The sequence below is a fragment of the Pedococcus soli genome, assembly GCF_054782575.1.
In genome coordinates, this window is record NZ_BAAGSF010000004.1 from 56,068 (window position 1) to 282,599 (window position 226,532).

Annotated in this window: 216 protein-coding genes and 1 tRNA gene (2 of these 217 only partly in view); 72 read left to right on the forward strand and 145 right to left on the reverse strand. The window is 71.9% G+C overall.

Features of this window, described 5'->3' with window-relative positions:
• The 9 genes in view from ACYVKF_RS06265 to ACYVKF_RS06305 are tightly spaced (each overlapping or abutting the next) and all read right to left on the reverse strand, a layout consistent with a single transcriptional unit that may run on beyond the window.
• Positions 1 to 732: the start of a complex I subunit 4 family protein gene (locus ACYVKF_RS06265; protein ID WP_460965614.1), read on the reverse strand. It extends 741 nt beyond the left edge of the window; 732 of the gene's 1,473 nt are visible here — the first part of the coding sequence; the start codon lies at positions 730 to 732; its stop codon lies off the left edge, out of view.
• Positions 729 to 2,633 carry an NADH-quinone oxidoreductase subunit 5 family protein gene (locus tag ACYVKF_RS06270; protein ID WP_460965616.1) on the reverse strand — a complete coding sequence of 635 codons (1,905 nt, stop codon included), beginning with the start codon at positions 2,631 to 2,633 and terminating at the stop codon, positions 729 to 731. Before ACYVKF_RS06270 ends, ACYVKF_RS06265 begins: the two co-directional genes overlap by 4 nt.
• The gene (gene nuoK, locus ACYVKF_RS06275; protein WP_056915531.1) at positions 2,630 to 2,929 is read right to left on the reverse strand and encodes an NADH-quinone oxidoreductase subunit NuoK; all 300 of its coding nucleotides are present in this window, start codon (positions 2,927 to 2,929) and stop codon (positions 2,630 to 2,632) included. Before nuoK (ACYVKF_RS06275) ends, ACYVKF_RS06270 begins: the two co-directional genes overlap by 4 nt.
• A complete protein-coding gene (locus ACYVKF_RS06280; RefSeq protein ID WP_460965619.1) occupies positions 2,926 to 3,450 on the reverse strand; it encodes an NADH-quinone oxidoreductase subunit J family protein in 525 nt (174 codons plus the stop codon). Before ACYVKF_RS06280 ends, nuoK (ACYVKF_RS06275) begins: the two co-directional genes overlap by 4 nt.
• A complete protein-coding gene (locus tag ACYVKF_RS06285) occupies positions 3,447 to 4,094 on the reverse strand; it encodes a NuoI/complex I 23 kDa subunit family protein (RefSeq protein WP_460965621.1) in 648 nt (215 codons plus the stop codon). The genes ACYVKF_RS06280 and ACYVKF_RS06285 overlap by 4 nt, the downstream gene beginning before the upstream one ends.
• Positions 4,091 to 5,056, reverse strand: a complete 966-nt coding sequence (gene nuoH, locus ACYVKF_RS06290; protein WP_460965623.1) for an NADH-quinone oxidoreductase subunit NuoH — start codon at positions 5,054 to 5,056, stop codon at positions 4,091 to 4,093. The genes ACYVKF_RS06285 and nuoH (ACYVKF_RS06290) overlap by 4 nt, the downstream gene beginning before the upstream one ends.
• Entirely contained in the window at positions 5,053 to 5,583 is a 531-nt protein-coding gene (locus tag ACYVKF_RS06295) for an NADH-quinone oxidoreductase subunit C (RefSeq protein ID WP_460965625.1), read from the reverse strand. Before ACYVKF_RS06295 ends, nuoH (ACYVKF_RS06290) begins: the two co-directional genes overlap by 4 nt.
• Entirely contained in the window at positions 5,580 to 6,197 is a 618-nt protein-coding gene (locus tag ACYVKF_RS06300) for an NADH-quinone oxidoreductase subunit B (protein WP_460965627.1), read from the reverse strand. The genes ACYVKF_RS06295 and ACYVKF_RS06300 overlap by 4 nt, the downstream gene beginning before the upstream one ends.
• Positions 6,197 to 6,556, reverse strand: coding sequence for an NADH-quinone oxidoreductase subunit A (locus ACYVKF_RS06305; protein ID WP_056915536.1), 360 nt, complete (start codon positions 6,554 to 6,556; stop codon positions 6,197 to 6,199). Before ACYVKF_RS06305 ends, ACYVKF_RS06300 begins: the two co-directional genes overlap by 1 nt.
• 95 nt (positions 6,557 to 6,651) lie before the next feature.
• Here ACYVKF_RS06305 and ACYVKF_RS06310 point away from each other — a divergent pair, with 95 nt between their 5' ends.
• Together ACYVKF_RS06310 and ACYVKF_RS06315 are read left to right on the forward strand one after the other, a co-directional pair.
• A complete protein-coding gene (locus ACYVKF_RS06310; RefSeq protein WP_460965629.1) occupies positions 6,652 to 7,296 on the forward strand; it encodes an LON peptidase substrate-binding domain-containing protein in 645 nt (214 codons plus the stop codon).
• Positions 7,297 to 7,356: 60 nt separating this feature from the next.
• A complete protein-coding gene (locus tag ACYVKF_RS06315; RefSeq protein ID WP_460965631.1) occupies positions 7,357 to 7,860 on the forward strand; it encodes a DinB family protein in 504 nt (167 codons plus the stop codon).
• 151 nt (positions 7,861 to 8,011) lie between these two features.
• On the opposite strand, the gene ACYVKF_RS06320 is transcribed toward ACYVKF_RS06315, so the two are convergent.
• From ACYVKF_RS06320 to ACYVKF_RS06335, 4 genes are all read right to left on the reverse strand, one after another.
• Positions 8,012 to 8,551 (reverse strand): GNAT family N-acetyltransferase, encoded by a 540-nt coding sequence (locus tag ACYVKF_RS06320; protein WP_460965633.1) that lies wholly within the window; start codon positions 8,549 to 8,551, stop codon positions 8,012 to 8,014.
• A gap of 224 nt (positions 8,552 to 8,775) precedes the next feature.
• Entirely contained in the window at positions 8,776 to 9,801 is a 1,026-nt protein-coding gene (locus ACYVKF_RS06325; protein ID WP_460965635.1) for a glycosyl hydrolase, read from the reverse strand.
• A 54-nt stretch (positions 9,802 to 9,855) separates the two neighbouring features.
• Complete coding sequence (locus ACYVKF_RS06330) at positions 9,856 to 10,158, reverse strand: DUF2087 domain-containing protein (protein WP_460965637.1); 303 nt, start codon at positions 10,156 to 10,158, stop codon at positions 9,856 to 9,858.
• A 21-nt stretch (positions 10,159 to 10,179) separates the two neighbouring features.
• The gene (locus ACYVKF_RS06335) at positions 10,180 to 10,857 is read right to left on the reverse strand and encodes a hypothetical protein (RefSeq protein WP_460965639.1); all 678 of its coding nucleotides are present in this window, start codon (positions 10,855 to 10,857) and stop codon (positions 10,180 to 10,182) included.
• Between the two features lie 140 nt (positions 10,858 to 10,997).
• On the opposite strand from ACYVKF_RS06335, the gene ACYVKF_RS06340 reads away from it, so the two are divergent.
• From ACYVKF_RS06340 to ACYVKF_RS06410, 15 genes are all read left to right on the forward strand, one after another.
• Positions 10,998 to 11,300 (forward strand): urease subunit gamma, encoded by a 303-nt coding sequence (locus tag ACYVKF_RS06340; RefSeq protein ID WP_056915543.1) that lies wholly within the window; start codon positions 10,998 to 11,000, stop codon positions 11,298 to 11,300.
• Positions 11,301 to 11,327: 27 nt separating this feature from the next.
• Positions 11,328 to 11,741, forward strand: coding sequence for an urease subunit beta (ureB, locus tag ACYVKF_RS06345; RefSeq protein ID WP_460965642.1), 414 nt, complete (start codon positions 11,328 to 11,330; stop codon positions 11,739 to 11,741).
• The gene (locus tag ACYVKF_RS06350; RefSeq protein ID WP_460965644.1) at positions 11,734 to 13,443 is read left to right on the forward strand and encodes an urease subunit alpha; all 1,710 of its coding nucleotides are present in this window, start codon (positions 11,734 to 11,736) and stop codon (positions 13,441 to 13,443) included. The genes ureB and ACYVKF_RS06350 overlap by 8 nt, the downstream gene beginning before the upstream one ends.
• The gene (locus tag ACYVKF_RS06355; protein ID WP_460965646.1) at positions 13,443 to 14,153 is read left to right on the forward strand and encodes an urease accessory UreF family protein; all 711 of its coding nucleotides are present in this window, start codon (positions 13,443 to 13,445) and stop codon (positions 14,151 to 14,153) included. The genes ACYVKF_RS06350 and ACYVKF_RS06355 overlap by 1 nt, the downstream gene beginning before the upstream one ends.
• Positions 14,146 to 14,853 carry an urease accessory protein UreG gene (gene ureG, locus ACYVKF_RS06360; protein ID WP_460965648.1) on the forward strand — a complete coding sequence of 236 codons (708 nt, stop codon included), beginning with the start codon at positions 14,146 to 14,148 and terminating at the stop codon, positions 14,851 to 14,853. Before ACYVKF_RS06355 ends, ureG begins: the two co-directional genes overlap by 8 nt.
• Positions 14,837 to 15,628, forward strand: coding sequence for an urease accessory protein UreD (locus tag ACYVKF_RS06365; RefSeq protein WP_460965650.1), 792 nt, complete (start codon positions 14,837 to 14,839; stop codon positions 15,626 to 15,628). Before ureG ends, ACYVKF_RS06365 begins: the two co-directional genes overlap by 17 nt.
• A 63-nt stretch (positions 15,629 to 15,691) precedes the next feature.
• Positions 15,692 to 15,940, forward strand: coding sequence for an SCO4226 family nickel-binding protein (locus tag ACYVKF_RS06370; protein ID WP_056915547.1), 249 nt, complete (start codon positions 15,692 to 15,694; stop codon positions 15,938 to 15,940).
• A gap of 194 nt (positions 15,941 to 16,134) precedes the next feature.
• A complete protein-coding gene (locus ACYVKF_RS06375) occupies positions 16,135 to 18,057 on the forward strand; it encodes a 2-oxoacid:acceptor oxidoreductase subunit alpha (protein WP_460965652.1) in 1,923 nt (640 codons plus the stop codon).
• Entirely contained in the window at positions 18,054 to 19,151 is a 1,098-nt protein-coding gene (locus ACYVKF_RS06380) for a 2-oxoacid:ferredoxin oxidoreductase subunit beta (RefSeq protein WP_056915549.1), read from the forward strand. The genes ACYVKF_RS06375 and ACYVKF_RS06380 overlap by 4 nt, the downstream gene beginning before the upstream one ends.
• A 77-nt stretch (positions 19,152 to 19,228) precedes the next feature.
• On the forward strand, positions 19,229 to 20,095 hold the full coding sequence (rarD, locus tag ACYVKF_RS06385) for an EamA family transporter RarD (protein ID WP_460966898.1): 867 nt from the start codon (positions 19,229 to 19,231) through the stop codon (positions 20,093 to 20,095).
• Between the two features lie 85 nt (positions 20,096 to 20,180).
• Positions 20,181 to 21,209, forward strand: a complete 1,029-nt coding sequence (locus ACYVKF_RS06390) for an iron-siderophore ABC transporter substrate-binding protein (RefSeq protein WP_460965655.1) — start codon at positions 20,181 to 20,183, stop codon at positions 21,207 to 21,209.
• Between the two features lie 2 nt (positions 21,210 to 21,211).
• Positions 21,212 to 22,234: a FecCD family ABC transporter permease gene (locus tag ACYVKF_RS06395; protein WP_460965657.1), complete on the forward strand. Its 1,023-nt coding sequence runs from the start codon at positions 21,212 to 21,214 to the stop codon at positions 22,232 to 22,234.
• Positions 22,231 to 23,253, forward strand: a complete 1,023-nt coding sequence (locus tag ACYVKF_RS06400) for a FecCD family ABC transporter permease (protein WP_056920506.1) — start codon at positions 22,231 to 22,233, stop codon at positions 23,251 to 23,253. The genes ACYVKF_RS06395 and ACYVKF_RS06400 overlap by 4 nt, the downstream gene beginning before the upstream one ends.
• On the forward strand, positions 23,250 to 24,152 hold the full coding sequence (locus ACYVKF_RS06405) for an ABC transporter ATP-binding protein (protein ID WP_460965659.1): 903 nt from the start codon (positions 23,250 to 23,252) through the stop codon (positions 24,150 to 24,152). The genes ACYVKF_RS06400 and ACYVKF_RS06405 overlap by 4 nt, the downstream gene beginning before the upstream one ends.
• Positions 24,149 to 25,159 (forward strand): siderophore-interacting protein, encoded by a 1,011-nt coding sequence (locus ACYVKF_RS06410; protein ID WP_460965661.1) that lies wholly within the window; start codon positions 24,149 to 24,151, stop codon positions 25,157 to 25,159. The genes ACYVKF_RS06405 and ACYVKF_RS06410 overlap by 4 nt, the downstream gene beginning before the upstream one ends.
• A gap of 133 nt (positions 25,160 to 25,292) precedes the next feature.
• On the opposite strand, the gene ACYVKF_RS06415 is transcribed toward ACYVKF_RS06410, so the two are convergent.
• The 3 genes from ACYVKF_RS06415 to ACYVKF_RS06425 are packed head-to-tail and all read right to left on the reverse strand — an operon-like array spanning position 25,293 to position 28,406.
• Entirely contained in the window at positions 25,293 to 25,796 is a 504-nt protein-coding gene (locus ACYVKF_RS06415; protein WP_460965663.1) for a DinB family protein, read from the reverse strand.
• A gap of 58 nt (positions 25,797 to 25,854) precedes the next feature.
• Positions 25,855 to 27,171 (reverse strand): D-arabinono-1,4-lactone oxidase, encoded by a 1,317-nt coding sequence (locus ACYVKF_RS06420; RefSeq protein ID WP_460965665.1) that lies wholly within the window; start codon positions 27,169 to 27,171, stop codon positions 25,855 to 25,857.
• Positions 27,168 to 28,406 carry an alanine racemase gene (locus ACYVKF_RS06425; RefSeq protein WP_369796266.1) on the reverse strand — a complete coding sequence of 413 codons (1,239 nt, stop codon included), beginning with the start codon at positions 28,404 to 28,406 and terminating at the stop codon, positions 27,168 to 27,170. The genes ACYVKF_RS06420 and ACYVKF_RS06425 overlap by 4 nt, the downstream gene beginning before the upstream one ends.
• 152 nt (positions 28,407 to 28,558) lie before the next feature.
• Between ACYVKF_RS06425 and ACYVKF_RS06430 the strand changes: the two genes are divergently transcribed.
• Positions 28,559 to 30,391, forward strand: a complete 1,833-nt coding sequence (locus tag ACYVKF_RS06430) for a PhoX family protein (RefSeq protein WP_460965667.1) — start codon at positions 28,559 to 28,561, stop codon at positions 30,389 to 30,391.
• 24 nt (positions 30,392 to 30,415) lie between these two features.
• The gene (locus tag ACYVKF_RS06435; RefSeq protein WP_460965669.1) at positions 30,416 to 30,595 is read left to right on the forward strand and encodes a hypothetical protein; all 180 of its coding nucleotides are present in this window, start codon (positions 30,416 to 30,418) and stop codon (positions 30,593 to 30,595) included.
• A gap of 169 nt (positions 30,596 to 30,764) precedes the next feature.
• On the opposite strand, the gene ACYVKF_RS06440 is transcribed toward ACYVKF_RS06435, so the two are convergent.
• The 17 genes from ACYVKF_RS06440 to ACYVKF_RS06520 form a co-directional block, all read right to left on the reverse strand.
• Positions 30,765 to 31,766, reverse strand: a complete 1,002-nt coding sequence (locus tag ACYVKF_RS06440; protein ID WP_460965671.1) for a polyprenyl synthetase family protein — start codon at positions 31,764 to 31,766, stop codon at positions 30,765 to 30,767.
• Between the two features lie 14 nt (positions 31,767 to 31,780).
• Positions 31,781 to 33,379 carry an NADH-quinone oxidoreductase subunit NuoN gene (nuoN, locus tag ACYVKF_RS06445; protein WP_056915558.1) on the reverse strand — a complete coding sequence of 533 codons (1,599 nt, stop codon included), beginning with the start codon at positions 33,377 to 33,379 and terminating at the stop codon, positions 31,781 to 31,783.
• Positions 33,379 to 34,905 carry an NADH-quinone oxidoreductase subunit M gene (locus tag ACYVKF_RS06450; protein ID WP_056915559.1) on the reverse strand — a complete coding sequence of 509 codons (1,527 nt, stop codon included), beginning with the start codon at positions 34,903 to 34,905 and terminating at the stop codon, positions 33,379 to 33,381. Before ACYVKF_RS06450 ends, nuoN begins: the two co-directional genes overlap by 1 nt.
• Positions 34,905 to 36,842: an NADH-quinone oxidoreductase subunit L gene (gene nuoL, locus ACYVKF_RS06455; protein WP_056915560.1), complete on the reverse strand. Its 1,938-nt coding sequence runs from the start codon at positions 36,840 to 36,842 to the stop codon at positions 34,905 to 34,907. Before nuoL ends, ACYVKF_RS06450 begins: the two co-directional genes overlap by 1 nt.
• 14 nt (positions 36,843 to 36,856) lie before the next feature.
• Positions 36,857 to 37,156, reverse strand: a complete 300-nt coding sequence (gene nuoK, locus ACYVKF_RS06460) for an NADH-quinone oxidoreductase subunit NuoK (protein ID WP_056915561.1) — start codon at positions 37,154 to 37,156, stop codon at positions 36,857 to 36,859.
• Positions 37,153 to 37,923, reverse strand: coding sequence for an NADH-quinone oxidoreductase subunit J (locus tag ACYVKF_RS06465; RefSeq protein ID WP_056915562.1), 771 nt, complete (start codon positions 37,921 to 37,923; stop codon positions 37,153 to 37,155). Before ACYVKF_RS06465 ends, nuoK (ACYVKF_RS06460) begins: the two co-directional genes overlap by 4 nt.
• Positions 37,920 to 38,636 (reverse strand): NADH-quinone oxidoreductase subunit NuoI, encoded by a 717-nt coding sequence (gene nuoI / locus ACYVKF_RS06470; RefSeq protein ID WP_082553495.1) that lies wholly within the window; start codon positions 38,634 to 38,636, stop codon positions 37,920 to 37,922. Before nuoI ends, ACYVKF_RS06465 begins: the two co-directional genes overlap by 4 nt.
• On the reverse strand, positions 38,629 to 39,996 hold the full coding sequence (gene nuoH, locus ACYVKF_RS06475) for an NADH-quinone oxidoreductase subunit NuoH (protein WP_056917255.1): 1,368 nt from the start codon (positions 39,994 to 39,996) through the stop codon (positions 38,629 to 38,631). The genes nuoI and nuoH (ACYVKF_RS06475) overlap by 8 nt, the downstream gene beginning before the upstream one ends.
• 35 nt (positions 39,997 to 40,031) lie before the next feature.
• Complete coding sequence (locus tag ACYVKF_RS06480) at positions 40,032 to 42,548, reverse strand: NADH-quinone oxidoreductase subunit G (RefSeq protein ID WP_056915563.1); 2,517 nt, start codon at positions 42,546 to 42,548, stop codon at positions 40,032 to 40,034.
• Positions 42,545 to 43,858, reverse strand: coding sequence for an NADH-quinone oxidoreductase subunit NuoF (nuoF, locus tag ACYVKF_RS06485; protein ID WP_460965675.1), 1,314 nt, complete (start codon positions 43,856 to 43,858; stop codon positions 42,545 to 42,547). Before nuoF ends, ACYVKF_RS06480 begins: the two co-directional genes overlap by 4 nt.
• Before the next feature lie 5 nt (positions 43,859 to 43,863).
• Positions 43,864 to 44,712, reverse strand: coding sequence for an NADH-quinone oxidoreductase subunit NuoE (gene nuoE / locus ACYVKF_RS06490; protein WP_460965677.1), 849 nt, complete (start codon positions 44,710 to 44,712; stop codon positions 43,864 to 43,866).
• A complete protein-coding gene (locus tag ACYVKF_RS06495; RefSeq protein ID WP_056915565.1) occupies positions 44,712 to 46,064 on the reverse strand; it encodes an NADH-quinone oxidoreductase subunit D in 1,353 nt (450 codons plus the stop codon). The genes nuoE and ACYVKF_RS06495 overlap by 1 nt, the downstream gene beginning before the upstream one ends.
• On the reverse strand, positions 46,064 to 46,783 hold the full coding sequence (locus ACYVKF_RS06500; RefSeq protein WP_056917257.1) for an NADH-quinone oxidoreductase subunit C: 720 nt from the start codon (positions 46,781 to 46,783) through the stop codon (positions 46,064 to 46,066). Before ACYVKF_RS06500 ends, ACYVKF_RS06495 begins: the two co-directional genes overlap by 1 nt.
• A gap of 146 nt (positions 46,784 to 46,929) precedes the next feature.
• Entirely contained in the window at positions 46,930 to 47,583 is a 654-nt protein-coding gene (locus ACYVKF_RS06505; RefSeq protein ID WP_235529344.1) for a NuoB/complex I 20 kDa subunit family protein, read from the reverse strand.
• 19 nt (positions 47,584 to 47,602) lie between these two features.
• On the reverse strand, positions 47,603 to 47,965 hold the full coding sequence (locus ACYVKF_RS06510; protein WP_056915566.1) for an NADH-quinone oxidoreductase subunit A: 363 nt from the start codon (positions 47,963 to 47,965) through the stop codon (positions 47,603 to 47,605).
• 160 nt (positions 47,966 to 48,125) lie between these two features.
• Entirely contained in the window at positions 48,126 to 49,460 is a 1,335-nt protein-coding gene (locus ACYVKF_RS06515; protein WP_460965680.1) for a geranylgeranyl reductase family protein, read from the reverse strand.
• Positions 49,461 to 49,609: 149 nt separating this feature from the next.
• Positions 49,610 to 50,305 (reverse strand): demethylmenaquinone methyltransferase, encoded by a 696-nt coding sequence (locus ACYVKF_RS06520; protein ID WP_056915568.1) that lies wholly within the window; start codon positions 50,303 to 50,305, stop codon positions 49,610 to 49,612.
• Between the two features lie 96 nt (positions 50,306 to 50,401).
• On the opposite strand from ACYVKF_RS06520, the gene ACYVKF_RS06525 reads away from it, so the two are divergent.
• Both ACYVKF_RS06525 and ACYVKF_RS06530 read left to right on the forward strand, forming a co-directional pair.
• The gene (locus ACYVKF_RS06525; protein ID WP_056915569.1) at positions 50,402 to 51,694 is read left to right on the forward strand and encodes an isochorismate synthase; all 1,293 of its coding nucleotides are present in this window, start codon (positions 50,402 to 50,404) and stop codon (positions 51,692 to 51,694) included.
• Position 51,695: 1 nt separating this feature from the next.
• Positions 51,696 to 52,349 (forward strand): HAD family hydrolase, encoded by a 654-nt coding sequence (locus tag ACYVKF_RS06530; RefSeq protein WP_460965683.1) that lies wholly within the window; start codon positions 51,696 to 51,698, stop codon positions 52,347 to 52,349.
• On the opposite strand, the gene menD is transcribed toward ACYVKF_RS06530, so the two are convergent.
• The 11 genes from menD to ACYVKF_RS06585 form a co-directional block, all read right to left on the reverse strand.
• Positions 52,312 to 54,129 (reverse strand): 2-succinyl-5-enolpyruvyl-6-hydroxy-3-cyclohexene-1-carboxylic-acid synthase, encoded by a 1,818-nt coding sequence (menD, locus tag ACYVKF_RS06535; protein ID WP_460965685.1) that lies wholly within the window; start codon positions 54,127 to 54,129, stop codon positions 52,312 to 52,314. The two genes, ACYVKF_RS06530 and menD, sit on opposite strands and share 38 nt — an antisense overlap.
• A gap of 16 nt (positions 54,130 to 54,145) precedes the next feature.
• Positions 54,146 to 55,702: a PGAP1-like alpha/beta domain-containing protein gene (locus ACYVKF_RS06540; protein ID WP_460965687.1), complete on the reverse strand. Its 1,557-nt coding sequence runs from the start codon at positions 55,700 to 55,702 to the stop codon at positions 54,146 to 54,148.
• Entirely contained in the window at positions 55,699 to 55,995 is a 297-nt protein-coding gene (locus ACYVKF_RS06545; protein ID WP_056920517.1) for a hypothetical protein, read from the reverse strand. The genes ACYVKF_RS06540 and ACYVKF_RS06545 overlap by 4 nt, the downstream gene beginning before the upstream one ends.
• A gap of 123 nt (positions 55,996 to 56,118) precedes the next feature.
• On the reverse strand, positions 56,119 to 56,856 hold the full coding sequence (locus ACYVKF_RS06550) for a VOC family protein (protein ID WP_460965689.1): 738 nt from the start codon (positions 56,854 to 56,856) through the stop codon (positions 56,119 to 56,121).
• Between the two features lie 2 nt (positions 56,857 to 56,858).
• Complete coding sequence (locus ACYVKF_RS06555) at positions 56,859 to 58,274, reverse strand: M20/M25/M40 family metallo-hydrolase (protein WP_460965691.1); 1,416 nt, start codon at positions 58,272 to 58,274, stop codon at positions 56,859 to 56,861.
• The gene (locus ACYVKF_RS06560; protein ID WP_460965693.1) at positions 58,271 to 58,996 is read right to left on the reverse strand and encodes an esterase family protein; all 726 of its coding nucleotides are present in this window, start codon (positions 58,994 to 58,996) and stop codon (positions 58,271 to 58,273) included. Before ACYVKF_RS06560 ends, ACYVKF_RS06555 begins: the two co-directional genes overlap by 4 nt.
• A gap of 43 nt (positions 58,997 to 59,039) precedes the next feature.
• Positions 59,040 to 60,188, reverse strand: coding sequence for an alpha/beta hydrolase-fold protein (locus ACYVKF_RS06565; RefSeq protein WP_056915576.1), 1,149 nt, complete (start codon positions 60,186 to 60,188; stop codon positions 59,040 to 59,042).
• On the reverse strand, positions 60,185 to 61,129 hold the full coding sequence (locus ACYVKF_RS06570) for a Type 1 glutamine amidotransferase-like domain-containing protein (RefSeq protein WP_056920520.1): 945 nt from the start codon (positions 61,127 to 61,129) through the stop codon (positions 60,185 to 60,187). The genes ACYVKF_RS06565 and ACYVKF_RS06570 overlap by 4 nt, the downstream gene beginning before the upstream one ends.
• Before the next feature lie 15 nt (positions 61,130 to 61,144).
• A complete protein-coding gene (locus ACYVKF_RS06575) occupies positions 61,145 to 62,368 on the reverse strand; it encodes an ATP-grasp domain-containing protein (RefSeq protein ID WP_460965696.1) in 1,224 nt (407 codons plus the stop codon).
• A complete protein-coding gene (locus ACYVKF_RS06580) occupies positions 62,365 to 63,390 on the reverse strand; it encodes an o-succinylbenzoate synthase (protein ID WP_056915579.1) in 1,026 nt (341 codons plus the stop codon). The genes ACYVKF_RS06575 and ACYVKF_RS06580 overlap by 4 nt, the downstream gene beginning before the upstream one ends.
• Before the next feature lie 37 nt (positions 63,391 to 63,427).
• Positions 63,428 to 64,702: an Nramp family divalent metal transporter gene (locus ACYVKF_RS06585; protein WP_460965698.1), complete on the reverse strand. Its 1,275-nt coding sequence runs from the start codon at positions 64,700 to 64,702 to the stop codon at positions 63,428 to 63,430.
• Positions 64,703 to 64,809: 107 nt separating this feature from the next.
• Between ACYVKF_RS06585 and ACYVKF_RS06590 the strand changes: the two genes are divergently transcribed.
• A complete protein-coding gene (locus ACYVKF_RS06590; protein WP_056915581.1) occupies positions 64,810 to 65,292 on the forward strand; it encodes a glutathione peroxidase in 483 nt (160 codons plus the stop codon).
• Positions 65,293 to 65,392: 100 nt separating this feature from the next.
• A complete protein-coding gene (locus tag ACYVKF_RS06595; RefSeq protein WP_460965701.1) occupies positions 65,393 to 66,340 on the forward strand; it encodes a 1,4-dihydroxy-2-naphthoyl-CoA synthase in 948 nt (315 codons plus the stop codon).
• Between the two features lie 82 nt (positions 66,341 to 66,422).
• On the opposite strand, the gene ACYVKF_RS06600 is transcribed toward ACYVKF_RS06595, so the two are convergent.
• Positions 66,423 to 66,875 (reverse strand): hemerythrin domain-containing protein, encoded by a 453-nt coding sequence (locus tag ACYVKF_RS06600; RefSeq protein WP_056915583.1) that lies wholly within the window; start codon positions 66,873 to 66,875, stop codon positions 66,423 to 66,425.
• Between the two features lie 66 nt (positions 66,876 to 66,941).
• Here ACYVKF_RS06600 and menE point away from each other — a divergent pair, with 66 nt between their 5' ends.
• From menE to ACYVKF_RS06615, 3 genes are all read left to right on the forward strand, one after another.
• On the forward strand, positions 66,942 to 68,102 hold the full coding sequence (gene menE, locus ACYVKF_RS06605; protein WP_460965703.1) for an o-succinylbenzoate--CoA ligase: 1,161 nt from the start codon (positions 66,942 to 66,944) through the stop codon (positions 68,100 to 68,102).
• 12 nt (positions 68,103 to 68,114) lie between these two features.
• On the forward strand, positions 68,115 to 68,384 hold the full coding sequence (locus ACYVKF_RS06610; RefSeq protein WP_056915585.1) for a PLDc N-terminal domain-containing protein: 270 nt from the start codon (positions 68,115 to 68,117) through the stop codon (positions 68,382 to 68,384).
• 141 nt (positions 68,385 to 68,525) lie between these two features.
• Positions 68,526 to 69,410 (forward strand): 1,4-dihydroxy-2-naphthoate polyprenyltransferase, encoded by an 885-nt coding sequence (locus ACYVKF_RS06615; RefSeq protein WP_460965706.1) that lies wholly within the window; start codon positions 68,526 to 68,528, stop codon positions 69,408 to 69,410.
• A gap of 147 nt (positions 69,411 to 69,557) precedes the next feature.
• On the opposite strand, the gene ACYVKF_RS06620 is transcribed toward ACYVKF_RS06615, so the two are convergent.
• Both ACYVKF_RS06620 and ACYVKF_RS06625 read right to left on the reverse strand, forming a co-directional pair.
• Entirely contained in the window at positions 69,558 to 69,935 is a 378-nt protein-coding gene (locus tag ACYVKF_RS06620) for a DUF2256 and DUF3253 domain-containing protein (protein WP_056915587.1), read from the reverse strand.
• Positions 69,936 to 70,542: 607 nt separating this feature from the next.
• The gene (locus tag ACYVKF_RS06625; RefSeq protein ID WP_460965708.1) at positions 70,543 to 71,865 is read right to left on the reverse strand and encodes an HNH endonuclease signature motif containing protein; all 1,323 of its coding nucleotides are present in this window, start codon (positions 71,863 to 71,865) and stop codon (positions 70,543 to 70,545) included.
• Positions 71,866 to 72,092: 227 nt separating this feature from the next.
• Here ACYVKF_RS06625 and ACYVKF_RS06630 point away from each other — a divergent pair, with 227 nt between their 5' ends.
• The 3 genes from ACYVKF_RS06630 to ACYVKF_RS06640 are packed head-to-tail and all read left to right on the forward strand — an operon-like array spanning position 72,093 to position 75,268.
• Complete coding sequence (locus ACYVKF_RS06630) at positions 72,093 to 72,734, forward strand: GNAT family N-acetyltransferase (RefSeq protein WP_460965710.1); 642 nt, start codon at positions 72,093 to 72,095, stop codon at positions 72,732 to 72,734.
• 15 nt (positions 72,735 to 72,749) lie between these two features.
• Positions 72,750 to 73,862: a DNA glycosylase AlkZ-like family protein gene (locus ACYVKF_RS06635; RefSeq protein WP_460965712.1), complete on the forward strand. Its 1,113-nt coding sequence runs from the start codon at positions 72,750 to 72,752 to the stop codon at positions 73,860 to 73,862.
• Between the two features lie 38 nt (positions 73,863 to 73,900).
• Entirely contained in the window at positions 73,901 to 75,268 is a 1,368-nt protein-coding gene (locus ACYVKF_RS06640; protein ID WP_460965714.1) for an NAD(P)-binding protein, read from the forward strand.
• 87 nt (positions 75,269 to 75,355) lie between these two features.
• Here ACYVKF_RS06640 and ACYVKF_RS06645 read toward each other — a convergent pair whose 3' ends face one another.
• Together ACYVKF_RS06645 and ACYVKF_RS06650 are read right to left on the reverse strand one after the other, a co-directional pair.
• Positions 75,356 to 76,006, reverse strand: coding sequence for a hypothetical protein (locus ACYVKF_RS06645; RefSeq protein ID WP_056915592.1), 651 nt, complete (start codon positions 76,004 to 76,006; stop codon positions 75,356 to 75,358).
• Positions 76,007 to 76,158: 152 nt separating this feature from the next.
• Positions 76,159 to 76,758, reverse strand: coding sequence for a dienelactone hydrolase family protein (locus ACYVKF_RS06650; protein WP_460965716.1), 600 nt, complete (start codon positions 76,756 to 76,758; stop codon positions 76,159 to 76,161).
• Positions 76,759 to 76,819: 61 nt separating this feature from the next.
• On the opposite strand from ACYVKF_RS06650, the gene ACYVKF_RS06655 reads away from it, so the two are divergent.
• On the forward strand, positions 76,820 to 77,401 hold the full coding sequence (locus tag ACYVKF_RS06655) for an ArsR/SmtB family transcription factor (RefSeq protein ID WP_460965719.1): 582 nt from the start codon (positions 76,820 to 76,822) through the stop codon (positions 77,399 to 77,401).
• 4 nt (positions 77,402 to 77,405) lie between these two features.
• Here ACYVKF_RS06655 and ACYVKF_RS06660 read toward each other — a convergent pair whose 3' ends face one another.
• The 8 genes from ACYVKF_RS06660 to ACYVKF_RS06695 all read right to left on the reverse strand — a co-directional run bounded on the left by ACYVKF_RS06660 (position 77,406) and on the right by ACYVKF_RS06695 (position 84,230).
• Positions 77,406 to 77,714, reverse strand: coding sequence for a DUF4229 domain-containing protein (locus tag ACYVKF_RS06660; protein WP_056915595.1), 309 nt, complete (start codon positions 77,712 to 77,714; stop codon positions 77,406 to 77,408).
• Between the two features lie 16 nt (positions 77,715 to 77,730).
• Positions 77,731 to 78,729 carry a c-type cytochrome biogenesis protein CcsB gene (gene ccsB, locus ACYVKF_RS06665; protein ID WP_460965722.1) on the reverse strand — a complete coding sequence of 333 codons (999 nt, stop codon included), beginning with the start codon at positions 78,727 to 78,729 and terminating at the stop codon, positions 77,731 to 77,733.
• Positions 78,726 to 80,282 (reverse strand): cytochrome c biogenesis protein ResB, encoded by a 1,557-nt coding sequence (gene resB, locus ACYVKF_RS06670; RefSeq protein WP_460965724.1) that lies wholly within the window; start codon positions 80,280 to 80,282, stop codon positions 78,726 to 78,728. The genes ccsB and resB overlap by 4 nt, the downstream gene beginning before the upstream one ends.
• A 1-nt stretch (position 80,283) precedes the next feature.
• A complete protein-coding gene (locus ACYVKF_RS06675; protein ID WP_056920413.1) occupies positions 80,284 to 81,048 on the reverse strand; it encodes a cytochrome c biogenesis CcdA family protein in 765 nt (254 codons plus the stop codon).
• Between the two features lie 11 nt (positions 81,049 to 81,059).
• Positions 81,060 to 81,668 (reverse strand): TlpA family protein disulfide reductase, encoded by a 609-nt coding sequence (locus ACYVKF_RS06680; protein WP_056920412.1) that lies wholly within the window; start codon positions 81,666 to 81,668, stop codon positions 81,060 to 81,062.
• Complete coding sequence (locus tag ACYVKF_RS06685; RefSeq protein ID WP_056915599.1) at positions 81,665 to 82,312, reverse strand: histidine phosphatase family protein; 648 nt, start codon at positions 82,310 to 82,312, stop codon at positions 81,665 to 81,667. Before ACYVKF_RS06685 ends, ACYVKF_RS06680 begins: the two co-directional genes overlap by 4 nt.
• Positions 82,309 to 83,643 (reverse strand): glutamate-1-semialdehyde 2,1-aminomutase, encoded by a 1,335-nt coding sequence (gene hemL / locus ACYVKF_RS06690; protein ID WP_460965727.1) that lies wholly within the window; start codon positions 83,641 to 83,643, stop codon positions 82,309 to 82,311. The genes ACYVKF_RS06685 and hemL overlap by 4 nt, the downstream gene beginning before the upstream one ends.
• 92 nt (positions 83,644 to 83,735) lie before the next feature.
• Entirely contained in the window at positions 83,736 to 84,230 is a 495-nt protein-coding gene (locus ACYVKF_RS06695; protein WP_056917260.1) for a MarR family winged helix-turn-helix transcriptional regulator, read from the reverse strand.
• A gap of 120 nt (positions 84,231 to 84,350) precedes the next feature.
• Here ACYVKF_RS06695 and ACYVKF_RS06700 point away from each other — a divergent pair, with 120 nt between their 5' ends.
• Complete coding sequence (locus ACYVKF_RS06700; RefSeq protein WP_056915600.1) at positions 84,351 to 84,884, forward strand: YceI family protein; 534 nt, start codon at positions 84,351 to 84,353, stop codon at positions 84,882 to 84,884.
• A 101-nt stretch (positions 84,885 to 84,985) separates the two neighbouring features.
• Here ACYVKF_RS06700 and ACYVKF_RS06705 read toward each other — a convergent pair whose 3' ends face one another.
• The 5 genes from ACYVKF_RS06705 to ACYVKF_RS06725 form a co-directional block, all read right to left on the reverse strand.
• A complete protein-coding gene (locus ACYVKF_RS06705; RefSeq protein WP_460965730.1) occupies positions 84,986 to 87,763 on the reverse strand; it encodes a sugar-binding protein in 2,778 nt (925 codons plus the stop codon).
• Positions 87,764 to 87,793: 30 nt separating this feature from the next.
• Entirely contained in the window at positions 87,794 to 88,621 is an 828-nt protein-coding gene (locus ACYVKF_RS06710) for a carbohydrate ABC transporter permease (RefSeq protein ID WP_056915602.1), read from the reverse strand.
• Positions 88,618 to 89,505 carry a carbohydrate ABC transporter permease gene (locus ACYVKF_RS06715; protein ID WP_460965732.1) on the reverse strand — a complete coding sequence of 296 codons (888 nt, stop codon included), beginning with the start codon at positions 89,503 to 89,505 and terminating at the stop codon, positions 88,618 to 88,620. Before ACYVKF_RS06715 ends, ACYVKF_RS06710 begins: the two co-directional genes overlap by 4 nt.
• Positions 89,506 to 89,507: 2 nt before the next feature.
• On the reverse strand, positions 89,508 to 90,866 hold the full coding sequence (locus ACYVKF_RS06720; RefSeq protein WP_056920410.1) for an extracellular solute-binding protein: 1,359 nt from the start codon (positions 90,864 to 90,866) through the stop codon (positions 89,508 to 89,510).
• A gap of 71 nt (positions 90,867 to 90,937) precedes the next feature.
• Complete coding sequence (locus tag ACYVKF_RS06725; protein ID WP_460966900.1) at positions 90,938 to 92,083, reverse strand: carbohydrate kinase family protein; 1,146 nt, start codon at positions 92,081 to 92,083, stop codon at positions 90,938 to 90,940.
• A 174-nt stretch (positions 92,084 to 92,257) separates the two neighbouring features.
• Between ACYVKF_RS06725 and ACYVKF_RS06730 the strand changes: the two genes are divergently transcribed.
• Positions 92,258 to 93,061 carry a DeoR/GlpR family DNA-binding transcription regulator gene (locus ACYVKF_RS06730; protein WP_056920409.1) on the forward strand — a complete coding sequence of 268 codons (804 nt, stop codon included), beginning with the start codon at positions 92,258 to 92,260 and terminating at the stop codon, positions 93,059 to 93,061.
• Positions 93,058 to 94,398 (forward strand): 6-phospho-beta-glucosidase, encoded by a 1,341-nt coding sequence (locus ACYVKF_RS06735; protein ID WP_460965735.1) that lies wholly within the window; start codon positions 93,058 to 93,060, stop codon positions 94,396 to 94,398. Before ACYVKF_RS06730 ends, ACYVKF_RS06735 begins: the two co-directional genes overlap by 4 nt.
• 146 nt (positions 94,399 to 94,544) lie before the next feature.
• Here the strand turns inward: ACYVKF_RS06735 and hemB are convergent, their stop codons facing one another.
• The 6 genes from hemB to ACYVKF_RS06765 form a co-directional block, all read right to left on the reverse strand.
• Entirely contained in the window at positions 94,545 to 95,540 is a 996-nt protein-coding gene (gene hemB / locus ACYVKF_RS06740) for a porphobilinogen synthase (RefSeq protein ID WP_082580983.1), read from the reverse strand.
• 5 nt (positions 95,541 to 95,545) lie between these two features.
• Positions 95,546 to 97,171: a bifunctional uroporphyrinogen-III C-methyltransferase/uroporphyrinogen-III synthase gene (locus tag ACYVKF_RS06745; protein ID WP_056920407.1), complete on the reverse strand. Its 1,626-nt coding sequence runs from the start codon at positions 97,169 to 97,171 to the stop codon at positions 95,546 to 95,548.
• Positions 97,168 to 98,286 (reverse strand): hydroxymethylbilane synthase, encoded by a 1,119-nt coding sequence (gene hemC / locus ACYVKF_RS06750; RefSeq protein WP_460965738.1) that lies wholly within the window; start codon positions 98,284 to 98,286, stop codon positions 97,168 to 97,170. The genes ACYVKF_RS06745 and hemC overlap by 4 nt, the downstream gene beginning before the upstream one ends.
• Positions 98,283 to 99,590: a glutamyl-tRNA reductase gene (locus ACYVKF_RS06755; protein WP_056915608.1), complete on the reverse strand. Its 1,308-nt coding sequence runs from the start codon at positions 99,588 to 99,590 to the stop codon at positions 98,283 to 98,285. The genes hemC and ACYVKF_RS06755 overlap by 4 nt, the downstream gene beginning before the upstream one ends.
• On the reverse strand, positions 99,587 to 100,279 hold the full coding sequence (locus ACYVKF_RS06760; RefSeq protein WP_056915609.1) for a redox-sensing transcriptional repressor Rex: 693 nt from the start codon (positions 100,277 to 100,279) through the stop codon (positions 99,587 to 99,589). Before ACYVKF_RS06760 ends, ACYVKF_RS06755 begins: the two co-directional genes overlap by 4 nt.
• Positions 100,280 to 100,437: 158 nt before the next feature.
• Positions 100,438 to 100,707: a glutaredoxin family protein gene (locus ACYVKF_RS06765; protein ID WP_460965740.1), complete on the reverse strand. Its 270-nt coding sequence runs from the start codon at positions 100,705 to 100,707 to the stop codon at positions 100,438 to 100,440.
• Between the two features lie 168 nt (positions 100,708 to 100,875).
• Here ACYVKF_RS06765 and ACYVKF_RS06770 point away from each other — a divergent pair, with 168 nt between their 5' ends.
• Together ACYVKF_RS06770 and ACYVKF_RS06775 are read left to right on the forward strand one after the other, a co-directional pair.
• A complete protein-coding gene (locus ACYVKF_RS06770; protein ID WP_460965742.1) occupies positions 100,876 to 101,691 on the forward strand; it encodes a sigma-70 family RNA polymerase sigma factor in 816 nt (271 codons plus the stop codon).
• Positions 101,692 to 101,823: 132 nt separating this feature from the next.
• Positions 101,824 to 103,047, forward strand: a complete 1,224-nt coding sequence (locus tag ACYVKF_RS06775) for a hypothetical protein (protein WP_460965744.1) — start codon at positions 101,824 to 101,826, stop codon at positions 103,045 to 103,047.
• A gap of 105 nt (positions 103,048 to 103,152) precedes the next feature.
• Here the strand turns inward: ACYVKF_RS06775 and ACYVKF_RS06780 are convergent, their stop codons facing one another.
• The 3 genes from ACYVKF_RS06780 to ACYVKF_RS06790 form a co-directional block, all read right to left on the reverse strand.
• Positions 103,153 to 104,688 carry a lysophospholipid acyltransferase family protein gene (locus ACYVKF_RS06780; RefSeq protein ID WP_460965746.1) on the reverse strand — a complete coding sequence of 512 codons (1,536 nt, stop codon included), beginning with the start codon at positions 104,686 to 104,688 and terminating at the stop codon, positions 103,153 to 103,155.
• Entirely contained in the window at positions 104,688 to 105,737 is a 1,050-nt protein-coding gene (locus tag ACYVKF_RS06785) for an NAD-dependent epimerase/dehydratase family protein (protein ID WP_460965747.1), read from the reverse strand. The genes ACYVKF_RS06780 and ACYVKF_RS06785 overlap by 1 nt, the downstream gene beginning before the upstream one ends.
• A gap of 248 nt (positions 105,738 to 105,985) precedes the next feature.
• Positions 105,986 to 106,084 (reverse strand): 30S ribosomal protein bS22, encoded by a 99-nt coding sequence (locus tag ACYVKF_RS06790; protein ID WP_003792170.1) that lies wholly within the window; start codon positions 106,082 to 106,084, stop codon positions 105,986 to 105,988.
• A gap of 244 nt (positions 106,085 to 106,328) precedes the next feature.
• On the opposite strand from ACYVKF_RS06790, the gene ACYVKF_RS06795 reads away from it, so the two are divergent.
• Positions 106,329 to 109,577, forward strand: coding sequence for a M36 family metallopeptidase (locus ACYVKF_RS06795; RefSeq protein WP_460965749.1), 3,249 nt, complete (start codon positions 106,329 to 106,331; stop codon positions 109,575 to 109,577).
• 105 nt (positions 109,578 to 109,682) lie between these two features.
• Here ACYVKF_RS06795 and ACYVKF_RS06800 read toward each other — a convergent pair whose 3' ends face one another.
• Positions 109,683 to 109,883, reverse strand: coding sequence for a helix-turn-helix domain-containing protein (locus tag ACYVKF_RS06800; RefSeq protein ID WP_056915613.1), 201 nt, complete (start codon positions 109,881 to 109,883; stop codon positions 109,683 to 109,685).
• A gap of 181 nt (positions 109,884 to 110,064) precedes the next feature.
• Positions 110,065 to 111,261, reverse strand: coding sequence for an acetoin utilization protein AcuC (locus tag ACYVKF_RS06805; protein ID WP_460965752.1), 1,197 nt, complete (start codon positions 111,259 to 111,261; stop codon positions 110,065 to 110,067).
• Positions 111,262 to 111,368: 107 nt separating this feature from the next.
• Here ACYVKF_RS06805 and ACYVKF_RS06810 point away from each other — a divergent pair, with 107 nt between their 5' ends.
• Positions 111,369 to 112,034, forward strand: a complete 666-nt coding sequence (locus ACYVKF_RS06810) for a potassium channel family protein (RefSeq protein WP_056915615.1) — start codon at positions 111,369 to 111,371, stop codon at positions 112,032 to 112,034.
• Positions 112,035 to 112,076: 42 nt separating this feature from the next.
• Here ACYVKF_RS06810 and ACYVKF_RS06815 read toward each other — a convergent pair whose 3' ends face one another.
• From ACYVKF_RS06815 to ACYVKF_RS06865, 11 genes are all read right to left on the reverse strand, one after another.
• The gene (locus tag ACYVKF_RS06815) at positions 112,077 to 112,601 is read right to left on the reverse strand and encodes a GNAT family N-acetyltransferase (RefSeq protein WP_056915616.1); all 525 of its coding nucleotides are present in this window, start codon (positions 112,599 to 112,601) and stop codon (positions 112,077 to 112,079) included.
• A 53-nt stretch (positions 112,602 to 112,654) separates the two neighbouring features.
• Positions 112,655 to 113,167, reverse strand: coding sequence for a GNAT family N-acetyltransferase (locus ACYVKF_RS06820; protein WP_460965754.1), 513 nt, complete (start codon positions 113,165 to 113,167; stop codon positions 112,655 to 112,657).
• Positions 113,160 to 113,966: a pyrroline-5-carboxylate reductase gene (proC, locus tag ACYVKF_RS06825; protein WP_056915618.1), complete on the reverse strand. Its 807-nt coding sequence runs from the start codon at positions 113,964 to 113,966 to the stop codon at positions 113,160 to 113,162. The genes ACYVKF_RS06820 and proC overlap by 8 nt, the downstream gene beginning before the upstream one ends.
• A gap of 37 nt (positions 113,967 to 114,003) precedes the next feature.
• Entirely contained in the window at positions 114,004 to 114,954 is a 951-nt protein-coding gene (locus tag ACYVKF_RS06830) for a proline dehydrogenase family protein (protein ID WP_460965756.1), read from the reverse strand.
• A gap of 54 nt (positions 114,955 to 115,008) precedes the next feature.
• Positions 115,009 to 118,287: a PKD domain-containing protein gene (locus tag ACYVKF_RS06835; protein ID WP_460965758.1), complete on the reverse strand. Its 3,279-nt coding sequence runs from the start codon at positions 118,285 to 118,287 to the stop codon at positions 115,009 to 115,011.
• A gap of 166 nt (positions 118,288 to 118,453) precedes the next feature.
• Entirely contained in the window at positions 118,454 to 120,901 is a 2,448-nt protein-coding gene (locus ACYVKF_RS06840) for a LamG-like jellyroll fold domain-containing protein (protein ID WP_460965760.1), read from the reverse strand.
• A gap of 133 nt (positions 120,902 to 121,034) precedes the next feature.
• Positions 121,035 to 121,769, reverse strand: a complete 735-nt coding sequence (locus ACYVKF_RS06845; RefSeq protein WP_460965762.1) for an ABC transporter permease — start codon at positions 121,767 to 121,769, stop codon at positions 121,035 to 121,037.
• Entirely contained in the window at positions 121,766 to 122,491 is a 726-nt protein-coding gene (locus tag ACYVKF_RS06850; protein WP_460965764.1) for an ABC transporter ATP-binding protein, read from the reverse strand. Before ACYVKF_RS06850 ends, ACYVKF_RS06845 begins: the two co-directional genes overlap by 4 nt.
• 197 nt (positions 122,492 to 122,688) lie before the next feature.
• Complete coding sequence (locus ACYVKF_RS06855; RefSeq protein ID WP_460965766.1) at positions 122,689 to 123,288, reverse strand: TetR/AcrR family transcriptional regulator; 600 nt, start codon at positions 123,286 to 123,288, stop codon at positions 122,689 to 122,691.
• Positions 123,285 to 124,103, reverse strand: a complete 819-nt coding sequence (locus tag ACYVKF_RS06860; RefSeq protein ID WP_460965768.1) for a sugar phosphate isomerase/epimerase family protein — start codon at positions 124,101 to 124,103, stop codon at positions 123,285 to 123,287. The genes ACYVKF_RS06855 and ACYVKF_RS06860 overlap by 4 nt, the downstream gene beginning before the upstream one ends.
• Before the next feature lie 54 nt (positions 124,104 to 124,157).
• The gene (locus ACYVKF_RS06865) at positions 124,158 to 125,084 is read right to left on the reverse strand and encodes a Ppx/GppA family phosphatase (RefSeq protein WP_460965770.1); all 927 of its coding nucleotides are present in this window, start codon (positions 125,082 to 125,084) and stop codon (positions 124,158 to 124,160) included.
• Between the two features lie 68 nt (positions 125,085 to 125,152).
• Here ACYVKF_RS06865 and ACYVKF_RS06870 point away from each other — a divergent pair, with 68 nt between their 5' ends.
• From ACYVKF_RS06870 to ACYVKF_RS06900, 7 genes are read left to right on the forward strand one after another with little or no spacing between them, the layout of a single operon-like run.
• Entirely contained in the window at positions 125,153 to 125,689 is a 537-nt protein-coding gene (locus ACYVKF_RS06870) for a hypothetical protein (RefSeq protein WP_460965772.1), read from the forward strand.
• Positions 125,690 to 125,699: 10 nt separating this feature from the next.
• On the forward strand, positions 125,700 to 126,500 hold the full coding sequence (locus ACYVKF_RS06875; RefSeq protein ID WP_056915627.1) for a hypothetical protein: 801 nt from the start codon (positions 125,700 to 125,702) through the stop codon (positions 126,498 to 126,500).
• Positions 126,497 to 127,213 carry a class I SAM-dependent methyltransferase gene (locus tag ACYVKF_RS06880; RefSeq protein ID WP_056915628.1) on the forward strand — a complete coding sequence of 239 codons (717 nt, stop codon included), beginning with the start codon at positions 126,497 to 126,499 and terminating at the stop codon, positions 127,211 to 127,213. Before ACYVKF_RS06875 ends, ACYVKF_RS06880 begins: the two co-directional genes overlap by 4 nt.
• Before the next feature lie 33 nt (positions 127,214 to 127,246).
• Positions 127,247 to 128,632, forward strand: coding sequence for a DNA repair protein RadA (gene radA, locus ACYVKF_RS06885; protein ID WP_056915629.1), 1,386 nt, complete (start codon positions 127,247 to 127,249; stop codon positions 128,630 to 128,632).
• 44 nt (positions 128,633 to 128,676) lie between these two features.
• Positions 128,677 to 129,753: a DNA integrity scanning diadenylate cyclase DisA gene (gene disA, locus ACYVKF_RS06890; RefSeq protein WP_056915630.1), complete on the forward strand. Its 1,077-nt coding sequence runs from the start codon at positions 128,677 to 128,679 to the stop codon at positions 129,751 to 129,753.
• Positions 129,750 to 130,697 (forward strand): HhH-GPD family protein, encoded by a 948-nt coding sequence (locus tag ACYVKF_RS06895; RefSeq protein WP_460965775.1) that lies wholly within the window; start codon positions 129,750 to 129,752, stop codon positions 130,695 to 130,697. Before disA ends, ACYVKF_RS06895 begins: the two co-directional genes overlap by 4 nt.
• Before the next feature lies 1 nt (position 130,698).
• Entirely contained in the window at positions 130,699 to 132,165 is a 1,467-nt protein-coding gene (locus tag ACYVKF_RS06900; protein ID WP_460965777.1) for an MFS transporter, read from the forward strand.
• 21 nt (positions 132,166 to 132,186) lie between these two features.
• Here the strand turns inward: ACYVKF_RS06900 and ACYVKF_RS06905 are convergent, their stop codons facing one another.
• From ACYVKF_RS06905 to ACYVKF_RS06915, 3 genes are all read right to left on the reverse strand, one after another.
• Positions 132,187 to 132,735, reverse strand: coding sequence for an amino-acid N-acetyltransferase (locus ACYVKF_RS06905; RefSeq protein WP_235529326.1), 549 nt, complete (start codon positions 132,733 to 132,735; stop codon positions 132,187 to 132,189).
• A complete protein-coding gene (locus ACYVKF_RS06910) occupies positions 132,725 to 133,933 on the reverse strand; it encodes an LCP family protein (RefSeq protein WP_460965780.1) in 1,209 nt (402 codons plus the stop codon). The genes ACYVKF_RS06905 and ACYVKF_RS06910 overlap by 11 nt, the downstream gene beginning before the upstream one ends.
• A 175-nt stretch (positions 133,934 to 134,108) precedes the next feature.
• A complete protein-coding gene (locus ACYVKF_RS06915) occupies positions 134,109 to 135,473 on the reverse strand; it encodes an LVIVD repeat-containing protein (RefSeq protein ID WP_460965782.1) in 1,365 nt (454 codons plus the stop codon).
• Between the two features lie 148 nt (positions 135,474 to 135,621).
• Here ACYVKF_RS06915 and ACYVKF_RS06920 point away from each other — a divergent pair, with 148 nt between their 5' ends.
• Positions 135,622 to 136,335 carry a DUF305 domain-containing protein gene (locus ACYVKF_RS06920; RefSeq protein ID WP_056920392.1) on the forward strand — a complete coding sequence of 238 codons (714 nt, stop codon included), beginning with the start codon at positions 135,622 to 135,624 and terminating at the stop codon, positions 136,333 to 136,335.
• An 18-nt stretch (positions 136,336 to 136,353) separates the two neighbouring features.
• Here the strand turns inward: ACYVKF_RS06920 and ACYVKF_RS06925 are convergent, their stop codons facing one another.
• Positions 136,354 to 136,722: a VOC family protein gene (locus tag ACYVKF_RS06925; RefSeq protein ID WP_460965784.1), complete on the reverse strand. Its 369-nt coding sequence runs from the start codon at positions 136,720 to 136,722 to the stop codon at positions 136,354 to 136,356.
• A 64-nt stretch (positions 136,723 to 136,786) separates the two neighbouring features.
• Between ACYVKF_RS06925 and ACYVKF_RS06930 the strand changes: the two genes are divergently transcribed.
• The gene (locus ACYVKF_RS06930; RefSeq protein ID WP_460965786.1) at positions 136,787 to 137,245 is read left to right on the forward strand and encodes a MarR family winged helix-turn-helix transcriptional regulator; all 459 of its coding nucleotides are present in this window, start codon (positions 136,787 to 136,789) and stop codon (positions 137,243 to 137,245) included.
• A gap of 95 nt (positions 137,246 to 137,340) precedes the next feature.
• Here ACYVKF_RS06930 and ACYVKF_RS06935 read toward each other — a convergent pair whose 3' ends face one another.
• The 3 genes from ACYVKF_RS06935 to paaK all read right to left on the reverse strand — a co-directional run bounded on the left by ACYVKF_RS06935 (position 137,341) and on the right by paaK (position 141,998).
• Positions 137,341 to 139,854 carry an ATP-dependent Clp protease ATP-binding subunit gene (locus ACYVKF_RS06935; RefSeq protein WP_056920391.1) on the reverse strand — a complete coding sequence of 838 codons (2,514 nt, stop codon included), beginning with the start codon at positions 139,852 to 139,854 and terminating at the stop codon, positions 137,341 to 137,343.
• Positions 139,855 to 140,139: 285 nt separating this feature from the next.
• A complete protein-coding gene (locus tag ACYVKF_RS06940) occupies positions 140,140 to 140,655 on the reverse strand; it encodes a hypothetical protein (RefSeq protein ID WP_056915636.1) in 516 nt (171 codons plus the stop codon).
• Between the two features lie 65 nt (positions 140,656 to 140,720).
• Positions 140,721 to 141,998 carry a phenylacetate--CoA ligase PaaK gene (paaK, locus tag ACYVKF_RS06945; RefSeq protein ID WP_460965788.1) on the reverse strand — a complete coding sequence of 426 codons (1,278 nt, stop codon included), beginning with the start codon at positions 141,996 to 141,998 and terminating at the stop codon, positions 140,721 to 140,723.
• Between the two features lie 127 nt (positions 141,999 to 142,125).
• On the opposite strand from paaK, the gene ACYVKF_RS06950 reads away from it, so the two are divergent.
• Genes ACYVKF_RS06950 through ACYVKF_RS06970 form a run of 5 tightly spaced genes read left to right on the forward strand, consistent with a single transcriptional unit; the run spans position 142,126 to position 147,162 of the window.
• Positions 142,126 to 142,989, forward strand: coding sequence for a S1C family serine protease (locus ACYVKF_RS06950; RefSeq protein ID WP_460965790.1), 864 nt, complete (start codon positions 142,126 to 142,128; stop codon positions 142,987 to 142,989).
• Between the two features lie 14 nt (positions 142,990 to 143,003).
• Positions 143,004 to 144,041: an AAA family ATPase gene (locus ACYVKF_RS06955; RefSeq protein ID WP_056915638.1), complete on the forward strand. Its 1,038-nt coding sequence runs from the start codon at positions 143,004 to 143,006 to the stop codon at positions 144,039 to 144,041.
• Positions 144,020 to 145,006, forward strand: coding sequence for a DUF58 domain-containing protein (locus tag ACYVKF_RS06960; RefSeq protein ID WP_460965792.1), 987 nt, complete (start codon positions 144,020 to 144,022; stop codon positions 145,004 to 145,006). The genes ACYVKF_RS06955 and ACYVKF_RS06960 overlap by 22 nt, the downstream gene beginning before the upstream one ends.
• Positions 145,003 to 146,046 carry a VWA domain-containing protein gene (locus tag ACYVKF_RS06965; RefSeq protein WP_460965794.1) on the forward strand — a complete coding sequence of 348 codons (1,044 nt, stop codon included), beginning with the start codon at positions 145,003 to 145,005 and terminating at the stop codon, positions 146,044 to 146,046. The genes ACYVKF_RS06960 and ACYVKF_RS06965 overlap by 4 nt, the downstream gene beginning before the upstream one ends.
• Entirely contained in the window at positions 146,047 to 147,162 is a 1,116-nt protein-coding gene (locus ACYVKF_RS06970; protein WP_460965796.1) for a VWA domain-containing protein, read from the forward strand. It begins immediately after the preceding gene.
• Positions 147,163 to 147,168: 6 nt separating this feature from the next.
• Here the strand turns inward: ACYVKF_RS06970 and ACYVKF_RS06975 are convergent, their stop codons facing one another.
• On the reverse strand, positions 147,169 to 148,266 hold the full coding sequence (locus ACYVKF_RS06975; protein WP_460965798.1) for a S1C family serine protease: 1,098 nt from the start codon (positions 148,264 to 148,266) through the stop codon (positions 147,169 to 147,171).
• 286 nt (positions 148,267 to 148,552) lie between these two features.
• Entirely contained in the window at positions 148,553 to 149,191 is a 639-nt protein-coding gene (locus ACYVKF_RS06980; protein ID WP_460965800.1) for a CGNR zinc finger domain-containing protein, read from the reverse strand.
• 31 nt (positions 149,192 to 149,222) lie between these two features.
• Here ACYVKF_RS06980 and ACYVKF_RS06985 point away from each other — a divergent pair, with 31 nt between their 5' ends.
• Positions 149,223 to 149,756, forward strand: coding sequence for a hypothetical protein (locus tag ACYVKF_RS06985; RefSeq protein ID WP_460965802.1), 534 nt, complete (start codon positions 149,223 to 149,225; stop codon positions 149,754 to 149,756).
• Between the two features lie 12 nt (positions 149,757 to 149,768).
• Here ACYVKF_RS06985 and ACYVKF_RS06990 read toward each other — a convergent pair whose 3' ends face one another.
• Positions 149,769 to 150,596 carry an Fpg/Nei family DNA glycosylase gene (locus ACYVKF_RS06990; RefSeq protein ID WP_460965804.1) on the reverse strand — a complete coding sequence of 276 codons (828 nt, stop codon included), beginning with the start codon at positions 150,594 to 150,596 and terminating at the stop codon, positions 149,769 to 149,771.
• A gap of 33 nt (positions 150,597 to 150,629) precedes the next feature.
• On the opposite strand from ACYVKF_RS06990, the gene ACYVKF_RS06995 reads away from it, so the two are divergent.
• The 3 genes from ACYVKF_RS06995 (at position 150,630) to ACYVKF_RS07005 (ending at position 153,253) form a co-directional block, all read left to right on the forward strand.
• The gene (locus tag ACYVKF_RS06995; RefSeq protein ID WP_460965806.1) at positions 150,630 to 151,277 is read left to right on the forward strand and encodes a PadR family transcriptional regulator; all 648 of its coding nucleotides are present in this window, start codon (positions 150,630 to 150,632) and stop codon (positions 151,275 to 151,277) included.
• Between the two features lie 193 nt (positions 151,278 to 151,470).
• On the forward strand, positions 151,471 to 152,496 hold the full coding sequence (locus tag ACYVKF_RS07000; protein WP_460965808.1) for an ATP-binding cassette domain-containing protein: 1,026 nt from the start codon (positions 151,471 to 151,473) through the stop codon (positions 152,494 to 152,496).
• A 1-nt stretch (position 152,497) separates the two neighbouring features.
• Positions 152,498 to 153,253, forward strand: coding sequence for an ABC transporter permease (locus tag ACYVKF_RS07005; RefSeq protein ID WP_056915647.1), 756 nt, complete (start codon positions 152,498 to 152,500; stop codon positions 153,251 to 153,253).
• Between the two features lie 18 nt (positions 153,254 to 153,271).
• On the opposite strand, the gene ACYVKF_RS07010 is transcribed toward ACYVKF_RS07005, so the two are convergent.
• Positions 153,272 to 153,658 (reverse strand): nuclear transport factor 2 family protein, encoded by a 387-nt coding sequence (locus tag ACYVKF_RS07010; RefSeq protein ID WP_460965809.1) that lies wholly within the window; start codon positions 153,656 to 153,658, stop codon positions 153,272 to 153,274.
• A gap of 1 nt (position 153,659) precedes the next feature.
• Positions 153,660 to 154,565, reverse strand: coding sequence for a non-homologous end joining protein Ku (gene ku / locus ACYVKF_RS07015; RefSeq protein WP_056915649.1), 906 nt, complete (start codon positions 154,563 to 154,565; stop codon positions 153,660 to 153,662).
• 61 nt (positions 154,566 to 154,626) lie between these two features.
• On the opposite strand from ku, the gene ligD (ACYVKF_RS07020) reads away from it, so the two are divergent.
• Positions 154,627 to 155,589 carry a non-homologous end-joining DNA ligase gene (ligD, locus tag ACYVKF_RS07020; RefSeq protein WP_460965812.1) on the forward strand — a complete coding sequence of 321 codons (963 nt, stop codon included), beginning with the start codon at positions 154,627 to 154,629 and terminating at the stop codon, positions 155,587 to 155,589.
• Entirely contained in the window at positions 155,582 to 156,448 is an 867-nt protein-coding gene (ligD, locus tag ACYVKF_RS07025; protein WP_056915651.1) for a non-homologous end-joining DNA ligase, read from the forward strand. Before ligD (ACYVKF_RS07020) ends, ligD (ACYVKF_RS07025) begins: the two co-directional genes overlap by 8 nt.
• A 129-nt stretch (positions 156,449 to 156,577) precedes the next feature.
• On the opposite strand, the gene ACYVKF_RS07030 is transcribed toward ligD (ACYVKF_RS07025), so the two are convergent.
• From ACYVKF_RS07030 to ACYVKF_RS07065, 8 genes are all read right to left on the reverse strand, one after another.
• On the reverse strand, positions 156,578 to 157,210 hold the full coding sequence (locus ACYVKF_RS07030) for a hypothetical protein (protein ID WP_460965814.1): 633 nt from the start codon (positions 157,208 to 157,210) through the stop codon (positions 156,578 to 156,580).
• A gap of 108 nt (positions 157,211 to 157,318) precedes the next feature.
• Entirely contained in the window at positions 157,319 to 157,651 is a 333-nt protein-coding gene (locus ACYVKF_RS07035) for a histone-like nucleoid-structuring protein Lsr2 (RefSeq protein WP_056915653.1), read from the reverse strand.
• Positions 157,652 to 157,731: 80 nt separating this feature from the next.
• The gene (locus ACYVKF_RS07040) at positions 157,732 to 157,920 is read right to left on the reverse strand and encodes a hypothetical protein (protein ID WP_056915654.1); all 189 of its coding nucleotides are present in this window, start codon (positions 157,918 to 157,920) and stop codon (positions 157,732 to 157,734) included.
• The gene (lysS, locus tag ACYVKF_RS07045; protein ID WP_082553478.1) at positions 157,917 to 159,374 is read right to left on the reverse strand and encodes a lysine--tRNA ligase; all 1,458 of its coding nucleotides are present in this window, start codon (positions 159,372 to 159,374) and stop codon (positions 157,917 to 157,919) included. Before lysS ends, ACYVKF_RS07040 begins: the two co-directional genes overlap by 4 nt.
• A 297-nt stretch (positions 159,375 to 159,671) precedes the next feature.
• On the reverse strand, positions 159,672 to 160,547 hold the full coding sequence (gene nadC / locus ACYVKF_RS07050) for a carboxylating nicotinate-nucleotide diphosphorylase (RefSeq protein WP_460965817.1): 876 nt from the start codon (positions 160,545 to 160,547) through the stop codon (positions 159,672 to 159,674).
• Positions 160,544 to 162,223, reverse strand: coding sequence for an L-aspartate oxidase (locus ACYVKF_RS07055; RefSeq protein ID WP_460965819.1), 1,680 nt, complete (start codon positions 162,221 to 162,223; stop codon positions 160,544 to 160,546). The genes nadC and ACYVKF_RS07055 overlap by 4 nt, the downstream gene beginning before the upstream one ends.
• Positions 162,213 to 163,184 (reverse strand): pantoate--beta-alanine ligase, encoded by a 972-nt coding sequence (gene panC, locus ACYVKF_RS07060; RefSeq protein WP_460965821.1) that lies wholly within the window; start codon positions 163,182 to 163,184, stop codon positions 162,213 to 162,215. The genes ACYVKF_RS07055 and panC overlap by 11 nt, the downstream gene beginning before the upstream one ends.
• Complete coding sequence (locus ACYVKF_RS07065) at positions 163,185 to 164,081, reverse strand: Rossmann-like and DUF2520 domain-containing protein (protein WP_460965823.1); 897 nt, start codon at positions 164,079 to 164,081, stop codon at positions 163,185 to 163,187.
• Positions 164,082 to 164,274: 193 nt separating this feature from the next.
• Between ACYVKF_RS07065 and ACYVKF_RS07070 the strand changes: the two genes are divergently transcribed.
• Positions 164,275 to 165,219: an SAM-dependent methyltransferase gene (locus tag ACYVKF_RS07070; protein ID WP_460965825.1), complete on the forward strand. Its 945-nt coding sequence runs from the start codon at positions 164,275 to 164,277 to the stop codon at positions 165,217 to 165,219.
• On the opposite strand, the gene ACYVKF_RS07075 is transcribed toward ACYVKF_RS07070, so the two are convergent.
• A complete protein-coding gene (locus ACYVKF_RS07075; RefSeq protein WP_460965826.1) occupies positions 165,203 to 166,435 on the reverse strand; it encodes a cytochrome P450 in 1,233 nt (410 codons plus the stop codon). The two genes, ACYVKF_RS07070 and ACYVKF_RS07075, sit on opposite strands and share 17 nt — an antisense overlap.
• 96 nt (positions 166,436 to 166,531) lie before the next feature.
• On the opposite strand from ACYVKF_RS07075, the gene ACYVKF_RS07080 reads away from it, so the two are divergent.
• Positions 166,532 to 167,113, forward strand: coding sequence for a hypothetical protein (locus ACYVKF_RS07080; RefSeq protein ID WP_056920377.1), 582 nt, complete (start codon positions 166,532 to 166,534; stop codon positions 167,111 to 167,113).
• A 49-nt stretch (positions 167,114 to 167,162) separates the two neighbouring features.
• Positions 167,163 to 168,332, forward strand: a complete 1,170-nt coding sequence (locus tag ACYVKF_RS07085) for an NADH-quinone oxidoreductase subunit D (RefSeq protein WP_056915662.1) — start codon at positions 167,163 to 167,165, stop codon at positions 168,330 to 168,332.
• 4 nt (positions 168,333 to 168,336) lie between these two features.
• Here ACYVKF_RS07085 and ACYVKF_RS07090 read toward each other — a convergent pair whose 3' ends face one another.
• From ACYVKF_RS07090 to dacB, 10 genes are all read right to left on the reverse strand, one after another.
• The gene (locus ACYVKF_RS07090; protein WP_460965829.1) at positions 168,337 to 168,807 is read right to left on the reverse strand and encodes a DUF3180 domain-containing protein; all 471 of its coding nucleotides are present in this window, start codon (positions 168,805 to 168,807) and stop codon (positions 168,337 to 168,339) included.
• The gene (folK, locus tag ACYVKF_RS07095) at positions 168,804 to 169,688 is read right to left on the reverse strand and encodes a 2-amino-4-hydroxy-6-hydroxymethyldihydropteridine diphosphokinase (protein ID WP_056915663.1); all 885 of its coding nucleotides are present in this window, start codon (positions 169,686 to 169,688) and stop codon (positions 168,804 to 168,806) included. Before folK ends, ACYVKF_RS07090 begins: the two co-directional genes overlap by 4 nt.
• A gap of 4 nt (positions 169,689 to 169,692) precedes the next feature.
• On the reverse strand, positions 169,693 to 170,583 hold the full coding sequence (folP, locus tag ACYVKF_RS07100) for a dihydropteroate synthase (RefSeq protein ID WP_460966902.1): 891 nt from the start codon (positions 170,581 to 170,583) through the stop codon (positions 169,693 to 169,695).
• Positions 170,584 to 170,627: 44 nt separating this feature from the next.
• On the reverse strand, positions 170,628 to 172,373 hold the full coding sequence (locus ACYVKF_RS07105; RefSeq protein ID WP_460965831.1) for a phosphatidylglycerol lysyltransferase domain-containing protein: 1,746 nt from the start codon (positions 172,371 to 172,373) through the stop codon (positions 170,628 to 170,630).
• The gene (gene folE, locus ACYVKF_RS07110; protein ID WP_056915665.1) at positions 172,370 to 172,960 is read right to left on the reverse strand and encodes a GTP cyclohydrolase I FolE; all 591 of its coding nucleotides are present in this window, start codon (positions 172,958 to 172,960) and stop codon (positions 172,370 to 172,372) included. The genes ACYVKF_RS07105 and folE overlap by 4 nt, the downstream gene beginning before the upstream one ends.
• Entirely contained in the window at positions 172,950 to 175,046 is a 2,097-nt protein-coding gene (ftsH, locus tag ACYVKF_RS07115) for an ATP-dependent zinc metalloprotease FtsH (RefSeq protein WP_056915666.1), read from the reverse strand. Before ftsH ends, folE begins: the two co-directional genes overlap by 11 nt.
• Before the next feature lie 203 nt (positions 175,047 to 175,249).
• Positions 175,250 to 175,801 (reverse strand): hypoxanthine phosphoribosyltransferase, encoded by a 552-nt coding sequence (gene hpt, locus ACYVKF_RS07120; protein WP_056915667.1) that lies wholly within the window; start codon positions 175,799 to 175,801, stop codon positions 175,250 to 175,252.
• 75 nt (positions 175,802 to 175,876) lie between these two features.
• The gene (gene tilS, locus ACYVKF_RS07125; RefSeq protein ID WP_460965835.1) at positions 175,877 to 176,905 is read right to left on the reverse strand and encodes a tRNA lysidine(34) synthetase TilS; all 1,029 of its coding nucleotides are present in this window, start codon (positions 176,903 to 176,905) and stop codon (positions 175,877 to 175,879) included.
• 31 nt (positions 176,906 to 176,936) lie between these two features.
• The gene (locus ACYVKF_RS07130) at positions 176,937 to 178,001 is read right to left on the reverse strand and encodes a zinc-dependent metalloprotease (protein ID WP_056917273.1); all 1,065 of its coding nucleotides are present in this window, start codon (positions 177,999 to 178,001) and stop codon (positions 176,937 to 176,939) included.
• A 14-nt stretch (positions 178,002 to 178,015) separates the two neighbouring features.
• Positions 178,016 to 179,509, reverse strand: coding sequence for a D-alanyl-D-alanine carboxypeptidase/D-alanyl-D-alanine endopeptidase (gene dacB, locus ACYVKF_RS07135; protein ID WP_460965837.1), 1,494 nt, complete (start codon positions 179,507 to 179,509; stop codon positions 178,016 to 178,018).
• 93 nt (positions 179,510 to 179,602) lie between these two features.
• Here dacB and ACYVKF_RS07140 point away from each other — a divergent pair, with 93 nt between their 5' ends.
• Both ACYVKF_RS07140 and ACYVKF_RS07145 read left to right on the forward strand, forming a co-directional pair.
• Positions 179,603 to 180,160 (forward strand): inorganic diphosphatase, encoded by a 558-nt coding sequence (locus tag ACYVKF_RS07140; RefSeq protein WP_056915670.1) that lies wholly within the window; start codon positions 179,603 to 179,605, stop codon positions 180,158 to 180,160.
• A gap of 576 nt (positions 180,161 to 180,736) precedes the next feature.
• On the forward strand, positions 180,737 to 181,909 hold the full coding sequence (locus tag ACYVKF_RS07145; RefSeq protein WP_460965839.1) for a hypothetical protein: 1,173 nt from the start codon (positions 180,737 to 180,739) through the stop codon (positions 181,907 to 181,909).
• A gap of 48 nt (positions 181,910 to 181,957) precedes the next feature.
• Here the strand turns inward: ACYVKF_RS07145 and ACYVKF_RS07150 are convergent, their stop codons facing one another.
• On the reverse strand, positions 181,958 to 183,343 hold the full coding sequence (locus tag ACYVKF_RS07150; RefSeq protein ID WP_460965841.1) for a C40 family peptidase: 1,386 nt from the start codon (positions 183,341 to 183,343) through the stop codon (positions 181,958 to 181,960).
• A 406-nt stretch (positions 183,344 to 183,749) separates the two neighbouring features.
• Positions 183,750 to 185,078 (reverse strand): MFS transporter, encoded by a 1,329-nt coding sequence (locus tag ACYVKF_RS07155; RefSeq protein ID WP_056915673.1) that lies wholly within the window; start codon positions 185,076 to 185,078, stop codon positions 183,750 to 183,752.
• A 78-nt stretch (positions 185,079 to 185,156) separates the two neighbouring features.
• Here ACYVKF_RS07155 and ACYVKF_RS07160 point away from each other — a divergent pair, with 78 nt between their 5' ends.
• Positions 185,157 to 186,008 carry an alpha/beta fold hydrolase gene (locus ACYVKF_RS07160; RefSeq protein WP_460965843.1) on the forward strand — a complete coding sequence of 284 codons (852 nt, stop codon included), beginning with the start codon at positions 185,157 to 185,159 and terminating at the stop codon, positions 186,006 to 186,008.
• On the opposite strand, the gene ACYVKF_RS07165 is transcribed toward ACYVKF_RS07160, so the two are convergent.
• A complete protein-coding gene (locus ACYVKF_RS07165; protein WP_460965844.1) occupies positions 185,999 to 187,525 on the reverse strand; it encodes a glycoside hydrolase family 32 protein in 1,527 nt (508 codons plus the stop codon). The genes ACYVKF_RS07160 and ACYVKF_RS07165 overlap by 10 nt on opposite strands.
• 79 nt (positions 187,526 to 187,604) lie before the next feature.
• On the opposite strand from ACYVKF_RS07165, the gene ACYVKF_RS07170 reads away from it, so the two are divergent.
• Complete coding sequence (locus ACYVKF_RS07170) at positions 187,605 to 187,985, forward strand: VOC family protein (RefSeq protein ID WP_460965846.1); 381 nt, start codon at positions 187,605 to 187,607, stop codon at positions 187,983 to 187,985.
• A gap of 38 nt (positions 187,986 to 188,023) precedes the next feature.
• On the forward strand, positions 188,024 to 189,520 hold the full coding sequence (locus ACYVKF_RS07175; RefSeq protein WP_460965848.1) for an LLM class flavin-dependent oxidoreductase: 1,497 nt from the start codon (positions 188,024 to 188,026) through the stop codon (positions 189,518 to 189,520).
• On the opposite strand, the gene ACYVKF_RS07180 is transcribed toward ACYVKF_RS07175, so the two are convergent.
• The 5 genes from ACYVKF_RS07180 to ACYVKF_RS07200 all read right to left on the reverse strand — a co-directional run bounded on the left by ACYVKF_RS07180 (position 189,472) and on the right by ACYVKF_RS07200 (position 196,519).
• Positions 189,472 to 191,409: a S9 family peptidase gene (locus ACYVKF_RS07180; protein ID WP_460965850.1), complete on the reverse strand. Its 1,938-nt coding sequence runs from the start codon at positions 191,407 to 191,409 to the stop codon at positions 189,472 to 189,474. The genes ACYVKF_RS07175 and ACYVKF_RS07180 overlap by 49 nt on opposite strands.
• Before the next feature lie 120 nt (positions 191,410 to 191,529).
• The gene (locus ACYVKF_RS07185; protein WP_056915676.1) at positions 191,530 to 192,114 is read right to left on the reverse strand and encodes a GTP-binding protein; all 585 of its coding nucleotides are present in this window, start codon (positions 192,112 to 192,114) and stop codon (positions 191,530 to 191,532) included.
• On the reverse strand, positions 192,095 to 192,466 hold the full coding sequence (locus ACYVKF_RS07190) for a DUF742 domain-containing protein (RefSeq protein WP_460965852.1): 372 nt from the start codon (positions 192,464 to 192,466) through the stop codon (positions 192,095 to 192,097). Before ACYVKF_RS07190 ends, ACYVKF_RS07185 begins: the two co-directional genes overlap by 20 nt.
• Positions 192,467 to 192,471: 5 nt before the next feature.
• Positions 192,472 to 192,891: a roadblock/LC7 domain-containing protein gene (locus ACYVKF_RS07195; RefSeq protein ID WP_255353312.1), complete on the reverse strand. Its 420-nt coding sequence runs from the start codon at positions 192,889 to 192,891 to the stop codon at positions 192,472 to 192,474.
• The gene (locus tag ACYVKF_RS07200) at positions 192,878 to 196,519 is read right to left on the reverse strand and encodes a sensor histidine kinase (RefSeq protein WP_460965854.1); all 3,642 of its coding nucleotides are present in this window, start codon (positions 196,517 to 196,519) and stop codon (positions 192,878 to 192,880) included. Before ACYVKF_RS07200 ends, ACYVKF_RS07195 begins: the two co-directional genes overlap by 14 nt.
• A 420-nt stretch (positions 196,520 to 196,939) precedes the next feature.
• Between ACYVKF_RS07200 and ACYVKF_RS07205 the strand changes: the two genes are divergently transcribed.
• Both ACYVKF_RS07205 and ACYVKF_RS07210 read left to right on the forward strand, forming a co-directional pair.
• Positions 196,940 to 198,772, forward strand: coding sequence for a sensor histidine kinase (locus ACYVKF_RS07205; RefSeq protein WP_460965856.1), 1,833 nt, complete (start codon positions 196,940 to 196,942; stop codon positions 198,770 to 198,772).
• 178 nt (positions 198,773 to 198,950) lie between these two features.
• The gene (locus ACYVKF_RS07210; RefSeq protein WP_460965858.1) at positions 198,951 to 199,682 is read left to right on the forward strand and encodes a hypothetical protein; all 732 of its coding nucleotides are present in this window, start codon (positions 198,951 to 198,953) and stop codon (positions 199,680 to 199,682) included.
• A gap of 69 nt (positions 199,683 to 199,751) precedes the next feature.
• Here the strand turns inward: ACYVKF_RS07210 and ACYVKF_RS07215 are convergent, their stop codons facing one another.
• Both ACYVKF_RS07215 and ACYVKF_RS07220 read right to left on the reverse strand, forming a co-directional pair.
• Positions 199,752 to 200,411: a GNAT family N-acetyltransferase gene (locus tag ACYVKF_RS07215; protein WP_056920365.1), complete on the reverse strand. Its 660-nt coding sequence runs from the start codon at positions 200,409 to 200,411 to the stop codon at positions 199,752 to 199,754.
• Between the two features lie 35 nt (positions 200,412 to 200,446).
• On the reverse strand, positions 200,447 to 201,067 hold the full coding sequence (locus ACYVKF_RS07220; protein ID WP_056920364.1) for a LysE family transporter: 621 nt from the start codon (positions 201,065 to 201,067) through the stop codon (positions 200,447 to 200,449).
• 205 nt (positions 201,068 to 201,272) lie between these two features.
• Here ACYVKF_RS07220 and ACYVKF_RS07225 point away from each other — a divergent pair, with 205 nt between their 5' ends.
• The 4 genes from ACYVKF_RS07225 (at position 201,273) to ACYVKF_RS07240 (ending at position 204,940) form a co-directional block, all read left to right on the forward strand.
• The gene (locus tag ACYVKF_RS07225; RefSeq protein ID WP_460965861.1) at positions 201,273 to 201,464 is read left to right on the forward strand and encodes a hypothetical protein; all 192 of its coding nucleotides are present in this window, start codon (positions 201,273 to 201,275) and stop codon (positions 201,462 to 201,464) included.
• A gap of 57 nt (positions 201,465 to 201,521) precedes the next feature.
• Positions 201,522 to 202,271, forward strand: coding sequence for a DinB family protein (locus tag ACYVKF_RS07230; RefSeq protein WP_460965863.1), 750 nt, complete (start codon positions 201,522 to 201,524; stop codon positions 202,269 to 202,271).
• A gap of 72 nt (positions 202,272 to 202,343) precedes the next feature.
• A complete protein-coding gene (locus tag ACYVKF_RS07235) occupies positions 202,344 to 202,712 on the forward strand; it encodes a DUF7793 family protein (RefSeq protein WP_460965864.1) in 369 nt (122 codons plus the stop codon).
• Complete coding sequence (locus ACYVKF_RS07240; RefSeq protein ID WP_460965866.1) at positions 202,709 to 204,940, forward strand: response regulator; 2,232 nt, start codon at positions 202,709 to 202,711, stop codon at positions 204,938 to 204,940. The genes ACYVKF_RS07235 and ACYVKF_RS07240 overlap by 4 nt, the downstream gene beginning before the upstream one ends.
• Positions 204,941 to 205,221: 281 nt before the next feature.
• Here ACYVKF_RS07240 and ACYVKF_RS07245 read toward each other — a convergent pair.
• The 5 genes from ACYVKF_RS07245 to ACYVKF_RS07265 all read right to left on the reverse strand — a co-directional run bounded on the left by ACYVKF_RS07245 (position 205,222) and on the right by ACYVKF_RS07265 (position 210,425).
• Positions 205,222 to 205,298, reverse strand: a tRNA-Thr gene (locus tag ACYVKF_RS07245).
• A 78-nt stretch (positions 205,299 to 205,376) separates the two neighbouring features.
• A complete protein-coding gene (locus ACYVKF_RS07250) occupies positions 205,377 to 206,930 on the reverse strand; it encodes an alpha/beta hydrolase (RefSeq protein WP_460965868.1) in 1,554 nt (517 codons plus the stop codon).
• Between the two features lie 64 nt (positions 206,931 to 206,994).
• On the reverse strand, positions 206,995 to 208,134 hold the full coding sequence (locus ACYVKF_RS07255) for a DNA polymerase III subunit delta' (RefSeq protein WP_056915688.1): 1,140 nt from the start codon (positions 208,132 to 208,134) through the stop codon (positions 206,995 to 206,997).
• Positions 208,131 to 208,748 carry a dTMP kinase gene (gene tmk, locus ACYVKF_RS07260; protein WP_056915689.1) on the reverse strand — a complete coding sequence of 206 codons (618 nt, stop codon included), beginning with the start codon at positions 208,746 to 208,748 and terminating at the stop codon, positions 208,131 to 208,133. Before tmk ends, ACYVKF_RS07255 begins: the two co-directional genes overlap by 4 nt.
• Positions 208,749 to 208,811: 63 nt before the next feature.
• Positions 208,812 to 210,425 (reverse strand): L-lactate permease, encoded by a 1,614-nt coding sequence (locus tag ACYVKF_RS07265; protein ID WP_460965871.1) that lies wholly within the window; start codon positions 210,423 to 210,425, stop codon positions 208,812 to 208,814.
• Between the two features lie 65 nt (positions 210,426 to 210,490).
• Here ACYVKF_RS07265 and ACYVKF_RS07270 point away from each other — a divergent pair, with 65 nt between their 5' ends.
• Positions 210,491 to 211,165 carry a GntR family transcriptional regulator gene (locus tag ACYVKF_RS07270; protein WP_460965873.1) on the forward strand — a complete coding sequence of 225 codons (675 nt, stop codon included), beginning with the start codon at positions 210,491 to 210,493 and terminating at the stop codon, positions 211,163 to 211,165.
• An 18-nt stretch (positions 211,166 to 211,183) separates the two neighbouring features.
• Here the strand turns inward: ACYVKF_RS07270 and ACYVKF_RS07275 are convergent, their stop codons facing one another.
• The 15 genes from ACYVKF_RS07275 to ACYVKF_RS07345 all read right to left on the reverse strand — a co-directional run.
• Complete coding sequence (locus ACYVKF_RS07275; RefSeq protein WP_460965875.1) at positions 211,184 to 212,968, reverse strand: gamma-glutamyltransferase family protein; 1,785 nt, start codon at positions 212,966 to 212,968, stop codon at positions 211,184 to 211,186.
• Complete coding sequence (locus ACYVKF_RS07280; RefSeq protein WP_460965877.1) at positions 212,965 to 214,026, reverse strand: ABC transporter ATP-binding protein; 1,062 nt, start codon at positions 214,024 to 214,026, stop codon at positions 212,965 to 212,967. The genes ACYVKF_RS07275 and ACYVKF_RS07280 overlap by 4 nt, the downstream gene beginning before the upstream one ends.
• Positions 214,023 to 215,084 carry an ABC transporter ATP-binding protein gene (locus ACYVKF_RS07285; RefSeq protein WP_056915693.1) on the reverse strand — a complete coding sequence of 354 codons (1,062 nt, stop codon included), beginning with the start codon at positions 215,082 to 215,084 and terminating at the stop codon, positions 214,023 to 214,025. The genes ACYVKF_RS07280 and ACYVKF_RS07285 overlap by 4 nt, the downstream gene beginning before the upstream one ends.
• Positions 215,081 to 215,998 carry an ABC transporter permease gene (locus ACYVKF_RS07290; RefSeq protein WP_460965879.1) on the reverse strand — a complete coding sequence of 306 codons (918 nt, stop codon included), beginning with the start codon at positions 215,996 to 215,998 and terminating at the stop codon, positions 215,081 to 215,083. The genes ACYVKF_RS07285 and ACYVKF_RS07290 overlap by 4 nt, the downstream gene beginning before the upstream one ends.
• A complete protein-coding gene (locus ACYVKF_RS07295; protein WP_460965881.1) occupies positions 215,995 to 216,951 on the reverse strand; it encodes an ABC transporter permease in 957 nt (318 codons plus the stop codon). The genes ACYVKF_RS07290 and ACYVKF_RS07295 overlap by 4 nt, the downstream gene beginning before the upstream one ends.
• 5 nt (positions 216,952 to 216,956) lie before the next feature.
• Positions 216,957 to 218,663: an ABC transporter substrate-binding protein gene (locus ACYVKF_RS07300; RefSeq protein ID WP_460965883.1), complete on the reverse strand. Its 1,707-nt coding sequence runs from the start codon at positions 218,661 to 218,663 to the stop codon at positions 216,957 to 216,959.
• A gap of 204 nt (positions 218,664 to 218,867) precedes the next feature.
• Positions 218,868 to 219,494: a response regulator gene (locus ACYVKF_RS07305; protein WP_056915696.1), complete on the reverse strand. Its 627-nt coding sequence runs from the start codon at positions 219,492 to 219,494 to the stop codon at positions 218,868 to 218,870.
• A complete protein-coding gene (locus ACYVKF_RS07310) occupies positions 219,491 to 220,975 on the reverse strand; it encodes a sensor histidine kinase (protein WP_056920353.1) in 1,485 nt (494 codons plus the stop codon). Before ACYVKF_RS07310 ends, ACYVKF_RS07305 begins: the two co-directional genes overlap by 4 nt.
• Positions 220,976 to 221,521: a hypothetical protein gene (locus tag ACYVKF_RS07315; RefSeq protein ID WP_460965886.1), complete on the reverse strand. Its 546-nt coding sequence runs from the start codon at positions 221,519 to 221,521 to the stop codon at positions 220,976 to 220,978.
• A 49-nt stretch (positions 221,522 to 221,570) separates the two neighbouring features.
• Complete coding sequence (locus ACYVKF_RS07320; RefSeq protein ID WP_056915699.1) at positions 221,571 to 221,966, reverse strand: hypothetical protein; 396 nt, start codon at positions 221,964 to 221,966, stop codon at positions 221,571 to 221,573.
• A gap of 192 nt (positions 221,967 to 222,158) precedes the next feature.
• Positions 222,159 to 222,935: a MerR family transcriptional regulator gene (locus tag ACYVKF_RS07325; protein ID WP_460965888.1), complete on the reverse strand. Its 777-nt coding sequence runs from the start codon at positions 222,933 to 222,935 to the stop codon at positions 222,159 to 222,161.
• A gap of 52 nt (positions 222,936 to 222,987) precedes the next feature.
• Positions 222,988 to 224,016 carry a branched-chain amino acid ABC transporter permease gene (locus ACYVKF_RS07330; protein WP_056915700.1) on the reverse strand — a complete coding sequence of 343 codons (1,029 nt, stop codon included), beginning with the start codon at positions 224,014 to 224,016 and terminating at the stop codon, positions 222,988 to 222,990.
• Positions 224,013 to 224,885 (reverse strand): branched-chain amino acid ABC transporter permease, encoded by an 873-nt coding sequence (locus tag ACYVKF_RS07335; RefSeq protein ID WP_460965890.1) that lies wholly within the window; start codon positions 224,883 to 224,885, stop codon positions 224,013 to 224,015. The genes ACYVKF_RS07330 and ACYVKF_RS07335 overlap by 4 nt, the downstream gene beginning before the upstream one ends.
• Positions 224,886 to 224,977: 92 nt before the next feature.
• Positions 224,978 to 226,249, reverse strand: a complete 1,272-nt coding sequence (locus tag ACYVKF_RS07340) for an ABC transporter substrate-binding protein (protein WP_460965892.1) — start codon at positions 226,247 to 226,249, stop codon at positions 224,978 to 224,980.
• 72 nt (positions 226,250 to 226,321) lie between these two features.
• On the reverse strand, positions 226,322 to 226,532 hold the 3' portion of the coding sequence (locus ACYVKF_RS07345) for an ABC transporter ATP-binding protein (protein WP_056915703.1). The gene runs 497 nt beyond the window's last position; 211 of the gene's 708 nt are visible here — the last part of the coding sequence; the start codon falls outside the window, past its right edge; it ends in the stop codon at positions 226,322 to 226,324.

Consider the following 226,532-nt stretch of genomic DNA (forward strand, 5'->3'; position numbering starts at 1 on the left):
GGCGAGCAGCACCGAGCCGGCGGTGGGGGCGGTGGTGTGGGCCGCGGGCAGCCAGGTGTGCAGCGGGAAGACCGGCACCTTGACGGCGAGGCCGGCCACGAGGAGCGAGGCCACGACGAGCTGGGTGGTCGGCGGGAGTCCGCGCCCGGCGTCCTGGGCCAGGACCCCCAGGTCGGAGGTGCCGGCCCGGGTCACGAGGGCCAGGATCCCGACGAGCATCAGGGTGGAGCCGAAGGCCGTGTAGAGGACGAAGCGTGCCCCGGCCTCGGCCCGCGCCGCCGGGTGGTGGGCGTCGCCGAAGCGCGTGATGAGCACCCACATGGGCACGAGCACCACCTCGAACGCCACGAAGAACAGCACGGCGTCGCGGGCGAAGAACGTGGCGAGGGCACCGACCTCGACGAGCAGCAGGCAGGCGTGGAACGCGGCGCTGGTGCCGCCCACCGGAGGCCGCTCCCGGGTGTGCAGCACGACGGCGACACCCAGGAGGGCGGTGAGCAGGAGCAGGGGCGCGCTGATGCCGTCGACGGCGAGGTGCCACCGCAGCCCGAGGGACGGCACCCAGGCCCGGTCCACCTCGGGCCGCAGGACGACGCTCGTGACGACAAACGCCAGCGTGAGGACGCTGGCGACGGCGGACGTGAGGTTGGTGGCACGGTGCGGCAGGCTCCGACCGGCGGTGAGCAGCCACGTGGCCACCGCAGCCGGCACGACGAGGGCGAGGAGGATCACCGCAGCGCCACCCCCGCCAGGGCCACCGTGACGGCACCGGCGACGACCCAGGCCAACCCGGTCGCCGCCCGCTCGGCGCGGTGGGCCCGGTCGCCGCCACGCCCCGCCAGCAGGGCGCCGACGGCGGCGCCCCGGACGTACGCGTCGACGACCTCGCGGTCGAGGAAGACGACGAGCCGGGCGGTGGCGAGCACGGGCCGGGCCACGAGCACGACATACAGGCGGTCCACCCCGAAGCCGCCGTCGAAGGCAGGTTGCCGTGCTCCGACGAGGCGGGCGGGGTCCTCCCCCGCGCCGTACCGGCTGGTGGTGACGCGGCGCACCCCCAGGGCGGCACCGGCGATGAGCAGCAGGCTCAGCAGCGCGACGAACCACCCGAGGTAGCCCTCGAGGTCGATCAGCGGCGTGAACACCACGATCCCGCCGAGGACGGTGAGGACCGCCAGGACGGCCACCGCCGCCCGCACCGGCCCGGTGGCCGTGTCGGTCTCGTGGCGTGCGACGTCGGCGGTCCCGAGGTCGTCGAGGACGAGCCAGGCGCGCATGCAGTACGCCGCGGTCAGCGCGACCGTCAGCAGGCCGGCGAGCAGGACCAGCCACGCCCGGACGGGGGCGTCGGACGCGCCCGCCTCGGCAGCGGACAGGACGTGCTCCTTGGAGACGAACCCCACGAGGGGCGGCACCCCCGCCAGCGACAGCAGCCCGACGAACATGGCGGGGCGCAGCAGCAGGTGGCCACGCAGGCCCCCCTTGAGCGTGGCCGCCGCGGTGCCCCCGACGGTGACGCTTAGCCACCCGATCGTGAGGAACAGCAACGCCTTGAAGAACGCGTGGGAGTACAGGTGCAGCACCCCGGCACCCGGGCCCTCGTCGGCCGGCGCCACTGCGAGCGCCGACAGCATGAGGGCGACCTGGCTCAGGGTGGAGTAGGCCAGCAAGCGCTTGAGGTCGCTCTGGCCGAACGCCAGCAGGGCGGCCCAGACCATGGTCACGGCGGTGCTGACCGCCAGCACCCAGCGGGCCCCGTCGCTGGCCGCGAGGAGGGTGAAGAGCTGGGCCAGCACGAACGTCCCGGCCGCCACCATCGTCGCCGCGTGGATGAGGGCGGACGCGGGCGTCGGGCCCTCCATCGCGTCGGGCAGCCAGTCGTGGAACGGCACCATGCCGGACTTGCCGAGGACGCCGATGACGAGCAGCACCATGGCCACCGTCCGCAGCGTGCCGTCCGGCGCAGCGCAGGCCGCCGCCAGCGAGTCCGCGCACTCGGTGGCCGGCGCCCAGTGCGCCAGCACCGCCCGGTAGGCCGTGGAGCCTGCTCCCGCGGCGAGGAGCACCACCCCGAGGACGAACCCGACGTCGGCGAGCCGGGTGACGAGGAAGGCCTTGAGGGCGGCCCGGCGCGCGGACTCCTTGCGGCTCCAGTGACCGATGAGCAGGTAGGAGCACCAGCCCATCACCTCCCAGCCGACGAGGGTCAGCACGAGGTCGGCGGAGGTGACCACGACGAGCATGCCTGCGGTGAACAACGAGACCGTGGCCGCGAAGACGCCGTAGCGGTCGTCCTCGCGCAGGTACCAGCCCGCGAACGCCTGGACGGCCCAGCCGACGACGGCGACGACGAGTGCGATCAGGGCGGTCGCCGTGGTCGCTTGCAGCAGCAAGGGGATGCGCAACTCGCCCGCGGCGAGGGCCGGGAGGGTGCCGACGGCGCGGTCCTGCCCGGTCGTGTGCACCCCGACGAGCAGGGCGACGGCTGCAGCGAGGGTGACGAGCGACCCACCGACCGCGACCGCACGGGTGGCTCGGGGGTCCAGGCCCTCCCGTCGTCGGGCGAGGAAGAGCCCGAGCACGGCGGCGACGACCGGCACGAGCACGACCAGCCGGGCCGCGGCGGCGCTCACGAGCGGGTCCGGTCGAGGTCGATGTCGCCGCGCAGGCGGTAGACGGCCAGGACCACGGCGAGAGCGACGCACACCTCGGCCGCGGCGATGGTGATGACGAACAGGGTGAGGACGTTGCCGGCCGCCCAGCGGTCCCCGCCGGAGGCGCCGACGGAGACGAGCAGCAGGGTGGCGGCGTTGAGGATCAGCTCGACCCCGATGAGCACCAGCACCGCGTTGCGGCGGGCCAGCACGCCGTACGCGCCGAGACCGGCCAGCACGGAGGCGAGGAGGTAGGGGCCGGCGAGGTGGATCACGGGGCGCTCCGCCCGGCCTCGCGGGCTCCGCGCCCGGCGACGCGGGAGACCGCCAGGGCTGCGACCAGCGCCACGAGCAGCAGCAGGGACAAGAGCTCGAACGGCCACACCCACGTGCCGAACAGCTGGCTCGCCAGCTCGGTGGTGTCGGTCTCCCGACGGGACACCGGAACGGCGAGCGGCAGGAGGACCGCCGCCAGCATCGCGGTCACGCCCGCGCCGAGGACCGCCGCGAGGACCCGGTGGAGGCGGCTCGTGGCGATCTGCGCGTGCGGCCCGATGGGGGCGCGCGTCAGCATCAGGGCGAAGAGCACGAGCACGACGACGGCACCGACGTAGACGAGGACCTGCACCAGCGCGACGAACTCCGCGCCCAGCACGAGGTAGCACCCGGCGACCGAGCCGAGGCAGACCACGAGCCACAGCGCCGCGTGCACGACGTGGCGGGTCGTCACGGCGAGCAGCCCGCTGGCCGCGGCGACGAGCCCCACCGCGGCGAACGCCACGTCGAGGCCGGTCACGCCTCCGCCTCCGGCTGGGGAGTCACCCGCGTCGGACGGGCCGCGGGGGTGCGGACGGGGCGGGCCGGCTTGTTGGTCGCGGCGATCTCGGCCGGTTCGGCGGAGTGCTCGTCGAGCGCGGGCGGTGGCGGGACCGTGGGCATCCACTGCCCGAGCCGGTCCTTCTCGTGCAGCAGGTCGCGGATGTCGAGCTCGGAGTACTCGAACTCGGGGCTCCAGTGCAGCGCGTCGAACGGGCACACCTCGATGCAGATGCCGCAGTACATGCAGAGGCTGAAGTCGATGGCGAACCGGTCGAGGACGTTGCGCTGGCGGTCGCGTCCACCGGGGGTCGTCGCGGGGATCGTCTCTTTGTGCGAGTCGATGTAGATGCACCAGTCCGGGCACTCGCGGGCGCAGAGCATGCACGAGGTGCAGTTCTCCTCGAGCAGGGCGATGACGCCCCGGCTGCGCGGGGGCAGGTGCGGCGACACGTCCGGGTACTCGGCCGTGTGCGAGGGCTTCGCCAGGGTGCGTGCCGTGGTGGCCAGCCCCTTGAGGATCCCCGGTATGGCGCCCCCGCTGCTGCGCTTCGTGGGCTCCGGTGTCGTGGGCTCCGGTGTCGTGGGCTCCGGTGTCGTGCTCGGTGTCGTCGGCTCGGTCATGCGCTCGCCACCACCCAGACACCGGTGAGGGCCAGCTGCGCGAGGGCGAGCGGCACGAGGACGAGCCAGGCGAGGCGCTGGAGCTGGTCCTCGCGCAGTCGCGGCCAGGACACCCTCAGCCAGATGACGACCACCGCGATGATGAACCCCTTCAGCATCGTCCAGACCCAGCCGAGCTGGTCGCTGAACGGCCCCTGCCAGCCGCCGAGGTAGAGCACGGCGAACAGCAGCGACATGACGACAATGCCGGCGTACTCGCTCAGCAGGAAGAACGCGAACCGCAGTCCGGTGTACTCGGTGTAGGCGCCGAAGACGATCTCGCTGTCGGCGACCGGCATGTCGAACGGGGGCCGCTGGAGCTCTGCGACGGCGGCGACGAGGAAGACGACCGCACCGGGGAGCTGCCACAGCAGCCACCACGGGGACCAGGCGGCGGCGATGCCGGAGAGGGACAGCGACCCGGCCGCGAGGCAGACCGACGCCACGGACAGCACCAGCGGCAGCTCGTAGGACAGCAGCTGGGCGGCCGCCCGCATCGCCCCGAGCAGGGAGTACTTGTTGGCGCTGGCCCAACCCGCCATGAGGGTGCCGAGGATCCCGACGGCCGTCACCGCGAGGACGAGCACCGCGGAGGCGGGGGCGTCAGCCGCGACGACGTCGGGCGACAGCGGGATGACGGCCATGGCCACGAGGTACGGGATGAGCGCGACGGCCGGGGCGAACCGGAAGACGCCCTTGTCGGCAGCGGCCGGGGTGATGTCCTCCTTCTGCACGAACTTGACCCCGTCGGCGACGAGCTGGGCCCACCCGTGGAACCCACCGGCATACATGGGTCCGAGGCGTCCCTGCATGTGGGCCATGACCTTGTGCTCGGTCTGCCCGACGAGCAGGGGCAGCACCAGGAAGGCCGCGAGCACGGCGACCGAGCGGAGCACGACCTCGAGGGCCTCGAGCGCGGTCACCGCGGACCCCACTCGGCATCGGGCACACCGGGGGCGGACACACGGCGGCGCCCGGTGGGCTTGGTGTGCTCGCTCTCGCCGGGCTCCTTGGCGCCGGGCCAGGCCTTGGAGGCACGGGCGGCCAGGACGAACGACTTGCGCAACGGGGTCCCCTCGAACCCGTCCGGGAGGAGCAGCGGCCGCAGGTCCTGGCCGGTGCCGTCGTCGAACCCGTCGAACCCGAGCCCGAACATCTCGTGCGTCTCGCGTTCGTGCCACGCTGCACCGCGGAAGACCGGGGTGATGCTGGCGAGCGTCCCACCATCGGGCACGCGGGTCCGGATCATGATGCGGCGCAACGACTTCGGCGTCGACCCGTCCATGAGGTGGCAGACCACGTCGAACCCGGGGTCCTCGGCCGAGTCGGTCTGGTCGACGGCAGTCAGCCAGTCGAAGAAGGTGAAGCCCTCGGCGCGCGCGCCCTCGACCGCGGAGACCCACTCCGGCGGCGACACCTCACGGCGCTGCACGGTGGCCGGGTCGTTCACGACAGGTCCCCGGTCTTCGAGCGCGGTGCGTGGACGGGAGGGCCCACGAGACCACGGGTCACCTCACCGGCGGACGCGGTGCGGTGTCCCGCGTACTTCGCCCGGATTCCCTTGGTGGACAGGGTCTCCGACGCGATCTTCTCCTGCAGCTTGATGATGCCCTGCAGGAGCGACTCGGGCCGCGGCGGACAGCCGGGCACGTAGACGTCGACGGGGATGATCGTGTCGACGCCCTTGGTGACGCTGTAGGAGTCCCAGTAGGGGCCACCGGAGTTGGAGCAGGCCCCGAACGAGATCACGTACTTCGGCTCCGGCATCTGGTCGTAGAGCCGTCGGACGGCCGGCGCCATCTTGTCCGTCACCGTCCCCGACACGACCATGAGGTCGGCCTGGCGCGGCCCCGGCGCGAACGGGATGACCCCGAGCCGGATGAAGTCGTGCCGGGCCATCGAGGCGGCGATGAACTCGATCGCGCAGCAGGCCAGGCCGAAGTTGAAGACCCACAGGGAGTAGCGCCGGCCCCAGTTGAGCACGACGCGGATCGGCTGGGGTGCGTGCTCGTTGCCCGCGCCGACGCGCGGCATGGGCAGGGCGACCCTCGTGGACTCGGACATCACAGCCACCTCAGCAGACCGCGGCGCGCGGCGTGCACGAGTCCCACCAGCAGGACACCGATGAAGACGGCGATCTCGACGAGCGAGGCGGCCCCGAGGTCGGCCGAGCGCAGGACGAGCGCCCAGGGGAACAGGTAGACCGCGTCGACCGCGAAGATGACGTAGAGGAACGCGTAGACGAAGTAGCGGATCTGGGTCTGCGCCCAGTCCTGCCCGACCGGGTCGACGCCGGACTCGTAGGTCGTCAGCTTGGCCCTGGTCGGGGCGCTCGGCGCGAGCAGCAGCCGCGCCCCCATGGCCGCCACGAACAGCAGCAGTCCGACCACGACCACTGCGGCGACGACGACGTAGGGCGACACGTGGGCAGCCTAGTGGCCGGGCCCCCGCAGGCGGTGGCGCGGCATACGTCGTCGGTGGGGTGTCGGGAAGCGCCGTCCGCACCTAGCGTGGACCCATGGCGCGGATCCCGCTCTTCCCCCTCGGCACCGTCCTCGTCCCCGGAGCCTCCCTGCCGCTGCAGATCTTCGAGCCGCGGTACGTCGTCATGCTCAGCGACCTCGTCAACGCGATGGAGGTCCCCGAGTTCGGGGTGGTGGCGATCCGGCAGGGCAACGAGGTGGGTGTCGGCTCGGCCCGCGACCTGCACGAGATCGGCTGCCTGGCCCGGGTCCTGCAGGCTGCCTCCATCGGCGACGGGCGGTACCTCGTGGTGAGCACGGGGACCGAGCGGTTCCACCTCGACGGCCTCGCCGACACGGGTTCGGCCTACCTCACCGGCGAGGTGACGGTCCTCGAGGAGCACCCGGGCGACGCGCAGGAGGTGGCCGAGCTGGTCACGCGCCTGCACGACGCCCTGAACCGCTACGCCAGGACCCTGGGGGCCGAGGTGCCCGACTGGCCGCACGACCCCGTCGAGCTGTCGCACACCGTCGGCTCCGCCGTCGGGCTCGACCTCGGCGACCGGCAGCGGCTGCTCGCCGCCCCCGACACGGAGACGCGGCTGCGCCTCGGCCTGCGCCTGGTCCGTCGGGAGCAGGGGCTGGCCCAGACCCTCGGCGTCGTCCCGCCGTCGCCGGACCGCCCCTGGAACCTCAACTGACGCGGGGCGCCCCGCGGAAACCCGGTGGCGGGTGTCCCACCCGTGCGACAGGGTCGGGGCATGACACCGGACGACACCCCGAGCGCGTGGGACGAGCGCACCACCCTCCTCACGATGCTGCAGTACACCCGTGACGTCGCCGCCGGGAAGGCCCGCGACCTCGCCACCCACCACGTCGGCGCCGCACCCCTGCCGGGGTCGCCCCTGATGTCCATCGGCGGGGTGATCAACCACCTGCGCTGGGTCGAGCACTCCTGGATCGAGAACCGGTTCGTCGGTGGCCCCGACCTCGGGCCGTGGACCGCGACCGAGCCGGACCGCGAGTTCACCGTGGGTGCCGAGACGCCGATCGCCCAGACGCTGGAGGAGTATGCCGCGCAGGCCGTCCGCACCGACGCCCTGATCGCGGGCCTGCAGCTCGACGACCGCTCGGTGACCCCGTTCCGGGGTGGTGACCACCCGACCCTGCGCTGGGTCATCCTGCACCTGATCGAGGAGAACGCCCGGCACAACGGCCACCTCGACCTGCTGCGCGAGCTCGCCGACGGCCGCATCGGCGACTGAGCGTCCCCGCTTCTCCCGACCGGCGCTCCCTCCGCACAATGCGGGTGTCGTTCGGCACCACGGCAGTTATTTCCCACGGTTTCGCCGAACGACACCCGCTTTGCTGGTGAGTCGTCGCGGTGACCGAGAACGTCCGGGTCCTGCCGCTGCGTCAGTCGTCGAGGCGTTCGAAGGCGGGGGCGTAGCGGAAGGGACCGGAGAGTCCGTCGCCCCAGGCGTGCAACCGGCGGAGCAGGAAGTACTGCGGCCCCCAGTCCTGAGGCGGCGTGATGCCGTGGTCGACGGCCGGTCCGAACCCGAACCTCGGGTAGTAGGTCGGGTGGCCGAGGAGCACCACCGCCGGCTCGCCCAGGGCGTCCGCCGCGCCGAGCGCGGCGTGCACGAGGGCCGAGCCGATGCCGACCCGCTGGACCTCGGGCAGGACCCCGAGGGGACCCAGCGCGACCAGCACCGGCTGGTCTGCGACGAAGGCCCGGCTGATCGCCACGTGCCCCGCGACGACCCCATCGACCTCGGCCACCAGGCAGCACTCCCCGACGAGGTCGCCGTCGGCGCGAAGGTCGTCGACCAGGTCGGCCTCGAGGGTCCCCTCGCGAGCCGGCGCATCGTCGGTGGCCGGCTTGGCGAATGCCGCGAGGTGCACCGCCCTGATCGCGTCGGCGTCGGACGGCAGCTCGCGGCGGATCAGCATGCACGCGACCCTAGCCACGCGCACGGTCGCGCCGCCTCCCGATTTCCGCACGCGCCATACGCTGCACGCGGTCCCGACACCCCACAGAGCCGGCACACTCCCGTGAGTTTGAAGCGCTGAGCGCGCTCTGGCGCAGGACGGGCTTCAAACTCGAGGGAGCCGGGAGCCGGGAGCCGGGAGCCGGGAGCCGGGAGCCGGGAGCCGGGGAGCCGAGAAGTCGGGAGTCAGGGCGCCTTGGGGAGGGCGGCGTAGCTCGAGGGCCAGGGGACGTAGTCGTCGGCGGCGACGAGGTAGCCGTCGTCGTCGAGCGTCACGGGGACCGGGTCGATGATCTCGAACCCGTCGAAGCCCTCCGGCTCGACGTTGCGGAAGCCGATCAGCGCCCACGAACCGTCCCGCCGTTGCACCAGCGGCGCGGCGAACAGGTGGGGCTCGGCCGTGAACGGACGGGCGGAGTCGATGTCCCAGGGCCCGAGCGGGCCGGGTCCGGGGACCGACCACGTGCAGTACTCGCCGGTGCGGGCCTTGCGCTCGGCGGTCATCTCCTGCGGGTGGCACGTGAAGACCAGCACCCAGCGGCCGGCGATCTGCTTGTCCTGCAACACCTCCAGCTGACCGAACCCTGCGCCCGGCTCGCACAGCGGCGGCTGGAGGGTCCACCTCTCGAGGTCGGGGCTGGTGGCGTGGGCCACCACGCCGTCGTCGTTGCGGGCAGCCTCACGGGCCCGGGCGGCGAGCAGGAGGTGCCAGCCGTCGCCGTCGGCATCGGCGAACACCAGGGGGTCCCGCCACGTCTCGCTCGCCCCCTCGAGGTCCGGGCCCTGCGTCGGCGCCGGCGTGTTGGCGAGGTTCTTGTACCAGCGCCCGTCGACGCGCAGGGCGGGCTCGGAGGAGACCCGCTCCCAGTGGTGCAGGTCGTCGGAGACCGCTGAACCGACCCGCTGGTCGTAGACGTGGTGCCCCGAGGTCGAGACCGCCGTGTAGAACATCCGCCAGCGCTCGCCGTCGCGCACGACCGACCCGGTCCAGATCGCCAGGTCGTCGAACCCGGTCTCCGCCGGGCCGAAGCACTCGCCGAGGTAGTCCCAGGTGACGAGGTCCCGCGAGGTCGCATGGCCCACCGTCGCCGCGGTGTGCCGCTTGCCCGGGTCGACCAACGACCTCGGCGCCTGGAGGAAGAACAGGTGGTAGAGGTCGCCGTCGTCGGCGATCCAGGAGTCCCAGACCCAGTGGTCTTCGAGCCGAAGCATGCGCCGAGTGTGGCAGCCCCGCGCGCGTCTGGCACGGCGTTGCCCGCGCCTCGGTCAGACCCCGTCGACCGTCCCGCCGGCCCGCCAGTAGCGGCCGTCGCGCCGGTCCATGAACTCCTCCTCGACGAGGTACCGCCGCAGCGCCGCGACGTCGTCGTGGAACGCCCGCAGCGTGGCGTTGACCTCGGTCTCCTCGTACACCTCTCCCACGGCGAACTCCTGCGCGATGAGGTCGAGCACGACGAGGCGCTTGGTGATCTTCGTCGGGATCGACACGAGGCTGCCGTCGGGGCGCACGAACGCCCGGAGCACGGCGTCGCGGTTCCTCAGGGCGTCCTGGAGCGCCGGTCGGTCCATGCCCACCACCCTAGGCAGCCCTCACCGCAGCCGCTCGCGCAGCGCCAGCACCGCCTCGGCGGTCGCGCCGGGCTCCGAGAGAAGGTGCAGGTGGTGGCCCTCGACGACCTCGACCGGCCAGCCGGCCCCGCGGGCGAAGGTGAGCTCCTCGGCATACGTCCCACCGAAGCCGAGGTATGCCGCGGGCAGCGCCTCCCAGCCCCCCGGCACCTCCACCGGGGTCGTGAACCACGACGGCGGGAGCCGGGGTGCCCCGTCGGTCACGCGTGAGAGCCAGTCCTCCGACGGGAAGAGCGGCCCGACGTCGGCGGGGTCCCACCACAGCGGCCACGGCGGGAGCAGGCCGTCCACCTTCGGCAGCCCGGCGACGAAGTCCGCGAACGCCGGGGGCGCCAGCACGGTCGTGGGCCCGGGAGCGAGGGGCAGGGCCGCGTCGACGAGGACCACGGCACCGACAGGGACCGCTGCGCGCAGGGCCGGGACGAGGTACCCCGCGTTGCTGTGGGCCACCAGGAGGGACGCCCCGGACGAGACGAGCTGGTCGACGAACCCTGCCAGCACCGCCGCCGGGGTCAGCACGCCGTCGGGCAGGTCCGCGACCGCCGTCGACGCACCGCGGGCGTCGAGGGCTCCCGCCAGCGGGCCGTAGGCCACCGGCCCCAGCAGCGGGCTGGGCAGCACGAGCACGTCGACGGACACGTTCGGCACGCTAGCCCGACGTGGGCGGTGACAGCGCGGGAGACGCGCACCCGTCCCGGGTAGCCGTGGCGAAACGCGCTTGAAACACTGCCTTGGTCTACTGACCGGCAGAGACCGACCACGACACCGAGGAGGCTGCCGTGCACCTGTCCCCCGCGGACACCGAGAAGCTGCTGCTGTCCGTCGCCGGCATGGTCGCCCGCGACCGGCTGTCGCGCGGCGTCCTGCTCAACCACCCCGAGTCGGTCGCCCTGCTCTCCACGTGGGTCATCGAGCGCGCCCGCGAAGGCGCCCTGGTCGCCGACCTCATGGAGGAGGGCCGGGCGGTCCTGCACCGCGACCAGGTCATGGCGGGCGTGCCGGAGATGATCGCCGACGTGCAGGTCGAGGCGACGTTCCCCGACGGCCGCAAGCTCGTCACCCTCCACCACCCGATCGCCTGACCGAGACAGCCGAGAGCAGGAGATCCGTTGAGCAGCAACAGTTCCGGACCGGGAGCGGTGCGGGTGAAGCCGGGCACCGTCACCATCAACGCCGACCGCACCGAGGCCGAACGCCTCAGCCTCGTCATCGTCAACACCGGTGACCGCCCGGTCCAGATCGGGTCGCACCTGCACCTGCCGGACAGCAACACCGCGCTGTCCTTCGACCGCGACGCCGCCCACGGCTTCCGTCTCGACATCCCGAGCGGCACGTCGGTCCGGTTCGAGCCCGGCGTCAGCCGCCAGGTCGACGCCGTGGCCCTCACGGGCCGCCGTCGGGTGCCGGGCCTCCAGGTCGACGGCCGCACCGACGGGCGCCTCGACGGCCCGGCCGACAGGCGGCTCGACGGGCGGCTCGACGAAACCCACGAGCGTGCCGAGGGAGGTGCCCACGATGGCTGACCTCGACCGCGAGCGGTATGCCGCGCTGTACGGCCCCACCGCGGGAGACCAGGTCCGCCTCGGCGACACCGACCTCTGGGTCGAGGTCGAGCAGGACCTCACCTTCGGCGGAGAGGAGGCCGTCTTCGGTGGCGGGAAGTCGATCCGCGAGTCGATGGCGCAGGGCCTGCGCACCAATGCGGACGGCGCGCTGGACACCGTCATCACGAACGCGATCGTCCTCGACCACTGGGGCGTCGTCCGGGCCGACGTGGGCATCCGCGCCGGGCGCATCGTGGCCCTGGGCCGCAGCGGCAACCCCGACATCGCCGACGGCGTGCACCCCGACCTCGAGATCGGCCCCGGCACCGACGTCATCTCCGGCGAGGGCCGCATCCTCACCGCGGGCGGCATCGACCTGCACGTCCACTTCCTGTCGACCAGCCAGGTGCACGAGGCGCTCGCCGCCGGGCTGACCACCCTGGGTGGTGGCGGCACCGGGCCGTCCGAGGGTTCCAAGGCCACCACCGTGACACCCGGTCCGTGGCACCTTCAGTCGGTGCTGCGCGGACTCGACCACCTGCCCGTCAACGTGCTCCTCATGGGCAAGGGCAACACGGTCAGCGCCGCGGGGCTGCGCGAGCAGGCGCTGGCCGGCGCCGCGGCGTACAAGGTGCACGAGGACTGGGGCAGCACCCCGGCGGCCATCGACGCGGCGCTGCGCGCGGCCGACGAGTTCGGGCTGCAGGTGACGCTGCACAGCGACAGCCTCAACGAGGCGGGCTACGTCGACTCGACGCTGCGGGCGATCGGCGGGCGGAGCATCCACGCGTTCCACACCGAGGGCGCCGGTGGCGGCCACGCCCCGGACATCATCACCATCGCGAGCCACGCCAACGTCCTGCCCGGCTCGACGAACCCGACGCTCCCCCACACCGTCAACACCGTCGCCGAGCACCTCGACATGCTCATGGTCTGCCACCACCTCAACCCCGCGGTGCCGGAGGACCTGGCCTTCGCCGAGAGCCGGATCCGCGCGACGACCATCGCCGCCGAGGACCTCCTGCACGACCTCGGGGCCCTGTCGATGACCAGCTCGGACGCCCAGGCGATGGGCCGCATCGGCGAGGTCGTCACGCGCACGTGGCAGGTCGCGCACGTGATGAAGGCCCGCTACGGCGCGCTCGGCGCCAGCCTCCCGGCCGACAACGAGCGGGCCCGCCGCTACGTCGCGAAGTACACGATCAACCCGGCCGTCGCGCACGGCATCGACCACGAGGTCGGCTCCGTCGAGCCGGGCAAGCTCGCGGACCTCGTGCTCTGGGACCCGAAGTTCTTCGGGTGGCGTCCGGACCTCGTCATCAAGGCGGGCGCGATCGTGTATGCCGCCCTCGGCGACCCGAACGCGTCCATCCCCACCCCGCAGCCGGTGCTCATGCGTCCGGCCCTCGTCGGCGAAGGCGGTGCGGGAGCGGACCGGTCGCTGACCTTCGTCGCCCCCGCGGCCCTGGAGGCCGGGCTGGCCGAGACGTTGGGGCTACGGAGCACCCTTGTCGGGGTGCGGCCCACCCGCGACGTCACCAAGGCTGACATGGTCAACAACAGCGCCACGCCGGCGATCGAGGTCGACCCCGAGTCGTTCGAGATCCGCGTCGAGGGAGAGGTCGTCATGCCGTCGCCCGCGACGGAGCTCCCGCTGGCCCAACGGTATTCGCTGTTCTGATGCCGAGTTCGCCTTCGCAGGTACCGGCCGTCGGGCCACCCGTCCTCCCCCACCCCGAGTTCGCCGCGATGATGCTCGCCGACGGCCGGCTGCCCGTCGGTGGTCACACCCAGTCCTCCGGCCTCGAACCCGCCCTGCTCGGCGGGCTGGCCGAGGGCGACGTCCCCGCGCTGGTGCGGACCCGCCTGCGCACGGTGGTCCGCGTCGAGGCCGCCGTCGCGGTCGTTGCCCGCCACCACGTCCTCGCCGGGCTCCCCCTGGAACAGGTGCAGGACGCGTGGGCCGCCCGGACCCCCAGCGAGGTCTCGCGGGCCGCCTCGGTCGCGGTGGGACGCGGGCAGCGACGACTCACCCTGCGGCTCTGGCCCGGCTCGGCAGCCGCCGCCGCCCTCGAGGACCTGTGCCTGCCGTCGAGACCGGTCGCCGTCGGGGCGATGGCTGCCGCAGCAGGTCTGGACGCTGCGCGCACGGCCCGGCTCGTCGCCTACGACGACGTGCAGACCCTCTGCGCCGCCGCCCTCAAGCTCTGCCCGCTCGACCCCTCGGACGCGACCGCGTGGCTGCTGGCGGCAGGCGGTGACGTCGAGGCCGTGGTCGCCGCGGTCGCGCACCTCACCGAGCCCGGCGCCATACCCGCTCCGGCTGCCCCGCTGCTCGAGCAGTGGGCGCACCACCACCCGACCCACCCACGGAGGTTGTTCAGTGCCTGACGCCAGCCCGTCCACCACCCGCGCCCTGCGGCTCGGCGTCGCCGGGCCCGTCGGCACCGGGAAGTCCTCGCTCATCGGCATGCTCTGCCGCGAGCTCGGCGACACCCTCGAGCTGGGGGTCGTCACCAACGACATCTACACCGACGAGGACGCCCGCATGCTGCGTGCCGCAGGAGTGCTCGACCCCGAGCGGATCCGCGCGGTCGAGACCGGTGCCTGCCCGCACACCGCCATCCGTGACGACGTCAGCGCCAACCTGCTCGCCGTGGAGGACCTCGAGGCCGACTTCGCACCGTTGGACCTCGTCCTCGTGGAGTCCGGTGGCGACAACCTCACGGCGACGTTCTCGCCCGCCCTGGTGGACGCGCAGCTGTTCGTCCTCGACGTCGCCGGGGGCGGCGACGTCGTGCGCAAGGGCGGCCCCGGCATCTCGCGGGCCGACCTGCTCGTGGTCAACAAGACCGACCTCGCGCCGTACGTCGGGGTCGACGCCGAGCTCATGGCCCGCCAGGGCCGCGAGGCCCGGGACGGGCGGCCGGTGATCGCCCTGTCCCGCCACGACCGCGCATCGGTCACGGCGCTCACGGACTGGGTGCTCGGGGTGCTGGACGACCACCGCAGCGGGGGCCACATCCCCGTCGACCCGGGCCCCATGGCCCCGCACTCCCACGCCGGCGGTGAGGGTGCCCACACGCACTGAGGTCCGTACCGCGCGGGTCGCCCTCCTCCCCACCGACAGCCGCCCGGGAGGAGGGGCCCGCCTGGAGCTGCGCGGCGGCCTCGTCTCCCCGCGCGTCGTGCGGCAGGGGGCGGCGAGCGCCGAGGTGGCCCTCATCGCCACGACCGCGACCCTGCTCGGGGGCGACGAGCTGCGCCTGGCCGTCGAGGTCGGGCCCGGCCTGCGCCTCGACCTGCGCGACGTCGCAGGCACCGTGGCGTACCACGGGCGGGGGCTGCGGTGCCTCGTCGCGGTGTCGCTGACCGTCCACCCGGGTGCCGTCCTCGTCTGGGCCGGCGAACCGCTCGTCGTGTGCGACGGGGCGGAGGTCGTGCGCACCATGGACGTCGACGTGGCCGGGACGGGCCGGTTGCTGCTGCGCGACCACGTCGCCCTGGGCCGCAGCGGCCAGGTCGGTGGCGACCTCACCTGCCGGACGACCATGGCGTATGCCGCGCGGCCGGCCCTCGTCGAGGAGCTCACCCTCGGCGGCAGGTCGACCGTGGGTGGCGTCGGCGTCCTCGGAGGTGCCCGCGTCGTCGACTCCGTCACCGCCCTCGGCTGGCGTCCCGACACGGTGGTGACGCCGCCGGCGGACCCGGCTCCGCGCCATACCGAGGACGCCCCGGGGCCGCGCGCCACCGTGTTCACGCTGCACGAACCCGGTGCGCTGGCGCGCCGGCTGGTGACCGACGCGCACGACTCGGACCTGCCCGGGACCTGGGCACGATGGGCCGCCGAACTGCCGTCCCTTTGACGGAGGAGACGTGCTGCGGCCCGGCGTAGCGTGGCGAGACCACCACACGGAGGGAGCGTCACCATGGCCCAGTTCATGGATGTCCACACCAACATGCCGGGGGTCACCGCCGAGGCGTTGTACGAGGCGCACCAGGCAGACCTCGCGATCCAGGGCGACGAGTCCGTGGACTTCAAGCAGGCTTGGGCAGATCCCGTGACCGGTCACGTGTTCTGCCTGTCGGAGGGGCCGGACCGCGAGGCGATCCAGCGCGTCCACGAGCGCGCCGGCCACCCCTACGACGAGATCCACGAGATCACCGTCACCGCCTGAGCACGGGCGCCGGGGGCGGCGCCTCCATAACGGCGTGTTACCCGTCTCAAAAGCAGGGTGGGCAGGTTGCCCTTACCTGACCGGACGTACGATGGATTCACAGGCTGCGCTCAGCGTCGTCCGTGAGCCCAGCGGCACCGGACGCGCCGCGGCGACAGTCTCCAGAACTGTTCGTCCACGACCGTCAGGACCGCATGAGCAGCAAGACCGTCCAGAAGCTGGACCGCGTCGTCATCCGCTTCGCCGGGGACTCCGGCGACGGCATGCAGCTGACCGGTGACCGCTTCACGTCCGAGACCGCCGCCCTGGGCAACGACCTGTCCACGCTGCCCAACTTCCCCGCCGAGATCCGGGCGCCCCAGGGGACCCTCCCGGGGGTCTCGAGCTTCCAGCTGCACTTCGCCGACCACGACGTGCTCACCCCCGGCGACGCCCCCGACGTCCTCGTCGCGATGAACCCGGCGGCCCTCAAGGCCAACCTGCGCGACCTGCCGCGCGGGGCGACGATCATCGCCAACACCGACGAGTTCTCCAAGCGCAACCTCGGCAAGGTCGGCTACACGACCAACCCGCTCGAGGACGGCTCGCTCGACTCGTGGCACCTGCACCCGGTGGCACTGACCTCGATCACCGTCGAGGCGCTGGCCGAGTTCGACAGCCTGTCCCGCAAGGACAAGGAGCGGGCGAAGAACATGTTCGCGCTCGGGCTGCTGTCCTGGATGTACCACCGTCCCACCAGCGGCACCGAGAACTTCCTGACGAAGAAGTTCGGCGCGAAGCCCGACATCCTCGCCGCCAACCTCGCCGCCCTCAAGGCCGGCGTCAACTACGGCGAGACGACCGAGGACTTCGCGGTCTCCTACGAGATCGCCCCTGCGCCGATGGCGGCGGGCACCTACCGGAACATCACCGGGAACGTCGCGCTGGCCTACGGCCTCGTGACCGCCTCCCACCGCGCGAAGGTGCCGCTGCTGCTCGGGTCGTACCCGATCACCCCTGCCTCCGACATCCTGCACACGCTCTCGGGGCTCAAGCGGTACGGCGTGACCACGCTGCAGGCCGAGGACGAGATCGCCGGGATCGGTGCGGCACTGGGGGCCTCCTTCGGCGGTGCGATCGGCGTGACGACGACCTCCGGCCCGGGTGTCGCCCTGAAGTCCGAGACCATCGGCCTCGCCGTCTCCCTCGAGCTCCCGCTCGTCATCGTCGACGTCCAGCGCGGAGGGCCCTCGACCGGCCTGCCCACCAAGACCGAGCAGTCCGACCTGCTGCAGGCGATGTTCGGCCGCAACGGCGAGTCGCCGGTGCCGATCATCGCGCCGCAGTCGCCGGCAGACTGCTTCGACGCGGCCATCGAGGCGGTCCGGATCGCCACGGCCTACCGGACCCCTGTGTTCATCCTCTCCGACGGCTACCTCGCCAACGGCTCCGAGCCGTGGTCGCTCCCGAAGGTCGCCGAGCTGCCCGACCTCACCGTCGAGTTCGCCTCCGAGCCGAACGCCACCGACGAGAAGGGTGAGCCGGTCTTCCACCCGTTCCTGCGCGACCCGGCCACCCTGGCCCGCCCGTGGGCGGTCCCCGGCACGGCTGGACTGGAGCACCGCATCGGCGGCATCGAGAAGGCCGACGTCACCGGCAACATCTCCTACGACCCCGACAACCACGACCTGATGACCCGGTTGCGCGCGGGCAAGATCGAGCGGATCGCCGACACCATCGGGGACCTCGAGGTCGACGACCCGAGCGGCGAGGCGTCGGTCCTCGTCCTCGGCTGGGGATCGACCTACGGCCCGATCGCCGCGGCGGTGCGCAGCGTGCGCAACACCGGTGCGAAGGTCGCCCGGGCTCACCTGCGCCACCTGAACCCGTTCCCCGCCAACACCGGTGAGGTCCTGCGTCGCTACGACCGGGTGCTCGTCCCCGAGATGAACATGGGCCAGCTCGCGATGCTGCTGCGGGCCAAGTACCTCGTCGACGTGCACTCGTTCACCCAGGTGCGCGGACTGCCGTTCACCACGGTCGAGCTCGCCGACGCCATCGTCGGCCTCGGCACGGACGGCGACCCGAACGCCGACACCGCCCACGAGACCGTCACCAGCCACGGAGGCCCCGCATGAGCACCGAACTCGGGATGCCGTCGCTCGGCGTCCCCCACGGCACCGCCGGGGTCCCGCGACTCGGCGAGGACGCGACGCCCCAGACGAAGAAGGAGTTCACCTCCGACCAGGAGGTGCGCTGGTGCCCCGGCTGCGGCGACTACGCCATCCTCGCGTCGGTCCAGGGCTTCCTGCCCGAGCTCGGCCTCAAGCGCGAGAACATCGTCTTCGTCTCGGGCATCGGCTGCTCGTCGCGGTTCCCCTACTACCTCGACACCTACGGCATGCACTCGATCCACGGGCGTGCGCCGGCGATCGCGACCGGCCTCGCGACCAGTCGCGCGGACCTGTCGGTCTGGGTCGTCACCGGTGACGGTGACGCCCTGTCGATCGGCGGCAACCACCTGATCCACGCGCTGCGCCGCAACGTGAACATGACGATCCTGTTGTTCAACAACCAGATCTACGGCCTGACCAAGGGCCAGTACTCACCCACCTCCGAGGTCGGCAAGGTCACGAAGTCGACGCCGATGGGTTCGGTGGACCACCCGTTCAACCCGGTCTCGCTGGCACTGGGTGCCGAGGCGACCTTCGTCGCGCGCACCATGGACTCCGACCGCAAGCACCTCACCGGCATCCTCAAGGCCGCCGCCGCGCACCGCGGGACCTCGCTGGTGGAGATCTACCAGAACTGCCCGATCTTCAACGACGGCGCGTTCGACCTCATCAAGGACCGCAGCCAGCAGGAGGCGCGGATCGTGCACCTCACCGACGGCGAGCGCGTGCAGGTCGGCCCGGAGGACGACCGACAGGTGCTCGTGCGCGCGGCCGGCGGTGCGATGGAGTTCGTGCCCGCCTCCGAGGTCGGCGAGCGAGAGGTCGTCGTCCACGACGCGACCGCGGGCGACCCGACGCAGGCCTTCGCGCTGTCGCGGCTGGACTCCCCGCAGATGACGCACGTGCCGATGGGGATCTTCCGCAACGTCGTCCGCCCGACCTACGACGACCTCGTGCGTGCTCAGGTCGACGCCGCTGTCGACACCGGCGGTGGCCCGGCCACCGACGAGGACCTCGATGCGCTGATCCACGGACGCGACACCTGGACCGTGGCCTGAGCGCCGGCGGCCCGGCTCCCCTGACCGGCCACGAGGAGACCCGTCGCGGGTCGCTCCAGGGACTCCTCGCCTACGGCATCTGGGGGGTCTTCCCGCTCTACTTCGCCGCGCTGAAACCCGCCGGGGCGTGGGAGATCCTCGCGCACCGGATCCTCTGGACGCTGCTGCTCTGCGCCGTCATCCTGCTCCTGCGCCGCGACCTCGCGTGGGCGCGCCAGCTGTGGCAGCGGCCACGCCTCGGCATGGGCGTCACCGTGGCCGCCCTTCTCATCGCCGTCAACTGGGTCGTGTACGTCGCAGCGGTGCTGGGTGGGCGCACCACCGAGGCGGCACTGGGCTACTTCCTCAACCCCATCGTCACCGTGGCCCTCGGGGTGTTCGTCCTGCGGGAGCGGCTGCGCCCGTTGCAGTGGGTGGCCGTCGCCATCGGCGCCCTCGCGTTCGTCTACCTGTCCGTCGCCGCCGGTTCGGTGCCCGTCATCGCGATCACCCTGGCAATGTCGTTCGGGCTCTACGGCCTGGTCAAGAAGAAGGTGGGCGTCTCCCTCCAGGCGATGCACTCGCTCACCGCCGAGACCGCGGTCCTCGCTCCCGTCGCGGCGGTCATGCTTGTGGTCCTCACCGTGCGGGGCGAGACCACGTTCACCACCGAGGGGGCGTTCCACACCGCGCTGCTCGTGGCTGCCGGTGCCGCGACCGCCCTGCCGCTGCTGCTGTTCGCCGGAGCCGCCCGCCGGGTGCCGTTGGTGACGATCGGGCTGCTGCAGTTCATCACCCCGGTGCTCCAGCTGCTGTGCGGCGTGCTGCTCCTGCACGAACACATGTCGACGAGCCGGTGGATCGGGTTCGCGATCGTGTGGGTGGCTCTCGCCGTGCTCACCGTGGACTCGCTGCGCCATCTCCCCGGGCGCTCGCGCGCCCCCGTCGCGCAGCTCGCACCGTAGGGCGCGGCGGGGCCGACGAGCGGAGGCGATTAACGGCATACCCGGCTTGCGTTAATCGCGGTAGGTAAGGTTAGGCTCCCCTAACATGAGACCACTTCGCCTCGTGGCCGCCTCCGCAGGGGCTCTCCTCGCCCTCTCCGTCGCTGCGTGCAGCACCGGCTCCACCGACACGGCCGCTCCCACCTCCGCCGGCGCGGACCCGAACGCGTTCCCCGTCACCATCAACCACGTCCACGGGTCGACGACCATCGAGAAGGCGCCCACGCGCGTGGCCACCCTCGGCTGGTCCGACCAGGACTTCGCGCTCGCCCTCGGCGTGGCCCCCGTGGGGGCCGTGAAGATCACGTGGGGTGGCAACGCCCAGGGCTCGACCCCTTGGTATGACGCGAAGCTCGCCGAGGTGGGCGCGGCACAACCCACGCGGTACAGCGACGCCGACGGCGCGCCCGTCGAGGAGATCGCCAAGCTGGCCCCCGACCTGATCCTCGCGACGAACTCCGGGATCACGAAGGAGGAGTACGCGAAGCTGTCGAAGATCGCCCCCGTGGTCGCCTACCCGGGAGCCGCTTGGGGCACCTCGTGGCAGACCTCGCTCGACCTGGTGGCCAAGGCCCTCGGCCGCACCTCGCAGGCCGCGACCCTCGCGCAACAGACCGAGGCGTCGATCGCCGCCGCAGCGACGAAGTACCCGCAGACTCGGGGCAAGACCTTCATCTTCGGCTCGCTGACCCCCACCGACACCTCGTCCATCAGCTACTACACGCCGCTGGACAACCGGCCGCGGCTGCTCGTCGACCTCGGCATGGTGAACGCCCCGGTGGTCGAGCGGCTCAGCAAGGGCAGCACGGAGTTCTTCAGGACGATCTCGTCCGAACAGGCCGCCACCCTCGACGCCGACGTGTTCGTCACCTACACCGAGGGCGCCGGCGAGATGGAGAAGTACCTGAAGGACCCGCTGCTGCGGCAGATCCCGGCCTTCGCGTCCGGTGGCTGGGTCGACGCGTCCGACAAGACCGACTCGCTCGGCCTCTCGGCGCCCTCACCGCTGGCCATCCCGTGGGCGATGGAGAAGTTCGTCCCGCTCGTCGCCGCCGCGGTCGACCGCGCCGCCTGACGATGACCACGCTGGTGACACCGACGACCCGTCGTCGACGTCCAGCCACGGCGACCACTGCCCTCGTGGCCATGGTCGCCGTGGGGGCGGCCCTGTCGCTCACGGTGGGCTCCCGCGCCATACCGGTGCACGAGGTGTGGGCGGCCCTGACGGCCCACGACCCCGCGAACGCCGACCAGGCGGTCGTCGCCGCCCGCCTCGCCCGCACCGTCGTCGGGCTCCTCGCCGGGGGTGCCCTCGGGCTCGCCGGGGCGACCATGCAGGGGCTGACCCGCAACCCGCTGGCCGATCCCGGACTGCTCGGTGTCAACGCCGGAGCCGCGCTCGCGATGGTGCTGGCGATCTCCGTCCTCGGGGTCACGGGGCTGGGCGGGTACCTAGGGTTCGCGTTCCTCGGGGCGGCCGTCGCGGCGGTCACGGTCCACGCGATCGCCGGGCTCGGCCACGGCGGCGCCACCCCGGTGAAGCTCGCGGTGGCCGGGGCCGCGCTCACCGCCGGGCTGTCCAGCTGGACCACCGCCCTGCTGCTCACCGACCGGCAGACCCTCGACACCTTCCGCTTCTGGCAGGTCGGCACGGTGGGCGGGCGGGCCCTGGACGTCGTGTGGCCCGTGCTCCCCTTCCTGGCCGTCGGTGCCGTCCTGGCCCTGGTGGGGGGCCGGTTGCTCAACGTCCTCGCGCTCGGCGACGACCTCGCCCGCGGCCTGGGTCGCCGGGCCGGTCTGGACCGGGTCGTCGCCGGACTCGCCATCGTCCTGCTGTGCGGTGGTTCGACCGCGCTCGCCGGACCGGTCGCGTTCGTGGGCCTGCTCGGTCCGCACCTCGCGCGGATCCTCGTGGGTGCCGACTACGGCCGGGTCCTGCCCACCAGCCTCGCCCTCGGCGCCACGCTGGTCGTCCTCGCCGACACCGCCGGACGCGTCGTGCTTCCCCCCACCGAGGTGCAGGTCGGCATCATGACCGCCGTCGTCGGGGTGCCGGTGTTCCTCGTGCTGGTGCGCCGTGGCCGGATGGGTTCGCTGTGAGCGCCGCTGCGCTCGTCGTCCGGGGCGCGCGACGGCACACGACCCGTCGTCGCCGCCTCGTGGTGGCGGGGCTGGCGGCCCTGACCGTGGGCACGTTCCTCGTCCGGGTGCTCCTCGGCGACTTCACGGTCACCGTCGCCGACTTCGTGCGGATCCTCGCCGGCGCACAGATCCCGGGGGCCACCTTCATCGTGCTCGACTCGACCCTGCCCCGGGCCACCCTGGGCGTGCTCGTCGGCGCCGCCTTCGGGCTCGGCGGGGCGATCTTCCAGACCACGTTGCGCAACCCCCTCGCGAGCCCCGAGGTGATCGGCGTGAGCATGGGCGCGAGCGCTGCGGCGGTCTTCGCGATCGTCACACTGGGGTTGTCCGGGCCCGCCGTCTCGGGGTTCGCCGTCGTCGGCGCCCTCGCGGTGTGTGCGGTGATCCGGCTCGTCGCCGGCGACCACGCGGGATACCGGCTCGTCCTCGTCGGGGTGGGGTCCGCGGCCTTCCTGTCCGCCGTGGTCCAGTACCTCTTCACCCGCGCCGACATCTACGACGCCCAGACGGCCCTGGTCTGGCTGACGGGCAGCCTCGCCCCCGCCGACTGGACGCTCATCGGGCAGCTGGGCGCCACCCTGGCCGTGCTGCTGCCCCTCGTCGCCTGGTGCTCGAGGTCGTTGCGGCTCACCGAGCTCGGCCCCGACACGGCCACCGCCCTGGGCTCCTCCCCCCGGCGGACGGACCTGTTGCTCGGCCTCGCGGTGCTGCTGGTCGGTGTCGCGGTCGCCGCGGCGGGTCCGGTCTCGTTCGCCGGGTTCCTCGCCGGGCCGATCGCCCGGGCGCTCAACGCCGGCCGCACATCGCTGCTCGCGGCCGCCCTCACCGGGGCCGCCCTCGTCACGGGTGCCGACCACGTCGGCGCCTACCTCGTCGCCGACACCAACCTGCCCGTGGGCGTCGTCACCGGCGCCCTCGGTGCGCCCTTCCTCCTGTGGCTGCTCGCCACCGGCCGAACCTCCAGGAGCACCTCATGACCGTCGTCACCTCCCACGAACCCACCGTCGCCGACGCCACCGACTCCGCAGACCCCTCGGCTGCGACCGGGAGCCGGCTGCGCGCCGAGGACGTCACCCTGGGCTACCGCGACCGGGTCGTGGTCGACCACGTCTCGACCGCGATCCCCGACGGGAAGATCACCGTCGTCGTCGGCGCCAACGCCTGTGGCAAGTCCACCCTCCTGCGAGGTATGGCGCGGCTGCTCACGCCCTCGTCGGGCCAGGTCGTGCTCGACGGGGCGTCGATCCACGCGATGCCCACCCGTGAGGTCGCGCGGCGGCTGGGCCTGCTCCCGCAGAACCCCGTCTGCCCGGAGGGCGTGACGGTGGTCGACCTGGTCGGTCGCGGCCGCACGCCCCACCACGGGCGGTTCCAACGATGGTCGGCCGACGACGAGCTCGCGGTCGCCCGGGCGCTGGAGGCCACGCACACCCTCGACCTGGCCGACCGCGTCGTCGACGAGCTGTCCGGCGGCCAGCGCCAACGGGTCTGGATCGCGATGGCCCTGGCGCAGGAGACCGACCTGCTCCTGCTCGACGAACCCACGACGTACCTCGACGTCGCCCACCAGGTCGACGTGCTCGACCTGCTCGCCGAGCTCAACGCCACCCGGGGGACCACCGTCGTCATGGTCCTGCACGAGCTCAACCTCGCCGCCCGGTACGCCGACCACGTCGTCGCCCTGCTCGACGGCACGGTCGTCGCCTCGGGCCCTCCCGCGGAGGTCATCACCGAGGAGTCGGTGCTCCGGGTCTTCGGCATGCGGTGCCGCGTGGTGCCCGACCCGGTGGCGCACACCCCCATGGTGGTGCCCGTCGGTCGTCACCGACCGCAGGTGCACACGCCCCGTTCCACCCCCGGTGGAGGCACCCGGTGACCTCGGCCACGGCCACGACCCAGACCCGGCCTGCCCCGACCACGCTGGTCACGCCCGTGCTCGTCGAGGCGATCGAACGGATCAGTCCGTCCTTCGTGCGCGTCACGTTCGGTGGGCCCGGGCTCGTCGACCTCAGCACGGCGGACGGGTTCGACACACGGTTCAAGGTGGTCTTCCCGGGACCGACCGGGCTGCTGCCCGGGTCGACGTCCACCCCCGAGCAGTGGCAGGAGTCGTGGCGCGCCATGCCCGAGGCGGAGCGTTCGCCCATGCGCACGTACACGATCCGCGAGATCACGACGGGCGGCGACGCGGTCCGTCTCGTCACGGACTTCGTCGTCCATGAGGCTGCCACCGGCGACGAGTCGGCCCTCGGCCCCGCCTGCCGGTGGGCGCTGACCGCGCGACCCGGTGACCTCGTCCACATCGTCGGGCCGCACCGTCGCTCCCCCATGTACGGCGGCACCGAGTTCGACCCGGGCGCCCTGCGCGACCTGCTCCTCATCGGAGACGAGACGGCCCTCCCGGCGATCGCGCGCATCCTGGAGGACGTCGGCCCGGGCTTCACGGGACACGCGTTCGTCGAGGTGCCGACCGCTGCCGACATCCCTGTGCTGCCCGAGCACGACCTGGTGGACGTGACGTGGTTGGTGCGCGGCGGTGCTCGCCAGGGCCGGACCCTGGTCGCCGCCGTGCGCTCCCACCTCGGGCTGCCTCCCACCGACCTCGACGCCCCGCTGCCCGACGTGCCGAGCACCCTCGACGTCGAGGTGTGGGAGACGGCCCGTTACTCCTCGGCCGGCGAGGACCTCGGCGTCCCGGTCCCCGACGCCGGGTCGTCTCCTGTGCGGGAACGCCCGGACCTGCAGGACACGTACGCGTGGATCGCCGGCGAGTCGTGGTGCGTCCGGGCGCTGCGCCGCGTGTTGGTCACCGAGCTCGGGGTCGAGAGGTCGCGCGTCGCGTTCATGGGGTACTGGCGCGAGGGCGTCGCGATGCGCTCCTAGCCCCTTCCCTGTTCCTCCCCTCCTCCCACCTCCTGCGGCGGTTCGAGGTGTTCCGCTACCAGGATCCGGTCGCGGAACACCTCGAACCCGATGGAGGGGAGGGTCAACGGGGGGCAACGGGGGGCAACGGGCGTCAGCGAGGCGGGAGGTGGTGACCGGTGCCGCCGTCGACGATCTCCCGGATGATGTCGGCGTGCCCGGCGTGCCGGACGGTGTCCTCGATCATGTGGACCAGCACCCAGCGCATGCTCACGGTGGTGCCGGCGTAGGACGTACCCGTCGCGTCGAGCCCCAGCTCCCGGACCGAGGCGTCGGCCGCGGTCCACGAGCGCCGGTAGAAGTCGACGATCTCCTGCGTCGTCTCCCCGGGCGCGGCCCGCATGTCCGCCTCGATGTCCTCGGAGATGTCGGTGAGAGGCTCGTGCGGTCGCCCGAACGTCTCGCAGAACCAGCCGTACTCGGAGTTGGCGAGGTGCTTGACCAGACCGACCAGGCTGGTGCGACTGGGAACCGGCGACCAGCGCTGCTGCTCGTCGGTGAGGCCGTCGAGCTTCCAGAGCATGACGTCGCGGTGGCTCTGCAAGGCCGCCAGCAGGACGGTCGTCTCGTCACCGGTCCGCGGCTCGTCTCTCGTCACCCCGGCAGGCTAGCGACCACCGCGGACACCCGGCCCCGAGCGCTCGGAACCAGGGGGGTCAGTCGCCCAGGAGGTGGCGGACGTGCTCGCTGGTGAAGGTGCGGTCCGGGTCGAGGCGGTCACGCACCATACGGAAGTCGTCGAACCTGGGGTAGAGCTCGCGCAGTCGTTCGGCACCGAGGGTGTGCAGCTTGCCCCAGTGGGGGCGTCCCGCGTGCTCGGCCGCGATCGCCTCGAAGGCGGCGAACACTCCCCCGTCGTCCATCCGGTGGTACTGGTGGACGGCGACGTAGGCGTTGTCCCGCTCGTAGGCGGTGGAGAACCAGACGTCGTCGGCCCCGGTGAACCGCAGCTCGACGGGGAACGGCAGCGAGACGTCGTGGGAGTCGATCCAGGAGCGCAGCGCGGTGACCACCGGACCGACGGAGCCGAGCGGCACGGCGTACTCCATCTCGCGGAAGCGGACCCGCCGCGGCGAGCAGAACACCTTCCACGAGTCATCGGTGAACTCGCGCGCCGACAGCGTCCTGGCCGTCAGCTGGGCGAGCCGGGGGACGATGCGCGGCCACCGGGTGCTGGCCCGGTTGACCACCTCGAAGAAGTCGTTGGCCAGCAGGTCGTCGTCGAGCCTCGCGCGCCACGGCGGCAGGGCGCGCCCGGCGTGGTCGGGGCCGACGTCGTCGTTGTGCTTGACCAGCACCCGCGTCGTGTGGGGGAACCAGTGCATGTCGACGTGGTCGTGCCGCTCGACGTCGGCGGCGACGGTGGCCAGCACCTCCGTGAGGTCGGCGCTGAACTCGCGAGCGTGGATCCGGAACGCGGGGACGCACTGCAGCTCCACCTCGGTGACCACCCCGAGCGCGCCGAGGCCGACGCGGGCCGCCCCGAACACGTCGGGCTCGGTGTCGGCCGAGCAGCGCAGCAGCCCGCCGTCGGCCAGCGCGATCGTCAGCCCGGACACGGCCGCCGCGATCCCCTGGCGGTGCAGCCCGGACCCGTGGGTGCCGGTGGCGATCGCGCCGCCGATGGTCTGCTGGTCGATGTCACCGAGGTTCGGCAGGGCGAGCCCGAGGACCTGGAGCGCCGGGTTGAGCACGTGCAACGGCGTCCCCGCCGCCACCGTGACCCGGCGGGCGGCCGGGTCCACCGAGGTGATGCCGGTGAGGTGGTCGAGGCGCACCTGCACCCCGTCCGTCGCGGCGACCGGGGTGAACGAGTGTCCCGACCCGACCGCCTTGACCGGTATGCCGCGGGCGTGGGACCGCGCGAGCGTGGCCCTGAGCTCGTCCACGTCGCGGGGTACCGCGACCTCGGCAGGACGGCAGGTCTGGTTGCCACCCCAGTTGGTCCAGGTGTGGGCGGTCGGCGAGCTCATCCGAAGTTGCGTCCTTCACCCCGGTACGTCGGCACCGTCTCGACGAGGTCGGTGCCGCTGACGAGGTGGAGCGCGTTGAAGCGTTCGCACAGCTCGCCGGCCTTCGCGTGGCGGAACCACACGCGGTCCCCGATCTGCAGGTCGCGAGCGCCCTTGCCCTGCAACGGGGTCTGCACCTCGCCCGCCCCCTCGCGCCGAACCATCCGCAGGTCGCGTCCACCGAACAGTGCCGGCAGCCGCTCCCACCCGGGCGGCCCCGACGCGATGTACCCGCCCCCGGACACGGTGACGAACCCCGGTCCCGGGCGCCGGGTGACGGCCAGGGCGAAGGCCGCCGCAGGTCTCGGGCTGAAGGCGTCGTACCCGTCGAACAGGGTCGGGCCGTAGAGCCCAGACCCGGCAGCGACCTCGGTGACGACGGGGTCGAGGGCGGTGAGGTGGACCGAGCCCGTGCCGCCGCCGTTGACGAACTCGAGGTCGGCGACGTCCCGGACCGCCCGCACGACGGCGCGGCGGCGATCGACCAGCGAGGCGGCCGACCGCGCCTTGACGAAGCGGACCGCGGGTGAGGTGTCGGGCAGCCCGGCGATCTGCGCGTCGTAGAACATCAGGCCCACGACCGACAACCCGGCGTCGCTGGCGGCGCGGGCCACCGCGACCGCGTCCTCGGGGCTGCGCACCGGCGAGCGCCTGACCCCGATGTGGACCGGGCCGACCCGCAGCGACGAGTCGACGTCGACGGCGACCCGCAGCCCGTGCGGTCGGGTGAGGGCGGCGAGCATCCGGACGTGGTCGAGGCTGTCCACGGTCACCGTCACCTGGCTGGCGGCCAACCCGTCGAGGGCCAGCTCCGACAGGGCCAGGACGTCGACGCTGGGGTAGGCGACGTAGACGTCCTCGAAACCGGAGTCGACCAGCCAGGAGGCCTCGCGGACGGAGTACGCCATCACCCCGGAGAAGCCGGGACGCGCGAGCGCCCGCCGCAGGAGGGGGCGGCAGCGCACCGACTTGGAGGCGACCCGGATGGGCACCCCGTTCGCCCGCCGGACCAGGTCCTCGGCGTTGGCGTCGAAGGCGTCGAGGTCGACCACGGCCAGGGGCGCGGGAAGACCGACCGTGGCGACGTCCCAGGACCGCGGCGGCGCGGGGGCAGCGGTCTCGAGCGGCTCGACCGCACCCGTGCGCGCAGGGTCGTCCGGGTCGACGGCGGGATCGACGTCCCGGTGCAGGGTCACACGACGACCCTACTAGCGCCATACCCGCTGTTCACCGCAGATCACCCAGCGTTCATCCAGCCGCCGCCCGGGCTCCAGCCCCGGTTCCTAGCGTGGGCGAGGCGGCCCGGCTCACCCGGAAGCGGGCGCCCACGCTCCCTACGGAGGAACCGATGTCCGCACCATCGCCTGCGCCCACGCACCGCCCGCTGCTGCCCCTGCTGCGCACCCACCAGGGGGGCAGGTCTGCCATGACCTGCCACTTCAAGTGTGACGACGCGTGCAGCAAGCCCGTCCCCAACACCAGCGACAACTCCTACTTCGGCGACCTCGTCTCCTCGCTGGCCTCGCGCCGTGGTGTCCTCAAGGGCGGTGGCCTCGCCGCTGCCGTCGTCGGCCTCGGTGCGTTCGCCGGGACCGGCGCGGCGGCTGCCGCCCCGTCCGGCACCCCCGCCGGCGGCGCGAAGGGAGGGGCCCGGGGCTCGAAGTCACCGTTCGGCTTCACGCCGATCCAGCCCCAGCCGGCCGGCACCGACAAGGTCGTCGTCCCGCAGGGGTTCGAGTGGTCGACCATCATCAGCTGGGGCGACCCGATCATCTCGGGCGCACCCGAGTTCGACTTCGACAAGCAGAGCGCCAGGGCCCAGGAGGGCCAGTTCGGCTACAACAACGACTACACGGTGCTCATCCCCGGCCGCGACGCGAACCGCGGAACCCTGGTCTGCAACAACGAGTACACCAACGACGAGCTGATGTTCCGTGGCTACACCGGTTCGGCGGGCCTGACCACCGAGCAGCTGCGGATCAGCATGGCCGCCCACGGCATGTCGGTCGTCGCGCTGCGCCGTCGCAACGCCCGCGACCAGTGGCGCCACGTCCGCATCGACCGCGTCAACCGCCGCGTCACCGCGACCACGCCGTTCCGGCTCGACGGTCCTGCCGCCGGCCACCCGCTGCTGCGGACCTCGGCGGACTCCACCGGCCGCCGCGTGCTCGGCACCTTCGCCAACTGCTCCGGCGGCGTCACCCCGTGGGGGACGGTCCTGTCCGGTGAGGAGAACTTCAACGGCTACTTCGCCGCACCCACGGCACCGGCCGACCAGGCCGACGCCTACAAGCGCTACGGGCTGACCGGGTCCAAGGGCCGGGGCTGGGAGCGCGCCGACCGGCGGTTCGACGCCACGCAGGAGCCCAACGAGGTCAACCGGTTCGGCTGGGTCGTCGAGCTCGACCCGTCCGACGCCTCCTCGACGCCCGTCAAGCACACCGCGATGGGTCGCCTGAAGCACGAGGGCGCCAACGTGACCGTCGCGCCCGACGGGCGGGTCGTCGCCTACATGGGTGACGACGAGCGCTTCGACTACCTCTACAAGTTCGTCTCCCGCGGGAAGTACCAGAAGGGCGACTCCCGCAAGGCCCGGGCCAACAACCTCTCACTGCTGTCCTCCGGCGACCTCTACGTCGCGAAGTTCACCGGCGACGGGTTCGAGGACGGCATCAGCGACGGCACCGGCTACTGGCTGCCGCTCGTCGTGGACGACACGTCGTACGTGGCCGGCATGAGCGTCGCCGAGGTGCTCATCTGGACGCGGCTTGCCGCGGACAAGGTCGGCCCGACGAAGATGGACCGCCCCGAGGACGTCGAGCCCAACCTCGTCAACGGCCGCACGTACGTCGTGTGCACCAACAACACGAGCCGCCAGCCGAGCCAGATCGACGAGGCCAACCCGCGCGCCAACAACAAGCACGGGCACATCGTCGAGCTCGTCCCGTCCCGCGGCGACGACACGACGACCACCTTCACCTGGAAGATCGTCCTCATCGCCGGCGACCCGAACGACCCGACGACCTACTTCAACGGGTACGACCGGTCCGACGTCTCGCCGATCTCCTGCCCCGACAACATCGCCTTCGACCACGAGGGCAACATGTGGATCGCCACCGACGGCAACGCCCTCGGCGCCTGCGACGGGATGTACCTGTACCCGCTCTCCGGTCCGCACTAGGGCCACCTGCAGCAGTTCCTGTCGGTGCCGGCGTACTCCGAGTGCTGTGGCCCGCTCGTCACCTGGGACCAGAAGTCGGTCCTCGCGGCGGTGCAGCACCCGGGCGAGACCGAGGGCGCCTCACCGTCGGCCCCGGCCAGCCAGTTCCCCTACCAGGGTGACGGCCAGCCCCGACCCAGCGTGATCCAGATCCGCCAGCGCTGACCCGACGTGGTGCCGCCGAGGCGCCATACGGTCCCCGTCGAGGGGCGGTATGGCGCCTCGGTCGCGCTGCGCCCGTGGGCGGTCCGGCTCCGCCGGGCGCTGGGCGAAACCCACGGTGCCGACCCGACGTGCCGGGCCGGCGTGCCGAGCGCTCGAGGAGGGCGGTGGCTCAGCCGACGCGGGTGACGACGCTGGTCGCCAGGGCGGAAAGGGCGTCCTTGGCCTCGCTGTCGGGCAGCCCGGCGAGGGCCGCGGTGGCCTCGGCGGCCACGGCGTTCGTCCGCTCCTGGGCCCGGTCCATCGCCGGGTGCACCCGCAGCAGCTCCAGGGCCTCGGCCAGGGACGCGTCGTCCTGGATCTCCGACCGCAGCAGCTCCTGGAGCCGGGCGTCCGCCGGGTCGGTGGAGGCCAGCGCGTAGAGGACGGGGAGGGTCCGCTTGCCCTCGCGCAGGTCCGTCCCGGGCATCTTGCCCATGGACTCGGAGTCCGAGGCGATGTCGATGAGGTCGTCGGCGAGCTGGAACGCCATACCGAGCCGTTCGCCGTACTCACGCAGCGTCTCGGTGGTGGCGGCGTCGCAGCCGCTGAACATCGCGCCGTACCGGGCCGCGGTGGCGATGAGGACACCGGTCTTGTCGGCGAGGACCTGCAGGTAGTAGTCGGTCGCGTCGACCCCCTCGGGCGCGCGGCGGGTGTCACGGATCTGGCCGGAGCACAGCCGCACGAACGTGCGGGCCTGGATCTTCACGGCCTCCGGGCCGAGGTCGGCGATGATCGACGAGGCGGTGCCGAAGAGCAGGTCACCGACGAGGATCGCCGTGGAGTTGTCGTACTTCGCGTTGGCGCTCGGAGCCCCGCGTCGCACTTCCGCCTCGTCCATGACGTCGTCGTGGTAGAGCGAGGCGAGGTGGGTGAGCTCGACACCGGTCGCCGCGGCGACCACGTCGTCGTTCACCCCCGAGCCCACCTCAGCGGCGAGCAGGGTGAGCAGCGGGCGGAACCGCTTGCCCCCCGCCTCGGCGAGGTGGATGTTCGCCCCTGCGATGAACGGGTCCTCGTGGTCCACCTCGCGCCGCAGCAGCGCGTCGACGGCCTCGAGGCCATCGGCGAGCCGCGCGTTGAGCTCGTCGGACGTGGCCGGAAGGGCCAGGACCGGCGGGGTGGGGCTCACGTGGCCGACCCGGGTCACTTCACCAGGAACTGCGACGAGCGCGCGGCGAGGTCGAGGACCTGCGACGGCAGCACGCCGAGGACGAGCGTGACGAGGGTGCCGATGGTGATCGCCACGGTGGTGAACGGCGACGCGGTCTCCGCGACGACGGTCTCCCCGGCCGGCGGCTCGGTGAAGTACATGAGCACGATCAGGCGGACGTAGACGAACGCCGTGATGACGCTGCACAGCACACCGATGACGACCAGCCACACCCCGGCGCGGCCACCGAAGGCGACGGCCGGCGAGAAGGCGGCGAACTTCGCGGTGAAGCCCGAGGTGAGCGGGATGCCCGCGAACGCGAGCAGGAGGAAGGCGAAGACCCCGGCGACCACCGGGTGGTTGCGGCCCAGGCCTGCCCACTGCGACAGGTGCGAGGCCTCGGACCCGCCCTGGCGCACCATCGAGACGATGGCGAAGGCGGCGATGGTCATGAAGCCGTAGGCGACGAGGTAGAACATCGTGCCCGAGACACCGGTCCGGTCGAAGGACAGCACGGCGACGAGGATGAACCCGGCGTGCGCGATCGAGGAGTACGCCAGCAGGCGCTTGACGTCGGTCTGGGTGACGGACAGGACCGCGCCGACGACCATGGTCAGGGCGGCGACGGCGATGACGCCACCGCGCCAGTCCCACCGGTTGGCGTCGATGCCGACGTACACGATCCGCAGGATGGCGCCGAAGGCGGCGACCTTGGTGCAGGCGGCCATGAAGCCCGTGACCGGGGTGGGCGCACCCTGGTAGACGTCGGGGGTCCACGAGTGGAACGGCACCGCACCGACCTTGAACAGCAGGCCCACGAGGACGAACACCACACCGGGCAGCAGCAGGCCCTCGAGGTTGCCGGGGGCCGCCGTGACGGCCTTGGCGATGTCGGCGATGTAGAGCGAGCCGGCGTAGCCGTAGAGCAGGGCGGCACCGAAGAGGAAGAACGCCGAGCTGAACGCGCCGAGGAGGAAGTACTTCAGCGACGCCTCCTGCGAGAGCAGGCGACGGCGTCGGGCCAGGCCGCAGAGCAGGTACAGCGGCAGCGACAGGACCTCGAGCGCGACGAACATCGTCAGCAGGTCGCCAGCGGCCGGGAAGAGCATCATGCCGAGCACGGCGAACATCGTCAGCGGGAAGACCTCGCTGGTCGCCAGGCCGGCACGCAGGGCCGCGGCCTCGTGCGGCGAACCGGGGACGGCGGCACCCATCGGCGTGAACGCGTCCGCGCCCTGGCCACCGAACTTCTCCGCCATCGTCAGGACACCGAGGATCGACATCGCCAGGATGGCGCCCTGGAGGAACAGCGACGGCCCGTCGATGATGACGGCCTGGGCCAGCGTGCCGCCGCGGTTCTTCGCGTCGGCCGACACGGTCACGAGGACCACGAGGGCGGCCACGAGGGTCGCGAGGGCCAGTGCCACCTGGGTGGTGTGGCGGATCCGCCGCGGCGCGAACGCCTCGACGAGCACGCCGACGAGCGCACCGCCGATGACGATGAGCATCGGGGCGATGGCGCCGTAGTTGAAGTCGGCGGCCTGGAAGGCAGCCGGCACCATCGGCGTGGACAGGACTGTCACGGCGGGCATTACTTCGTGCTCCCGTCAGCGGAGGTGGGGGCGGGGTCGGTGACACCGACGTAGCTCAGGGTCTTGGCGACCGCCGGGTTGAGGACGTCCAGCGCCGGCTTGGGGTAGAAGCCCAGGACGATGAACGCGGCGATCAGCGGGGCCACGACGATCTTCTCGCGCAAGGAGATGTCACGGACCGGGGCGTCGAGCTCGGGCTTCGCGCCGGTCATCATCCGCTTGTACATGAGCAGGATGTAGAGCGCGGCGAGGACGATGCCCGCCGTCGCGACGACCGCCGCGAACTTGTAGCGCTGGAACGTCCCGACGAGCACGAGGAACTCCGAGACGAACGAGCTCAGACCCGGCAGCGCCAGGCCCGACAGGCCGGCGACGAGGAACACGCCGGCGAGGCCGGGCGTCACCCGCTGCCAGCCGCCGAAGTCCGGGATGCGCTTGCTCCCCCGACGGGTCACGAGCATCGCGGCGATGAGGAACAGCGCCGCGGTCGAGAAGCCGTGGTTGAGCATGTACAGCGTCGAGCCGGCCCCGGCGGTCGTCGTGAGGGCGAAGATGCCCAGCACGATGAAGCCGAAGTGGCTGACCGAGGTGTAGGCGATCAGGCGCATCACGTCGGTCTGGCCGATGGCCAGCAGCGCGCCGTACATGATGGAGATGACCGCCAGGGTGAGGACCACCGGGGTCGCCCACTTCGACGCCTCGGGGAACAGCTGGAGGCAGAAGCGGATCATCCCGTAGGTGCCCACCTTGTCGAGGACACCGACGAGCAGGACCGCGGTCGCGGGGCGCGCCTCGGTCGCTGCGTCGGGCAGCCAGGTGTGCACCGGCCACATCGGCGCCTTCACCGCGAAGGCGAAGAAGAACGCGACGAACATCAGGCGCTCGGGCGTGGTGCCGAGGTCGAGTCCGGTGAGCTTGGTGACGAGGAAGCCGTCCGAGCCGCCCGGGCCGTAGTGGTACAGCGCCAGGACGCCCACGAGCATCACCAGTCCACCCGCGAGGGAGAACAGCAGGAACTTCACCGCGGCGTACTGGCGGCGCGCGCCACCGTAGGAGCCGATGAGGAAGTAGACCGGGATGAGCATGGCCTCGAAGAACACGTAGAACAGGAACACGTCGGTGGCGGCGAAGACACCGACCATGAACGTCTCCAGCACGAGCATCAGGGCGAAGTAGTTCTTCTCGCGCTTGCCGCCCTCGGGCACGTCGTTCCACGCGGCGAGGACGCACACCGGCGTGAGGATGACGGCCAGCAGGATCATCACGAGCGCGGTGCCGTCGACACCGAGCGCGTAGGACACACCGAACTGCGGGATCCACTCGTGCTGCTCGGTGAGCTGGAACTGCGCGTCGGACTTCGTCGTGAACTGCAGGGCAGCTGCGATGCCCATCACCAACGTCACGAGCGAGAAGCCCAGCGCGACGTGCTTGGCACGGTCGGTCACCCCTGCCGGGAGGGCGGCCACGACGGCAGCACCGATGAGCGGGATCAACCCGATCACGGTCAGCCAGGGGAAGTTCGTCATCACTGGATCACCCACAGAGCACCGAGAATCACGACGACGCCGGCAAGCATCGTCAGGGCATAGGAACGTGCGAAGCCGTTCTGCAGGCGACGCAGGCGGCTGGACGTGCCGCCGACGAGGGCAGCCAGGCCGCCGAACCCGCCGTCGACGCCGCGGTTGTCCGCGAAGACGAGGGCACGGGTCAGGTGCAGGCCGGGGCGCATGAAGACGCCCTCGTTGACGTCGTCCTGGTAGAGGTCGCGGCGCGCGGCCCGGGTGACCAGCGAACCGGTCGGCTGGGCCTGCGGCACCTCGTCGCGCCAGTACCGCATCCACGCGAGGCCGGCACCGCCGAGGACGAGCAGGAGCGTCAGGCCGGTGATGACCGGGACGGCCAGCACCGGGTGCTCCTCGCCGTGCTCCCCCACCACCGGCGCGAGCCAGTGCGTGAAGGTGCCACCGATGGACAGCACGCCACCGAGGAGGGCCGAGCCGACGGCCAGCACCATCATCGGGACGGTCATCGTCAGCGGGGACTCGTGCGGGTGCACGTCCTCGGTCCAGCGCTTCTTGCCGTGGAAGGTCATGAAGAACAGGCGCGACATGTAGAAGGCGGTGATGCCCGCGCCGATCATGGCAGTGAGGCCGAAGACCCACGGACGCCAGCCCTCACCGATGAACGCCGCCTCGATGATCTTGTCCTTGGACCAGAAGCCCGAGAACGGCGGGACGCCGAGGATCGCGAGCCAGCCGAGGCCGAACGTGACCCAGGTGATCTTCATCAGGCCGGACAGGCCACCGAAGCGACGCATGTCGACCTGGTCGTTCATGCCGTGCATGACCGAACCGGCACCGAGGAACATCCCGGCCTTGAAGAAGCCGTGCGTGAGCAGGTGGAAGATCGCGAACGCCGCACCGACCGGGCCGAGCCCAGCGGCGAGCATCATGTAGCCGATCTGGCTCATGGTCGAGGCCGCCAAGGCCTTCTTGATGTCGTCCTTGGCACAACCGACCACCGCACCGAAGAGCAGCGTGATCGCACCCACGATGACCACGACCAGCTGGGCGTTCGGCGCGTTGTTGAAGATGAAGCCGCTGCGCACGACGAGGTAGACGCCGGCGGTGACCATGGTCGCCGCGTGGATCAGCGCCGAGACCGGCGTGGGGCCGGCCATCGCGTCGCCGAGCCAGCTCTGCAGCGGGAACTGCGCCGACTTGCCACAGGCACCGAGCAGCAGCATCAGGCCGATCGCGGTGAGCACACCCTGACCGGCACCACCCTCCGCCGCCTGCTGGACCCCGGCGAAGGAGACCGTCCCGAACGCCGCGAACATGATCATGATCGCGACGGACAGGCCGAAGTCACCGACGCGGTTGACCACGAACGCCTTGTTGGCAGCCGTCGCGTACGCGGGGTTGTGGTTCCAGAACCCGATGAGCAGGTAGGACGCGAGACCCACACCCTCCCAGCCGACGTACAGCAGCAGGTAGGAGTCGGACAGCACGAGCAGCAGCATCGCGGCCACGAACAGGTTGAGGTAGGCGAAGAACCGGCGCTTGTCCGGGTCGTGCTCCATGTAGCCGAGGGAGTAGACGTGGATCAGCGAGCCGACGAATGTCACGAGCAGCACGAACACCACGGACAGCTGGTCGATGAGCATGCCGGCGTCGACGTTGAACGACCCGGCCGGCACCCAGCTGAACAGGTGCAGCGACGCGGCGCGCGACTCGTGGTCGCGCCCGATCATCGAGATCCAGATGATGGCGCCGACGAGGAACGCGGCCCACGACATGGCGGTCGCGAACAGCGGCCCCCACTTGTCGGTGGCGCGTCCCCCGAGGAGGAGGACGGCGGCACCGAGCAGCGGGAGAGCCACCAGGAGCCACGCGTATGCCGTGATGCCGGTGGCCGCGGTGGCGGCACCGTCGGCGGCGGCGAGAGTTGCGAGGGAAGTCACCTTCGAGGCCCCTTCTACAGCTTCAGGAGGTTGGCGTCGTCGACCGAGGCCGACCTGCGGGCACGGAAGATGGCCATGATGATCGCGAGGCCGACCACGACCTCGGCGGCCGCGACCACCATGACGAACAGGGCGATCACCTGGCCGTCGAGGGAGCCGTGCATCCGCGCGAAGGTCACGAACATCAGGTTGGTCGCGTTGAGCATGAGCTCGACACCCATGAACACGACGATGGCGTTGCGCCGCATGAGGACGGTGGCTCCACCGATCGCGAACAGGATCGTCGCGAGGTAGATGTAGTTGACGAGGTTCATCGCTGTGAGCCCTCCTCGATCTCGTGCTCGATGTCGTGCTCGGACTCGATGTGCGGGACGGGGGTCACGATCTGCTCGCGGGCGGTCAGCACGCGCGAGACGGACAGCTCGCTCGGGGTGCCGTCGGGCAGCAGGGCCGGGGTGTCGACCGCGTTGCTGCGGGCGTAGACACCCGGCGCCGGGAGGCCGGCGACGTTGCGGTTGTCACGGATGCGCCGCTCGGACCACAGCCGCTGGCTCGGCTTGGCGCCGATCCGCTCGCGGTGGGCCAGCACCATCGCGCCGAGCGCAGCGGTGATGAGCAGGGCCGAGGTGACCTCGAAGGTCCAGACGTACTTGCCGAAGATCAGCTCGGCGACACCGGTGATGTTGCCGGGGCTGTCGTTGACACCGGCCAGGCCCTTCATGGGTCCGAACTCCACGCGGCCGACAGCCGTGAAGACCAGGGTGCCGAGGCCGAGCGCCAGCAGCAGCGACGCCCACTTCTGGCCCTTGAGGGTCTCGACGAGCGAGTCCGAGGAGTCGACGCCGACGAGCATGAGGACGAAGAGGAACAGCATCATCACGGCGCCGGTGTAGACGAAGATCTGGATGATGCCCAGGAAGTCCGCCTCCTGCGCGATGTAGAAGATGCCGAGGTTGATCATCACCAGGGCCATGCCGATGGCGGCGTGCACCGCCTTCTTCGCGAAGAGCAGCCCGGTGGCCGCCACGACGGAGACCGGCGCGAGGATCCAGAAGAGCACCTGCTCACCGAGCCCGGTCATCGGCGCACCGCCTCTCCGCTGCTGTCGCGGGTGGCCTGACCGGTCACCACGGTGTCGACGCCCTCGACGGGGTCGCCGCTGGCAGCGACGCCGTCGCGGGGGGCGGTGTCGTGCTCCTTCACCCATGCCTCCTGCTCGGGGGTCGACCGAGCGACCTTGCCCTGGTAGTAGTCGCGCTCCTCCAGGCCGTCGACCATCGGGTGCGGCGCGGGGAGCATCCCCTCGGAGAGCGGCGCGAGCAGCTGCTCCTTGGTGAAGATGAGGTCAGCCCGGTTGTCGTCGGCGAGCTCGTAGAAGTTCGTCATCGTCAGGGCGCGCGTCGGGCAGGCCTCGATGCACAGGCCGCAGAAGATGCAGCGCAGGTAGTTGATCTGGTAGACGCGGCCGTAGCGCTCGCCGGGTGAGAAGCGGCCCAGACCGCCCTCGCTGTCGTCGTTCGCAGCACCCTCGACGAGGATCGCGTCGGCCGGGCAGGCCCACGCGCACAGCTCGCAGCCGACGCACTTCTCGAGGCCGTCCGGGTGCCGGTTCAGCTGGTGGCGACCGTGGTAGCGAGGCTGCGTCGGACGCTTCTCCTCGGGGTACTCCTCGGTCTCCAGCTTGCGGAACATCGTGGCGAAGGTGACGCCGAACCCGCCGACCGGGGCGAAGAGGTCGGCGAAGAACCCGCTCTTCTTGTCGTCAGCTGGTCGACCAGCTGCTCGGTCAGCCACGAGCGGCCTCCTTCTGGGTTGCGTCCGTGCGGTCGCTGATGGCCATGGTCGGCTCCTTCAGGCGCTGTCCGGGCAGGGGTGGCACCGGGTACCCACCCGCGAACGGGTCGATCTCCTCCGGTGCGGGGGCGGAGCGGGCGGCGTCCTTCTCGATCTTCTTGTTGTCCCAGATCCACACCGCGAGCAGTGCCGCGAGGGACACGATGACGACGAAGACGATGCTGAAGACCGGGAACTGCCGGTTGCCCAGGGTCAGGGCGGCGTCACCGAAGTAGCCGAGCTGGCTGCCACGGATGAAGGCGACGACGACGACCCAGCCCAGGGTGACGGGGATGAGGAACTTCCAGCCGAACCGCATGAACTGGTCGTAGCGGACACGCGGCAGGGAGCCGCGCAGCCAGACGAAGAAGAACATGAAGAGCCAGAGCTTGATGACGAACCAGAGCAGGCCCCACCAGCCGTGGTTGAACATGCCGTCGTTGATGGCGGCGATGCCGGGAGGCGCCTGCCAGCCACCGAGGAACATCGTCGTGGCCAGCGCCGCGACGGTGAACATGTTGACGTACTCGCCGAGGAAGAACATCGCGAACTTCAGCGACGAGTACTCGGTGTGGAAGCCACCGGTGAGCTCGCCCTCGCCCTCGGCGAGGTCGAAGGGCAGTCGGTTGGTCTCGCCGACCATCGTGATGACGTAGACGAAGAAGCTGAAGAACGCCGGGATGATGTACCAGAGGTCCTTCTGCGAGGCGACGATCTGCGAGGTCGACATCGAGCCGGAGTAGAGGAACACGGCGACGAGCGACAGGCCCATGGCGATCTCGTAGGAGATGACCTGGGCGGTCGAGCGCAGTCCACCGAGCAGCGGGTAGGTCGAGCCCGACGACCAGCCGGCCAGCACGATGCCGTAGACGCCGACACCGGCGACTGCGAGCACGAGCAGCACCGCCACGGGGATGTCGGTCAGCTGCAGCGGCGTCCGGTGGCCGAACATCGAGACGGTCGGGCCGAGCGGGATGATCGCGAACGACACGAACGCCATGGCACCCGCGATGGCCGGGGCGAGTGCGAAGACGACCTTGTCGGCGTTCTTGGGCGTCAGGTCCTCCTTGAGGGCCAGCTTGACGCCGTCGGCGAGGGTCTGCAGCAGCCCGAACGGGCCGGTGCGGTTGGGTCCGGGACGCTGCTGCATCCGACCGATCACGCGACGCTCGAACCAGATGACGATCAGCGTGTTGACGAGCAGGAACACGAAGACGAGCAACGCCTTGACCAGGTGCAGCCACCACGGCGTGTCGCTGAAGTCGGCGCTGGGGTTGTCGGCGAACGGCGCGCTCGCCAGCCCGGCCGGGAGGTGCGGCAGGGCGGTGACTGCCTGGGCGGCATACGTCACGGTGCTCACTGGGTGACCTTCCTGTCCACGGTGTTCGCGGCCTTCGTGAGGGACACGAGGGCTCCCGCGTCGGCGCCCAGCGTGGCACGGACCCGGCTGCCCTCGGAGTTGGTGGGCAGCCACACGACGTGGTCGACCATGTCCGGCGTGACCTCGACCGGTGCGCTGATCGCACCCCGGTCGCCCGCCACCCGCACGGTGTCACCGTCGACGAGCCCGAGGGCCTCGGCGGTGGCGGCGGAGACGCGCGCCCGCGTGGCGTGGGCGGTGCCGGCCAGGAACGGCTCACCGTCCTGCAGCGAACCGCGGTCGAGCAGGTGGTGCCAGGTGGCGAGGACGACCTTGCCCTCGGGCAGGTGCGGGACGTCACCGGCGGCGACGGACGGCGCGGCGGGCCGCTGGCCCTCCCACGGTCCGAGCGCGGACATGTCGGCGCGGACCTCGGTGAGCGTGCGCGCACCCAGGAACGAGCCGAGCTCGCCGGCCAGCATGTCCAGGACGCGGTAGTCGGAGTTGTGCGCGGTGTCGATCGCCGTGGCGAAGGGCCGGGTGCGCCCCTCCCAGTCGACGAAGGTGCCGCCCTTCTCCGCGTGCGCGGCGACGGGGAACACGACGTCGGCGACCTCGGTGACCGACGAGGGCCGGACCTCCAGCGACACGACGAACGTCTTGGCCAGGGCCTCCTCCGCGCGCGGGTCGGCGAGGTCGCGGGCGTCGACGCCACCGACGACGAGGGCGTTGACGTCACCGGTGGTCGCCGCGGCGATGATGCCGGCGGTGTCGCGGCCGGGCGTGTCGGGCAGGCCGACGACGTCCCAGGCCTCGGCCACCTGCTGGCGGGCAGCCGGGTCGGCGACCGGTCGGCCACCGGGCAGCAGGGTCGGGAGCGCACCGGCCTCCAGCGCACCACGCTCACCGGCCCGGCGGGGCACCCACGCGAGGCGGGCACCGACCGAGGAGGTGAGGGCCGCCGCGGCGGACAGCGCACCGGGGACGGTGGCCAGGCGCTCGCCGACGAGCACGACCGTGCCGGGCTCCTCGAGGGCCTGCGCGGCCTTGGCGGCGGCACCGTCGCCGGTGACCCCGTCACCGAGGGCGCGGAGCACCTCGGCCTCGGTACCGGGAGCGGCCGGGATGAGCGTGCCGCCCAGCTTCTCGAGGCCGCGCGTGGCGAACGGGGCCACGGCATACACGGCCGTCTTGTTCTTGCGGTGCGCCTTGCGCAGCCGCAGGAACACGATCGGGCTCTCCTCCTCCGGCTCGAAGCCGACGAGGACGACCGTCCTGGCCGTCTCCAGCTCGGCGTACGTCACGGCGGCACCGTGCGGGCCGGTGGCGACGACGGTGGAGGCGAGGAAGTCGGCCTCCTCCTGCGAGTGCGGGCGGGCCCGGAAGTCGACGTCGTTGGTGTCGACGACCGTGCGGGCGAACTTGGAGTAGGCGTAGGCGTCCTCGGCGGACACGCGGCCGCCGACGAGCACCCCGACGCCCTTGGCGGCGCGCAGGCCGTTGGCCGCTGCCTCGAGGGCCTCCGGCCACGACGCGACCTGCAGGTCACCGAACTCGTCACGCACCATCGGGTACTGGATCCGGTCGCCCGTGGTGGCGTACTGGAAGGCCCAGCGACCCTTGTCGCAGTTCCACTCCTCGTTGACCGCCGGGTCGTTGATCGCCATGCGACGCAGCACGACACCACGACGGTGGTCGGTGCGGATGGAGCAGCCGGAGGCGCAGTGCTCGCAGACGCTCGGCGTCGACATCAGGTCGAACGGACGGCTGCGGAAGCGGTAGGCCGCACCGGTGAGGGCGCCCACCGGGCAGATCTGCACGGTGTTGCCCGAGAAGTAGGACTCGAACGGCTGCTGCTCGTAGATGCCGACCTGCTGCAGGGCGCCGCGCTCGACCAGCGCGATGAACGGGTCACCGGCGATCTGGTCGGAGAAGCGGGTGCACCGGGCGCACAGGACGCAGCGCTCGCGGTCGAGCAGCACCTGGCTCGAGATGTTGATGGGCTTGGGGTAGGTGCGCTTGACGTCCTCGAAGCGGGACACCGCGCGACCGTTGCTCATCGCCTGGTTCTGCAGGGGGCACTCGCCGCCCTTGTCGCAGACCGGGCAGTCGAGCGGGTGGTTGATGAGCAGCAGCTCCATGACACCCTGCTGCGCCTTGTCGGCGACCGGCGAGGTCTGTTGGGTCTTGACCTGCATGCCCTCCGACACGGTGATCGTGCAGGAGGCCTGCGGCTTGGGCATGGCGCGCATGCTGCCGTCGGGGCCCGGGGTGGCGATGTCGACGAGGCACTGGCGGCAGGCGCCCACGGGCTCGAGCAGCGGGTGGTCGCAGAACCGCGGGATCTGGACGCCCACCTCCTCGGCGGCGCGGATCACCAGCGTGTTCTTCGGGACCGACACCTCCACGCCGTCGATGGTCAGGCTGACCTGGTCGACGGTGGCGGGCGGCGAGGCGTCGCCGCCCTTGCTGACGGCGTTGCCGCCGGCGCTGGGACTGGTCTGGACCGTCATGCGGTGGCCTTCTCCTTCGCGAACAGCGACGACTCCCTCGGATCGAAGGGGCAGCCACCGTTGGTGAGGTGTGCGAGGTACTCCTCGCGGAAGTACTGGATGCTGCTGGTGATCGGCGACGTGGCACCGTCACCCAGCGCGCAGAAGCTGCGACCGAGGATGTTGTCGCAGATGTCGAGCAGCTTGTCGAGGTCCTCCTCGGACCCCTCGCCGTGCTCGAGCCGGCCGAGGATCTGCTTGAGCCACCAGGTGCCCTCACGGCACGGGGTGCACTTGCCGCAGGACTCGTGCTTGTAGAAGTCGGTCCAGCGGTCGACGGCCCGCACCACGCAGGTGGTGTCGTCGAAGATCTGCAGGGCGCGCGTGCCGAGCATCGAGCCCGCGGCCGCCACCGACTCGAAGTCGAGCGGGGTGTCGAGGTGCTCGTCGGTGAACAGCGGGGTGGAGGAGCCACCGGGCGTCCAGAACTTCAGCTTGTGGTTGGGGTCGCGCATCCCACCGGCCATGTCGAGCAGCTCGCGCAGCGTGATGCCCAGGGGCGCCTCGTACTGGCCGGGGCGCTTGACGTGGCCCGAGAGGCTGAAGATGCCGAAGCCCTGGGACTTGGCGGTGCCCATGTCGGAGAACCAGTCGGCGCCGTGCAGCAGGATCGGCGGGACCGAGGCGATCGACTCGACGTTGTTGACCACGGTCGGGCGGGCGTAGAGGCCTGCGACGGCCGGGAACGGCGGCTTGAGGCGCGGTTGTCCGCGACGGCCCTCGAGGCTGTCGAGCAGCGCCGTCTCCTCGCCGCAGATGTAGGCGCCCGCACCCGCGTGCACGGTGATGTCCAGGTCGAAGCCGGAGCCGTGGATGTTCTTGCCCAGGTGGCCCGCGGCATACGCCTCCTCCACCGCGCGCAGCAGGCGGCGGTAGACGTGCACGACCTCGCCGCGCAGGTAGATGAAGGCGTGGTTGCAGCCGATGGCGTAGGAGGTGATGACGCAGCCCTCGATGAGGAACTGCGGTGCCGCCATCATGAGCGGCATGTCCTTGCAGGTGCCCGGCTCGGACTCGTCGGCGTTGACGACGAGGTAGCGGGGGCCGCCGTCCGGCGGGGGCAGGAAGCCCCACTTCATGCCGGTCGGGAAACCTGCGCCCCCACGACCGCGCAGTCCGGAGTCCTTGGTCATCTGCACGAGGTCGGCGGGAGCCATCGACAGCGCCTTCTTCAGCGCCTGGTAGCCCTCGTTCTTCTCGTACGTCTCCAGGGTCCAGGACTGCGGGTCGTCCCAGAACTTGGTGAGGATCGGGGTGAGCGTGGTGGCCACGGCTGTCACTTCCCCTCGGCGGGCTTGGAGCCCGCCTGCTCGTCGGCGGCGTTGGACGGCGTGTCGGTGGAGGAGCTGCGCCCCGGCGCCAGGCCGGCCGTGCCGGCGTCGCCGTCGGCGGGAGCGGCGTGCTTGGCGCCCGGGGCGGTCCAGTTGCGGTCCTTGGCGACCCGCAGGCCCTCGAGGGACGAGGGACCGGCGCCGACACCCTCGTCGGCGAGGCCGTCGTGGAAGCCGGCCAGGACGCGGGAGACCTGCTTGAAGCTGCAGACCTTCGCCGCGCCGCGCGTGGGGGCGACGTCCTTGCCCGCGCGCAGGTCGTCGACGAGCTGCTTGGTCGAGTCGGGCGTCTGGTTGTCGAAGAACTCCCAGTTGGCCATGACCACCGGCGCGTAGTCGCAGGCCGCGTTGCACTCGACCCGCTCGAGGGTGATCTTGCCGTCGGCCGTCGTCTCGTCGTGGCCGATGCCGAGGTGCTCGGAGACCTCGTCCCAGATCTGGTCGCCGCCCATGATGGCGCAGAGCGTGTTGGTGCAGACGCCGACGGTGTACTCACCGTTGGGGTGGCGCTTGTACTGCGTGTAGAACGTCGCGACGCCCGACACCTCGGCGGTGGTCAGGTCGAGGACCTCCGCGCAGAAGTCGATGCCGCGGCCCGTGACGTACCCGTCGACGCTCTGCACCAGGTGCAGCAGCGGCAGCAGCGCCGAACGCTTCTGCGGGTACCTCGCCACCACCTGGGCGGCGTCCTCGTGGAGGCCCGCCAGGACGTCGGCCGGGTAGGGCTCCTTGGACTCGACGGGGACGTTGAGGTGACCTGAGGCGGTCTGCAGTCCGAAGTTGTCTCCGCTCATCAGCGGTCCACGCCTCCCATGACGGGGTCGATCGAGGCCACGGCGACGATGACGTCGGCGATCTGGCTGCCCTCGCACATGGCGGCAGTGGCCTGCAGGTTGTTGAAGGACGGGTCCCGGAAGTGCGCGCGGTAGGGGCGCGTCCCGCCGTCGGACACCGTGTGGCAGCCGAGCTCGCCCTTGGGGCTCTCCACGGCGGCATACGCCTGGCCGGGCGGCACCCGGAAGCCCTCGGTCACCAGCTTGAAGTGGTGGATGAGCGACTCCATCGAGGTGCCCATGATCTCGCGGATGTGGTCGAGGCTGTTGCCCATGCCGTCGCCGCCGATGGCCAGCTGGGCCGGCCACGCGATCTTCTTGTCGGCGACCATGACCGGGCCCGGGTTCGACTGCAGGCGGTCGATGGCCTGCTCGACGATCTTGAGGGACTCGTACATCTCGTCGATGCGGATCCGCAGGCGGGCGTAGGCGTCGGCCTCGGTGCGGGTGATGACCTCGAACTCGTAGGTCTCGTAGCCGCAGTAGGGGTCGAGCTTGCGCAGGTCGTGCGGCAGGCCGGTCGAGCGCAGCACCGGACCGGTGATGCCCAGGGCCATGCAGCCCGACAGGTCGAGGTAGCCGACGTCGACGGTGCGTCCCTTGAGGATGGGGTTCTCGTTGAGCAGGAGCTCGAGCTCGCCGAGTCCCTTGCGCAGCAGCGGAACCGTGTCGCGCACCTTGTCGATGGCGCCCGGGGGCAGGTCCTGCGCGACACCGCCGGGGCGGATGAACGCGTTGTTCATGCGCAGCCCGGTGACCATCTCGAAGATGGCCAGAATGCGCTCGCGCTCACGGAAGCCGACGGTCATGACCGTGCTGGCCCCCATCTCCATGCCACCGGTCGCAAGGGCGACGAGGTGGGAGGTGATGCGGTTGAGCTCCATCATGAGGACGCGGATGACGTTGGCGCGCTCGGGAATCTGGTCGGTGATGCCGAGCAGCTTCTCCACGGACAGGCAGTACGCGGCCTCGTTGAAGAAGGGCGTCAGGTAGTCCATGCGGGTGCAGAACGTGACGCCCTGGGTCCAGGTGCGGAACTCCATGTTCTTCTCGATGCCGGTGTGCAGGTAGCCGATGCCCGCGCGGGTCTCGGTCACCGTCTCGCCGTCGAGCTCGAGGATGAGGCGCAGCACGCCGTGCGTCGACGGGTGCTGTGGACCCATGTTGACGACGATCCGCTCCTCGTGGAGGGCAGCGGCCTCGTCGACGAGCTGGTCCCAGTCGCCGCCGGTGGCGTTGAAGATGTGCGCGCCCTCGGCCGCAGCCGCGTCGGCTCCGGAGGTCGCGTAGATGTCGGTGGTGTCGGTGCTCATCAGTTGTAAGACCTCCGCTGGTCCGGCGGCGGGACCGTGGCCCCCTTGTACTCGACGGGGATGCCGCCGAGGGGGTAGTCCTTGCGCTGGGGGTGGCCCGGCCAGTCGTCGGGCATGAGGATCCGGGTCAGCGCGGGGTGCCCGTCGAACTGGATCCCGAACATGTCCCACGTCTCGCGCTCGTGCCAGTCGTTCGCCGGGTAGATCTCGACGATCGACGGGATGTGCGGGTCGGCGTCGGGGGCAGTGACCTCGACGCGGACCCGGCGTCCGCCGTGGGTGATCGACAGGAAGTGGTAGACCGCGTGGAGCTCTCGGCCCTCTTCCTGCGGGTGGTGCACACCGGACACACCGGTGCAGATCTCGAAGCGCAGCGCGGGGTCGTCGCGCAGCGCCCGCGCGACGGCCCGGAGGTGCTCGCGCCGGACGAACAGGGTCAGCTCGCCCCGGTCGACGACCGCGCGCTCGACGGCCTCGGAGTAGGAGGCGGAGCCGCCCACCAGCCCCTGCTCGAGCCGGTCGGCGATCTCGTCGAAGTAGCTGCCGTACGGACGCACCGCGGCGGCCGGGAAGAGGATCGGGCTGACCATGCCGCCGTACCCGGTGGTGTCACCGGTGTCGGTGGCACCGAACATGCCGCGGCGCTCACCGACCTGGACGGGGTCGGGCGTGGTGCCGGGGGCGGCGGGGAGCCGGTCCCCGGTCTCGCGGTCGGTCACGGCGCCGGGCTCGGCCCCGACGGTGGCCCCGGCCACGACGGCGGCCGGCTGGTCGGGTCCGTCGCCCTTGTCGGCGGCGGCGTCAGCGGCCTTGTTGCCGAGGACGTCGCTGTTGGCGGTGGCCTGCTTCGGGTCCTTCTCGTCGCTCACGCGACACCTCCGTGCGCGCCGTGGTCGTGGCTGTGCGAGTGGCTGTGGGCGTGCGACGGGCCGGCAGCGGCCAGCGGAAGGCTGGTGCCCGCACCCTGGGCGAGCAGGCCGGTCATCTGGTGCGTCGGCGTCGCCGAGAGGGCGGCCGCCTCGGCCGCGCGGGCCGCAGCGACGCGGTTGACGCCGAGCTTGCTGTTCTGGATCTGCTCGTGCAGCGTCAGGATCGCGTTGAGGAGCATCTCGGGGCGGGGCGGACACCCCGGCAGGTAGACGTCGACCGGGATGATGTGGTCGACCCCCTGCACGATGGCGTAGTTGTTGAACATGCCACCGGAGCTGGCGCAGACACCCATGGAGATGACCCACTTGGGCTCGGGCATCTGGTCGTAGACCTGGCGCACGACGGGGGCCATCTTCTGGCTGACCCGGCCGGCGACGATCATCAGGTCGGCCTGGCGCGGCGTCGCGGAGAACCGCTCCATGCCGAACCGGGCGATGTCGTAGTCGGGCGTGCCGACGGCCATCATCTCGATGGCGCAGCAGGCCAGACCGAACGTGGCGGGCCAGACCGAGCTCTTGCGCATGTAGCCCGCGACCTGCTCGACCGTGCTCAGCAGGAAGCCTGCGGGCAGCTTCTCTTCGATTCCCATTGCTTTGTCCTAGTCCTCGTCAGTCCCACTCGAGGCCGCCGCGGCGCCACACGTATGCGTAGGCCACGAAGACGGTCAGGATGAACAGCACCATCTCGACGAGTGCGAAGAGACCGAGCTGGTTGAACGCGACGGCGAACGGGTAGAGGAACACCGATTCGATGTCGAAGATGATGAACAGCATGGCGGTCAGGTAGTACTTGATCGGCACGCGTCCGCCGCCGGCGGCCTGCGGGGTCGGCTCGATGCCGCACTCATAGGCGTCGAGCTTCGCGCGGTTGTAGCGCTTGGGCCCCGCGATCGAGGCGGCGAAGACCGAGAACACGGCGAAGCCGCCACCGATCGCCAACAGGAAAAGCAGGGGGACGTAGGGGTTGCTCATCGCCGTGCCACTCCCCTTCCGAAGTCATCTGTGAGCTCATGTGTGACGTCGTGCTCGACGTCGTGGCTGACGCCGTGGGCGGCGTCGGGGCGGGACGTGCAGCCGGGCCGCGACGTGCGCGCCCCAATCCTAGGGGTGGCCTCCGAGATTGCACGACGGGTCATGCGTCGGGCGCCATCTTCGACAGGGCGGTGATGAGGCGGTCGCTCGCGTCGCCCCCGCGGGGCTCGGCGAGGTTGGCCATCACCTTGAGGAGGAACTTCATGAGCGTGGTGCGCGGAAGTCCGTACTTGGTGGCCAGTCGCATGATCTCGGGGTTGCCGATCATCTTCGCGAAGTACCGGCCGAGCGTGTAGTACCCGCCCAGCGAGTCGGCCATGACACCCGGGTAGGACTGCAGGACCCGCTCGCGCTGGGCGTCGTCGGTGCGGGCGAACGCCTGGGCGATCACCTCGGCCGCGAGCCGACCCGACTCCATGGCGTAGGCGATGCCCTCGCCGTTGAACGGGTTGACCATGCCGCCGGCGTCGCCGACGAGCAGCAGTCCCTGGTCGTAGTGCGGCTGGCGGTTGAAGCCCATCGGGAGCGCGGCTCCGCGGATCGGGCCGACCATCGTCTCGTCGGAGTAGGTCCACTCCTGCGGCATGGTGGCGACCCAGCGGCGCATGACGTCCTTGTAGTCCGTCTTGCCGAAGGCGCTGGAGGTGTTGAGGATGCCGAGCCCGACGTTGGAGGTGCCGTCACCGACACCGAAGATCCAGCCGTAGCCGGGCAGGAGCACCTTCTTGCCGTTCGCGTCGGTCGACCACAGCTCGAGCCAGGACTCGAGGTAGTCGTCGTCGTGGCGCGGGCTCGTGTAGTAGGTGCGGACCGCGACACCCATGGGGCGGTCCTCGCGCTTCTCGCGGCCCATCGCCAGGGACAACCGGGAGGAGTTGCCGTCGGCCGCCACGACCAGGGGTGCGGTGTAGCGCAGCTCGGGTCCGGTCGCCCGGCCCTTCTCGTCCGTGGCCTTGGCCGTGACACCGACGATGGACCCCTTGGAGTCCACGATCGGGCCGGTGACGTTGGTGCCCTCGCGCAGTCGCGCACCGTGCTTCACGGCGTGCTTGGCCAGGATGTCGTCGAAGTCCTGGCGCGTGCGCACCAGGCCGTAGGGCGGGAAGCTCGCGAGGTCCGGCCACGGCAGCGACAGGCGCATCCCGCCGCCGATGATCCGCAGCCCGTGGTTCTTGATCCAGCCGTCCTCCTCGGGCGTGGGGATGCCGAGGGTGATGAGCTCCTTGACCGCTCGCGGGGTCAGTCCGTCCCCGCAGACCTTCTCGCGCGGGAAGGTCGTCTTCTCCAGGAGGAGGACGTCCAGTCCCGTCATCGCCAGGTATGCCGCGGTCGCGGATCCCGCGGGACCCGCGCCGACGATGATGACGTCGGCGGTCTCGGTGGCTGCGCCGATCGTGGAGCTGCCTCCGACGACCTCGCTGATGCTGTGTGTCACGCCTGCCTCACCCGCTTGTGAACGACTTCACGAACTTCAAATGCGGAGTCTATTCCCGCCCTCCGCGGCCCTCCTAGTAAGGCAGCCCTAACCGCCTGCCGCCCCGGCTCCAGCTCGGCACCGGCTCGGCGCGAGCCTCGCTGCGCGAGTCACGCCGGCTTCACCGCTCGGTGCAGCGCGACGATGCCGCCGGTCAGGTTCCGCCAGCCCACCTGCGACCAGCCGGCCGCCGCGATCGTCGTGGCGAGCTCGCGCTGCGCGGGCCACGCCTGGATCGACTCGGCGAGGTAGACGTAGGACTCCGGGTTGCTGCTGACCTTGCGGGCCACCGGCGGCAGGGAGCGCATGAGGTACTCGGTGTAGACCTTGCGGAAGGCGGCGTTGACCGGCTGGCTGAACTCGCAGACCACGAGCCGTCCGCCCGGCTTCACCACCCGCAGGAACTCCCCCAGCGCCGCCTCGACGCTGGCGACGTTGCGCAGCCCGAACGACATCGTGACGGCGTCGAAGCTGTCGTCCGCGAACGGCAGCCTCATCGCGTCGGCCGCGGTGAACCCGAGGTCGGGGCGACGCCGGTTGCCCACCCGCAGCATGCCGAGCGAGAAGTCCGCCGGGACGACGTTGACCCCACCGTCGGCGAACGGCTCGCTGCTCGTGCCCGTGCCGGCCGCGATGTCGAGCACCGTCTCCCCCGGCTGGGCCGCCACCGCCTTGAGGACGGCCCGGCGCCACAGGCGGTCCTGCCCCAGCGACAGCACGTCGTTGGTCAGGTCGTACTTGCCGGCCACGTCGTCGAACATCGCGGCGACGTCACGGGGGTCCTTGTCGAGGCTGGCACGCGTCATGGCGCCATCCTCCCGCACCCCGCGCGGAGGGGCAGCCCCGCCCCGGCTCGGCCCGGGACCGGCGCCATACCGGTCGGTCGTAGGCTGGCCCCCGACATGAGCACCCTGCCCACTCCCGCCGCGGCTGCCCGCCAGGGGACCCACCTCGTCGCCCGCACCGTGGCGCTCACCGACCCGGGCAGCCTGCTCACCCTGCTGCCCGACCTCGGTGACCCGCGCGAGATCGCCAGCTGGGTCCGTCGCGGCGAGGGGCTCGTGGGCTGGGGGCGTGCGCTGGAGTTCACGGCGCACGGACCCGACCGGTTCGCCCTCGCGGAGGAGTGGTGGCGCGACGTCGTCGCCTCCGCCGTCGTGCGCGACGAGGTCGGCCGCCCCGGTTCCGGTCCGGTCACCTTCGGTTCGGTCGCGTATGCCGCCGGATCCCCTTCGGGCGCAACGCTCGTCGTGCCCGAGGTGGTCGTGGGCGCCCGTGACGGCGCCTGGTGGGTCACCACGATCGGCACCACCTCCGAGCTCCCCTCGCCCGTGCTCCCCGAGCAGTCCGCCCCCCTCGAGCCGACAGGCGTCGCGTTCGCCGACGGGGCGCTGTCACCGGCCCAGTGGGCCGGAGCCGTGGAGGAGGCGGTCGCCCGCATCACCGACGGCGACCTCGACAAGGTGGTCCTGGCGCGTGACCTGCGGGTCACCGCGTCCGAGCCGATCGACGCCCGCTGGTTGCTGCAGCGGCTGGCCGAGCGGTACGACACCACGTGGGTGTTCGCCGTCGACGGCCTGGTCGGGGCGACGCCGGAGATGCTCGTCCGGCTGGAGAAGGGCCTGGTGACGTCGCGCGTCCTGGCCGGCACCATCCGGCGCACCGGCGACGACGAGCACGACCTGGCGCTCGCGGGATCGCTGGCCCGGTCGAGCAAGGACCTCGAGGAGCACGAGTACGCCGTGCGTTCGGTTGCCGACGCCCTCCGCCCGCACTGCTCGTCGGTCAACGTCCCCGAGTCGCCGTTCGTGCTGCACCTGTCCAACGTCATGCACCTCGCCACCGACGTCGCCGGGGTGGTCGCCGACGGCGCGACCTCGCTCACCCTCGCCGCGTCCCTGCACCCCTCGGCCGCGGTGTGCGGCACACCCGCGGAGGTCGCCGACGCGGTGATCTCCGAGCTCGAGCACATGGACCGCGGCCGGTACGCCGGACCGGTCGGCTGGATGGACTCCTCCGGTGACGGCGAGTGGGGGATCGCGTTGCGCTGCGGCGCTTTCGAGCCCGACGACGCGGCATCGATGCGACTGTTCGCCGGGTGCGGCATCGTCGCCGGGTCCGACCCCGACTCGGAGGTCGCCGAGTCCGACGCCAAGCTCGTGCCGATGCGCGACGCCCTGACGGCGCGGAGCTGACGTGTCGGCCGGCGACCTCGCGCCACGTCCTGCGGACGTCGTCGTCTTCGACCTCGGCAACGTCCTGATCCGGTGGGACCCGGTGCCGGCCATCGCCGTCGCCGTCGGCCCCGAGCGGGCGGCCGCGTTCGTGGCCGACCCCGACTTCGACTTCGCCGCGTGGAACCACGCCAACGACGCAGGCCGCACCCTCGACGAGGCGGAGCAGTCGGCGCTCGCGTCGCACCCGCACTACGCGGAGGAGGTGCTCGCCTACCGCCGCCACTTCGACGCGTCCCTCATGGGCGAGATCGAGGGCACGGTCGCGATCCTCGAGGAGCTGCACGCGGCGAAGGTGCCGCTGTTCGCCCTGACCAACTGGTCGGCCGACCTGTTCCCCGTGGCCGTCGAGCGGTTCGGGTTCCTCGACCTGTTCGAGGACATCATCGTCTCCGGTGAGGAGGGGGTGGCCAAGCCCGACCCCGAGATCTTCGAGGTGCTCGAGGAACGGGTCCGTCACCGCGCAGGGCTGGACGACTGCATCTTCATCGACGACAGCCCGGCGAACGTCCTCGCCGCCGAGGAGACCGGGCTCGACGCCATCCACTTCACGAACCCGGACCACCTGCGCGAGGACCTCATCGCGCGGGGTATGCCGCTGCGTCACCTGCCCTGATCGCGGCAGCCGCCACTCGGCGCAGCTCTGCGTGCAGCTCGCGGTGGCCGGAGCGGTCGAGCGGCACCTCCAGGACGCGCAGGCCGTCCGGTCGCTGGGCCAGGGCGTCGACGAGCTGGTCCCGGGTCGAGATGCGTCGGTGCGCCACGTGGTGCGCGGCGCACAAGGAGGCGAGGTCGACACCTGTGGGGGTGCCGAAGACGCGCTCGAAGTCGGCGGTGCGTTCGGGCTCACCGGGCTCGAGGAGCGTGAAGATGCCGCCGCCGTCGTCGTTGGTGACGACGATCGTCAGGTCAGGCCGTCGTTCCAGCGGGCCGATGAGGAGCCCGTTGGCGTCGTGCAGGAACGTGAGGTCGCCCAGGAGGGCGTAGACGGGGTCGTCGCCGGCCAGGGCCAGGCCCACCGCCGTCGAGACGCAGCCGTCGATGCCGGCGAGCCCGCGGCTCGCCACCACGCGCAGCTCCTCGGTGCGTGCCGGGCCGAGGTCGAGGTCCCGGGCCGAGTTCGACGACCCGACGAACAGCGTCGACCCTGCAGGGAGTGCCTCGGTCACCGTCTCCGCGACGGCCAGCCCGCTCGGCCAGGCTCGACCCACTGCCGCGCCGGGTGCGAGGGCGGCCGTCAGGCGCGAGCCCGCGGCCTCCCAGGCACGGGCCCACTCCAGGTCGGCGTCGGTCCTGGCCGGCTCGGGGGTCGGCTCGGGGGTCGGTTCGTCGATGACCTCGACGGGGTGCACGGCGGCGATGTCGGGGCGGGACTCGATCCACGCGTGGGTCCCCACGGCCTCCACCCGCACCCCGGGACGGCGCAGGAGCGCTGCGACCGGCCGGGAGAGGGTGAGCCGCCCGACGGCGATCACCCGGTCCGGCGCGTGCTCGTCGAGCCAGCCGGGGTCGGTCAGGACGAGCGGCCCGTGCGGCAGGACGGCGGGGCGGGGATGGGTGCCGAAGGGCTCGGCCACGACCGGCCACCCGCGACGCCCCGCCCACCGGACCACCCGCTCGAACTGCTCGGGTTCGGGCAGGTCACCCACGACGACGACCGTGCGGGCGACGTCCTGCACCCCCGTGGCCGGCTCCTGGCCATGGCGAACCGGCGTGCTCGAGGGCGCGGACGTGGTCGACGGCGCAGAGGTGGCCGACGACGCGGATGTGGTCGAGGGCGCGGACGTGGACCAGTCGTTGGGCTGCGGGTGATCCAGTGGCTCCGGCCAGGGCTCGCCCGCTGCCGGCACCAGCGGCTCGCGCAGCTGCACGTTGAGGTGCACGGGACCCGGCTCGCCACCGCCGACCGTCCCGGTCGCGTGCCCGACCGCGGCCGCGGCCACCGCGCGCCAGCGGTCCACCTCGCCGGGGCGGCGGTCCGGCGCCGCGGAGTCCACCGACCACCGGATCGCCTCGCCGTACATGCCCGGCTGCACGGTCGTCTGGTTCGCCCCGGTGCCGCGCAGTTCCACCGGCCGGTCGGCGGACAGGACGACCAGCGGCACCACGCCGTGGTGGGCCTCGAGCACGGCCGGGTGGAGGTTCGCGACGGCGGTACCGGATGTCGTGACGACCACAGCCGGCACCCGGGTGAGCTTGGCCAGTCCCAGGGCGAGGAACCCGGCGGACCGCTCGTCGACGCGGACGTGGAGCTGCAGGCGCCCGACGCGCTCGGCCTCCTGCACGGCATACGCGAGGGGCGCGGACCGGGACCCCGGGCAGAGCACGACGTGCCGCACCCCCTGCCTGACCAGCTCGTCGACGAGGACGGTGGCCATGGCGGTGGACGGGTTCACGGGTCGGATTGTGCCATCAGGGCTCGGGACCGACGCGGGCGATGCGGTAGTCGCGGACCACCGCCGTCCCCGGGCCACCCGACGACTCGAAGAAGGAGGACGCGCCCTCTCGCCAGCGCACCACGGACCGGTCGTCGGAGGCGTCGACGGCCGCTCCGGTCCCGACGTAGAGCTCACCCGGGTGGGCTGCGCTGGCGCGGTGCCGCTGCCCGGGATCGTCCGCGAGGTCGCGCGAGACCGTCACCCAGTCGACCCGGTCGGGGTTGGCGCGTCCCTCGAGCCGGGGAACGGGGTCCTGCCGGTGCTCGAGGGCCAGCACCTGCACCCCGGGAGGCACGGGAGCCTTGCCGATCGGGGACCCGAGGGCCACGACATGGGTGACGCGGTGGGCTGACCTGAACTCCGCGGACGAAGCCAGCCCCGCCGCGACGATGCCGCCCAGGCTGTGTCCGGCCAGCATCACCGGCTCCGCGGCGACGTCACGGCCACCCGCCGCGGCCGCACCAGCCTGCGCCGTCGCCAGCGCCTGCTGGACCCCGGCTGCGAGGAGGGTCGACTCCCCCGCCATCGAGCGGACGTCGGTGGTGAGGTCGAACGGGTTCTCCCCCGCCCGTGCGTCCCAGACCTGGGTGCCGCCGATCTCCACGATCCAGGCCGGACCCCGGTCACCCGCGACCTCGACGACCCGGACCCGGCCGTCGCCGGGCAGCTCCGCGAGGTCGCCGGCGAGCGCCGCCACACCCACCGGCCCGACGGTGGCCCGACCCCCGCCCCCAGGGACCGCGGCCTCGGTCACGCGGACCGCACCCGCGTCGTCGAGCAGGCCCCGGGCTGCCGCGGAGTCCGCCAGCACCCCGACCGCCTGCTCGTCGCGGTCGGCCGGCCGGGCCAGGTCGGGTCGAGCCCACGGGCTGCTGCTCACCCGGTGCGGTGGAGCGAGGAGCGGTGGAGCGAGGAGCGGTGCTGTCAGGGGGTTCGAACGCAGCCCGACGACCAGACCGCCGCTGCCTCCCCCGAGCTCGGCCACCTCGGGCAGTGCCCAGGCTGCCCGGTCCAGCAGGTCTGCGACGTCCACGCCGACGGCCTCGAGCGCGACCACCCCGACGACGAGGGTCGGGGCGGCGTGCCCGGCCAGGGCCAGGACGACGTCCTGGGCGAGCGACGCCGTCCGGACCACCTCGTCCTCCACCTCCCCATAGGCCCGTGCGGCAGCCCGGACCGCGAGCGCGACACCCTCCAGGGCCGCCGCCTCGACGACCAGCGCCCGGGCGGCCTCGAGCACCTCGGCCTCGGCCCGCACGGCCGTGAGGGGGCTCAACGCGGCCCCGGTGCTCGACGACGCCGCCACCCGGGCCGCCGCCGCCACCAACCCGACCACGACGCCACCGAGGTCGGCCGCCGCCTGGACCAGCTGTCCGGCCGCCCCGACGAGCTCGTCGACCCCGACGGTCGTGCCGCCGACCCCACCCCGGACCTCGATCACCGGGTCGGTGCTGGACGGGTCACCCCCGGAATGGCCGGTGGTGGACGGGCCGGGGCCGGACGGGTCGGGGCTGGACAGACCGGGGCTCACCGACGACCGCCCGGTCCGGGCACCTCGCCCAGCAACGCGCGGAGCGCGTCCCGGGCGCGGTCGAGCGCCAGCGCGTGCGACTCCAGAGCGTCCGCGGCGGACTCCAGACCACCGACCGCCCGGCCCAGGGCGACGACCCGGTCCGTCACCACCTCGCGGAACCTCGTCGCCGCGGCGGACCGCCAGGCCACTCCCCTCGTCGCCCCGACGCGGGCCGCCACGTGCCGCACCCGCTCGGCATCCCGCCGCACCTGGCGCGCGACCACCCGCACGTCCTCGCTGCTCCCCACCATGGGTCCACCGTCGCGCCGGTGGCGACCGCTCTCCAGCGCAGGACCACGACCCTGTGGATGCCCCGCCCGGTCCCGGCCGGGTGTGGACGACCGGGTGTGGACGGCCGGGTGTGGACGATCGGTTCAGGCGAGCAGACCGGTGCCGGGGTCGCGGTCGGTCAGGCAGAAACGGGCACCGCCGGGGGCCCGCAGCACGGTCCAGCGCTCGTGGACCGAGGCGACCTGGGCACCGAGGTCCTCGTGCTCGCGTGTCACGGCCACCCGATCCGCGCAGGCGAGGTCGAGGTGAGCCGTGACCGTGCCGTCGGGCCGTCCGAGCCGTTGGGTGAGCAGGCGTAGGGGCAGGCCGTCGGGCCGGGTCAACGGCAGCAGGCCGGACTCCCCCGGTTCGGTCCCCGGTGCCGCCCATCCGGTGAGGTCGGTCCAGAAGGCCAGCTCGGCGGCATACCGGTCGGTGGGGACGTCGAGGCAGACCTGGTCGACCAGGCTCGGCTGACCGGAACGGACCTGGACCCGCGGCCGGGCAGCGGCCGCGACCAGGCAGAAGGCGAAACCGCCGGGCGAGCGGCAGACGACCAACGTGCCGAGGTCGTCCAGCACGACCGCACCGAGGTCGCGGGCCCGGCCGGCAGCCTCGGGGACGTCGTCGACCTCGAGGTCGACATGCACCCCACCCGCTCCACCGACCCGCTGGACCTTGACCCACGGGTCGCCCTCGGCCGGCAGGAGCGTCGCGAACTCACCGCGGCCACCCCGCCACGGCGAGAGCGTCGAGCGGGTCACCTGCTGCCAGAACCCGAGCTGCTCGTCGAACCCGTCCTGCGGCAGGTCGAGGAACACCCACGCCCACGTGACCTCCACGGTCAGGGCGCAGCCGAGGGGTCGAGCCCGGCCAGCTCCACCAGGAACAGCGCCTGCGCCAGAGCGGTGCGCCGCAGCTCGTCGGGGTGCACGCTCTCGTCCGGACCGTGGATGCGCGAGGCCGGCTCCTCGACCCCGAGCAGCATGACCTCCGCATCGGGCACGATCTCGGCCAGCGCGGTCGCGAGCGGGATCGAGCCACCCTGCCCGGCGGTGACGACCTCGCGCCCGAAGGCGCGCTCCATCGCCCTGACCATCGCGGCGTACGCGGGTCCGTCCGTGCGGGCGCGGAACCCCTGCCCGAGCGAGACGGGCCGGATCTCCACCTGCCCGTATGGCGTGTGGGCCCGCAGGTGCGTGATGAGCAGCTCCTGCGCGGCGCGGGGATCGGTCCCCGCAGGCACCCGCAGGTTGACCACCGCGGTGGCCTGCCCCTGCACGGCGGCCGTCACCTGCGCGACGGGTGGGCAGTCGATCGCCAGCACCGTGGCAGCCGGCCTGGCCCACAGCCGGTCGGCGATCCCCGCGCCTCCGCGTCCCCCCGACAGAGGTGCCACCCCGGGCACCACCGCGGCGTCCTGCTCGAACCGCGCCTCGTCGAACTCCGCGCCCTCCCAGGTGCCGTCGTGGTCGAGGCCGTCGATGGTCGTCTCTCCGTCGGCGTCCCGCAGGGAGGCCAGGGCGGTCAGCAGGGCCTGCAGCGCGTCCGGGGCGGCACCTCCGTACATGCCGGAGTGAGCGGGATGACCCATGGTGCGCACCGTCATGAGGACGCTGCCGGTACCGCGCAGCGACGTGGTCAGGGTCGGGACCCCGAGCTCCACGTTGCCGGTGTCGGCGAGCACGAACGCGTCGCAGCGCACCAGCTCCGGGCGGGCCCTGGCCAAGGCCTCCATGCCGCCGCTGGACTGCTCCTCGGAGCCCTCGCAGACGACGGCGACCTCGACGGGCCACATCCCGAGCACCGAACGGACGGCCCGCAGGGCGACCAACGTGGCGACGAGGTTGCCCTTGCAGTCCGCCGACCCTCGACCGAACCAGCGGCCGTCACGTTCGGTCAGCTCCCACGGCGGGGTCGACCACGCGTCGAGGTCGCCGACGGGGACGACGTCGTGGTGGGAGTAGAGCAGGGCGCACGGGGCGTCTGCCGGCCCCGGGGACCGACCCACCACGGCGACGGAGCCGTCCGGGGCCTCGACCTGCTCGACACCCTCCACACCCACCTCGGTGAGGAGGGACGCCACGAGGGCTGCCGAGGCCGCGCACTCCGACGCCGCCTCGATCGCCGGGTTCGCCACCGAACGCAGCGCGACCAGCCGCTCCAGGTCGTCGCGCCCACGCGCCATACCGGCCTGGACGGCAGCCGCGAGGAGGTCGGCGAGGGACGAGGTCGCGGAGGCGCCGACGGAAACCGTCACGGGACCAGGTCGTCGAGGTAGAGGGGCAGCATCTCCCACCAGGTCGGCCAGTCGTGCATGTAGCCGGGCCCCCAGTCGTCCACCCGGTTGGGAATCCCCTTGTCCCCCAACACCTTAGCGACCGCCCAGGACTCGCCGACGTCCTCGTGGTCACCACTGCCCGAGGCCAGCAGGACGAAGCGGTGCCGCAGGGTCTCGAGCGCCTCGCCCCCGAGGCCGGGCACGAACTGCAGGGGCGAGGAGAAGTAGAGGTCGTCGGTGCCCGGGCCGCCGATGAACTGCTCGATGGCGTACGTGCCGCTCATGCCGATGGCCGCGCTGAAGAGGTGGGGGTAGCGGCACACCATCGCCACGGCGTTGAACGCCCCGATGGAGGCACCGGCTGTGACGATCGGCTGGGGTCCGCTGCTGTCCGCGTGGATCGCGGGGACGACCTCCTCGGCGACGGCCTGGTGGTAGGCGTTGAACAGCCACATGCGGTACTCCGCGGAACCCGCCTTCTGCGCCATCGCGCGCCCGGCGGCGCTGTCGCAGGAGTAGACCTTGATCCGCCCGGCGTCGATCATCGGTGCGAGCCGGCCGACGAGGTGGTTGCGCTCGACCTCCTCGGCGTCACCACCCGCGGTGGGGAAGAGCAGGACCGGCACGCCGTAGTGCCCCCACCGGACCAGGGACAGCTCCTGCCCCATCCGGTCGGACCACCAGCGTTCGCTGACCTTCACGTGTGCCTCCTCCTGGTGCTGCGGGTACCCGGCGTGGCCGGCTTCACTCGTACACGAACTTCTGCGGGCCGGGGAAGATCCACGACAGGCCGTCGCGCAGCCGGTCGCGCCAGTCCTCCCAGTTGTGCCCGTCGCGGGCCTCGACGTACTTCACGGTCATGCCGGCGCCACGGAACACCGGGACCATGGAGCGGTTCGGCGTGATGAGCGGCTCGTACGTGCCGCAGGACATGAAGATCCGCTCGACCGGGCGGGTCGGCTTCTCGCGGTAGCGGTTGACGAACTTCACCACCGGGTCGAAGTAGGGGCCACCGCCGTGGTCGGTCCCGATGTCGGTGAAGACCATCGACGCGGACTGCAGGAACAGCGACCCGAACTCGCCCGGGTACCGCACGGCCGTCGACAGGGACGCGATCCCGCCGAAGCTCGATCCCATCAGGGCACGGCCCTGCGGGTCGTCGAGCAGGGAGAGGCGTTCGGCCAGGCGGGGCACGAGCTCGCGGGCGATGAACCGGGCGTGCGGCGCGTGGTTGGGGTACTCCTTGAGCCGGTCCCGCGGCGGCACGAACGCGACGACGACCGGCGCGACGTCGAGGCGGTGGATGAGGTTGTCCAGCACCGTCTTCATCGCCGCGTAGTCGAGGTAGTCGTTGCCGTCGTGGACGACGAGGAGGGGGTAGCGCAGGGCGGTGTTGTACCGCGCCGGCAGGTAGAGCTTGACCTCCTGCTCGCGGCGAAGTGCCTTGGAGCGCAGCACGTCCTCGACGATCTCGCCCTGGCGCGCCTCGGGGTCGTGGTGCACCCAGTCGGGTACCTCGTACCCCGTCGCGGCACAGACCGAGCTCGACCCCATCGGCGAGTGCGCGACCTTGGGGTTGAGCGGGTCGTTGAAGGTCTCGTAGTGGTCGCCGCGTCGCGTCTCGAGCTGGTACTCCACCCGGGACCCGCTCGGCAGCACCGTCGTCGCCGCCCACAGGTCGGTGTCGGGCAGGCGCCGCATCGGCAGGGGGTCGGGGAGCCCGACGACGCGGTGCCGCACCCGCACCTCGTCGGCGTCCCCGCGGAACAGAAACGTCGCCCGCTCCCCCTCGATGACCGGCGAGGGGTGTCGGGCGAGGAAGCGGTCGATGGCGGCACCGTCGACCGGCAGCCGTTCCCTGAGCCGGTTCACGGCCAGCCTGCGCTCGTTCACGCGGTCGCCCCCAGCTCGTGGACGGCACCGTCGACCCCGAGGATCCGCGCCCCCTTGGGCAGCCCGCCGTCAGGCGTGAGCTCGAGGGCCGTCCCGTCGTCGAGCAGCACGCAGTGCGCATCGGTGAAGCGTCGGGCCATCACGGCGCAGCGGTCCTTGTCGTCCAGCCGCAGGCGACGCCGGGCGTGCGGCAGCGCCACGACCCCCTTGACCCGTCCGAGCCCCCGGTCGAAGACCTCGGCCTCGGTCGCGCCCTCCGGCCCGAACTCGTGGAACAGCACCACCCGCTCGGTCAGGGCCATCGCCCCGGCCGACCACGCGATCACCGGCATCGAGTCCGGGATGCGGATCGCGAACAACCGCAACGCTCGCAGCAACGTGCCGACGTGCCCGCCGGTCAGCACGAGCGCCGCGCTGTCGGCGAGGGCCGCCTCGATCTCGCCGCGGTGCCACGCGATGACCCCGCTGGAGTCCAGGGGCGCCGCGGCGTCGAGGTCGGCGTAGAGGTTCTTGAGCTGCGCGGCATACCAGGCATCCACGTGCCGCACGCCCTCGATGGCGTCGTCGACCGCCCCGTATGCCGCCTGCGCGCCCCACGTGCGCGACTCCCCGTCGCGGGTGCGCCGGACCACGGCGTGGACGCCGTCCATGGCGTGCTGCAGGCGCAGCCGGTAGAGCGACAGCAGCGCGTCGTGGTGGTCGCGGAAGGCGAGGGCGGCGGCGGCGAAGACCTCGTCCTTGGCGATGACGTCGAACGTCCGGTGGTACAGCCGCAGGTGGGACGCACGCCCCTCGAGCACCGTGTCGAGCTCGTCGACGACGTCCTCGCGCTCCTCCCACCCGGCGTTGACGGTCGCCACGGGACCGTCGACGCCGAGCGAGCGCAGGGCTGTGCCGGCCGTGGTCATGAACCGCTGGGGTCCGAGCAGGATGGTGCGCATCAAGGGATTTCGTGACTAGCCGGCGTACACGTGGATCGAGCTGCCGACGTCGTCGAGCATGGCCCGCAGGGTGTCGTAGTCGGGGTGGCGCATGCGGACGTAGGCGTTCGCCATGTAGCCGGCCTCGACCGCCTGGGTGTGGTGGCCCTCCGGGGGGAAGTGGGCGTCGATGACCCACTCCCCGTGCCGTGCCTGCATCTCGTCGATGCCGCTGTAGCCCCGGATCTGGCCGTCGGCGTCGGGCCGCAGCGCGACGATGCCTGCGGAGTAGGGGCGCAGCATCTGCCGCTCGGGGACGCCGTGCACGATCACGTGCGCCCACTCGCGGTAGACGTCGACGTCGTTGCTGGCGGAGTAGAGGTCCCAGCAGCCCACCCCCGGCGGGCGACAGCCGATCTCGGAGAACTTCAGGCCCTTGGGACCGTGGAACCACTCCATGTGGGTCGCCGACGTCCCGATCCCGAGGGCCGTGATCACGCGTTGGCCCATGTCGGCGACCTCGCGGTAGAAGTCGGAGTCGGCCACCCGGTTGGTGGTGACGAACTGCGGCGAGATCCAGCGCGTGCGCATCGCCTCGAGGACGTTGGGGTAGTAGTGCGTGGTCCAGTCGTGGACGATCCGGCCGTCGCTGGTGATGGTGTCGTAGAAGCCCTCGTGGCCCTCGACGAACTCCTCGACGGCGATCGACTCGGCGCCGTGGCTGCCGAAGTCCACCAGGGCCCGCGCCAGCTGGGCATCGTCGTCGACCCGGGTGGTGTCCTTGGCCCCGGCGCCGTCGCGCGGCTTGAGGATGAGCGGGTAGCCGTGCTCCTCGGCGAAGGCCCACACCTCGTGGGCGTGGTCGACCCCTCGGGAGGCCGCCGTCGGCACCCCGGCCTCGCGGAGCGCCTGCTTCATCGAGGGCTTGTCGCGGCACAGCCAGGTCGTGCGGACGGAGGTGCCGGGGATCCCGGTGGCCTCGCGCACGTGCGCAGCCGTCATCGTGTGGGCCTCGACCGTGGCCTCGAGCCGGTCGACCCAGACCTTGGTCTGGATGAAGCGCACCGCCTCGGTCATCTCGTGCAGGCTCGTCACCGACCCCACGCGGTAGTAGCCGGTCAGCGCGTCGCGGAGCTCGTCGTCGAGCTGCCACTCCTCCGACTCGCCGATGCCGATGACGTTGGCACCGACCGACGCGAGCGCGAGGGCGAACCGGCGCTGGTTGGCGGGGAACCCGGGCTCGACGAAGATGACGTTCACGGGTCGACCGTAGCGCCGCCGAGCAGGGCGTGGCATGCGGTGACGCGCTCGCGCCACCACGCGATGCGGTCGGCGGGAGCCTTCCACCGGTCCAGCAGGGCGTCGTCCGCCTCGACCCGGCCCACGGGCAGGGCGCCCCCGGCCGGCAGGAGGGACGGGGCCGTGACGTCGCCGTCGAGCAGTGCGACCGTGCCCAGGCCGCAGGCGTACGGCAGGTCGGGCAGGGCCGCCGCGAGCGCCACCCCCGCCGACATCCCCACGGAGGTGTCCAGGGCCGACGAGACGACCGCGGGCAGGCCGCAGGCCTCCACCACCGCCAGGGCTCGGCGCACGCCGCCGAGCGGGGCGACCTTGACGACGACGAGGTCCGCCGCCTCCAGCCGGGCCACCCGGATCGGGTCCTCGGCCTTGCGGATCGACTCGTCGGCCGCGACGAGGACGTCGATCCCGTTGCGCGCCAGGACCAGTCGCAGCTCCCGCAGCTCCTCCACGGTGGCGCAGGGCTGCTCCGCGTACTCCAACCCGTGGGGCGCCAGCCGTCGGAGCGCCTCGGTCGCCTCCTCGACGGTCCACCCGCCGTTGGCGTCGACGCGGATGCGCCCCGCCCGACCCAGCGCGTCGCGCACGGCCGCCACCCGGTCGACGTCGTCCTGCACCGACTGGCCGCGCTCGGCCACCTTCACCTTCGCCGTCGTCGCCCCGTCGAACCGCGCCAGGACCTCGCCGACCCGGTCGGCGGCCACCGCCGGGACCGTCGCGTTGACGGGGACGCGCTCTCGCAGCGGGTCCGGCCACGCGCCATACGCCGCCTCGACCGCGGCGGCCAGCCACCGTGAGGCCTCGGGCGGCTGGTACTCGAGGAAGGGCGAGAACTCACCCCAGCCCGACGGACCACGCAGCAGGGCGGCCTCGCGCAGCTCGACGCCGCGGAAGCGGACCCGCATCGGGATCGAGACCACGCGCAGGTCGGCGAGGAGGTCGCCGAGCGGGGGCACGTCCGGGCCGGCGGGGTGGTCGCTCACCCGCCCATCCAACCGCTCTCCCGGCCGACGGTGAACCTCAGGCGGCCCGGACGGCCTTCTGCACCTCGTTGGCGGCGAGCGCGATGAAGGCCGCCGCGCACAGCACCATGGCGATGTTGGACGGCAGCCGGTTGCGCCACTCGCGCGGCACCCGGTCGGTGTTGAGCAGCCACAGCAACGTGATCGACAGGAACGGCATGAAGAACGCACCCAGCACGCCGTACGCGAGGATCAGGTAGACGGGCTTGCCGAGGAACATCATGAGCATCGGCGGGAAGGTCAGCCAGAGGATGTAGGCGCGGTACCACTTGCCGCCGAGCCGGACGTCCGGGTGGTTCTCGCGGAGCCCTCGCACGTGGCCCACGAAGTCGGCGAACATCATCGAGACGCCATTCCAGACCCCGACGAGCGAGGACATCGCCGCTGCCCAGAAGCCGACGAGGAACACGCTGCCCGCCCACGAGCCGTACCGGGCGGCCAGGACGTCGGAGAGGTTGAGCAGGCCCTCGTCACCGGTCTTGATGGCGATGTTGGCGGAGTAGAGCAGCTCGGCACCGACGATCAGGGTCGAGACGACGAAGATGCCGGTCACGACGTAGGCGACGCCGTTGTCGATCCGCATGACGCGCATGTGGCCGGGCGTGGTCCAGCCCTTCTCCCGGATCCAGTAGCCGTAGGCGGCCAGGGTGATCGTGCCGCCGACGCCTCCGGCCACCGACAGGACGTTGACGAGGGCACCGTCCGGGATGAGGGGGACCAGGCCTGCTGCGAGCTCGGGCAGGTTGGGCACGGTCAGGATCGCGGCCCCGACCATCGTCACGAACATGATGCCGACCAGGGCCGCGCAGACCTTCTCGAACAACGCGTAGCGGCCCCACCAGACGAGGACGAGCCCGAGCAGCCCGGAGAGGATGCCCCACACCGCCACCGGGAGGAACGGCATGAGCGAGTGCAGCGGCAGTCCCGTGCCGGCCATCGCCGCGGCGCCGTAGACGAAGCCCCAGATGACGATGTACGGCCCGAAGTACCAGGTCGTCCAGCGGCCGAGCGTGGACCAGCCCTGGTAGATCGTGCGGCCGGTCGCGAGGGAGTACCGGCCGGCGCCCTCGACGAGGACGACCTTCATGATGCAGCCGACGACCACGGTCCAGAGCAGGGCGTAGCCGTACTTGCTGCCGGCGATGAGGGTCGCGACGAGGTCGGCGGCACCCACGCCCGTGGCGGCGACCACCAGCCCCGGGCCGACGAGGCTCCAGCCGGGCCTGCGCCCGCCGGTCGTGGTCGAGGTGGTCGTGTCGGTGGCACTGGCCATGGGTCACTCCGGTGTCGGCGCTGACAAGGAGCGCCCCACGCTATCCGGAAACGGACATAACGGTCCATCGCGGGCAGCGGTCCCCGGGGGCACGTAGCGTGTCGGACATGCCTACGTTGTCCGACTTCGCCGCCACCACCCTCGAGGGATCCGACCAGGACCTGTCCGCGTACGCGGGCAAGGTCGTCCTCGTCGTCAACACCGCCAGCCAGTGCGGCTTCACGCCACAGCTCGGCGGCCTCGAGGAGCTCTACCGCACCTACGCCGACCAGGGCCTCGTGGTCCTCGGGTTCCCCTGCAACCAGTTCGGTGGCCAGGAGCCCAACACCGAGGAGCAGATCGGGTCGTTCTGCGAGCGCAACTACGGGGTCACGTTCCCGATGTTCGCCAAGGTCGACGTCAACGGCGACGACGCCCACCCCCTCTACGACTGGCTCAAGTCGGAGAAGGGTGGCCTGCTCGGCAAGAAGATCAAGTGGAACTTCGCCAAGTTCCTCGTCGGCCGCGACGGCCAGGTCATCAAGCGTTTCTCCCCCACCACCGAACCGAGCAACCTGACCAAGGACATCGAGAAGGCCCTCGCCGCCTGACGCCGTCCCCCTGCTCCAGGGGGCGCCCCACCCGATGGGTGGGGCGCCCCGCGTCGTCCCTGCCCCGCTCGCGGAAGGCCCGCGCGGGTAGCCTCGCGGCGTGAGCGAGCAGCCGACCGTCAGCGAGACCTTCGACCCGAGCGCGTGGGAACAGGTCGACGGCTTCGCCTTCACCGACATCACGTACCACCGAGCCAACGGCCTGGGTGCGGTGCGGATCGCGTTCGACCGGCCCGAGGTGCTCAACGCGTTCCGGCCGCACACAGTCGACGAGCTCTACCAGGCGCTCGACCACGCGCGCCGCACCCCCGACGTCGGCGTCGTCCTCATCACCGGCAACGGCCCCGGCCCCGCTGGCACCGGCGCGGAGGGCAAGTGGGCGTTCTGCTCCGGCGGCGACCAGCGCATCCGAGGCCGCTCCGGCTACCAGTACGCCAAGGACAACTCCGACGACACGGCTGCGGGGGTGGACGACCGCCGGGTCAAGGCCGAGGGCGGACGGCTGCACATCCTCGAGGTGCAGCGCCTGATCCGCACGATGCCCAAGGTCGTCATCGCCGTCGTCCCCGGCTGGGCGGCCGGTGGCGGCCACTCGCTGCACGTGGTCTGCGACCTCACGATCGCCAGCCGGGAGCACGCGCGGTTCAAGCAGACCGACGCCGACGTGGGCTCGTTCGACGGCGGCTACGGCAGCGCCTACCTCGCGAAGATGGTCGGCCAGAAGTTCGCCCGCGAGATCTTCTTCCTCGGTCGGACCTACACCGCCGAGGACATGCAGCGGATGGGCGCCGTGAACATCGTCGCCGACCACGCCACCCTCGAGGCCGAGGCCCTCCAGGCGGCCCGCGAGATCATGGGCAAGAGCCCGCAGGCGCAGCGCATGCTCAAGTTCGCGTTCAACCTGCTCGACGACGGGTTGATGGGCCAGCAGGTGTTCGCCGGGGAGGCGACCCGGCTCGCCTACATGACGGACGAGGCCGTCGAGGGCCGCGACCAGTTCCTCGAGAAGCGCGACCCCGACTGGTCCCCCTACCCCTGGTACTTCTGAGCCAACGCTCCTGATCGGGCTGGCCCCTTGATCGGGGTGGCCCCCAGGTCGGGGTGACCCGCCGCCCTGGCCGGGGCGGGCCTCAGCCGGAACCGCCGAGGTCGACGTCGTACGCCTCGTAGACGAGGTCGGCGCCCTTCTGCCGGTGCCGTACCAACTGCCCCATCAGCGTGGTGACCTCCTCCCGGAACACCGGCAGGTCCGCCATCGTCCCCCCGTGCTCGAGGACGGCGAGGTAGGCGTCGATGTCCTCGCGGTACCGCTCGTGCTCCCGCAGCAGCCGTTCCACCCGTCCCGTGAGCCGGGGCGAGTCGCGCCGGACCGAGGCGTAGAGCCCTCCGGGTCGCTCGGTGAGGTCGACGTGGTCCCGGAAGTCGTGCGCCAGCTCGGCCAGGGCAGCCCGCACCCTTTCGCGCCACGCGCCGCCCCTCGCGATCGGGGAGGCCAACGCCTCGTCGACCGCCGCGACCGAGTCGCGCAGCTCGGCACGGTGGTGCCGCACGCGCTCCAGGTATGCCGCGAAGTCCGCGTCCATGGCACCTCCCGCAGCCATCGTCCCGCCGCCGGGTGCCGCCGTCCAGCGCGGGTCTAGCCTGACCTCGTGACGTCCCTGCGCCCACTTCCCATCGCCGCAGGACCAGCGGCCGCGCACGCCCTTCCGGTGCTGCGCGACGCCGTGGGAGGCGAGTTCGCCGTCCTCCCGTATGCCGCGGGAGGGGACCCCGTTCCCGTCCCCACCGGTGCCGTCCCCGACGAAGGCACCGCCCTGGTCGTGGGCACCTCGGGGTCGACCGGGAGCCCCAAGCTGGCCATGCTCCCGGCGACGGCTCTGGCAGCCAGCGCCCGGGCCACCCACGAACGCCTCGGCGGCACCGGCTCGTGGCTGCTCGCGATGCCGCCGCACCACATCGCCGGGGTCCAGGTGCTGCTGCGCTGCGTCGCCGCGGGAACCGAGCCGGGGTTCGTCGACCTGTCCGACGGGTTCACCGCAGCCGCCTTCGCGGCGGCGGCGGACTCCTTCGACGGCGACCGGCGCTACACCGCCCTCGTCCCGACCCAGCTCCTCCGGGTGCTCGACGACGCGGGAGCCACCCGAGCCCTGGCCGGGTTCGACGCCGTCCTCGTCGGGGGAGCCGCGACATCGCCCGCCCTGCTCGTCCGCGCCCGGGAAGCGGGCGCCACCGTCGTCACGACCTACGGCATGAGCGAGACCTGTGGCGGTTGCGTCTACGACGGGACGCCCCTGGCCACCACCGCGATCCGCACCGACGAGGAAGGACGCGTCCACCTCGGCGGCGACACCCTGGCCAGCGGCTACCTCGGCCGCCCCGACCTCACTGCCGACGCCTTCGTCACCGACGACGAAGGGGTCCGCTGGTTCCGCACGGACGACCTCGGCCACCGTGACCCCGAGACCGACCGCTGGCACGTCGACGGCCGCATCGACGACGTCATCACCACCGGCGCGATGAAGATCTCCCCACGGGTCGTCGAAGAGGCCCTGACCTCCCTGCCCGACATCGCGGAGGCCGTGGTGCTCGGTCTGGAGGACCCCGAGTGGGGGCAGGTCGTCGCGGCCGCCGTCGTCGTCCAGCCTGGCGTGCGCCACCCCTCGGTCGTGCAGCTGCGGGACGCCTTGCGGGGTGGCCTCGCCGACCACGCCCTTCCCCGGCGCCTCGTCGTCCTCGAGCAGCTGCCCGTGCGTGGCCCCGGCAAACCGGACCGTGCGGGGATCGCTGCCTTGTTCCACACCCGGCCATGACACGATGGGGACATGCTCCGGCTGCTCCCCTGGCTCGCGACGGTCGCCCTGACCGTCTATGCCGTCGTGGACTGCATCCAGACCGACGAGTCCCGGGTCCGCAACCTGCCCAAGCTGCTGTGGATCCTGTTGGTGCTGTTGTTCCCCCTCGTCGGCCCGATCGCCTGGCTCGTCGCCGGCCGACCGCCGAGGTCCACCCCCGGACAGGGCCAGGGCCCGAGACCGCAGACTCGTCCACCGCGTGGCCCCGATGACGACCCGGACTTCCTCCGTAGGCTCTGAGCAGCGGTCCTGACGGGAGCGCCCGAGCAGCCCGCGCCATACCCGGCCCGGCTCCTGCACCCAGCACTGCGGCGCTGAACCCGCGCCAAGACCACCCAGCCCCCACCCAGCACCCCACCGGCAAGCGAGAACACACACCGAATGGCCACCCTGTCCCAGTGGATCGCCGGTGCGCGCCCGCGCACCCTCCCCGCCGCCGTCGCCCCCGTCGTGGTCGGCACCGCCGCCGCAGCCCCCTTGGACGAGGCGAACCTCGGCCTCGGGCTGCTGGCCGTGCTCGTCTCGCTCGGGCTTCAGGTCGGTGTCAACTACGCCAACGACTACTCCGACGGCATCCGCGGCACCGACGCCGACCGGGTGGGGCCCATCCGGCTGGTCGGTCAGCACAAGGCCGACCCGCAGAACGTCAAGCTCATGGCGTTCGCGTTCTTCGGGGCGGCGGCGCTCGTGGGCCTCGCGCTCGTCGCCATCAGCCAGACCTGGATCATGATCCCCCTCGGCGCCCTCGCGGTGATCGCGGCCTGGAAGTACACCGGCGGTGACAACCCCTACGGCTACCGAGGTCTCGGCGAGCTCTACGTGTTCCTCTTCTTCGGCCTGATGGCCACCCTCGGCACGCTCTACACGCAGGCGCACGAGATCACCGCGCTCGGCGTCTACGGGGCCGTCGGCGTGGGCGCGATCGCTTCGGCGATCCTCGTCGCCAACAACCTGCGCGACATCCCCACCGACCGCGAGAGCGGCAAGCTCACCCTGGCCGTGCGCCTCGGGGACCGCGGCACCCGCATGCTCTACGTCGCGCTGGTCGTCGTCGCCGTCGTCATGGTCGTGCTCATCAGCACCCAGCAGGTGTTCGCGCTGATCGCCCTGCTCTCGTTGGCCGTGGTCGCGCGCCCGATCCGTGGGCTACTGGCCGGGGCCACCGGGCGCGACCTCGTGCCCGTCCTCGCGTCGACCGGCATCTTCGAGATCGTGTATGCCGTGCTGCTCGCCGCCGGAATCGCCCTCAGCCTCAGCGTGGGCTGAGCCTGCCGGCACCGCGCGGTGTCGCCGACGTGTGCCACGTCCACGGCTCCGCGCCCGGAGGGCGTCCACCGGACGGCCCGGTGAGCGGATGCCTCCGACCGGCGTCCGTCGGTCAGGTGACCTGTGGCGATGCGCGGCCAGGCGCCCTCAGCGTGGTCGGCGCACCCGGATCGGGCCCTTGAACCTGCTGGGATCGACGACGTGTCCGCCTTGGGTGATCTCGGCCCGCCCCGCCGCCACCAGTCGTCGGGCGGCCATCCGCGCCGGCTCCATCAGCTCGGACCAGTCGTCGGCACCGACGGCGCGCGCCGCCTCCGACGGGCACACCGAGGCACTGGTCGAGCGGCCGTCCAGGAGGGACTCCAAGGAGGCCTCGAGCTTCCGGTCGACATCGCCGACGCCGTGCTTGCGGCAGTTGTCCGAGCACCAGCGCACGGACTCCCAGTCGCGAGCCCAGACCTTGCGCCAGGTGATGGTTCGACCGCATCGGGCGCAGGGTTTGGACGGCAAGGGGTGACGGGGCATGCCTCCAGTCTCTCCCGGGGACGTCCTCGCGGCGCGGCGGCATCGATGGAGTCGACCGCCGTCCGCTCGGACCGTTCTGCCTGGCGGGTCTTCGCTCAGTCGTTCCTGAGCCCGAGGACATGACCATCGTCGTCCGGGGACCGCCACGCCTCAGCCCGGTCCGGCAGCGCCAGGCGCGTCAGGTGGCGGCGGCCCAACGGTTCACGGCACAAAGCGCGTCGGCGTATCGGATGTATGAGGTCAACGTCTCCGCCTCTGACCTGGCCGCTCCCTCCCGGAGATCGACGAGCCGTTCACGCAGCGCATTGAGCCCGGATCGGAAGTCGATTGCGCCCGAGTCGTACGTGCTGGAGTACTCGACGACGGGGATCACCGACTCCGCCGTCATGGCATCCCAGTACGCGAGCTCAGCGTGGGCCCCTCAACTGCACCGACTGCCGATCCTGCGGGAAAGGGCAGTGCCCTCCAGGCGTCGTATGCGGTGCTGTCCACGGGGTCAGTCTCATCGAGAGCGGAGCCATGTGGCGAGAGGTTGGCTGAACGCGCTCACTCCTTCGTGATGGACACGCCTGCGACCCCGCCGTCCCTGGCGGGGTGTGGGGCGGGGTCACGCTGGTTCCTGCGCAGCCCGGCGAGCCAGGAGCTGGTCATAGCTGCCCAACGTCAGGTCCCACTGCACCCGTTCGCCACCGCCACCGCCATCGGGGTCGAGGACCACCTCACCCGCCAGGCGACGGGAGTGAACGATCGTGTGGTGCCGTTCGCACAGCAACGCCGCGTTACCCAGGTCCGAGCGACCGAAATCGGCCCAGTGCACCAGATGATGCGCATCAGTCCACTGCGGCGGCATCGAACACCCCGGGAACGAACAACCCCCGTCCCGCAACCACAACCGGCGCACCTGAGCCGTGGTGAACAACCGCACCACCCGGCCCTGGTCCACCACCTCACCGCCCGACCCCAACACCACCGGCAGCACCGACGCCTCACACGCCAACCGGCGCACCGTCTCCGGGGCCACCAACACCCCAGCATCCGGACCACCGACCGTCACCCCAGCCCCACGAACACCACTCGCCAACCCGGCCCAGTCCATCGTCACCACCAGCTGCGTCTTCGCGTTCGGACCCACCCCTTCACCCGCTGCCACAGCGCGGCGCACCAACGCCACCAACGCCTCACCCCGGCGCCGGTCACAGCTCCGCAGGTCCCGCTCACCGTCCACCGGCCTGGGTGCCGACAACGGCCCCAACGCCGCCTCCAGCACCGCCCTGCCCTCGGTGTCCAGCACCAGCCGGTACTCCGCGACCCCGGTCCCGTCCTCCACCGGCTGCGACAACGCCACGAACCGCCGCGCCACGTCCTGCTCGGACTGCAGCTGCCCCTCCCGGCCATACCTGGCCAACAACGCCGGCCGCAGCATCCGACACCCCCGCGGACCATGCTCGACCGCCATCGCGACCAGACCATCGACCACATGCGGCTCAGCACCCGCGACCAGCACCGGACGCAACCGGTCCGCCTCGGCCACCACCACCGCCGCCGACCGCACCGGCAACACCCCCGCCTGCACCGCAGCCCTCACCGGCGCATTGGCCGCCTTGGCGAACGCCGCAGCAACCTCCACCACCGCCCGCGCACCACCCGCCCGCGTCGACGGCGCATGACGACGCACCCACGACACCACACTCAACGCCTCCGGCCCGCTACCGGGCTCACCACGCTCGATCGCCTCACCCACCACCGCAACCCTGGCCGCATCACACGCAGCCCCCAACGCATCGACCTCACCCAACAGCTCAGCCAACCCGCCGACACCACCAACCGCACCCCCACCGGCCTGCCACAACCAGTCCCCCAGACCGGCCCACGCCACCCGGGCGGCCGCGATCGACTCGCGTCGCTGCACCAGCGTCTGGCCCGCATCCATACGACAACCCTAGCCCCGACCACCGACAGCCATCGAACTCCGCCGAGACACCAAACCCGTTGCACCCCAACGGATCCCGACTGCCAGACCTGTCCGGGAACGCAACCCGCCAGGACCCATCCTGTGGACAACGAGACGTGACGTGCCGCCCTGTGGACACGCGGCCGGAGCCGGGACCGACAACTTTCCGGAAGCCGATCGTCCGCTTCGAGGTCTACCGTGTCGCCATGGCGGGGACAGCAAGGCCCACGACGACGAAGACGACGACCACGAGGACGACCAGGTCTCCCGTGGCCACGGACGAGCTCAGGGTCGAGGCCCTCGGACCGGACACGTGGGCGGCATACGCGGCCCTCATGGAGCGGCACAACGGGGTGTTCGGCGGGTGCTGGTGCACGTACTTCCACACCATGGCCGGCGAGAAGACGTACGACGCGGACTCCAACCGCGCCCTCAAGGAACGGCTCGTCCACTGCGACCGGGCGCACGCCGCAGTCGTCCTGCACGGCGACGAGGCGGTGGCCTGGTGCCAGTACGGCCCGCCGGACGAGCTGCCCAACATCTACCACCGCAAGCAGTACGAGGAGACGAGCGAGCGCCTGCCCGACTTCCGGATCACCTGCCTGTTCGTCGACAAGCGCTACCGACGTTCCGGCATCTCCGCGATCGCCCTGCAGGGAGTCCTGGACCTCGTGGCGGCGGCCGGTGGCGGGGTCGTCGAGGGGTACCCGCACGACAACGACGGGAAGAAGATGTCGGTGCTGTACAACGGGACCCGCGCCCTGTTCGAGCGAGCCGGCTTCACCTACGACCGCCCCAAGGGCGCGAAGAACTGCGTCATGACCAAGACCGTGGCAGCGGCAGGCTGAGGGGTCGGCGCACCGATGGGCACGAGCACCGAGGCGTCGACGACGTGGGCGCAGGCCCTGTCGTGGCGCCTGCGGCGACACCTCCTCGATCCCGTCGGCACGCAGGGGGTCGCGGAGGTCGTGCGCCGGCTCGGCGCCATACCGTCGATGGACGAGTCCCTCGCCGAGCTGGCGGTCCGGACGCGCCAGAGGTCCTCGACCCCCGGTGGGCTCGCGGAGGCGTTGGCCGAGGGCACCGTCATCAAGGCCTTCGCCTTCCGCGGCGCGGTGCACCACCTGTCGCCGGAGGAGGGCGGCGCCTACCTCGCACTCCGGTCCGCGGGGCGACAGTGGGAACGCTCGAGCTGGGTCGAGCACTACCGGCTCACTCCAGAAGCGTGGCCGGACTTCCGGGCCGCGGTCCGTGAGGCGGTCGCGGACGGTCCCCTCACCGTGCGGGAGCTCGGGGAGGCCCTGGCCGGGAACCGCGCGTACCGCCACCTCCGTCCGGTGTTCGACGAGGGTGCCGGCACCCTCGTGAAGCCACTGACCTGGCAGGGCGACGTGAGCATCGCGCCCGCCCGCGACGGCCGCCTCACGCTCCAGCGCCTCGACACCAACCCGCGCTGGCGCGGCATCCCCGACCTCGACGAGGCGGGCGCGTATGCCGTGTCGGCCTACCTGCGCGTGTACGGCCCGGCCACCCGCGACCACGTCCACTACTGGCTCGGCAACGGCCTCAGCGCCGGGCGCAGGCGGATCGACGGCTGGCTCGCGGCCTTGGCCGACGACCTGGCGACGGTCGACCTGGCGGGCACCCGGGCCCTGGTCCTGGCGGCAGACGTCGACGACCTCCTCGCGGCGGAGCCGTCGGACGCGGTCCGGTTCCTGCCGGGTCACGACCAGTGGGTCATGGGCCCCGGCACCAAGGACGTCCACGTCACTCCGGCTCCCCTGCGAGAGCTGATGACGCGCAAGGCGAACCCCGTCGTCCGGGGCGGTCTCGTGTGCGGCACCTGGGCGACGAAGGCGAGCGAGCTGACCGTCACCTGGCTGGACGGGAGCCCGCGCCCTGACCGCGCACTCCGGCAGGAAGTGGCGCGCCTGGCCGAGATCCTCGGCATCGAGCCGAAGGTGTCCTTGCGCTGACCATGGACGAGCCACCCGGGGAGTGGCAGCGTGGCCCCGTGACCCGCGTCGTCGAAGCCGACTACCTCGTGGTGGGCGCGGGCGCCATGGGCATGGCGTTCACCGATGCGCTCGTCGACCACGCCGATGTCCGCGTGGTCCTGGTCGACCGTCGCCACGGTGTGAGCGGGCACTGGCTCGAGGCATACCCCTTCGTGCGACTGCACCAGTCGTCGTGCTTCTACGGGGTGGCGTCGACCCTGCTCGGCGGCGGCAAGGTCCAGCAGGACGGTCCCGAGAAGGGCCTGCAGGAGCGGGCCACCCAACCGGAGATCTGCACGTACTACGCCCACGTCCTCGACCGGCTGGTGAGCAGCGGGCGGGTCGAGTTCCACCCCGCCACCGAGTACGTCGGCAACCGCACGTTCGTCTCGCGGGTCTCGGGCGCACGGTCCGAGGTGCGGCCCGGGTGCCGGATCGTCGACGCCCACTACCTGTCCCCCAGCATCCCGGCCGAGACGCCGCCACCGTTCGCGGTGGCCGAGGGCGCCCGGGTGGTGTCGGTGAACGACCTCGTCAGGGTGGACGAGGCACCGAGCCAGTACGTCGTCGTCGGGTCGGGCAAGACCGCGACCGACGCGTGCGTCTGGCTCCTCGCGCGCGGCGTCGACCCGGATGCGATCTGCTGGGTCAGGCCACGGGATCCCTGGATGCTGAACCGAGCGGTCATCCAGCCGGACCCGGCGGTGTTCCTCGGGATGCTGGCCGACCTGATGCAGGCTGCACGGCACACCCGATCGCTGGACGAGCTGTTCCTGCGGCTCGAGGACCGCGGCATCATGCTGCGCCTCGACCCTGCCGTCACCCCGGCCATGGCCAAGGCGCCGACCCTGGCCACGTGGGAGCTCGAGGAGCTGCGGACGGTGGAGAACGTGGTGCGCCGGGGACACCTCCGGGCCGTCGAGCGGGGCCGGCTCACCTTCGAGCACGGTTCGGTCGCGGTCGCCCCGGACGCCCTGGTGGTCCACTGCGCGGCCGACGGCCTCAAGGTCCCCGGGCGGGTGCCGGTCTGGCGCCCCGAGGCGATCACGCTGCAGACGATCAGGGCGGGGTTCCCCTCGTTCGGGGCCGCGTTGACCGGCTACGTCGAGGCGACCCGAGGCGACGACACCGAGAAGAACCGGATCTGCCCCCCGTCGCAGTACGGGAACACCCTCCAGGACTGGGCGCGGATGATCGTGCACGGCACCCGGAGCACGTTGTCGTTCTCGGCGGAGGACGACATCCGGGAGTGGTCGACAGGCGTCGCCCTCAACCCGGCCAGGGTTCCGCCCGGCCACCCCGGGTCGACCGCCCTCGACGACGCCCGAGAACGCCTGGCGACCCACACGGGACCGGGGCTGGCCCGACTGGCCGAGCTCATGTGACCCGGGCCCCGTCGGGTAGGGCACGGACCGTGCGATCCCCCCGAGGTGCGAGGACCGCACGGCCCGTGGCCGCACACCGTGGAGCGACTAGCTGTAGTCCTTCTCCGAGAACGTGTGGCTGAAACCGACGACCGTCCCGCTGACCACGTAGGACCCGCTGATCGTCGTCTGGAGCTCGACCCAGTCGACCTTGCCGGACTCGTCCTGCGCCGTCGCGACGATGCCGCTGGTGCGGGCGATGACGTTGTTGGTGGCGCTGCACGCCTTGGCCCCCGAACGGTTGACCGTCACGGTCACGGTGTCCGAGCTCGAGCTGTAGGTGTAGCCCACGCCCGGTCCGTCCTTGGACACGGTGCCGCCGAGGCTCCAGGACGACGACGACTTGATCCCCGTCATGTGGATCCGGATCTTCTGGCTCACGCAGAAGGCCCGGTAGTTGCTGCCCTTGATGATCCAGCTCTCGAACGGGTAGTCCGACGACGGGTAGCCGACGACCGCACGGCGTCGCTCGTCGTCGTTCAACGGGTCGTTCTGGGTGCACCAGCGCACCCTGCCCGAGTGGTAGATCCAGGCGCTGCGCCCGGACTGCGTCCAGTGCTGGTCCGCCGTGAGGTAGCCGTCACTGTGCTTGTAGTAGTCGGTGCCGCACCCGTCCGCGGCGTAGGCCTGGGTCGGCGCGAGAACCGATCCCCCGACCAGTGCTGCGACGACCCCGACCCGCTTGAGCGTGCTGAACATACGTGTCCCCTGTCCCCGTGTTCCCCTTGCCCCCACCCCCTTTGATGGAGGTGCTGGGACACTAGCAGCGGGAATCCGCCGTGTCGCGGGTCAGGATGCGCCACCGAACCCGCCCGTCCAGCGAGCTTTCGGCCAGGGCGCCGGCCGCGGGCCTACACCTCGTCCGCGGTACGCCCCACGCGGTCGAGGAACTGCAGGGCCCGCTGCGTGAGCAGGTCCGCAGCCTGCGCGTCATACGCGGGCAGCGAGGAGTCGGTGAAGAGGTGCTCCTCCCCCGGGTAGAGGATGACCTCTGCCTGGTCGGTCGACGCGGCGAGCGCGCGGGCCGCGTCGAGGTCGCCACCCTCCTCGGCGAAGAAGGGGTCCGCGTCCATGCCGTGCACCTGCACGGGCACGCCGTCGGGCCAGCGCTCCCCGAACTCGGAGACGGGGATGCATCCGTGCAGCAGCAGCGCGCCGCGCGCCCCTGCCCGGGTCTGGGCGAGCTTCTGGGCCGGCATCACGCCGAGCGAGAACCCGGCGTAGACCAGGTCCGGCGGCAGGTCATCGACGGCGGCCACTCCACGATCGAGGAGGGTGTCGAACCCGACGGAGCGCGCGTGCGCCATGCCCTCGTCGAGCGTCGTGAACGTGCGGCCGTCGAGCAGGTCCGGCGTGTGCACGGTGTGCCCGGCCTGCCGCAGCTCGTCCGCGAACGCCCTCACCCCCGGCGTGAGCCCCTGCACGTGGTGGAACACGACGACCTCGACCATGACTTCCTCCTCCAACGATCCAACAGTATGGAACGTTCTGTGAGAGTAGTCTGATCGGGCCATGGCTGACAACACCCCTCCCGACTACGAGCTCGCCGACCGGCTCGCGCTGACCACCCCGGCCCAGGTCCGGGCGATCAGCAACCCCCTGCGCACCTCGGTCCTGGGCCTGTTGCACGAGCGGGCCGCCACGGTCACCGAGCTGGCGACCGCGGTGGGCCGCCCCAAGAGCACGATGGCCCACCACGTGAAGGTCCTGGCCGACGCGGGTCTGGTCCGCGTCGTGCGCACCCGTCGCGTCCGCGCCGTCGAGGAGCGCTTCTACGGCCGCACCGCCCGGATGTTCCACGTCGCCGTCGAGCGGGGCGCCGGCGAGCCCGACCCGCCGGGCGACTTCAACGACTTCGAGGTCGCCGCGCAGGAGTCCGCGGCCGCGTTCCGGGACGGGAAGCTCTGGGGCTTCATCCGCCACGCCCGGCTTCCGGAGGACCGGGTCGGCGAGTTCTGGGAGCGGATGGCCGCCCTCGTGCGGGAGTTCGACGAGCTCCCGCGGTCCGGCGACACCGTCTACGGCTTCGCCGTCGGCGTCTACCCCACCGACGGGCCCTCGCTGCCCGAACCCTCGGCCGCGACCCCCGGCTAGCGGGTCAGCGGTACTGGACCGGGCCGCCCTCGTCCTCGGCGTCCTCGGCGGACTCGTCGCGCCCGTGGACCGTGCCCACGCCCGCCGCCGCCGCGGCCTGCTTCGCCTCGGTGCGGCGCTGCACGCGCTCGGCCAGCTGCCGGGTGCTCTCCTCGCGGAACCGCGCGAGCACGAAGTACGACAGCACCATCGAGATCAGGGCGCTGAGCACGAGCAGCATCCACTGCTGGTCCTTGTCACGCAGGCCGAGCAGCCAGAGCAACGACAGGACCCCGAAGAAGACGAGCAGTCGCAGGACGGAGTACCGCAGCATGGTTCGGGTGGTTCCTTTACAGGCCTGAGTAGGAGTGCTGGCCGACGAAGAACACGTTGACGACGGCGAAGTTCACGATGATGCAGGCGTAGCCGGCCAGGGCGATGTACGTCGCCGTCTGCCGGCTGATCCCGCTGGTCGCCCGCGAGTGCAGGTATGCCGCGTAGACGACCCAGATCACGAAGGTCCAGACCTCCTTGGGGTCCCAGTTCCAGTAGGACGCCCACGCCTGGCGGGCCCAGATGGCCCCGGCGATGAGGGTGAAGGTCCACAGGGGGAACGCGACGATGTGCAGGCCGTAGGCCGTGCGCTCGAGCGAGGGCGCGTCGGGGAACCGGTCGAGGAAGCTGCTGCGGCCGGAACGGGCGAACGCGTCCTTGACGAGGTAGACGGCCGACGCGGCGGCGCCGAGGGTGAAGATGGCGCTGGCCAGCACGGCGACGGTCACGTGGATGACGAGCCAGTAGCTCTGCAGCGACGGGAGCAGCTCGGCGGCCTCGGTGTACCAGACCCGGACGGCCATGCCGAGGACGAGCAGGATCGGGCCGGTGATGAACAGTCCCAGCCAGCGCAGGTCCCGCTTGGTCGCCCAGACCGAGAAGGCGATCGAAGTGAACATCGACCCCATCACGGCGAACTCGAACATGTTGCCCAGCGGCCACCGGTCGACCGACAGGCCGCGCAGGGCGATCGACACGACCAGCAGCATCCCGCCCAGCCAGGTCGTCGTCGCACCGATGCCGGCCGCGGCACGGGCCCGCGAGGGGACGTCCGACTCGTCGGGGCGCCCGGGGCGCGGGGTCCCGGACACAGGCGCACCGGCCGTCTCCGAGGGGGCACCGGCGGAGACGAGCTCGCGGTCGACCGCGAGCTCCGGCGCCCGGTCGCCGGCGCGGTCGCGGGCCGGGAGCAGACCGGCGAGGTAGACGGCGTAGCACAGCATGGCGATCGTGAAGACCGCCATCGCCGAGTAGAGGCTGACGTTGGCGTAGCCCGCCAGGGTCTCGTTCGTCATGCGCTGCCCAATCGTCGTTGCACGGTGGCGAGGATGTCCTCGACCACCTCCTGGAGCCCGTCGTCGTCGCCCTTGGCGAGCCCGCCGACGGTGACCACGGTACGTCCCGCCTCGGGTGCAGGGGAAACCCGCACGAAGACCCGACGTCGCCGCACCACCAGCGAGGAGATCAGGCCCGCGAGCGCGAGGAGCGCCGCGGCCAGGGTGATGAACTTGCCGGGGTCGTGCCGGATCGACAGCCCGGCGAACCGGTCCACGCTGTCGAAGGTGATCGACCCCCGGTCGCCGGGGAGCTCGAAGGTCTTGCCGGGCTCGAGCCAGATCCGCAGGGGCTGGTCCTTGTCGGTCTTCACCTGGGTCATCTCGGCGGTGTCGAGGACGTACACCGACTGCGGCCGACCACCCGGGAAGAGGGTTCCCTCGAAGAGCGTCAGTGCGAGCGCCGGCTTCTTGGCGTCGGGGAAGATCGAGGTCGGACCCTTGTCCTTGTCGATGATGGCGGTCGGCAGGAACAGGCCCGAGAAGCCGAGCTGCTTGGGCCCGGCACCGGGCACCTTGATAGCCCCGACCGACGTGTAGTTGTTGTCCTGCGCGAGGAACGGCACCGGTCCGCTGTAGGTCTTGTTGCCGTCCTTGTCGCGCACGGTGACGACCGGGGCGTAGCCGTTGCCCAGCAGGAAGACCCCGGCGTCGGTCATCTCGAGCGGGTGGTTGACCTTGATCGTCGACTGCTTCGGCGTGGCGCCGGGCACGGCCTCGGTCGTGACGTGTGCGGTGAAGTCGCGCGGCTGGCCGAACTGGCCGCGCCCGGTGACGTTCTCCTCGAAGGTGGCGTCGAGCTTGTCGACCTTGAGGCTGAACGGGGACAGCTTCTGCGGGTCGACCCAGGGCCCGGGGGCGAACGTGTCGTACTGCAGCAGCGTGTTCGAGAAGGTCTTGCCCACGGGGATGATCACGTCGCCCTTCCAGCCCCACAGGTGGCCCACGGCGACGCCGATGATGACGAAGATCAGCGACAGGTGGAAGACCAGGTTTCCGGTCTCCTTGAGGTAGCCCTTCTCCGCGCTCACCGACGTCTCGTCGTGCGAGTCGGTGCGGAACCGCTTGCCGCGCAGCACCTCACGAGCCGCGTCGAGCACCTCCTCGGAGGTGGCCTCCAGCTCGGCCCGACCCGACGACGGCAGCCGCTCGGGCCGCGCCGGCGCCCGCGGCGGCCGGGAGCGCATCGCGGTCCAGTGCACCCTGCTGCGGGGCAGCACGCAGCCGACGAGGGAGACGAACAGCAGCAGGTAGATCGCCGCGAACCACGGCGAGGCGTACACCTCGAAGAACCCGAACCGGTCGAGCCACGGCCCGGCCTTGGGGTGGTTGGCGATGTAGTCGGCGGTGCGCGCCGAGTCGATGCTGCGCTGCGGCCAGATCGAGCCCGGCAGGGCGCCGATCGCGAGGAGCAGCAGGAGGAAGAGGGCGGTGCGCATGCTCGTGAGCTGGCGCCACATCCAGCGCAGCCAGCCCACGAGGCCCAGCCTCGGCTGGGTGATGGTGTCGGCCACGTCAGATCACCGTCTGGAATCCGCTGACCAGCGAGGTCTGCAGGTATCGGGTCCAGGACTCCCAGACGCCGGTCACGAGGAGGACCCCGATGACCAGCAGCAGGGCGCCGCCGAACAGCTGGATGCCGCGCTGGTGGCGGCGCAGGAAGGCCGAGACCCGCCCGAACCGCTCGAACCCCGCGGCGATGAGGAGGAAGGGCAGGCCCAGACCGAGGCTGTAGGCCAGCGCGAGGATGGTGCCGCGCGTCACCGCCGACTGGTCGCCGGTGATGGTGGCCAGGGCGACCACCGCCCCCAGCGTGGGGCCCGTGCAGGGCGCCCAGCCGAGACCGAAGACCGCCCCGAGCAGGGGCGCGCCCGCAAGTCCCGAGGCCGGACGGCGGTGGATCTTCAGCTCGCGCTGCGACCCTGCGCGGGTCCCCACACCGAGGAAGACCAGGGCCATGAGGATGACGAGGACGCCCCCTCCGCGCATGAGCAGCTGACGGTGCTCGACGAAGGTGGCACCGAGGCTCGCGAGGAACACCGTCGTCGCCATGAAGACGACGGTGAATCCGAGCACGAACAGCAGCGCTCCGGCCACCATCCGGTGCCGCGAGCGCTGCGCCAGCGACTCGTCCGACAGCCCGGTGACGTACCCCAGGAATCCGGGCACGAGCGGCAGCACGCAGGGTGAGGCGAACGACACCATCCCGGCGAGCAGGGCGACGACGACGGCGACCGGGAGGGCGCCGGAGGTCACCGTGTCCGCGACATCAGCAGTCAAGGGTGGTCGACCTACTTCTCGGCCAGCACGTCGTCGACGAGGCCGGTGAGCGTCGAGGACGTCACCTCACCGACGACCCGGGCCGCGATGCGGCCGGTGGGGTCGAGGACGAGCGTGACCGGCGGCGTCGGGGCCTTCCCCTGCAGCGCGAGGATCATCCGGCCGTCCTGGTCGTCCAGGGACGGGTACGGGATGCCCTGGCGCTTGGCGGTCGCCCTGCCCGAGTCGGGGTTGTCCCGGGTGTTGATCCCCATGAACACCACCGGCTTGCTCGCAGCCGCGACCTTCTCGGCGGCGTCCTTGAGCTCGGGCGCCTCCTTCTCGCACGGCGGGCACCAGGAGGCCCAGACGTTGAGCACGACGACCTTGCCTGCCTGGGCGGCCACCGACCACGACTGGTCGTCCAGCGTCTTCCCGGACAGTACGACGGGCTTGTTGCGCTGGGCGACGGGGATGGCCTCGACCGTGCCGTCGCCGGAGATGTAGCCCTGACGGTTGCCCGACTTGGCCTGGGCCGCGATGGAGTTCGGGTCCTGCGAGCACGCCGCGAGCGACAGTGCGAGGACCGGTATGGCGAGCATCGCCGAGGCGCGCGCCATACGGGAGGTGCGGTGGCTCATCCGGTTCCCCCGTGGGAGCGGACGAGCAGGGCGGCAGCGGGCTCGCAGTACGCGATGGCCTCGAGCTCGTCGCCGACGTAGGTGAGCGTGGTCAGGGAGGCGAGGCGGCACTCCCGCTTGCGGGGGTCGTGCCAGAGGTGGCGCCCCGCGAGCTGGTTGCGGGCGGTCCAGATCGGCAGCTGGTGGGACACCAGCACCGCCTCGTGACCGCGGGCCTGCTCACGGGCGTCCGCGATCGCCTCGACCATGCGGGTCGCGATCTCGGCGTAGGGCTCCCCCCACGACGGCTTGAAGGGGTTGGTCAACCGCCCCCAGTAGCGCGGGTGCGCGAAGGCCGAGGCCCGCATCCCGGCGACGTGCTCCCCCTCGAAGGAATTGCCCGCCTCGATGACGCGGTCGTCCGTGGTGATGGGCAGGTCGTGCGACGTCGCGATCGGCGTGGCCGTCTCCTGGGCCCGGGTCAGCGACGAGGCGACGACGTGAGTGATGTCGTGGTCCTCGAGGTGGCGGGCGGCGGCCTGTGCCATCTCCCGGCCGAGCTCGGACAGGTGGTAGCCGTCGAGCCGCCCGTAGAGCACGCCGTCGGGGTTGTGCACCTCGCCGTGGCGCAGCAGGTGCACCACGGTGCGGGGGGCAGGGCTCATGAGTCGATTGTCGCAAACGACTTGGCGGCCGCCGACGCCGCGGCGGGCAGCGCCGAGACGATGCGATCGACCGCGGCGTCGTCGTGCGCGCCGCTGACGAACCACGACTCGAACGCGCTCGGCGGCAGGTACACGCCCTGGCTGAGCATCGAGTGAAAGAACGCCGCGAACGCCGGCACGTGCTGGGCCCGGGCCTGGTCGTAGTTCGTCACGGCGCCGTCCCGGAAGAAGACGCTGAACATGCTCCCGGCGCGCTGGATGGTGTGCGGCACGCCGGCCCTGCCGAGCTCGGTGTCGAGGGCGCCGGTGATCGCGTCGGCGACCTCGTCGAGCCGGGCGTAGAGCTCGGGGGTGCACTGCTGCAGCGTCGCGCGTCCGGCCGCGGTGGCGACGGGGTTCCCCGACAGCGTCCCGGCCTGGTAGACCGGCCCGACCGGTGCGAGGAGGGCCATCACGTCGGCCCGGCCGCCGAAGGCTGCCGCGGGGAAGCCGCCTCCCATGACCTTGCCGAACGTGAACAGGTCCGGCGCCCCGGCGGCATACGGGCCCTCGAGCCCGTACCAGCCGGCAGCCGAGCAGCGGAAGCCCGTCATCACCTCGTCGGAGATGAGCAGGGCACCGTGCGCGGCGGTGATCCGGCGCAGCCCGTCGGTGAAGCCGGGTGCGGGCGGGACGACGCCCATGTTGCCGGGCGAGGCCTCGGTGATGACCGCGGCGATCTCGGAGCCACGGGCGGCGAACGCCTCCTCGACCGCCGCCAGGTCGTTGAACGGCAGGACGATCGTCTCGGCCGCCATCTCCTTGGGCACCCCCGCGGAGTCCGGGAGGGCGAACGTCGCGACACCCGAGCCCGCTTGGGCGAGGAGGGAGTCGACGTGGCCGTGGTAGCAGCCGGCGAACTTCACGACGAGGGAGCGGCCCGTGTAGCCCCGGGCGAGGCGGATGGCGCTCATCGTCGCCTCGGTGCCGCTGGAGACCAGGCGGACCTGCTCGACGGGCTCGACCCGGGCGACGATCTCCTCGCCCAGCGCGACCTCGTTCTCGCTGGGGGTGCCGAACGAGAACCCTTGCGAGACAGCGGTGCTGACGGCGTCGACGACGGCCGGGTGACCGTGGCCGAGGATCATCGGACCCCACGAGCAGACCAGGTCGACGTACTCGCGACCGTCCACGTCGGTGAGGTACGGGCCGGAGCCGGAGGCCATGAACCGGGGCGTTCCGCCGACGGCGCGGAAGGCCCGGACCGGGGAGTTCACGCCACCGGGGGTGACCGCGAGCGCGCGTTCGAGGAGGGCCTGCGAAGCCGGGGCGTCGAAGGGGTGTGCCGTCATGCCACCCATTGTCACAGCCGTTCCTGAGGACGGACGGACGGGTGTGGCTGGGGGCGTGCGCAGGGTCACACCCGGGGAGGAGGGTGGGTGGGTCAGACCTCGCTGCAGGACGGCAGCCCGCCGGCCAGGATCGCGTCGCGCATCGCAGCCATGGCCACCCCGAGCGTGGCGAACTGCTCGGGCGTCATGGTGTCGACGATGTTGCGGCGCACGCTCTCGATGTGGACCTGCGCCATCTCCTCGACGGCCGCGAGCCCACGCTCGGTGAGCACGAGCTCGACACCGCGGCGGTCCTCCAGACAGGACTCACGGCGCACCCAGCCACGCTTCTCGAGCCGGGCAGCGGTGTGCGTGAGGCGGCTGCGGGACTGCACGACGAGGTCGGCCAGGCCGGACATCCGCAGGCGGCGCCCCGGCGACTCGGACAGCATCGAGATGATCTCGTACTCGGACAGCTGGACGCCGTGGGACTGCAGGTCACGGTCGAGGGCGGCCTCGAGGAGGCGGCTGCCACGCAGGTAGGCGCGCCAGGCCTCCTGCTGCTCAGGGGTCAGCCAGCGCGGTGGCGCGGTCACTGCGGTGCTCATGGTGGTCAAGTATTCCATCTCTTCGGTGTCGTTGAAATATAAATCAGTTCTGCTATGTTCAACACAGTGACCCCGCGGGAAAGTCCCGCGGAGACCCCCTCAACACAGGAGATACACCCCATGGCCAGCATCAAGGACCTTTCCGCCGGAACCTGGAACGTCGACGCCTCGCACAGCGAGCTCGGCTTCACCGCCCGCCACCTCATGGTCACCAAGGTCCGCGGCAAGTTCAACGAGTTCGAGGCGACCGCGACGGTCCCCGAGGACGTCACCGCCTCCACGATCAACGCGACCGTCCAGCTCGCCTCCGTCGACACCGGCTCCGCCGACCGCGACGCCCACATCAAGTCCGGCGACTTCTTCGACGTCGAGAACAACCCGACCATGACCTTCACCTCCACCGAGGTCAGCGACGACACCCTCAAGGGCGACCTGACCATCAAGGGCGTCACCAAGCCCGTCGAGTTCGACCTCGAGTTCAACGGCCTGGCCACCGACCCGTGGGGCAACCAGAAGGCCGGCTTCGAGGCCACCACCGAGATCAACCGCAAGGACTTCGGCCTCGAGTGGAACGTCGCCCTCGAGGGTGGCGGCGTCCTCGTCTCCGAGAAGATCAAGATCAACCTGGACATCCAGCTCGTCAAGGCTGCCTGAGCCCGACACGCACACCTGACGCACGAGAAGGGGCCGGTTCCGCGAGGAACCGGCCCCTTCCGCGCACCCACCGGCGGTCCTGACCGCCGGCCGGCCTCACCTCAGCGGACGGCCGCCTTGGAGGCCAGGGTGCCGCCGGCGGCGTCCTGCCACCCGACGTACACCGTCACCGAGCCCTTGGGCGCCCGGTCCAGCACGACGCCGTACTCGTGCCTGCCTGCCGCCACCTGCACCGTGCGGCTGCCGACGGTCCCGGACGAGTCGACCACGTGGACGTGCGCCGTCCCGGCGGCGTTCGCCCTCATCCGCACCAGGGCGGTGTCGCCCCGCAGCCGTGCCTTGTCGACCCAGCCACTGGCCGCCCGCGTGCTCGCCGCTCCCCCGGCCAGTGGGACGTCGATGGCCACCGCCTGCCGCAGGCTCTGCGGGGAGTCGAGCGAGGACAGCGCACTGAGCGGGATGACCGGCTCGGGTGCCGTGGTCGGACGACCGGCCGGCGGCGTGTAGCCCGCGACCGTCGCCCGGCCCCAGCGGTAGGGGTCACCCTGCACCCCGCCCCACGTCGACCAGCCGATCCGCGTCTGGCCCGTCAGGTCCTGCGTGTCCGAGTCGTAGACGAACAGGTTGAGCCCCAGGTGCTCCGGGTCGACCGCTCCCGGCAGCAGCGACATCGGGATCGAGGTCTCGACGGTGTACCCGCCGGACCGGACCTGCGAGGCCACCTCCATGCCCGGTGCCGTCTGGGCACCAGGACCCTGGTGGTTGTCGGCGTCCCGCTCGTAGCAGGGACCACCCTCCGCGGTCACCGGGAGGATCGCCGCCTTGAACGTCGTCGAGGTGTTCTCCGACGTGCCCCTCGGGTCGATGGCCAGCTCGACGGAGTCGGTGCGCCAGTGCCGCTTGCAGTCGGCGGCGTCGAGCTTCGTGCCGAGGGTGTCGTCGGTGACGTCGACCAGCACGTAGAGGGTGTCGTCGCGCCACGCCAGCTTCGCCGTCGCCGAGCAGTCGGCCGCCGAGTCGCAGGCCGTCCCCTCCCAGAGCCTGGAGATGTCGATCGCGGCACCGGGGTACTCCCCTGCCGTGTCGACGCCGTCGACCGACGGCGCGGTCGGCGCCTGCGCGATCGTCGTCCGTGGCACCAGCTCGAGCGCGGCGGACGCCGTGCTCGACCCGGCCGAGGACGTCGTCCGGATCGTGTAGGCGTAGTCACCCGCAGGCGCACCCGGGGTGCCGCCCTGGTTCGAGGTCTTCAGCGAGGGATCGGAGTTGGTGACCGTGAACGTCACCGAACCTGTCCCTCCCGCCGCGACCGGCCCGTATGCCGCCGTGCCCGGCGACGCCGTGAACCCGGCCGGGAGGGCGAGCGCCACCGTGCCGGACTGGGCCGACGCGGAGTTGTTTCGCAGGTCGACGCGCACCTGGCGCGAACCACCGGAGGGGAGGGTGAGCACCGGGCTCACCGTGCCGCTCAGCTGCGGCTGTCCGGCAGCAGCACCGGTCCACCTCTCGAAGTCGGCGACCTGCGGGAGCAGCTCCTGGGTGCCTGCGACCGGGGCAACCACCTGCACCGGGCGGTCGGAGTAGCCGCTGCCCTCGTCGGAGCGCAGCGTCGCGGCGACGCGGGCGCGGTCTCCCACGGCGGCACCGGCTGCCGGGGTCACCGTGAAGGTCTTCGTCACCGTGCGACCGGCCTTGAGCGTGCCGATCGCCCCGCTCCCGGCGACCGTCCAGCCGGACGGCACGGACGGCACCAGCCGGGCGTCGTGCAGGCCCTTGGCCGGAGCGGTCACCTCGACCGTCGCCGTGAACGGCGCTCCGGCGAGGACGCCGAACCTCGTCGTGGCCACCCGCATCCGCGTTCCCAGCGGCACCGTGCCCGCGGCGTGCGTCACCGCCCCGTCGAGGGACGCGGACGGCCGGCCCGCGGCTGCGGAGCCGGGCGCGGGGAACGGCACGCGGGAGTCGACCTGCTGGAAGTAGTCGCAGCCCAGGGCGTTCGGGTCGCTCGACACGTCGGGGAAGGTCGCCCAGCCCTGCGAGGCGTAGAGCCGTTGGGCGTCACGTTCGATGGCGGCCCACGTCTTCCCCGACTTCGCGCGCTCACCGGACCACACCCCGTACACGTTCTGCGTCGTGTCCTTGAGGGTGAACCCGGTGGCGCAGGCGGCACCGTTCGGGGCGGTCGCGGCAGAGCCACGGACCAGCAGGCGCAAGGGCGCCCACGTCTTCAGCCCCTCCTTGCTGAGCTGCTCCGGGAAGCGCGTGGGGTCGGCCGCTGCGGTGAACGCCTCGATGGCCAGGCGCCCCGCCTCCTGGTGGTTGCCGTGGTTGCCCGGCGACGGGGCCGGGTTCATCGTCGACAGGATCTCGGGACGGGTCTGGCGGATGATGCGCACGACCTTGCCCAGCGTCTGCTCGTGGTCCCAGATCTGCTGGGTCAGCGGAGCCGAGACCGTGTAGTAGAAGTCCACCTTGTCGAGGTTGAAGACGTCGGTGATGCCGGCCTTGCCGACCGCTGCGCGCTCCTCCTTCTCGCGCAGGAGACCGAGGGCCGGGCCCTCCTCCGGGCCGACCGCGTTGCCGCCGCCCTCGCCGCGGGTGACGGTGATGACGCCCGTCCGCAGGCCGTACTTCTCCTTCCACTCGCCGTACGCCGAGAGCTGTCCCGCCTCGTCGTCGGGGTGGGCCCCGATGAACAGCGCTCCCAGGTCGACCGGTGACCCGGCCGAGGTGGTGCGGTCCGGTGGCCTGGGTCCGCCGCGGTCGTGCGGCGACGCCTGCGCCGGACCGGATCCTGCGAGTCCGAGTGCTGCTGCGGCGGCGAGGGCTGCGGCTGACGCCGCTGCCGCTCTGGCCAGTGGGCGATTCCCTGCGATCATCGTTGACCTCCTGGGTCGGGTTGCGGTCTGTTACTCCCGGACTGCCCCCTCGAGCATCCCGGCGATGAAGTGGCGCTGGAGGAAGACGTAGAGCAGGACGACCGGGGTCGCGACGATGCACGCGCCCGCCGCGAGGAGCGTGAAGCCCTGCGTGTACTGGCCCTGGAAGAACGCGAGCCCGAGCGGGGCGGTGCGCAGGTTCTCCGAGGTGACCATGACCAGCGGGATGAGGAACTCGTTCCAGGTCCACATGAAGACCAGCACCGTGAGGGTGACGACGGCGGGCCGCGCCAGTGGGACGAGCACCTGCCACAGGATCCGCCACGTGGAGGCGCCGTCGAGGCGCGCGGCCTCGACCAGGGCCCGGCTCGAGCTGCGGAAGTAGGCCCGCATCCAGAACGTCCCGAAGGCCACCGACTGCGCCACCTGTGGCAGCACGACGGCCCAGACGGTGTCGGTCAGACCGAGTGCCCGCAGGTCGTAGTACAGGGGGACGAGGACGGCCTCGCTGGGCATCATGATGCCCAGCAGGAAGAGGTAGAACACCACCGTCGCGCCGCGAAAACGCATGGTGCCCAACGCATACCCGGCCAGGATCGACAGCACGAGGCTGACGACCACGACGGTCGTGGAGACGAGCAGGCTGGTGCGCAGGTAGCTGCCGAAGTGGCCGATGTCCCAGGCCTGCCCGAAGTTGCCCGGGTGCAGTCCGAGCACTCCCCCGGACGTCACGCCCCCGGCGGCGTCGTCGGGGCCGAGGGCGGCACCCAGGACCGTCAGGATCGGCGTCAGCGCGAAGACCGCGAAGGCGATGAGGATGACGTAGTTGCCGGTGCGTTCGGCGCGCGAGACCCTCACCGGTCGTCCCTCTCGGCGATGCGGGTGATGCCGAACGAGATCGCGAAGATGACCAGCGTCAGCACGACGGCGATGGCCGCAGCGGAGCCGACCCGGCCCTGCTGGAACGCCCGGTTGTAGACCTCGAAGGACGGCACCGACGTGCTCGTCCCCGGCCCACCGCGGGTGGTGACGTAGACGAGGTCGAACGTCCGCAGGGCCGCGATCACGGTCAGCGTCAACGCGACCGAGATCTCACCACGCACCGACGGCAGCGTCACGGCGAAGAACTCGCGGAACGGGCCGGCGCCGTCGAGGCGCGCGGCCTCGTACAGCTCGCCGGGGATGCGCCCCATACCGGCGAGGAGCAGGACCGTCACGAGGCCGATCTCGAACCACGTGCCGATGAACCCGACCGCGGGCAGGGCCGCGGTGTAGTCGCCGAGCCAGCCGCGGGTCAGCGAGTCCAGGCCGATGGCACCCAGCAGGTCGTTGACCGTGCCGTCGGGGGCGTACATCCGGCGCCAGGCCACGGCGATGACGACCATCGCCACGACCTGCGGCAGGAAGACCACCGTGCGGAAGAAGGCGAGCCCACGGACCTTGGCGCGGTTGAGGATCGCCGCGAGACCGAGACCGATGACGGTGGGCAGCACCGCGTAGAACAGCATGAGGACCAGCGCGTGCCCGAACGACGCCCGCAGAGCCGGGTCGGTGACGACGTCCGCGTAGTTGGACAGCCCCGCCCACGTGGCCAGGGTGTTGCCGTTCCAGTCGTAGAACGAGATCTGGACCGCGCGCCCGAGGGGGTAGAGCAGGAACGCGGCGTAGACGAGGAAGGCGGGCAGCAGGTAGAGCCACGCGATCCTGCGCGGCTCACCCGGCGGACCGGAGGGGGTGGCCACCCTCAGCCGTTCGAGGAGACGAACCCGCTGTAGTCCTTCTCGACGGTGTCGAGGAACTTGTCCGGCGTCGCCTTCTTCGCGAGCAGGTCCTGCAAGGAGGCGCCGAGGGTGTCGGCCATCGTCGGCGTCGCGTAGTCGAGGTAGGGCACGAGCGAGTCGTCCTTCACCGCGGTGCCGAAGGCCGCGAACACGTCCTTGCCGAGCGCGTCGCCGGCGGTCTGGTCGGCGGTGTCGGCGATGGGCAGGTTGTCGTTCTTGGCGAGCACGCCCATGGCGTCCTTGCTCGTGATGAAGTCGATGTAGGCCGCGGCGGCGTCAGGGTGCTTGGACTTGCTGGAGACCGCCCAGGGCAGGCCCGTGCCACCGGTCGCGACCGGGGTGCCCGAGGCAGCCGGCGGGAGGGTGAAGGTCACCTTGTCGCCCATGGCCTTGCCGAGGTCGGCCTGCAGCCAGGTGCCCGCGATGAGGTAGGCGCCCTTGCCCTTGGAGAACGCCTGCCACGCCGGGTCGTAGCCCAGGCCGTTGACGTCCTTGGCGAAGTAGCCCTTGTCGACCCAGTCGACGAGCGTCTGTGCCGCCTTCGCGTTCTCCGGGGTCTTCCACGTGCCACCCTTCTGGCCGAAGCCGAGGGTGCGGATCGCGTCCGGCTTGGCGTTCTGGGCCTGGACCGTGCCGAAGACGTGGATGGCCGGCCACTTGTCGAGGTTGCCGAGGACGAGCGGCTGCTCGCCGGCCGACTTGATGGCGCCGAGGCTCGACTCGAAGTCGGACCACGTCGTGGGGACCTCGTTGACGCCGGCCTTCTTGAGGATGTCGGTGTTGGCGTAGATGCCGACGACCTCGCCGACCTGCGGGAGGCCGTACAGGTTGCCCGAGCCGAAGGTCTTGCCGTCCGGGGTGTACGACGAGTACTTGCGCACCGACTCCGGGTAGCGCTTGTCCCACCCGTAGGCGGTGGCGTACTTGTCGAGCGCCAGCAGCTGGCCGGCCTGGACGAACGACCCCATGTCCGGGCGACCGTTGTTGGCCTCGAAGACGTCGGGCGGGGTGTTGCCCGACAGCGCCAGCTTGAGCGTGGTCTTGAGGTCGTCGAAGGAGCGCGTGACCCGCTTGAGCTTGATGTTCGGGTACTTCGCCTGGAACTCCTTGTTGAGCTCCTCGATCTGCGCCGCCTGGCCGCCACGGACCTCCTGGTCCCAGACGGTCAGGGTCACGTCACCGAGCTTCGAGGCGTCGGTCGAGACCTGGCCCGTGGGGGTGGTGCCCGAGGTGTCGGCGTTGGAGCCCGGCGTGCAGGCGGCGAGCGCGGCGGCACCGACGAGGCCGGCGGTGGCCAGCAGGATCGTGGGGCGGTTCCTCATGGGCGTTCTCCTTGATGGGTATGGCGCAGGGCCGGCGGTGCTGGAGGTGTGCGGTGCGGGGGTCGGGCGGCTCACGGGTAGCCCTCGACGTCGACGTGGCGGGCGATCGTGGCGGTGGCGCGGCGACCTGCGCCGAGCGGGATGGTGGGGACGAGGTCGTCGAGGAAGCCGTACCGGCGCAGCAGCGACTGGTGGTAGGAGCTGGCGTCGCCCGACGCCCGTCGCTGGGTCCACCAGTCCGCGATGTCACCCCAGCCGGGGGCGGCCAGGCTGCCGCCGAACTGCTGCACCGACAACGAGGAGCAGAGGGCGGCGAACGCCAGGCGTTGCTGCAGCGGCCAGCCCGCGAGGGTGCCCAGGACGATCGAGGCGCCGAACACGTCACCCGCCCCGGTCGGGTCCATCGCCGGGACGCGCAGGGCCGGGACGACGGCCTCCTCGCCGGTGGCCGAGTCGATCGCGAGCGCGCCGGACTCGCCGTTCGTGACGACCGCGAGCGGCACGTGGTCGGCGAGGGCGTAGAGCGCCTCGTGCGGGGTGCTGGTGCGGGTGTAGGCCATCGCCTCGCCGGCGTTGGGCAGGAAGCCGTGGCAGACCGCGAGCTGGTCGAGGACCTCGCCCGACCAGCGCCCGGTGGGGTCCCAGCCGACGTCGGCGAAGACGAGCGAGCCGGCCGACTGCGCCTGCTGCACCCAGGTGGGCTCGGATGCGCCGATGAGCGGACGCTGCTCGGAGAGCTCGACCATGACGGCCCGGGTGGGCGGCGGTGTGCCGATGAGCTCGGCGGGGCCGAGGGGCGGGGCGTGCCCGTGGCTGACCATCCCGCGGTCGCGGTTGACCGCCATGGAGACGGTGACCGGCGAGTGCCAGCCCTCGAAGCGCTGCGACCGGCTCAGGTCGACGTGCTCGTTGTCGGCCAGGGTCTCCCAGCAGAAGTCCCCGTAGGCGTCGTCGCCGAAGGCGGCGGCCAGGGAGGTGCGCAGGCCGAGGCGACGCGCGGCGACGGCGAGGTTGGCGATCCCGCCGGGGCACGACCCCATACCGTCGGCCCACACCTCCTGGCCGTCCTCGGGGAGGGCGTCGAGCCCGGTGAAGATGATGTCGAGGAAGACCGTGCCCCAGATGAGGACGTCGAGCTCGGGGGTCCCGGGGGTGCGCAGGGCAGCGAGGGGGTCGTAGACCTGCTCCTCGTGCGCGGCCGCCGTGTCGTCGGGCACGGGGGGCGCGTCGGACGGCGGGTGGGGCACCTGGTCGGGCACCTGCGGGCTCCTGTTCGTCGGTGGGCCTGCTGGCCAGAATGCCCTGTTGGTCCGGCCTAGACAAGCAAGAACGATCACAATTCTTCAGCGTTGTGCATATCGCTGCGCGGAAGTGATTGTTATGTTGCCTCCATGCGGGTCACCCGGCAACGCTCGATCGTCGAGCGGCTGCACTCCCACGGCCTTGCCTCCACCGAGGAGCTGGCCGCGCTCTGCGACGTCAGCCTGGCCACGGTCCGCCGCGACCTCATCGAGCTCGAGACGGCGGGTGCGCTGCGCCGGGTCCACGGCGGGGCGGTGCTCGACACGGCGGACGGCCGGGGCGCCGGGGTCGGGACCGGCGACTCGCCGGAGACCGACGCCGACGCGGTGCGCGGGTTCGCCGAGGTGGCCGCGAGCGACGCCGACGACAAGCGGGCCGTGGCGGTCCGGGCCGCGGCGATGGTCGCCGACGGCGACTGCGTGATCCTGGACATCGGCACGACGACGATGATGCTGGCCCGCGAGCTGCGCGGCCGCCCCGTCACCGTCGTGACCGCCAGCCTCGCGGTGCTCGACGTGCTGCGCGACGACCCGGCGGTCGAGCTGGTCCTGCTCGGCGGGATCGTCCGCCGGACCTACCACTCGCTCGTCGGCACCCTCACCGAGGACGCCCTGCGCCAGGTGCGGGCCACCTGCGCCTTCCTCGGTGCGAGCGGGGTCGCCACCGACGGCACGGTGCTCGACACCACCCTCGTCGAGGTGCCGGTCAAGCGGACCCTGCTCGCGACCTCGCAGCGGTCGGTGCTGCTCGTCGACCGCCACAAGTTCCCCGGCACCGGAGCGCTGCGGGTCTGCGGACTCGACGAGTTCGATGCCGTCATCACCACCACCGGGGCCCACGGCCCCACCCTCGACGCCGCTCGCGCGGCAGGCACGGAGGTCCACGTCGTATGAGGCTCGCGATCCTGGGTGGCGGGGGGTTCCGGACGCCGCTGGTCTACGGGGCCCTGCTCACCGACCACCACGAGCAGCGGGTCGACGAGGTCCGCCTGCACGACGTCGACGAGTCACGGCTCGAGGCGATCGGCCGCGTCCTGACCCAGATGGGCGCCGCGCACGAGGACCCGCCGTCGGTGCTCACGACGACCGATCTCGACGAGGCCCTGGAGGGCGCCGATTTCGTCTTCTCGGCCATCCGCGTCGGCGGCCTCGAGGGGCGCACCCAGGACGAGCGCGTCGCCCTCGAGCTCGGCCTGCTCGGGCAGGAGACGACCGGGCCCGGCGGGCTGTCGTTCGGGCTGCGCACCCTCCCGGTCGCGCGGCACGTCGCCGAACGCGTTCGCGCGGTCGCCCCGGACGCCTGGGTCATCAACTTCACCAACCCCGCCGGCATGATCACCGAGGCGATGCAGCAGGTCCTCGGGGACCGGGTCGTCGGCATCTGCGACTCCCCCATCGGCCTCGGCCGGCGGGCGGCCGCGACCCTCGGGCTCGACCCGCTCACGACGAGCGTCGACTACGTCGGGCTCAACCACCTCGGCTGGCTGCGGGGCGTGCACTCCGGCGGCGAGGACGTCCTGCCCCGGCTCCTCGCCGACGACCGGCTGCTCGGCTCCATGGAGGAGGGGCAGCTCTTCGGCCTCGACTGGATCCGCACCCTGGGCGCCATACCGAACGAGTACCTCTACTACTACTACTTCAACCGTGACGCGGTGGCCTCGATCCGGGCCGCGGACCAGACCCGCGGCGAGTACCTCCTGGACCAGCAGCGTGGCTTCTACGCGTCGATGGCCGCCTCACCCCCCGACGCCCTCGGCGAGTGGGACCGCGTCCGCATGGAGCGCAACGCCACCTACATGAAGGAGGCCAGGGACGAGGGCGAGGAGCGGGACGAGCACGACGTCCAGGGGGGTGGCTACGAAGGCGTCGCCCTCGCGATCATGGCGGCGATCTCCCGCGGCGAGCCCGCCTCGCTGATCCTCAACGTCGGCAACCGCGGAGCCGTCCCCGGCGTGCCCGAGGACGCGGTGGTCGAGGTGCCGTGCACGGTCGACTCCGACGGGCCGCGGCCGCTGCCGGTCAGCCCCCTGACACCGCACCAGCTCGGCTTGGTGCTGCAGGTCAAGGGGGTGGAGCGCCTCACCATCTCCGCGTCGGCCACCGGCGACGAGCGCCAGGCCGTGGAGGCGTTCGCCCTGCACCCGCTGGTCGACTCGGTCACCGTCGCCCGCGAGCTCCTGCGCGGCTACCGCGCGCGGATCCCCGCCGTCGACGCGGTCTTCACCCGCTGACCGCTCACCCACGCGCGACCTCCCCCGGCCTCCGCCCCGCCTCCCCCACCCCGCGAGTTTGAAGCGGTGGCGACGCCCTGACGTCGCCACCGCTTCAAGCTCGCGGGGTCGTGGGGAGGGGTATGGCGCGGGGCGGCCGCTGCGGGTCAGTCTCGGAGCAGGGCGGCGGCGTCGAACGCGAAGTAGGTCAGGATGATCTGCGCGCCGGCGCGACGGATGCCGATGAGCGACTCCATCATCACCCGCTCACGATCGATCCAGCCGTTCTCGGCGGCAGCCACGATCTGGCTGTACTCGCCCGAGATCTGGTACGCCGCAACGGGAACCGGTGACATGGCAGCCGCCGCGGCGACGATGTCGAGGTGCGGCCCGGCCGGCTTGACCATGACGATGTCGGCGCCCTCGGCGATGTCGAGCTCGAGCTCGCGCAACGACTCCGTGGCGTTCGCGGGGTCCTGCTGGTAGGTCGCGCGGTCGCCCTGGAGCGAGGACTGCACGGCCTCGCGGAACGGCCCGTACAACCCGGAGGTGTACTTCGCCGAGTAGGCCAGGATGACCGTGTCGGTGAAGCCCTCCGCGTCGAGCGCGTCGCGGACGAACGCCACCTGGCCGTCCATCATCCCGGAGAGGCCGAGCACGGCTGCGCCGGCGCGGGCCTGCGCGAGGCCCATCGCGGCATACCGCTCGAGGGTCGCGTCGTTGTCCACGCGCCCGTCCGCGGTGAGGACACCGCAGTGGCCGTGGTCGGTGAACTCGTCGAGGCACAGGTCGGCCATGACGACGAGCCGGTCACCGACCGCGTCGGCGACGGCACGCAGGGCGATGTTGAGGATGCCCTCCGGGTCGTCCGCACCGGAGCCGGTGGCGTCCTTGTGCTCCGGCACCCCGAACAGCATCAGGCCACCGAGACCCGCCTCGACGGCGCGGTGCGCCTCGGCGACCAGGGACTCGACGGTGTGCTGGACGACCCCGGGCATGGCCGAGATCGCGACCGGCTCGGTGATCCCCTCGCGGACGAACACCGGCAGCACCAGCTCGGCCGGGTGCAGGCGGGTCTCGGCGACCAGCCGGCGCACGGCCGGGGACTGCCGCAGCCTGCGGGGCCGGAGGACCGGTCCCGCAGGCAGACGCGCGTCGGTCACGTCGGTCACTTCGCCCGACGACGCGACGAGGCCTTCTTGGCGCTCGGTCGCACCACGTCCTCACCGGCCTCGGCCGCAGCAGCAGCCAGGCCCAGCCCGTAGTCGGCCAGCGCGTCGACGAGGGAGTCGGAGGACGCCTCGGGGGCGAGGACGTCGACCCGCAGGCCGTGCTCCTCCGCCGCCTTGGCGGTCGCCGGCCCGATGCAGGCGATGACGGTCGACGGGTGCGGCTTGCCGGCGATGCCGACGAGGTTGCGCACCGTCGAGGACGACGTGAAGACGGCGGCGTCGAACTGGCCGCCCTTGATGGCCTCACGGATCTCAGCGGCGGGCGGAGCGGCACGGACGGTGCGGTAGGCCGTGACGTCGTCGACCTCCCAACCCATCTCGACCAGTCCGGCGACGAGGGTGTCGGTGGCGATGTCGGCGCGGGGCAGGAAGACCCGGTTGATCGGGTCGAGCACCTCGTCGAAGGGGGGCCAGTCGGCGAGCAGGCCGTTGGCGGACTTCTCCCCCGACGGCACCAGGTCGGCGACGATGCCCCACTCGCGCAGCGCCTCGGCGGTGACCCCGCCGACGGCCGCGACCTTGAGCCCGGCGAAGGCGCGGGCGTCGAGCCCGAACTCCTCGAACTTCTCGCGGACGGCCTTGACGGCGTTGACCGAGGTGAAGCCGATCCACTCGTAGCGACCGGTGACCAGGCCCTTCACCGCGCGCTCCATCTGCTGGGGCGTGCGTGGCGGCTCGACGCTGATCGTCGGGACGACCTCGGCGGTGGCGCCGTAGGACTCGAGGCGGGAGATGGTCGAGCCGGACTGCTCCTTGGTCCGCGGGACCAGGACGTTCCAGCCGAACAGCGGCTTGGTCTCGAACCACGACAGCTGCTCGCGCAGGGCGACGGTTGAGCCGACGACGGCCAGGGCCGGGAACTCCACGGTCTTCATGACCTTGGCGACCTCACCGAGCGTGGTGACCCGGGTCGACTGGCGGATCGTCGTACCGCGCTCGGTCAGGGCGACGGGGCACGACTCGGACCGGCCGGCGGCCAGCAGCTTGGCCAGTGCGCCGGTGAGGTCGTCGGGCGCGCCGAGCAGCACCACGGTGACCGACTCGGTCGCCGAGGCGGACCAGTCGACGCTCCGGTCGTTCGCCGCGATCACGTGCACGGCCGGCGAGCTGCTCGAGGTGAGCGGGATGCCGGCGTAGGCCGGGACCGCGGAGACGGCGCTGACACCGGGGACGACGTCGAAGCCGATGCCGGCCTTCTGGCAGGCCAGCGCCTCCTCGGCGAGGCCGTTGAAGGTGGCCGGGTCGCCGTCCATGAGGCGGACGACGAGCCCGCCGTGGGCGGCCTTGGCCGCCTTGACGACGAGCTTGGCACGCATCGCGTGCGTCAGCGGCTGGCCGTGGTCGCCGTGACCGGCGTCGACGACCTCGACGTCCGCACGGCAGTGACGGGCGACGACGTCCTCGCGGGCGACCTGGTCGATGACGACGACGTCGGCCTTGGCGAGGAACTCGATCGAGCGGACGGTCATCAGGCCGGCGTCACCCGGGCCGGCGCCGACGAAGGCGACACGACCCGGCTGGCGGGTGGGCTTGGTGGTGGGCTGGGTGCGCGTGGGGCTCACGTGGCACGCTCCGTGCTGTCGTTTTCTGGGCGGCGGTCGGGGGCGGCGAGCGGAGTAGCTCCGTTCGCCCCGGGTGGGTCGGGGGGCTGGCCGGGGCCGGACGGGCGGTCGCCCGTCGGGTCCGGGCCCCCGGTGTCAGCCGGTGGTCGTTCCTCGGGCCCGCGCAGCACGTCGGCACCGTCCTCGAGGAGGACCTCGGCGAGGCGGTGTCCGAGCGCGGCGGCGTCGTCGACGGGGCCGACGACGGAGCGACGGAGGTCGACCGAGCCGTCGACCGCGCCGACGAACGCGCGCAGCGACAGCTCGAGGCCGTCCTCACCCTCGACGACCTCGGCGAGCGCGCCGATCGGGGCGGAGCACCCCGCCTCGAGCCGGGCCAGCACGGCCCGCTCGGCGGTCACGCAGGCGCGGGTGTCGGCGTGGTCCAGGACGGCCAGGGCCGAGCGCGTGGCGTCGTCGTCCTCACGGCACTCGACCGCCAGCGCGCCCTGACCGGGCGCGGGCAGCATCTGCAGCGGGTCGATCGACTCGGTCACCTCGTCCAACCGGCCCAGCCGGGCCAGGCCGGCGCGCGCGAGCACCACGGCGTCGAGGGCACCGTCGTGCACCATGGCGATGCGGGTGTCGACGTTGCCGCGGATGTCCTTGAAGGACAGGCCCATCCCGAGGGCGGCCAGCTGCGCGACCCGGCGCGGGGAGCCGGTGCCGACGACGGCGCCCTCCCCCAGCTCGCCGAGGGTGCGGCCCTCCGAGGCGACGAGGACGTCGCGCGGGTCCTCGCGGACCGGGACGGCGGCGATGGTCAGGCCCGGCTCGGGGGCGGTGGGCAGGTCCTTGAGCGAGTGGACGGCGAAGTCGACCTCGCCGGCCAGCAGGGCGCGGCGCAGCGCCGCGGCGAAGACGCCCGTCCCGCCCAGTGTCGAGAGCGACGCGGTCGAGGTGTCGCCCTCGGTGACGATGGTGACGAGGTCGACCGTGTGGCCCAGGGCGCGCAACCGGTCGGCGACCCACGACGACTGCGTCGTCGCGAGCGCGCTGCGCCGGGTGCCGAGACGCAGCGTGAGCGGGCGGGTGGCCGGCTGGGAGCCGGTCGCGTATGCGGTCGTGGAGCTCACGGCATACCTCCCCGCTCGGGCGGCACGGACATCGTGGCGGCCTCGCCGGGGCGCAGGTCGAACAGCTCGCGCAGGGCCTGGGCGTACCCGTCGCCATGACCGCCCACGGCGAGCTCCTTCACGCGGACGGTGGGGGTGTGCAGAAGCTTCTCGACGATGCGGTGCACCGCGAGCTGGACCTCGGCCCGCTCGGTGTCGTCGAGGTCGGGAAGGCGCTGGTCGAGGCGCGAGAGCTCACCGGCGACGACGTCGGCGGCGTGCGAGCGCAGGGCAGCCACCGTCGGGGCCACGGTCTCCGCCGCACGGGAGGTGAGGTACGCCGCGACCTCGCCGATCACGAGGTCGGCCACCTGTTGCACCTCGCTCGAGGTCTCGCCGCCGGACAGGTCGGCACCGAGGGAGGCGAGCCCGGCCAGGGTCACACCGTTGAGGGAGTCGACCTCGGGGGCGACGTCGTGCGGCAGGGCCAGGTCGACGTACGCCTGGGGACGACCGGCACGCAGCACCTGGGCGTCGGCGGCACCGGCGAGGTCGACGACTACCCCGGTGGAGCCGGTGCAGGAGATGACCACGTCGGCGCCGGCGAGGGCGCGGTGGAGCTCGTCCAGGGGACGCGCCTTCGCCCCGGTGCGCTCGGCCAGCCGCGTGGCCTTGGACAGCGTGCGGTTGACGATGGTGAGGGAACGCACGCCGCGCCGGGCCACCGTGGTCGCCGCGAGCGAGCTCATGCCGCCCGCGCCGACGACGAGCACGTCGAGGCCCCCGAGCGAACCCAGCTCACGCTCGGCGCGGGCCAGCCCGGCCTCGACGAGCGAGACGCTGACCGAGTCGATCCCGGTCTCGGTGTGTGCCCGCTTGCCCACCCGCAGCGCCTGCTGGAAGAGGGTGTTCAGGGACGGCCCGGCGTGCCCGGCGCGCTGGGCCTCGCGCAGCGACGTGCGCATCTGGCCGAGGATCTGCGCCTCGCCGACCGCCATCGAGTCCAGGCCGCAGGCGACCGTGAAGGCGTGGGCGATGGCCCGGTCCTCGTAGTGGACGTAGAGGTGTTCGCGCAGCTCGTCGCGCGACACCCCGGTCACCTCGGTGAGGGCGTCGGTGAGGTCCGTGACGGCGCCGTGGAAGGTGAGCGACTCGGCATACACCTCGGTGCGGTTGCACGTGGACACCACGGTGACCTCGGAGAGGTTGTCGCGGGCGAAGAGGTTGGCCGCCAGGGCGGAGCGCCCGTCGGCGTCGAGGGACATCGACTCGAGGAGGCTCAGCGGTGCGGTGTGGTGGGACAGGCCCAGGATGACCAGGCTCATCGCGACACCGCCTCGGCCACGGCGTCGAGGGCCCCCTGGGCTGCCAGCGACTTGCGCTGCTCGTGGAAGGCGAGGATCTGCAGCTCGGTCGAGAGGTCGACCTTGCGGACGTCGACGCCCTCGGGCACGACGAGCACGCACGGTGCGAAGTTGAGGATCGAGCGGACCCCGGCAGCGACGAGCTGGTCACACACGGACTGGGCCGACGCGGCCGGGGTCGCGATGACCCCGATGGCCAGGCCCTGGTCGGTGACCAGTGACGGGAGGGCCTCCATCGGCTGCACCGGGAGGCCGGCGATCTCCTGCTCGTGCAGGACGGTGTCCTGGTCGAGCAGGGCGACGACGCGGAACCCCCGCGTGGCGAACCCGCTGTAGGCCGCGAGCGCGTGCCCGAGGTTGCCCATCCCCACGATGGCCACGGGCCAGTCCTGGGTGAGTCCGAGCTCGCGGGAGATCTGGTAGGCGAGGTGGTCCACCTCGTAGCCGACCCCGCGGACGCCGTAGGACCCCAGGTGCGACAGGTCCTTGCGCAGCTTGGCGCTGCGGACCCCCGCGGCAGCCGCGAGCTCCTCGGAGGACACGGACGTGATGCCGCGTTCGGCGAACCCCGTCAGGGCGCGCAGGTACTCCGGCAACCGTGCCACCGTGGCGTCGGGTATGCCCCGACGAGCGCTCGGGTCGGCAGACAACGTCTTCTCCGGCTCCTTCAGTTCATGCAAGGTCCGCACCTGGCTGACGCGGGCTGCGAACCGAGATTACGCCTTTGTGAACCGATGCACAAAGTCACAAGCAGCCGTCTCACGCGCCGCGTGAGCCACGTCACCACGGGCCCTCACGGCACCCTCGCTCAGGGCTGCAGGGCGGCGCGCAGCCGGGTCTCGTCGACCCGCCAGTAGTCGTGCTGCCGCCCGTCGACGAACGTCACCGGGATCTGCTCGCCGTACTGCTCCATCAGGGCCGGGTCGTCCAGCACCGAGTCCTCGCGCCACCCCACCCCCAGGTCGGCGGCGACCCTGGCGACCACGGCCCGGGCGTCGTCGCACAGGTGGCAGCCGGGCTTGCCGAGGAGTCGGATCCGCGGCGCGACGGCCCCGTCGGTCTCTGCGTGGTCGGGCACGTGACCAGCGTATGCCGCGTGCCGGGGTTCCGGTCGACGCGAGGGTTACCCGTCGGTACGTGAGTTGCCCTGCGACGGGCTCCGGGTGCGTCCGGGTGTGGTGGAGGTCTCCTGACAAACGCCGTGATTTCGGCAAAACTGTCCGGTCAGGAGGTTCCCCCTATCTGGATGCGCCCACGTCGCCGTGCCGCGGACCCGTTCGCGGGGCTGCGCGCTGCCCTGGGCACGGACCCGTTCGGCGGCCTCGTCCCGGCCGCGGCAGGGGTCGGACTGGCCGGACACGGCATGGGCCCGGCGACGCAGCGGTTCCTCGACCAGCTCCGGGTCGCCCTCAGCGTCGCCGGTGGCGAGACCCTCGACGGCTCGGGTGGTGGCCGCGGGGAGGACTCCGGTCCGGCGGCGCGCGCCGGGTTCGGTCCGGGCGAGGCGCCCCAGGACTTCGAGCGGATCAGCGCCCTCGTCGAGCTGGCCCAGCGCGGCGATGCCGAGGCGTTCGGGATGCTCTACGAGCGCTACGTCGACGTGGTCTACCGCTACGTCTACGTCCGCGTCGGGGGCCAGCAGCTCGCCGAGGACATCACCTCGGAGACGTTCCTGCGGGCCCTGCGCAGGATGGACTCCTTCTCTTGGCAGGGCCGTGACATCGCGGCCTGGTTCATCACCATCGCCCGCAACCTCATCACCGACAACGCCAAGTCGGCCCGCTTCCGCATGGAGGTGACCACGGCCGACATGCTCGACGCCGACCGGCGCGTGGACGCCCCCGACCAGGAGGTGCTCGACCGGCTCCGTGACGAGCGCCTGCTCACCGCCGTCAAGAACCTCAAGCCGGAGCAGGCCGAGTGCGTCGTGCTGCGCTTCCTCCAGGGGCTCACCCTCGCAGAGACCGCCAAGGTCCTCGGGAAGTCCGAGGGGGCGGTCAAGCAGCTCCAGCTGCGGGCCGTCCGTTCGCTGCACCGGGAGCTCGCCGATGTCGCGCTCTGAGCGGTCGATGACGCCCGGGCCCGGCCCCGTGCGGTCCGCCCGGTTCGCACGGGTTTCCCTGCGTAACTTCCGCCCCTCCGCGTCGTTCTCAGCACGTAAGACCGCGACCGAGCTGGGGAGGGAGGTGTCGGCATGGCAGTCCTGAACCGTTCGGCAGATCGTTTCCAGCGTGCGCTCGAGGGAGAGCACCCCGACGACCCGCGCGTTCGCGCCCTCCTCGAGACCAGCCACCAGCTGCTGTCGGTCGGCGCCGTCGCTCCCGGGCCCGACGCCGAGTTCGTCGCCGCCCTGCGCGAGCGCCTCATGGTCGAGGCGCGGTCCCTGCCCGCCCCCACGCCGGCCGCGGCCCGCGCCGCGACGGCGCGAAGGGCCGCCGCCCGCACCGCCCCCGTCGTGGTCGTCGTCGGTCGCGGGCTGCCGCGGGCCCTGGTCGGCGCCGCGGCCTCCGCCCTCCTGGTCGGTGGCATCGTCGGCGTCGCATCGCGCTCGGCCGTGCCCGGCGAGTCCCTGTACCCGGTGAAGGGCTGGCTCGACGGGGTGGCCGTCCGACTGGCGACCAGCGACTTCCAGCGCGGGACGACGTACCTCGGACAGGCCCAGGAGCACATCTCCGACAGCCGAGACCTGGCTGCTCGCACCGACCCCGACGTCGGCGACATCAACACCGCCCTGTCCGCTGCCGCCGACTCGGTGCAGGCCGGCCAGCGGGCCCTCGACCGCGACTACGCCGCCACCGGCAACCCGCAGGCGCTGCTCGCCCAGCGCGACTTCACCGACCGGGCGCTGCCGCAGGTCGACGCGCTCCGCGACGAGGTCCCGCTCGGCTCCCGCGCGTCGCTCGACCGGCTCGAGGCGCTGCTGCGGGACTCCCAGGTGGCCACCGCCAGGCGCATCGCCGCCTGCGGCGGGCACTGTGGTGAGGTGCTGCGGACCAGCCTCCAGCCGTCGTCCCTGCCGAACGTCACCAGCACCGCGAGCTCCACGTCCGGCCCGGTCCGCTCGGGTTCGTCGAGCTCCCCGGCGACCGCCGGTGGCGGCGGCATCACCGTCCCCGACGCCCCGGTCACCGGCGGCGCAGGTGGCGCAGGTGGCGTCGGCGGCAACGGGCCGGCTCCCGGCGCGACCGCGGGCACGGGCGGGGCAACCATCGGTGGCGGCGGCGTCGGGGCCACCCTGTCGACCCGTGGCGCGACCGCGACCCTGCCCACGATCAGCGCGACCCTCCCCCTGCCGTCCGCGACGGTGACGGTCCCGCTCCCCTCGGCCACGGTCGGGACCGGCGGCATCACCGCGACGGTCCCGGGGTCGACGCTCGGCCCGGTGACGCTCCCCGGGTCGACGATCAAGCTCCCCTGACCCGCTGACCCGCTGACCCCCTGGGCGCGGCTGCACGGCCGCCACTGTCGCGACGCCACGCACCTTCTCGCGCACGCTCTGCAGGCCCCTCCCGGGGGCAGTCGGTCAGAAGAAGACCGAGCGGCGCTGCATGAGCAGCGAGTACAGCGTCTGCTGGATCGTCTCGCGCACCTGGTCGGTGAGGTCGAACACGAGCATGGGGTCGTCGGCCGCACCCGGTCCGAGGTCGGCGGTCTCCACCGGGCGCCCGAACTCGATGATCCACTTGCTGGGCAGCGGGATCAGCCCCAGCGGACCCAGCAGCGGCCACGTCGGCGTGATCGGCGCGTAGGGGGCGCCGAAGAGCCGGGCCACGGCCTTCATGTTGCCGATGATCGGGTAGATCTCCTCGGCCCCGACGATGGAGCACGGGATGATCGGCGCACCGGTGCGCAGCGCCGCCGAGACGAACCCGCCACGGCCGAAGCGCTGCAGCTTGTAGCGCTCGCTGAACGGCTTTCCGACCCCCTTGAAGCCTTCGGGCCAGACGCCGCACAGCTCGCCGTTGGACAGCAGCCGCTCCGCGTCGGGGTTCGCCGCGAGGGTCGACCCCGACTTCCTGGCGACCTGCCCGACGACGGGCGTCTGGAACACCAGGTCGGCGCCGAGCATGCGCAGGTGGCGGTGGGCCGGGTGCTCGTCGTGGACGGCGACCTGCGTCATCAGTGAGTCCATCGCGATGGTGCCCGAGTGGTTCGCGACCACGAGGCCGCCACCGGTCGCCGGGATGTTCTCGATGCCGCGCACCTCGACCCGGAACCACGACCGGTAGAGCGGGCGCAGCACGGGCAGGTAGAAGTGGCGGGTGAAGTCCTCGTCGAAACCGAACTCGTCCACCGCGTAGTCGCCGGTGATCCGCCGGCGCAGGTAGGACAGCATTGCGGCGAGGTGCCGCTCGACGTCATCGGGCGAGACCCCGGCGGCCTCGGCCGCCACCCGGATCGCGGCGATGCCGGCCGTGAGCAGCTCCTCCACCCCGGGCGCGATGCTGCGGGAGGTGCGGTCGGGGGTCGGCACGACGAGCTCCGGGGGCAGCACGACCTCGTCGGGCACGGCCTTGAGCACCCGGGTCGGGCGGGTCGCGCTGGACGCTGCCGACTTCTTGGCGGTCCGCGCCCTGACCGGTCGTCCGGTGCGGGCCCCGGACCGCGCCACCGCCTTGCGGCTCGGGACGGCCTTGGCGACCGGACGCGGCCGGTGCTTGCTCGCGCTCGACGCGGTCGCGGTGGCCCTGGCGGGAGCCGTCGGCGCGCTCGCGGTCGCGGGTGCGGGTGCGGGTGTCACCGCCGTCTCGGGGGCGGTGGTGCGGGTCGTTGCAGCGGGCGCCTGGATCAGGGGGGTGCTGCGGCGGCGCGCGCGCTCGCCCGAGGCACGAGCCGCCCCGGCGGCCAGGGCACCCCGGCGGGGCGCCGCCGTCTTCGCGGCGGACCTCGTGGACGCCGACGACCTCTTGGCGGCCGCGGACTTCGTGGTCGTGGACTTCCTGGCCGCGGACTTCCCGGCCGTCGTCTTCGCGGCGGACCTCGTGGTCGCCGCCGACCGCTTCGCGGCCGTGGTCCGCGTCGCCGCGGTGGCCTTCTTCGTGGGCTCGCTGGTCGCCATCAGTCGTTCCTCCCTGCCGCCCACACGTGACCGATCGCCGTCGCGGCAGAACCGGCCACACCGGACACGGCCGCCCCCAGGGCCGCCCCCCCGGGCAGGGCCGAGCCGATGCCGCGGACGTAGTCGGCAAAGGCCTCACGGGTGGTGAACGCGGGTTCGAACCCCAACACCTCGCGCATCCGGCGGGTGTCCAGACCTCGACCGTAGGCGAGGAACTGGATCTGGTCGCTGCTGAAGTCGGCCAGGCCCGAGCGCTTGACCAGGAGGCCGAACACCCCGGCAGCCGGCATCGGCACGGGGAGCACGGGACGCCCCGCCATGCCTGCCGCCTGCGTGACGGTGATGATGCCGTCGCCCGAGATGTTCGTGATGCCGGCGGCCGGGCCGGTCGTGGCCAGCAGCAGGGCGCCGACGGCGTCACGCTCGTGGACGAACTGCAGGCGCGCGTCATACCCGAACGGCACCGGCACGACGGGCAGGGCGAAGTAGTCGGTCAGGGAGGTGCGGATGCCAGGGCCGATGATGTTGGCGAACCGCGGCATGGAGATCTCGACGTCGGGCCGGCGCCGCGAGAACCCGCGCACGTACCCCTCGACCTCGACCGAGTCCTTGCCGAAACCGGCCCGGGGCAACGCCTTCGGGCCCATGTCCTCGGTGAACATCGCGGGGTCACGGGGGCTCGAACCGTAGACGGCTGCGGACGACTTCACGACGAGCCGGCGGATGCTCGGCGCCTTCTGGCACGCAGCGAGCAGCTGCATGGTGCCGATGACGTTGATCTCCTTCTGGGAGGTCCGTCCGCCGGCGTGCGTGGGCGTCGCGATGACGTTCATGTGGACGACGGTGTCGACCTCGGACTGCGCGATGATCTTGCCGATCATCGGGTTGCGGATGTCGGCCCGCACGAACTCCGCCCGACCGATGTCGTGCGGGGGCGGGATGACGTCGACGCCGATGACCCGGGAGACCGACGGGTCCTGGGTGAGCTGCCGGGCGAACTGGCCGCCGAGGTAGCGGGAGACGCCGGTCACGAGGACGACATCAGCCATGGCCACCTCCCCTGGATCTCGCAGTCACGAACTGGTGCGGTCACGAGCCGTCCCACTCCTCGCAGCCGATGCCACCCTATCCAGCCGGGCCCGTCCGTCGAGGGGTGCGTCCTCGTCGTGGACGCGGCGCTCGTCACACTCGGGGCGCCGCGAGGGGGCGTGGGCCCGCGGACCACCCGGCCCCCCGGCCGCGGACCGGACGGCGCGTCCGGGCAGAGCAAAGGCCCCCGCGCTGCGGGGGCCTTCGATCACTTCTTGTTGCGACGCTGGTGGCGGGTCTTGCGAAGCAGCTTGCGGTGCTTCTTCTTCGCCATCCGCTTGCGGCGCTTCTTGATGACAGAGCCCATGAGTGTCCTTGCGGTCGTGGTGTGTTGCCGGACGGGGCAACGAACCAACGCACCACGCCGAACAGTGGTGGCCACTCTAGCGGCCCGACACGTCCCACCCAAACTCGCCCTCTGCGCGACCCGTGGCGGGGATCCGACGCGACCACGACGGCAGTCCGCCACGCAGGCCGAGTAACCCCACGTCAGGGGCCTCGTTGACAGGGCGACCGGGTCACAGAGGACCCGCCCGTCCGCAGGAGATCCCGTGAAGACGTCCCGCACGCACTCGATCGCCATGGGGGTGTGCCTGCTGACCGCGGCCGCCACCGCCCTCCCCCTCTCCTCCGCGGCGGGCGCCCCCGCCGCCGTCCCCGACGCCGTCGGCTCGCCGACGCTGCCGGCACTCGGCGACACCGTCGACGCGCTCGCCAGGACGCTCGACACCCGGGCCGTGGCCCGTCCCGTCGTCCCGACCACCGCCGCGAAGAACGCGTTGAGCGCGATGCTCGCCCGCAGCGGCGCCGGTGCGCGTGCGACCTGGGACGAACGCTTCGGGACCCTGCGGTCCCTGCGCGGGTCGCAGCCGCTGACGGCGCCCGCCACCGGGTCCGCCGTCGCCGTGGCCCGCGGCTGGGTGCGGTCCAACGCTCCGGCGTTCGGGCTCACCGCCGGCCAGGTCGACGGCCTCGCGGTCGTGCGCGACCACACGCTCCCCGGCACGGGGACGCACGTCGTGGACCTCGTGCAGACCACCGCCGGGGTGGCCGCCGCCCGGGGCGGTCGGCTCAACATCGCGGTCACCCAGGACGGTCGGGTCCTCTCGTATGCCGGTGACCCCACCCCCGGCGCGACCCTCACGGGCGGCTGGGTGCTGGGTGAGACCGGCGCCCTGCTGCGGACCGCCGGCGTCCTCGCACCCGGGACCGCCTTCACGCCGAAGGCGGACGGCAGGCAGGCCGGGTACACCACCTTCGCCCGGGGACCGTTTGGCGGCCCGTCGTACGTAAAGAAGGTCACGTTCGGCACCAAGGCTGGCCCCGTCGCGGCATACAAGGTGTACTTCCTCAAGAGCACGACGCAGGCCTGGGAGGTCGTCGTCGACGGCACCACGGGTCGGATCCTCTACCGCACCAGCGTCGTCCAGCACGCGGAGGACCCCCAGGGCACGGTGTACGACAACCACCCGGGGGCCGCGAAGGGCGGCACGCCCCGACAGCAGTCGTTCGGGCCGACGGCCCAGTCCCCCAAGGGCTGGGTGGACCCGACAGGACTCGTCGGCACCGGTGTGACGACGTACGGCAACAACGCCGACACCTACGCCAATTGGTCGAACTTCCTTGCGCCTGTTGACAATGCGCCCCGGCCGGTCGCTCCGACGGGCAACTTCAGCTACACCTACACGAACCAGTGGGCGGCGACCAAGGGCCAGACGACTCCCCCGTCGTACGCCCAGGACCTCAACCCCGCCGCGACCAACTTGTTCTTCCAGCACAACCGGATCCACGACGAGTACTACGCGCTCGGCTTCACCGAGACCGCGGGCAACTTCCAGCTCGACAACGGCAGCAACGGGGGCATGGGCGGCGATGCGATCCGCGGCCTCGTCCAGGCCGGCGCCGCCTCCGGTGGCAGCCCCACCTACACCGGTCGGGACAACGCCTACATGCTCACGCTCGACGACGGCATCCCGCCGTGGAGCGGGATGTTCCTCTGGGAGCCGATCGACGACGCGTTCGAGGGGCCCTACCGCGACGGCTCGTTCGACATGAGCGTCATCCAGCACGAGTACACCCACGGCCTGTCGACGCGGTACGTCGCGGGTGGCAGTGCGCTCGGTTCGCAGCAGGCCGGGTCGATGGGTGAGGGCTGGTCCGACTGGTACGCGCTCAACCACGGGTTCAACGCCGGCCTGCTCACCAAGCCGATCGTCGGCGACTACGTGACCGGCAACGCGACCCGCGGCATCCGCAACTGGAACTACGACCAGAACCCCACCACGTTCGGCGACATCGGCTACGACCTCACCGGGCCCGAGGTGCACGCCGACGGTGAGATCTGGACGGCCACGCTGTGGGACCTGCGCAAGGCCCTCGTGGCCCGCTACGGCGCGGCCAAGGGCGCGGACGTGGCGGCCCGGCTCGTGACCGACGGCATGCCGCTGACCGCACCGGACCCGTCCTTCCTCGACGCCCGCGACGGCATCCTGTCCGCCGACCTCGACCGCTTCCACGGCGCCAACACCGACCTCATCTGGTCGGTCTTCGCCAAGCGTGGCGCCGGCGCCTCGGCCAGGAGCATCACGGGCGACGACACCGACCCGACCCCCGGCTTCGACCACCCGGCCGCGGCGCGCAACGGCACGGTCGCCCTGACCGTCCTCAACGCCACGACCGGCAAGGCCGTCCCGAACGCCAAGGTCATCCTCGGTCGCTTCGAGGCGCGGGTGAGCCCGCTCGGCCGGACCGGCTCCACCGGCGGCTTCTCCGTCAAGGCCGTCGCCGGCACCTACCCGCTGACCCTCCAGGCCCCCGGGTTCGGCGTGCAGACGATCGACGGGTTCGCCGTCGCTGCGGGCAGGAACGCGGCCCGCACCATCAAGCTGGCCCCCAACCTCGCCTCCACCTCGGCGGGTGCCACGGTGGTGAGCGCGTCCAGCCAGGACGACGGTGCACCGGCGAAGTTCGCCTTCGACGACACCGCGGCGTCGGTCTGGGCGACCAAGGCGGGCACGACGCCGTACAACCAGGGACCGGACCAGCGGGTGACCGTGAAGCTCGCGGCTCCCGCCACGGTGAGCAGCGTGCGCGTCAGCGCGTTCAAGGCCACCAACGCCTCGCGGTTCAGCGCCCTCAAGGGCTTCACCGTGCAGACCTCGACCGACGGGGTCACCTGGACGACGGCCCGCACCGGTGCCTTCGCGTATGCCGCGCCGCGGCCCACGGCGCCCGACCTCAACTTCACGACGTTCGCGTTGTCGACGCCGGTGAAGGCGGGGTACGTGCGGTTCTTCGTCGACTCGGTGCAGGGCAACACCGCCACCCAGGCGCAGGTCGCCGACATCGAGGTGTTCGGGTCGGGGGCGGTCGTCCAGAACGGCTCGGTCACCCCTGACAAGCCCTTCACGGACTCCGGCACCATCACCGCCCCGAACCCCGCCGCGGGTGACGCCACCGGGCTGCAGAACGTCTTCGGGGTCACGGGCACGGAGATGAACACCGCCTGCACGTTCCCGCCGGCCAGCCAGGGGGTGGACGGCTGGGTGAGCAAGTTCCCGGCCGGGTTCTCCGACGGGCTGCACTCGGTGTCGGTCAAGGGCACGAGCGACGCGGACGCCACGGTCGGGCACGACCTCGACCTGTACTTCCTCGACAGCTCCTGCCAGCCCACCGGGTCGGTCGCGACCGCGGCCGGCGACGAGTCGGCGGTCATCCCACCCGGCTCGGTCTACCTGGTGACGCAGCTCTACACCGGCGCGAACGTCAAGGTGGCGGTCACCGCGGTCGACAACCGCTGACGGGGCGTCCCTGCGGGGCGGCGACCTGGCGGCCGCGACGCACAGCGAGGGGGGACCGGGACTCCTCGTCCCGGTCCGCCCTCGCTGTCTGCTGCAGCCGACCGATCAGGCGGTGTCGACGTACGAAGTGCGCAGGTACTTGTGCACGGCATCCTCCGGGACCCGGAAGGACCGACCGACGCGGATGGCGGGAAGCTCACCTGCGTGCACCATGCGGTACACCGTCATCTTCGACACGCGCATGATCGAGGCCACCTCGGCGACGGTCAGGAACCGCACCTCGGCGAGCTGTCGCTCGTTGGACATTGTGAACCTCGATCTTCTACACGCGCGCATCGCCGGCTTCCCCTCCGGCGGACCTCTACGCTCGTGCAAGGGGAACTGTAGGGGCTGATGTGACTCATGGGGAAGTCAATGTGAAAACTAAATCCCCACTGTCCAGTCGACACGCCGTACGGATGGAACAGATCGCCCGAACGGACCGCCCTCAGTCGAACCAGACATCGAGGCCGTGGAGGGGAAAGACCGCCTGGCGGGTGGCCATCACCGCCCGGTCCACCTCGCTGTGCGGGTTGTAGCCCATGTCCCAGGGCTGGTGCCAGATCGGCCCCTCGGCGGGGTCGAGGTCGCCCATGCGGCGTGGGCCCTCACGCCCGAGCAGGGTCCGCACGTGGTCGAGCCAGCCCTGCGGGACGGCTTCGGTGAGCGGCACCGGCCGGTGCGCCGCGATCGCCGTGAGGTGGGTCCACGACCGCGGGACGACGTCGACGATCTCGTAGCCGCCACCGCCGAGGGCGACCCAGCGCCCCCGGCAGACCTCGTGCGACAACCGGTGCAGGGCGTCGGCGGCCGCCCGCTGGGCGTCGACCGACAGGGAGAGGTGGGCCAGCGGGTCCTGCGCGTGGGTGTCGCACCCGTGCTGGGTCACGAGGACGTCGGGCTTGAAGGCCCGCACCAGGGGCAGCGCCGTCGAGTGCAGGGCACGCAGCCAGGCGGAGTCGCCGGTGCCGGGAGGGAGGGCGATGTTGACGGCATCGCCCTGCGCCGCGGGGCCGCCGATGTCGCCGGCGAAGCCGGTGCCGGGGAACAGCGCCCGCCCGGACTCGTGCAGGGAGATGGTGAGGACGCGCGGGTCGTCCCAGAAGGCCCGCTCCACGCCGTCACCGTGGTGGACATCGACGTCCACGTAGGCGACGCGCTCGGCGCCGTGGTCGAGCAGCCACTGGATGCCGACGGCGATGTCGTTGTAGATGCAGAAGCCGGCGGCGCTCCCCGGCATGGCGTGGTGCATGCCGCCGCAGAAGTTGACCCCGTGCTCGGCGCGGCCCTCCCACACGTCGGCGCACACGGCCCTGGTGCCCTCGGCGACCCGCGCGCTTGCCTCGTGCATGCCGGCGAAGGCGGGGTCGTCCTCCGTGCCCAGGCCGAAGGCCGGGTCGGCGACCGCGGGGTCGAGCGAGGCGGCCCGCACCGCGGCGATGTAGTCGACGTCGTGGACGGTCTCGAGGACCTCGTCGCCCGGGACCTCGGGGCTGAAGACCTCGACCCCGTCCCCGTCGAAGACCCCCAGCGCGTCGCAGAGCCGCGCGGTCAGGTCGAGACGAACCGGGCTCATCGGATGACCCGGCCCGAAGTCGTAGGCGGTGAAGCCGGGGTCCCAGACCACCCGCACCTGTGAGGGCATGCGGGAACGCTACCCGTGCGTAGCCTCCGGTGGACAGCACGGTCCCACCAGCAGGGACGCGGTAGCGTGGCCTGCTCACGTCGACGACGCCGCGGAGGGCTGCTCAGGTGGGTAAGAAGCTGTACGAGGACGACGTCCTCGTCATCGGGCTCGGGCGCTTCGGCGGCTCGGTCGCCGTCGAGCTGCAGCGGCTCGGGCACCACGTCGTCGCCGTCGAGCGGGACCACGAGCTGGCCGAGACGTTCCTCGGCAAGGTGACCAAGATCGTCCAGGCCGACGCCAGCCAGCCGCAGTCCATGGCGCACCTCAAGGCGCGCAGCTTCAAGCTCGCGGTGGTGGGCATCGGTTCCTCGGTCGAGGCCTCGGTGCTCTGCGCGATGAACCTCGTGGACGCGGGGATCCCCACCATCTGGGCCAAGTCGCTGAGCCCGGAGCACGCGCGGATCCTCGAGCGGATCGGTGTGCACCACGTCATCTCGCCCGAGGCCGAGAGCGGCCGCCGCGTCGCGCACCTGCTCAACGGCAAGCTGATGGACTACATCGAGTTCGACGACGGCTTCGCCATCGTCAAGATGAAGCCGCCGCAGGAGGCCATCGGCTTCACGTTGGCGCAGAGCCAGATCCGCAGCAAGTACGGCGTCACCGTGGTGGGCGTCAAGGCACCCGAGCAGGACTTCACGTATGCCGTGCCGGAGACCAAGGTCACCGCCCACGACACGCTCATCGTCAGTGGTCCGACGGACCTGCTGGACCGGCTGGCCTCCCGCCCCTGACGGTCAGGGAAGGCGCCGACGCACCATGGTGCGCCACCTGCGTCAGAGCGAGGGGGTCCCGCGGTCCTCGCCGAGCGGCAGCACCATGGCGACCTCGTCCTCCTCGTCCTCACCCTGCTGGACCCGCATGGGACGGCGGCTGTCCGTCGGGCGGAACCCGGCGCCGCTGGCGAAGGCGACCGCGCGGCCGTTGTCCGAACCGACCCAGTAGGCGAGGTGGCTGCGTCCCTGCGCGCGCGCCTCGTCGGCGCCGGCCTGGACCAGCTGGGTGGCGACCCCGGTCCCCCGGGCCGCGGGGGTGACCCACAGCCCGAAGAGCTCGGCCACGCGGTCGTTGCCCTCCTGGGCCTGCCCCACGCTGACGACCCCGACCGTCTGACCCTCGACCTCGGCCAGCAGCCGCTGCGAGCGGCGCAGCCGGGTGCGCCAGAAGTCCTCGTCGTAGCCGCGTTCCTCGTCCAGGGAGGCCGCGAAGGCCTCCGGGGACTCCTCGAGAGCACTGAGGCGAGCAGTCTTGTACTGCTCCCACTCGTCCTCGCCCAGCCGGCGCACGGAGATCTCGCTCATGCGGACACTCTCGCACGACGGGAGCGGTTTGGTGGGGCGAGGTCACCCAGAGTTCACCGTGAGGCGTCTGTGCGCCTCCTGAGAAGGCGCTCCATCTCGAACTCGCCCACCCCCGGGTAGTGCGGCAGCTCGCCGGTCCGTCCCGTGCGGACGAACCCGACCCGCTCGTAGAAGGCAGCGGCCCGGGGGTTCTCTTCGGCGACGTCGAGGGTGACCCGGCGCAGCCCCAGCCCGGTCGCGTGCGCGAGCAGCGCCTCGACGAGGCCGTCCGCGACCCCCGTCCCTCGGGCGTGCGCCGCGACCCACATCGCCACGAGGCAGGCCTCGTCGGCGGGACGGTCCGGCACCGCCCACAGCGTCACGGTCCCCACCGGCAGGTCGCCGTGGAGAGCCAGCCAGGCCGCGCCGTCCCTGACCCGGTCGTGCCAGACCTGGTCGTCGAAGGCGATCTCGCGGGCGAAGGTGCTCCCGTAGGCACGAGGTTGGTCCAGGAGCATGGCGAAGCGCACCGCGCGGTGCACCGGCCAGTGCTCCGGGAGCACCTTGCGGATGGTCAGGTCACTCATGCCCGGAGGCGAGCTCGTGCGAACGGTTCGCGGCCGCCTCCATCGCCGTGATGAACGCGGCGCGCACCTTGTGGTCGTCCAGCTGGCGCAGGGCTGCCGCCGTCGTGCCGCCCGGGGAGGTGACCTGCTCGCGCAGCACCGTCGGGTGCTGGCCGGTCTCGCGCATCATCGTCGCGGCGCCGAACAACGTCTGGACGACCAGCTCCGTGGCCGTCGGCCGCGGCAGGCCCAGCACCACGCCGGCCTCGATCATCGCCTCGACCACGTAGAAGATGTAGGCGGGGCCGGAGCCGCTGATGGCGGTGACCGCGTCCTGGTGCTTCTCGGCGACCTGGACCACCCGCCCGCAGGAGCGCAGCAGCTCGGCCGCCTCCTCGAGGTGGACGGCGTCGGCGCTGCGCCCCGGGCTCACCGCGGCCATGCCCTGGTCGACCAGCGCCGGGGTGTTGGGCATGACGCGGACCACGGCCACCCCCGCGGGGAGCCGGCTCTCCAGCCAGGCCGTGGGGATGCCGGCGGCGAGGCTCACGACGAGGTTGCCCGCCGAGACGTGGTCGCTGATCTCCTCGACGAGCTGGCCCATGTCCTGCGGCTTCACCACGAGGACGATGGTGTCGGCGGCCTCCGCGGCCTCGGTGTTGGACAGCGCGCGCACGCCGTACTGCGCGGCGAGCTCCTCGGCCCGCCCGGGGCGTCGCGCGGTGACCACGAGGTCCCCGGCCGGTCGGCCGGACCTGATCAACCCGGAGAGCAGCGTCTCCCCCATCGTGCCGGCACCGAGGATCGCGACAGTTCCCATGGGGGCAGTCTGTCAGCCGCGCAGGCGCTCGGGCGCGTCAGTTCTTCGAGGCGAGACCGCGCAGGAAGAACATGGTGTTGGCGGGACGCTCGGCCATGCGGCGCATGAGGTAGCCGTACCACTCCTCGCCGTAGGGGATGTAGACGCGCATCTGGTTGCCGCGGTCGGCGATGCGCTTCTGCTCCTCGGGGCGGATCCCGTAGAGCATCTGGTACTCGAAGGAGTCGGCGTCGCGGTGGTGGTGGGCCGCGAGCGCGCCCGCGATCTCGATGAGCCGTGGGTCGTGGCTGGCCACCATGGGGTAGCCGTCGCCCGCCATGAGGATCTTCAGGCAGCGCACGTAGTTCTGGTCCACGTCGGCCGACGACTGGTGCGCGACCGACTCGGGCTCCTTGTAGGCGCCCTTGCAGAGCCGGACCCGGCTCCCCTCGTGCGCGAGGTCGCGGCAGTCACCCTCGCTGCGCTTGAGGTACGACTGGATGACGGCGCCCACCCACGGGAAGTCCTGGCGCAGCTCGCGCAGGGACTCCAGCGTGGCGTCGGTGGTCGTGTGGTCCTCCATGTCGAGGGTCACGGTGGTGCCGGCGTTCGCGGCCGCCTGACAGATCTCGCGCGCGTGGTCGAGGGCGATCTTGTGGCCGTCGCCCGGAAGGTACTGGCCGAGCGCGGAGAGCTTGAGGCTCACCTCGCCCATCCCGTGCTGGGAGAGGTCCGCGTCGGCGAGCGCCTTGAGCAGCTCGACGTAGTGGTCACGCGTGCGGATCGCCTGCGTGAGGTCGGTCGTGTCCTCGCCCAGGTAGTCGATCGTCGCGAGCCGGTTGGTGGCCCGCAGCTCCGCGACGGCGGCCACGGCGTCCGCGGTGGCGTCACCGGGGACGAACCGCCGGACGACGCTGCGGCTGACCGGCGCCTTCTCGATGGTCTGGCGGACCGTTCCGCTCTTGGAGAGCTGGAGCAGGGAGTTGCGCAGCAGGTCACTGGCGTCCACAGGGGTCCTTCCGACGACGATGTGGGGGCCCGGAGGCCGCCCACAAGGCTAACGTCAGGGCGCGGTGGCGACGAACGAGGGCAGCCCGAGGGTGATGGGACCGTTCGTGGCGGAACCGGACAGGTAGGCGTAGACGCCGACCGCGCCGGGCGACTGGAGGGAGGCCGTGGCGTCCGTGGAGGAGACCGTCCAGGCCGCCGGCTCGGCGGCCCCGGACCGCCACACCTTCCCGGTCAGGGTCGTCGGGTTCGTGCCGGAGGCGACCAGCCGCAGGTCGAGGCTGTCGCCGGCCGCCACGACGAGCCCCGTCAGCGGCGCCGTCGCGAGGACCGTCTCCACTCCCCCCACCGTGCGCGCGAGGTATGCCGTGGTGTCGGTCGCGGTGACCCGCACCTTGAGCCGGTAGTCGGAGGTGCCTGCCCGCCGCGCCACGACGGAGGTGAAGACGCCACCACCGGTGGTCGCCTTGTCGAACCGCATCGCCGTCCGCACGTCGGCGCCGACCGCCGAGGTGGAACCCAGGTAGGCCGAGGGCCCGCTGCCCGCGGCGAGCTGCATCGTGGCGCTGCCACCCGAGACCGAGAAGTTGGTCGCGGCCGTCGTCAGCGTCCAGGCACCGCCCGTGGCCGCCGAGCCCCAGCCGCCGGTCACGGTGCGCTCGAAGTCGTCAGCGGCGATGACGGCGGGGTCGGCCACGACGACCTGGCTGCTGGTCGTCCCCGTCGCCCCGGCGTCGTCGGTGACGGTGAGGGTGACCGTGTAGGTGCCGGGCGCGGCATACGTCCGGCTGGGAGTCACGCCGGTGGCGGTGGCACCGTCGCCGAAGGTCCACGCCCAGCTCGTGACCGAGCCGTCGGGGTCGCTCGAGCCGGAGCCGTCGAAGGTGGCGGTCAGGCCGGTCGCACCGGAGGTGAAGGACGCGGTGGGGGGCTGGTTGCCGCCGCCACCGCCGTTGCGCAGGGCGTACTGCGCCTGCACCTGCGCCTGGGTCAGGGCCGTCGGGTACACCGCGAACTCGTCGACGTTGCCGACGAAGTTGCGCGAGGTGGGGACGTTCGGCCACGGGGGCGTGGCGCCGGCCATGGTGAACCAGTCGCCGCCCACCCGCCAGTAGCCGAGGTAGGCCTCCCCCGCGGTGGTGTCGGCACGCTGGCCGACGAGGGCACCGTCGACGTAGAGCCGCATCCCGGCCGCCCCCATCGTCGCGGAGAGCATGTGCCACTGGTTGTTGTTGTAGGCGGCCGCGCTCGTGACGACCCGGGTCGAGTTGTCCTGGGCGCGGACGCCGAAGTTGACCCGTCCGGCGTTGTCCATCCAGAGCTGGCGGTCGCGGTGGTCGGAGTCGCCGAACTGCTGGTCGCCGAAACCGAAGATGCGTCCGCCGCGGGTGCTCGTGGTGCGCACCCAGGCCTGGATCGTGAAGGTGTCCGGGGCCGTCTCGGTGCCGAGTGCGTAGACCCGGCTCCAGTCGTTGTCGGTGAGCTGGGCGGCGGTGTCACCGACGATGGCTCCCGGCTGGTTCCAGTTGATCCCGGTGTTGCCCCGGCCGTCGGTGACGCCGACGCCGGGGCTGGCCGTGGTGCCCGCTGCCCGGTCGCTGACCTGGAGTCCGGAGGTCTCGTTCATCGGCCAGTAGAGGCGCGCACCCGCGGCCCGGACTGCCTGCGCGTAGGCCGTGCTCGTCGGCGAGGTCGTCGGCATGGTCACGCCCACGCTGGCGCCGTAGACGGTGTTGCCGTCGTCGTCGTTCGCGACCAGCTGGTACGTGTACGTCGCTCCCGGCGTCAGCCCCGTGTCCACGAACCCGAGCGCGGGGGTGTTCCACCAGTTCGAGCTGCTCGACGTCGTGTACCGCGGGGCGCCGAACGCACCGTTGCGGATGACCCGGTAGGCGAGGGCCAGGTCGTCACGGTCGTAGCCGGCCGTCCAGCTGACCCGCAGGGTGGATGACGACGTGGGAACCAGCCGCGGCGTGAACACCCCGGTGGCGAAGAGCGGGCCCTGCTTCGCGGGGGCGATCGGCTTGCGGGCGAAGCGCACCAGCCCCTGCTGGCCGACGCCGTTGACGGTCGGGAACTCGCCGCCGTAGAGGACGTAGTCCGCGTTGCCCGTGACGTTCCACCCCGCCTGGAACTGGCCCGTGTAGGTCCCCATGGTCATGTCCGGGAGCCAGGTCACGATGGACGGAGTCCGCGCCTTGCCCCGCCACTCGGGGTACCCCAGGGCGTCGGTGAGGATGTCGCCCTGTGCCGTGTCCGTCCACGCCATGGCGTGCAGGAAGCGCCACTGCTCGTACTGCGGCATCCCGCCGCCCTGGGTGCCGCAGTAGTGCGAGTGCTCGGCGGTGTAGACGATGCCGTTGGCCGTGAACACCGAGTAGTTGTCGCCGTGGCAGTCGGTCACCCATTCCAGGGTGGACGTGGTCACCGGGACCTTGAACGTGCCCTCGAGGTTGCCGCCCGGACCGAAGGCCCACGTCGTGCCGTAGACGAACGACCCCTGCACCCGGAGGCTGCTCACCCCGGCGTCCACCCCGGCGTTCCGGACGGCCGGGTGCCAGGTCGGGTCGAGGGCGCCGTTGACGGCCCCGATCTTGGCCAGCCCGTATGCCGCCTGCCCACCGACGTTCTGGAACGAGCCACCCGCGAAGACCCACTGCCCGTCCTCGGAGACCGTGACCGCCCAGACCGTGTAGTCGGCACCGGGGTCCCAGGGCAGCACCGCGCCGTCGGAGACGCGGAAGGCGGCCAGGTTGTTGCGCAGCTGACCGTTGCCGAGCCCCGCGAAACCGCCCCCGACGTAGACGGTGTCGGCGGTCACCGCCACGGACCGCGCCTGGGAGTTCACGCCGGTGGGGTTGAACGCCGTCACCACCGCACCGGTGGCGGGGTCGAGCGCTGCGACCCGTCGACGGGCCTGCCCGTTGACGGCGGTGAAGTCGCCGACGACGTAGAGGCGGCTGCCGTCGGGGGCCGCGGCGACGGACAGCACCTGGGCGTTGAGGGCCGGGGCGAAACCCGTCACCAGCTGGCCGGTGGTCAGGTCGTAGGCCAGGAGGTTGCTGCGGGGGACGAGGTTGGTGCCGGGCGCCGCGCCGGGTGGTCTGGCGTTGGCGAACGAGCCGCCGGCGTAGACGGTGTTGCCGATGATGACCTGGGACCAGACGACACCGTCGACCTGCACGGTCGGCAGTGCGTCGGCCGTGACCGAGCTCGCCGGCGCGGGGACGACCGGGGCGGGGGCCGCGCCGGCGGGTGTCCCTGCCGCGACGAGGAGGCCGAGCGCCAGCCCGAGGGCGGCCAGGGAGGCGGTGAGCCTGCGGGTCGGCACCATGAGGGAACCTCGGATCCGGTGTGCGGACGCCAGGTCGCGTCGGGCCTCCCCTGCGAGACACGTCGTGCGCTGTCGGACACGACCACGCTAGCCACGGACGCCGGGCACCGGATCGAGCGATCGTCGTAGGACCCCGACCGCCAGTGGTAGCAGTCCCCCGCGGCAGCTACCGGGTGCCGGTGCCGCGCAGGGCGTACTGCGCCTGCACCTGCGCCTGGGTGAGGGCGCTCGGGTAGACCGCGAACTCGTCGACGCCCCCGACGAAGTTCCGCGACGTCGGCAGGTTCGGCCAGGCGATGCTCCCGCGTGCCGCGGTGAGCAGGTCGCTGCCCACCCGCCAGTAGCCGAGGTAGGCCTCGCCCGACGTGGTGTCGGTCCGCTGGCCCACGAGCACCCCGTCGGCGTACAGCCGCATCCCGGCGGGGCTCATCGTCGCGGTCAGCTGGTGCCACCGGGTGTCGTTGTAGGGACCGGTGCTCGTGACCACCCTGGTCGTGCCGTCCTGGGCGCGGACGCCGAAGTTGATGCGTCCCGCGTTGTCCATCCACAGCTGGCGGTCCGCGTGGTGGGAGTTGGCGTACTGCAGGTCCCCGAAGCCGAGGATCCGGCCGCCCCGGGTGGTCGAGGTGAGCACCCAGGCCTGGACGCTGAACGTGTCCGGGGCCGTCTCCGTCCCCAGCGCGTGGATGCGGCTGTAGGCACTGTCCGTGAGCTGGACGGCCGCGCTCCCGTCGATAGCCCCGGGACGCCCCCACCCGATCCCGCTGGCGCCGGTGCTGTCGGTGTCCGCCAGCCCGTCGGTGACGCCCACCCCCGTCGAGGTCGTGGTGCCGGCTGCGCGGTCGGTGACCTGCAGTCCGGCCGGCTCGTCCATCGGCCAGTACAGCCGCGCACCGGCCGCGCGGACGGCCTGGGCGTACGGAGTGCTCGGTGGCACGGCTAGGGGCATCGTCACCGTGGTGGTGGCGCCGTAGACGGTGTTGCCGTCGTCGTCGTTCGCGACCAGCTGGTACGTGTACGTCGCTCCCGGGGTCAGCCCGGTGTCCACGAACCCGAGCGCCGGGAGGTTCCACCAGTTCGACGGTGCCGTGGTGGTGTACCGCGGGCTGCCGTAGGCGCCGCCCCTGACCACGCGGTAGGTGAGGAAGAGGTCGTCACGGTCGTACCCGGCCGCCCAGCTGACCCGCACGGCGGACGACGACGTGGGAACCAGCCGCGGCGTGAACACCCCGGTGGCGAACAGCGGTCCCTGCTTCGCGGGCGCGATCGGCTTGCGGGCGAAGCGCACCAGCCCCTGCTGGCCGACGCCGTTGACCTTCGGGAACTCACCGCCGTACAGGATGTAGTCGTCGTTCCCGACGACGCTCCAGCCCGCCTGGAACTGGCCGGTGACGGTCCCGCTGGTCATGCTCGGCGTCCAGCTGACGATCGACGGCGTCCGCGCCTTGCCGCGCCAGTCCGCATAGCCGAGGGCGTCGGTGAGGATGTCGCCCTTCGCCGTGTCGGTCCAGGCCATCGCACGCTGGAAACGCGTCGGGCTGTCCTGCGGCATCCCGCCGCCCTGCGTGCCGCAGTAGTGCGTGTGGCTCGTGGTGTAGACGATCCCGTGGGCCATGTAGGCGGAGTAGTTGTCGCCGTGGCAGTCGGTCACCCACTCGAGGGTGGACGTGGTCACCGGGACCTTGAACGTGCCCTCGAGGTTGCCACCGGGACCGAAGTGCCACGTGGTGCCGTAGACGAAGGCCCCCTGCACCCGGAGGCTGCTGATGCCCGCGTCCACGCCCGCGTTGCGCACCGCGGGGCGCCAGGTGGGGTCGAGCGTCCCGTTGCCCGCGCCGATCTTGGCCAGCCCGTATGCCGCCTGCCCACCGACGTTCTGGAACGAGCCACCCGCGATGACCCACTGCTGGTCCTGCGAGACCGTGAGGGCCCAGACCGTGTAGTCGGCACCCGGGTTCCAGGCCCTCGTCGCGCCGTCCGAGGCACGGAAGGCCGCAAGGTTGCTGCGGAGCAACCCGTTGCCGAGGCCGGCGAAGCCACCACCCACGTAGACGGTGTCGGCCGTCACGGCCACCGCCCGCGCCTGCGAGTTCACCCCCACGGGCTTGAACGCCGTCACCAGGGCCCCGGTGACCGCATCGACGGCAGCCACCCTGCGGCGAGCCTGTCCGTTCACCGTGGTGAAGTCCCCCACGAGGTAGATGCGACGACCGTCGTTCGACGCCGCCAGCGAGAGCACCTGGGCGTTGAGGGTCGTGACGAAACCCGGGACCAGCCGACCGGTGGTGAGGTCGTAGGCGAGCAGGTGGGTCCGGCGGGTGAGGTTCGTGCCGGGTGGGGCCCCCGCCGGTCGGGCGTTGAGGAAGGACCCCCCGACGTACACCGTGTTGCCGACGATGACCTGCGACCAGACGACGCCGTCGACCTGCACCGTGGGCAGGGCGTCGGCCGTCACGGTGTCAGCGGGGGTCGGGACCACCGGCGCCGGCGCTGCGACGGCCGGCAGGGGCGCGAGGCAGAGGGCGACCGCAGCAAGGACCGCAGCCAGGACGGTGGTCACGACCGTGGTGAGGACCAGGGTGGGCCGCGCGCGGGGCGATCGGGTGGATCCCATCGTGGCCCCCTGCTGCGACGCTGACGGCGAAGGTCGGGACGGCGGGGCCGCCGGAACCCACTGCACGTCGATCACGCTAGCCACGCCCCACGGGTCGCAACTCCTGCGATCGTCGTAGGGCGTCGGGAAGGTCCTAGGCCGTGCGTCGCCGCAGGGTGAGGCTGCCGAGCACCAGGGAGGCGACCACCCAGCCGACGATCACCGTCGCGTCGGCCGTCACGTCCTGGCCGGGGCTGGCACTGGTGGTGACGACCTTCATGGCGTCCACGGCATACGAGAGGGGCAGCACGTCGGACACCACGTGCAGGACGATGGGCAGGCGGTCGCGGGCCACGAGCAGCCCGCACAGCAGGAACTGTGGCAGCACGAACGCCGGCATGAACTGCACGGCCTGGAACTCGGTGCGGGCGAACCCGCTGGCGAGCAGGCCGAGGGCCGAGCCGAGCAGGGCGTCGAGGACGGCCACCACGACGAGCTGCCACACCGGGCCGGCGACGTCGAGGCCGCACACCCAGACCGCGAAACCCGTTGCCACCAGGGCCTGCAGGACCGCCATCACCCCGAAGGCGAGGGCGTACCCCAGCATGAAGTCACCCTTGCCCATCGGGGTGGCGAGCAGTCGCTCGAGGGTGCCCGAGGTGCGTTCGCGCAGGGTGGCCACGCTCGTCACGATGAACATCACGACGAAGGGGAACACCCCGAGCAGTGGCGCGCCCAGGGCGTCGAAGACGGGGGTGTCCTGGAAGATCCACGCCAGCAGCCCGATGAGCACGCAGGGCACGACGAGCATCAGGGCGATGGTCCGGTGGTCGGCCCGCAGCTGGGCCAGCACCCGGCCGGCGGTGACGACGGTGCGGTGCACGTTCATCGGGCAGCCTCCTCGGCTCGGTCGATGAGGGCCAGGAAGGCGCCCTCCGCATCGGTGGCACCGGTGCGTTGGAGCAGGTCGGGCAGCGTCGCGTCGGCCAGGACCTCGCCGTCGCGCAGCAGCAGGAGCCGGTCGCACCGCGCGGCCTCGTCCATCACGTGGCTCGAGAGGAGCAGCGAACGGCCTTGTGCCGCAAGGCGGCCGAACAGGTCCCACAGGTCGCGTCGCAGGACCGGGTCGAGACCGACGGTCGGCTCGTCGAGGACGAGCAGCTCCGGGTCGCCGACGAGGGCACAGGCCAGGGAGGCCCGGGACCGCTGGCCGCCGGACAGCCGACCCACGGGCGAGTCGGCGTGGCTGCCGAGGTCGACGGCGGCGATGGCCTCGTCGACCGACGTGCGCGGGGCCCCCAGGATCGAGGCGAAGTAGCGGACGTTCGCCCGGACCGTGAGGTCGTCGTAGACGCTGGGGCTCTGGGTGACGTAGCCGATCCGGTGGCGCAGGGTCGGCGACCCGGCGGGCTCGCCGAGGACACGGACCGACCCGGCTGCCACGACCTGGACCCCGACGACCGCGCGGATCAGGGTGGACTTCCCGCTCCCGCTCGGGCCGAGCAGGCCCACCACCTGACCGGCGGGGACACGCACCGACAGCCCCGGGATCACCGTGCGCCCTCCTCGGACGACCCGGAGCCCGTCGATCTCCACGGCGTTATTCATCATGCGATGAAATGTACTCCCGGTTCGGGCGCCCGACAAGGGGGCGCGCGCGGGAAGGTGCGCCGGATGGGTGCGCCGGATGGGTGCGCGGACGGGTGCCACGGCGGTGCGGCAACAGCTGCGACGACAGGTTCGGCGGCAGGTGCGCCGGGGGCTACGTCACTGATCGCGCAGTGCGATCAGTGACGTAGCGCCGACACTCAGTCCAGTGGGGTGAGGTACCGCTGGATGGTGGGGCCGAGCTGGGCAGCGAGCTCGTCGTGCGACGCGTCGGCGACGGCGGGGAACTCCACGATGTAGCGCATCACCGCGAGCCCGACCATCTGCGAGGCCGCCAGCCCGGCCCGCAGCTCCAGCTCGTGCGGCGGCTCCCCCTGCGGTGCCAGCTCGCGCAGCACCCGGCCGAACACCTCGCGGGTCAGGAACTCCCGCAGCATCACGGTCGCCTCGTGGTGCGTCAGCGCCGACCTGATCAGGGCCTGGAAGCGCTCCTTGCCCTCCTCGCCGTCCCAGACGCGGAGGAAGGTGCGGACCAGGTTCTCCCCGACCCGCTCGCGCGGGCCGTGCACGATGGCGGCGATGAGGACGGCCGGGTCGGCGGGGATGTCCATGACGGCGGCGAACAACGCCGCCTTGCCGCCGAAGTAGTGGTGCACCAGGGCGGGGTCGACCTCGGCCCGGCGGGCGACACCGCGGACGGAGGTGGCGTCATACCCCTGCTCGGCGAAGTCCGCCCGCGCGGCGGCGAGGATGGACGCCTTGGTGTCGGAGGCGCCCGGACGCCGGCCGCGAGGGCTCACGACGCCCCTGCGACCGAGGCGGTCGCGAGGTGGAGCCGCGCGAACGCGAGTGCCTCGGCGAGGTCGAGCTCGCGCTCCTCCGGCAGCAGCTTCCTCGTGCCGACCTCGACGACGACCGCGCCGGAGTAGGAACGGGCGGCGAGCATCTCGAGGAACTCGGCGCACGGCTGCAGGCCACGCCCCGGCACGAGGTGCTCGTCCTTGAGCGAGCCCAGCCCGTCGGCGAGGTGCACGTGGGTCAGGCGCGGGCCGAGCACCCGGGCCATCTCCATCGCGTCGGAGCCCGCGGTCGCCGTGTGCGACAGGTCGAGCGTGACGTTGTCGTAGGCCTGGGAGACCGGGTCCCAGTGCGGCAGGTACGCCTCGAACTCCCGCTGCCGGGCCCGCCACGGGAACATGTTCTCGACGGCGAGCCGGATGCCTGTCTCGTGCTCGCGCAACGCGACCCCCTCGACGAAGTCGCGGGCGTACTCCTTCTGCCACCGGAACGGCGGGTGCAGCACCACCGTCGAGGCACCGAGCTCCTGGGCGAGCTCGATCGACTTGTCGACCTTGGTCCACGGCTCCGGACCCCACACCCGCTGCGTCAGCAGCAGCGTCGGGGCGTGCACGGACACCACCGGGAGGCCGTGGAGCTCGCTGAGCGCCCGCAGCGCCCCCGCCTCCTGCGTCACCGGGTCGGTCCACACCATCACCTCGACGGCGTCGTACCCGAGTCGGGCGGCCAGCGCGAAGGCGGCTGCGCAGTTCTCGGGGTAGACCGAGGCGGTCGAGAGCGCCACCGTGGCACCGGGAACCCTGACCGCCGAGGACATGTCACCGAGCCTACCGACGCAGCCGCGAGACGCCCCGGCCACGGGTCACCCGCGTCAGCGCATGCTGTCGAGCCGGTTGAGGATGATGCCCTCGCGCAGCGCCCACGGGCAGATGTCCAGGCGCTCGAGGTCGAGCAGGTCCATCGCGGCCTCGGCGACCAGCGCGCCGGCGAGCAGCTGGCGGGCCCTCCCCGCCGAGACGCCGGGGAGCCCGGCCCGCTGCGCGGCGGTCTTCCCCGCCAGGGTCCGGACGAGGTCGGCGAGAGCGGCGCGCTCGAGGTGACGGGCGGCATACGGGCCCTCGCTGCTCGGCGCGGCACCCGTGATCCGGGCGAGCGAGCGCAGGGTCTTGGACGTGCCCACCGCGCGGTCCGGCACCCCGGCCTTGGTGAGCGGGCGGATGTCGCCCGCGAGGCGGACACGGATGGCGCGCCTCGCCTCACGGATGACGTCGGCGTCGGGCGGGTCCCCGGGCAGGAGGTCGCGGGTCAGCCGGCCCGCACCGAGCGGCAGGCTCACGGCCACGTCGGGGTCCTCGTCCATGCCCGCAGCGAGCTCGAGCGAGCCACCGCCGATGTCGACGACGAGCAGGGTGCCGCTCGACCAGCCGAACCAGCGTCGCGCCGCGAGGAAGGTCAGCCGCGCCTCGTCCTCCCCGGAGAGCACCTGCAGGTCGACCCCACGCTCCGTGCGCACCCGGGCCAGCACGTCCTCCCCGTTGGGCGCCTCACGGACGGCGCTCGTGACGAACGCCAGGACCTCCTCGACGCCCTGGTCCTCCGCGACGGTGAGGCACTCCCCGATGAAGCCCGACAGCGCGCGCTCACCGGACTCGTCGATGTGGCCGTCGTCGGTGACGTGCTCCGAGAGCCTCAGCTCGATCTTGTGCGACGTCGCTGGCAGCGGCTGCGCCCCGCGGTGCGCGTCGACGACGAGGAGGTGCACCGTGTTGGATCCGACGTCGACCACTCCGAGGCGCATGCGCCCACGCTAGTGGTGAGTACCCGCACCCATGCGTCGCCGTCCGTGGCCGGGACACACTGCCCGGTATGCCGCCGGCCCCCTCCCAGCCCGATCTCCCCCACCCCTCCCAGCCCGACCCTCCCCACCCCTCCCGCCGCACCTGGCCCGTCACCGCGGCCGCCGTCCTGCTCGGGTGGTGCTTCCTCGCCTGGGTCCTGCTCGTCGCGGCGATCAACTCGGCCCCCTTCTTCGGTGAGCAGCCCACCCGCGACGAACAGATCGAGTCGGGCCTGGCCCTGGCGACGGCCGCGGTGCCACTCGCCCTCCTGTGCGTGCTGGCCGTGCGCTGGGGCAGCAGGTGGGGGATCCTCCTGCTCGCCGCGCCGACCTGTCTCCTGGTCCCCCTCGGCCTGGAGTGGGCCAGCCGCAGCGGGATCGGCCGGGAGCCCTGGCCCGACCGACCACTCGCCTGGGCCGACCTCGGCAGCGAGCTGCTGCGACCGGGATGGGTGCTCTCAGCGGTGCTGCTGGTCCTCCCCGCCGTCTCGGCGGCACGCTCCCGGCGCGCTCGACGGCTGGTCCCGCGCCGGACCGTCCCCGCCGGAGGCCACCACGCCACGTAGGGTTGCCCCCGTGGTTGAGACCCCGCTGGACACGGCGCGCATCTGGGTGGAGTTCGCGGACCCCACCGACTCCGGTCAGCGGTTCCGCTGCGACCTGACCTGGCTCACGTCGAGCTGGACCTGCATCTTCGGCAGCGGCTGCCAGGGCATCTACGCCGACCGCCCCGACGACGGGTGCTGCACGCTCGGCGCGCACTTCACCGACGACGACGACCTCCAGCGCGTCAAGAAGGTCGTCAAGGAGCTCGGCGAGGACGAGTGGCAGCTGCACCCCGGCTCGACCAAGGTCTCGGCCTGGACCGAGCCCGAGGACGACGCCACCAAGACCAAGGTCGTCGACGGCGCCTGCATCTTCCTCAACCGCCCCGGCTTCCCGGCGGGCGCCGGCTGCGCCCTGCACCAGCACGCGGTGCTCCACGGCAAGGAGCCGCACACGGTCAAGCCGGACGTGTGCTGGCAGCTGCCGATCCGCCGCACCTACCGCAAGGTCGAGATGCCGGACGGCTCGTCGTGGCAGGAGGTCAGCATCACCGAGTACGACCGTCGCGGCTGGGGCCCCGGCGGCCACGACCTCGACTGGTACTGCTCGAGCAACCCCGAGGCCCACGTCGGCCGCGAGCCGGTGTTCCGCAGCAACAGGGGCGAGCTCGTCGAGCTCATGGGCGAGGAGGCCTACGCCGAGCTCGAGATCCGCTGCGAGGCCCACCTGGCCAGCGTCAAGGCTGCGCGGAACGCCTACTCCCGCAAGATGCTTCCCCTGCTCGTGCACCCGGCGACGCTGGCTGCCCAGGAGGGCCGCAAGCGCCGGTGACCGAGCCGACCACGGGCGGGACGCCGCACGAGCCGACCCGCAGCCCGAACATCTGGGACTCCCCCGACGTCTACGAGGTCGAGAACCTCGGCGTCGACCGCGACGGCCTCATCGAGGCCGCCATGGCGGCGCTGCACCCGTTCGAGGGGACCGACCTCGTCGACGTGGGCTGCGGGACCGGTTTCCACCTGCCCCGCTTCGTGCGCCTGGGGTGCGCGAGCGTGGTCGGCGTCGAGCCCCACCCTCCCCTGGTCGACGTGGCGAGGGACCGCACCGCCGGTATGCCGCGGGTGCGGGTCGAGGAGGGCGTCGCCCAGTCGCTGCCCCTGGCCGACGACAGCATGGACGTGGCGCACGCGCGCTGGGCGTACTTCTTCGGCGCCGGCTGCGAGCCCGGGCTGGCCGAGCTCGAGCGCGTGCTGCGACCGGGAGGGACGGCGTTCGTCGTGGACAACGACGCCACCCGCTCGACGTTCGGCCACTGGTTCTCGCGGGCCTACCCGGGGTACGACGCCCTGGCCGTCGAGCGGTTCTGGGGCCGGCAGGGCTGGTCCCGCGAGCGCCTGACCATCCGCTGGGACTTCGACAGCCGGGCCGACCTCGAGGCGGTGGTCGGGATCGAGTTCCCCGAGACCGCGGCCGAGGGGATCCTCGCCGAGCACGAGGGCACCGGGGTCGACTACGCCGTGAACCTCTGGTGGCGCCGCTTCTGAGCGCTGTCGGGGCGGCCACGTAGGTTGTCGCCCATGGCAACCAAGGCATCGACGAAGTCGAGCGGCTACCGCTGCTCGGAGTGCGGCTGGACCGCGCCCAAGTGGGTCGGTCGCTGCGGCGAGTGCCAGTCCTGGGGCACCGTCGGCGAGGTCGGTGCCGTCACCGTCCGGACGACGGCCGCGGCCCGGGTCGAGCGTCCTGCCCTGCCGATCGGCGAGGTCGACGTCCGCCGCGCCGAGGCCCACCCGACCGGGGTCGGTGAGTTCGACCGGGTGCTCGGTGGCGGGCTCGTCCCCGGGGCCGTGGTGCTGGTCGCCGGGGAGCCCGGCATCGGCAAGTCGACCCTGCTGCTCGACGTCGCCGCCCGGGCCGCTCGCTCCGGCGAGGGCCGCACCGTCCTCTACGTCAGCGGGGAGGAGTCCGCAGCCCAGGTCCGCATGCGCGCGGAGCGCATCGAGGCGATGGCCAAGACGCTCTACCTCGCCTCGGAGACCGATCTCGCGACGGTGCTGGGCCAGATCGAGGCCATCAAGCCCGATCTCGTCGTCATCGACTCGGTGCAGACCATCTCCAGCGGCGAGGTCGAGGGTTCGGCGGGCAACGTCAGCCAGGTCCGTGAGGTCGCAGCGTCCGTCATCCAGGTCGCCAAGTCCCGCGGCATCGCCACGCTGCTCGTCGGCCACGTCACCAAGGACGGCTCGATCGCCGGACCGCGGGTGCTCGAGCACCTCGTCGACGTGGTCGTGCAGTTCGAGGGCGACCGCCACTCCCAGCTGCGGCTCGTGCGGGCCGTGAAGAACCGCTACGGCCCCACCGACGAGGTCGGCTGCTTCGAGCTCTCCGACGTCGGCATCGTCGGGCTCCCCGACCCCAGCGCGCTGTTCCTCTCGCGGGGCACCCTCACGGTGCCCGGCACCTGCGTCACCGTGACCCTCGAGGGCCGCCGGCCGCTGATGACCGAGGTCCAGGCGCTGGTCGCCAAGAGCGAGATCCCGACGCCGCGCCGGGCCACGAGCGGCCTCGACTCGGCCCGGGTGGCCATGATCATCGCCGTGCTCGCCAAGCGTGCCGGAGCGCCGATCGGCAGCTCCGACGTCTACCTGTCGACCGTGGGCGGGGTCCGGCTGACCGAACCGGCCTCCGACCTCGCCATCGCCCTCGCCGTGGCGAGCTCGGTGATGGAGCGCCCGCTCAAGGAGAACTCCATCGCGTTCGGCGAGCTGGGGCTCGCCGGCGAGCTCCGGGCGGTCGCCGGCATCCCGCGCCGACTGGCCGAGGCGGCCCGGTTGGGCTTCCGCACGGCGTACGTCCCGGCCGGTGTCCTGGGCAACGGGCCCATGCCGTCTGGGATGGACGTCGTGGAGTGCGCCGACATCCGCAGCGCGGTGCACGCCGCTCTGCAGGCCTCGCACGGTTAGACTCGCGGCACACCTGACCGGCGGCATACCAAGGGGCTTGAGAAGTGGATCTTCGCGAGGACGACGCGCTCCGCGCGACCCTCGCCGCAGTGGCGCCGGGCACCGAACTCCGTGACGGCCTCGAGCGCATCCTGCGCGGCCGCACCGGCGCCCTGATCGTCCTCGGCTACGACCGCACCGTCGAGAGCCTCGCGACGGGCGGGTTCCCGCTCGACGTCGAGTTCTCGGCGACCCGCCTGCGCGAGCTGGCCAAGATGGACGGCGCCATCGTCGTCGACCGCGAGGTGTCCCGCATCCTGCGTGCCGCGACCCAGCTCGTGCCCGATCCCTCGATCGAGACCAGCGAGTCCGGCACGCGGCACCGCACCGCCGAGCGCGTGGCCAAGCAGACCGGGTACCCCGTGGTCTCGGTGAGCCAGTCGATGCGCATCGTCGCGCTGTACGTCGACGGCCGCCGCCACGTGCTCGAGGACTCCCTCGCGATCCTGTCGCGGGCCAACCAGGCCCTGCAGACCCTCGAGCGCTACAAGTCCCGCCTCGACGAGGTCACCGGCACGTTGTCCGCGCTCGAGATCGAGGACCTCGTCACCGTCCGCGACGTCGCCAGCGTCCTGCAGCGCCTCGAGATGGTGCGACGGATCCGCGACGAGATCTCGGGGTACGTCGTCGAGCTCGGTGTCGACGGGCGCCTCCTCACCCTCCAGCTCGAGGAGCTCACCGGCGGCCTCGGCAACGACCGCGAGCTCGTCATCCGCGACTACCTCCCCGTCAGCCGCGGCGGCCTCACCCTCGACCAGGCCATGGCGGCGCTCGAGGAGCTCACCTCGACCGAGCTGCTCGACCTGTCGGCCGGGGCCAAGGCCGTCGGGTTCGCGATCGGCGGCGATGCGCTCGACTCCGCGGTGAGCCCGTGCGGGTACCGCCTGCTGAGCAAGGTCCCGCGCCTGCCCGGGGCGATCGTCGACCGCCTCGTCGACCACTTCGGGAGCCTGCAGAAGCTGCTGGCCGCCAACCTCGAGGAGCTCATGGACGTCGAGGGGGTCGGCGAGGGCCGCGCCCGCGCCGTCCGCGAGGGCCTGTCGCGCCTCGCCGAGTCCAGCATCCTCGAACGCTACGTGTGACCGGGTCCCACCCGCGGCCGGCCGCGGGGGTTTCCCGCGGGGCGCTCGCGCAGGCCGTCGCCCCCGAGCGACTCCACGAGCGCGTGCTCGAGTGGTACGCCGGTGCCCAGCGCGACCTGCCGTGGCGGCACGGCGACGCGTCGGCCTGGGGCATCTTCGTCTCCGAGGTCATGCTGCAGCAGACCCCGGTGGCGCGCGTCCTTCCCGTCTGGACCGAGTGGATGCAGCGCTGGCCGGAGCCGGCCGACCTGGCGGCCGAGGCCCCCGGGGAGGCGGTCCGCGCGTGGGGCCGCCTCGGGTACCCGCGTCGTGCGCTGCGCCTGCACTCTGCAGCGGTCGCCATGACCGAACGGCACGGCGGCAAGGTGCCGATGAGCGAGGCCGAGCTGTCCACCCTGCCCGGGGTCGGCGCCTACACCGCCGCAGCCGTGGCCACCTTCGCGTTCGGCGAGCGCACCGTCGTGGTCGACACCAACGTGCGCCGGGTGATCGCCCGCGCGGTCACCGGCGACGAGTATGCCGCGGCCTCACCGACGCGGGCCGAGCACACCCTGGCCACGAGCCTGGTCCCCGAGGACTCCGACCGCGCGCGGACCTGGAGCGTCGCGGTGATGGAGCTGGGAGCGCTGGTCTGCACCGCCAGGGCACCCCGCTGCGGCGAGTGCCCGATCCTCGACCTGTGCCGGTGGCAGTCGCTGGGCCGTCCCGCCCACGAGGGGCCACCACGACGGGGCCAGGCCTGGGCCGGCACCGACCGCCAGATGCGGGGAGCCCTGCTGCGGCGCCTGCGGGAGAGCCCCGGACCGGTGCCGAGGTCGGTCCTCGAGGGCGTGTCCGACAACGTCGTCCAGCGTGAGCGGTGCCTCGACTCGCTCGTCGCCGACGGGTTGGTCGAGCCCCTCGCCCGAGACTTCTTCCGGCTGCCCGGCGCGCTTGGGAGCTGAGATGACCACGCCTCCGGTGGGTTCCGACCAGGGACGGGCCGCGCCCGGCACCGGGGACCGGCCGCGCAACCGGAGGGCGGCGAAGGCGCTGCGGCACGGCGCCTCTGCCACCGGACGGGCCATCGGACGAGGGACCGTGGCGGGGGCGCGTCTGGCCGGCCGGGGCGGTCGGGCGGGAGCCCGCAGGGCCAGGGCCTACACGAGCTCCTCCGGTGCCGGGGAGACCGGCCTGGCCCGGATCATCGAGCTGCACTTCGTCAACCTCGCGGGCGACGCCGCCCTCACCGTCAGCCTCGCGGGCACGATCTTCGCGATCCCGACCGACGAGGCCCGGGGGCAGGTCGCGCAGTTCCTCGCGCTGACGATGGCGCCGTTCGCCCTGCTCGCACCGTTCATCGGCCCGTTGCTGGACCGGTTCCGGCACGGCCGGCGCTGGGCGATCGGGACCACCTTGGCCCTGCGCGCCTTCCTCTGCTGGGTGCTCGCGGGGGCGGTCGCCAACGACTCGCCGTGGCTCTTCCCTGCGGCCCTGGGATGCCTCGTCGCGTCCAAGGCGTACGGCGTCACCCGCGCCTCCGCGGTACCCCGCCTGCTCCCTGCGGGGTTCAGCCTCGTCAACGCCAACTCCCGCAACGCCCTGGCCGGGGTCGCCGGCATGGCCGTCGGCGGCGGTCTCGCCGGCGCGGCTGCCAAGGTCGGCCCCGAGTGGTCGCTGCGGCTGGCGTTCCTCATCTACGTCGTGGGCACGGTGCTCGCCATCAGGCTCCCGGCGCGGGTCGACTCGAGCACCGGCGAGCTGGACATCGAGGACACCGGGCCGGTCGCCATACCTCGTCGTGACGCGGGCCGCACCGGCGTGCTCCGGCGGCTGCGGGCGCGGGTGGCCGCACTGCCGACCACCGTCCTCGTGGCCCTCACCAGCGCCGTCGGGGCCCGGCTGCTGACCGGATTCCTCACGCTGTTCATGGCGTTCCTCATGCGCGAGCACCCGATCCCGGGGCACAGCGGCACCCTCGTGCTGGGTCTGGTGGTGGGGGCGGCCGGCGCCGGCAACGCCCTCGGCACCGTCATCGGCAACGCCCTGCGCAGGTTGCGCCCGGACGTGATCATCGCCGTGGCCCTGATCGCCGACGTGCTCGCCGCCCTCGTGGCGGCCGTCTTCTACTCGCTGGTCACGCTGCTCGTGCTGGGCCTCGTCGCCGGACTCGCCGCCCAGCTCATCAAGCTCAGCAGCGACGCCGTCGTCCAGCGCGACATCGACGAGAGCGTGCGCACGCGGGTCTTCGCCTGGTCGGAGACGGTGCTCCAGATCGCCTGGGTCGTCGGCGGCGGCATCGGCATCGGGCTGCCCCTGATCCCCCAGCTCGGCTTCGGCGTGATCGCCGGCCTGCTCGTGCTGGTGCTCGCCGCCTCGATCCGCATCAGGATGACCCGACGGCACCTGGCCCACCCCGCCCCGGCAGTCTGACCCCGCTCGGCCCCCGGGCGGTCAGAGGGTGAGGAGCATGCGGGTGTTGCCCAGGGTGTTGGGCTTGACCCGTTCGAGGTCGAGGAACTCCGCGACACCCTCGTCGTAGGAGCGCACCAGCTCGGCGTACACCTCGGGCTCGACGGCCTGCCCCTCGATCACCTCGAACCCGTGCCGGGTGAAGAAGTCGACCTCGAAGGTGAGGCAGAACAGCCGCTGCACCCCGAGCTCGCGGGCATCGGCCATCAGCGCCTCCAGCAGCTGCGACCCGACGCCCCTGCCCTTGGCGGCCGGGCTCACGGCCAGGGTGCGGATCTCGGCGAGGTCCTCCCACATCACGTGCAGGGCACCGCAGCCCAGCAGCGGGGACCCGTCCCCGACCTCGGCGACCCGGAACTGCTGGACGGCCTCGTAGTAGGTGACGGCGTCCTTCGAGACCAGCACCCGCGACTCGGCGTGCGGGCGCACGAGGTCGCGGATGGCACGGATGTCGCTGGTCCGGGCCCTGCGGACGACCAACCCACCGGTCGGGCCGGCGCCCGTCGTGCGCAGGCCGGGCTCAGGCGCCAAGGCGACCGTTCCGCATGTCCTTGAACGTGCTCTGGGCGGCCGAGCCCAGCAGGACCACCGACTGGCGCTCACGGGTGCCGATCGCACCCGGGACGACGGTGTTGCGGATCGAGGCCGGGTCGGACACGAACACGCTGGCCGAGAGGTTCAGCACCTCGGCCGGCGAGAGGTCGGTGGCCAGGTGCGGTGCGATCCGGCCGAGCAGCGACGCGAGCCGCGCAGGGCCCATCTTCCGGGCCATCACCGCACCGGCCTTGATCAGCTCGCCCTGGTGGGCCGAGCGTCCGAAGTCGCCGTTGGGCAGGTGCTTGCGCTCGCGGGCGAAGGCGAGGGCCCGCTGTGCGTCCAGCAGGTTCGCGCCCTTCTTGGTGATCTGCATGTTGTCGACGCTCTTGAGCGCCTTGTCGGCCACGTAGTCGATGCCGCCGATCGCCCGGACCATGTCCTTGAAGCCCTTGAAGCCGGCGATGACGTAGCCGTCGATCTGCACCCCGGAGGCCTTGGACACCGCGGCGACCTGGCCCTTGACCCCGCCGAACACCAGGGCCGCGTTGATCTTGGCGTTGCCCCCGCCCGCGAGCGGGACCCACGAGTCGCGGGGGATGCCGACGATGCCGCCGACACCCTTGGCATCGACACCGATGATGTGCAGGGCGTCGCCACGGCACTTCTCGACCGGCTGCGGCGTCCGGGCGTCGGACCCGATGGCCAGCACCCGCATCGTCGCGAACGGCGGGCGCGCCACTCCCAGCGACGGCCACCAGCCGCCGACGACCTTCCAGGTCTTGTCCTTCACGAGCAGGGTGACGTCCTTGCCCCGCACGACCGACGCGACCGCGACGCCCTTCCAGTTCCCGGTCGACCCGATCACGATCACGCCCTTGGTGCCCGGCTTGCGCTTGGACAGCGCCGTGGCCACCGCCCCGGACGCCGGCACCGTTCCGCCGAGGTAGACCTTGGTCATCACGGCGAGCAGGTCCGCCGGCAGACCCTTGCCGGTCGCGGCGGGCTTGGCGGGCGCCGGTGGAGCTGCGGCGGTCGAGGACGACGAGGGGGCTGCCGCCTTCTTCTCGTCCTTCGTGCACGCCGCGAGCGTCAACGGTGCGCCGAGCAGGCCGAGCAGCAGGGAGCGACGGGGCACGGGACGACGGAAGAGGGAGAGACCGGGCAGGGAGTCACGCACGAGGGGAGGAACCACGCGCAACAGGGTACGTCGCGGCGCCATACCCGGTGTGCACCACTCACCCCCCGCGCGTCCCCCACCGCCGCGCACCGGTATGACGGGTGCGAGCGCACAGTGAGGTGGCCCGGACCCGTCGGGGTCCGGGCCACCCGGTCCGCCGGGCGCGCGCCGGCGGGGTCGTGCGGCCGGGCTACTTGACCTTGTAGATCGGCTGGGTCTGGACGTTGAGCTGGTCCATCTTGACCTTGGCCGCCTTGCTCAGGGACTTGTCCGTGATGCGCAGGACGTCGAACCCCTTGCCGAGGTCGGAGGAGTAGACGTGGCCGTTGTAGTAGTAGGAGGACCACGTGCCGCCCCCACCACCGGCCGGGCCGGCCGGGCCCCGCTCGAAGTACCCGATCTCCCTGGGGTTCGAGCTGTCGGTGAAGTCCCAGAAGCTCGTGCCGCCCATGTACCAGGACTGCACCATGACGTCGCGGCCCTTGACCGGGATGAGCGAGCCGTTGTGGGCCACGCAGTTCTCGGAGTCGAACTGGTGCCGCGGGATCTTGTAGTACGAGCGGAACGTCAGCGTGCGGTCCTTGCCCAGGTCGTAGATGCCGTTCGCGCCACGGTTCGGGCCGATGGCCGCGTTGCAGGTGGCCGCACCGCCGCCGCCGAGCTCGTCGGTGAAGACGACCTTGGTGGCGTCGTTGTTGAACGTCGCCGAGTGCCAGAAGGCGAAGTTCGTCGTGTCCCTGACGCGGTCGATGACCTTGGGCGCCACCGGGTTCGTGATGTCCATGATGATGCCGTCACCCATGCAGGCACCGGCCGCGATGCCCCGGGCCGGGTTGACGGTGATGTCGTGGCAACCGGAGGTGTTGGTGTAGCCGCCGTCGGGGAACAGGTTGGGCTCGGCCACGACCGCGGCCTTCGTCGGCGCCTTCTTCGGCACCGCGATGATCGAGATCGAGTCGTGCGGCGGCTTGCAGTCCGGGAAGGTCTCGCTGGGCGAGTAGCTCGAGACGTAGAGGTAGTCGGTCTTCTTGCCGGGGATGAGCGAGTGCGTGTGCGAACCGCACGCCGTCTCGACCGACTTGATGTACCTCGGGTTGCGCACGTCCGAGATGTCGAAGATCTTCATGCCCTCCCACGACTCCTTGATCGTCGCGGACTGCGGCACCGAGGTGCACGAGTCGTCCGATCGTGAGGAGTCGGTGGACAGGTAGAGCAGGTTGCCCGAGACCGTGACGTCGTTCTGGGAGCCCGGGCAGCTCACCTGGGCGACCATGCGGGGCTTCTCGGGCTTCTTCACGTCGTAGATGACGAACCCGTTGTAGTTGCCGACGAACGCCATGTCGTCCTGGAAGGCGATGTCGGTCCCGGTCGCGCCCGCGAGGGGGCCGCTGCTCGGGAGGTTGATCAGGTGTTCGACGTTGGCGCTGCGCCCGATCTCGTCCGGTCCCAGCTGGGTGCCGGACTTGCCGACCCCGTCCGCGGCGTAGGCCGCAGTCGCTGGGATCGTGAGGGCGAGCGCGGCAGCGGTGGCCAGCACCGTGTGACGCATTCTCATCTCGCAGGCTCCTGCCGTAGAGGCGTCCGTTCCGGCGCCCCTTCAGCGTCGGAATCATGACGATCCGTCCACCCTGCCCGGGTTCGGGTGCGCATCTCAAGGGTGCTTTGCCCTGCTTCCGGTAAAAAATTCCGGTTAGGGTGAGGCGATGAGGAACGAGCACCACGAGGCTCTTCGCCGTGCCCGGACGCCCGGCATCCGTGTCGTCGCAGGGCTGTCCGTCGGGTTGGCGCTGCTCGTGTCCGGGTGCTCCCCGGACCCGGCCCCGCCGACCACGACCGCGACGTCCCCCACCGCCCCGGTGCTCCAGCCGGGATCCCCCGGCGAGCCCAACGCCTCCCTCACGGGGTCGGCAGCCCTCCCGACGACCAGGGGCGAGCCCCTCGAGGCGGACGTCCGCTTCATGCAGGACATGATCGTCCACCACGCCCAGGCGATCGTCATGGTCTCCCTCGTCAGGGACCGCCTCGCCGACACGCAGGTGAAGTCCCTCGCGGCGCGCATCGCCGACGAGCAGCGCCCGGAGATCGACGCGATGGCCAAGTGGCTGGAGGACAGGGACCAGACCGTTCCCCCGCAGGCGGCCAATCCCGAGGCCGGCGCGGCCTCCTCGCACCACCGCGGCATGCCCGGCATGGCCACCCCTGCCCAGCTCGCGCAGCTCGCCGACGCGAGCGGCCCGGAGGCGGACACGCTCTGGCTGCGGCTCATGACCGCCCACCACGAGGGCGCCCTCGCCATGGTGGTCCAGCAGCACCGCGACGGCACCGACGACGTGGTCACCCAGCTGGGCGACGAGATCCACGTGACCCAGTCCGTCCAGATCGGCTACATGCGCGAGATGCTCGACCGCCTCACCTGACCCGACCCAAACGGCGGCTCACCCGCGGTCGTGGAGCGTGATGTGGTAGCCATCCGGGTCGGCCAGGGTGAACGTCCTGCCGAAGGGCCCGTCGACCGGCGCCGACACGATGGGGTGGCCGTCGGCGACGAGCGCGTCGTGGATGTCCTGCACCCCGGTGGCGCGCAGCCAGATGGCCGCACCGATGCCGGGCTGGGCCACCGACTCGAGATCGGTGCCGGGGACGAGGTCGCGCAGGGCGAAGGCGATGGGCTCGGTGGCGAAGACGACGGCGTGCGGCGGGCCGACTTCTGCACGCACCAAGCCCAGGTATCGCTCGTAGAACGCCCGCGAGGCGGCGAGGTCGCGCGCCTGCAGGGAGATGAAGTCAGGGCCGGTGACAGGCATGGGTGCTCCTCGGTTCGTGTGTGTCAGTCTTCTGACACGCGAGAATGTATGTCAGAATGCTGACATGAGTCAAGGTGACGCCGGCATCGACCTCGAGACCTCCCTCGGCTACCTCCTCAAGGAGGCTTCCAGTGCCCTGCGGCAAGCCATGGAGGCGGTGCTGCGCCCGCTGGACATGACGGTGACGCACTACTCGTGCCTCGAGCTCCTGGCCCAGCGCCCGGGCCTGTCGAACTCCGAGCTCGCGCGGGGCGCCTTCGTCACCCGGCAGTCGATGAACGTGCTGCTGCAGCACCTGGAGCGCATCGGCCACGTCACCAGGGCGACCGAGGCGGCCGTCGGCAAGGCGCTCCCCACCCGCCTGACACCCCGGGGACGCAGGATCCTCGCCAAGGCCTCGGCCGCGGTCCGCGACGTCGAGGTCAGGATGGTGGCCGACCTTAGCCCAGTGGAGCGCGCCCAGGCCTTCGCCCTCCTGGCGCAGATGACCCGCTCCCTGCGGGCCGAGGGCGCCGACAGCTAGGCGAGGCCCCGGCAGCACGAGAGGGCGGCACCCGTGGGGGTGCCGCCCTCTGGCGGTGGGTATGGCGCGAGGTCACCCGCGCGCCATACCGGTGGTCACTCCGAGGAGTCGCCCACGGTCTCGACGATCGGGAGCTCGATCCCGCTCGGGTGCGGGGTGCCGACGAAGGTGAACGTCGCCGACTTGCCCTCGCCCTCGGCGTTGACGAGCACCAGCTCGCCGGCCTTGAGCTCGCCGTAGAGGATCTTCTCGGACAGCACGTCCTCGATCTCGCGCTGGATGGTGCGACGCAGCGGTCGCGCACCGAGCACGGGGTCGTAGCCCTTCTTCGCCAGCGCGTTCTTGGCCTCGGTCGTGAGCTCGATGCCCATGTCCTTGTCCTTGAGGCGCTTGTCCAGCTTGGCGATCTCGAGGTCGACGATCTGCACGATCTCGTCCTGCGTGAGCTGGGGGAAGACGATGATGTCGTCGACGCGGTTGAGGAACTCGGGGCGGAAGTGCTGCTTGAGCTCGTCCGTGACCTTGTTCTTCATCCGGTCGTAGTCGCTGCGGGTCTCCGCGCCCGCCGAGAAGCCCAGCGAACCCTTCGAGATGTCCCGTGTGCCCAGGTTGGTCGTCATGATGATGACGGTGTTCTTGAAGTCGACCATCCGACCCTGGGAGTCGGTGAGGCGGCCGTCCTCCAGCACCTGCAGCAGCGAGTTGAAGATGTCCGGGTGGGCCTTCTCGACCTCGTCGAACAGCACCACGGAGAACGGCTTGCGGCGCACCTTCTCGGTGAGCTGCCCGCCCTCTTCGTAGCCGACGTAGCCGGGAGGCGAACCGAACAGCCGCGACACGGTGTGCTTCTCGGAGAACTCCGACATGTCGAGCTGGATCAGGCTGTCCTCGTCGCCGAAGAGGAACTCGGCGAGCGTCTTGGCCAGCTCGGTCTTACCGACACCGGTCGGACCGGCGAAGATGAACGAGCCACCGGGACGACGCGGGTCCTTCAGACCGGCGCGGGTGCGCCGGATCGCCTGGGACATCGCCTTGATGGCGTCGTCCATGCCGACCACGCGCTTGTGCAGCTCGTCCTCCATGTGGAGCAGTCGCGAGGACTCCTCCTCGGTGAGCTTGAAGACCGGGATGCCGGTGCTGGCAGCCAGGACCTCGGCGATGAGCTCCTCGTCGACCTCGGCCACGACGTCCATGTCGCCGGACTTCCACTGCGACTCGCGCTCGGCCTTCTGGGCGAGCAGCTTCTTCTCGTCGTCGCGCAGGCTGGCGGCCTTCTCGAAGTCCTGGCCGTCGATGGCCGACTCCTTCTCCAGGCGCACGGCGGCGATCTTGTCGTCGAACTCGCGCAGGTCCGGCGGTGCGGTCATCCGGCGGATGCGCAACCGCGCGCCCGCCTCGTCGATGAGGTCGATCGCCTTGTCCGGGAGGAACCGGTCGTTGATGTAGCGGTCGGCGAGGTTGGCCGCGGAGACCAGCGCAGCGTCCGTGATGGACACGCGGTGGTGCGCCTCGTAGCGGTCGCGCAGGCCCTTGAGGATCTCGATCGCGTGGCTGAGCGTGGGCTCGGCGACCTGGATCGGCTGGAAACGACGCTCGAGCGCCGAGTCCTTCTCGATGTGCTTGCGGTACTCGTCGAGCGTCGTGGCCCCGATGGTCTGGAGCTCGCCACGGGCCAGCATCGGCTTGAGGATGCTGGCGGCGTCGATCGCTCCCTCGGCGGCACCCGCACCCACGAGGGTGTGGATCTCGTCGATGAACAGGATGATGTCGCCGCGGGTGCGGATCTCCTTGAGGACCTTCTTCAGCCGCTCCTCGAAGTCACCGCGGTAGCGGCTGCCGGCCACGAGCGCGCCGAGGTCGAGGGTGTAGAGCTGCTTGTCCTTGAGGGTCTCGGGCACCTCGCCCTTGACGATGTCCTGGGCGAGGCCCTCGACGACGGCGGTCTTGCCGACGCCGGGCTCACCGATGAGCACCGGGTTGTTCTTGGTGCGGCGGGACAGCACCTGCATGACCCGCTCGATCTCCTTCTCGCGCCCGATGACCGGGTCGAGCTTGCCCTCCCGGGCGGCCATCGTCAGGTTGCGGCCGAACTGGTCGAGCACGAGCGACCCTGCGGGGGTGCCCTCCTGCTGGACGCCGCCGCCGACGCCGGTGGCCTGGCCCTCCTTGCCCTGGTAGCCCGAGATCAGCTGGATGACCTGCTGGCGCACCCGGTTGAGGTCGGCCCCGAGCTTGACGAGGACCTGCGCGGCAACGCCCTCACCCTCGCGGATGAGCCCGAGCAGGATGTGCTCGGTGCCGATGTAGTTGTGGCCGAGCTGCAGCGCCTCGCGGAGGCTGAGCTCGAGGACCTTCTTCGCCCGCGGCGTGAAGGGGATGTGTCCACTCGGGGCCTGCTGGCCCTGGCCGATGATCTCCTGGACCTGCTCGCGGACCGACTCCAACGAGATACCGAGGCTCTCCAGAGCCTTGGAGGCGACGCCTTCACCCTCGTGGATGAGGCCGAGCAGGATGTGCTCCGTGCCGATGTAGTTGTGGTTGAGCATGCGCGCCTCTTCCTGCGCGAGCACCACAACCCGACGGGCCCGGTCGGTGAACCGTTCAAACATCTCTTCTGCTCCTGCCTATCGAGTCATCCTCGATGCTATCCGTGCGACACGCGCCCCGCGCGCGCCTTCCGCCGACCGATACCTGATCGGGACGGTTCCAGCCTGCTCGTGGTGCTTGTTCGGGGAACGCCCGTGCGTGGCCGCCTGTTCCCCACCCTGAGCCGGGTCGGCTCATGTTCGCCGTGGGCGGACGGACTCCGGGCGTGGTCGAGGCCCCCTCGGGCCCTTCCGGGCTGGGTATGGCGCGCGACCGGCCCCGCGCCATACCTCCCGGGTGGTGGGTGATCAGGCCCCCGGACCCTTCTTCCGGACCTCGTCCACGTGCTCCATCGCGGTCCGCAGCTCGGCGAGCCAGCTGTCGGACTTCTCCCCGACCAGGCGGACGCACCAGGCGAGGGCCTCGGAACGCGACTTGGCGACGCCGGCCTCGACGAGCGTGTCGAGGACCCGGCGCTCCGGCTGGCGCAGCCGCGTCATCACCGGAGCCGCGAGGTGGGTGAACATCGCCTCGGTGTCGCCGACCCGAACGCCCCAGGAGACCTTGCGGCCGGAGAGGTGCTCGAGCTCGCGGGCGATCTCGATGCGGCGTTCGCGGGTGTCCTCCCGGAAGGAGGTGATGCGGCCGCGCGCGGCGATCTCGCGGGCGGTGGTGTCGTCGGCGTCCGTCTCGAGGGCGGGCTCGGCCAGGGTGCCGACGATGACGAGCTCGTCGCGGTCACGGGTGACCTCGACGGGCCCGGTGAACCAGTCGGCGGGGAGCCGCCCGGCAAGCCATGCTTCTGCTGTGGTCTTGGTAGTCATGTAATGATGATTACACCGTTACAACCACGCCACCAGACGTGTCCGCTCAGGGCGAACGGTTCGGCTCAGCGCAGGTCGCGACGGTCGCTGATCCGCTTGGCCTTGCCCAGGGAGCGCTCGAGCGCGTGGGGCGCGAGCACCTCGACGGCGATCGTCACGCCGACGTGGTCCTTCACGCGCGAACGCAGTGCGGAGGCCATCGCCGCGCGGGCGGCCTCGTCGGTCGGGTGCGCCGACTCCACCTGGACGGTCAGCTCGTCCATGCGTCCGGGCCTGGTGAGCACGCACAGGTAGTGGGGGGTCAGCCCCTCGATGGCGAGCAGGTGCTCCTCGATCTGCGACGGGAAGACGTTGACCCCACGGACGATCATCATGTCGTCGCTGCGCCCGGTGATCTTGGCCATCCTGCGGAACTGCGGGTAGGCCGTGCCGGGCAGGAGGGTGGTGAGGTCGCGGGTGCGGTAGCGGACCACCGGCATCGCCTGCTTGGTCAACGACGTGAAGACGAGCTCACCCTCCTCGCCGTCCGGGAGCACCTCGCCCGTGATCGGGTCGACGACCTCGGGGTAGAAGTGGTCCTCCCAGACGTGCAGCCCGTCCTGCGTCTGCCCCGACTCCTGCGAGACGCCCGGGCCCATGACCTCGGACAGCCCGTAGATGTCGACCGCCCGGAGGTTGCTACGGCGCTGGACCTCCTCGCGCATCTGCTCCGTCCAGGGTTCGGCGCCGAAGATGCCGATCTCCAGCGAGGTGTCCTTCGGGTCGATGCCCTGGGCCTCCATCTCGTCGAGGATCGCGAGGAAGTAGGAGGGCGTGACCATGATGATGCGGGGCCTGAAGTCCTGGATGAGCTGGACCTGGCGCTCGGTCATGCCGCCGCTGACCGGCACGACGGTGCAGCCGAGCCGCTCGGCGCCGTAGTGCGCACCGATGCCACCGGTGAACAGGCCGTAGCCGTAGGCGATGTGGACCATGTCGCCCGGACGGCCGCCGGCGGCCTCGATCGAGCGGGCCATCACCTCGGCCCAGGTGTCGATGTCCTCGCGGGTGTAGCCGACGACGGTGGGCTTGCCCGTCGTGCCGCTCGAGGCGTGGATGCGCGAGACCTGCTCCCGCGGCACCGCGAACATGCCGAAGGGGTAGTTGTCGCGCAGGTCGGCCTTGGCCGTGAACGGGAAGCGGGAGAGGTCGGCGAGCTCGTGGACGTCGTCGGGGTGCACCCCGGCGGCGTTGAAGGCCCCGCGGTAGTGCGGGACGTGGTCATAGGCATGACGCAGGCTCCAGCGCAGCCGTTCCAGCTGCTGGGCGCGCAGCTCCTCCACCGACGAGACGACGTTGTCCATGGCAGCGATCCTCGCACTGCCACCCGCGCAGTGGCGTGCAGCGGCCCACGGCCCCCGAACCTGAGAGTTTCCCGTGAATGCCGGATGCCGGTGTCGCCCACCGGGGATCGGACGTACGCTCGCCAAGGTGGACCGGGTGCAGTCGCCGCTGGTCGTCGACACCCCCTCGGGACCGGTGAGCGACGTGGCTCCGCCTGCCGGCCGGTCCCGTCCGGCCCGCCGCTGGATCGTCCTCGCCGCGGTGCTGGCCGTGGTCGTGGCCGCCGGCACGGGCTTCGCCCTCACCCGCGGACCGGACGTCCCTCCCCTGACGCAGGCAGACGTCCAGAAGCAGGTCGAGAAGGGCATCGCCGACGCGCAGGAGAACGCCCGCAAGGCCCCCACCGACGCGGCGACGGCCTACCGGGCCGCCCTGCCCTCGCTGGTCACCATCACCACCACGGGTGTGGGTGCCAAGGGATCCCAGAACGGCACGGGAGCGGGGGTGGTGGTCAGCGCCGAGGGCACCATCCTCACCGCCCTGCACGTCGTCGACGGTGCGGACACCATCCGCGTTCGGTTCACCGACGGCACCCGGGCCAGCGCCTCGATCAAGGAGCAGGAAGCGGCCAGCGACACCGCCGTCCTGACGCCGGACACGCTGCCCCAGGTCGTGGTCCCCGCCGTCCTGGGCGGGGGTGCGCAGGTCGGCGACGAGGTCTTCCCCCTCGGCCACCCCCTCGGCCTCACCCAGTCCCTGAGCGGCGGCCTCGTGTCGGCGCTGGACCGCTCGATCAGCGTCGGCTCCGGACAGACCCTCAAGGGGTTGATCCAGTTCGACGCCGCGGTGAACCCCGGCAACTCCGGTGGCCCGCTGCTCAACCGCGACGGACAGGTCATCGGCATCGTCACCGGGCTGGCCAACCCGTCCGAGCAGAACTTCTTCGTGGGCATCGGATTCGCCGTTCCCATCGCCACGGCCGGCGGCGTCGCCGGCAGCCCGCCGCAGTGAACCCAGGAGAGCCCATGGACCCGCACCGCCCGCAGCCCGGTCGCCCGCAGCACCCGCTGGAGCAGGCGCTCTACGAGGTGAAGAAGACCATCGTCGGGCAGGACCTGCTGGTGGAGCGGATGCTCGTCGCCCTCCTCGCGCGTGGACACCTCCTCGTCGAGGGCGTCCCCGGGCTGGCCAAGACGATGGCGGTCAAGACGCTGGCGGAGGCGATCGGTGGGGAGTTCCAGCGGATCCAGTTCACCCCCGACCTCGTGCCGGCCGACGTCATCGGCACGCGGATCTACAACCAGAAGGAGGGCGAGTTCCAGGTCTCCCTCGGGCCGGTGTTCGCCAACCTCGTCCTCGCCGACGAGATCAACCGCGCGCCGGCGAAGGTCCAGAGCGCGCTGCTCGAGGTGATGCAGGAACGCCAGGTGACGATCGGCCGCGAGACCTTCAAGGCCCCGAACCCCTTCCTGGTCATGGCGACCCAGAACCCCATCGAGTCCGAGGGCACCTACGCGTTGCCGGAGGCGCAGGTCGACCGGTTCATGCTCAAGACGGTCATCGGGTACCCCACGCCCTCGGAGGAGTTCGTCGTCGTCGAGCGGATGACCACGCGGCTCGAACCGACCCAGCGGGTCCTCGACCCGGAGCGGCTCGTGGAGTACCAGCAGCAGGCAGACGCGGTCTACGTCGACCCCGCGGTCATCGAGTACGCGGTGCGGCTCGTCGGCGCGACCCGCAACCCGGCGTCGGTCGGGCTGCCCGAGCTGGCCAGGTACCTGTCGTTCGGGGCCAGCCCGCGCGCATCCATCAACCTCGTCCTCGCGGGCAAGGCGTTGTCGTTCCTGCGTGGTCGCGACTTCGCCCGACCCCAGGACGTGCGCGACCTCGCGTTCGACGTGATGCGGCACCGCCTCGTCCTGTCCTACGAGGCCCTGGCCGAGGGCATCGGACCGGACGACCTGCTCGAGCCCATCCTGCGCGCCGTCTCCATGCCCGACGTCCCGCTCCGGGACCGCCGCCCCCAGCAGACCGAGGCACCGTGGACCGCCGGGCCACGCTGACCGAGCCGGGGGCCACGGCCTCCCCGCTCACCGCCGAGCGACTGCTGCGGCGGTTGGAGTGGCGCGTCATCCGCCGGCTCGACGGCCGGTTGCAGGGCGACTACCGCACGCTGTTCCGCGGGTCCGGTGTCGACTTCACCGACCTTCGGGAGTACGCCCCCGGCGACGACCTGCGCCACATCGACTGGAACGTCACCGCGCGGATGGACACCCCGTACGTGCGCGAGTACATCGAGGACCGCGAGGTCACCTGCTGGCTGCTGCTCGACCGCACCGCGTCCATGGGGTTCGGCCCCGTCGACCGGCAGAAGTCGCTCGTGCTCGCCGAGGTCGCCACCACCCTGGCCCACGTCCTGTCCCGCGGCGGCAACCGGATCGGCGCGGCCCTGTTCGACGGCACCATCGCGACCATCCCTCCCGGCCAGGGACGCAACCAGGTCCTGCGGATCGCCCAGGCCCTGCTGCGCCCACCGCCGGCCGCCCCCGTCTCACGCACCGGTCGCACCGGCCGCCGCTGGGGCCGGTCCCACACGGAGGAACCGGCCACCCCCGGGACCACCGACCTGTCGGTGCTGCTGCGCGCCGCCCTCGGCCTGGCGCGTCGACGTTCGCTGCTGGTCATCGTCTCCGACTTCATCACCCAGCCGGGGTGGGAGAAGCACCTGTCGCTGCTGGCCCGACGGCACGACGTCGTCGCCATCCAGGTCGTCGACCCGCGCGAGTCCGAGCTGCCGGCGGTGGGGATGGTCTACGTCGAGGACTCCGAGACGGGAGAACAGATCTTCGTCGACACCGACGACCCGGTCTTCCGCGAGCGCCTGGCGGTCCTGGCCGCAGAACGCCAGGAGTCCCTCCAGGCCGCCGCCCGCAAGGCCGGCACCATGATCCACACCGTCGCCACCGACGACGACCTGGTCCGGGCCCTGGCCCGGATCTCCGCCCTGCGCAGGAGCCAGGGCCGATGAGCTTCACCTGGCCGTGGATGCTGCTGGGCCTGTTCGCGGTGCCCGCGCTCGTGGTCGCCTACCGGGCGCAGCAGCGCCGTCAGGACGCACGGCGCGACGAGCTGGCCGCGATGGGGCTGGTGCCCGTGGGCGGCATACCGACCGAGGCCGGCGCAGCCGGGCCGGGACAGGTATGGGGCGCAGCCGGTTCCCCGGCGCGGCGCCGCGACCGCCGGCGGCACCTGGCCCCGGCCCTCATGCTGGCAGCGCTCACGGTCCTGCTGGTCTCGCTGGCCCGGCCCACCGCCACCGTGGCCGAGCCCCGGCGGGAGGGGACGGTCATGCTGGCCTTCGACATCTCGACCAGCATGGCAGCCAAGGACATCTCCCCCACCCGGCTCGACGCCGCCAAGGCCGCCGCGCGGAAGTTCGTCGAGCGCCAGCCGTCGACGATCCGCATCGGGGTGGTCGCCTTCGGTGACAGCGCCCTGGTCTCCCAGCAGCCGACCGAGGACCGCACCGAGGTGCTCGCGGCGATCGACCGCCTCACGCCGCAGGGCGCCACCGCGGTGGGCCGGGGCATCGTGTCCTCGCTCAGCGCCATCGCAGGCAAGCCGATCGAGGTGGGGGCCACGCCCGGAGCCGGGGACGACGCCGACATCGGCTACTACGGCTCCGCGGCCATCGTGCTGCTCTCGGACGGCGAGAACACCACCGATCCCGACCCCCTCGAGATCGCCGACCTCGCCTCGAGCGCCGGCGTGAAGATCTACACGATCGGCGTGGGCAGCACCCGGGGCACGGTCCTGCAGGTGGACGGGTTCCAGATCTCCACCGCGCTGGATGAGGCATCGCTGCGCAAGATCTCCGAGACCACGGACGGCGCCTACTACGCCGCCGACGACGCCGCCTCCCTCTCGAAGGTCTACAGCTCCATCGACCTGGCGTGGACCGCGCGCACCCAGGAGCGCGAGGTGACGTCGTGGTTCGCCACGGCGGCGGCGATCCTGCTGCTGCTCGGCGCGGCCGTGTCGGTGCTCCGAGCAGGACGGGTGGTCTAGATGTCGTTCGCGATCCCCTACGCACTCGTCGCGCTCGTGACCGTGCCGCTGCTCGTCGGCCTCTACCTGTGGCAGCTGCGCCGACGTCGTCGGCAGGCGGTCGCCTTCTCGAGCGTCGCGCTGATCCGCGCGGCGCTGCCCAGGCAGCGGATGTGGCGTCGGCACGTGCCGATCGCCCTCGTCCTCGCCGCGCTCGCGGCCCTCGGCACGGCCGCCGCCCGGCCGCAGGTGCGCGCCGAGGTGCCCATCTCCTCCTCCGCGGTGATCCTCGCTGTGGACGTGTCAGGATCGATGTGCGCCACCGACGTCACCCCCAACCGGCTGGCGGCAGCCCAGGACGCGGTGCGCTCCTTCATCGACAAGCAGGACGACCGCACCCGGATCGGGCTCGTGGTGTTCTCGGGGTTCGCGCAGGTCGCGGTCGCACCGACGACCGACCACGACCAGCTCACGAAGGCCGTCGACGGCCTCACCACCGGACGCGGCACCACCATCGGCGCCGCCATCCTGAAGTCCATCGACGCCATCGCCGAGATCAACCCCCAGGTCGCCCCCGCAGACACCAGCGCGGGCGGCCAGGTGCCGGGGGTTCCGGGCGGGCTGCCCGGACAGCCCGGCACCCCCGGCAACCCGACGACCCCCACCCCGAAGGCGGCGCAGACCGCGCCCGAGATCGTCGTGCTGCTCACCGACGGGGCGAACACCCGCGGGGTCACCCCCGAGGACGCAGCGGCCCAGGCCGCCGCCCGAGGGGTGCGCGTCTACCCCATCGGGTTCGGCACGACCGAGCCCACGCAGATGGTCTGCACCCGCGAACAGCTCGGTGGCGGGCTGTACGACGGGCCCGGACAGGGGCTGAGCGGCATCGGTCCCGGAGGGCGCAACTTCCTCGTCGTCGACGAGGACGCCCTGCGCGCCGTGGCCTCGACGACGGGGGGCGAGTACTTCACCGCCAGTGACGCGGACCAGCTCCAGGGGGTGCTGGCGGACCTGCCCAAGCACGTGGTCACCCAGGAGCAGTCGGTCGACGTGAGCGTCGCGTTCGCGGCGATGGCCGCGGTGCTGCTCCTCGGCGGTCTGTGGCTCGGCAGCCGCTGGCGGTCCAACCCCAGCTGACCGACGTCAGGGGCAGGCGCGTGGGGAACCCTGGGCATTCTTCGCGTGGTCGATCAGCCAGGCCGCTCCGTCCCTCTTCATCGAGTAGGTGAGCGAGTAGATCGAGCAGGTCTGGCCGCGGTACCCGTCCTTGGCATCCTGCTCGGTCCGCAGGGCTGCTTCGACGACGGCTTCGTCACCGGAGACCTCGACCGATCCCACGGTCAGGTTGGTCCAGTACGACGACCCCAGCCCGGACTCCCAGGTGCTCAGGCTTCCGAGGTCACGCTTCAGGCGGGGGGTGAACAGCCCCCAGGCGATCTCGTAGTCGCCGTGGTTGATGCTCTCGCCGTGCAGCACGAGGGAGCGCGCGACATCCCCGGCCTCGGCGGAGTCGGGCACCACCTCGACCTCGAGGATGGAGCCCTGCGCCTCGGGGGCCTGGTTGTCACCGTCACATCCGCGTCCACCGTCCGGGGGCGTCAGGTCACGCCATTCGCGCAGGTGGGGGGCGAGCTGCGCCGCGGGCACCAGGAACCCGGTGCCCTCAACGGGATCGTCCTCGACGTTCCAGACCTGCTTGCCGGTGACGAGGCCGATGACAGACCCGTCACGGCCCAGCGCCGGACCGCCACTGTTGCCGCCGTTGATCGCGGCATCGGTGGCGATGAGTCCGGCCAGGTGGATGTCGACGTCGGAGTAGTCGGCTGACGCCTGCAGCCCGCTGACGATCCCTTGCGTGACGCGCAGGTCGCTCACGGCCTGCGGAAATCCCAGCAACGCGACCGGGGCGGCCAGCTGCGGCCCGACCGGTGCGAGCTTCAGCGGATGCTGGAGGTCCTCGGGCGACCAGAGGAGGGCTGAGTCCGAACCGCGGTCCAGGCCCACCACGTCGGCGGTCGTGTTGAAGCCGTCGCCCTGCACGCTGACGGTCTGCGCGTCGATCGCCACGTGGGCCGCCGTCATGATCTGGTGCGGCCCGACCACGAAGCCGGTCCCCATCCACCGCGCATCGCACGAGGCGACCTCGAGCCGGACCACGCCGGGCCGGGCATCGGCGACGAGCTTCGCCCAGTCGACGGGGCCGGCACTCTCGGCGCTGGTCGTGGACGTGGGCGTGGACACCGGTGTGGTGGTGGTTGGCGCTGTCGTGGTGGTCGGCGCAGTCGTGGTCGTGGACCCTGCCGAGGTGGCTGGACCCGGGTCGACCGGCGCCCCAGAACACGCCGCGACGGTGACGGCCAGCAGCCCTGTCACCGCGACCCGACCACGGACTCGAGTGCCCTGCATGGTGCCTCCCCAGTGACGCCGTGTGTCCCTTGTACTCCTGTGATGCCGTCCTGAACACCTACATCTGGCGGCTTTCCGGCGATTACGGGTGGTTCGCGCGCCGGGCAGGCCGAGTGGGGGCTCAGGCGCGGTGGCGTTCGGCGTGGGCGCGGACCTTGGAACGGTTGCCGCACCACTGCATGCTGCACCACCGCCGACGACCCCTCGGGTCGAGGAAGACCCATCCACAACCGTCCCCCGGGCAGGCGCCGACGGCTGACAGGTCCTCCTGGGTGAGGAGCTCCGACGCGGCCCACGCGACCGCCAGGAGGGGGCGCTCGAGCCCGCCCCCGACGGACCACCGTGGTGCCGGTCCCGGGCCGGGAACCAGCTCGGCCCGGGCGGCGGCCCTGCTGACCACGCCGTTGACACGGCGCAGAGCACGACTGTCCGCCGGGTCGAGGACCAGTGCGCGCAGGTCGGCGCGAAATCGCTTGGCGTCCTTGAGGATCGCGTCGCCCTCGGCCTTCCGGCTGGCCGCCCGACGACGCAGCGCCGTGGCCGCGTCCGCCTCGAGGAGCCCTGACACCGAAGCCCAGACGGCGAGGTGGTCGTAGGTCTTCAGGTAGTCGCTGGGCTCCGCCTCCGCCCACCCGGCCAGCGTGTTGACGAAGTCGAGCCCGGGGTGTCCGCCGACGGCCCGGGGCAGGGCGAGTCCGTCCACCACGAACCAGTGGCCGCCCTTGACCTCGGCGGAGGTCACCGCTTGACTGCTAACCATTCAAAGCATGTTATCTGGTTAGGAGACGATCATGCGACGACTCGCCGCAACCCCCGCCGCCCTGCTGGCGACCACCGCCGTCCTCGGGTTCGGGAGCACCCCGGCTGCCGCGGGCGGGACCGGAAGTCCTTGGACCCCATACCGGTCCAGCGACGTGACCGTCACGGCAGCTCGCTCGACGTGCGCGTTCGACGTGCGGATCTCCGTCGTCGAGGACGACGAGGAGTACCGCACCACGGCGACGTACCCCGACGGCACGCCCAGGGAGCAGCTGTTCCGCGGCACCCTCGTCGAGCGCTACACGAACCTGTCGACCGGGGGATCGGTCGTCCGGGACCTCAGCGCCACGGCGGTGTTCGCCTACAACCCGGACGGGTCGCCCGCGTCGCTCACGTCGCTCAAGGGGCCGTTCGGGGCGACGCTGCCTGCCGGGAGCACCCCGGCGACCGGGCTGTTCGTGCTGTCGGGCAAGGGAACCCGCGTGACCTTCGCCGCCGACGGGACGCGCAGCTTCACCCTCGGCCGGCACGGCAGCGCCGAGAACGTCTGCGACGCCCTCGACTGACGCGGAGCAGGGTCAGCGGCGGCGCTGGCAGCGACCGCACCAGAACAGGTTGCGGCCCGCCACCTCACGGGTCCGGATGCGCGACCCGCACACCAGGCACGGCTCACCCTGCCGCTTGTACACGTAGGAGGTCCGGGTCTGGAGCGGGTCGACCCGGCCGGCTGCCACCTCGGCGCGCACCTGCTCGACCTGTTCCGCGACCGTGACGATCTTCCCCGTCGCCACCCCCAGCGGCAGCAGGTCGACCAGGTCGAGCCAGATGGCGTCCCAGCTCGAGCGGCGCAGCTCCTTCCCGGGCCGGAAGGGGTCGATGCGCTGCCGGAAGAGGACCTCGCTGCGGTAGACGTTGCCGACCCCGGCCAGCACCGCCTGGTCCATGAGCAGCTCGGCCACCGACCGGGCGCTGCGCGAGATCTTGCGCCAGGCCAGCTCCGGGTCGGGCTCGGGTCGCAACGGGTCCGGCCCGAGCCGGGCCGTGACCGACTCGACCTGCTCCGGCGTGATCACGGCACACAGGTTGGGGCCGCGCAGGTCGGCGACGTGCGCGTCGTTCGCGAGGCGCAGGCGCACCTGGCCGACCACAGGCACCTCCCCGATGTAGGCGTGCTCGTCGATCGTGAACGTCCCGATCAGCCCGAGGTGGACGTGCAGCCAGGCGTCACCGTCGAACTCGACGAACAGGTGCTTGCCCCACGAGGTCGCGTGGACGAAGGTGCGGCCCGACAGCAGGGCGGCACCGGCGGCGAACTTGCCCTGCGGGCTGCTCGCCTCGGGCTGCGTTCCCCTGTATGCGGTGTCGAGGTCTCGGGCGAGGCGGTACAGCGTGTGGCCTTCGGGCATGGGGCCATCATGCGGCACTCCTACACTGCGGGCATGGCAGCCACCCAGACCCGGCTTCTGGTGCTCGGCGCCGTCGCCCTCTTCGAGCCGGTCAACGGCTACCAGATCCGCCGCGAGCTGCTGTCGTGGGACGTCGAGCAGTGGGCGCACATCAACCCCGGCTCCATCTACTCCGCCCTCACCACCCTGACCAAGCAGCAGCACCTCGTCCGCCACGACCTCGTCGACGGCGGGCGCACCGTCGCCGTCTACACGGTGTCGCCGGCCGGTCGCGCCGAGCTGGACCGCCTCTTCGGGGAGGCCCTGGAGACGGTCGACGCCTACGACTCGATCGGCCTCCAGACCGCGCTGAGCATGAGCGTGCTCGTCCCCCGCCCGATCGTCCTGGGCCACCTCGAGAAGCGGCTCGCGACCCTGGGCGCGATGCGCGAGAAGATGGCCGCCGACGCCGCGCAGGCCGCAGCGGGCGACTCCCTGCCGCCGCACGTCGTCGCCCTGGTGGACCTCTGGAGCCGCCTCGCGGCCACGCAGCACGACTGGTTGGACGAGACCGTCCGGCGGGTGCGGGCCGGCGACTTCGCGTATGCCGGGGAGCCGATGGGGTGGCAGCCCGCCGCCGACGACCCCGGCTGGCAGATGCAGGCCGACCGCGAGCGCTACCGGGCGATGCTGGCCGAGTAGGCCTCCACCCTCTCTGCGCACCCGTCAGCGATGAGTTCCTGTCGGTGCCGGGGTCTACGTTGCGGTGCGCGCCGTCGGGTCGTCCTCCGATCCGGGCGGCCAGCGCTGTTGACGGGCACTATTCAATGTTGAACACTGGTCAGGTCGCGCGGGACCACCGACCCACGCGGCCGACAGATCAAGGGAGCGGCAGATGATCCACGCACGGGGGCTCGTGCAGACCTTCCAGACACGGGAGGGCAAGAAGAAGACCGAGGTGCGCGCCGTCGACGGCGTCGACCTCGACGTCGCGGAGGGGGAGGTCGTCGGCTTCCTCGGTCCGAACGGCGCCGGCAAGACCACGACGCTGCGCATGCTGACCACGCTGCTGCGCCCGACCGAGGGCACGGCGACGGTCGCGGGGTACGACGTCGTCAAGGACTCCGAGCAGGTGCGCCGCAGCATCGGCTACGTCTCGCAGGCGGGCGGCGCCTTCAGCGGCGCGCGCGCGGGCGACGAGGTCGTCGACCACGGGATGCTCTACGGGATGAAGGGCGCCGAGGCCGAGCGTCGGGGCAAGGAGCTGTTCACCCAGCTCGACCTCGACGGCCTGTGGACCCGGATGCCCAAGAACATGTCCGGTGGCCAGCGACGGCGGCTCGACATCGTCATGGGCCTGATCCACGAGCCCACGCTCGTCTTCCTCGACGAGCCCACCACGGGCCTGGACCCGCAGGCGCGGGCCAACCTCTGGGAGCACATCGCCGACCTGCGTCGCCGCCGAGGGGCCACGGTGTTCCTCACCACGCACTACCTCGACGAGGCCGACGCCCTGAGCGACCGGATCATCATCATCGACCACGGCAGGATCGTGGCGGCCGACACCTCCGACAACCTCAAGGCCCAGGTGGCCGGCGACCTGGTCGATCTCGAGGTCTCCGACGCCGAGCTGGTCACCGCGGCGGCCCAGCGCCTCGACTCCATCGCCGAGGCACCCCGGCACGTGCTGCAGGGCGTCGAGATCGAGGGCAACCACGTCCGCGGACGGGTCCAGCGCGCCGGCAAGGCCGTCCCCGGCCTGCTCCGCGACCTGCACGACGCCGACATCTCGCTGGAGTCCATCGAGGTGCACCGCCCGACCCTGGACGACGTGTTCCTCACCCTGACCGGACGCTCGCTGCGCGACGCCGCCGACACCAGTCCCGCCGGAGCACCCGGCGCCACGACGAAGGAGAACTGACATGCGGTTCTGGCGCGAGTCCTACATCGTGTTCCGGCGACAGCTGCGGATGAACCTGCGCAACCCTGCGTGGGTGATCATCGGGCTCCTCCAGCCGATCCTCTACCTGCTGCTCTTCGGGCCGCTGCTCAAGCCGCTCATCAAGCAGTTCGGCGCGACGAACGCCTACACGTTCTTCGTGCCCGGGATGCTCGTGCAGCTGGGCATCTTCGGGGCCTTCTTCGCCGGCTTCAGCCTCATCGGCGAGTGGCGCGAAGGGGTCATCGAAGCCGAGCGGGTCACCCCGGCGAGCCGGACGGCCCTGCTGGTCGGGCGCCTCATCCGCGACATCCTCCAGCTCTTCGTGCAGGCCCTGATCCTCGTGGCGCTCGGCTACGCCATGGGGATGCGCGGGTCCGCCGGCGGGATCGTCTTCGGCATCCTGCTCACCCTGCTGGTCGGTGGCGCCTGCGCCGCGGCCTCCAACGCCCTGGCGCTGACCACCAAGAGCGAGGACGTGATGGCCCCCGTCATCAACATGGTGATGATGCCCGTCCTGCTGCTGTCCGGCATCCTCCTGCCGATGACGATCGGCCCGAAGTGGCTGCTCGACATCTCGGCCTGGATGCCGTTCCGGTGGGTCGTCGACGCGGTCCGCACGGCCTTCTCGGGCGACTTCGCCTCGTCGCCGATGATCTGGGGCACCGTGTGGGCAGCAGTCCTCTTCGTGCTGGCAGTGGCGTGGGGGACGTCCACCTTCCGCAAGGAGAACGCCTAGCCCGCCGGGGCGCCGTCGTCAGTCGGCGACGACGGTGCCCTGGTGGTGGCGCACCTGCCACCGGCCGGCCTCCCGCAGCCAGACCGAGCTGCGGTGGGCGCGACGGGTCGGGGTGACCGAGTCGTAGGTGACGAGGACGACGCCCGGGCCGAGCCCGGTGGTCACGAGGTCGACGGCCTTGACGTCCACCGGGCCCTCGGCTGCCTCGGCCTCCATCATGTCGAGGACCGACTCGCGGTCCCACACCACACCCGAGGCACCGAACTCGTGGAAGTCCCTGTGCAGCAACAAGGTCGCCGAGGTCCGGTCACCCCGCACCGCCCCACGCAGCAGGGCCAGCTCGCAGTCCTTGACGATGTCGCAGTCGTCCTGCGTGGGCATCTCTGCCGTGGTGGAGGTGGGCACGTCAGCTGGCCTTCTTCGCGGTCTTCTTGGCGGCGGCCTTCTTCGTCGTGGACTTCGCCGCGGTGGACTTCGACGCGGACTTGGACGCCGCCTTCTTCGTCGCGGGCGCGTCGTCGGACGTCGACTCGCCGCGCGCCGCCTTCGCCTTGTCGACCGAGCGCTTGAGCGCGGCCAGCAGGTCGACGACCTCCCCCGACTCGTCCTTGGACTCCTCGGCGACCTGGACCTCGCCACCCTCGACCTTCGCCTTGACCAGCGACTGCAGGGCGGTGGCGTAGTCGTCCTCGTAGTCGTCGGGCACGTAGTCGCCGGCGAGCTGCTCGATGAGCAGGTCGGCCATGGCCAGCTCCTGCTTGGTCGCCTTCCCGTCGTCGTCCAGGTGGGCGAAGTCCGGCTTGCGGATCTCGTCGGGCCACAGCATGGTCTGCATGACGATCACGCCGTCGCGCACGCGCAGCACCGCCATCGTCATCCGCGTGCGGATGGAGACGGAGACGACCGCCATGCGGTTCTCCTTCTCCAGGGCGTCGCGCAGCAGGACGTACGGCTTGGTCGAGGCCTTGTCCGGCTCGAGGTAGTAGCACTTGTCCAGGAGCATCGGGTCGATCTGGTCGGCGGGCACGAACTTCTCGACCGCGATCTCCTTGGAGCTCTTGGACGGCAGGTCCTTGAAGTCCTCGTCGGTGAGCACGACCATGTCGCCGTCCTCGGTCTCGTACCCCTTGGCGATGTCGTCGTAGGACACGATCTCGCCGTCGATGCTGCAGATCCGCTGGTACTTGATGCGACCGCCGTCCTCGCGGTGCACCTGGCGGAACTGGACGTCGTGGTTCTCCGTCGCCGAGTACAGCCGGATCGGCACGTTGACCAGGCCGAACGACACGGCGCCCTTCCAGATCGCTCGCATGCCACACGCTCCTTGTCCCCGGTTGCCTTCCACGGCAAAGCCTATGCGTCAGGATGGCCCCATGCGCCCCATGCTGGCCAGCCCGGCCACCGCGATCCCCCAGGGCGACGGCTGGGTCCACGAGGTCAAGTGGGACGGCATGCGGGTGCTCGCCGACATCCGGGACGGTCACCTCACCCTGACGTCGCGCACCGGCAACGACGTCACGGCCAGCTACCCCGAGCTCGCCCCGCTCGCCGAGGCGTACGACGACATGCTCCTCGACGGGGAGGTGGTGGCCCTCGACGGCGGCCGCCCGTCGTTCGGCGCCCTCGCCGAGCGCATGCACGTGCGTGACCGGCGCAAGGCCGAACGCCTGGCCGCGGTGCGGCCGGTGACCCTCATGGTGTTCGACCTCTTGCGCCTGTACGGCTCGGACCTCACCTCGCAGCCGCTGTCGGCCCGCCGGGACCTGCTGGAGCGGCTCGACCTCGCCGGCCGGCACTGGCAGGTGCCGCCCGTCTACGACGACGGCGAGGAGCTGTTCTCCGCGACCCTGGAGCAGGGGCTCGAGGGGGTCGTGAGCAAGCGGCTCTCCGCGCCGTACCTGCCGGGTCGGCGGTCCACCGACTGGCTCAAGTCACCCCACAAGCTCACCGTCTCGGCCGTGGTCGGCGGGTGGCGCCCGGAGGTCGGCACGACCGACCGCCTCGGCGCGGTCCTGCTGGGCGTGCCCTCCCCCCAGGGATGGAGGTATGCCGGGCGGATGGGTTCGGGGATCGCCGGCAGGGCCCAGCGCCAGCTGGCCGAGGTGCTGGCGCCGCTGGCGCGCGAGACGTCGCCGTTCGTCACGCAGGTTCCCCGGATCGATGCCGACGGCGCGTTCTGGGTCGAGCCGCGGGTCGTCGTCGAGGCCCGGACGCTGGAGGTGACCAGGGACGGTCGGCTGCGACAGCCGGCCTACCTCGGGGTCCGGACCGACCTGACCCCGGAGGACCTGCTCTCCGAGGTTGCCGGGGCCGACGAGGAGGCCGGTGATGTCTGAGTCGACCTCCGTCGTCGTGGAGGGCCGCAAGCTCAAGCTGACCAGCCTCGACAAGCTGCTGTTCCCCTCCACCGAGACGACCAAGGGCGAGGTGCTCAACTACTACGCGCAGGTCGCCGACGTCCTGCTTCCCCACCTCGCGTCACGGCCGCTGACCCGCGTGCGCTGGCCGCACGGCACCGGCGACCAGAGCTTCTTCGAGAAGAACCTCCCGTCGGGCGCTCCCTCGTGGCTGCCCCGGGTGCGGATCGACGACGTGACCTATCCCCTCGTCGAGGACCTGGCCCAGCTCACCTACCTGGTCAACCTCAACTCCATCGAGCTGCACGTGCCGCAGTGGAGGATCGACGAGGACGGGAACCGCCTGCACCCCGACCGGCTGGTCATCGACCTCGACCCGGGCACGGGTGCCGGCCTGCGCGAGTGCGCACAGGTCGCCGTGATGGTGCGCGACCGGCTCTCCGAGCTCGGCCTGGAGCTGTTCCCCGTCACCAGCGGGAGCAAGGGGATGCAGCTGTATGCCGGCCTGCCGGGCGACCTCTCGTCCGACCAGACCCGCGACCTCGCCCAGCAGCTCGCCCAGGAGCTGACGAAGAAGCACCCCGACCTGGTCGTCTGGAAGATGACCAAGTCGCTGCGCCCCGGGAAGATCTTCCTCGACTGGAGCCAGAACGTCGCCGCCAAGACGACGATCTGCCCGTACTCGTTGCGAGGCAAGGAGACCCCCACCGTCGCGGCGCCTCGCACGTGGGACGAGGTCGAGGCCGGGGCGGCCGGGAAGAAGCTCGAGCAGCTGATGTTCGACGAGGTCCTCGACCGGCTCGATGCCGACGGCGACCTCGTGGCCGACCTCCTCTGACGGCCGACGAGCTTGACCGGTCTCGCCGGGGGTCAGGTGAGGGCGAGCACCAGCGCGCCCAGGACGAGCACCACCACCGCCAGGCCGGCGGGCGGTCGCACGAACCGCGCCACGCGCAGGACGGCCCGGTCAGCGGCGGCGGAGCCTCGGGCAGCCGGCGCACTCGTGGGTGCCGGGCACGGCATACAGGTAGCAGCACGAGTCGCGCTCCACCGGAGGCAGGCGACGCACCCTCGCCACGGACATCTCCCAGAGGTCCTCGACCATGGCGAGGCGCTGGTGGCGGCCGAGGTTGACCCCCGGGCGGAAGTTCGCGGCGAGCTCACGCCCCGCATCGAGGTAGGCGGCCCTGGCGGACTCGAGCCGCTGCCCCGGGTCCGCGACGAGCGCACCGGCGGAGCGGACCTGGAGGGTCGTCGGGTAGGCCGCCGACGGCTCGACGGCGAAGCTCAGCCCGATGGTGCGGGGGTCCAGGGACCACGGGCCGAACAGGGCGGCCGTGGCCGTGAGCGCGGCCGGCAGCTCGAGGCACCACTGGAGGACGAAGGCGGCCGGCATCGCGGGCGGCGGAGGGCTGCGGTAGTAGCGCTCGGTCGCCGCGGAGAACGCCGCCCGCCACCGCGCCGTGGGATCACCCGGTCCCGCCGCGGCCAGGTGCGACCACACGAGGGGAAGGTCGGGGGAATTGTCGTCGGCCGCGACGACCTGCCACAACAGGTGCGGCTGGACGACGCGCACGAGGGCGCTCAGGGATTCATCCACGGCATCGCTGCAGGTCACGAGGCCAGCGGGTGGAATTTCCGGGCCGACCCCGAAAATGCCACCCGCTGGAAAAGGACCACGCAAACGGCCCGGTCACTGGACCAGGATTCAGTGCGCCTTGTCGTAGGCGGCCTGGACCTCGGCCGAGATGCGCCCGCGCTCGCTGACCTTGTGGCCATTCTTGCGGGCCCATTCGCGGACGTCCCCGAGGTCGCGCTTGGCACCAGCGGGACGGGCTGCGGTGCGGGGGCTGGTCGTGCGACGGCCCGCGGAGCGACGGCCGTGCCCGACGTAGGGGGCGAGCGCTTCGCGCAGGGCGGTGGCGTTCGCGGCGGTGAGGTCGATCTCGTACGTGACGCCGTCGAGGGCGAAGGTCACCGTCTCGTCGGCCGGGCTTCCGTCGAGGTCGTCCTCGAGAACGATGTTGACGCGTTGTGCCATGGCGAATTCCTCTCGGGGTTCGGTGCAGGGGTTTGCACCTGAAAGTATTCGCTATTCCCGCTCAAGGCAAAAGACGACCCTCAGCGAGAATTGTCGACATCTGTCGCGGGAGCTGAATTGTCGGCATTCTCCGCGTGCGCCTTCTCCCACTGGGAATGCGCGAGACGTTCCTTTCTGTCCCCCTCGATCATGTTCTTGATGACGAGGTAGAAGAGGAATCCGACCCCTGCGGACGGAATGAGTGCCGCGACGTAGGGCCAGATGTTCATCGGGAGACCTCGGGCTTCAGGTGGGGAAAGAGAATGGTCTCGCGGATGTTCGCGTCGGTGAAGAGCATGACCAGCCGGTCGACACCGAACCCGAGGCCACCCATGGGCGGGGCGCCGTACTCGAGGGCACGCAGGAAGTCCTCGTCGAGCTGCATCGCCTCCGGGTCGCCACCGGCCGCCTTGATGGACTGGGCCGTGAGCACCTCGCGCTGCACGACGGGGTCGACGAGCTCGGAGAACCCGGTGCCGCGCTCGACGCCACCGATGATGAGGTCCCAGGCCTCGATCAGCCCGGGCTCGCTGCGGTGCGGGCGCGCCAGCGGCTGCGCCACCGCCGGGTAGTCGCACAGGAACGTGGGCTGCAGCAGGCCGGGCTCGACCAGCTCGCCGAGCAGCTCGAGGAACACCTTGTCCTTGTCCCAGGCCGGGTCGATCGCGACGTCGTGCTTCGCGGCATACCCGCGCAGGGTCTCCACGTCGGTGTCGAGGGTGACGGTCTCGCCGACCGCCTCGGACACTCCTTGGTAGACGGGCAGCCAGCGCCACTCACCGTCGAGGTCGATGGTGCCGGCCGCGGTCTCGACCTGCCGGGAGCCCAGGGAGTCGGCGACCCCGACGAAGATGTCGCGCATCAGCGCCGCGATCGTCGTCTGGTCGCCGTACGCCTGGTAGGCCTCGAGCATCGTGAACTCGGGGCTGTGCGTGGCGTCGACGCCCTCGTTGCGGAAGATGCGGCCCATCTCGTAGACGCGGTCCACCCCGCCGACGACGGCCTTCTTCAGGTTGAGCTCCAACGCGATCCGGAGGGTCATCTCCTGGTCGAACGCGTTCATGTGGGTCTTGAACGGACGGGCGGCGGCGCCGCCGTGGACGAGCTGGATGATCGGCGTCTCGACCTCGAGGTACCCCTGGCCCTCCAGCACGTGGCGGATCGAGGAGAGCACCTGCGCCTTGGTGCGGACCATGTCGCGAGCCTCCTGCCGCACGATGAGGTCGGCGTACCGCTGACGCACCCGCGCCTCCTCGGACAGGTCCTTGTGCAGCACCGGCAGCGGGCGCAGCGCCTTGGACGCCATCTCCCAGCTGGTCGCCATGACCGACAGCTCGCCGCGGCGGCTGCTGATGACGCGCCCCTCGACGAACACGTGGTCACCGAGGTCGACGGTCGACTTCCACTCCGCGAGCGCCTCCTCGCCGACCTCGGCGAGGCTGAGCATGACCTGCAGACGAGTCCCGATCCCTTCCTGGAGGGTGGCGAACGCCAGCTTGCCGGTGTTGCGGACGAAGATCACGCGGCCCGCGACCCCGACGACGTCCTGGGTTTCCTCACCGGTCTCGAGGTGGCCCCACTGGTCGCGCACCTCGCCGAGCGAGTGGGTCCGCGGCACCGTGACCGGGAAGGCCTGCTTGCCCTGCGCCAGCAGCCGGTCGCGCTTGTCCCGACGGACCTGCATCTGCTCGGGCAGGTCGGTCTCGGGAGCGGCGGCGTCGGTGGGGTTGGCGGTGGTGGCGCTGGGGGTTTCACTCACCAGCAAAGGGTACCCAGCGCCATACCCGGTCCCTGCACCCCGCCCGGCGTCCGCCCCGCTTCCCCGCAAAGCGGGTGTCCTTCGGGGAAACCATGGGAAATAAGTGCCGGTTCACCGAACGACACCCGCTTCGCGCGGGCAACGGGGCACAGGCACGGGGGCACGGGCAACGCGGCACGGGTAACGGGCCACCGGCGGGACCGGCGACGACGACGGCCTGGGTCAGACGAGGTCGAGGGCGAGGTCGAGGATCGGCGAGGAGTGGGTGAGCCCACCGACGCTGAGGTAGTCGACCCCGGTCAGGGCGTACTCGCGCGCCACGTCGAGCGTCAGGCCGCCGGTCGCCTCGAGCTCGACGTCCTCGCCGGTCGCGCGCACCGCCTCGACCGTCTCGCGCAGCAGGTCGACGGACATGTTGTCGCACAGCAGGAACCGCGCCCCGACCCCCACCGACTCGAGCGCCTCGGCCGTGGTGGTGACCTCCACTTGGACCGGCACGTCGGGGTAGCGGGCCCGCACCGCGGCATACGCCTTGGCGAGGGAACCGGCCGCGAGCTTGTGGTTGTCCTTGATCATGGCCACGTCGTGCAGGCCCATCCGCTTGTTGGTGCCGCCGCCGGCTCGCACGGCGTACTTCTCGAGCGCGCGCAGCCCGGGCGTGGTCTTGCGGGTGTCGAGGACGGTCGCCCCGGTGCCCTCGAGCTCCTCGGCCCACTGGCGCGTGTGCGTGGCGATGCCGGACAGCCGGCAGACGATGTTGAGCATGGTGCGTTCGCCGACGAGGACGACCTGCGTGGAGCCCTCGACCGTCGCGACGACGTCGCCGCGGACGAGCCGGTCACCGTCGGCGCGCAGGACCTCGACGTGGACCGGCGCGGCCCCGAGGCGTCGCGCGACCTCGTCGAAGACCAGCGGGACGACCGGTATGCCGCCGAGCACCCCCGCCGCGCGCGCCACCACGTGGGCGGTGCTCACCTGGTCCGGGGGGATCGTCGCCGACGTGGTGACGTCGACCCCGTCGGGGCCGCCGAGGTCCTCGTCGAGCGCGACGCGGACCACCTCGAGGGCGTCGGTCTTCGGGAACTGCAGGTCGGTCATGCCAGGTCCTGTTCGGGGACGGGGACGAACGTCGTCGTGACGGCACCGTCGACGCCACGGACGAGCTGGGTGTGACCGCGCCACGACGGGTCGACCTGCTCGGGGAAGTCGGAGCGGACGTGGCCCCCGCGGGTCTCCTCGCGCAGGGCCGCTGCCAGGGTCAGCACCTGTCCGACGTGCAGGAGGTTGGTCGTCTCCCACGACAGCGGTCCGGGTTCGCCCGAGGTCGCGGCGGCGGCGAGCTCGACGAGCGCGGCGGCCGCGGCGGCCAGCGAGTCGGCCGAACGGACCGCGCCGGACCCGGTCGTCATGGTGGCCTGCACCTGCACCCGGGCCGAGGCGTCGAGCAGTGCCGTGTCGGCGGTCGGGCGGACCGGGTCCACCTGCGGCAGCTGGCCCTCGGCGAGCCGGGCGCTGATGTCGTCGGCGATGCGGTGGGCGAAGACCAGGCCCTCGAGCAGCGAGTTGGAGGCGAGCCGGTTGGCGCCGTGGACACCGGTGCAGGAGACCTCGCCACAGGCGTAGAGGCCGTCGAGGGAGGTGCGTCCGACGAGGTCGGTGCGCACGCCGCCACTGGCGTAGTGCTGGGCGGGAGCCACCGGGAGGAGGTCGGTCACGGGATCGAACCCGAGCTCGCGACAGCGGGCCACGATCGACGGGAACCGCGCCTCGAGGAACTCACGACCGAGGTGGCGGGCGTCGAGGAAGACGTGGTTGTCGCCGGTCTGGTGCATCCGGTCGACGATCGCGCGCGAGACGACGTCGCGCGGTGCGAGGTCGGCCAGCGGGTGCCGGCCCTGCATGAACCGCACGCCGTCCCGGTCCACGAGGAACGCACCCTCTCCGCGCACCGCCTCGGAGATCAGCGGCTGCTGACCGCTGGACCCCTCGCCGAGCCAGAGCACGGTCGGGTGGAACTGCACGAACTCGACGTCCGCCAGGACGGCTCCGGCGCGCAGGGCCGCTCCCAGCCCGTCGCCCGTGGCGACGGAGGGGTTGGTCGTGGCGGAGTAGACCTGCCCGAGGCCGCCGGTCGCGAGGACGACCGCGCGCGCCAGGGCTGCCCCGACGCCGTCCATCTGGCCCTCGCCGATGACGTGCAGGGTGACTCCGCAGACTCGGTCCCGCGCGTCCTGGAGGAGGTCGACCACGAGGGCGTGCTCGATGACCTCGATGCCCGGGTCGTCCTGCACCGCGTGCAGGGCCGCGATGAGGGCCCGGGAGATCTCCTTGCCGGTGGCGTCGCCGCCGGCGTGGGCGATGCGGTCGCGGTGGTGGCCGCCCTCGCGGGTCAGCTTGAGCTCGCCCTCGTCGTCGAGGTCGAACTCGGCGCCGAGCGCCACGAGCTCTCGCACCCGCTCAGGTCCCTCGTTGACGAGGGCGGTCACGGCCGGGACGTCGCAGACGCCGCAGCCCGCGACGAGGGTGTCGTGCAGGTGCTCCTCCGGGGAGTCGGCGGGGTCGAGGGCCGCGGCGATGCCGCCCTGGGCCCACTGGGTCGACCCCTCGTTCAGCACCGTCTTGGTCACGAGCAGCACGCGGTCGACCCGCTGGCGCAGCCGCAGGGCCGTGGTGAGGCCGGCGATGCCCGAGCCGACGACGATGACGTCAGCCGAGGCGGTCCAGCCGGGCTCCCCCGCCACGAGCCAGCGCGGGACCGTCAGCTCAGTCGCCATCCGGGCGACCCGTCACGGACGGCGTCGCAGGGACGGCGGGCGTCGCGGTGTCGACGTCGGAGAACACCTCGAGGGCCCGCCCACCGGGTCCCACGAGCACCGGCAGGTTGTCGATCAGCCGGGTCGTGCCGACGCGTCCGGCGACCGCGAGCAGCGCCTCACCGCGGTACCACTCGGGCACGTCCTCGAGCGTGTAGGGGTGGACGAGGACGAGGTAGTCCACGAGGGCCAGGGGTTCGCGCACGAGCACCGACCGGGCTGCTCGCCGGATCGCCGACGGGCCCTCGGCCGCGGCGGCAGCTCCGGCCTCCAGGGCCCGGGACAGGCACAGCGCGACCTCGCGGTCGGAGTCGGTGAGGTAGGTGTTGCGGCTGCTCATCGCCAGGCCGTCGGACTCGCGGACGGTCGGCACGGAGACCACGTCGACCGGGAAGTCGAGGTCGCGCACCATACGGCGGATGAGGAGGAGCTGCTGGGCGTCCTTCTGGCCGAAGTAGGCGCTGTCGGCACCGGTGAGGTGGAACAGCTTCGCGACGACCGTGAGCATCCCGTCGAAGTGACCGGGTCGGGCCTGGCCCTCGAGGACGTTGCCGAGCGGACCGGCGGAGATGCGGACGCCCGGGTCGCCGTCCTGGTAGATCACGTCCGGGGTCGGGGCGAAGACCACGTCGACTCCGGCCTTGCGGCAGATCTCCATGTCGGAGTCGAAGGTGCGCGGGTAGCGGGACAGGTCCTCGCGCGGCCCGAACTGCAGCGGGTTGAGGAAGATCGTGACGACGACGTGGGCGGCCTTGCGGCGGGCCGTCTCGATCAGCGTCGCGTGCCCCTCGTGCAGGGCTCCCATGGTCATCACGACGGCGACGTCGCCACCGGTGAGGCGCGCGCGGGCGGTCCGCAGCTCCGCGCGGGTGCGGGCGACGACGGGGCCGTCGACGGTGCCGACGGGGCGGGGGTCACTCACTCATTGCTCCTGATCGCTCGCGAGGATGTCCAGCAGTGGCTCGGCGGCCTGCGGTCGCAACCGTCCGCTGGCCAGGGCCCGCTCCGCCGTGGCCCGCGCCAGCGCCACGTACGTCGGCCGGATGTCGGGGGTGAGCCCCTGCAGCTGTCGCAGGTGCTCGGCAACGGTACCGGCATCGCCGCGCGCGACCGGTCCGGTGAGGGCAGCGTCACCCGCGCGCAGTGAGTTGTCGAGGGCCGCCGCGACGAGGGGCCCGAGGACCCTGGAGGGCGTCTCCACGCCGGCCGCAGCGAGCGCCTGCAGGGACTGGGCGATGAGGGTGACGAGGTGGTTCGCGCCGTGCGCCAGGGCTGCGTGGTAGAGCGGACGCATCTCCTGCTCGACCCAGACGGGTTCTGACCCGATCTCGAGGACGAGGGCCTCGGCGACGGCTCGCAGGGGTTCGGGGGCGGTCACCCCGAAGCAGCAGTCCACCAGCCGGTCGAGGTCGAGGGCGGTGCCCGTGAACGTCATCGCGGGGTGCAGCGCGAGCCCGAGGACGTGCTGGCCGAGCGCGGGCTCGAACACCTCGAGCCCGTGCCGCCCCGACGTGTGCACGACGAGCTGACCCGCCTGCCAGGTGCGGGTGCTCGCCAGCCCGGCCACGAGGTCGGCGAGCGCGTCGTCGGGCACCGCGATCAGGACGAGCTCGGCCCGCGCCACCACGTCCTCCACCGGGAGGACCGGTATGCCGGGGAGCAGCTCCTGCGCGCGGTGGCGGGAGGCCTCGCTCACGCCCGAGGCCGCCACGACCTTGTGCCCGGCCCGGCGCAGCGCAGCACCGAGGACGGCGCCGACGCGGCCGGTCCCGACCACGCCGACGGCCAGCCGTGCTGGACGCTCGTCGGCCGAACTCACGCGAGCACGCTACCCCCGCCGAGCCCCACCCCATGCGGCGCCCGCGCGACCGGGTGGTGGTGGGGCGGTGGCAGGGTGGACGGCTCGTGGGGTCCCCACGGGTGAAGGCCCTCGGCGGAGCCGGACGTGACGGGTGACAGACCGTCCTTCTGACGGACCCGCGGCTCGCCCCGACCTCGATAGCGTGTGCCGAATGGCAGGGGTGCAGTGGCGCGACGCGTGGCAGGACGCGCTGTACGGACCGCGGGGGTTCTACCGTGACGAGCGGGGGCCGCGCGGTCACTTCACGACGGCCACCCACGGCACGGCCGGCGCCGTCCTCGCAGGAGCCCTGGCCCTCCTCGCCCGTGAGCAGGGTCTGACCCACGTGGTCGACGTCGGCGCCGGGCGTGGCGAGCTGCTGGAGCAGCTCCACGTCGCGGATCCCACCCTGCGCCTCACCGGCGTCGACGTGGTCGAGCGACCCGCCTCGCTGTCGGCACCGGTCGAGTGGGTCAGCTCCCCCGGTGGGCGTGACCTCCCCGCCGGCCTGCACCAGCTCTCAGGCGCCCTCGTCCTCGCCCACGAGTGGCTCGACGTCGTCCCGTGCACCGTCGGCGAGGTCGACGCCGAGGGGGTGCTCCGCACCCTGGAGGTCGAACCCGGCACCGGGACCGAGACGCTCGGGCAGCCCCTCGACGGCGCCGAGCTGGCCTGGGCCACGGCCCACTGGCCCACCGAGGCACCCGGCGACCGCGTCGAGGTGGGGCTCAGCCGTGACGAGGCGTGGACCGCCCTGCTCGACCGCATCCACAGCGGTCTGGCGGTGGCGGTGGACTACGGGCACCGCGGTGGGTCACGGCCGCTGCAGGGCACGCTCGCGGCATACCGGCAGGGGCGGGCGGTGGACCCGGTCCCGGACGGGACGTGCGACCTCACCGCCCACGTCGCGATGGACACCCTCGACCACGACGAGCTGCTCGACCAGCGCACCGCCCTGCGGGGGCTCGGCGTCGACGGGGCCAACCCGCCCTTCGCCCTCGCCGCCGAGGACCCGCAGGCCTACCTGAGCGCCCTCGAGTGCTCGACGGCATCCGCGGCCCTCACCGCGCCCGGGGGCTTCGGCGACTTCCTGTGGGCCGTCAAGCGCGTGGGCTGACCACCAACCGCTCGAACCCGCGCAGCACGAACGTCGGCCGGCGCTCGACGTCGACCACCTCCAGGTCGGGGAACCGTGCGAGCAGCGTCCGCAACGAGATCTCCAGCTCCAGCCGCGCCAGCGGCGCCCCGATGCAGAAGTGGATGCCGGCGCCGAAGGCCAGGTGCGGGTTCGGGTCGCGGGTCGGGTCGAACCGGTCGGGGTCGGCGAAGACCTGGGGATCGCGGTTCGCCGCACCCAGCAGCGCAGCCACCTTGTCACCGGGTTCGAGGTGGACCCCGCCGACGTCGGCCGGCTCCTTGGCGGTGCGCTCGAACAGGTGCAACGGGCTGTCGTGGCGCAGGAACTCCTCCACCAGTCGCGCGCGGGCCGCGTCGTCGGTGACGTCGACCTGCGGGCGGTCCGGCGCCGTCAGCCACGAGTGCAGGCCGTTGCCGAACCCGTTGACGCTCGCCTCGTGACCGGCGTTCAGCAGCAGGACAGCCGTCGCAACGAGCTCGTGGGCCGACAACCGGTCGCTCCCGTCACGGGCCTGGACGAGGTCGCTCAGGAGGTCCTCCCCCGGCGCCTTCGCCCGGTGGGCCGCGAGGTCCTCCACGTATGCCGCGAACTCGGCGCTCGCCGCCCTCGCCTGCGCCTCGTGCTCGGGGGTCCGGTCGACCTCGTACATCTTGACGATGGCCTGGCTCCACGGGCGCAGGTGCTCGCGCTCGGACTCCGGCACCCCGAGCAGCTCGGCGATGACGAGGACTGGCAACGGCTCGGCATACCCCTCGAGCACGTCGAACCCGCCGTCGGGCAGGTCCGCGAGCAGCCCGGCCGCCAGCTCCTCGATCCGCGGGGCGAGGCGCTGCACGTGGCCGCGCCCGAACGCGCCGGCGACCAGGCGGCGCAGCCGGGTGTGCTTGGGGGGTTCGCTGTCGAGGATGGAGTCGGCGTGCAGCCAGTTGAACGTGTCCCAGTCGGCGTCGGGTGTCCGCGGGCCGAAGACGCGCCCGAGCCGACGGTCCCGCAGCACCGCGCCCGCCTCGGCGTGACCGGTCGCGAGCCAGACGCCCATGCCGCTGTGCCAGGCCAGCGGCGAGGCGGCGCGCAGAGCCGCCAGGTGGGGGTACGGGTCGGCGACGACCGCCGGATCGGTGAGGTCGAGCAGGTCGGCGGCGTCGACGCCGTCAGGGGCGGTCCGGGACGCGGTGGCGGGGCTCTCGGGGGGCACCTGAGCAGCCTGCCGCAGGGCCACGGGTTTTGTCAGGTGCTGCCCACGCGGGCACACTGGTTCGTTGCTGACCGTCGAAAGGACCCCCCTGTCCCCATGAAGCACCAGCGACTCCCCCTGCGCCCGAACGCCCGCCACGCGGCCTGCGCCACCGCCCTTGCCGCCCTTGCCCTGTCGGGCTGCGGCGGCGGCACGCCCGGAAGCCCGGTGACCGTCACGGTCACCCCGACCGTGACCGCCAGCGGTTCCTCGTCGAGCTCGAGCAGCCCCTCCAGACCTGCGGCGCCGACCAGCGACGTGCAGGGCCGCGCCTTCGACTACGGGCGCATCACCAAGGTGGCCAAGGTCGCCGGCGCGACGGTGATCGAGCTCGACCGCTACACGTGGAAGAAGCTGGACGACGCGAAGCTCGCCCGGAGCGGCGTGCCCGAGCGGTGGTTCAAGGGCAAGCCCCCCTACACGAACCAGAACGACACGATCACGTTCACGATCCCGCTCGCCGCGAACGCCCGGATCCTCTACCACCACTGCGTCGCGGCCGACCAGCCGCTGCAGACCCGGTCGGCGACGATCCAGGAGCTCGCCGGCCTCGGCGACCGGGAGGACACCGTCGTCGTCGGCCTCGACGACCGGGGCCGGCTGACCACCGCCGACAACATCGCCGGCTGCCCGGGCTGAGCCGCCCTTGCTCCGGGCCCGCACCGCGGCATACGGCAGACTGACCGGCATGACCACCACGGGAGGCCGCGAGCTCACCGTCGGCCTCGGCGCGGGCGGCCTCGCGTCCGCCGACATGGTCCTCAACATCGGGCCCCAGCACCCGGCCACGCACGGGGTGCTGCGGCTGCGGATCGTGGTCGACGGCGAGCGGATCGTCTCGGCCGAACCCATCGTCGGCTACATGCACCGCGGGGCCGAGAAGCTGTTCGAGGTGCGTGACTACCGCCAGATCGTGGTGCTGGCGAACCGGCACGACTGGCTCTCGGCGTTCTCCTCCGAGCTCGGCGTGGTGCTCGGGGTCGAGCGGATGCTCGGCATGGAGGTGCCGGAGCGGGCCGTGTGGGCGCGCACCCTGCTGGCCGAGCTGAACCGGGTGCTCAACCACCTGATGTTCCTCGGCTCCTACCCCCTCGAGCTCGGGGCGATCACGCCGATCTTCTACGCGTTCCGCGAGCGCGAGGAGCTCCAGGCCGTGATGGAGGAGGCGTCGGGCGGCCGGATGCACTACATGTTCAACCGCGTCGGCGGCCTCAAGGAGGACCTGCCCGCCGGGTGGCTCGGCCGCGTCGCGCACGCGGTCGCTGCGGTCCGCGCACGGGTGCCCGACCTCGAGTCGCTCATCGTCGGCAACGAGATCCTCGAGGCCCGCACGAAGGGCGTGGGGGTGCTCACGCCGGAGACCATTGCCGCGTATGGCGTCTCGGGCCCGATCGCGCGCGCGTCAGGGGTCGACATGGACCTGCGCCGTGACGAGCCGTACCTGGCGTACGCCGAGCTGTTCGCCGACGGCGGCCCCGGACGCGTCGTGACGAGGTCGGCCGGCGACTGCCTGGCCCGCCTCGAGGTGCTGCTGGAACAGGTCCACGTCAGCCTCGACCTCGCCGAGGCCTGCCTCGACCGGCTCGGCTCGCTGCCGCGCGGCCCGGTCAACGTCAAGCTGCCCAAGGTGCTCAAGGTCCCCGAGGGCGACCTCTACACCGCGACCGAGAACCCGCTCGGCTTCAACGGCTACTACCTCGTGTCCCGTGGCGAGAAGACGCCGTGGCGGCTCAAGCTGCGGTCGGCATCCTTCAACAACGTCGCCGTGCTGGCCGAGGTCCTCCCCGGCAACCTCATCGCCGACATGGTGGCGATCCTGGGCTCGATGTTCTTCGTCGTCGGCGACGTCGACAAGTAGCCGCTCAGGCGTCGTCCTCGCCGCGGTCGGGCGGGTCCACGCGGCACATCCGCTGGGTCACCATGCCGGCGACCGCCAGCACGGCTGCCGACAGGCAGAGCGCCACGAGGCGCCAGAGCAGCTCGCGGTAGCCGGGCAGGGAGATCTCGGCGAGCGCGTGGGCCACCTGCGCGGCATACCAGCCGACCACGCCGGACCCCGTGAGGGCGGCGGCCTGCGCGAGGACCAGGGTGCGGGCGGCACGGATCGGGCTGAGCGGCTTGGTCGCCTCGCCGCGCAGGAACCGGCGCACCGGGAGACCGGCACCGATGACGAGCACGGCCATGACGACGAGCAGCACCGAGGAGATCCACGACGCCGGTCCGAGGAGCGCCCCGGTGCTGAGGTAGATGCGCCACCCGATCCACGACACGGCGCCGACGACGACGGCCGTGGCGACGAGCTGGGGCCAGCGCAGGCCGAGGCCCTCGTTCACCACGGCCCCTCCAGCAGGTCCACGTCCGGGCCGGGACGCACGCCCGACGTGTCGAGTCCCGCGACGAGGTCAGCGACGCGGCGGACCGAACCGTCGACTCGCAGAACGGCTTCCGGCTCGACCTGCAGCCACGGGACGAGGACGAACGCACGTTCGTGGGCTCGCGGGTGGGGCAGGGTCAGGCTCGTGGTGTCCATGACGACGTCGGTGTCGAAGACCGGGTCGCCGTACTGGACGAGGTCGAGGTCGAGGGTGCGCGGACCCCAGCGGACCTCGCGCGTGCGGCCGTGCGACAGCTCGATCTCGTGCAGTCCGGCGAGCAGCGACGAGGGCGCGAGGTGGGTCGTGCCGGTCACGACGGCGTTGAGGTAGACCGGCTGGTCGGGTCCGCCGACCGGGTCGGTCTCCACCACGGGCGAGACCTCGGTGATGTCGATGAGGCCGTAGAGCTCCACGGTCGCGTCGTGCAGGGTCTCGACCGAGCTGCCGACGTTGGAGCCCAGCGCGATGACCACGAGCGCCTGCCGCTCCCGCGAGACGCGCACCTGCACGTCGGTGAACGGGTGGCCCACGGGTGCCTGCGGCTTGTGCACGACGACCTCGACTGCCTCGACGAGGGGGCGCGTGAGCACCTTGTCGGCGATCCGGGCCGCGAGCGCCTCGATGAGGTCGAGCGGCTCGCCCTGGATCAGGGCGACGACGTCACCGGCGACCTCGGCGTAGTTGACCGTGTCGGCCAGGTCGTCGCTCGAGCCGGCCGGGCCGAGGTCGACCTGCATGGTGACGTCGACGACGAAGGTCTGGCCGTCGCGCTTCTCGAAGTCGAGGACGCCGTGGTGCCCGTGGGCGGAGATCCCCTTCAGGACGATCTGGTCGGGCATGGTGTCACCCTCCGTCGGTGGTGCTGGTGGCAGCGGTCGGGATGCCCGCGCCGGGGGCGTGGTCGTTGCCAGTGTCGGGGGCGCGGTCGATGGCCGCGTCGGGGGCGCGGTCGATGGCCGCGGTCGCGAGCAGGGCGTCCAGGGTCGTGGGCACGTGGTGCACACGGACTCCCCACGCCCCGAGCCGCGCGGCGTGGACCGAGGTGGCCGCCGTCGCCGCGTCCCGCTGCGCCGGCGGGCGCGGGGGTTCGCCGTCGGGCACGCCGAGGCGTCCGAGGAAGGTCTTGCGGGAGGTGCCGACGAGGACGGGGTGGCCGAGGTCGACGACGCGGTCGAGGTGCCGCAGGAGGGTCCAGTTGTGGTGGGCGAGCTTGGCGAACCCGAACCCCGGGTCGAGCACGAGGTGGTCGGCCTCGATCCCGGCCGCCGTCAGGTCCCGCGCCCGGGCCGTCAGCTCGGCACAGACGTCCGCGACGACGTCGTCGTAGACCGCTCGAGACTGCATGGCGGCGCTGTGGCCACGCCAGTGCATGACGACGAACGGGGCACCCGACTGCGCGACGACCCCGGCCATCTCCTCGTCGGCCAGGCCGCCGCTGACGTCGTTGACGATGGCCGCTCCGGCTCGCAGTGCCTGGGCGGCCACCGCCGCCCGCATCGTGTCGACCGACAGCGCGGCGCCCTCGCCGGCGAGGGCCTCGATCACCGGCAGCACCCGGCGCAGCTCCTCCTCGACCGAGGGCCGCTGCGCCCCGGGGCGGGTCGACTCGCCGCCCACGTCGAGGACGTCCGCCCCCTGGGCGAGCAGCTCGCGACCGTGGGCGATCGCCGCGGACGGCTCGAACCACTCACCACCGTCGCTGAACGAGTCCGGCGTGACGTTGACGACGCCCATGACCACCGGGAGCCCGTCCGCCCGACGGAGCGGCCAGGAGGGGCTCACAGCCGCCCACCGATCCGGCCGAGCTTCGGCCAGGTGAGGAAGGCCTCGGCCTCGAGCGCCGCGAGGCCGACGCGCGGGAGGTCCGACCCGGCGGGATACAGGAGGAACCGTGGTTGCCAGTCCGGCTGGAACTTGGCGTTGAAGCGGTAGAGGCTCTCGATCTGCAGCCAGCGCGACGCGAACAGCAGCAGCGAGCGCCAGGCCCGCAGGACCGGACCCGCACCGAGCTTCTCACCGCGCTCCAGCGCCGAGCGGAAGGCGGCGAAGTTGAGGGAGACCCGGTGCACCCCGAGGCCGGGAGCCGCCTTGAGCGCCTCGACGATCATCAGCTCGTTGACGCCACCCTCGGCGGAGCTGTCACGCCGCATCACGTCGAGCGACATGCCGTCGGCACCCCAGGGCACGAACTGCAGGAACGCCCGGACGACCCCGTCCTGCCGCGCCGCCACGAACACGCAGTCGGGGTCGGACTCGTCGAGCAACCGCCCGAGGGCCATGGAGAACCCGCGCTCGGTGTCGGTGGAGCGCCAGGCCGCGGCGTCGGCCATGGCCAGCTCGCGCAGGCCGGGCTGGATGTCGCGCACGCGGGTGATCTCGACGGAGTACCCGGCCCGGGCGATCCGGCCGACCATCTGGCGCACGTTGCGCATCGGCCGACCCTCGAGGCTGAACGTCGTCGTGTCCACGACCGCCTCGTCACCGAGCTCGATCGCGGACATGCCGGTCTCACGCACCCAGGTGGTGCCGGCCCGCTCCGAGCAGCCGAGCACCGCCGGCGTCCACGCGTGGTCGCGGGCCTTGGCGACGAACGCCGCGATGGCTCCCGGCCAGGCCTCGGGGTCGCCGATCGGGTCACCGCTCGCGAGCATCACGCCCGACACGACCCGGTAGGCGATGGCCGCCTTGCCGGACTCGGACCACACCACGCTCTTGTCGCGCCGGGTGTTGAAGTAGGCCAGCGAGTCACCGTGGCGAGCCATCAGGACACGCAGGCGTGCCTCGTCGTCGTCCGTGAGCTCGGGGCGCGGCTCGGGCGGGCGCAGGGCGAGGTAGACGGGCGTGAGCATGGTCATCAGCCCGAGTCCGAGCAGCAGCGCGCCCACCACGTCGGCCGTGCGGTCACGCAGGAAGTGCACCGGGCCGTCGGCGCCGACGAAGCCGTACAGGAGCTCGCGGGCGAGCTCGCCGAGGCCGGGGAACCCGCCGGCGAGCTCGTGCCGGTTGAGCCACAGGACCAGCGTCCCCGCGACTACGGAGATGCTCAGGAGCACACCGAACGCGCGCACGGCGCGCCACCTCGTGCCGGGGTCGCCGAGGGCCTCGAACTCGTCGCGGTGGACCCAGAGCAGGACCAGCCCGACGACTGCCACCAGGGCGGCGACGGGCTCGGTCTTGAGGCCGTGCAGCGCGATCGACAGGGCCAGCAGCACGACCGCGGCACGCCAGGCCCGACGCTTGCGCCGCTTGAGCGAGTGCCCGAGGACGAGCAGGAAGATGCCCGAGACGACGGTCGCGGCAGCCGCGGCGTCCGACAGGGCGCCGGGGAGGACTTCGGTGAGGTCCTGGAGCCGGTGGCGCCACGCGTGCCGCAACCCCGTCGCGAGGTCGATCACCCCGACGAGGTAGGTGAGGTTGCCCAGGATCCGGGGGACCGTGCGGCCGGTCAGGACCGCCGGCAGCCTCGACGGGATCTTGGTGGAGAGGGTCGAGAGCGTGGAGCGCGAGGGTTCGCGTCCGGTCACCGCTTGCCCCCGAGGAGGAGGGCCATCGCCTCGGCGCGGGTCGCCGGGTCGCGCAGCTGCCCGCGCACGGCGGACGTGATCGTCCGCGACCCCGGCTTGCGGATGCCGCGCATCGACATGCAGAGGTGCTCGCACTCGACGACCACGATGACCCCCTGCGCCCCGACGTGCTCGACGAGCGCATCGGCCACCTGCGTGGTCAGGCGCTCCTGCACCTGGGGGCGACGGGCGAACATCTCGACCAGCCGGGCCAGCTTCGACAGCCCGGTGACCCGACCGTCCTTGGCCGGGATGTAGCCGACGTGGGCGACCCCGTGGAACGGCACCAGGTGGTGCTCGCACATGCTGTAGACCTCGATGTCGCGCACGAGGATCATCTCTTCGTGGTCGATCTCGAAGGTCTTCGACAGCACCTCCCCGGCTTCGAGCCCGAGCCCGGCGAAGAACTCGCCGTAGGCCCGGGCCACGCGTGCCGGGGTCTCCTTCAGACCGTCCCGGTCAGGGTCCTCACCGATCGCGAGCAGCAGCTCGCGGACAGCTGCTTCGGCCCGGGGCTGGTCCACGCTCGAGCGCCCCTCAGTGGTCATTCGGGTTGACCTGGCCACCCTCGGGGAGCTCGATGGTCTGCGTCGGCGGGTGCTCCTCGGGTGCCTTGACCGCACCGGCCTCCGCAGCCTTGTCGATCGCCTCGGCCGTGCGACGGTCGGTGCCGGCGGCCTGCAGCGCGTGCGCGCTGCCGTTCTGTGCGGCCATCTCGGCGGGGGTGAGCACCGGCGGCTGGTCGGACAGGAAGCGCGTCTCGCTCGACAGCCAGGTCGGGCGCTGCGGGCGCTTGCGGATCGGCTCGAAGATCGCCGCGAGCTCCTTGGCGTTGAGCGTCTCGTGCTCGAGCAGGTCGAGCACGAGCCGGTCGAGGATGTCGCGGTTGTCGTTGATGACGTGCCACGCCTCGTCGTGCGCCGCGTCGATGAGCTTGCGCACCTCGGTGTCGACGATGCTCGCGATCTCCTCGGAGTAGTCGCGCTGGTGTCCCATGTCGCGGCCGAGGAAGACCTCGCCCTGGCTCTGGCCCAGCTTGATCGCGCCGATGCGCTCGCTCATGCCGTACTCGGTGACCATCTTGCGGGCCATGCCGGTGGCCTTCTCGATGTCGTTGGACGCGCCGGTCGTGGGGTCGTGGAAGACGACCTCCTCGGCGACGCGGCCACCCATGGCGTACGACAGCTGGTCGAGGATCTCGTTGCGGGTAGTGGAGTACTTGTCGTCGGTCGGCATGACCATCGTGTAGCCGAGGGCCCGACCGCGGGGCAGGATCGTCACCTTGGTCACCGGGTCGAGGTGGTTCATCGCCGCGGCGACCAGGGCGTGGCCACCCTCGTGGTAGGCCGTGATCTTGCGCTCCTTGGCGGACATGATCCGGGTGCGCTTCTGCGGGCCCGCGATGACGCGGTCGATGGCCTCGTCGAGGGCGGCGTCGTCGATGAGCTTGCCGTCGCTGCGCGCGGTGAGCAGGGCGGCCTCGTTGAGCACGTTCGCGAGGTCGGCGCCGGTGAAGCCGGGGGTGCGGCGGGCGACGGCGAGGAGGTCGACGCCGGTCGCCATCGGCTTGCCCTGCGAGTGGACCTCGAGGATGCGGTGGCGACCGATCATGTCGGGTGCCTCGACCGCGATCTGGCGGTCGAACCGGCCCGGGCGCAGCAGCGCGGGGTCGAGGATGTCGGGGCGGTTGGTCGCGGCGATGAGGATGACGTTGGTCTTGACGTCGAAGCCGTCCATCTCGACGAGGAGCTGGTTGAGCGTCTGCTCGCGCTCGTCGTGCCCGCCGCCGAGGCCTGCGCCACGGTGGCGACCGACGGCGTCGATCTCGTCGACGAACACGATGGCCGGGGCGTTCGCCTTGGCCTGCTCGAACAGGTCGCGGACGCGGGAGGCACCGACACCGACGAACATCTCGACGAAGTCCGAGCCCGAGATCGAGTAGAACGGGACGCCGGCCTCACCGGCGACGGCGCGCGCGAGCAGGGTCTTGCCGGTACCGGGAGGGCCGTAGAGCAGGACGCCCTTGGGGATCTTGGCGCCGACGGCGAGGAACTTCGACGGCTCGGCCAGGAACTCCTTGATCTCGTGGAGCTCCTCGACGGCCTCGTCCGCACCGGCCACGTCGGCGAAGGTGACCTTCGGGGTGTCCTTGGACGCGAGCTTCGCCTTCGACTTGCCGAACTGCATGACGCGGGAGCCGCCGCCCTGCATCTGGGTCATGAGGAACCAGAACAGGCCGAGCAGGATGATGATCGGGAAGATCGAGCCGAGCAGGGCCAGGAAGGGGTTGGTGCCCTTGTTGTCCTGGTTGAAGCCGCCGGGGGGCAGGTTGTCGTCCACGAGCTTGACGAAGCTGGGACCGGCCGCCTCGACGTACTCCGTGCGGACCTTGGTCGCGTCCTTGACGTTCTTGCCGTCGGAGTAGGTCTGACCACTCTTGAGGTCGATGTCGACGATCTCGTTGTTCGTGATCGTGACCTTCTGGACCTTGTCCTCGGTGATGAGCTTCTGGGCCGCGGACGTGTCGATCCGCGTGTAGCCACCGGCGTCGCCGAAGGAGATGACCATCAGCGTGATCGCGATGACCGCGACGACCCAGAACAACGGGGCCCGAAGGATGCGCTTGAAATCCATGTGTGTAGCGGGGCTGGCCGCCCCGTGCCTCCTGCTCGATCACGCTGTTGTGCCACGGCCCGGAACTGGGTGCGGCTCTACCACGACGGTACTACGGAGGTGCTGCCGTGGTTCGTGCTGGACAACGACCCGGGCAGACCTTGTGTTCCGGTCGCGTCCCGTGCCGCAGGCGCGTCCCGAGGCACGGACGGACGGGTTCCGCCCTAGGCGTAGACGTGCGGCGCCAGGGTGCCCACGACGCGCAGGTTGCGGTACTGCTCCGCGTAGTCGAGCCCGTAGCCCACGACGAACTCGTTGGCGATGTCGAAGCCGACCCACTTGACGTCGATGTGGACCTTCGCGGCGTCCGGCTTGCGCAGCAGGGTGCAGATCTCGACCGAGGCCGGCGAGCGGGACTCGAGGTTGGACTTGATCCACGACAGGGTCAGGCCCGAGTCGACGATGTCCTCGACGATGAGCACGTGCTTGCCGGTGATGTCGGTGTCGAGGTCCTTGAGGATCCGCACCACGCCGGAGGACTTGGTCCCCGACCCGTACGACGAGACGGCCATCCAGTCGACGGGCGCGGTGCCGGGCAGGGCACGCGAGAGGTCGGCCATGACCATGACAGCGCCCTTGAGCACGCCGACGAGCAGCAGGTCCTTGCCCTCGTACTCGGCCCAGACCTCCGTGGCGAGCTCGGCGAGGCGGGCGTGGATCTCCTCCTCGGTGATGAGGACCTTCTCCAGATCGGCTCCCATGTGGGCAGCGTCCACGGCTCTTCTCCAGGTTTCTCGGTGGTCTGACGGTCGGCGCCCGGGGGCACCTGTGCGACGGGGTCGGGTGCGGGGCTATTCAACCGGAGGCGGCGGACCGATGGATACCCGCCCACCGGCTCGGGTCGCCACCAACGGACCGGGGAGGCTCACCGGCCCCTGCCCGTGCCAGTCCGTGACGAGCGCGTCGCACGCATCGGTATGCCGCGTGCTCACCTGCCCGGCCGGCGCGCCCGCCGCGATGGCGAGGCGGCGCCACACCCGGGTCCGGACGGCTCGTGGGAGGGCGACCAGCGCGGTCACCTCGACGTGGACCCGCCGGGACTCCCCGGCGTGTCCACCCCGGACCACGGCAGGGGCGGAGGGGACCAGGCCGGCAACGGCGTCGTCGGCGAGGTCGTCGAGCAGGTCGGCGTCCTCGCGCAGCTGGTCGGCGGTGCGGGCGAGGGCAGCGGCGACACCCGGCCCGAGGTCGCGCTCGAGGTCGACCAGGGCGCGGCGGACCCTGACCCGGGTGAAGGCGGGGTCGTCGTTCATGGGGTCGTCCCACCACGAGAGGCCCTCGGCGGTGCACGACTCCCGGGTCTGCGCCCTCGACACGGTCAGGAGGGGACGGCGGTAGCGGTCCCGGGCCCGCGGCATACCGGCCAGGGAGCGGGCACCGGAGCCGCGGGTCAGACCGAGGAGCACCTGCTCGGCCTGGTCGTCACGGGTGTGGCCCAGCAGCACGAACCGCGCGCCGCGGCGGGTCGCAGCCTCGTCGAGCGCGCCGTAGCGCGCGTCCCTCGCCGCGGACTCGAGCCCGTCACGCCCCGCACCGACCTCGACGACGACCGACCCGACCGGCGCGAGTCCGAGTGCCTCGCACTGGGAAACCACCCGTCGTGCCACGGCAGCGGAGTCGGGGGCCAGCCCGTGGTCGACGATGCAGGCGCCGGCGCGGACGGCGAGCCTGGGCGCCTCGAAGGCGACGGCCGCGGCCAGGGCCAGGGAGTCGGCTCCCCCGCTGCACGCCACGAGGACGAGGTCGCCGGGAGCGCACTCCGCGAGCGCCTGGCGCACGGCCAGCCGGACCGCGGCGGTCGAGGGGTGCGGGCCGGTCACGGGCGTCCCGGGTCGACGTCGCGGGGGACGTTCACCCGTGGACGCGCGCGACCCACGCGGACGGCGTCTCGATCTCGGCGGCCCGCGGCAGCGTCTCCGGGGACTCCCACACCCGGTTGAAGCCGTCGGTGCCGACCGCGGCGGTGACCTCGCGGACGAAGACGGCGCCGTCGCGGTACTGGCGCATCTTCGCCTCCAGGCCCAGCAGGCGCCGCAGGATGCGGTCGAGCCCGCCGACGCCCTTGCGGCGCTGGTCGAACTGGGTGCGGATCTGCCCGACCGACGGGATGACCTGCGGGCCCACCTCGTCCATGACGACGTCGGCGTGGCCCTCGAGCAGGGACATGACCGCCGTGACCTCGGCGAGCCGGGCCCGCTGCTCGGGCGTCGCGATGATGTCGGTGATGCCCGCGCCCCCGGCCCTGAGGGCGTCCGGCAGCTGCCGGCTGACCCGCTGGAGGGTCTCCTGCAGCGACTCGGGGTCGGGTACGAGGTCCGTGGCGAGCGCGCGGACGCGGTCGACGAGGTGGTCGCGGAGCCAGGGCACGGCGGTGAACTGCACCCGGTGGGTCTCCTCGTGCATGCAGACCCAGAGCCGGAAGTCGGCGGGATCGACACCGAGCTCGCGCTCGACCTGGACGATGTTGGGCGCGACGAGCATCAGCTGGGGGGTGCCGCCGGGAGCCAGGTCGTACTGGCCGAGCACCTTGCCCGCCATGAACGCGAGCAGGGCGCCGGTCTCGGCACCGGTCACCCGACCACCGATGGCCTTGGCCAGGTCGCCGGGAACCTTCTTCTGCTTGTCGATGAGGGCGCCGAAGACCGGGTCCATCAGGGCGGACATCGAGTCGGCGTTGAGCGCGATCCAGGTCGGTCGGTCGACGACCACCGCCTCCGGGGCGTCACCGGGCGCGTGCATCCGTGCCGTGTCGGCGACCGGTTGCTTCGCCCGCCGGGCGGCCTCACGGACCTCGGCCACGACGTCGGCGGCTTCTCGGGCGGTCACGGTGGGCCCGGCGGGGACGAGCCGGGAGCCGGTCGCCTTGGCGAACTCCCAGTCGACGTAGCGGGTGCTCGACTGCAGCGGCACGGTCATCCCCTCACGGTAGGTCAGCGGCACCCGCAGGTCGCGAGCGCCGCCACGAAGCGGTCCAACGCCGCCCGGGCCGCCAGCGTTCCGACGCCGGCCGGGACGCGATCGGCCTGGACGACGTAGGACAGCACCCGGCCGTCGGCGTCGATGACCGTGCCGGCCATCGTGCTCGTCCCCGTGAGGGTGCCGGTCTTGGCCCGGGCTATCCCCGCGGCGGGGTGGGTGGTGGTCGTGGTGAAGCGGTGGGCCAGGGTGCCCGTGAGTCCGGCGACGGGCAGCCGCGCGATGGTGTCCTGCATCGCCGGGACCGAACCGTCGGCTCCCAGCTGGAGCACGTCCGAGAGCATCCGCGGCGACACCTTCTGTCCGGACGACAGGCCGCTGGTGTCCTTGATGACAGCACCGGAGAGGTCGACCCCCTTGGCCGACACCGTCTTCTTCACGAAGGCGACCGCAGCCGCGAACGTGGGCCGGCCCCCGGCCTTGACGGCGGCCTGGCGGGCCAGGCCCTCGGTCAGCGCGTTGTCGCTGTCGTCGAGGGCGAGGGCGAGGACGTCACCGATGGGCGCCGACTCGACCGTGCCGAGGACGGTGGCGCCGGCGGCGACCGGGGTGGTCCAGGTCTTCTCCGGGGCCAGCTTCGCGGTGATGCCTTGGGTCCTGAGCGCGGCCACGAACGCCGACGCGGTCGCCGCCTCCGGGTCCCGCGGCGCCGGTCGGAACGGTATGGCGCGCTGGCCCGCGAGACCGAGCATGGAGACCCCGCCGGTGTAGCCGGCCCGGACGTCGGCCTGCAGCCACGTCGGCGCCCACCGGGAACCCCGCGCGTAGCTGGTGTCGAGGCGCAGGGTGACCGTCGACGTGCCCGACGCCTGGAGCGCGGTCGCGACCTGGGCGGCCAGGTCGCCGAGCCCGGCCCGGCCCTCGACCGCCGACACGTTCCCCTTGCCCTTTGCGAGCATCGTGTCGCCGCCCGCGACGAGCACGATGGCGTCGGCAGAGGCGCCCTGCACCACCTTCGTGGGGAGGGTCGCGTGCGGGTCGAGCGTCGTGCCGACGGCCAGGGCGGTCAGGAGCTTGAGCGTCGAGGCGGGGGTGCGGGCGACGTCGGGCGACCTCTGCAGCAGCACCTGTCCGGTGAAGGCGTCCCGGACCAGGTACCCCGGCACCGGTCCCAGCGCCGGGTCGGACGCCTCCGACCTCAGGGCGGCCGCGAGGGCCGCCGGGTCGGGGATCGGGGCCCCTGCTGAGGCCGGCTGCAGCGGCTGCGCGGCCGAGTCGACCGTGGGCACCGTGGTGGGCGAGGCCGTCGCGCCGCCACGGGGCGCGCTCCCCGTGGTGGTCGTGCCCGTCGCGCCGGACCCCGTCGGCGTCGCCGGGGGCGAGCCGGCCGTGGGAGAGTGGGCAGCATCCCGGGTGAGGATCCCGGGGACGACGTCGTAGACGTCCAGCGCGCCATACCCGAGGACGAGCACCAGCAGCGCCACCACGGCGGCGAGGACGCGACGCACTCGACCCCCTCAGCGCTGGACTTGCGTCATACGGAACACTTGTCCGCGAGCCTAGGTCATAGGCGCGCGCACCAAACGGAAGGGACCAGCGTCGTGGAGTTCGACGTCACCATCGAGATCCCCCAGGGGCATCGCAACAAGTACGAGGTCGACCACGAGACCGGACGCATCCGTCTGGACCGCCTCCTGTTCACCTCCACCCGCTACCCCGCGGACTACGGCTACGTCGAGGACAGCCTCGGCGAGGACAGCGACCCGCTCGACGCCCTGGTGCTCCTCGAGGAGCCCACCTTCCCCGGTTGCCTCGTGCGCGTCCGCCCCATCGGCATGTTCCACATGCGCGACGAGGCCGGCGGCGACGACAAGATCCTCTGCGTGCCCGCCGGCGACCCGCGTCAGGCCCACATCACCGAGCTCGAGCAGGTCAGCAGCTTTGACCGCCTCGAGATCCAGCACTTCTTCGAGACCTACAAGGACCTCGAGCCCGGCAAGTCCGTCGAGGGCGCCCACTGGGCCGGTCGCGAGGAGGCCGAGAAGGTCGTCCGCGAAGCCATCGAGCGCGCCAGGGCCGCCGGCATGACCACCGCCCGCTGGCGCATGCCCGACGTGAGTGCCGAGCCGATGTCCGAGGCCAAGGCCCCGACCGAGTAGCACCCGCGCGCTGTGGCGCGCACATCACACACCTGAGCCCCCGGGCGACGTCCTGTCGCCACGGGGGTTCGGTCTTCTTCGGTGGTCGGTCGCGAATCACCTTGGCGCACAACAGATCTGTGTCGCAGGCACGCATCGAGGGTCCAGTGTCGGCTACTCCACGCGCCGATCGGGGCGCGACCTCCACACTGCGCGATCCGGCTATGGGCACGACGCGGCGCGGCTAGGGACAAGGGGCGCGGACGGGCTTCCATGGTCATGGATGAACTGCACGTGGCGCGAACGAGACCAAGTAGCGCGTGCAGCTGCAGACGGGGCCCGGATCTCCAGGCCCGCGCCTACAGGCATCCGAGGGTTGTGGCCTAGTCGGGGAGCGATCTCGGACGAAGCCGCAAACCCAGTTGCCTGGGCCTGGGCAGGGCCAACCGGGCAACGCGGTGAGCGGTCCCGAAACCTCCCCCTCGCCGGGACCGCTCACCTTCTCCATCACGGACCAGCACGTCCGGATGACGACCCCCGGTGCCCCTGGCACGCCGATCCCTGCCACGACATCCTCGCGGCACGAAGGAGACAACCATGTCCACTCGCAGAACCGTCCTGAAAGGGCTGGGCGCCGGCGCCCTCGTCACGACCGGACTCACCCTCACAGGGGGCTCGTCCGCCCAGGCTGCCCCGACCGGCGACGAGATCCTCCTCGACTCCTACACGGGCACCGACGACCAGAAGCTGACCGCCGCCCTGGCCGCCGCCAAGGCATCGAGCCCGCGCCTGCCCATCCGGCTCGCGGCGAGGAACCACACCTTCAGCCAGACCCGCACGACCTTCAGCGGCCTGCGGATCCTGGGGCCCAACACCGGGTGGCAGAACCCCGAGATCAGCGGTACCAGCGGGGCGCTCCCGCAGTGCACCGTCACCCTCAACTGCGGCAACGGCGCCAGCTCGTGGCTCGTGGGGACCGCGACCACCTACGACATCACGGTCTCGGGGATCTGCTTCAAGTCCTCCAACGGGGTGACGCAGTTCTACCACCACCCCTACAGCGCAGGAACGTCCTACGCCACCCGGCTCGACACCCTCACCTTCCTCGGGTTCAAGCACGTCCTGGGCACCCCGGCCGATCCGTTCGCCGCAACCCTCAACACCTGGGCAGGTGACTGGACGCTCGTCGGCGTGCAGGACACCCAGTTCTCGTTGCGCGGCTCCGACAACTGGTTCTGCCCCTCCTCGATGAACTACGGGTGGGCCGGAGCCAACGGCGGCAAGTACCTCATGCGCTTCTCGAACGTCTCGAAGACGAGCGTGCGGAACCTCTACCTGACCGCCCGCGGGGGCTCGCGCGCCATCCTCGTCGAGGGGCCGGCATCCCAGCAGGGTGGTCTCGACTTCTCCGACTGCGTGATCGAGGGCCAGAACGCCAACGACCCCGCCATGGGCGCCCTCATCGTGGTCAAGGGCGGCGGTGCCTCGTTCACGAACACCAAGCTGAACTTCGGCATGGCGCGCCCGTCGGACTTCACCGACCAGTCGGACACCGGCCTGATCATGGTCCAGGGCGGCACCGCCGTCTTCACCAACACCTGGACCAACCGCGCGACGGCGACGGCCGAGTCGGTCCCGGTCGTCGCGGTGTCAGGCGGTCAGGCCTACGTTTCGACCGTCCTGGGCATGGGCGGCAACTGGAGCAGCAAGCCCAAGGCGGTCCGGACCGGTGGAGCCCTCGTCACCGACGCGACGGTCACCGCGGCCTGAAGTCGGTTCCTGGAGTGGCCCCGGCTGACAGCCGGGGCCACTTCGTCGTCAGGGACGGCCGCCGTACGGGAGCAGGTCGCTGCGATAGATGGAGGCGTAGCGGACGTTCGCACCGGTGTGCGGCGCCTCGATCATCTGGCCGTCGCCGACGTACAGGCCCATGTGGTGGCTGGTCTCGCCCGAGCTGCCGTAGAAGACCAGGTCGCCGGGTCGCAGGTCGCTGATGGCGACGCGCGAGGTCTCGCTCCACTGGGCGCCGGTGTAGTGGGAGAGGTTGACCCCGGCCTGCTGCCAGGCGCGCATCGTCAGACCGGAGCAGTCGAAGGAGTCCGGCCCCGTGGCACCCCACTGGTAGGGCTTGCCGAGCTGGGCCTGGGCGTAGGCGATGACCGCGGACACGCCACCGCTGCTCGGGGGCGGCGGGGCAGGGGTCGGGTCGGCAGGCTTGGGTGCCGGCGGCTTCGGCCGGGACGGCTGGGGGCGGTTGTTCTTCGCAGCCTTGGCCGCCTTCTCCGCAGCGATGGCGGCGGCGCGCTGACGGGCGGCCTCGGCCTCGGCGCGGGCGGCGGCCTGCTGGGCCGCCCTCTTGGCCGCGGCGTCACGGGCGGTCCGGGCGCGCTCCTGCGCGAGCTGGGCCTGCTTGGCCGCCTCGGCGGCGGCGGCACGGGCCACCGCGGCGGCAGCCAGGCCGTCCTGGCGCTGGCGCTCGAGGTCGACCGACGTCTTGCGCAGCGACGCGAGCTGCGTCACCAGCGTGGCCTGCTGCTGCTGGATCCGGGCCGCTGCGGCCTGGGCCTCGTCGGCGCGGGCCTGGGCCGCGTTGCGGGCTGCCTCGGCGGCCTGGGCCGCCTTCGCCTGGGCGGCCTGCGCCTCGGCGGCCTGGCGGCGCATCGTGCTCGCGACGATCGAGGTTGCGTCGGCGCGCTGCAGCGACCGGGTCCGCGCGTCACCGACGGCCTCGAGGGCGGAGGCCTTGTCGATCAGCTCCTGCGGACCCTTGCTGTCGAGGTAGGCCTCGAGCTCCCCGAAGCTGCCGCCCTGCTGGTAGACGTTGGCCGCGTAGCGACGCACCTCGAGACTGGCCGAGTCGGCGATCTTCTGTGCGGCGGCGGCACGCTTCTGCGCCGCGGCGGACTCGGCGGCCCGCTGCTCGAGCGCGACGCGGGCGCCGTTGAACTCCTCGGCGGCCGCAGCAGCCGAGTCCTGGACCAGGCTGAGCTGGGCGCTGGCGGAGGCGTACTGCGCGTCGAGGGTGGAGATCTGGCCGGCCGTGCCGGTCACCGCGGCCTTGGCGCGGTCGACCTGCGCCTTGGACGGGTACACGGGGTTGGGGTCGGCCGTGGCCGACAGCGTCGTCGCGAGGGTCAGCAGACCGACGAGGGACAGCGCCGAGCCTGCGCGCAGCGCGCGGCGAGCGACGAAGGTACCTGGCACGGGGGGATGCCTCTCGGACGGGGACGCGGGACGGTCCGGGACGGACCGGGGAGGTTCAGGGGTGGTTCAGGGGTGGTGCGGGTGGGGCTGGTGGTGCCGGGGAAAGTGGCAGCCGGAGCAGACTAGGGCTGGATTTCACTCGAACCCCTCGAGTCACACCGCTACCACGCCTCCAGAGCCCTGCCGGCCGCAGATCTGCCCGCCGGGCGACGAGTTACACCCATGTTTTTCAGCAGGCAGGCGGGTCGCTTCGATCAGGTGTCCAATTTTGGTCACGAATCGGTCACGAAATCGGCGTTTGTGCAGGTGAGAGGCCCTTCCGGCGGTGGATCACGTCGTCCGGGAGCCGGGAATCGGCTGTTCTCCCGACCCCCACACCCCCGCGAATCGGACCCGCCCGGAGTCGTCAGGGGGTGAGGGGTTCCCCGGCGCGCAGCGCGTCGTAGGCCGCCGGGTCGTTCGCCTTGAGCTCCCGGCGGACCTTGCGCCGGTAGCGCAGGATCTGGGCCACCCCGAGTCCCCAGACGAGGTACTGCACGGACATCGCGGCCCGGAACGAGTCGACGTCGTAGGTGCTGGGCCCTCCCGGGGCGACCCGGTCGAGGACGATCCCGATGAGCGTCACCGTGGACAACGACGCGAGGAACCCCCCGACGTTGACGATGCCGGTCGCGCTGCCGAGCCGGGTGGGCGGGTTGAACGTCCTGGCCAGGTCGAAGCCGACCATGGAGCCGGGGCCCCCGACGGCGGTGACGACGACGAGGACCACCAGCACGGGCAGGGGTGCGCGGCCCGGCCACAGGAGCACGACCGCCCACACCGTCATGATCGCGGCCACGATCGCAAGGATCAGGGTCGACCGCGAGAACGGGTACCTCGTGACGAAGCCGCCGATGATCGGGCTGGTCACGACCGTGGTGATGGTCATGAGCATGAGCAGGGTGCCTGCGGTCGACGGCGAGAGGCCCTGACCGGCGACGAGGAACGGGTAGCCCCAGAGCAGGGCGAAGACCGTGGCACCGAACTGCGCGGAGAAGTGCGACCAGAGCCCGAGCCGGGTGCCCGGGGTGCGCCAGGCGGCGCGCACGGCCCTGGCGATGGCCCTCACCTTGATCTCGTCGAGCTCGTGGTCGGGGTTCGGGGAGTCACGGACGACGACGAGGACCAGCAGGCCGAGGACGACCCCGACGAGTCCGGCGGTCGCGTAGGACGGCGTCCACCCGTAGGCGTGGAGTGCGTGGACCAGGGGCGTGGCAGCGACCAGGGCGCCCACCTGGCCCAGCAGCCCGGTGAGCTGGGTGACCATCGGGATGCGCAGGGGCGGGAACCACAGCGCGACGATCCGCAGCAACGGGATGAAGATCATGGCGTCGCCGACCCCGACGAACACCCGGGCCACGAGACCGGCGGCGAACGAGTCGGCGAACGCGAACCCCAGCTGCGCCAACGTCATCAGCGTGACGCCGGACAGCAGCAGCCGCTTGGACCCGAACCGGTCGAGCAGGGCACCCACCGGGATCTGCATCGCGGCGTAGACGAGCAGCTGCACCATCGTGAAAACCGACAGCTGGGTCGCGGCGATGTGGAACCGCTCGGTGGCGATCAGCCCGGCGACGCCGAGCGAGCTGCGGTGGAAGACGGCCAGCACGTAGATCGAGACCGAGGCGCCGTAGACGACCCAGGCCCGGCGACCACCGAGCTCGAACGAGGCGGGGCGGCTGGTCACGTGCCTCATTCTCGCGCAGCCCCCGTCCCGGCCTCGCGCCGGACCACCGGCCGGACGAGCGCCGGCGTGGAAGCGTAGGTTCGCCGCGTGGAACAGCTGCGCAGGGACGGCCTGGTCTTCGACGTCACCGAGACCGGTCCGTCCGACGGAGAGGTCGTCGTGCTGCTGCACGGCTGGCCGCAGGACCGGTCCGCGTGGCACGCGGTGGCCGACCGGCTCGCCACGGCGGGACTGCGCGTCCTGGCACCTGACCAGCGCGGCTACTCGCCCGGGGCCCGCCCCCGTGCCGTGGCGGCATACCGGATGTCGCAGCTGGTCGCGGACGTCCTCGCCCTCGTCGACGCCAGCGGCGCCGACCGCGTGCACCTCGTCGGGCACGACTGGGGAGGGGCGGTCGCGTGGGCGTTCGCGGAGCGGCACCCGGAGCGGCTGACCGGTCTCACCGTCGTCTCGACCCCCCACCACCGCGCGATGGCCTGGGCCCTGCGCCACGGCGGCCAGGCGCGCAAGAGCTGGTACATGCTCGCGTTCCAGCTCCCCCTCCTCCCCGAGGCGGTGCTGCGCCGCCGCCTCCCCGACGTGCTCCGGCGCAGCGGCCTCCCCGCCGAGCACGTCACGAGGTATGTCGCCCGCTTCCGTGAGCCGGGCGCCGCGCGTGGCGGTCTGGCCTGGTACCGGGCGCTGCGCCCCCGCCCGGCGGCCCTCGCCCGCCGACGTCCCTCCCGCCCGGCGCCCGGGCCGATCCAGGTGCCGACGACCTACCTCTGGGGCCGTCGCGACCCGGCGCTCGGACGCGCCGCCGCGGAGCGCACCGCGCTGTGGGTGGGGGCCGACTACCGGTTCGTCGAGCTCGAGGCCGGCCACTGGCTGCCGGAGACGCACCCCGGTGACGTGGCTGCCGCCGTCCTGGACCGGGTGCGCCCGACGCCTCAGGGGTAGAGGGGCCGCGGCCCGTCCCACGTGTCGCACATGGCCCAGCTCGTGGCGGCCAGCAGCTCCACGGCACCCGTCTCGGCGGCCACCGTCGCGCGGGTCGCGTCCTCACGGGTCGGGTAGACCCGGGCCGTCAGGGCACGACCGTTGACGAACACCTCCAGGGCCGAGTGGTCGACCAGCACCCGGAGGTCCACCCGTCCGTCGGCGCCGATCGGCACCTCACCCGAGCGGGGCGTGCGGTCCACGGAGTCGTCGAGGCTGGAGCGGGACCGGTCCAGCGCGACCGTCCCACCGGGCCCCGGGCCGACGTCGCGCCTGACGCGCAGCACGGTGGCCTCTTCGCCGTCCCCGGTCGAGGCCAGCACGAGGACGGCGCTCGCCCCGGGTTCCAGGACCATGACGAGCTCCAGGTCGCGCTGGTCCCCCTCCCCCAGGCCGAGCGGCACCGGGCCGAGCTCCTGGGCGGCGCACCGCTGCTGGTCGGTGCGCAGGGTGGCCACCTCCGGCGCCGGCGCCTGGGCGAGGGCGCCGTCCGGACCGAGGGTGACGACGCGAGGCAGCGACATGACGCCGGACCAGCCGTGGGCGACCATCGCCTCGTCGTCGCGGCCCTCCTGCAGCCAGCCGAACAGCACCCGCCGGCCGCTCTCGTCCCTGAAGCTCTGGGGGGCGTAGAAGTACCGCCCCCCGAGGTCGAGGCGGTGCAGCCGGTCCGGATCGAACGTGTCGCCGCGATAGCGCCCGGTCCAGTAGAGGGGGTAGTGGGTCACCCCTGCGTCCCAGGCCGAGAACACCAGCACGTCAACGGGATCCGGCTCCCGTGCCCCGTCCCCCTCGCTGGCCGCCGGCGGGCGGAACAGGTCGACGCACTCCCACATCGTGCCCGTCCAGTCGCCGGCGTCGACGGTGCCCGTGGACGCGTCCCCGGTGAGGAGGGGGCCGACGTAGTCCCAGTGCCGCAGGTCGGTGGACTCGTAGAGCAGGGCGGTACCGCCCTGTCCCGCGATCCCGGAACCGACGAGGTGGCGCCACCGACCGTCCTCGCGCCAGACGCAGTGGTCGCGGTAGGCCGTCAGGTCGAGCCCGTCGGGGTAGTCGGCGATCACCGGGTTGCCGGGGTCCTTGATCCACGTGTTCAGGTCGGCCGAACCGGTTGCGACGCAGGGAAGCTCGCGCTCGTCGTGGCGACCGGAGTAGACGACCGTGGGAGTGCCGTCGTCGTCGACGAGCACCCCTGACCAGCACCCGTCCCGGTCGGGACCCTCGTCGCCCGGCACCAGGGCGATCGGCTGGTCCGCCCAGGTGACGAGGTCGGTGCTCGTCGCATGGCCCCAGTGGATCCGGCTGTGCAGCGCTGACGTCGGGTTGTACTGGTAGAAGAGGTGGTAGGTCCCGTCCCACTGGGTCAGGCCGTTGGGGTCGTTGAGCCAGCCGGCCGGCGAGACGAAGTGGAATCGTGGTCGGTGGCGGTCCGCCTCGGCGAGCTCGACGAGGGTCGGCTGGGGGGCACGGCTGCTCATGCGTGACGGTCCTGGGGTCGGGCGACCCGGCGTGCGGCCGGTTCGGGCGGCGCTAGCCTACGAGCAGGAGGTGGTCGTCATGGGTCTGGTCCAGGTGGCGCAGCACGCCGAAGACCTCGACCGCGCGTCGGCCTTCTACGAGCTCCTGCTCGGGGCACCGCCGCTGGCCAGGTTCGACCCGCCGGGGCTGCTGTTCTTCGCCCTGGGCGACGGCACCCGCCTGCTGCTCGACCTTGGCGCGCCCAGCGCGCTGCTGTACCTGCGCGTGGACGACGTCCGCGTCCGTGTCGGCGAGCTGCGCAGCGCCGGTGTGACGGTCGCGTCGGAACCCCACGTCATCTTCAGCCACACCGACGACACCCTGGGCCCGGCCGGCACCGACGAGTGGATGGCGTTCGTGCGCGACAGCGAGGACAACCTCGTCGGCCTCGTCAGCCACGCACCGAGGGCCGAGAGCTGAGCGGCCCCTCGCTCCCGCTGCCCGACCCGTCGCTGGTCGTGCTCGTCGGTCCCAGTGGCAGTGGGAAGTCCACCTGGGCCGCGCGGCACTTCCGTGCCGCCGAGGTGGTGTCCTCCGACGCCCTGCGGGCGGTCGTCGGCAGCGGTGAGCACGACCTCGACGCCTCCGCGGACGCGTTCTCGCTGCTCGACCAGGTGGTTGCCGCGAGGTCCGGACGCCGACTCACCGTCGTCGTGGACACGCTGGGCCTCGACCCGGCGCGCCGTGCGCAGTACCTCTCCCTGGGACGGTCCGCGGGAATCCCCTGTGTCGCAGTGCTTTTCGAGACCCCGGCACCCGTATGCCGCCGGCGCAACTCCCAGCGCGACCTGCCCGTCCCGAGCCGGGTCCTCGCCCAGCAGCTCGCCGCCGTGCCGGGTGCCCGGGTGGCGCTGGCCGAAGAAGGCTGGGACGGCGTCCTGGTGGTCTCGGACGAGGACGGGGATCGCGCGACCCCCGCTCCGCTGGCGGAGACCGGGCGGCCACCCGCGGTGGCGACCTCCGACGACGGGCTGCCGGAGGTCATCCTCCAGGTCTCGCGCTTCCCGTGGGGCAGCGAGCCGGCCGGATGGCTGCGGTCGGTGGCGCTCGCGGCGGCGGAGGCCGGCTGCGGAGGCATCGCCCTGATGGACCACCTCATCCAGATCCCGCAGGTCGACCGCGCGTGGGAGCCCATCCCCGAGCCCTGGGTGACCCTCGGGCTGCTCGCCGGTCTCGACACCGAACTCCGTCTGGGAACCCTCGTCTCCCCCGTCACCTTCCGCCCCGCCGGGATCACCGCGAAGGCCGTCGCCACCCTGGACGTGCTGTCCGGCGGACGCGCCTTCGTCGGTGTCGGAGCCGGCTGGTGGGAGCGAGAGCACCGTGGGTTCGGGCTGCCCTTCCCCTCTGCGGGCGAGCGGCTGGACCTCCTCGAGTCGTCGATCGAGACGATGCGGGCGCTCTGGGGCACCGGCACCAAGCCCTACACCGGCGAGCGGGTGACGTTGCCCGAGACGACGGCATACCCGCGGCCTGTGGGGCGACCACAGGTCATCGTGGGTGGCTCCGGGGAGGTGCGCACCCTGCGCATCGCGGCGCGACTGGGCGATGCCTGCAACCTTCCGAGCGACCTGGAGACGTTGCGGCACAAGGTCTCCGTGCTCCGCCGGCACTGCGACGAGGTGGGCCGCGACCCGGCGGAGGTCGCGATCACCGTCCTCGACGTCCCCGTCCTCGGCCGCGACCGGGACGACACGTGGCGGCGGGTCGAGCGGTTGCGGGGTCGGACCGCAGCCGCGTCGTTCGCCCGCAGGCACCACGCCGGTGAGGCTGCGACGCACGCGCGCCGGTTCCGCGAGCTCGCGGACCTCGGGGTGGCGACGGTGTTCCTCGCCCTGCCGGACCTCGAGGGCCCGGACGACCTCGAGCGGGTCGCCGCGGTCCTGGCCACCCGCCAGGGCGCGGCTCACCCGTTGTCGATCTCCACCGGCTCGACGTCGTCGGCCAGCTCGTAGCCGAAGATGCGCGCGTAGAAGTAGGCCTCGGCCTCCCGGGCCCGGACGATGGTCTCCGCCTTGCGGAACCCGTGCCCCTCCCCGGCGAACTCGAGGTGGGCGACGGGCAGTCCCTTGGCACGGACGGCCTGGGCCATCTCCGTGGCCTGGTTGGGCGGGACGACGCGGTCATCGAGTCCCTGCAACAGGATCATCGGCGCGCTGAGCGACTCCAGGTGGTGCAACGGCGAGCGTTCGCGGTAGACGTCACGGCCCTCGGGATAGGGCGCGACCATCCTGTCGAGGTAGCGGGACTCGAACTTGTGGGTGTCCCGCGCGAGGGCCTCGAGGTCGCCGACCCCGAAGTAGCTCGCGCCCACGGCGAAGACGTCGGTGCCGGTCAGGGCGGCGAGCGTGGTGAAGCCGCCGGCGCTGCCACCGCGGATGGCCAGCCGGTCCCCGTCGACCCGACCCTGCTCCGCCATGGCCCGCGCCCCGGTCGCGCAGTCGTCGACGTCGACGACGCCCCACTGCCCCAGGAGCCGCTCACGGTAGGCGCGACCGAAGCCGGTGCTCCCGCCGTAGTTGACGTCGAGGACGGCCAGGCCACGGCTGGTCCAGTAGGCGGTGTCGAGGCTGAAGGCGGGGACCGTCATGGAGGTCGGGCCACCGTGCAGCCGGACGACGAGGGGCGGCAGCTCACCGTCCGGGGCCCGGAACCCTGCACTGGCCGGTGGGTGGAACGCGCCATGGACCGTCAGCCCGGCCGAGTTGGTCCAGGAGACCAGCTCCGGCGTGGACAGCATCCCGGTCGGCAGCTCGAACGACGACTCCTCGCGGACCACCTCGACCGCGCCCCGGTCGAGGTCGACGGTGACCACCGCGCGCGACCGGTTGCTCCGGTCGACGAGGGCCACCACGGTGCGCCCCTCGACCCGGACGTGGTCGAAGGCCACGCCCTCGAGGTCGAGGGCGGTGACCACGCCGTCGACGACGGTCCCGAGGTGGCCGTGCCCCTCGTCGAACCAGCTGCAGACGATGGTGCCGTCGTCGGTGGTGCCGAAGGAGGGGCGGTCGAAGACCCACTGCGGCCACCCCAGCTCGACCTCGGCCGCGGTCAGCGCGACGACGGTGCCGTCGGTCCGGGCCGCCGCGAGGTTGGACCAGCCGGACTCGTCGCTGAGGTGGAGCAGGTCGCCGTCCTGCGACCAGCGCGGTTCGGTGACCGCGACGTCCTGGCCCCCGGTCACGCGCTTTGCCCCCGTGGTCCCCGAGTCGGTGACGTCGGCGACCCACAGCTCGGTGGAGTCCCAGGGCATGTTGGGGTGGTTCCACTGCAGCCAGGCGAGCCGGCCGCCGTCCGGGCTGAGGCGCGGCGCCGAGAGGAAGTCCGCGCCCTGCACGAGCACCGTCCCGCCGTCGGCGTTGTCACCGTCGACCTCGAGGCGGACGATCGCGGCGACGGCCTCACCGTCACCTCGGTGGTCCTCGCGCACGCAGTACAGGTGTCGCCGACCTTCGTCGAGTCGCAGGTCGGCATAGCGCAGCCGGCTGTCGCTCTCCGGCGTGATGGCGCGCGGCTCCTCGCCGTCGCCGAGGGTGAGGACCCGCACCCGCTGGTCGGCGAAGTCGACGAACGCGACCACGTCGCCGGCGACGGTGTAGGCGCCGCCTCCGTACTCGTGGACCCGTGACCGCACGTTGAACGGCGGCGGGGTGAGGTCGACACCGTCGCGGACCAGCACCACCCTGCCACCCTCGCTGCCGCGCCCCTCGAGCCAGTGGACGTGTCCGGTGTCGATCGAGGGCTGGTCCAGCGCGACCCGGTCGCCCGCGAGGCTCGCTGCGCTCACGGGAGAGGTCCAGGAGCCGTACGCAGCGGTGGTCGGGGTGCTCGCGGAACTGGTCATGCCGCGCATGATGCCACCAGACGACAGGAGCCCGCCGACCCCTGCGGGTCGTCGGGCTCCTGTTGTCGGCTGGTGTCGGGCGCTGTCGGCCTCTCTCGGCCTGGTGCCCAGGTCGCGGCGTCAGGTCGTGGCGGGCACCCGGCTGAGCTGGGTGAGGGCGAACTCCGTGACCCGCACGAGGGCGTGCTTGGCGGACTCCCGGTCACGGGCGTCCACCTCGATGACGGGGATGTGGTCCGAGATGGCAAGGGCCTCACGGATCTCGTCCGGACCGAACTCGCCCGAGCCGTCGAACTGGTTCAGCGCGACGATGAAGGGCAGCCCCTTGGCCTCGAAGTAGTCGACGGCGGCGAAGCTGTCGTCGAGCCGGCGGGTGTCGACCAGGACCACGGCACCGATGGCACCGATGACCAGGTCGTCCCACATGAACCAGAAGCGTCGCTGGCCGGGCGTGCCGAACAGGTAGAGCACGAGGTTCTGGGCGAGGGTGATGCGGCCGAAGTCCATCGCCACCGTGGTGGTGTGCTTCTGCTGCACCTTGGAGATGTCATCCTGGCCGGCGGACTCCTGCGTGACCAGGGCCTCCGTGCGCAGCGGGTCGATCTCGGAGACGGCACCAACGAAGGTGGTCTTGCCGACGCCGAACCCGCCAGCCACGACGATCTTGGTCGATGCGCTGTTGCGGTTAGAGGGCGCGTAGTCCACTGAGTGTCCTTTCGATGAGTTCACGTCGTTCGTCGGTCGTCGTGTTTTCGGAGATGGTCTTGCGGGTCTTCAGGTGCCCCGCGGAGATCAGGTCCCCGATGAGCACTCGCGCGACCCCGAGAGGGACGTGCAGCTTGGCGGAGATCTCGGCCACCGACTGCGAGGTGGCGCAGAGCTCGATGATGCGACCCGACATGTGTCCCTCGGGCCAGGTCGCGCTGCGTCCGGACGGGAGCACCTCGAGCGTGGCTTCGATGGGCAGGTCCACCACGGACTCGGTGCGTCCGGACGTCAGCGCGTAGGGCCGGACCAACCTCGGTCCGGACTGCTCCTCGCGTGCGTCAGGCGCCATGGCGCTTACCCCGACATCGGCGCCCGGGCAGCCGCGTCGATCATCTTGCCGACGCGGTCAACCAGCACCGCCATCTCGTAGCCAACCTGACCGATGTCCGACTCCGTGCTCGTGAGGGCGGCGAGGTGCGAACCGTCGCCGACGCTCATGAGCAGCAGGAAGCCGAGCTCCATCTCGATCACGGACTGAAGGACCGTGCCACCCTGGAAGAGCCGGGCCGCACCGGAGGCGAGGCTCGCCATACCGGAGGCCACCGCCGCCATCTGCTCGGCGCGGTCCTCGGGCAGCTGCTCGCTGGAGGCCATGGGCAGTCCGTCGGCAGAGACCAGGATGGCGTGGGACACGCCAGGGGTCTCGGTCGCGAACTTGGCCACGAGCCAGTCGTACTCGCCCTTGGGCTGGGCCATGGCGTCAGTGGTGAACATCGGCTTCCTCTCGGTGGGTTCCGTCTTGTGCCTCGGTGCGTGCGGTGCTCACACCGTTCTTGTGGCGGTTCAGGCTGCGGCGAATCGCCTCGGGGTCTCGGCGCGACGTCGCGGGGGCGACGGGCTCCTCGGCCGGCGAGTCGGCTGCGCCGGAGTTCATGGTGGTGCCGGGGCGCCGCATGGGCAGACCGGCGGACGACTCCTGGCGGGGAGCCTGCTCGGCCTCGGCCGAGAACAGCTCCTGGTCACCCTCGGTCCCGGTCCAGGCCGCCTCCGGCGTGGCTGCCGCGGCGTCCGTGGCCAACCACCCCGACATCATGGAGCGGAAGATCGGCGTGTTCTCGGCTGCCGGGCTGGGCGCGGCCTGGGGGTCAGCCTGCACGTCAATCTGCTCCTCGACCTGGTCGACCTGAGTGTCCTTGGTGTATGCGGTGTCGGTCACCTCGGCGACCGGCTGGTCGACCGGAGCCTCGACCGTGGCCTCGGCCGGAGCGGCCTCGACCTGGTGCTCCGCGACGGGCGCCTCGACGACGCCGGCCTCGGGAGCCTCGACGGCGCGAGCCTTGCGGGCGCCGAAGAACGAGGTGTTGTGGGCGCGCAGCGCCGGACGACCGGTGGTGGGTTCCGGGTCGGCCACGACCGGCGTGGTCGAACAGCTCGCACCGGGGACCCGCGTCGGCAGCACCGGCTCGGTGGGCTCCGGAGCGGCAGCCGGCTCGGCCGCACGGTCGACCGGCGCCTGCTCGGCCTCGGCCACCCAGGCGTCCGGGACGGTCAGCTCGGTGGTCTGCGGCGCGGCCTCGGTCGCCTGCTCAGCGACCTCGCCCTCACCGTTCTCCGCCTTCGCACGCGCCTCGGTCACCGCGTTGCGGTGCTCGAGCCACGCCGAGAGGTTGGAGGGCATCCGGTGCGGCTCGGCGGCTGCCTCGGCCTCGAGGCGAGCAGCCTCGGCGGCCTTGCGACCCCCGAACCAGCTCGTGCGGCGACCGCTCTTGCCCTTGTCGCCACCCTTGTCGGCTGCCTCTGCAGCAGGCTCGGACGGCGCGTCGGCGAACTCGCGGTACTCGGTGATGCCGGTGGCGCGCGGCTTGCGGACCGGGAGGCCGGCCGCCGAACGCGGGGCCTCGGTGACCTTGGCAGCCTCGGCGGCCTTCGCCTCCTCCGCAGCCTTCGCCTCGGCGGCGACCTTGGCAGCCTCGGCGGCCTTGGCGTCCTCCGCAGCCCTGGCGTCGTCCGCAGCCTTCGCCTCGGCGGCGACCTTGGCAGCCTCGGCGGCCTTGGCGTCGTCCGCAGCCTTGGCCTCGGCGGCCTTCGCAGCCTCAGCGATCTTGGCGTCGTCCGCAGCCTTGGCCTCGGCGGCCTTGGCAGCCTCGGCGGCCTTGGCGTCGTCCGCAGCCTTGGCCTCGGCGGCCTTGGCGTCGGTCTGGGTGCCGTTGATGGCGTGGCCGTTCGTCCCGTTCACCGCAGGCTTGTCGCCGTTGGTGCCGTGGCCGTTGGCGCCGGCCTTGGCGTCGGCCGCGGCAGCACCCTCGATGACGGGCTTGATCGGGACGGCCGTGATGGCGTCAGCGGTGGTCGGACCGTGCGCACCGGGGGTGCGGGTCGGCAGGACCTTCTTGGCCGCGTCCGTGACCGGGCTGGGGGCCCCGCTGGCGCCCTTGACGCGGGTGGGGAGGCCGGCCTTCGTGGTCCCACCGACGGCAGGGACGGCAGGCGCGGTCGGAGCCACGGGGGCAGCTGCCGGAGCAGCGGCCAGGGTCGGGCGAGCGGGGCGGTCGGCTCGGCCCGCGGTGTCGGCCAGGAGGCCGGCAGGCAGGTGGACCGAGACGGTGATGCCGGGCTTCTCGTCGCCGTTGCGGCGCAGGCGGACGGCGATGCCGTGGCGCTTGGCCAGGCTGCCCACCACGAACAGACCCATGCGGCGTGCGGTGTCCGGCGTGATGTCGCCACCGTGGGCCAGCCGGTCGTTGAGCGCGGCGAGCTCCTTGGGCGGCATACCGAGGCCCTTGTCGCTGACCTCGACGAGGAGGCCACCCTCCGGGGTGCGGGCACCACGGATGTCCACGCGGGTGGTGGGCGGCGAGTAGGCCAGGGCGTTGTCGACGACCTCGGCGACCAGGTGGATGAGGTCGGAGCCGACGGCGCCGAGGACCTGGTCGTTCGAGGTGTCACCGATGTCGATGCGCTCGTAGTTCTCGACCTCGGACACCGCGGCACGCACGGCGTCGGAGACGGAGACCGCACCCGAGAAGCCGCGTCGCGTCGAGGTGCCGGCGAGCACGAGCAGCGAGTCGCTGTTGCGGCGCATGCGGGCGGCGAGGTGGTCGAGGCGGAAGAGGCTCTGGAGCCGCTTGGGGTCCTCCTCGTCGCTCTCGAGGCGCTCGATGAGGGACAGCTGCTGGTCGATGAGCGAGGTGCTTCGACGGGAGAGCGTCTCGAACATGTGCCCGACCTGGACACGCAGGCGGGCCTGGTCCCCGGCGAGGGTGAGCGCCTGGCTGTGGAGGTCGTCCACCGCGCGGGCCAGCTGGCCCATCTCCTCACGGGTGTGGACCGGGATCGCGACGAAGGCCGGCGGTTCGGTGCCGTCACGCATCGCGGCAACGGCCTCGGGGAGGCGCTTCTGGGCGACGTCGAGGGCGCCCTGACGGACCGCACGGATCGGGACGAGCAGCGAGCGCAGCAGCGCAAGCACGATCACCAGGGCGGCCAGCAGGGCGACGGCGACGAGCGCGGCGTTGAGGATGGCGGTGTCGCGGAAGGTGGCGGCACGGTCACGCAGGTTGGCCTCGAGCGCGACGAGCTGGGTGTCGAGGAGCTTGGTGTACCCGGCGTTGCTGGACTCGATCACGGTACCCAGGTCGGCGATCTGCTGCTTCTCGGGTGCCTCCTGCTGGAGGGTGTACCCGCGGCGGCCGTTCTCGTTGAGCAGCTGACGGATCTGGCTGGTGTCGCCGACGGCCTCCGACTGCAGACGCGTGAGGGCGGCCGTCTCGGCGCCGACCTGGCCGATGGCGCGCAGCGAGGCAGCGCCGTCGTCGGCGTTGGAGAGGTTGAGCTGCTGGCCCGTCATCGCGCGCTGGGCGGCGATGGTGTCCTGCAGGCCGACGACGATCTTGGCCGAGGCCGAGTCGTCGGAGAGGCCCAGGTCGGACACGGCGGTCGACAGCAGGGTCGCGATGTTGCCGGACCGGTCGATGACGACGTCGGAGAACCCGTTCTGGGTCTTGGCGTTGCGGACGGCCTGGCCGAGCGAGAGGGCGCTCTGCGCGTTGCGCTTGACCGTCTCGGGGATGCCCGGGGTCTTCAGCGCGATGCGCAGGTCGGCCGCAGCCGACTCGTAGCGCGTGATGGCGGAGATGACCCCGCTGCCACCGACACTGCCCGCGGCGGCGAGGCGCTGCACGGCCAGGTTGTAGTCGACGACGGGGCGGATCACGAGGACGGTGTCAGCCGCCCGCGAGAGCTGCTGTGCCGAGTTGACGTCGCTCTGGACGCGCAGGCCACCGAACACGAAGGCCAGGATCACGGGCAGGGCAACGGCCGCCGCAAGCTTTCGGCGCAGGGGCCAGTGCCCGAAGGACCAGCCTTGCGGGACACGGCCAGCTACCGACTGCAGTCTGGACACTGAGCCACCTTTCCTCATCAACGAAAACTCGGGCGAACGGCAACATATGGCCGGGAGTACAGCCACGACACGGGGTTGGAAGCCGACTTGGGACGTTCGGATGCTGCACGTCTGGCCGAACGGACTAGAGCCGCTCGGACGACCACGGGAGCGGTCGTCCCGACCACTCCCCAGGGCTGCCGGGGTCCACATGCGGGACGGTGGTGGCACGGCCTCCCCCGAGGCCCGCACCATGCGACCGACGCCAGAGCGAAGCACGAGATCCGACTCGTCTCAACCTGTCCACGAAAAAAGGCACGAACGTAGGAACGGTCCTAGTCCCAGAGGTGTCTTGATCGGTGTTTTGCCCGTAGTGCGTTTGCGCTATGGGTACGTTTTCCCCGTCATCGTCAGGGGGCGAGGTACACAATGGGAATCGATATGGAATCGACCGTTTCATCAGCCGAGGTGCAGGCGCTGCGCCGGCTCTCTCAGCTGATGAACCAGGCCAGTGGTCTGGAGAGCCTGCAGGAGCTGCTCGACCTCGTGGTCGCCGGTGCCGCCGATGTCGTGGGCTTCCAGGTCGCGGCGATCAGCCTCGTGCGCTCGAACGGCGACCTGCAGATCGTCGCGGTGGGGGGCCACCCGGACGCCACGGCACAGCTCGTCGGTCGGCGCACACCGCGCGAGAGCCTCGACGGGGAGTTCGCTGTTGCCGAGCACTGGGGTTCGCTGCGCTTCATCCCGGCAGCCAACCTCCCGAGCAACGCCCGTCCCGGTTGGGTCGCGCCCGAGTGGGACGAGCAGGTCATCGGCGACCCGGACGCCTGGGATCCCGAGGACACCCTGCTCGCACCGTTCTACGACCCGACCGGCGAGATGCTCGGCATGATCTCCGTCGACCTGCCGCTGTCGGCCAAGCGCCCGACACAGGTCCAGCAGGGCGTGCTCGAGGTCTTCGCCAACCAGGCCGGCATCGCCATCAACTCCTTCCGCCAGCGCCAGACCCTCGCCGAGCAGGTGCGCCTCGCCGCCACGGTGCAGAGCGTCGCCCGCATCTCGCAGGGCATCCTCGAGCCCTCCAAGGTCGTCGAGGCCATCGTCGACCCCATCCGCACCGGGCTGGACTGCCTCGGCCTGTGGGTCCGGGCGTTCGCGACCAAGGACGCCGCCAAGACCGACAGCGTCGCGGCCTACTCCGCGCAGGGCACCACCCGGACGCCGGCGAAGATGGTCGAGGTCGCCAGGACGCTGGCCGAGCGGGCCTGGGCCGAGCAGGTCTCCGGAGTCGTGAGCAACGGAGCCGTCCAACCCGCCGGCGCGCTGTCGGACGAGGACCTCGACGAGCTCCTGGCCTACCTCGCCAACACCGGCGCCGGCTCCCTGCTCCTCGCACCGATCGGTGCCGGCACCGAGTGCCTGGGCCACATGGTGCTGACGCGGTCCCCGGACGCCCCGCCGTGGAGCGACGCCGAGCGGGTCGCCGCGCTCGAGATCGGCCGTGACGTGGGCCGCTCGATCGTCAACGCCCGGCTGTTCGAGCTCGAGCGCCGGATGATCGCCGAGCTGCGCCGTGCCGACCGGGCCAAGACGACGCTCTTCTCCACGGTGCACCACGAGCTCAAGAACCCGCTGGCGTCGATCGTCGGCCACGTCGAGCTCCTCAAGGAGAACCCGACCGGGGACGCCACGTGGTCGCTGAAGGTGATGGCCCGCAACACCCACCGCCTCCAGGGCCTGGTCGACGACCTGCTCACGCTGTCCAAGGTGAGCGACCCCGACCGGCCGCTGGTGCGCAACCACGTCGACATCTCCGAGCTCGTCCGCGATGCCGCCGACATGTTCCTCCCGCGGGCGGCGCAGCAGGACGTCACGATCAAGGTCATCGCTCCGGAGCACCCACCGACCGCGCTGGGCAGCACCGACGAGCTCGCCCGTCTCGTCGAGAACCTCGTGAGCAACGCCGTGAAGTACACGACCGACGGTGGTGAGGTCACGGTGTCCCTGCGTCCCCTCGGCGACAAGGTCGAGATGGTCGTCGCGGACGAGGGCCTGGGTATCTCGCGCACCGACCTGCAGTCGCTGTTCACGGAGTTCTTCCGCAGCACCAACCCCGACGCCCTCGAGGTCCCGGGCACAGGGCTCGGGCTGAGCATCGTCCAGCGCATCGTGGCTCGGCACAACGGCACGATCTCGGTGGACTCCGAGCTGGGCAAGGGCACCAGGTTCACGGTGCTGCTCCCCCGCGCCGACTCCGCCCAGGACCGCGGCTAGCACCCACCCGGTCGGGTATGGCGCACGGGCGACCATGCGCCACACCCCGCCTGTGCGGCGGGTCGCCGACTCCTAGGGTCGCGCCAGTTCGACCACAGGCTCACCACAGGTGGGGGGCCGACGGTGTGGTGACAGCCTCGCCACCCGGCCGGGCACCGCACCCGAGGGGAGCACGACAGTGCCCAGCAAGACCATCATCACCGCGGCCGCCGGCCTCGTCGCCGCGACGGGGATCGTCGTCACCGTCGCCTCGTTGGCCAACGCCTCCACCAGCACGTCCCCGTCCGCCGTCACGGGCTACGCCTTCGGCTACGGGCAGCAGTCCGGCGAGGGCCGTGGACCCGGCGGCGGAACGCACACCGCGGTCACCGGATCGGAGCTGTCCAAGGTCACCGCCGCGGTCAAGGCCGCGGACTCCGCCGTCACCGTCACCTCCGTCCAGAAGGACGAGGACGGCTCGTACGACGTGTTCGGCACGAAGGCCGGTGCCCAGGTCATGTTCGACGTGAGCAAGGACCTCAAGACCATCACCGCCCGCACCGGCGGTCGTGGCGGCCACGGTGGAGGGCCCGGTGGTGGCACGCACACCGCGGTCACCGGCACCGAGCTCTCCAGGGTCACCGCCGCGGTCAAGGCCAAGGACTCCGCCGTGACCGTCACCTCCGTCCGCAAGGACGAGGACGGCTCGTACGACGTGTTCGGCACCAGGGCCGGCGCCCAGGTCATGCTCGAGGTGAGCAAGGACCTCAAGACCATCACCGCCCGCACCGGCGGTCCCGGCGGTGGCCACGGTCACGGTCCCGACGGCGACGGCCCCGGCGCCCCGGGCGGCTCGACCGGCTCGGGCACGGAGAGCAACGGAACCCAGAGCAACGGCACGGCGAGCACCACGGCGTTCCGTACCGTCTGACCCTCACCACCCGAGGGGTGGAGCCCGGTCACCATCGCGGTGGCCGGGCTCCGTCGTGCACTTCCCCTGTCAGACCCCGAACATCCCGCGGCAGCCGTCCATCCCCGTGACCTCCACCACCGGTCGTGACCGGGCGGACCACCGGGTCCTGGTGAGACGGAGCCGGTCGGAGACGAGCACCTCGTCGCCGCGGGCATCGCGCGAGATGCCGTCCGGCTCGTAGCCGAGGCGTCGCGAAACCCCTTGCGACGCGTGGTTGTCACGGAAGACCTCGGTCAGGGCGGACTCCGCCCCCAGGTGGTCGAAGGCCACGGCGAGGAGGCTGGCGCGCGCCGCCGTCCCGACGCCCCTGCCCTGGTGCGCGAGCCCGAGCCAGGACGAGGTGCTCACGTCCCGGACGACGCGGAAGTCGTCGGCCCTCAACGTGACCATGCCCACCGGGCGTCCGTCGAGGAGGACCGCCATCCCGAGGCGCCACGACTGCGGCGTCCATGAGGCGAGCCGCTCCCAGTGACCGCGCAGGACGGCGTCGGCCCGCTCACCGGCGCTGCCCTCGGTCCAGGGCGTGAGGAACGGTCGCTCGCCGGGTCGGTGGACGCCACGGCCGGCCAGGTCGGCCAGCTCGGCGACCTCCTCCTCCCGAGGCAGTCGCAGCTCGACGACTGCGTCGCCACCGGCGACAGTGGTCCGGGTGGTCAGGGCATAGAGGGGCCAGTGGTCCTGCAGCATGGGCCCCATCCTCGCGGACGGCGTGGCCGGTGCCGTCAGTGCACGGCGGCCAGCAGCACGCCGACCCCGACGAAGAGCCCACCGAACACGCGGTTGAGGCGACGCTGGCCGTCGCGGCTGCGGGTGAGCCGACGCAGCCACCGCGCGGCGAACGCGAACACGAACCACATGACGAGGACGTCCACGACCACGACCGTCGCGGCGAGCACGACGTACTGCGGCACGAGGGGCCGTTCCGGACGGATGAACTGCGGCGTGAACGCGAGGAAGAAGACCACGGCCTTGGGGTTGGTCAGGTTGACGAGCACCCCTTGGCGGAGCATCGCCCCGCGGGAGGCCGGCGGCACCGACGCCTCGACGTCCTGCGCGGTCGGCTGGGCACGCAGCTGACGGACGCCGAGGAACACCAGGTAGGCCGCACCGGCATACCGGATGACGTTGAACAGCAACGGGGACTCGGCCACGAGGACGCCCACCCCGGCCGCCACCACGGCGATGTGCACGAGGAGGGCGAGCTGCTGGCCGATGATGCCCCAGATGGAGCGGGCCCACCCCGAGCCGATCGAGTTGGCCATGGTGTTGATCGCCCCCGCACCCGGCGTCAGGGAGATGAGGACCGCGGCCCCGAGCAGGGTGAACCAGAGCGACCACGACACAGCGGCGAGTGTAGTTCGGTGCCGCGGCCGCCCCGGCGGGCGTCCACGGCACCGAACCGCCCTCGAGGGCCGGGTGGTCCCGGGCTCCCGGGTGGCGGGTCAGGTCGCCGCAGGGACCTCGGGCCGCGCACGGCCGGACGGCAGGGCGAGGGCGGCGAGCGCGGTACCGATCGTCCTCGGCACCTTCGGGCCGTAGCGGCGGTCGATGACCCCGGCGACGGGACCGAACCACCATCATCATCAGGACGGTCGCAAGCAGGAACAGGCGGCCGGCCCAACCAGGTCCTCCTGCTGCTGCGCTCCGCCGGGGCTCGAGCCCCTCGCCTCGGCCGACGCCGCGGACCTCGCCGCTCCCCTGCACGACCTGATCCACGCCCTCCTCGCCGAGCGGTCCTGACGAGCCGTCCTGGCCCACGGTCTTGACGAGGCGCGGCCCTGCCACCACGGTGAACCGATGAGCCCACCCGACCAGCCGCAGGTGCAGGTGTTCGTCGATGCCGACCTGAGCGGGGCCCGCTTCGTCCGCAGCGACCTGTCCGGCGTCGTCATGCGCGCGGTGCACGTCACCGGCGCCGACATCGATGCACCCTGGCTCCTCGAGGGCGGGAACTCGTTGTGGGTCAACGGAGTCGACGTGGCGCCATACGTGGACGCGGAGCTGGACCGCCGCTTTCCCGGGCGTTCGCTGCGGAGGGCGACGGACCCTGACGGCCTCCGGGAGGCGTGGGCCGCGGTCGAGGCGGCCTGGGCCACGACGCTCGACCGGGTCGGCACGATGCCCCCGGGGACGGTCGACGTCCAGGTGGACGGCGAGTGGTCCTTCGCGCAGACGTTGCGACACCTGGTGATGGCGACCGACACGTGGCTCGGGCGCGCCGTCCTGGGACGCGAGCAGCCGTACCACCCCATCGGCCAGCCCCATGCGGAGTACGAGCTCGACGGCTACGACGCCTCGTTCTTCTCCCGCACGCAACCGTCGTTCGACGAGGTGCTGGAGGTGCGCGCCGGGCGCGTCGCCATGGTGCGGGACTTCCTCGCCGCCGCCACCACCGAGGACCTCGCGGTGGCGCGGCGCCACCCCTGGGCTCCGGAGCACAGCGAGAGCACCCTGGCGTGCCTGCACACCATCCTCGAGGAGGAGTGGGAGCACCACCGGTATGCCGTGCGCGACCTGGACACGGTGGGCGGCACCGGTCGGGACTGATCCCAGGGGTCCTCGCCGGCCCGCTGGGGTACCTTGACCGCAGATCGTGGACGGCTGCAGAGGGGGAGCGGGATGGCCGCGGAGGAGAAGTGCTACGAGATCACGTGGGACGAGGCGACGGGGATCGCCCGGACCGACTGGCTCCCCGGTGCGGTGTGCGGCATCGAGGAGGCCCGCGCCGTCGACGCGGAGATCAAGGCCCTCGGGCAGGACAAGGTCCGCTCGCTGGTCGACCTGCGCGAGGTCGCCTCGATCGACCGGCCGGCCCGTGAGTTCTTCATGGACCGCAACCCCAACTACCGGGCCGTGGCCCTCGTGGCGGGCTCGGCCTCCACCCGCATGCTGGCCAACTTCTTCCTGGGCCTGAAGCGCGGCTCCATCCCCGTGAAGATGTTCACGTCCGAGGCCGACGCCGGCACCTGGCTGCAAGCGCAGCCATGAGCGACGGGGGCGCCACGACGGACACGGAGGGCCAGGAGGGCCCGGGCGGCTCCCCCATCGACGCCGTCATCGAGCTGCTCACGAGGCTGGCTGCCGGCGACCTGGACGCGCGCGGGCCCCGCACGGACGACGAGGACCTCGATGCGGTCATCGTGGGGATCAACATGCTCGCCGAGGAGCTCGAGGCCAACCGCTCGGAGCTCGAGCACCGGGTGCACCTGCGCACCATCGAGCTCGAGGCCGCGCGCAAGCAGGCCCTGGAGGCGTCCCAGCTGAAGTCGGAGTTCCTGGCCACGATGAGCCACGAGATCAGGACGCCGATGAACGGCGTGATCGGCCTGACCACCCTGCTGCACCACACCGACCTCGACGAGACACAGCAGCAGTACGTCGGGGGGCTGCAGAGCGCCGGGGAGTCGCTGCTGCGCGTCATCAACGACATCCTCGACTTCTCCAAGCTCGAGGCCGGCAAGGTGGACCTCGAGGCCGTGGACCTCGACCCACGGTCCCTGGTCGAGTCGGTGGCGGCCCTCGTGGCACCGATGACGACCACGCCGGAGCTGGAGGTCATCGCCTACTGCGCTGCCGAGGTGCCGCCACGCCTCGTCGGTGACGAGGGACGGCTGCAACAGGTCCTGCTCAACCTGGCCTCCAACGCCGTGAAGTTCACCGACAAGGGCGAGGTCGTGATCAGCGCCCGGATGGTCGACCCGGGCGACGGACGGGTGCGCTTCGAGGTGTCCGACACCGGGATCGGCATCCCCGAGGACGTCCGACCCGCGATGTTCGACTCGTTCCGACAGGCCGATGCCTCGACCACCCGCCGGTACGGCGGCACCGGCCTCGGCCTGGCCATCTCGCGCACCCTCGTCGAGGCGATGGGCGGCAGCATCGGGGTCGACAGCGACGTGGGCGTCGGGAGCACCTTCTGGTTCGAGCTCCCCCTGCCGGTCTCCGCGACGACACCTCCTCCCGTCCCGGCCAGCGACCTGCTCCTCGGGCTACGCGCCCTGGTCGTCGACGACAACGCCACGAACCGGCTGGTCCTGGGGTCCCAGCTCACCCAGTGGGGGTTGCGGCCCGACAGCACCGACCACCCGGGCTCTGTCATCGACCTGATGCGCGCCGCGCGCGCTGCCGGCGACCCGTACGCGATCACGGTGCTGGACATGTGCATGCCCGATCTCGACGGCATCGAGCTCGCCCGACGGATCAGCGCCGACCCCTCCCTGCGCGACACCCTCATGATCATGCTGTCTTCCACGGGCGAGATCGACCGTGCCGAGCTGGCTCGGGTCGGGGTGCGCGACGCGTTGAGCAAGCCGGTGCGCAGCAGCGACCTGTTCGACCGCCTGGTCCGCCTGGTGGCCGGCGCACCAGCGGCGAGCGTGCGCCGCACGACGAAGGACGCCGGGCCGGCGACGGACGCGGGCGCTGTCGAGCGTCCCGCCCACCGCCCCTCCCCCGGTCGGGTCCTGGTCGTCGAGGACAACACGGTCAACCAGCTCGTGGCACGGGGCCTCGTGACCCGGATCGGGTACGACGTGGACGTCGTCGAGAACGGCGCCGAGGCGCTGGAAGCCATTGCGGGGCAACAGTATGCCGCCGTGCTGATGGACTGCCACATGCCCGTGATGGACGGGTACTCCGCGACCGCAGAGGTCCGCCGACGGGAGGTCGGCGGAGAGCGGCTGCCGATCATCGCGATGACGGCCAGCGCGACCACCGAGGACCGCGAGCGCTGCCTGGCCGTCGGCATGGACGCCTACGTCTCCAAGCCGGTCGACGAGTCCACCCTGAGGGAGGTCCTGGGTGCGTGGGCGCGCCCGGCCGACGCCATCGGCGCAGGGCCGGGTCCGACCGGCGCGGCTCGGGCTCCGGACCCCTCGCCCGGGCAGGAGCCGCTGGACAGCGCGAGGCTCGCGACGCTGCGTGACCTCGGCGCCACCACGGGGCAGGACCTCCTCGCAGCCCTGACCGAGGCCTTCACGACGGCCTCGCCGGTCCTCGTGGCGACGATGCGGGCGATGGCCGCCGCCGACGACGCGCAGGGACTGCGGCACGCAGCGCACGAGCTGACCGGGTCCGCGGCGAGCATCGGGGCCGTGAGGGTCGCCGAGCTCGCCCGACAGGTCGAGACGGGCGGCCTCGCGGCCGCCGCCACCCTGCTCGACCGGCTCGAGACCGAGCTGGAGCGGGCGGGCCAGCTGCTTCGCGAGTCGCTCTGACGGCGACCGCACGCTCCGGCGCCGGCACGTGGAGCCCGCAGCTCGTCGCCTCCTTCTTCCACGGTGGGCGGATCACGTACGGCGCCCTGGCCGTGGTCGTCGGCCTCGTGGCCGGCTGGGGTGCCCTCACCCTGACCGACTCGCGCAGCGTCGACGAGCACCGCTGAGCCACCACCGCCCGGCGGCGCCATCGCTCGACCTGTCGACGCACGTCCCAGACGGACGGGCAAGGGAAAGGCCCCCGCGACCGGAGTCGTGGGGGCCTTCCTGGGGTGGTGCTGTGGAGCCGCCTATCGGAATCGAACCGATGACCTATTCATTACGAGTGAATCGCTCTGGCCGACTGAGCTAAGGCGGCAGGTGCCCGAAGGCACGGACGATGAGTATACGGATGAGCCGCGGAATCTCCGAACCGGGCCCGACGACACCCGTCAGGTCAGCACTTGGTGCCGTCCTTGGGCACCTTGCCGTCGGTGTAGTAGTCGTTGATCGCGTCGTCGACGCAGCTGTTGGAGCGGGTGTAGGCCGTGTGCCCGTCGCCGTCGAAGGTCAGCAGTGCGGCGTTGGAGAGCTGGTCACGCAGCCGCACCGACCACTCGTACGGCGTCGCGGGGTCGCGGGTCGTGCCGACCACGACGATGGGGCCGCTGCCCTCCGCGCTGATCTTGTGCGGGCCGGTCTGGCCCTCTGTCGACTTCACCGGCCACTGCCCGCAGACCAGCGACCCCCACGCGAGGAACGGCCCCCAGGTCGGGGCGACCTTCGCGTTGTCAGCGGCCCGCTGGGCGTACACCGCCGGGTCGGGGCTGTCGGGGTTGTCCAGGCAGGAGATCGCGTAGAACGCCTCGAGCAGGTTGCCGGCGTAGACGCCGTTCTGGTTGCGCTGCGCGTACTGGTCGGCGAGCTTCATCAGCTCCGTGCCGTCGTCCTTGCGCACGACCTGGGCCAGGGCGTCCGTGAGGGTCCCCCACGAACCCTGGTCGTACATGGCCTGCGCGATGCCGGTGGCGGCCCACCCCTCGGTGAGCTGCTTGAGGGTGCCGTCCTGCATGGGCACCGGCTGCTGGTCCAGCCGGGTCAGCAGCGCACGCATCCCGGACATGACCTCGTCGACGGAGCCGCCGAGGGGGCAGTCGCCCTCGTCCACGCAGTTGGCGGCATACGCGCGAGTGGCCCGCTCGAACCCCTCGGCCTGGCCCTTGGCCACCTCTGCGGCGCTGATGTCCGGCGGGAGGACCCCGTCGAGGACGAACCGACCGACGAGCTTCGGGAACAGCCCGGCATACGTGGCGCCGAGGAAGGTGCCGTAGGACTTGCCCAGGTAGTTGAGCTTCTCGTCCCCGAGGGCCGACCGCAGGATGTCCATGTCCTTGGCGGCGTCGACGGTCGAGACGTGGCTGATGAGCGCCCCGGTCCGCTGCACGCACCCCTGCGCGAACTCCTTGCCCGAGGCGGCGAACGCGGCGGCCTCGGCGGCGTCGTCCGGGGTCGGGTCCTGCCCGAGGAACGCGTCCATCTGGGTGTCCGGGAGGCAGTCGATCGGCTGCGACCGCTGCACGCCGCGGGGGTCGAAGCCCACGACGTCGAAGCGCTGACGCACCGGCTTCCCCACGATGAAGTCCGCAGCCTGCGCGTAGTCCACGCCCGACCCTCCGGGGCCGCCCGGGTTGACCACGAGCGACCCGATGCGGTCCTTGGGCTTGGTGGCCTTCATGCGCAGCACCGAGATCTCGATCCGGTCGCCGTCCGGCTTGGCGTAGTCGAGCGGGACCTCGAGCTTCGCGCACTCGGAGATCCGGCACTTCTGCCAGTCCAGCTTCTGCCCGTAGTACGACGCGAGCGCCTCGGACCCGGCCGGGGGCCTGGCCGCCGCGGTCGAGGAGGTCGAGGGCGTTGCGCCGGAGTCGCCCCCACCGAGCAGGGAGCACCCGGAGAGGCCGACGGTCACGATCGCGGTCGCCGCCACGAGCATCCGTGTGCGAGAAGTCATGGGCGGCACGGTATCCCGCCGTGCTGGGAGACGCCGCCTCGGACGCGTACGGCGCGTGCGCGCCTCAGCGGGGTACGCGCAGCGTGATCGCCATCGCCTCGAGCGCCAGCAGCGGTGCGACGTTGAGCCCGATGCGCTCGCGGGCGGTGCCGATGGCATCCATCGCCCCGAGCAGCTGCTCGGGCGTCATCGACCGCGCGAGCGCCTGCACCTCGCGGATGCTGTCCTGGTTGACCAGCCCGAGACCGGCACCGCTGTGCACCACGAGGGCGTCCCGGTACACCGACAACAGGTCGACCAGGGATCGGTCGAGCACGTCGCGCGAGTGGCGGGTGGCCCGCGCCTTCTGCTCCTTCTCCAGCGACGAGAGCTGGCTGCGGATGTGGGGCGGCTGGGTGCGCGCCGAGGGGTCGGCTCCCAGCATCTCCATGAGCCGCTTCTTCTCGGCGACGTCCCGCTCACTGGCGGCGGCCGAGGACTCCTCGTCCGCGATGGAGACGAGGTCGGCAGCCGCGCCCACCGCGTCGCCGACACCGTGGATCCTGCCCGCGAGGGCGACGACGTCACGGCGGCGGATGCGGGCACCCTCGTCACGGGCCAGCCGGCGTGCGAGGCCCACGTGGCTCTGGGCCGCCCGCGCGGCATACAGGGCCATCGGCATCTCGATGCCGTCGCGGCGGTGGAGCAGCTCGGCGACCGCCTCGACGGGAGGGGTGCGCAGCCGCACGTGGCGCGAGCGCGAACGGATCGTGATGACGACGTCCTCGAGCGAGGGCGCGCACAGGATCCAGACGGTGCGTGCGACGGGCTCCTCGATCGCCTTGAGCAGGGCATCGGCGGCGCGTTCGGTGAGGCGGTCGGCGTCCTCGACGATGATGACGCGCCAGGGCCCGACGGACGGGCGCAGGGCAGACATGGCGGCGAGCTCACGTGCCTGCTCGACCTTGATCGACAGGCCCTCCGTGGCGACGAGGTCCACGTCGGCGTGCGTGCCGTCGACCGCGGTGCGGCACTCACGGCACTCGCCGCAGCCGTTCAGCGGGCACTCGAGCGCACCGGCGAACGCCCGCGCGGCCACCGAGCGTCCCGATCCGGGTGGTCCGGTGAGCAGCCACGCGTGCGTCATCGACCCGGGCTCGGCGACGGCTCGCTGGAGCGTCGCGACGGCGGAGTCCTGCCCGATGACGTCGCGCCAGACGGTCACGGCAGCACCACCAGCGACCTCAGCCGTGCGAGGACCGCCGCGTGGATCTCGTCGGGAGGCAGGGTGCCGTCGACGACGAGGTAGCGCTGGGGGTTGCCCTCCGCCATGGCCAGGAAGTGCGCACGGATGGCCTCGTGGAACGCGTCCGCCTCCGCCTCGAGCCGGTCGTGGACCTCGCCCCGCCGACGGCGCCCCTCCTGCGCGGACACGTCGACGATGACGGTGAGGTCGGGGACGAGCTCGTCGACGGCCCACATGTTGAGGTCGTGGATCTCCTGCGCGCCGAGGTCGCGACCGGCGCCCTGGTAGGCCACCGAGGAGTCGGTGTAGCGGTCGGTCAGCACGACCTCGCCCCGGTCGAGGGCGGGGCGGATCAGCTGGTCGACGTGATGCGCCTTGTCGGCGGCGAAGAGCAGGGCCTCGGCCCGGGGGGCCACGTGGGCGCCGTGCAGCACCAGGTCGCGGATCTGGTGCCCGAGGTCGGTGCCACCGGGCTGGCGGGTCACGGTGACCGTCCTGCCCGCAGCCTGGAGGGCGTCACGGAGCAGGGCCACCTGCGTGGACTTGCCCGCGCCGTCGCCACCCTCGAAGGCGATGAAGAGTCCGTCGGTCACGCAGTGAGCCTAGGCCGTCCGGCGGACAGCGGGTGCCGGCTGGTCCCGTGCGGTGCGAGGGGCTCAGTGGTGGACGGCGACCAGCAGGCAGGTCCCCGCGATCGCCGAGGCGAGCAGGACCGCGGCGGGGGCGAGGGTCATGCGCAGGACCTCGCCCGCGCGACGGGAGGCACCGACGGCGCTCAAGCCGAGGAGGATGACCACCGGCGCCAGGGAGTTGCCGATGTTGCCACCGGCCAGCTGGCCTGCGAGCAGATCGGCCGGAGGTTCGCCGATGAGGTGGGCGACGTCGGCCTGCAACGAGGAGAACAGCGCGTTGGAGCTCGTCGTCGAGCCGGTGATGAACGAACCCAGGGCACCGACGAGCGGCGCGATGGCGGGGTACGCGCTCCCCGTGGCCACCGCGGCACCCTGGGCGACGGTGCGGACCATGCCGCTGTCCACGAGCACGCCGGCCACCGAGGCGAGCAGGACGACGGACGGCGAGGACTTCCACGCCTGCTTCAGGGCGCCCCGCCACACGGGCCCCCACGCGCCACGCGCCCAGATCCCTCGTGCGGCCCAGACCGCGACGCTGCCCGCCGACGCGACGAGCAGGAACGTGCCCGGGTGGCCCAGGAGGGCGATGGGGTTGTAGACCGACACGGCGTCGTTGACGGTCCCCTGGTGGGTGCTCGTCTGCGGGAACGACGGTCCAATCAACAGGTGTCCCTTGGCCCACGACCGCAGGGCGGGCGGCAGGAAGACCGCGAGCGCCACGATCCCGAGCAGGGCGTAGGGCACGGCCGCGGCTCGCGCCCGCGAGCGCATCTGCGCGTCACCCGGGTCCGAGGGCGTGGCTTCCCGGTCGCGCGCGGAGAACCGGCGCAGCACGAACACCACGGCAACACCCGAGGCACCGGCGCACAGGGCGGCGATCCCGGGCTCGAGTCGGGCGGCCCCGGCCTGGACGAGGGCCATCACCGGGCCGGCGGTGGCCAGCAGCCGCCAACCCTCCCGCAGGCCCGCCAGCCCGCCGTCCATCAGGGCGACGAGCACACCGGAGAGCAGGCAGTTGACGCCGAGGAGCACCGCCGCCGACGCGGCATACGCAGCCCGGCCGGGGCTGTCGAGGTGGGCGGTGAGGGCCCCCATGTAGAAGGACGAACCCATCGAGCCGAACCCCACCGCCCAGTGGTAGCCGATGAGGGGCAGGGCCACGGCCCGGGCCTTGCCGATCCCGAGTGCGACGAGCAGCGGCGCCGCGACCGCGATCGGCGTCCCGAACCCCGACACCCCCTGGATGAACGACGGGAGCACCCACGCGAGGAGCAGGACGTTCTCGGTGCGTCGCGGCAGCATGGTCGACAGGGCCTGGCCGAGGGCCTTCATGCCCACGTGGGTGGCGAGGTGGTGCATGAGCAGCGCCGGCCAGATGACGTAGAGGATCCACAGCCCGACCCAGGCCCCCTTGCCGAGTCCGACGGCGACGGTCAGCCCGCCGGCTCCGAAGGCGAGCACGGCGACCGCCACGCTGTAGGCGACGGTGACCGACGCGTTGACGATCGTCGAGAACCTCCCCCAGAGGACCAGGGCGAGCAGCAGCACGACGGGGCTCACCGCCAGCACCCACGTGAGTGGCGGGACGGCGGCCAGCGTCTCGGGCTGGGCTGCGAGGGTCAGCGTGGGCAGTGGCATAGATTGTCTTTCGTATACGGTCGAGGTGGAGGGCGCACCGGACGACGAGCGAGGGGGAGGACGCCATGACCAGCGGCTTGGGGCACACCATCGGCAGCCAGCACCTGGCCCTGCGCGAGCAGGTCCTCGCCGAGCTGCGTCGACGGATCGTGGACGGCGACTACCCGCCGGGCGAGCGGCTCACGGAGGAGCGCCTCGCCGCCGACTTCGGTGTCTCCCGCAACCCCGTGCGGGAGGCCCTGCGCATCGTCGAGGCCGACGGCCTGGTCGTGATGATGCCCCGCCGCGGTGCGGTCGTGGCCACCCCCGACGCCTCGACCGTCGCCGACCTCTTCGCCGTGCGCTCGAGCCTCGAGACCGTCGCCGCCCGCATGGCCGCGGAACGGGCCACCCCGTCCGACGTCGCCGACCTGCGCAGGCTGCTCGACTCCGCCCGGGTCGCGACCGAGGAGGACGACCTGTCCCGGGTCGCACAGCTCAACAGCGACCTGCACCTGCGGGTCATCGACATCAGCGGAAACCGTTGGCTCGCCTCGATCTCTGCCGCCCTGTACCTGCACGTGCACTGGATCTTCCGAATCGGCGCCGCCCACCGGGCGCCGCACTCGTGGCAGGAGCACATCAGGCTCGTCGACGCGATCGAGGCCCGTGACCCCGACGAGGCGGAAGCTGCGGCACACGCCCACGTGGCGGCTGCGGCCCGGGCCGCGCTCGACAACGTCGACGAGTCCGTTGGCTGACCGACGGTCGCGTCGTGGTCAGCGGCCCACGGCATAGCCCTGCATCCCTCTCGGGTTCGCCCCGGCGCGCAGCACCCCGGTCCCCGCGTCGCGCGTGACAGCGCACAGGCGACCCAGGCTCCACGGGTCGGACACCCGCACCGTGTGCCCGCGGGCCTCCAGTCCCGACAGCACGTCCGGCCCTAGCCGGTCCTCGGCCACCAGAACACCGGGTTCGCTCTTCCGCGGGTAGAAGGACCCTGGGAAGCTCGTCGTGTGCCACGAGGGTGCGTCGATGGCCTCCTGCAGCTCCTGCCCGCCGACGAGGTGGCGCAGCAGGAAGACCAGCTGCCACTGGTCCTGCTGGTCACCACCGGGCGAGCCACAAGCCATGTAGGGCAACCCGTCTCGAAGCACCAGCGTGGGAGTGAGGGTGGTGCGCGGGCGTCGCTCCGGCGCGAGCGAGGATGCGAGGCCCTCCTCCAGCCAGAACATCTGCATCCGGCTGCCGAGGCAGAACCCCAGCTCGGGGATCGTCGGCGAGCTCTGCAGCCAGCCCCCGCTCGGTGTCGCCGAGATCATGTTGCCCCAACGGTCCACGACGTCCACGTGGCAGGTGTCACCCCGCGTCGCCCCCGACGGCGCGACCGTCGGCTCCCCCGTCGTCGCGTCACCAGCGGCCTGTGGCGCACCAGCCCCCGTGACGTATGCCGCGAGCCTGGGTTCGCGCCCGTCCGGGCTCCCGGGTCGCACCTCGAGGGAGGCCCGGTCGCCCACGAGAGAGGCGCGTCGCGCCGCATACTCCTCGGACAGAAGGGATTCCAGTGGGACGTCGACGTCGCCGTACCACGCCTCACGGTCGGCGAAGGCGAGCTTGAGCGACTCGGCGGCCGCGTGGATCCCCGCGGCGCTCGAGGGGTCCAGGAGCGTGTCGTCGCCCAGCGCGTCGAGGGTGCGCAGGGTCTGCAGGAGCGCCGGGCCCTGGCCCCAGGCGCCGGTCTTGGCGATGGTGTGACCCCGCCAGTCGATGGTGGCCGGAGCCTCCCAGGTCGCGCTGAACCCGGCCAGGTCGGCACCGGTGACGAGCCCACCGTGCGACTCACCGCTGGAGTCGCGGAAGGGCTTGCGGGAGAAGGCGTCCACCGCCTCCGCCACGAAGCCCTGGCTCCACGCCCGCCGGGCTCCGTCGATCTGGGCCTCGCGCGTCGAGCCTGCCGCCCGGCCCTCGGCGACGAGACGGTCGAGGGTGTCCGCCCAGGCGGGGTTCGTGAAGAGTGCGCCGGGTGCGGGCGCCTTGCCGTCCCGTAGCCAGAGGTCGGCGGAGGTGTGCCAGTCCGTCTCGAACAGCTCCTGCACCGTCTCGACCGTGGCGCTCACCCGGCCCAGCAGGGGGTGGCCGTGCCGGGCGTACCCGATCGCCGGGGCCAACACGTCCTGCAGGGCGCGCGTCCCGTGGTCACGCAGCAGGAGCAGCCAGGCGTCGACCGCGCCGGGGATCGCCGCCGCCAACGGACCCGAGCCCGGCACGAGGTCCAGGCCCTCGGAGCGGTAGTGCTCGATCGTCGCCCCGGCGGGGGCCGGGCCCTGGCCACACAGCACCCGTGGGGTCGGGTCGTCCGCGGTGGCGATGATCGCCGGCATGTCGCCGCCGGGCCCGTTGAGGTGCGGCTCCACGACGTGCAGGACGAAGCCGGCGCTGACCGCGGCGTCGAAGGCGTTGCCGCCGAGCTCGAGCTCGCGCATCGCCGCCTGCGAGGCGATCCAGTGCGTGGACGAGACCATGCCGAAGGTGCCCTCGAGGGTCGGCCGGGTCGTGAAGGTCATGCGGGAGGTCCTGTCGTCGTGGCGGTCTCGGTCCTGCGGATGTCGGGCCCGGAGCCATCGTCGCCGACGAGGTGGCAGGCCACCGTGCTGCCCCCCACCTGCCGCAGGGCAGGCACCTCGTCGGCACACCTGGCGACGGCGACCGGGCACCGGGTGTGGAACCGGCACCCCGAGGGCGGGTCCATCGCCGAGGGGAGGTCGTCCCCGAGCAGGACAGGCGTACGTGCCCGCTGCTTCGCGGGGTCCGCGACGGGGGCCGCCGCAAGCAGGGCCTGCGTGTACGGGTGGCGAGGGTGGGCGAAGATCTCCTCGCGGGTGCCCTGCTCGACGAGCTGCCCGAGGTACATCACGGCGATGTCGTCGGCGAGGTACTCCACGGCCGACAGGTCGTGCGTGATGAACAGGCACGCGAACCCGATGTCCCTCTGGAGGTCGGCGAGCAGGTTGAGCACCGAGGCCTGCACCGAGACGTCGAGCGCGCTCGTCGGCTCGTCGGCGACGAGGAGCGTGGGCTCGGACATCAGTGCCCGCGCGATGCTGACCCGCTGGCGCTGGCCGCCGGAGAGCTCGTGCGGGTAGCGCCGGGCCACCTCGGGCCGAAGCCCCACCCTGCCCAGGCCGTCGGCGACCTTCTGGGCCCTCTCCTGGCGACTGAGCCGCCCCCCCTGCAGCCGCAGGGGTTCGGCGATGACGTCGCCCACGAGCATCCGGGGGTCGAGCGACCCCGCCGGGTCCTGGAAGACGATGGAGACGTCGCGACGGTGCTGGCGCATCCGGGAGCGGGACAGGTGGGTGACGTCGGTACCGGCGAGGCGGACCGACCCGCTCGTGGGCTCGACGAGGCGGACGATGCAACGCCCGACCGTCGACTTCCCCGAACCGCTCTCGCCGACCAGCGCGGTGACCTGGCCGCGCCGGATCTGCATCGTCACACCGTCGACGGCACGCACCGCGCCGTAGTGCATCGCGAGGTCCTCGAGCTCGAGCACCACTGGCTGCCCCTCGAACGCCGGTGGCACCTCCGGCTGGGGGACGTCGTGCGTCGGGACGGTGCTCATCGGGGATCCTCCGTGCTCGGGCGGGGCGCGTCGCCCCGCGGGTGCCAGCAGGCCACCACGTGCTCGTGCCGGTCCGCACCGGCGGTCGCCCCCGCGGGCTCGAGCGGCGGCGCCGACGCGCGGCACCGGTCGGTCGCCGCCGGGCAGCGGTCGGCGAAGGTGCAGGCGTCCGGCTGCTCGGACAACACCGGCACCAGGCCGGGGATCTCCTGCAGCCGGTGCGTTCCGGCGTGCCGGCCGGGCGTGGGCGACGCGGACAGCAGGCCCGACGTGTAGTGGTGCTGGGGACGGGCGAAGAGCTCGTCCACGCCGGCGCGCTCGACGACCCGCCCGGCATACATGACGACCACACGGTCGGCGACGTCGGCGATGACGCCGAGGTCGTGGGTGATGACGAGGATGCTCGTCCCGAACCGGTCCCGCAGCCCACGGAGCACGTCGAGGATGCCGGCCTGCACCGTCACGTCGAGTGCGGTCGTCGGTTCGTCGGCCACGAGCACCTTCGGCTGGCAGGCGACGGCCATGGCGATCATCACGCGCTGGCGCATGCCCCCCGACAGCTGGTGGGGGTACTGCTTCACCCGCTCGCGCGCGGAGGGGATGCCGACGACGCCGAGCAGCTCGACGGCCCGCTCGAGGGCATCGGTGCGCGAGAGCTTCTCGTGGACCTGCAGGACCTCCGTGATCTGCCGGCCGACCGTGAGGACCGGGTTCAGCGAAGACATCGGCTCCTGGAAGATGTAGGCGATGTCGCGTCCGCGCGCCGCCCGCAGGACCGCCGGTCGGGCACCCACGAGCTCGCGGCCGAGGAGCCGGACCGAGCCGTCGATGGTGGCGCTGCGCGGCAGGAGGCCAGCCAGGCTCATCGCGGTCACGGACTTGCCGCAGCCGGACTCCCCGACGATGCCGACGATCTCGCCCTGGGCCAGGGTCAGGTCGACCCCGTCCACGGCGCACACGGTCCCCGCCTCGGTGGCGAACCGCACCCCCAGACCGGACACCTCGAGGACGGGCGCGGTCGTCGTCCCGGCTTCGGTCGACGTGGCGGTGGCGGTCATCGGCGGCTCGCCTTCGGGTCGAGTGCGTCGCGCAGGCTGTCGCCGAACACGTTGAACGCCAGGGCCAGCACCATGATCGCGATCCCGGGAAGCACCGCGGCCCACGGTGCGCGGGCGGCGAACTGCTGGGCGTTCGCGAGCATCGTGCCGAGGCTGGGGTCGGGCGGCTGGATGCCGAGCCCGAGGAAGGACAGGACCGCCTCACCGAGGATCGCCGCCGGGATGGCGACCGTCGCCTGGACCAGCACGACGGAGGTCGCGTTCGGGAGGATGTGGCGACGCAGCACCCACAGGTCGCTCGCGCCGTCGACGACAGCAGCGGCGACGAAGTCGAGTCCCTTGAGCCGCAACGCATCCGAGCGCACGACGCGGATGACGCCCGGGATCTGAGCGATCCCGATGGCCACGGCGGCGTTGCCCAGGCTGGCGCCTCGGATGGCGGCGAACCCGACCGCGAGGATGAGGAAGGGGAACGCCAGCAGCAGGTCGGTGAGCCTGGAGATGACGGCGTCGGCGGCACGGAAGTACCCCGCGGAGAGGCCGAGCGGTACCCCGATCACCAACGCGGTGAAGACGGCGAGCGCGGCGACCTCGAGCGAGGCACGGCTGCCCAGGATGATCCGTGAGAGCACGTCCCGGCCGAGGTCGTCGGTGCCCAGCACGTGCCCTGCCGTGCCGGGAGGGGCGAGCGTGTTGGCGAAGTCGGTCTGCTCGGGGGCGTATGGCGCGATCCACGGCGCGAGGACGGCGACCACCACCGCGACGGCCAGGACGACGAAGCTCACCACCGCGAGGCGGTTGCGACGCAGCCGGCGCAGCACCCGGGAGCGCTGCGAGGACTCGCGGTCCTTCGACCCGGCCGGGTCGGGGGCCGCCGGTGAGGACGCGGGCGGCAGGGCGGTGTCGACGCTCATGAGGCCTCTCCGGTGACGCGGACCCGCGGGTCGATGACCGAGTAGAGCAGGTCGACCGCGAAGTTGATGACGATGTAGGCGGTCGCCGTCACGAGGACGACGGCCTGGATCACGGGGTAGTCCCGCTGGAACACGGCGTCGATGGTCATCTTCCCGAAGCCGGGCAGCCCGAAGATCTGCTCGGTGACGACGGCGCCCGAGATGAGTCCCCCGAGCTGCAGGCCCACGATCGTCACCACGACGATCAGGCTGTTGCGCAGGGCGTGCCGGCGCACGACCACGCTCGGCCGCAGCCCCTTGGCCTCAGCCGTCCGCACGTAGTCGGTCGCGAGTGAGTCGAGCATCGAGGACCGCGTCTGCCGCATGATCACGGCGGACAGGCCGGTACCGAGGATGAGCGCCGGGAGGATGATGTGGTGCAGGTTGTCCACGGGGTCCTCCCCCAGCGGCACGAACCCTGAGGCGGGGAACAGTCCGGTCGCCACCGACAGGTAGAGGATCGCGACGAGGCCGAGCCAGAAGTGCGGGACGGACAGTCCGAGCAGTGCGAAGGCGTTGGCCACCCACTCCGCCGGCCCGCCGCGCCATACCGCTGCCACGACTCCGGCCCCGACGCCGAGGACGACGGCGATCGCGATGGCGAGCAGGGACAGCTCGAGGGTGACGGGCAGCGCGGTCCGCAACATGTCGTTGACGCTCTGGCCGGTGCGCACCGAGGTGCCGAGGTCGCCCTGCAGCGCATTGGTGACGAAGTGCCAGAACTGCAGCGGCAGGGGCTGGTCGAGGCCGTAGCGCTCGCGGATGGCGGCCAGGGCCTCCGGGGTCCGGTCCTCACCCGCGAGGGCGAGGGCCGGGTCCCCGGGGAGGGCCCGGACGCCGAGGAAGACGACGACGGTGGCCAGCACCAGGGTCACCAGCGACTGCCAGGCCCGGTTGAGGAGGTAGCTGCGCACAGCGCCTACTTGGCCATCCCGGCGAACCCGAGCCGGACGACGCCGTCCGGGAAGACCTGGACGCCCTTGACCGACGTGGACACACCGGTGAGGTTGCGCTGGCGGTACAGGTAGATGAGCGGGTCGTCCTCGTGGAGCTTCGCCACGACCTGGTCGTAGAGGCCCTTGCGCTTCTCGACGTCGTTCGTCTCACGCGCCTGGTCGAGCAGCCCGTCCACGGTCGCGTTGCTGTAGCCGGCGACGTTCTGGCTGCCACCGGTGCCGACGAAGTTGGTGATGTTGGCGTCGGGGTCGATGCGTCCCGACCAGCCGAGCTGGAGCAGCGAGAACTCGCCGCGGTCCTGCTGGTCGAGCAGCGAGGCGTACTCGACCGGCTTGATCTGAAGGTCGAAGCCACCCTCCTTGACCATCGACTGCAGCGCCTGGGCCAGGCGCAGGCTGTCGGGGTTGTTGGAGGTGATCATCTCGATGGGGAACGGCGTGGTGACGCCGGCCTCCTTCAGCAGCGCCTTCGCCTTGGCCGGGTCGTGCGGGGTGCACGCCTGCGCGGCCTCGGTGGAGAACTCGCTCTGGGGGGCGATCGGGGAGCAGGCGACGGTGTTGAGGTCGTTGAAGATCACCTTGACGAGCCCGGCCCGGTCGACGGCCAGCTCGAACGCCTGGCGGATCCGGGGGTCCTTGGCCTCGGGCCGATCGATCTGCTTGAGCGGCGACCCGATGCCGTCGGAGTTGGCGATGTTGAACGTCACGCCCTGGTAGCCGAGGGACTGCGACTGCAGCACCTGGAGGTCCTTCTCCTTCTGCAGGGCCGGGACGTCCTGGGCCGAGAGGGAGTCCGCGATCTGCACGTCGCCGGAGCGCAGGTTGGCCGCACGGATGCTGGCGTCGGTGATGATCCGGTAGGTCACCTTGTCGAGGTGCACCTTGTCGGCGTCGTAGAACTTCGGGTCCTTCACGAGCTCGATCGAGTTCTGCGGGACGCGCTTGGCGAACTTGAACGGACCGACGCAGACCGGAGCCGTGGCGAACTTGTCACCGAGGGCCTTGGCGGCCTTGGGGCTGACGATCATCCCGGCTCGGTCGGTCAGCGCGGCGGTGAGCGGCGCGAACGGCTTGGACAGGCTCACGACGACGGTCTTGGAGTCCTTGGCCTCGACGTCGGTGATCGGTCCCAGCTCGCTCTTGCGTCCGGACCCCTCGATCGTGAGGTTGCGGTCGAGGGTCGCCTTGACGGCCTGCGCGTCGAACTTCGTCCCGTCGGCGAACACGATGTCGTCCCGCACGGGGATGGTGACCGTCTTGCCGTCTGCGCTCGTCGTCGGGAGCGCGGTCGCCAGCTGCGGCACGACCTTCGCGTCCTGGTCGACGTCGTAGAGCTTCTGGCACATGGCATGGAACACGTAGCGCGAGTAGAGGCTGCGTGACAGGGCCGGGTCGAGCTGGTCCGGCTCGGCGGACAGCGCCATGACGAGGTCGCCGCCGTCCTTGACCTGGTCGGCAGCCGCCGGCTCGCCGAACGAGTCCTTGCCGGTGGCTGCCGAACCACCGGACGAGCCGGAGTCGGACGCGGGCTGGACGGCGCTGCAGCCCGCGGCGGCGAGGGACAACGCCACGGCGAGGGCGAGTGGACGACCCCAGGCATGGGTCGCTCGAGCCGTGGGGCCGTGTGGACGGGGTTCGGACGTGCGGCGCAGGACGGTGCGGATGGTCATGGACGCTCCCAGGGGGTGTGGGCCGGATCCGTCGGATCGTATCCTGTATACAGTCCACTGCACAGGGACGAGTCATGACTTTTTCCACGATCCGGACAGCGCGCAGTCACGACGGACCCGGCGCGGCCGGGCGAGGAGCGCGTCGGGGTGGACCCGGAGGGGACGACGGACCCGCAGGACGGCGCGGGGTCAGGACGCTGCTGGTCAGAGGGCGGCGTCGGGGAGGTGGTCGCGCGCCCACAGGGCCGCGCTGGTCCGGTCCACCACCCCGATCTCACGGAACACCCGGCCGAGGTGCGCCTTCACGGTGCGTTCGCTGATGCCCAGCGCGCGGCCGATCTGCTTGTTGGCCAGGCCCTGTGCGACGAGCCGCAGCACCTCGCGCTCCCGCGGGCTCAGGCCGTCACCCGACTGCTCCCCCGGCGTCGGCAGGAGCACCCGCGCCACTCTGGGGTCGAGCGGGGCGTGCCCGGCAGCGGCGGCGCGGACGGCCGCGAGCAGCTCGGCGGGTTCCCCGTCCTTGAGCTGGTAGCCGACGGCACCCGAGCGCAGGGCGGCGTTGACCCGGTCCTTGTCGGAGAAGGACGTCAGCACCACGACCTTGGCGTCCGGGGCGACGGCGAGCACCTCGCGGGTGGCCTCGGCACCGTCCATGACCGGCATCGACAGGTCCATGAGGACCACGTCGGGCTGGTGCGTGCCGGCCTGGGTCACCGCGACCCGGCCGTCGGGCGCCTGGCCCACGACGGTGATGTCGCCGCTGGCCTCGAGCAGGGCCGTGAGGCCGCTGCGGACCATGGCGTGGTCGTCGACGACCAGGACCCTGATCACGCGGCACCCCCGGGAACCAGGGCCAGCCGCCAGTGCGTGCCGGCCCCGGGAGCCGAGGCCACCTGGAGGGTCGCACCCCCGTCGCTGGCGAGGTCGGCCAGCACTCGCAGGCCGAAGTGCCCGTCGGCGGGTTCGCGCAGCAGCACCGTGTCGAACCCTGGCCCGTCGTCGACGATGTCGAGGACGACCTCGTCCCGGTCACCCTCCTCGCGGGCCAGCCGGACGCTGACCGTGCACGGTGCGGCGTGCTTGGCCGCGTTCCGCAGGCACTCCTGGGCCACTCCGTACACGAGTCGCTCCTCACTCTCGTCCAGTCCGAGGTCCGCCTCCCCCTCGGTGTCGAGGTGGACGGTGAGCCCCCGGTTGGTCGCGGACTCCGCGAGGTCCGCGAGCGCCGTACCCAGTCCTGCCCCGGCCAGGCTCGGCGGGTAGATGTCGACGAGCAGCGAGCGCAGGACCCGGATGTTGCCCCGGACCGAGCCCGCCAGCTCGTGCAGCTCGGCAGCCGTCCGGTCGTCACCCGCGATCTGCGCGCGCGCCGCCGCCCCTGCCGCGACGAACGACGTCGCGACCAGGTCCTGGACCGGACCGTCGTGCAGGGTCCCCGCGATCCGGCGGCGTTCGGCGTCGGAGGCGTCGACGGTGCGCTCGAGCAGGCGTTCGCGCTGCCGCTGGGCCTCGGACAGGCGGCGCAGGAGGCGCCAGAGGATCGGCGCCATGAGCACGACCAGGAGCAGCAGGCTGCTCAACGTCACCCCGGAGAAGCCGCGCCACAGCTGGGAGGACCGCTGCTGGACCGGCTCGTACGGCGAGTACGTCTCGAAGAGCAGCTGGCGCCCGTCGGGCAACCACACCGGACGGTAGACCTCCAGCGCCTTGCCCCCGGTCTCGAACTGGTTCTCGGAGCCGGTGAGGTTGGAGACCTCGGCCTTGGTCTGCGGGTCCGACAGGGCGATGCGCTGGTCCTCGCTGAGGGCGAAGGTGCGACCGACCAGCTGGGGCTCGTCGGCGTAGACGACCCGGCCGTCGGGCGCCCACAGCTTCACGCGGATGATCGCCGGACCGAGGATGCGGTCGCGCACGAGGGTGTCGAACTCGGCCAGCGCGGTCGGGTCGCCCGCGACCAGCGCGTCGCTGAGCGACGGGGCGATCACGGCATCGGCGAGGACGTCCGCGGTGTTCGCGGCATCGTTGACGGCTTCGCGCTCGGCGAGCCGTTGCGACGCAAGGGAACCCAGCACCCCCACGACCACGAGCACCGCGACCAGGCCCGCGATGAGCTGCAGCAGCACCCGCCTGGGCCGCACCGGTGGGTCCACCTCGGCCTCGACGACGGGCCGCGACACCGTCACCCAGGGCACGGCGACGGCCTCGTCGGCGGGCACGGCGACGGCCTCGTCGGCGGGGGCTGCGGGCACAGCCGCAGCCGTCTCGGGAGAGGGGTGCTCCGAGACGGCCGGGCTGCTGGGGGTGCTGGTCACTCAGTCGTCGCTTCCGTGGCCGCCGTGGTCGTCGGCGCCCTTGTCGTCGGAACCACCGTGGCCGCCCGAGCCGGAACCACTCGAGCCCGATCCGCTCGAACCAGACCCCGAACCGGAGCTGCCGGACGTCGCGCTGCCTGACGTCGCCGACCCGCGGTCGTCACCGGGTTCGGTCCGCTGGTCGCGCGGGGTGCGGCCACCGTGGTCGTCGGCCGTGGTGGAGGTGCCGCTCGGCGTGGCCGAACCCGAGTGCCCGCGGCCGGAGTGGCCGGAGTGGCCGGAGGACGTGGAGGAGCCCGTCGAGGTGGCGCTGTGGTCGCGGTCGTCACCGGGTTCGGTGCGCTGGTCACGGGGGGTGTCGCCGCCGTGGTCGTCGGCCGTGGTCGAGGTCCCGGTGGGCGACGTGGCCGTCCCGGTCGCGACCTGGCCGCTGGCCGGGACCCGCACGGGGACCGCCTGGGAGAAGGAGGCGTTGCCCCAGAGCCCTGCGGCGGCGGGCAAGAGGGCCACGACGAGGGCGGCGAGGGTGATGGTGGTGCGCTTCATGACAGATCCTTCCGGGACCAGTGTGACGGGTGATGGAGGTGCAGGGGGCCTATCCGGGGAAGACGACGACGGCGGAGCAGGTCTCGCCGGTCGACGTCGTGGTGGCGGTGGCCCTGATGCGGTCGGTGCCCGCGCGGTTCGCGACGAGGCGGCCCAGGGTGAACGAGCCGCTCGGGGCCACCGTCGTGCGCTTCCCCGACCAGAGCAGGACGCCGTTGTCCGAGAGCCGCACCGACCAGGCCTGGCCGACCCGGTTGGAGTCGACCTCCAGCTCGGTCTGGATACGGCCGTCGTCGGCCTTGGCCTTGAGCTTCCAGACGCTGCCCTTGGAGCAGGTGCCACTGGCGCGGACGTCCAGGCCCTTGGCACTGGCGGGCTGGGCGCCGACGGTGGCGACCAGCGCGACGCCGAGGACCACCGCTGCGCTCTTCGTGGAGGTGTTCATCGCTCTGTCCTTCCGTGAGGTGGTCACCACCTGTGACCGTGCGACCACTGTGCGGTTCAGGTCGGTTCACGCGGTATTGGGCGATGGTCGTAGTACCCACGCGCCCTTCTCCGACCGGCCACCCCACGCGGAGGAGCCGGCTCCCTCGAGGGGGAGCCGGCTCCATACCGGTGGGTCGTCGGGCGAGGGAGGTCAGGCCTCCTGGCGGTCGGCGTTGGCGTAGATCGCGTCCCGCACGTAGAGCGCCATGCCCGGGCGGATCTCGTCGTACGTCGCCGTGAACCGCGGGTCGCTGGTGTACAGGTCGGCGAGGTTGCGGTGGAACTGGGGCGAGCAGTCGTAGAACCGCTCGTCGATGTGCCGCCGGTGCGCCTCGGCCGCGTCCATCGCCGCGACGCTCGTCGGGGGCTCCCCTGCGTCCATGGCGTCGGTGAAACCCTGGTGCAGGGCGTCGCTCTCGACCTTGACCTGCGCCCAGTCGGCCTTGGTGTACCCCTTGGTCCGCTGCTGGGACTGCTTCCAGGCGTCGGTGTCGCCCCACCGCTGCTCGGCCTCGGTCTGGCTGTCGTGGAAGCCGTCTCCGAAGAGCTCCTTCATGTCCTCGGTGCTGGCTGGCTGGTTGTTCATCTCTCGCTCCAGTGCTCGGTCGATGGCCTCGACGAGATCGCGCATCTCGTCGAGCCGGGACATGACCGCTGCGCGCTGGCGACGCAGGTGCTGCTCCGCGCTCTCCGGGTGGTCCAGGAGGAGGGCGACCTCCTCGAGGGTGAACCCGAGCCGCCGGTAGACCACCACGTGCTGCAAGCGCGTGAGGTCGTCGGGGGTGTAGAGCCGGTAGCCCGCCCGCGAACGGTCGGTGGGCGTGAGCAGCCCGATCTCGTCGTAGTGGTGCAGGGTCCGCACCGTGAGGTCGAACTGCTCGGCCACCTGCCCCACCGTGAGCCTGGCCAGCTGCGTGCCTTCGGTCATGACGACCACTGTGACCCCTCACGCCGCGTGAGGGTCAAGGCCGTTCCGTGACTCAGGCGTCCTCGCGGGCCCGGCGCCGCGACCGCAGCCAGGAACCGATGCCGTTGCGGGCGGTGCCCCAGATGCCGTGCCGGAAGGCCAGGACGATGATCACGAAGATCGCGCCGGTGATGATGCCGATGCCGTTGAACCCCGAGGAGGCGAGCCGGTCCTCGAGGAGCACCACGAGCGCGGCGCCGACAGGACCGCCCCAGAGGGTGCCGATGCCGCCGAGGACGGTGATCAGCACGACCTTGCCCGACGTCGTCCAGATGAGCTCCTGCAGCGAGGCGAACCCGTGGCTGGCGGAGAACACCCCACCGGCCAGGCCGGCCAGGCCCGCCGAGATGACGAACACCATGATCTTGTAGCGCTCGACGTCGTAACCCAGGGCGCGGGCGCGGGCCGGGTTGTCGCGGATGGCGACCAGGACCCGGCCGAACGGGCTGTTGACCGTGCGCCAGGCGATGACGACGCCGATGAGGATCAGCGGGAGGGCCGCGTAGTAGAAGTAGAACGGGTCCTGGTTGATCAGGTCGGTCAGCGGACCGAGGTTCTTGGGCACGCCCTGCAGGCCGTTCTCGCCGCCGGTGACGCTGCGCCACTGGTTGGCGATGAAGTAGACCATCTGCGCGAACGCCAAGGTCACCATGGCGAAGTAGATGCCGGTGCGCCGGACCGCGAGGTACCCGGTCGGCACCGCCAGGATCATGGCGCAGACCGCGCCGCCCAGCACCGCGACCGGGAACGGCAGGCCGGCGTGGATCGCGATGAGGCCGGTCGTGTATGCCGACGTGCCCCAGAAGGCGGCGTGCCCGAAGGACAGCAGGCCGGTGTAGCCGAGCAGCAGGTCGACCGAGATCGCGAACAGCGCCCAGGCGGCGATGTCCATCGCGACCGGCGGGTAGATGAAGAACGGCAGCGCCAGGACGACGAGGAGGCCGACGGCCAGGCCCACCCACCGCAGGTAGGGGCGCTGCGCCGTGATGGACGGGGCGTCGGGGAGGTCGACGTCGACCTTGGACACCAGCTGGGAGCTCATGATGCGGCCTCCTCGCGACCGAACAGGCCCGAGGGCCGGACCAGGATCACCACGGCCATGAGGACGAAGATGAGGACCTGGCTGAACGACCCGGCGTAGCCCTGGCCGTAGGCCTCGACGAGTCCGACGAGGAAGCCCGCCACCACTGCGCCGAGGATGGACCCGAGTCCGCCGATGACGACCACGGCGAACAGGATGATGATGAAGAAGCTGCCCATGTCGGCGTTGACCGAACCCGTGGGCGCCCGCAGCACACCGGCGAGGCCGGCCAGGGCGATGCCGAAGCCGAACACGGGGGTGACCCAGCGGCCGACGTTGATGCCCAGCGCCCGCGAGCGCTCGGCGTCCTCGGTCGAGGCCCGCACGATCATGCCCACCCGCGTCTTGGTGAGCAGCATCCACACCGCCAGGCACAGGGCGACGGAGAAGACCGCCACGAAGATCTGGTAGCTCGACAGCGAGACGCTGCCGACGTTCACCCGGCCCTGCAGGCCGGCGGGCAGCTCGTACGGCAGCGACGAGACGCCGTACCGGCGCTTGACGAAGTCGACGAGGAACAAGGTGATGCCGAAGGTGAGCAGGAAGTTGTAGAGGGGGTCCAGGCGCAGCAGCCACTGGACGAAGAGCCGTTCCAGCAGCACGCCGAACAGGAACATCGCCACCGTGATGATCGGCAGGGCGGCCCAGAAACCGAGGCCGGTCGCGTCGAGCAGCAGGGCGGCGCCGACGGCGCCGAGCATGTAGCAGGCGCCGTGGCTGAAGTTGACCACGCCGAGCACGCCGAAGATCACCGCCAGGCCCAGGGCGGCCAGGGCGTAGAACCCGCCGAGGGCCAGGCCCTGGAGGGTGTACTGGATGAATGCGGTCATGGCTCTTCCGGTTTGTCGGTGCGGCGGTGGCGGGAAGGGTGCGGGGAGGGTGCGGACCCGGTGGGTGGGGGTCGCCCACCGGGTCCGGGCCGTCACATCGTGCAGTCGGTGCTCACGGCCGGGTTGAAGGCCTCGGCCGCGGGGATCGTTGAGACGACCTCCTCGTAGTCCCACTCCTCCTTGACCTGGTCCTTGCTCTTGACCTTGACCAGGTAGGCGTCGTGCAGGACGCGGTGGTCGGCGGCGCGGACCTCACCGTTGCGCAGGAAGACGTCGTTGAGCTTCTTGCCCTCGAGCTCCTTCACCACGGCATCGGAGTTGTCGGTGCCGGCGCGCTGCACGGCCTCGAGGTACTGCAGGGCCGCGGAGTAGTTGCCGGCGTGGGCGAAGGACGGACGCGTCTGCGTCTTGGCCTTGAACTTGTCGGCCCAGGCGCGGTTCTGGTCGTCGAAGTTCCAGTACCACGCGTCGGTGAACTGCGTGCCCTGGAACTGGTCGACACCCAGGCTGTGGATGTCGGTGATGAACATCAGGCCGACGGCGAGCTGGGTCTTGCCCTGCAGGCCGGCCTGGTTGAACTGCTTGACGAAGTTGATGAGGTCGCCGCCGGCGGCCATGATCCCGATGACGTTGGGCTTGCTCGACTCGGCCTTGGTGATGAAGGTCGAGAAGTTGTCGTTGGGGAACGGCGTCGCGATGGACTGCTGCACCGTGCCGCCGGCCTTGGTGACGGCGTTGGTGAAGGACTTGGTCATGTCCTGGCCGAAGGCGTAGTCGGGGTAGACGATGGACCAGTTCTTGCCACCGTTCTGCACGGCCGTGGCGCCGGTGCCCTGGGCGAGCATGTAGGTGTCGTAGGCCCAGTGGAACGTGTACTTGTTGCACGACTTGCCGGTCAGCGCGGTGGTGCCTGCACCGATGTCGATGAACAGCTTCTTCTTGGCCTTGGCCTGCGTGGCGACGGCGAGCGCGGCCGAGGAGGTGGGGACGTCGAGGATGATGTCGGCCTTCTGGCGGTCGTACATCTCCTGCGCCTTGGTGTTGGCGATGTCGGGCTTGTTCTGGTGGTCGGCCTGGACGATCTCGATGTTCTTGGCCACCGCCTTGTCGCCGTACTTGGCCTTGTAGTCCGCGACGGCCATCTCGATGGCGACCTTGGAGTTGGGGCCGGACAGGTCCTTGTAGACCCCCGACTGGTCGTTGAGCAGACCGAGGACGACCTTGTCGTCGCTGATCTTGCCGCCGCCCGAGCTCGGGCCTCCGGCGCCACAGGCGGCGAGCACGAGGCTGCCGGTGACCGCGGTGGCCGCGAGGGCCAAGGGCCTCCGGGCGAAGCTGGACATCGAGTTCCGGGTGCGCTGCATGTCCCCTCCTGGGGTTGTTCAGTGGTGCGTGTGGGATGTGGTGACGCGGTGTGCAGGTGCCTCGAGCCCCGGCTACATGCCGAGGTACTCGAGGAGCTCGGTGGTGCGGGACTGGAAGCTGTCGTTGTCCAGGGACTCCACGACCCGGCCCTGGGCGAGCAGGTAGTGGCGGTCGGCGACCGTGGAGGCGAACTTCACGTTCTGCTCGACGAGCAGGACGGAGACGCCCTGGGACTTGATCTGGCGGATGATCTCGCCGATCCGCTGCACGATCACCGGGGCG

Bases quoted from the DNA above. Each gene is read 5' to 3' on its own strand.
- folP (WP_460966902.1), bottom strand. From the start codon at position 170,583: ATGGGCGTCGTCAACGTCACGCCGGACTCGTTCAGCGACGGTGGTGAG.
- ACYVKF_RS06985 (WP_460965802.1), top strand. From the start codon at position 149,223: ATGCGACGACTCGCCGCAACCCCCGCCGCCCTGCTGGCGACCACCGCC.
- ACYVKF_RS06685 (WP_056915599.1), bottom strand. From the start codon at position 82,312: ATGAGCCCTGCCCCCCGCACCGTGGTGCACCTGCTGCGCCACGGCGAG.
- ACYVKF_RS07270 (WP_460965873.1), top strand. From the start codon at position 210,491: ATGACCAGCGGCTTGGGGCACACCATCGGCAGCCAGCACCTGGCCCTG.
- ACYVKF_RS06915 (WP_460965782.1), bottom strand. From the start codon at position 135,473: ATGAGAATGCGTCACACGGTGCTGGCCACCGCTGCCGCGCTCGCCCTC.
- ACYVKF_RS06900 (WP_460965777.1), top strand. From the start codon at position 130,699: ATGACCACGCCTCCGGTGGGTTCCGACCAGGGACGGGCCGCGCCCGGC.
- ACYVKF_RS06330 (WP_460965637.1), bottom strand. From the start codon at position 10,158: ATGGACCGACCGGCGCTCCAGGACGCCCTGAGGAACCGCGACGCCGTG.
- ACYVKF_RS07170 (WP_460965846.1), top strand. From the start codon at position 187,605: ATGGGTCTGGTCCAGGTGGCGCAGCACGCCGAAGACCTCGACCGCGCG.
- nuoK (WP_056915561.1), bottom strand. From the start codon at position 37,156: ATGAACCTCGTCAACTACATCTACCTCGCGACGATCCTGTTCGCGATC.
- ACYVKF_RS06730 (WP_056920409.1), top strand. From the start codon at position 92,258: ATGCGGGTCACCCGGCAACGCTCGATCGTCGAGCGGCTGCACTCCCAC.
- ACYVKF_RS06300 (WP_460965627.1), bottom strand. From the start codon at position 6,197: ATGTCCGAGTCCACGAGGGTCGCCCTGCCCATGCCGCGCGTCGGCGCG.
- ACYVKF_RS06775 (WP_460965744.1), top strand. From the start codon at position 101,824: ATGGCAGTCCTGAACCGTTCGGCAGATCGTTTCCAGCGTGCGCTCGAG.
- ccsB (WP_460965722.1), bottom strand. From the start codon at position 78,729: ATGACGAACGAGACCCTGGCGGGCTACGCCAACGTCAGCCTCTACTCG.
- ACYVKF_RS06545 (WP_056920517.1), bottom strand. From the start codon at position 55,995: ATGGTGGGGAGCAGCGAGGACGTGCGGGTGGTCGCGCGCCAGGTGCGG.
- ACYVKF_RS07205 (WP_460965856.1), top strand. From the start codon at position 196,940: ATGGAATCGACCGTTTCATCAGCCGAGGTGCAGGCGCTGCGCCGGCTC.
- ACYVKF_RS06590 (WP_056915581.1), top strand. From the start codon at position 64,810: ATGCCTACGTTGTCCGACTTCGCCGCCACCACCCTCGAGGGATCCGAC.
- nuoE (WP_460965677.1), bottom strand. From the start codon at position 44,712: ATGAGCGGAGACAACTTCGGACTGCAGACCGCCTCAGGTCACCTCAAC.
- ACYVKF_RS06480 (WP_056915563.1), bottom strand. From the start codon at position 42,548: ATGACGGTCCAGACCAGTCCCAGCGCCGGCGGCAACGCCGTCAGCAAG.
- ACYVKF_RS06375 (WP_460965652.1), top strand. From the start codon at position 16,135: ATGAGCAGCAAGACCGTCCAGAAGCTGGACCGCGTCGTCATCCGCTTC.
- ACYVKF_RS07325 (WP_460965888.1), bottom strand. From the start codon at position 222,935: ATGACCGAAGGCACGCAGCTGGCCAGGCTCACGGTGGGGCAGGTGGCC.
- folE (WP_056915665.1), bottom strand. From the start codon at position 172,960: ATGACCACTGAGGGGCGCTCGAGCGTGGACCAGCCCCGGGCCGAAGCA.
- ACYVKF_RS06780 (WP_460965746.1), bottom strand. From the start codon at position 104,688: ATGGCGACCAGCGAGCCCACGAAGAAGGCCACCGCGGCGACGCGGACC.
- ACYVKF_RS07230 (WP_460965863.1), top strand. From the start codon at position 201,522: ATGAGCCCACCCGACCAGCCGCAGGTGCAGGTGTTCGTCGATGCCGAC.
- ACYVKF_RS07240 (WP_460965866.1), top strand. From the start codon at position 202,709: ATGAGCGACGGGGGCGCCACGACGGACACGGAGGGCCAGGAGGGCCCG.
- ACYVKF_RS07080 (WP_056920377.1), top strand. From the start codon at position 166,532: ATGAAGCACCAGCGACTCCCCCTGCGCCCGAACGCCCGCCACGCGGCC.
- ACYVKF_RS06495 (WP_056915565.1), bottom strand. From the start codon at position 46,064: ATGAGCACCGACACCACCGACATCTACGCGACCTCCGGAGCCGACGCG.
- ACYVKF_RS06990 (WP_460965804.1), bottom strand. From the start codon at position 150,596: ATGCCCGAAGGCCACACGCTGTACCGCCTCGCCCGAGACCTCGACACC.
- ACYVKF_RS07215 (WP_056920365.1), bottom strand. From the start codon at position 200,411: ATGCTGCAGGACCACTGGCCCCTCTATGCCCTGACCACCCGGACCACT.
- ACYVKF_RS06680 (WP_056920412.1), bottom strand. From the start codon at position 81,668: ATGAGCCACCGCACCTCCCGTATGGCGCGCGCCTCGGCGATGCTCGCC.
- ACYVKF_RS07340 (WP_460965892.1), bottom strand. From the start codon at position 226,249: ATGCAGCGCACCCGGAACTCGATGTCCAGCTTCGCCCGGAGGCCCTTG.
- ACYVKF_RS07320 (WP_056915699.1), bottom strand. From the start codon at position 221,966: ATGAACACCTCCACGAAGAGCGCAGCGGTGGTCCTCGGCGTCGCGCTG.
- ACYVKF_RS06845 (WP_460965762.1), bottom strand. From the start codon at position 121,769: ATGAACGTGCACCGCACCGTCGTCACCGCCGGCCGGGTGCTGGCCCAG.
- ACYVKF_RS06645 (WP_056915592.1), bottom strand. From the start codon at position 76,006: ATGTTCAGCACGCTCAAGCGGGTCGGGGTCGTCGCAGCACTGGTCGGG.
- ACYVKF_RS06995 (WP_460965806.1), top strand. From the start codon at position 150,630: ATGGCAGCCACCCAGACCCGGCTTCTGGTGCTCGGCGCCGTCGCCCTC.
- ACYVKF_RS06405 (WP_460965659.1), top strand. From the start codon at position 23,250: ATGACCGTCGTCACCTCCCACGAACCCACCGTCGCCGACGCCACCGAC.
- ACYVKF_RS07035 (WP_056915653.1), bottom strand. From the start codon at position 157,651: ATGGCACAACGCGTCAACATCGTTCTCGAGGACGACCTCGACGGAAGC.
- ACYVKF_RS07265 (WP_460965871.1), bottom strand. From the start codon at position 210,425: ATGCCACTGCCCACGCTGACCCTCGCAGCCCAGCCCGAGACGCTGGCC.
- ACYVKF_RS06620 (WP_056915587.1), bottom strand. From the start codon at position 69,935: ATGCCCCGTCACCCCTTGCCGTCCAAACCCTGCGCCCGATGCGGTCGA.
- ACYVKF_RS06920 (WP_056920392.1), top strand. From the start codon at position 135,622: ATGAGGAACGAGCACCACGAGGCTCTTCGCCGTGCCCGGACGCCCGGC.
- ACYVKF_RS06700 (WP_056915600.1), top strand. From the start codon at position 84,351: ATGGCCAGCATCAAGGACCTTTCCGCCGGAACCTGGAACGTCGACGCC.
- ACYVKF_RS07250 (WP_460965868.1), bottom strand. From the start codon at position 206,930: ATGACTTCTCGCACACGGATGCTCGTGGCGGCGACCGCGATCGTGACC.
- ACYVKF_RS06600 (WP_056915583.1), bottom strand. From the start codon at position 66,875: ATGGACGCGGACTTCGCGGCATACCTGGAGCGCGTGCGGCACCACCGT.
- ACYVKF_RS06395 (WP_460965657.1), top strand. From the start codon at position 21,212: ATGACCACGCTGGTGACACCGACGACCCGTCGTCGACGTCCAGCCACG.
- ACYVKF_RS06585 (WP_460965698.1), bottom strand. From the start codon at position 64,702: ATGGCCAGTGCCACCGACACGACCACCTCGACCACGACCGGCGGGCGC.
- ACYVKF_RS06370 (WP_056915547.1), top strand. From the start codon at position 15,692: ATGGCCCAGTTCATGGATGTCCACACCAACATGCCGGGGGTCACCGCC.
- ACYVKF_RS07190 (WP_460965852.1), bottom strand. From the start codon at position 192,466: ATGGCGCCTGACGCACGCGAGGAGCAGTCCGGACCGAGGTTGGTCCGG.
- ACYVKF_RS06965 (WP_460965794.1), top strand. From the start codon at position 145,003: ATGAGCTTCACCTGGCCGTGGATGCTGCTGGGCCTGTTCGCGGTGCCC.
- ACYVKF_RS06800 (WP_056915613.1), bottom strand. From the start codon at position 109,883: ATGTCCAACGAGCGACAGCTCGCCGAGGTGCGGTTCCTGACCGTCGCC.
- ACYVKF_RS07275 (WP_460965875.1), bottom strand. From the start codon at position 212,968: ATGACCTTCACGACCCGGCCGACCCTCGAGGGCACCTTCGGCATGGTC.
- ACYVKF_RS07000 (WP_460965808.1), top strand. From the start codon at position 151,471: ATGATCCACGCACGGGGGCTCGTGCAGACCTTCCAGACACGGGAGGGC.
- nuoN (WP_056915558.1), bottom strand. From the start codon at position 33,379: ATGCCCGCCGTGACAGTCCTGTCCACGCCGATGGTGCCGGCTGCCTTC.
- ACYVKF_RS06805 (WP_460965752.1), bottom strand. From the start codon at position 111,261: ATGCCCTCACAGGTGCGGGTGGTCTGGGACCCCGGCTTCACCGCCTAC.
- ACYVKF_RS07335 (WP_460965890.1), bottom strand. From the start codon at position 224,885: ATGACCGCATTCATCCAGTACACCCTCCAGGGCCTGGCCCTCGGCGGG.
- ACYVKF_RS06465 (WP_056915562.1), bottom strand. From the start codon at position 37,923: ATGACCGGGCTCGGTGAGCAGGTGCTCTTCTGGATCCTCGCGCCGGTC.
- ACYVKF_RS07280 (WP_460965877.1), bottom strand. From the start codon at position 214,026: ATGAGCACCGTCCCGACGCACGACGTCCCCCAGCCGGAGGTGCCACCG.
- ACYVKF_RS06925 (WP_460965784.1), bottom strand. From the start codon at position 136,722: ATGCCTGTCACCGGCCCTGACTTCATCTCCCTGCAGGCGCGCGACCTC.
- ACYVKF_RS07180 (WP_460965850.1), bottom strand. From the start codon at position 191,409: ATGACCAGTTCCGCGAGCACCCCGACCACCGCTGCGTACGGCTCCTGG.
- ACYVKF_RS06355 (WP_460965646.1), top strand. From the start codon at position 13,443: ATGCCGAGTTCGCCTTCGCAGGTACCGGCCGTCGGGCCACCCGTCCTC.
- ACYVKF_RS06820 (WP_460965754.1), bottom strand. From the start codon at position 113,167: ATGAGTGACCTGACCATCCGCAAGGTGCTCCCGGAGCACTGGCCGGTG.
- ACYVKF_RS06615 (WP_460965706.1), top strand. From the start codon at position 68,526: ATGGCCACCCTGTCCCAGTGGATCGCCGGTGCGCGCCCGCGCACCCTC.
- ligD (WP_056915651.1), top strand. From the start codon at position 155,582: ATGTCTGAGTCGACCTCCGTCGTCGTGGAGGGCCGCAAGCTCAAGCTG.
- ligD (WP_460965812.1), top strand. From the start codon at position 154,627: ATGCGCCCCATGCTGGCCAGCCCGGCCACCGCGATCCCCCAGGGCGAC.
- ACYVKF_RS06695 (WP_056917260.1), bottom strand. From the start codon at position 84,230: ATGAGCACCGCAGTGACCGCGCCACCGCGCTGGCTGACCCCTGAGCAG.
- ACYVKF_RS07070 (WP_460965825.1), top strand. From the start codon at position 164,275: ATGGCAGGGGTGCAGTGGCGCGACGCGTGGCAGGACGCGCTGTACGGA.
- ACYVKF_RS07145 (WP_460965839.1), top strand. From the start codon at position 180,737: ATGTCCACTCGCAGAACCGTCCTGAAAGGGCTGGGCGCCGGCGCCCTC.
- ACYVKF_RS07315 (WP_460965886.1), bottom strand. From the start codon at position 221,521: ATGAAGCGCACCACCATCACCCTCGCCGCCCTCGTCGTGGCCCTCTTG.
- ACYVKF_RS06705 (WP_460965730.1), bottom strand. From the start codon at position 87,763: ATGATCGCAGGGAATCGCCCACTGGCCAGAGCGGCAGCGGCGTCAGCC.
- ACYVKF_RS06720 (WP_056920410.1), bottom strand. From the start codon at position 90,866: ATGAGGAACCGCCCCACGATCCTGCTGGCCACCGCCGGCCTCGTCGGT.
- nadC (WP_460965817.1), bottom strand. From the start codon at position 160,547: ATGACCGACCTGCAGTTCCCGAAGACCGACGCCCTCGAGGTGGTCCGC.
- ACYVKF_RS06655 (WP_460965719.1), top strand. From the start codon at position 76,820: ATGGCTGACAACACCCCTCCCGACTACGAGCTCGCCGACCGGCTCGCG.
- folK (WP_056915663.1), bottom strand. From the start codon at position 169,688: ATGCCCGACCAGATCGTCCTGAAGGGGATCTCCGCCCACGGGCACCAC.
- ACYVKF_RS06790 (WP_003792170.1), bottom strand. From the start codon at position 106,084: ATGGGCTCTGTCATCAAGAAGCGCCGCAAGCGGATGGCGAAGAAGAAG.
- ACYVKF_RS06970 (WP_460965796.1), top strand. From the start codon at position 146,047: ATGTCGTTCGCGATCCCCTACGCACTCGTCGCGCTCGTGACCGTGCCG.
- ACYVKF_RS07195 (WP_255353312.1), bottom strand. From the start codon at position 192,891: ATGTTCACCACTGACGCCATGGCCCAGCCCAAGGGCGAGTACGACTGG.
- ACYVKF_RS07155 (WP_056915673.1), bottom strand. From the start codon at position 185,078: ATGAGGCACGTGACCAGCCGCCCCGCCTCGTTCGAGCTCGGTGGTCGC.
- ACYVKF_RS06815 (WP_056915616.1), bottom strand. From the start codon at position 112,601: ATGAGCGAGATCTCCGTGCGCCGGCTGGGCGAGGACGAGTGGGAGCAG.
- ACYVKF_RS06755 (WP_056915608.1), bottom strand. From the start codon at position 99,590: ATGAGCCTGGTCATCCTGGGCCTGTCCCACCACACCGCACCGCTGAGC.
- ACYVKF_RS07040 (WP_056915654.1), bottom strand. From the start codon at position 157,920: ATGAACATCTGGCCCTACGTCGCGGCACTCATTCCGTCCGCAGGGGTC.
- ACYVKF_RS06935 (WP_056920391.1), bottom strand. From the start codon at position 139,854: ATGTTTGAACGGTTCACCGACCGGGCCCGTCGGGTTGTGGTGCTCGCG.
- ACYVKF_RS06315 (WP_460965631.1), top strand. From the start codon at position 7,357: ATGACACCGGACGACACCCCGAGCGCGTGGGACGAGCGCACCACCCTC.
- radA (WP_056915629.1), top strand. From the start codon at position 127,247: ATGGCAACCAAGGCATCGACGAAGTCGAGCGGCTACCGCTGCTCGGAG.
- ACYVKF_RS06870 (WP_460965772.1), top strand. From the start codon at position 125,153: ATGCCGCCGGCCCCCTCCCAGCCCGATCTCCCCCACCCCTCCCAGCCC.
- ACYVKF_RS06785 (WP_460965747.1), bottom strand. From the start codon at position 105,737: ATGGCTGATGTCGTCCTCGTGACCGGCGTCTCCCGCTACCTCGGCGGC.
- ACYVKF_RS06955 (WP_056915638.1), top strand. From the start codon at position 143,004: ATGGACCCGCACCGCCCGCAGCCCGGTCGCCCGCAGCACCCGCTGGAG.
- ACYVKF_RS06320 (WP_460965633.1), bottom strand. From the start codon at position 8,551: ATGCTGATCCGCCGCGAGCTGCCGTCCGACGCCGACGCGATCAGGGCG.
- ACYVKF_RS07055 (WP_460965819.1), bottom strand. From the start codon at position 162,223: ATGGCGACTGAGCTGACGGTCCCGCGCTGGCTCGTGGCGGGGGAGCCC.
- ACYVKF_RS06625 (WP_460965708.1), bottom strand. From the start codon at position 71,865: ATGGATGCGGGCCAGACGCTGGTGCAGCGACGCGAGTCGATCGCGGCC.
- ACYVKF_RS06770 (WP_460965742.1), top strand. From the start codon at position 100,876: ATGCGCCCACGTCGCCGTGCCGCGGACCCGTTCGCGGGGCTGCGCGCT.
- ku (WP_056915649.1), bottom strand. From the start codon at position 154,565: ATGCGAGCGATCTGGAAGGGCGCCGTGTCGTTCGGCCTGGTCAACGTG.
- ACYVKF_RS06310 (WP_460965629.1), top strand. From the start codon at position 6,652: ATGGCGCGGATCCCGCTCTTCCCCCTCGGCACCGTCCTCGTCCCCGGA.
- ACYVKF_RS06835 (WP_460965758.1), bottom strand. From the start codon at position 118,287: ATGGTGCCGACCCGCAGGCTCACCGCCTCCCTGGCCGCCCTCGGGCTG.
- ACYVKF_RS06420 (WP_460965665.1), bottom strand. From the start codon at position 27,171: ATGAGCTCGCCGACCGCCCACACCTGGACCAACTGGGGTGGCAACCAG.
- ACYVKF_RS07165 (WP_460965844.1), bottom strand. From the start codon at position 187,525: ATGAGCAGCCGTGCCCCCCAGCCGACCCTCGTCGAGCTCGCCGAGGCG.
- ACYVKF_RS06505 (WP_235529344.1), bottom strand. From the start codon at position 47,583: ATGGGAATCGAAGAGAAGCTGCCCGCAGGCTTCCTGCTGAGCACGGTC.
- hemL (WP_460965727.1), bottom strand. From the start codon at position 83,643: ATGACGGCACACCCCTTCGACGCCCCGGCTTCGCAGGCCCTCCTCGAA.
- ACYVKF_RS07005 (WP_056915647.1), top strand. From the start codon at position 152,498: ATGCGGTTCTGGCGCGAGTCCTACATCGTGTTCCGGCGACAGCTGCGG.
- ACYVKF_RS07085 (WP_056915662.1), top strand. From the start codon at position 167,163: ATGACCACCACGGGAGGCCGCGAGCTCACCGTCGGCCTCGGCGCGGGC.
- ACYVKF_RS07290 (WP_460965879.1), bottom strand. From the start codon at position 215,998: ATGAGCGTCGACACCGCCCTGCCGCCCGCGTCCTCACCGGCGGCCCCC.
- ACYVKF_RS06570 (WP_056920520.1), bottom strand. From the start codon at position 61,129: ATGCGCACCATCCTGCTCGGACCCCAGCGGTTCATGACCACGGCCGGC.
- ACYVKF_RS06980 (WP_460965800.1), bottom strand. From the start codon at position 149,191: ATGGTTAGCAGTCAAGCGGTGACCTCCGCCGAGGTCAAGGGCGGCCAC.
- ACYVKF_RS06380 (WP_056915549.1), top strand. From the start codon at position 18,054: ATGAGCACCGAACTCGGGATGCCGTCGCTCGGCGTCCCCCACGGCACC.
- ACYVKF_RS06450 (WP_056915559.1), bottom strand. From the start codon at position 34,905: ATGACGAACTTCCCCTGGCTGACCGTGATCGGGTTGATCCCGCTCATC.
- ACYVKF_RS06940 (WP_056915636.1), bottom strand. From the start codon at position 140,655: ATGACTACCAAGACCACAGCAGAAGCATGGCTTGCCGGGCGGCTCCCC.
- ACYVKF_RS06610 (WP_056915585.1), top strand. From the start codon at position 68,115: ATGCTCCGGCTGCTCCCCTGGCTCGCGACGGTCGCCCTGACCGTCTAT.
- ACYVKF_RS06630 (WP_460965710.1), top strand. From the start codon at position 72,093: ATGGCGGGGACAGCAAGGCCCACGACGACGAAGACGACGACCACGAGG.
- ACYVKF_RS07330 (WP_056915700.1), bottom strand. From the start codon at position 224,016: ATGAGCTCCCAGCTGGTGTCCAAGGTCGACGTCGACCTCCCCGACGCC.
- ACYVKF_RS06325 (WP_460965635.1), bottom strand. From the start codon at position 9,801: ATGCTTCGGCTCGAAGACCACTGGGTCTGGGACTCCTGGATCGCCGAC.
- ACYVKF_RS06430 (WP_460965667.1), top strand. From the start codon at position 28,559: ATGTCCGCACCATCGCCTGCGCCCACGCACCGCCCGCTGCTGCCCCTG.
- ACYVKF_RS06635 (WP_460965712.1), top strand. From the start codon at position 72,750: ATGGGCACGAGCACCGAGGCGTCGACGACGTGGGCGCAGGCCCTGTCG.
- ACYVKF_RS06735 (WP_460965735.1), top strand. From the start codon at position 93,058: ATGAGGCTCGCGATCCTGGGTGGCGGGGGGTTCCGGACGCCGCTGGTC.
- ACYVKF_RS06865 (WP_460965770.1), bottom strand. From the start codon at position 125,084: ATGCGCCTCGGAGTGGTCGACGTCGGATCCAACACGGTGCACCTCCTC.
- ftsH (WP_056915666.1), bottom strand. From the start codon at position 175,046: ATGGATTTCAAGCGCATCCTTCGGGCCCCGTTGTTCTGGGTCGTCGCG.
- ACYVKF_RS06840 (WP_460965760.1), bottom strand. From the start codon at position 120,901: ATGGGATCCACCCGATCGCCCCGCGCGCGGCCCACCCTGGTCCTCACC.
- ACYVKF_RS07300 (WP_460965883.1), bottom strand. From the start codon at position 218,663: ATGACCATCCGCACCGTCCTGCGCCGCACGTCCGAACCCCGTCCACAC.
- ACYVKF_RS06860 (WP_460965768.1), bottom strand. From the start codon at position 124,103: ATGTCCTCGGCGGTCAGGGTTCCCGGTGCCACGGTGGCGCTCTCGACC.
- ACYVKF_RS06510 (WP_056915566.1), bottom strand. From the start codon at position 47,965: ATGAGCAACCCCTACGTCCCCCTGCTTTTCCTGTTGGCGATCGGTGGC.
- ACYVKF_RS07225 (WP_460965861.1), top strand. From the start codon at position 201,273: ATGACCCCGGCGACGGGACCGAACCACCATCATCATCAGGACGGTCGC.
- paaK (WP_460965788.1), bottom strand. From the start codon at position 141,998: ATGGACAACGTCGTCTCGTCGGTGGAGGAGCTGCGCGCCCAGCAGCTG.
- ACYVKF_RS06390 (WP_460965655.1), top strand. From the start codon at position 20,181: ATGAGACCACTTCGCCTCGTGGCCGCCTCCGCAGGGGCTCTCCTCGCC.
- ACYVKF_RS06350 (WP_460965644.1), top strand. From the start codon at position 11,734: ATGGCTGACCTCGACCGCGAGCGGTATGCCGCGCTGTACGGCCCCACC.
- ACYVKF_RS07235 (WP_460965864.1), top strand. From the start codon at position 202,344: ATGGCCGCGGAGGAGAAGTGCTACGAGATCACGTGGGACGAGGCGACG.
- ACYVKF_RS06520 (WP_056915568.1), bottom strand. From the start codon at position 50,305: ATGACGCGTGCCAGCCTCGACAAGGACCCCCGTGACGTCGCCGCGATG.
- ACYVKF_RS06850 (WP_460965764.1), bottom strand. From the start codon at position 122,491: ATGATGAATAACGCCGTGGAGATCGACGGGCTCCGGGTCGTCCGAGGA.
- lysS (WP_082553478.1), bottom strand. From the start codon at position 159,374: ATGCAGGTCCGTCGGGACAAGCGCGACCGGCTGCTGGCGCAGGGCAAG.
- ACYVKF_RS06650 (WP_460965716.1), bottom strand. From the start codon at position 76,758: ATGGTCGAGGTCGTCGTGTTCCACCACGTGCAGGGGCTCACGCCGGGG.
- ACYVKF_RS07285 (WP_056915693.1), bottom strand. From the start codon at position 215,084: ATGACCGCCACCGCCACGTCGACCGAAGCCGGGACGACGACCGCGCCC.
- ACYVKF_RS07130 (WP_056917273.1), bottom strand. From the start codon at position 178,001: ATGACCGTGCCGCTGCAGTCGAGCACCCGCTACGTCGACTGGGAGTTC.
- ACYVKF_RS06285 (WP_460965621.1), bottom strand. From the start codon at position 4,094: ATGACCGAGCCGACGACACCGAGCACGACACCGGAGCCCACGACACCG.
- proC (WP_056915618.1), bottom strand. From the start codon at position 113,966: ATGGGAACTGTCGCGATCCTCGGTGCCGGCACGATGGGGGAGACGCTG.
- ACYVKF_RS06525 (WP_056915569.1), top strand. From the start codon at position 50,402: ATGAGCACCCTGCCCACTCCCGCCGCGGCTGCCCGCCAGGGGACCCAC.
- ACYVKF_RS06660 (WP_056915595.1), bottom strand. From the start codon at position 77,714: ATGCTGCGGTACTCCGTCCTGCGACTGCTCGTCTTCTTCGGGGTCCTG.
- ACYVKF_RS06930 (WP_460965786.1), top strand. From the start codon at position 136,787: ATGAGTCAAGGTGACGCCGGCATCGACCTCGAGACCTCCCTCGGCTAC.